Source organism: Pseudomonas protegens, from assembly GCF_013407925.2.
In the GTDB taxonomy this organism is placed as follows: Bacteria; Pseudomonadota; Gammaproteobacteria; order Pseudomonadales; family Pseudomonadaceae; genus Aquipseudomonas; species Aquipseudomonas fluorescens_AP.
The window spans coordinates 6122215-6349641 of the sequence record NZ_CP060201.1 but is presented as its reverse complement, the minus strand read 5'-3'; the positions used below and the strand labels follow the sequence as shown (position 1 = coordinate 6349641).

Annotated in this window: 206 protein-coding genes, 3 tRNA genes and 12 pseudogenes (2 of these 221 cut by a window edge); 126 read left to right on the top strand and 95 right to left on the bottom strand. The window is 63.0% G+C overall.

The features are described from left to right. The 3 genes from GGI48_RS29310 to GGI48_RS29300 all read left to right on the top strand — a co-directional run. Nucleotides 1-136, top strand: the end of a protein-coding gene (locus tag GGI48_RS29310; protein WP_179601442.1) for a hypothetical protein. It extends 692 nt beyond the left edge of the window; 136 of the gene's 828 nt are visible here — the last part of the coding sequence; its start codon lies beyond the left edge, outside the window; its stop codon occupies nt 134-136. A 189-nt stretch (nt 137-325) separates the two neighbouring features. Further along, nucleotides 326-1582 (top strand): hypothetical protein, encoded by a 1257-nt coding sequence (locus GGI48_RS29305; RefSeq protein ID WP_179601440.1) that lies wholly within the window; start codon nt 326-328, stop codon nt 1580-1582. A 3-nt stretch (nt 1583-1585) separates the two neighbouring features. Further along, on the top strand, nt 1586-2719 hold the full coding sequence (locus GGI48_RS29300) for a hypothetical protein (protein WP_179601438.1): 1134 nt from the start codon (nt 1586-1588) through the stop codon (nt 2717-2719). A 236-nt stretch (nt 2720-2955) separates the two neighbouring features. Here the strand turns inward: GGI48_RS29300 and GGI48_RS29295 are convergent, their stop codons facing one another. Beyond that, nucleotides 2956-3315: a hypothetical protein gene (locus GGI48_RS29295; protein WP_179601436.1), complete on the bottom strand. Its 360-nt coding sequence runs from the start codon at nt 3313-3315 to the stop codon at nt 2956-2958. Nucleotides 3316-4209: 894 nt separating this feature from the next. On the opposite strand from GGI48_RS29295, the gene GGI48_RS29290 reads away from it, so the two are divergent. From GGI48_RS29290 to GGI48_RS29280, 3 genes and pseudogenes are all read left to right on the top strand, one after another. Then, complete coding sequence (locus GGI48_RS29290) at nt 4210-4473, top strand: short-chain dehydrogenase (protein WP_179601434.1); 264 nt, start codon at nt 4210-4212, stop codon at nt 4471-4473. A gap of 231 nt (nt 4474-4704) precedes the next feature. After that, nucleotides 4705-5268, top strand: coding sequence for a DUF6990 domain-containing protein (locus GGI48_RS29285; RefSeq protein ID WP_179601432.1), 564 nt, complete (start codon nt 4705-4707; stop codon nt 5266-5268). 69 nt (nt 5269-5337) lie between these two features. After that, a pseudogene (locus tag GGI48_RS29280) lies at nt 5338-6312 on the top strand (IS1182 family transposase); the annotation flags it as partial. A gap of 139 nt (nt 6313-6451) precedes the next feature. Here GGI48_RS29280 and GGI48_RS29275 read toward each other — a convergent pair. The 3 genes from GGI48_RS29275 to GGI48_RS29265 form a co-directional block, all read right to left on the bottom strand. Beyond that, nucleotides 6452-6721: a hypothetical protein gene (locus tag GGI48_RS29275; RefSeq protein WP_152690418.1), complete on the bottom strand. Its 270-nt coding sequence runs from the start codon at nt 6719-6721 to the stop codon at nt 6452-6454. 235 nt (nt 6722-6956) lie between these two features. Next, nucleotides 6957-7553 carry a hypothetical protein gene (locus GGI48_RS29270; protein WP_179601430.1) on the bottom strand — a complete coding sequence of 199 codons (597 nt, stop codon included), beginning with the start codon at nt 7551-7553 and terminating at the stop codon, nt 6957-6959. Between the two features lie 155 nt (nt 7554-7708). Continuing rightward, a complete protein-coding gene (locus GGI48_RS29265; RefSeq protein ID WP_260620563.1) occupies nt 7709-8053 on the bottom strand; it encodes a hypothetical protein in 345 nt (114 codons plus the stop codon). Nucleotides 8054-8170: 117 nt separating this feature from the next. On the opposite strand from GGI48_RS29265, the gene GGI48_RS29260 reads away from it, so the two are divergent. The 3 genes from GGI48_RS29260 to GGI48_RS29250 all read left to right on the top strand — a co-directional run bounded on the left by GGI48_RS29260 (nt 8171) and on the right by GGI48_RS29250 (nt 9409). Continuing rightward, on the top strand, nt 8171-8455 hold the full coding sequence (locus GGI48_RS29260; RefSeq protein WP_179601428.1) for a hypothetical protein: 285 nt from the start codon (nt 8171-8173) through the stop codon (nt 8453-8455). A gap of 69 nt (nt 8456-8524) precedes the next feature. Continuing rightward, nucleotides 8525-8911, top strand: a complete 387-nt coding sequence (locus tag GGI48_RS29255; RefSeq protein ID WP_103740294.1) for a hypothetical protein — start codon at nt 8525-8527, stop codon at nt 8909-8911. Between the two features lie 60 nt (nt 8912-8971). Further along, on the top strand, nt 8972-9409 hold the full coding sequence (locus tag GGI48_RS29250; protein ID WP_047304219.1) for a hypothetical protein: 438 nt from the start codon (nt 8972-8974) through the stop codon (nt 9407-9409). 7 nt (nt 9410-9416) lie between these two features. On the opposite strand, the gene GGI48_RS29245 is transcribed toward GGI48_RS29250, so the two are convergent. Continuing rightward, nucleotides 9417-10574: a contractile injection system protein, VgrG/Pvc8 family gene (locus GGI48_RS29245; protein WP_179601426.1), complete on the bottom strand. Its 1158-nt coding sequence runs from the start codon at nt 10572-10574 to the stop codon at nt 9417-9419. Between the two features lie 165 nt (nt 10575-10739). Further along, the gene (locus tag GGI48_RS29240) at nt 10740-11843 is read right to left on the bottom strand and encodes a polyamine ABC transporter substrate-binding protein (RefSeq protein ID WP_016966847.1); all 1104 of its coding nucleotides are present in this window, start codon (nt 11841-11843) and stop codon (nt 10740-10742) included. Between the two features lie 138 nt (nt 11844-11981). On the opposite strand from GGI48_RS29240, the gene GGI48_RS29235 reads away from it, so the two are divergent. From GGI48_RS29235 to GGI48_RS29225, 3 genes are all read left to right on the top strand, one after another. After that, nucleotides 11982-12767, top strand: coding sequence for a helix-turn-helix transcriptional regulator (locus tag GGI48_RS29235; protein ID WP_103740297.1), 786 nt, complete (start codon nt 11982-11984; stop codon nt 12765-12767). A gap of 128 nt (nt 12768-12895) precedes the next feature. Next, nucleotides 12896-13315, top strand: a complete 420-nt coding sequence (locus GGI48_RS29230; protein ID WP_179601424.1) for a hypothetical protein — start codon at nt 12896-12898, stop codon at nt 13313-13315. Between the two features lie 120 nt (nt 13316-13435). Continuing rightward, nucleotides 13436-14260, top strand: a complete 825-nt coding sequence (locus tag GGI48_RS29225; RefSeq protein ID WP_179601422.1) for a GIY-YIG nuclease family protein — start codon at nt 13436-13438, stop codon at nt 14258-14260. A gap of 182 nt (nt 14261-14442) precedes the next feature. Here the strand turns inward: GGI48_RS29225 and GGI48_RS29220 are convergent, their stop codons facing one another. Then, complete coding sequence (locus GGI48_RS29220) at nt 14443-14697, bottom strand: bacteriocin immunity protein (protein ID WP_047304215.1); 255 nt, start codon at nt 14695-14697, stop codon at nt 14443-14445. A 102-nt stretch (nt 14698-14799) separates the two neighbouring features. Beyond that, nucleotides 14800-15387: a TetR/AcrR family transcriptional regulator gene (locus GGI48_RS29215; protein ID WP_177435078.1), complete on the bottom strand. Its 588-nt coding sequence runs from the start codon at nt 15385-15387 to the stop codon at nt 14800-14802. A 149-nt stretch (nt 15388-15536) separates the two neighbouring features. Between GGI48_RS29215 and GGI48_RS29210 the strand changes: the two genes are divergently transcribed. The 4 genes from GGI48_RS29210 to GGI48_RS29195 all read left to right on the top strand — a co-directional run bounded on the left by GGI48_RS29210 (nt 15537) and on the right by GGI48_RS29195 (nt 19492). Continuing rightward, on the top strand, nt 15537-16637 hold the full coding sequence (locus GGI48_RS29210) for an alkene reductase (RefSeq protein ID WP_179601420.1): 1101 nt from the start codon (nt 15537-15539) through the stop codon (nt 16635-16637). 54 nt (nt 16638-16691) lie between these two features. Next, nucleotides 16692-17480, top strand: coding sequence for an SDR family NAD(P)-dependent oxidoreductase (locus GGI48_RS29205; protein ID WP_179601418.1), 789 nt, complete (start codon nt 16692-16694; stop codon nt 17478-17480). A 75-nt stretch (nt 17481-17555) separates the two neighbouring features. Next, nucleotides 17556-18425 (top strand): alpha/beta fold hydrolase, encoded by an 870-nt coding sequence (locus GGI48_RS29200; RefSeq protein WP_179601416.1) that lies wholly within the window; start codon nt 17556-17558, stop codon nt 18423-18425. Between the two features lie 68 nt (nt 18426-18493). After that, a complete protein-coding gene (locus GGI48_RS29195; protein WP_179601414.1) occupies nt 18494-19492 on the top strand; it encodes an NADP-dependent oxidoreductase in 999 nt (332 codons plus the stop codon). Nucleotides 19493-19694: 202 nt separating this feature from the next. Here GGI48_RS29195 and GGI48_RS29190 read toward each other — a convergent pair whose 3' ends face one another. Next, on the bottom strand, nt 19695-20084 hold the full coding sequence (locus GGI48_RS29190; protein ID WP_260620562.1) for a hypothetical protein: 390 nt from the start codon (nt 20082-20084) through the stop codon (nt 19695-19697). Between the two features lie 186 nt (nt 20085-20270). On the opposite strand from GGI48_RS29190, the gene GGI48_RS29185 reads away from it, so the two are divergent. Next, nucleotides 20271-22490: an OsmC domain/YcaO domain-containing protein gene (locus tag GGI48_RS29185; RefSeq protein ID WP_179601412.1), complete on the top strand. Its 2220-nt coding sequence runs from the start codon at nt 20271-20273 to the stop codon at nt 22488-22490. A 135-nt stretch (nt 22491-22625) separates the two neighbouring features. Here the strand turns inward: GGI48_RS29185 and GGI48_RS29180 are convergent, their stop codons facing one another. Then, on the bottom strand, nt 22626-22991 hold the full coding sequence (locus GGI48_RS29180; RefSeq protein WP_016964182.1) for a hypothetical protein: 366 nt from the start codon (nt 22989-22991) through the stop codon (nt 22626-22628). Nucleotides 22992-23181: 190 nt separating this feature from the next. On the opposite strand from GGI48_RS29180, the gene GGI48_RS29175 reads away from it, so the two are divergent. The 4 genes from GGI48_RS29175 to GGI48_RS29160 all read left to right on the top strand — a co-directional run bounded on the left by GGI48_RS29175 (nt 23182) and on the right by GGI48_RS29160 (nt 27272). Further along, nucleotides 23182-24030 carry a suppressor of fused domain protein gene (locus GGI48_RS29175; RefSeq protein ID WP_179601410.1) on the top strand — a complete coding sequence of 283 codons (849 nt, stop codon included), beginning with the start codon at nt 23182-23184 and terminating at the stop codon, nt 24028-24030. Between the two features lie 20 nt (nt 24031-24050). Next, a complete protein-coding gene (locus GGI48_RS29170) occupies nt 24051-24491 on the top strand; it encodes a hypothetical protein (protein WP_179601408.1) in 441 nt (146 codons plus the stop codon). Then, the gene (locus GGI48_RS29165; RefSeq protein WP_047304178.1) at nt 24488-25360 is read left to right on the top strand and encodes a tetratricopeptide repeat protein; all 873 of its coding nucleotides are present in this window, start codon (nt 24488-24490) and stop codon (nt 25358-25360) included. Before GGI48_RS29170 ends, GGI48_RS29165 begins: the two co-directional genes overlap by 4 nt. 199 nt (nt 25361-25559) lie before the next feature. Then, the gene (locus GGI48_RS29160) at nt 25560-27272 is read left to right on the top strand and encodes an amidase (RefSeq protein ID WP_179601406.1); all 1713 of its coding nucleotides are present in this window, start codon (nt 25560-25562) and stop codon (nt 27270-27272) included. 104 nt (nt 27273-27376) lie between these two features. On the opposite strand, the pseudogene GGI48_RS31700 reads toward GGI48_RS29160, so the two are convergent. Both GGI48_RS31700 and GGI48_RS31695 read right to left on the bottom strand, forming a co-directional pair. After that, nucleotides 27377-27811 (bottom strand): annotated as a pseudogene (locus GGI48_RS31700) (methyl-accepting chemotaxis protein); the annotation flags it as partial. A gap of 150 nt (nt 27812-27961) precedes the next feature. Then, nucleotides 27962-28537, bottom strand: a pseudogene (locus GGI48_RS31695) (PAS domain-containing protein); the annotation flags it as partial. A gap of 370 nt (nt 28538-28907) precedes the next feature. On the opposite strand from GGI48_RS31695, the gene GGI48_RS29150 reads away from it, so the two are divergent. Continuing rightward, nucleotides 28908-29405: a hypothetical protein gene (locus tag GGI48_RS29150; RefSeq protein WP_179601402.1), complete on the top strand. Its 498-nt coding sequence runs from the start codon at nt 28908-28910 to the stop codon at nt 29403-29405. Nucleotides 29406-29547: 142 nt separating this feature from the next. Then, a complete protein-coding gene (locus tag GGI48_RS29145) occupies nt 29548-29697 on the top strand; it encodes a hypothetical protein (RefSeq protein WP_015635448.1) in 150 nt (49 codons plus the stop codon). Nucleotides 29698-29781: 84 nt separating this feature from the next. Here the strand turns inward: GGI48_RS29145 and GGI48_RS29140 are convergent, their stop codons facing one another. The 6 genes from GGI48_RS29140 to GGI48_RS29115 all read right to left on the bottom strand — a co-directional run bounded on the left by GGI48_RS29140 (nt 29782) and on the right by GGI48_RS29115 (nt 37698). Then, nucleotides 29782-31908, bottom strand: a complete 2127-nt coding sequence (locus GGI48_RS29140) for a TonB-dependent receptor domain-containing protein (RefSeq protein WP_179601400.1) — start codon at nt 31906-31908, stop codon at nt 29782-29784. A gap of 154 nt (nt 31909-32062) precedes the next feature. Continuing rightward, entirely contained in the window at nt 32063-32296 is a 234-nt protein-coding gene (locus GGI48_RS29135) for a DUF4287 domain-containing protein (protein WP_179601398.1), read from the bottom strand. Next, a complete protein-coding gene (locus GGI48_RS29130; RefSeq protein ID WP_179601396.1) occupies nt 32293-32796 on the bottom strand; it encodes a hypothetical protein in 504 nt (167 codons plus the stop codon). Before GGI48_RS29130 ends, GGI48_RS29135 begins: the two co-directional genes overlap by 4 nt. Nucleotides 32797-32914: 118 nt before the next feature. Then, nucleotides 32915-34489: an FGGY-family carbohydrate kinase gene (locus GGI48_RS29125; RefSeq protein WP_179601394.1), complete on the bottom strand. Its 1575-nt coding sequence runs from the start codon at nt 34487-34489 to the stop codon at nt 32915-32917. A gap of 23 nt (nt 34490-34512) precedes the next feature. Further along, nucleotides 34513-36099 (bottom strand): glycerol-3-phosphate dehydrogenase/oxidase, encoded by a 1587-nt coding sequence (locus GGI48_RS29120; protein ID WP_179601392.1) that lies wholly within the window; start codon nt 36097-36099, stop codon nt 34513-34515. A gap of 3 nt (nt 36100-36102) precedes the next feature. Next, the gene (locus GGI48_RS29115) at nt 36103-37698 is read right to left on the bottom strand and encodes an FAD-binding oxidoreductase (RefSeq protein ID WP_179601390.1); all 1596 of its coding nucleotides are present in this window, start codon (nt 37696-37698) and stop codon (nt 36103-36105) included. 184 nt (nt 37699-37882) lie between these two features. Here GGI48_RS29115 and GGI48_RS29110 point away from each other — a divergent pair, with 184 nt between their 5' ends. Both GGI48_RS29110 and GGI48_RS29105 read left to right on the top strand, forming a co-directional pair. Then, nucleotides 37883-38587 carry a hypothetical protein gene (locus GGI48_RS29110; RefSeq protein WP_179601388.1) on the top strand — a complete coding sequence of 235 codons (705 nt, stop codon included), beginning with the start codon at nt 37883-37885 and terminating at the stop codon, nt 38585-38587. 170 nt (nt 38588-38757) lie between these two features. Then, nucleotides 38758-38832, top strand: a tRNA-Gln gene (locus tag GGI48_RS29105). A gap of 12 nt (nt 38833-38844) precedes the next feature. Here the strand turns inward: GGI48_RS29105 and GGI48_RS29100 are convergent. Further along, nucleotides 38845-39752, bottom strand: a pseudogene (locus tag GGI48_RS29100) (LysR family transcriptional regulator). 121 nt (nt 39753-39873) lie between these two features. Between GGI48_RS29100 and GGI48_RS29095 the strand changes: the two are divergent. Beyond that, nucleotides 39874-41079: an MFS transporter gene (locus GGI48_RS29095; RefSeq protein WP_179601386.1), complete on the top strand. Its 1206-nt coding sequence runs from the start codon at nt 39874-39876 to the stop codon at nt 41077-41079. A 13-nt stretch (nt 41080-41092) separates the two neighbouring features. Here the strand turns inward: GGI48_RS29095 and GGI48_RS29090 are convergent, their stop codons facing one another. The 3 genes from GGI48_RS29090 to GGI48_RS29080 form a co-directional block, all read right to left on the bottom strand. Beyond that, nucleotides 41093-41392 (bottom strand): hypothetical protein, encoded by a 300-nt coding sequence (locus GGI48_RS29090; RefSeq protein ID WP_179601384.1) that lies wholly within the window; start codon nt 41390-41392, stop codon nt 41093-41095. Nucleotides 41393-41434: 42 nt separating this feature from the next. Then, complete coding sequence (locus GGI48_RS29085) at nt 41435-41854, bottom strand: hypothetical protein (RefSeq protein ID WP_179601382.1); 420 nt, start codon at nt 41852-41854, stop codon at nt 41435-41437. 181 nt (nt 41855-42035) lie between these two features. Next, the gene (locus GGI48_RS29080; RefSeq protein WP_179601380.1) at nt 42036-42752 is read right to left on the bottom strand and encodes a class I SAM-dependent methyltransferase; all 717 of its coding nucleotides are present in this window, start codon (nt 42750-42752) and stop codon (nt 42036-42038) included. A 320-nt stretch (nt 42753-43072) separates the two neighbouring features. Between GGI48_RS29080 and tssI the strand changes: the two genes are divergently transcribed. From tssI to GGI48_RS29050, 5 genes are all read left to right on the top strand, one after another. Continuing rightward, a complete protein-coding gene (tssI, locus tag GGI48_RS29075) occupies nt 43073-45430 on the top strand; it encodes a type VI secretion system tip protein TssI/VgrG (protein ID WP_179601378.1) in 2358 nt (785 codons plus the stop codon). 17 nt (nt 45431-45447) lie between these two features. Continuing rightward, complete coding sequence (locus GGI48_RS29070; RefSeq protein WP_179601376.1) at nt 45448-47637, top strand: phosphatidylserine/phosphatidylglycerophosphate/cardiolipin synthase family protein; 2190 nt, start codon at nt 45448-45450, stop codon at nt 47635-47637. Further along, entirely contained in the window at nt 47618-48529 is a 912-nt protein-coding gene (locus GGI48_RS29065) for a tetratricopeptide repeat protein (protein WP_179601374.1), read from the top strand. The genes GGI48_RS29070 and GGI48_RS29065 overlap by 20 nt, the downstream gene beginning before the upstream one ends. Nucleotides 48530-49099: 570 nt before the next feature. Beyond that, nucleotides 49100-49660: a hypothetical protein gene (locus GGI48_RS29055; protein WP_179601370.1), complete on the top strand. Its 561-nt coding sequence runs from the start codon at nt 49100-49102 to the stop codon at nt 49658-49660. A gap of 384 nt (nt 49661-50044) precedes the next feature. After that, complete coding sequence (locus GGI48_RS29050; protein ID WP_260620561.1) at nt 50045-50956, top strand: tetratricopeptide repeat protein; 912 nt, start codon at nt 50045-50047, stop codon at nt 50954-50956. Nucleotides 50957-51056: 100 nt separating this feature from the next. Here the strand turns inward: GGI48_RS29050 and GGI48_RS29045 are convergent, their stop codons facing one another. The 10 genes from GGI48_RS29045 to gspG all read right to left on the bottom strand — a co-directional run bounded on the left by GGI48_RS29045 (nt 51057) and on the right by gspG (nt 75954). Beyond that, nucleotides 51057-63434, bottom strand: coding sequence for a filamentous haemagglutinin family protein (locus GGI48_RS29045; RefSeq protein ID WP_179601368.1), 12378 nt, complete (start codon nt 63432-63434; stop codon nt 51057-51059). 192 nt (nt 63435-63626) lie between these two features. Continuing rightward, complete coding sequence (locus GGI48_RS29040) at nt 63627-64787, bottom strand: substrate-binding domain-containing protein (RefSeq protein ID WP_179601366.1); 1161 nt, start codon at nt 64785-64787, stop codon at nt 63627-63629. Between the two features lie 151 nt (nt 64788-64938). Next, entirely contained in the window at nt 64939-66096 is a 1158-nt protein-coding gene (locus tag GGI48_RS29035) for a substrate-binding domain-containing protein (protein ID WP_179601364.1), read from the bottom strand. 565 nt (nt 66097-66661) lie between these two features. After that, nucleotides 66662-67873, bottom strand: coding sequence for a type II secretion system inner membrane protein GspF (gene gspF / locus GGI48_RS29030; protein WP_047304137.1), 1212 nt, complete (start codon nt 67871-67873; stop codon nt 66662-66664). Continuing rightward, nucleotides 67873-69294, bottom strand: a complete 1422-nt coding sequence (gene gspE, locus GGI48_RS29025) for a type II secretion system ATPase GspE (protein ID WP_179601362.1) — start codon at nt 69292-69294, stop codon at nt 67873-67875. Before gspE ends, gspF begins: the two co-directional genes overlap by 1 nt. Nucleotides 69295-70388: 1094 nt before the next feature. Then, the gene (gene gspD / locus GGI48_RS29020; protein WP_179601360.1) at nt 70389-72782 is read right to left on the bottom strand and encodes a type II secretion system secretin GspD; all 2394 of its coding nucleotides are present in this window, start codon (nt 72780-72782) and stop codon (nt 70389-70391) included. Then, nucleotides 72779-73339, bottom strand: a complete 561-nt coding sequence (gene gspM / locus GGI48_RS29015) for a type II secretion system protein GspM (RefSeq protein WP_179601358.1) — start codon at nt 73337-73339, stop codon at nt 72779-72781. Before gspM ends, gspD begins: the two co-directional genes overlap by 4 nt. Next, nucleotides 73332-74519 (bottom strand): type II secretion system protein GspL, encoded by a 1188-nt coding sequence (gspL, locus tag GGI48_RS29010; RefSeq protein WP_179601356.1) that lies wholly within the window; start codon nt 74517-74519, stop codon nt 73332-73334. The genes gspM and gspL overlap by 8 nt, the downstream gene beginning before the upstream one ends. Further along, on the bottom strand, nt 74516-75499 hold the full coding sequence (gspK, locus tag GGI48_RS29005) for a type II secretion system minor pseudopilin GspK (protein WP_179601354.1): 984 nt from the start codon (nt 75497-75499) through the stop codon (nt 74516-74518). Before gspK ends, gspL begins: the two co-directional genes overlap by 4 nt. Before the next feature lie 8 nt (nt 75500-75507). Next, nucleotides 75508-75954 (bottom strand): type II secretion system major pseudopilin GspG, encoded by a 447-nt coding sequence (gene gspG, locus GGI48_RS29000; RefSeq protein ID WP_179601352.1) that lies wholly within the window; start codon nt 75952-75954, stop codon nt 75508-75510. A 148-nt stretch (nt 75955-76102) separates the two neighbouring features. Between gspG and gspI the strand changes: the two genes are divergently transcribed. Further along, nucleotides 76103-76489, top strand: a complete 387-nt coding sequence (gene gspI, locus GGI48_RS28995; protein WP_179601350.1) for a type II secretion system minor pseudopilin GspI — start codon at nt 76103-76105, stop codon at nt 76487-76489. Nucleotides 76490-76492: 3 nt separating this feature from the next. Here the strand turns inward: gspI and GGI48_RS28990 are convergent, their stop codons facing one another. Then, nucleotides 76493-76921, bottom strand: a complete 429-nt coding sequence (locus tag GGI48_RS28990; protein ID WP_042941361.1) for a type II secretion system protein N — start codon at nt 76919-76921, stop codon at nt 76493-76495. Between the two features lie 130 nt (nt 76922-77051). Here GGI48_RS28990 and GGI48_RS28985 point away from each other — a divergent pair, with 130 nt between their 5' ends. Continuing rightward, a complete protein-coding gene (locus GGI48_RS28985; RefSeq protein ID WP_179601348.1) occupies nt 77052-77513 on the top strand; it encodes a GspH/FimT family pseudopilin in 462 nt (153 codons plus the stop codon). After that, entirely contained in the window at nt 77510-78118 is a 609-nt protein-coding gene (gene gspJ / locus GGI48_RS28980; RefSeq protein ID WP_016965885.1) for a type II secretion system minor pseudopilin GspJ, read from the top strand. Before GGI48_RS28985 ends, gspJ begins: the two co-directional genes overlap by 4 nt. Nucleotides 78119-78468: 350 nt before the next feature. Here the strand turns inward: gspJ and GGI48_RS28975 are convergent, their stop codons facing one another. From GGI48_RS28975 to GGI48_RS28960, 4 genes are all read right to left on the bottom strand, one after another. Continuing rightward, the gene (locus GGI48_RS28975; RefSeq protein ID WP_179601346.1) at nt 78469-78858 is read right to left on the bottom strand and encodes a hypothetical protein; all 390 of its coding nucleotides are present in this window, start codon (nt 78856-78858) and stop codon (nt 78469-78471) included. A gap of 402 nt (nt 78859-79260) precedes the next feature. After that, on the bottom strand, nt 79261-80211 hold the full coding sequence (locus GGI48_RS28970) for a FecR family protein (RefSeq protein ID WP_179601343.1): 951 nt from the start codon (nt 80209-80211) through the stop codon (nt 79261-79263). 37 nt (nt 80212-80248) lie between these two features. Next, the gene (locus tag GGI48_RS28965) at nt 80249-80794 is read right to left on the bottom strand and encodes an RNA polymerase sigma factor (RefSeq protein WP_016967055.1); all 546 of its coding nucleotides are present in this window, start codon (nt 80792-80794) and stop codon (nt 80249-80251) included. Continuing rightward, nucleotides 80791-81474 (bottom strand): STN domain-containing protein, encoded by a 684-nt coding sequence (locus GGI48_RS28960; protein ID WP_409565332.1) that lies wholly within the window; start codon nt 81472-81474, stop codon nt 80791-80793. Before GGI48_RS28960 ends, GGI48_RS28965 begins: the two co-directional genes overlap by 4 nt. A gap of 217 nt (nt 81475-81691) precedes the next feature. Between GGI48_RS28960 and GGI48_RS28955 the strand changes: the two genes are divergently transcribed. From GGI48_RS28955 to GGI48_RS28945, 3 genes are all read left to right on the top strand, one after another. Then, complete coding sequence (locus GGI48_RS28955; RefSeq protein ID WP_179601339.1) at nt 81692-82006, top strand: hypothetical protein; 315 nt, start codon at nt 81692-81694, stop codon at nt 82004-82006. Nucleotides 82007-82301: 295 nt separating this feature from the next. Continuing rightward, nucleotides 82302-83666, top strand: coding sequence for a hypothetical protein (locus GGI48_RS28950; protein ID WP_179601337.1), 1365 nt, complete (start codon nt 82302-82304; stop codon nt 83664-83666). A 404-nt stretch (nt 83667-84070) separates the two neighbouring features. After that, nucleotides 84071-84793: an META and DUF4377 domain-containing protein gene (locus tag GGI48_RS28945; protein ID WP_260620560.1), complete on the top strand. Its 723-nt coding sequence runs from the start codon at nt 84071-84073 to the stop codon at nt 84791-84793. 97 nt (nt 84794-84890) lie between these two features. On the opposite strand, the gene GGI48_RS28940 is transcribed toward GGI48_RS28945, so the two are convergent. Continuing rightward, complete coding sequence (locus GGI48_RS28940) at nt 84891-89750, bottom strand: NAD-glutamate dehydrogenase (RefSeq protein WP_179601333.1); 4860 nt, start codon at nt 89748-89750, stop codon at nt 84891-84893. A gap of 554 nt (nt 89751-90304) precedes the next feature. On the opposite strand from GGI48_RS28940, the gene GGI48_RS28935 reads away from it, so the two are divergent. The 18 genes from GGI48_RS28935 (at nt 90305) to GGI48_RS28850 (ending at nt 112879) form a co-directional block, all read left to right on the top strand. Continuing rightward, nucleotides 90305-90661: a hypothetical protein gene (locus GGI48_RS28935; protein WP_016966181.1), complete on the top strand. Its 357-nt coding sequence runs from the start codon at nt 90305-90307 to the stop codon at nt 90659-90661. 322 nt (nt 90662-90983) lie between these two features. Then, entirely contained in the window at nt 90984-91943 is a 960-nt protein-coding gene (locus GGI48_RS28930) for an AAA family ATPase (RefSeq protein WP_003218556.1), read from the top strand. A 5-nt stretch (nt 91944-91948) separates the two neighbouring features. After that, nucleotides 91949-92890 carry a DUF58 domain-containing protein gene (locus tag GGI48_RS28925; RefSeq protein ID WP_016966180.1) on the top strand — a complete coding sequence of 314 codons (942 nt, stop codon included), beginning with the start codon at nt 91949-91951 and terminating at the stop codon, nt 92888-92890. Continuing rightward, nucleotides 92887-93381, top strand: coding sequence for a DUF4381 domain-containing protein (locus GGI48_RS28920; protein WP_179601331.1), 495 nt, complete (start codon nt 92887-92889; stop codon nt 93379-93381). The genes GGI48_RS28925 and GGI48_RS28920 overlap by 4 nt, the downstream gene beginning before the upstream one ends. Then, nucleotides 93374-94450, top strand: a complete 1077-nt coding sequence (locus GGI48_RS28915; protein ID WP_103740240.1) for a vWA domain-containing protein — start codon at nt 93374-93376, stop codon at nt 94448-94450. Before GGI48_RS28920 ends, GGI48_RS28915 begins: the two co-directional genes overlap by 8 nt. Further along, complete coding sequence (locus GGI48_RS28910) at nt 94447-96189, top strand: VWA domain-containing protein (protein ID WP_179601329.1); 1743 nt, start codon at nt 94447-94449, stop codon at nt 96187-96189. The genes GGI48_RS28915 and GGI48_RS28910 overlap by 4 nt, the downstream gene beginning before the upstream one ends. Then, nucleotides 96186-97823, top strand: coding sequence for a BatD family protein (locus tag GGI48_RS28905; RefSeq protein ID WP_179601327.1), 1638 nt, complete (start codon nt 96186-96188; stop codon nt 97821-97823). Before GGI48_RS28910 ends, GGI48_RS28905 begins: the two co-directional genes overlap by 4 nt. Nucleotides 97824-97924: 101 nt before the next feature. Beyond that, nucleotides 97925-99169, top strand: a complete 1245-nt coding sequence (locus tag GGI48_RS28900; protein WP_179601325.1) for an exonuclease SbcCD subunit D C-terminal domain-containing protein — start codon at nt 97925-97927, stop codon at nt 99167-99169. Further along, nucleotides 99166-102807: an AAA family ATPase gene (locus GGI48_RS28895; RefSeq protein ID WP_179601323.1), complete on the top strand. Its 3642-nt coding sequence runs from the start codon at nt 99166-99168 to the stop codon at nt 102805-102807. Before GGI48_RS28900 ends, GGI48_RS28895 begins: the two co-directional genes overlap by 4 nt. Continuing rightward, the gene (locus tag GGI48_RS28890; RefSeq protein WP_179601321.1) at nt 102804-103430 is read left to right on the top strand and encodes a glutathione S-transferase; all 627 of its coding nucleotides are present in this window, start codon (nt 102804-102806) and stop codon (nt 103428-103430) included. The genes GGI48_RS28895 and GGI48_RS28890 overlap by 4 nt, the downstream gene beginning before the upstream one ends. A 1078-nt stretch (nt 103431-104508) precedes the next feature. Next, nucleotides 104509-105150, top strand: a complete 642-nt coding sequence (locus GGI48_RS28885) for a DUF1345 domain-containing protein (protein WP_016967515.1) — start codon at nt 104509-104511, stop codon at nt 105148-105150. Between the two features lie 326 nt (nt 105151-105476). Continuing rightward, a complete protein-coding gene (locus GGI48_RS28880) occupies nt 105477-106418 on the top strand; it encodes a choline ABC transporter substrate-binding protein (protein ID WP_179602180.1) in 942 nt (313 codons plus the stop codon). 86 nt (nt 106419-106504) lie between these two features. Next, a complete protein-coding gene (locus GGI48_RS28875) occupies nt 106505-107437 on the top strand; it encodes an alpha/beta hydrolase (RefSeq protein ID WP_179601319.1) in 933 nt (310 codons plus the stop codon). A 156-nt stretch (nt 107438-107593) separates the two neighbouring features. Continuing rightward, the gene (locus GGI48_RS28870) at nt 107594-108610 is read left to right on the top strand and encodes a LacI family DNA-binding transcriptional regulator (RefSeq protein ID WP_016965633.1); all 1017 of its coding nucleotides are present in this window, start codon (nt 107594-107596) and stop codon (nt 108608-108610) included. A gap of 66 nt (nt 108611-108676) precedes the next feature. After that, nucleotides 108677-109459, top strand: coding sequence for a sugar phosphate isomerase/epimerase (locus GGI48_RS28865; protein WP_179601317.1), 783 nt, complete (start codon nt 108677-108679; stop codon nt 109457-109459). Further along, entirely contained in the window at nt 109452-110414 is a 963-nt protein-coding gene (locus tag GGI48_RS28860) for a sugar kinase (protein WP_179601315.1), read from the top strand. The genes GGI48_RS28865 and GGI48_RS28860 overlap by 8 nt, the downstream gene beginning before the upstream one ends. Nucleotides 110415-110568: 154 nt before the next feature. Continuing rightward, nucleotides 110569-111864: an MFS transporter gene (locus tag GGI48_RS28855; RefSeq protein ID WP_179601313.1), complete on the top strand. Its 1296-nt coding sequence runs from the start codon at nt 110569-110571 to the stop codon at nt 111862-111864. A 19-nt stretch (nt 111865-111883) separates the two neighbouring features. Beyond that, the gene (locus tag GGI48_RS28850; RefSeq protein WP_179601311.1) at nt 111884-112879 is read left to right on the top strand and encodes a D-glycerate dehydrogenase; all 996 of its coding nucleotides are present in this window, start codon (nt 111884-111886) and stop codon (nt 112877-112879) included. A 121-nt stretch (nt 112880-113000) separates the two neighbouring features. Here the strand turns inward: GGI48_RS28850 and GGI48_RS28845 are convergent, their stop codons facing one another. From GGI48_RS28845 to GGI48_RS31685, 3 genes and pseudogenes are all read right to left on the bottom strand, one after another. Further along, the gene (locus GGI48_RS28845; RefSeq protein WP_179601309.1) at nt 113001-114209 is read right to left on the bottom strand and encodes a pyridoxal phosphate-dependent aminotransferase; all 1209 of its coding nucleotides are present in this window, start codon (nt 114207-114209) and stop codon (nt 113001-113003) included. Between the two features lie 82 nt (nt 114210-114291). Further along, nucleotides 114292-114891 (bottom strand): annotated as a pseudogene (locus GGI48_RS31690) (methyl-accepting chemotaxis protein); the annotation flags it as partial. A 306-nt stretch (nt 114892-115197) separates the two neighbouring features. After that, nucleotides 115198-115917, bottom strand: a pseudogene (locus tag GGI48_RS31685) (MCP four helix bundle domain-containing protein); the annotation flags it as partial. Nucleotides 115918-116295: 378 nt separating this feature from the next. On the opposite strand from GGI48_RS31685, the gene hpaB reads away from it, so the two are divergent. The 7 genes from hpaB (at nt 116296) to GGI48_RS28805 (ending at nt 123852) form a co-directional block, all read left to right on the top strand. Continuing rightward, nucleotides 116296-117858 carry a 4-hydroxyphenylacetate 3-monooxygenase, oxygenase component gene (gene hpaB, locus GGI48_RS28835; protein ID WP_179601305.1) on the top strand — a complete coding sequence of 521 codons (1563 nt, stop codon included), beginning with the start codon at nt 116296-116298 and terminating at the stop codon, nt 117856-117858. Nucleotides 117859-118061: 203 nt separating this feature from the next. After that, on the top strand, nt 118062-118574 hold the full coding sequence (gene hpaC, locus GGI48_RS28830; protein WP_042941747.1) for a 4-hydroxyphenylacetate 3-monooxygenase, reductase component: 513 nt from the start codon (nt 118062-118064) through the stop codon (nt 118572-118574). A 203-nt stretch (nt 118575-118777) separates the two neighbouring features. Further along, nucleotides 118778-119755, top strand: a complete 978-nt coding sequence (locus tag GGI48_RS28825) for a helix-turn-helix transcriptional regulator (protein ID WP_179601303.1) — start codon at nt 118778-118780, stop codon at nt 119753-119755. Nucleotides 119756-119891: 136 nt separating this feature from the next. Continuing rightward, nucleotides 119892-120764 carry a transporter gene (locus GGI48_RS28820; RefSeq protein ID WP_047304792.1) on the top strand — a complete coding sequence of 291 codons (873 nt, stop codon included), beginning with the start codon at nt 119892-119894 and terminating at the stop codon, nt 120762-120764. A gap of 24 nt (nt 120765-120788) precedes the next feature. After that, nucleotides 120789-121952: an MFS transporter gene (locus tag GGI48_RS28815; RefSeq protein WP_179601301.1), complete on the top strand. Its 1164-nt coding sequence runs from the start codon at nt 120789-120791 to the stop codon at nt 121950-121952. 67 nt (nt 121953-122019) lie between these two features. Further along, nucleotides 122020-123141 (top strand): class II histone deacetylase, encoded by a 1122-nt coding sequence (locus GGI48_RS28810; RefSeq protein WP_179601299.1) that lies wholly within the window; start codon nt 122020-122022, stop codon nt 123139-123141. A 450-nt stretch (nt 123142-123591) separates the two neighbouring features. Continuing rightward, nucleotides 123592-123852, top strand: coding sequence for a hypothetical protein (locus GGI48_RS28805; RefSeq protein WP_047304795.1), 261 nt, complete (start codon nt 123592-123594; stop codon nt 123850-123852). 22 nt (nt 123853-123874) lie between these two features. On the opposite strand, the gene GGI48_RS28800 is transcribed toward GGI48_RS28805, so the two are convergent. Next, nucleotides 123875-124843, bottom strand: a complete 969-nt coding sequence (locus GGI48_RS28800; RefSeq protein WP_103741163.1) for a helix-turn-helix domain-containing protein — start codon at nt 124841-124843, stop codon at nt 123875-123877. A gap of 307 nt (nt 124844-125150) precedes the next feature. On the opposite strand from GGI48_RS28800, the gene GGI48_RS28795 reads away from it, so the two are divergent. Genes GGI48_RS28795 through GGI48_RS28775 form a run of 5 tightly spaced genes read left to right on the top strand, consistent with a single transcriptional unit; the run spans nt 125151 to nt 131101 of the window. After that, a complete protein-coding gene (locus GGI48_RS28795; RefSeq protein WP_179601297.1) occupies nt 125151-125684 on the top strand; it encodes a 2,4'-dihydroxyacetophenone dioxygenase family protein in 534 nt (177 codons plus the stop codon). Nucleotides 125685-125718: 34 nt separating this feature from the next. Beyond that, the gene (locus tag GGI48_RS28790; RefSeq protein WP_179601295.1) at nt 125719-126990 is read left to right on the top strand and encodes an MFS transporter; all 1272 of its coding nucleotides are present in this window, start codon (nt 125719-125721) and stop codon (nt 126988-126990) included. Next, nucleotides 126987-128051 carry a 2,3-butanediol dehydrogenase gene (locus GGI48_RS28785; protein ID WP_179601292.1) on the top strand — a complete coding sequence of 355 codons (1065 nt, stop codon included), beginning with the start codon at nt 126987-126989 and terminating at the stop codon, nt 128049-128051. Before GGI48_RS28790 ends, GGI48_RS28785 begins: the two co-directional genes overlap by 4 nt. Before the next feature lie 51 nt (nt 128052-128102). After that, the gene (locus tag GGI48_RS28780) at nt 128103-129404 is read left to right on the top strand and encodes a carbohydrate porin (protein WP_179601290.1); all 1302 of its coding nucleotides are present in this window, start codon (nt 128103-128105) and stop codon (nt 129402-129404) included. A gap of 35 nt (nt 129405-129439) precedes the next feature. After that, nucleotides 129440-131101, top strand: coding sequence for a GMC family oxidoreductase (locus GGI48_RS28775; RefSeq protein WP_179601288.1), 1662 nt, complete (start codon nt 129440-129442; stop codon nt 131099-131101). Between the two features lie 9 nt (nt 131102-131110). Here the strand turns inward: GGI48_RS28775 and hpaA are convergent, their stop codons facing one another. Beyond that, complete coding sequence (gene hpaA, locus GGI48_RS28770; RefSeq protein WP_179601286.1) at nt 131111-132043, bottom strand: 4-hydroxyphenylacetate catabolism regulatory protein HpaA; 933 nt, start codon at nt 132041-132043, stop codon at nt 131111-131113. Between the two features lie 199 nt (nt 132044-132242). Here hpaA and GGI48_RS28765 point away from each other — a divergent pair, with 199 nt between their 5' ends. The 8 genes from GGI48_RS28765 to hpaI all read left to right on the top strand — a co-directional run bounded on the left by GGI48_RS28765 (nt 132243) and on the right by hpaI (nt 139691). Beyond that, nucleotides 132243-132902 (top strand): fumarylacetoacetate hydrolase family protein, encoded by a 660-nt coding sequence (locus GGI48_RS28765; RefSeq protein ID WP_179601284.1) that lies wholly within the window; start codon nt 132243-132245, stop codon nt 132900-132902. Between the two features lie 9 nt (nt 132903-132911). Further along, a complete protein-coding gene (locus GGI48_RS28760) occupies nt 132912-133712 on the top strand; it encodes a fumarylacetoacetate hydrolase family protein (protein WP_179601282.1) in 801 nt (266 codons plus the stop codon). Continuing rightward, entirely contained in the window at nt 133713-135173 is a 1461-nt protein-coding gene (gene hpaE / locus GGI48_RS28755) for a 5-carboxymethyl-2-hydroxymuconate semialdehyde dehydrogenase (protein ID WP_179601280.1), read from the top strand. A 54-nt stretch (nt 135174-135227) separates the two neighbouring features. Beyond that, on the top strand, nt 135228-136079 hold the full coding sequence (gene hpaD / locus GGI48_RS28750; RefSeq protein WP_016968556.1) for a 3,4-dihydroxyphenylacetate 2,3-dioxygenase: 852 nt from the start codon (nt 135228-135230) through the stop codon (nt 136077-136079). 135 nt (nt 136080-136214) lie between these two features. Further along, nucleotides 136215-136604, top strand: coding sequence for a 5-carboxymethyl-2-hydroxymuconate Delta-isomerase (locus tag GGI48_RS28745; RefSeq protein ID WP_179601278.1), 390 nt, complete (start codon nt 136215-136217; stop codon nt 136602-136604). Nucleotides 136605-136766: 162 nt separating this feature from the next. Continuing rightward, a complete protein-coding gene (locus GGI48_RS28740) occupies nt 136767-138074 on the top strand; it encodes an MFS transporter (RefSeq protein WP_103741173.1) in 1308 nt (435 codons plus the stop codon). A gap of 2 nt (nt 138075-138076) precedes the next feature. Further along, complete coding sequence (gene hpaH / locus GGI48_RS28735) at nt 138077-138880, top strand: 2-oxo-hept-4-ene-1,7-dioate hydratase (protein ID WP_047304808.1); 804 nt, start codon at nt 138077-138079, stop codon at nt 138878-138880. 10 nt (nt 138881-138890) lie between these two features. Beyond that, on the top strand, nt 138891-139691 hold the full coding sequence (gene hpaI / locus GGI48_RS28730) for a 4-hydroxy-2-oxoheptanedioate aldolase (protein WP_016968552.1): 801 nt from the start codon (nt 138891-138893) through the stop codon (nt 139689-139691). Between the two features lie 465 nt (nt 139692-140156). Here hpaI and GGI48_RS28725 read toward each other — a convergent pair whose 3' ends face one another. Together GGI48_RS28725 and GGI48_RS28720 are read right to left on the bottom strand one after the other, a co-directional pair. Next, nucleotides 140157-141299, bottom strand: coding sequence for a glycerate kinase (locus GGI48_RS28725; protein ID WP_179601276.1), 1143 nt, complete (start codon nt 141297-141299; stop codon nt 140157-140159). Between the two features lie 419 nt (nt 141300-141718). Continuing rightward, nucleotides 141719-142849: a sugar diacid recognition domain-containing protein gene (locus GGI48_RS28720; RefSeq protein WP_179601274.1), complete on the bottom strand. Its 1131-nt coding sequence runs from the start codon at nt 142847-142849 to the stop codon at nt 141719-141721. 155 nt (nt 142850-143004) lie between these two features. On the opposite strand from GGI48_RS28720, the gene GGI48_RS28715 reads away from it, so the two are divergent. Continuing rightward, the gene (locus GGI48_RS28715) at nt 143005-144315 is read left to right on the top strand and encodes an MFS transporter (protein WP_016968658.1); all 1311 of its coding nucleotides are present in this window, start codon (nt 143005-143007) and stop codon (nt 144313-144315) included. A gap of 79 nt (nt 144316-144394) precedes the next feature. Here GGI48_RS28715 and GGI48_RS28710 read toward each other — a convergent pair whose 3' ends face one another. Together GGI48_RS28710 and GGI48_RS28705 are read right to left on the bottom strand one after the other, a co-directional pair. Then, complete coding sequence (locus GGI48_RS28710; RefSeq protein WP_103741556.1) at nt 144395-144805, bottom strand: hypothetical protein; 411 nt, start codon at nt 144803-144805, stop codon at nt 144395-144397. Then, entirely contained in the window at nt 144802-145539 is a 738-nt protein-coding gene (locus GGI48_RS28705) for an SDR family oxidoreductase (RefSeq protein ID WP_103741555.1), read from the bottom strand. The genes GGI48_RS28710 and GGI48_RS28705 overlap by 4 nt, the downstream gene beginning before the upstream one ends. Nucleotides 145540-145639: 100 nt before the next feature. Between GGI48_RS28705 and GGI48_RS28700 the strand changes: the two genes are divergently transcribed. From GGI48_RS28700 to rarD, 3 genes are all read left to right on the top strand, one after another. Then, on the top strand, nt 145640-146539 hold the full coding sequence (locus tag GGI48_RS28700) for a LysR family transcriptional regulator (protein ID WP_103741554.1): 900 nt from the start codon (nt 145640-145642) through the stop codon (nt 146537-146539). Nucleotides 146540-146758: 219 nt separating this feature from the next. Continuing rightward, complete coding sequence (locus tag GGI48_RS28695; RefSeq protein WP_016968662.1) at nt 146759-147772, top strand: aldo/keto reductase; 1014 nt, start codon at nt 146759-146761, stop codon at nt 147770-147772. A 202-nt stretch (nt 147773-147974) separates the two neighbouring features. Further along, nucleotides 147975-148856: an EamA family transporter RarD gene (gene rarD, locus GGI48_RS28690; RefSeq protein WP_179601272.1), complete on the top strand. Its 882-nt coding sequence runs from the start codon at nt 147975-147977 to the stop codon at nt 148854-148856. Between the two features lie 51 nt (nt 148857-148907). Here the strand turns inward: rarD and hpaR are convergent, their stop codons facing one another. From hpaR to GGI48_RS28675, 3 genes are all read right to left on the bottom strand, one after another. Beyond that, nucleotides 148908-149330: a homoprotocatechuate degradation operon regulator HpaR gene (hpaR, locus tag GGI48_RS28685; RefSeq protein ID WP_011061668.1), complete on the bottom strand. Its 423-nt coding sequence runs from the start codon at nt 149328-149330 to the stop codon at nt 148908-148910. 129 nt (nt 149331-149459) lie between these two features. After that, complete coding sequence (gene hppD / locus GGI48_RS28680) at nt 149460-150536, bottom strand: 4-hydroxyphenylpyruvate dioxygenase (protein ID WP_016968663.1); 1077 nt, start codon at nt 150534-150536, stop codon at nt 149460-149462. A 251-nt stretch (nt 150537-150787) separates the two neighbouring features. After that, nucleotides 150788-151744 (bottom strand): DMT family transporter, encoded by a 957-nt coding sequence (locus tag GGI48_RS28675; RefSeq protein ID WP_179601270.1) that lies wholly within the window; start codon nt 151742-151744, stop codon nt 150788-150790. Nucleotides 151745-151829: 85 nt separating this feature from the next. Between GGI48_RS28675 and GGI48_RS28670 the strand changes: the two genes are divergently transcribed. The 3 genes from GGI48_RS28670 (at nt 151830) to GGI48_RS28660 (ending at nt 154953) form a co-directional block, all read left to right on the top strand. Then, entirely contained in the window at nt 151830-152723 is an 894-nt protein-coding gene (locus tag GGI48_RS28670) for a LysR family transcriptional regulator (RefSeq protein ID WP_179601268.1), read from the top strand. An 81-nt stretch (nt 152724-152804) separates the two neighbouring features. Continuing rightward, entirely contained in the window at nt 152805-154343 is a 1539-nt protein-coding gene (locus tag GGI48_RS28665) for an EAL domain-containing protein (RefSeq protein ID WP_179601266.1), read from the top strand. A gap of 244 nt (nt 154344-154587) precedes the next feature. After that, entirely contained in the window at nt 154588-154953 is a 366-nt protein-coding gene (locus tag GGI48_RS28660) for a histone-like nucleoid-structuring protein, MvaT/MvaU family (protein WP_047304821.1), read from the top strand. Between the two features lie 250 nt (nt 154954-155203). On the opposite strand, the gene GGI48_RS28655 is transcribed toward GGI48_RS28660, so the two are convergent. Further along, complete coding sequence (locus GGI48_RS28655; RefSeq protein WP_016968668.1) at nt 155204-155731, bottom strand: DUF4946 domain-containing protein; 528 nt, start codon at nt 155729-155731, stop codon at nt 155204-155206. Nucleotides 155732-155930: 199 nt separating this feature from the next. Here GGI48_RS28655 and gloA point away from each other — a divergent pair, with 199 nt between their 5' ends. Further along, nucleotides 155931-156452: a lactoylglutathione lyase gene (gloA, locus tag GGI48_RS28650; RefSeq protein WP_016968669.1), complete on the top strand. Its 522-nt coding sequence runs from the start codon at nt 155931-155933 to the stop codon at nt 156450-156452. 107 nt (nt 156453-156559) lie between these two features. Here gloA and ahpF read toward each other — a convergent pair whose 3' ends face one another. The 3 genes from ahpF to GGI48_RS28635 all read right to left on the bottom strand — a co-directional run bounded on the left by ahpF (nt 156560) and on the right by GGI48_RS28635 (nt 159901). After that, nucleotides 156560-158125 (bottom strand): alkyl hydroperoxide reductase subunit F, encoded by a 1566-nt coding sequence (gene ahpF / locus GGI48_RS28645; RefSeq protein ID WP_179601264.1) that lies wholly within the window; start codon nt 158123-158125, stop codon nt 156560-156562. 122 nt (nt 158126-158247) lie between these two features. Continuing rightward, nucleotides 158248-158811, bottom strand: coding sequence for an alkyl hydroperoxide reductase subunit C (ahpC, locus tag GGI48_RS28640; RefSeq protein WP_011061677.1), 564 nt, complete (start codon nt 158809-158811; stop codon nt 158248-158250). Between the two features lie 151 nt (nt 158812-158962). Then, complete coding sequence (locus tag GGI48_RS28635) at nt 158963-159901, bottom strand: site-specific integrase (RefSeq protein WP_179601262.1); 939 nt, start codon at nt 159899-159901, stop codon at nt 158963-158965. Between the two features lie 180 nt (nt 159902-160081). On the opposite strand from GGI48_RS28635, the gene GGI48_RS28630 reads away from it, so the two are divergent. After that, on the top strand, nt 160082-161089 hold the full coding sequence (locus GGI48_RS28630; protein ID WP_179601260.1) for a DNA-binding protein: 1008 nt from the start codon (nt 160082-160084) through the stop codon (nt 161087-161089). On the opposite strand, the gene gorA is transcribed toward GGI48_RS28630, so the two are convergent. Both gorA and galU read right to left on the bottom strand, forming a co-directional pair. Next, nucleotides 161090-162448 (bottom strand): glutathione-disulfide reductase, encoded by a 1359-nt coding sequence (gorA, locus tag GGI48_RS28625; RefSeq protein ID WP_179601258.1) that lies wholly within the window; start codon nt 162446-162448, stop codon nt 161090-161092. It lies immediately after the preceding gene. A 132-nt stretch (nt 162449-162580) separates the two neighbouring features. Continuing rightward, complete coding sequence (gene galU, locus GGI48_RS28620; RefSeq protein WP_003182953.1) at nt 162581-163420, bottom strand: UTP--glucose-1-phosphate uridylyltransferase GalU; 840 nt, start codon at nt 163418-163420, stop codon at nt 162581-162583. Nucleotides 163421-163885: 465 nt separating this feature from the next. On the opposite strand from galU, the gene GGI48_RS28615 reads away from it, so the two are divergent. Further along, nucleotides 163886-164167, top strand: a complete 282-nt coding sequence (locus tag GGI48_RS28615) for a hypothetical protein (RefSeq protein ID WP_016964160.1) — start codon at nt 163886-163888, stop codon at nt 164165-164167. Nucleotides 164168-164181: 14 nt separating this feature from the next. Here GGI48_RS28615 and GGI48_RS28610 read toward each other — a convergent pair whose 3' ends face one another. From GGI48_RS28610 to GGI48_RS28595, 4 genes are all read right to left on the bottom strand, one after another. Then, nucleotides 164182-164412, bottom strand: coding sequence for a hypothetical protein (locus tag GGI48_RS28610; protein WP_016964159.1), 231 nt, complete (start codon nt 164410-164412; stop codon nt 164182-164184). Between the two features lie 69 nt (nt 164413-164481). Further along, complete coding sequence (locus tag GGI48_RS28605; protein ID WP_372840117.1) at nt 164482-165333, bottom strand: c-type cytochrome; 852 nt, start codon at nt 165331-165333, stop codon at nt 164482-164484. A gap of 65 nt (nt 165334-165398) precedes the next feature. Then, nucleotides 165399-166049, bottom strand: a complete 651-nt coding sequence (locus tag GGI48_RS28600; RefSeq protein ID WP_179601256.1) for a c-type cytochrome — start codon at nt 166047-166049, stop codon at nt 165399-165401. A gap of 222 nt (nt 166050-166271) precedes the next feature. Continuing rightward, a complete protein-coding gene (locus GGI48_RS28595; protein WP_179601254.1) occupies nt 166272-166622 on the bottom strand; it encodes a hypothetical protein in 351 nt (116 codons plus the stop codon). Between the two features lie 211 nt (nt 166623-166833). On the opposite strand from GGI48_RS28595, the gene GGI48_RS28590 reads away from it, so the two are divergent. From GGI48_RS28590 to ada, 5 genes are all read left to right on the top strand, one after another. Further along, nucleotides 166834-167136 (top strand): DUF1883 domain-containing protein, encoded by a 303-nt coding sequence (locus GGI48_RS28590; protein ID WP_016964155.1) that lies wholly within the window; start codon nt 166834-166836, stop codon nt 167134-167136. Nucleotides 167137-167168: 32 nt separating this feature from the next. Next, a complete protein-coding gene (locus tag GGI48_RS28585; protein WP_016964154.1) occupies nt 167169-167339 on the top strand; it encodes a hypothetical protein in 171 nt (56 codons plus the stop codon). A 97-nt stretch (nt 167340-167436) separates the two neighbouring features. Continuing rightward, a complete protein-coding gene (locus tag GGI48_RS28580; protein ID WP_179601252.1) occupies nt 167437-168153 on the top strand; it encodes a 2OG-Fe(II) oxygenase in 717 nt (238 codons plus the stop codon). Further along, nucleotides 168143-168823, top strand: a complete 681-nt coding sequence (gene alkB / locus GGI48_RS28575; protein ID WP_179601250.1) for a DNA oxidative demethylase AlkB — start codon at nt 168143-168145, stop codon at nt 168821-168823. Before GGI48_RS28580 ends, alkB begins: the two co-directional genes overlap by 11 nt. An 85-nt stretch (nt 168824-168908) precedes the next feature. Then, nucleotides 168909-169982 carry a bifunctional DNA-binding transcriptional regulator/O6-methylguanine-DNA methyltransferase Ada gene (gene ada, locus GGI48_RS28570; RefSeq protein WP_103741545.1) on the top strand — a complete coding sequence of 358 codons (1074 nt, stop codon included), beginning with the start codon at nt 168909-168911 and terminating at the stop codon, nt 169980-169982. Here ada and GGI48_RS28565 read toward each other — a convergent pair. Further along, on the bottom strand, nt 169946-170434 hold the full coding sequence (locus tag GGI48_RS28565) for a GyrI-like domain-containing protein (RefSeq protein WP_179601248.1): 489 nt from the start codon (nt 170432-170434) through the stop codon (nt 169946-169948). The two genes, ada and GGI48_RS28565, sit on opposite strands and share 37 nt — an antisense overlap. A 222-nt stretch (nt 170435-170656) precedes the next feature. Between GGI48_RS28565 and GGI48_RS28560 the strand changes: the two genes are divergently transcribed. The 5 genes from GGI48_RS28560 to GGI48_RS28540 all read left to right on the top strand — a co-directional run bounded on the left by GGI48_RS28560 (nt 170657) and on the right by GGI48_RS28540 (nt 176237). After that, on the top strand, nt 170657-171721 hold the full coding sequence (locus GGI48_RS28560; RefSeq protein ID WP_047304831.1) for an NAD(P)H-dependent flavin oxidoreductase: 1065 nt from the start codon (nt 170657-170659) through the stop codon (nt 171719-171721). Nucleotides 171722-171894: 173 nt separating this feature from the next. Next, a complete protein-coding gene (modA, locus tag GGI48_RS28555) occupies nt 171895-172662 on the top strand; it encodes a molybdate ABC transporter substrate-binding protein (RefSeq protein WP_260620559.1) in 768 nt (255 codons plus the stop codon). Then, entirely contained in the window at nt 172663-173343 is a 681-nt protein-coding gene (modB, locus tag GGI48_RS28550; RefSeq protein WP_092314190.1) for a molybdate ABC transporter permease subunit, read from the top strand. 3 nt (nt 173344-173346) lie between these two features. Beyond that, on the top strand, nt 173347-174429 hold the full coding sequence (gene modC / locus GGI48_RS28545) for a molybdenum ABC transporter ATP-binding protein (protein WP_179601246.1): 1083 nt from the start codon (nt 173347-173349) through the stop codon (nt 174427-174429). A 167-nt stretch (nt 174430-174596) separates the two neighbouring features. After that, on the top strand, nt 174597-176237 hold the full coding sequence (locus GGI48_RS28540) for an ATP-binding cassette domain-containing protein (RefSeq protein WP_179601243.1): 1641 nt from the start codon (nt 174597-174599) through the stop codon (nt 176235-176237). Between the two features lie 134 nt (nt 176238-176371). On the opposite strand, the gene GGI48_RS28535 is transcribed toward GGI48_RS28540, so the two are convergent. From GGI48_RS28535 to GGI48_RS28525, 3 genes are all read right to left on the bottom strand, one after another. After that, nucleotides 176372-176530 carry a hypothetical protein gene (locus GGI48_RS28535; RefSeq protein WP_177435124.1) on the bottom strand — a complete coding sequence of 53 codons (159 nt, stop codon included), beginning with the start codon at nt 176528-176530 and terminating at the stop codon, nt 176372-176374. Between the two features lie 224 nt (nt 176531-176754). Further along, nucleotides 176755-177147: an MliC family protein gene (locus GGI48_RS28530; RefSeq protein ID WP_179601241.1), complete on the bottom strand. Its 393-nt coding sequence runs from the start codon at nt 177145-177147 to the stop codon at nt 176755-176757. A gap of 193 nt (nt 177148-177340) precedes the next feature. Next, nucleotides 177341-177880 (bottom strand): GNAT family N-acetyltransferase, encoded by a 540-nt coding sequence (locus GGI48_RS28525; RefSeq protein WP_260620558.1) that lies wholly within the window; start codon nt 177878-177880, stop codon nt 177341-177343. A gap of 135 nt (nt 177881-178015) precedes the next feature. On the opposite strand from GGI48_RS28525, the gene GGI48_RS28520 reads away from it, so the two are divergent. Continuing rightward, nucleotides 178016-178324 (top strand): hypothetical protein, encoded by a 309-nt coding sequence (locus GGI48_RS28520; RefSeq protein ID WP_179596129.1) that lies wholly within the window; start codon nt 178016-178018, stop codon nt 178322-178324. Next, on the top strand, nt 178321-178530 hold the full coding sequence (locus GGI48_RS28515) for a hypothetical protein (RefSeq protein WP_179601237.1): 210 nt from the start codon (nt 178321-178323) through the stop codon (nt 178528-178530). The genes GGI48_RS28520 and GGI48_RS28515 overlap by 4 nt, the downstream gene beginning before the upstream one ends. Before the next feature lie 86 nt (nt 178531-178616). Here GGI48_RS28515 and GGI48_RS28510 read toward each other — a convergent pair whose 3' ends face one another. The 3 genes from GGI48_RS28510 to GGI48_RS28500 form a co-directional block, all read right to left on the bottom strand. Further along, on the bottom strand, nt 178617-179000 hold the full coding sequence (locus GGI48_RS28510; protein WP_179602176.1) for a cytochrome c: 384 nt from the start codon (nt 178998-179000) through the stop codon (nt 178617-178619). Between the two features lie 272 nt (nt 179001-179272). After that, complete coding sequence (locus tag GGI48_RS28505) at nt 179273-180469, bottom strand: MFS transporter (protein ID WP_179601235.1); 1197 nt, start codon at nt 180467-180469, stop codon at nt 179273-179275. Between the two features lie 17 nt (nt 180470-180486). Then, the gene (locus GGI48_RS28500; RefSeq protein WP_179601233.1) at nt 180487-181557 is read right to left on the bottom strand and encodes an NAD(P)-dependent alcohol dehydrogenase; all 1071 of its coding nucleotides are present in this window, start codon (nt 181555-181557) and stop codon (nt 180487-180489) included. Between the two features lie 160 nt (nt 181558-181717). Here GGI48_RS28500 and GGI48_RS28495 point away from each other — a divergent pair, with 160 nt between their 5' ends. The 6 genes and pseudogenes from GGI48_RS28495 to GGI48_RS28470 all read left to right on the top strand — a co-directional run bounded on the left by GGI48_RS28495 (nt 181718) and on the right by GGI48_RS28470 (nt 188501). After that, nucleotides 181718-182650, top strand: coding sequence for an AraC family transcriptional regulator (locus tag GGI48_RS28495; RefSeq protein ID WP_179601231.1), 933 nt, complete (start codon nt 181718-181720; stop codon nt 182648-182650). Between the two features lie 88 nt (nt 182651-182738). Next, a complete protein-coding gene (locus GGI48_RS28490; protein WP_179601229.1) occupies nt 182739-183197 on the top strand; it encodes a (2Fe-2S)-binding protein in 459 nt (152 codons plus the stop codon). Beyond that, nucleotides 183194-185437: a xanthine dehydrogenase family protein molybdopterin-binding subunit gene (locus GGI48_RS28485; protein ID WP_179601227.1), complete on the top strand. Its 2244-nt coding sequence runs from the start codon at nt 183194-183196 to the stop codon at nt 185435-185437. Before GGI48_RS28490 ends, GGI48_RS28485 begins: the two co-directional genes overlap by 4 nt. 17 nt (nt 185438-185454) lie before the next feature. Further along, nucleotides 185455-186807 carry a cytochrome c gene (locus GGI48_RS28480; protein ID WP_179601225.1) on the top strand — a complete coding sequence of 451 codons (1353 nt, stop codon included), beginning with the start codon at nt 185455-185457 and terminating at the stop codon, nt 186805-186807. Between the two features lie 11 nt (nt 186808-186818). Beyond that, a pseudogene (locus tag GGI48_RS28475) lies at nt 186819-187840 on the top strand (XdhC family protein). A gap of 358 nt (nt 187841-188198) precedes the next feature. Beyond that, a complete protein-coding gene (locus GGI48_RS28470; protein WP_152690425.1) occupies nt 188199-188501 on the top strand; it encodes a hypothetical protein in 303 nt (100 codons plus the stop codon). Here the strand turns inward: GGI48_RS28470 and GGI48_RS28465 are convergent. The 8 genes and pseudogenes from GGI48_RS28465 to GGI48_RS28430 all read right to left on the bottom strand — a co-directional run bounded on the left by GGI48_RS28465 (nt 188467) and on the right by GGI48_RS28430 (nt 193616). Next, on the bottom strand, nt 188467-188892 hold the full coding sequence (locus GGI48_RS28465) for a hypothetical protein (RefSeq protein WP_152690426.1): 426 nt from the start codon (nt 188890-188892) through the stop codon (nt 188467-188469). The genes GGI48_RS28470 and GGI48_RS28465 overlap by 35 nt on opposite strands. A 421-nt stretch (nt 188893-189313) precedes the next feature. Further along, on the bottom strand, nt 189314-189562 hold the full coding sequence (locus GGI48_RS28460) for a hypothetical protein (protein WP_152690427.1): 249 nt from the start codon (nt 189560-189562) through the stop codon (nt 189314-189316). Between the two features lie 870 nt (nt 189563-190432). Further along, a complete protein-coding gene (locus GGI48_RS28455) occupies nt 190433-190666 on the bottom strand; it encodes a hypothetical protein (protein ID WP_047304847.1) in 234 nt (77 codons plus the stop codon). A 9-nt stretch (nt 190667-190675) separates the two neighbouring features. Then, nucleotides 190676-191032 carry a hypothetical protein gene (locus GGI48_RS28450; RefSeq protein WP_080963100.1) on the bottom strand — a complete coding sequence of 119 codons (357 nt, stop codon included), beginning with the start codon at nt 191030-191032 and terminating at the stop codon, nt 190676-190678. Between the two features lie 43 nt (nt 191033-191075). Further along, nucleotides 191076-191810, bottom strand: a complete 735-nt coding sequence (locus GGI48_RS31680; protein WP_409565331.1) for an RHS repeat domain-containing protein — start codon at nt 191808-191810, stop codon at nt 191076-191078. A gap of 408 nt (nt 191811-192218) precedes the next feature. Further along, nucleotides 192219-192442 (bottom strand): annotated as a pseudogene (locus GGI48_RS28440) (phage holin family protein); the annotation flags it as partial. Nucleotides 192443-192677: 235 nt separating this feature from the next. Next, nucleotides 192678-193208 carry a UDP-N-acetylglucosamine acyltransferase gene (locus tag GGI48_RS28435; RefSeq protein WP_181957013.1) on the bottom strand — a complete coding sequence of 177 codons (531 nt, stop codon included), beginning with the start codon at nt 193206-193208 and terminating at the stop codon, nt 192678-192680. Between the two features lie 159 nt (nt 193209-193367). Beyond that, a pseudogene (locus GGI48_RS28430) lies at nt 193368-193616 on the bottom strand (DUF1799 domain-containing protein). Between the two features lie 133 nt (nt 193617-193749). Here GGI48_RS28430 and GGI48_RS28425 point away from each other — a divergent pair. After that, nucleotides 193750-194118 (top strand): annotated as a pseudogene (locus GGI48_RS28425) (tyrosine-type recombinase/integrase); the annotation flags it as partial. Nucleotides 194119-194198: 80 nt separating this feature from the next. On the opposite strand, the gene GGI48_RS28420 reads toward GGI48_RS28425, so the two are convergent. Further along, a tRNA-Leu gene (locus tag GGI48_RS28420) sits at nt 194199-194285 on the bottom strand. A 55-nt stretch (nt 194286-194340) separates the two neighbouring features. Between GGI48_RS28420 and GGI48_RS28415 the strand changes: the two genes are divergently transcribed. Continuing rightward, nucleotides 194341-194619: a hypothetical protein gene (locus GGI48_RS28415; RefSeq protein ID WP_179665927.1), complete on the top strand. Its 279-nt coding sequence runs from the start codon at nt 194341-194343 to the stop codon at nt 194617-194619. 30 nt (nt 194620-194649) lie between these two features. On the opposite strand, the gene GGI48_RS28410 is transcribed toward GGI48_RS28415, so the two are convergent. Together GGI48_RS28410 and GGI48_RS28405 are read right to left on the bottom strand one after the other, a co-directional pair. Next, nucleotides 194650-194868 carry a hypothetical protein gene (locus tag GGI48_RS28410; RefSeq protein ID WP_179601222.1) on the bottom strand — a complete coding sequence of 73 codons (219 nt, stop codon included), beginning with the start codon at nt 194866-194868 and terminating at the stop codon, nt 194650-194652. Nucleotides 194869-195112: 244 nt separating this feature from the next. After that, entirely contained in the window at nt 195113-195379 is a 267-nt protein-coding gene (locus GGI48_RS28405; RefSeq protein ID WP_179601220.1) for a DUF1652 domain-containing protein, read from the bottom strand. 357 nt (nt 195380-195736) lie between these two features. Between GGI48_RS28405 and GGI48_RS28400 the strand changes: the two are divergent. After that, nucleotides 195737-195859 (top strand): annotated as a pseudogene (locus tag GGI48_RS28400) (ATP-binding protein); the annotation flags it as partial. A gap of 642 nt (nt 195860-196501) precedes the next feature. Here GGI48_RS28400 and GGI48_RS28395 read toward each other — a convergent pair. Beyond that, on the bottom strand, nt 196502-197110 hold the full coding sequence (locus tag GGI48_RS28395) for an NAD(P)H-dependent oxidoreductase (protein ID WP_179601219.1): 609 nt from the start codon (nt 197108-197110) through the stop codon (nt 196502-196504). Between the two features lie 94 nt (nt 197111-197204). On the opposite strand from GGI48_RS28395, the gene GGI48_RS28390 reads away from it, so the two are divergent. The 3 genes from GGI48_RS28390 to GGI48_RS28380 all read left to right on the top strand — a co-directional run bounded on the left by GGI48_RS28390 (nt 197205) and on the right by GGI48_RS28380 (nt 199731). Then, nucleotides 197205-197837: a TetR/AcrR family transcriptional regulator gene (locus GGI48_RS28390; protein ID WP_042941816.1), complete on the top strand. Its 633-nt coding sequence runs from the start codon at nt 197205-197207 to the stop codon at nt 197835-197837. A gap of 95 nt (nt 197838-197932) precedes the next feature. Next, nucleotides 197933-198655 (top strand): HAD family hydrolase, encoded by a 723-nt coding sequence (locus GGI48_RS28385; protein ID WP_409565330.1) that lies wholly within the window; start codon nt 197933-197935, stop codon nt 198653-198655. Between the two features lie 161 nt (nt 198656-198816). After that, nucleotides 198817-199731 (top strand): hypothetical protein, encoded by a 915-nt coding sequence (locus GGI48_RS28380; RefSeq protein ID WP_179601218.1) that lies wholly within the window; start codon nt 198817-198819, stop codon nt 199729-199731. Here the strand turns inward: GGI48_RS28380 and GGI48_RS28375 are convergent. Further along, nucleotides 199718-200203, bottom strand: coding sequence for a helix-turn-helix domain-containing protein (locus tag GGI48_RS28375; RefSeq protein WP_179601216.1), 486 nt, complete (start codon nt 200201-200203; stop codon nt 199718-199720). The two genes, GGI48_RS28380 and GGI48_RS28375, sit on opposite strands and share 14 nt — an antisense overlap. A 113-nt stretch (nt 200204-200316) precedes the next feature. On the opposite strand from GGI48_RS28375, the gene fabF reads away from it, so the two are divergent. Further along, nucleotides 200317-201585, top strand: coding sequence for a beta-ketoacyl-ACP synthase II (fabF, locus tag GGI48_RS28370; RefSeq protein ID WP_179601215.1), 1269 nt, complete (start codon nt 200317-200319; stop codon nt 201583-201585). A 94-nt stretch (nt 201586-201679) separates the two neighbouring features. Here the strand turns inward: fabF and GGI48_RS28365 are convergent, their stop codons facing one another. After that, nucleotides 201680-201913 carry a YceK/YidQ family lipoprotein gene (locus GGI48_RS28365; protein WP_016966873.1) on the bottom strand — a complete coding sequence of 78 codons (234 nt, stop codon included), beginning with the start codon at nt 201911-201913 and terminating at the stop codon, nt 201680-201682. A 384-nt stretch (nt 201914-202297) separates the two neighbouring features. Here GGI48_RS28365 and GGI48_RS28360 point away from each other — a divergent pair, with 384 nt between their 5' ends. After that, nucleotides 202298-202543: a hypothetical protein gene (locus GGI48_RS28360; protein ID WP_016966874.1), complete on the top strand. Its 246-nt coding sequence runs from the start codon at nt 202298-202300 to the stop codon at nt 202541-202543. A 208-nt stretch (nt 202544-202751) separates the two neighbouring features. On the opposite strand, the gene GGI48_RS28355 is transcribed toward GGI48_RS28360, so the two are convergent. Then, complete coding sequence (locus GGI48_RS28355) at nt 202752-203762, bottom strand: threonine/serine dehydratase (protein ID WP_260620557.1); 1011 nt, start codon at nt 203760-203762, stop codon at nt 202752-202754. 197 nt (nt 203763-203959) lie between these two features. Here GGI48_RS28355 and GGI48_RS28350 point away from each other — a divergent pair, with 197 nt between their 5' ends. Next, a complete protein-coding gene (locus tag GGI48_RS28350) occupies nt 203960-204433 on the top strand; it encodes a hypothetical protein (RefSeq protein WP_179601214.1) in 474 nt (157 codons plus the stop codon). A gap of 52 nt (nt 204434-204485) precedes the next feature. Here the strand turns inward: GGI48_RS28350 and GGI48_RS28345 are convergent, their stop codons facing one another. Beyond that, complete coding sequence (locus GGI48_RS28345) at nt 204486-204623, bottom strand: hypothetical protein (protein ID WP_016966878.1); 138 nt, start codon at nt 204621-204623, stop codon at nt 204486-204488. Between the two features lie 61 nt (nt 204624-204684). Then, the gene (locus tag GGI48_RS28340) at nt 204685-204825 is read right to left on the bottom strand and encodes a hypothetical protein (RefSeq protein WP_003083582.1); all 141 of its coding nucleotides are present in this window, start codon (nt 204823-204825) and stop codon (nt 204685-204687) included. A gap of 308 nt (nt 204826-205133) precedes the next feature. Between GGI48_RS28340 and GGI48_RS28335 the strand changes: the two genes are divergently transcribed. Then, nucleotides 205134-205295 (top strand): DUF2986 domain-containing protein, encoded by a 162-nt coding sequence (locus GGI48_RS28335; RefSeq protein ID WP_179601213.1) that lies wholly within the window; start codon nt 205134-205136, stop codon nt 205293-205295. 24 nt (nt 205296-205319) lie between these two features. On the opposite strand, the gene GGI48_RS28330 is transcribed toward GGI48_RS28335, so the two are convergent. Next, on the bottom strand, nt 205320-206825 hold the full coding sequence (locus tag GGI48_RS28330) for a diguanylate cyclase (RefSeq protein WP_179601212.1): 1506 nt from the start codon (nt 206823-206825) through the stop codon (nt 205320-205322). Between the two features lie 397 nt (nt 206826-207222). Here GGI48_RS28330 and GGI48_RS31675 point away from each other — a divergent pair. The 4 genes and pseudogenes from GGI48_RS31675 to GGI48_RS28315 all read left to right on the top strand — a co-directional run. Further along, nucleotides 207223-207960: pseudogene (locus GGI48_RS31675) on the top strand (MCP four helix bundle domain-containing protein); the annotation flags it as partial. A gap of 39 nt (nt 207961-207999) precedes the next feature. Next, nucleotides 208000-208863 (top strand): methyl-accepting chemotaxis protein, encoded by an 864-nt coding sequence (locus GGI48_RS31670; protein WP_409565416.1) that lies wholly within the window; start codon nt 208000-208002, stop codon nt 208861-208863. A 232-nt stretch (nt 208864-209095) separates the two neighbouring features. Beyond that, nucleotides 209096-209605, top strand: a complete 510-nt coding sequence (locus GGI48_RS28320) for a hypothetical protein (RefSeq protein ID WP_179601210.1) — start codon at nt 209096-209098, stop codon at nt 209603-209605. A 507-nt stretch (nt 209606-210112) separates the two neighbouring features. After that, entirely contained in the window at nt 210113-211075 is a 963-nt protein-coding gene (locus GGI48_RS28315) for a bifunctional GNAT family N-acetyltransferase/nucleoside diphosphate kinase regulator (RefSeq protein WP_177435126.1), read from the top strand. A gap of 870 nt (nt 211076-211945) precedes the next feature. On the opposite strand, the gene GGI48_RS28310 is transcribed toward GGI48_RS28315, so the two are convergent. From GGI48_RS28310 to GGI48_RS28295, 4 genes are all read right to left on the bottom strand, one after another. After that, a complete protein-coding gene (locus GGI48_RS28310) occupies nt 211946-214018 on the bottom strand; it encodes an acyltransferase family protein (RefSeq protein ID WP_179601209.1) in 2073 nt (690 codons plus the stop codon). A gap of 229 nt (nt 214019-214247) precedes the next feature. Further along, nucleotides 214248-214769, bottom strand: coding sequence for a lysis system i-spanin subunit Rz (locus GGI48_RS28305; RefSeq protein WP_179601208.1), 522 nt, complete (start codon nt 214767-214769; stop codon nt 214248-214250). Beyond that, on the bottom strand, nt 214766-215317 hold the full coding sequence (locus GGI48_RS28300) for a glycoside hydrolase family 19 protein (protein WP_179601207.1): 552 nt from the start codon (nt 215315-215317) through the stop codon (nt 214766-214768). Before GGI48_RS28300 ends, GGI48_RS28305 begins: the two co-directional genes overlap by 4 nt. A gap of 27 nt (nt 215318-215344) precedes the next feature. Continuing rightward, complete coding sequence (locus GGI48_RS28295; RefSeq protein ID WP_179601206.1) at nt 215345-216388, bottom strand: phage late control D family protein; 1044 nt, start codon at nt 216386-216388, stop codon at nt 215345-215347. An 80-nt stretch (nt 216389-216468) separates the two neighbouring features. Here GGI48_RS28295 and GGI48_RS28290 point away from each other — a divergent pair, with 80 nt between their 5' ends. Next, entirely contained in the window at nt 216469-216939 is a 471-nt protein-coding gene (locus GGI48_RS28290) for a hypothetical protein (RefSeq protein WP_179601205.1), read from the top strand. Here the strand turns inward: GGI48_RS28290 and GGI48_RS28285 are convergent. Genes GGI48_RS28285 through GGI48_RS28275 form a run of 3 tightly spaced genes read right to left on the bottom strand, consistent with a single transcriptional unit; the run spans nt 216936 to nt 218511 of the window. After that, on the bottom strand, nt 216936-217142 hold the full coding sequence (locus GGI48_RS28285; RefSeq protein WP_179601204.1) for a tail protein X: 207 nt from the start codon (nt 217140-217142) through the stop codon (nt 216936-216938). The two genes, GGI48_RS28290 and GGI48_RS28285, sit on opposite strands and share 4 nt — an antisense overlap. Beyond that, the gene (locus GGI48_RS28280; RefSeq protein ID WP_179601203.1) at nt 217117-217962 is read right to left on the bottom strand and encodes a phage tail protein; all 846 of its coding nucleotides are present in this window, start codon (nt 217960-217962) and stop codon (nt 217117-217119) included. Before GGI48_RS28280 ends, GGI48_RS28285 begins: the two co-directional genes overlap by 26 nt. Nucleotides 217963-217971: 9 nt before the next feature. Continuing rightward, nucleotides 217972-218511 carry a hypothetical protein gene (locus tag GGI48_RS28275; RefSeq protein ID WP_179596127.1) on the bottom strand — a complete coding sequence of 180 codons (540 nt, stop codon included), beginning with the start codon at nt 218509-218511 and terminating at the stop codon, nt 217972-217974. Between GGI48_RS28275 and GGI48_RS28270 the strand changes: the two genes are divergently transcribed. The 5 genes from GGI48_RS28270 (at nt 218510) to GGI48_RS28250 (ending at nt 221245) form a co-directional block, all read left to right on the top strand. Further along, a complete protein-coding gene (locus tag GGI48_RS28270; protein ID WP_179602170.1) occupies nt 218510-218782 on the top strand; it encodes a DNA-binding protein in 273 nt (90 codons plus the stop codon). The genes GGI48_RS28275 and GGI48_RS28270 overlap by 2 nt on opposite strands. Before the next feature lie 158 nt (nt 218783-218940). Further along, nucleotides 218941-219267 (top strand): pyocin activator PrtN family protein, encoded by a 327-nt coding sequence (locus GGI48_RS28265; protein ID WP_179601202.1) that lies wholly within the window; start codon nt 218941-218943, stop codon nt 219265-219267. 44 nt (nt 219268-219311) lie between these two features. After that, nucleotides 219312-219914 carry a DNA cytosine methyltransferase gene (locus GGI48_RS28260; protein WP_260620555.1) on the top strand — a complete coding sequence of 201 codons (603 nt, stop codon included), beginning with the start codon at nt 219312-219314 and terminating at the stop codon, nt 219912-219914. Next, entirely contained in the window at nt 219911-220177 is a 267-nt protein-coding gene (locus GGI48_RS28255; protein ID WP_047287337.1) for a DUF4224 domain-containing protein, read from the top strand. The genes GGI48_RS28260 and GGI48_RS28255 overlap by 4 nt, the downstream gene beginning before the upstream one ends. A gap of 3 nt (nt 220178-220180) precedes the next feature. Beyond that, on the top strand, nt 220181-221245 hold the full coding sequence (locus GGI48_RS28250) for a tyrosine-type recombinase/integrase (protein WP_179601201.1): 1065 nt from the start codon (nt 220181-220183) through the stop codon (nt 221243-221245). A gap of 107 nt (nt 221246-221352) precedes the next feature. Here GGI48_RS28250 and GGI48_RS28245 read toward each other — a convergent pair whose 3' ends face one another. The 3 genes from GGI48_RS28245 to GGI48_RS28235 all read right to left on the bottom strand — a co-directional run bounded on the left by GGI48_RS28245 (nt 221353) and on the right by GGI48_RS28235 (nt 224199). Then, nucleotides 221353-222807, bottom strand: a complete 1455-nt coding sequence (locus GGI48_RS28245) for a hypothetical protein (RefSeq protein ID WP_179601200.1) — start codon at nt 222805-222807, stop codon at nt 221353-221355. Further along, nucleotides 222804-223790, bottom strand: a complete 987-nt coding sequence (locus GGI48_RS28240; RefSeq protein WP_179601199.1) for a nucleoid-associated protein — start codon at nt 223788-223790, stop codon at nt 222804-222806. Before GGI48_RS28240 ends, GGI48_RS28245 begins: the two co-directional genes overlap by 4 nt. A gap of 335 nt (nt 223791-224125) precedes the next feature. Next, nucleotides 224126-224199: transfer RNA gene (locus tag GGI48_RS28235), tRNA-Cys, on the bottom strand. Nucleotides 224200-224597: 398 nt separating this feature from the next. Between GGI48_RS28235 and GGI48_RS28230 the strand changes: the two genes are divergently transcribed. The 3 genes from GGI48_RS28230 to GGI48_RS28220 all read left to right on the top strand — a co-directional run. Further along, complete coding sequence (locus GGI48_RS28230) at nt 224598-225698, top strand: polyamine ABC transporter substrate-binding protein (protein WP_016966907.1); 1101 nt, start codon at nt 224598-224600, stop codon at nt 225696-225698. A 58-nt stretch (nt 225699-225756) separates the two neighbouring features. Next, nucleotides 225757-227172, top strand: coding sequence for an aminotransferase (locus tag GGI48_RS28225; protein WP_179601198.1), 1416 nt, complete (start codon nt 225757-225759; stop codon nt 227170-227172). A gap of 77 nt (nt 227173-227249) precedes the next feature. Then, nucleotides 227250-227427, top strand: the 5' end (the start) of a protein-coding gene (locus GGI48_RS28220) for a helix-turn-helix transcriptional regulator (RefSeq protein WP_179601196.1). Its footprint extends 695 nt past the window's final position; the window shows 178 of its 873 coding nt (coding positions 1-178); the start codon lies at nt 227250-227252; its stop codon lies beyond the right edge, outside the window.

Genomic DNA, 227427 nt, shown 5'->3' with positions numbered 1-227427 from the left:
TTACCGGCAAGGCTTGACATTCTATGCAGATGGCTTGGCTCAGCGGCTCGTGCAATTCGTTACGGAGATCGAGGCGTGGATAAAGCTGCCGGTTGAGTCAGATATCAACAGGCATGGAGTCCCACCAGTTAGCTGATCGACGTCGTGAAGCGAGGAGCTTCAAAACATTGTAGATTCGCTGGGCGTAGCGTCCACACCGGAAAGATGGCGTTATGATGGCCAGATATTAAAAGTCAGGTAACCTGCGTACCTGGAGCGCTGGAGAGAACTCCAGTGCAAAGTAGCTCATCAAGGACCTAACGGGGGGCAGCAGATGGATTTGAGCTTGGATAAAGAGACAACTGGCGCGTGGATTATTCACCACTCTAGGAAAATTGCTTCGGATACTGCCGCACCGGCAGAGTATTCAGTTCTAGACGAAGCCGGAAAGGCTGCACAGCTTTTAATGCGGCTCGGAGAAACTAACGAATCCAATCTCGGGAAGCAGGAAGTTGCCGCAATCGCTATGGCTACCGGCCTGAACCCTCGGGTTGAGCTTCCACACTACCTAGAGCTCCTCAAGGCTAAGCGTTTGATTGATACCGGCGGGAATGAAATACAAGTTATAGGTGTGACAACCCGCGCAGTTTTGTCACATGCAGCCGATATTTTCAAAGATGCTCAACCTGGCATGCATGAGCATGCAGCGATTGCTATTGGGGAAATGGCGTCTCAAGCTCCAGTCTCGCTCATCATTGCCAAAGAGTTCGTTGGCGACAGTTACAAAATGAAGTCATCTGACGTTGATGATTTAATACGGCGCTCCACTGAGATTGGCTTCATAGATCAAGAGGGCGATGACCCTTCGAATATTTTGCTGTTTAATGGCAACCTATTCAAAAAGGACTCAGTAAATAAATCCGCCCGGGTACTTTCCTCTCTTTCAACAGCAGAGCAAAGTAGTTTTCTCTCAATAACAGAGAAACTTAAAAGCGTAGGCTGCATTTACGCTGACAATTGCGAAAGGGAGCTCGGAGTGCCGCTTTTTGAGAAACTCAAGGCGGCTGGTGTTCTAGAAGTAAACACAGTTTCTAACGAGCGAGGTGATCATGCTTTTGTGACGCTACCTGGCGCTTTCCACAAATATGTAAGCCCATTGATCGATGACACTTTCGACATGGCAAAAGCCCTGGTGTCTGCCTTATCATATGGAATGCAACTACGCCCAGCTTCACAAGGGCGTATTCTTAGCTTCGACTGGATCTTGGACGCGCTGATTGCGGGCCGAACTATTGGCCCCGCTTCTGCAATCGGCGCAGACTATCGCGTTTTGGAGCAGAACCGAGTCATCCAATTGTTCCCCGCTAATTCTGGTATGTTTCGCATGAAACTGCTAAAAAAAGAAGTTGGTGAGCTTGCCCTTCAAGTTCTCAAGCGCGGGAATGCAAATGCGGAAGCAATAAATACGCCCCCAAGCGCTCCGATGACTAATTATCAAGGGCCAGAGTACGCACGCGAGCAAACAAGAAAAAGACAATCACAACCGAGCAAGCGCCATACGCACGATATCCTGAGTACACTTCGGAGCAAGAGAGGAATCTGATAAATGGCCAAGACTGGAGATAAGGGCTACGTACTAGAGGAGCTTCTTCGAGCTTACTTTCTTCGAGCGGGAATGTACGCAGTTCGTGGTGTGCCACTACAACTCGATGGCGACGACTTAACAGATATCGACATCTGGATCTATGAGCAATCAAATGGTTCCTCGCGCAGACGTCAGATCGTGGACGCGAAGTCAAAGCTGAAGCCCAAAGCTATCGAACGCGTGTTGTGGACTAAGGGCTTGCTTGAATTACTCCAGGTTGATGGGGCACACGTCGCCACGACTGATTGCAGGTCTGTAATTAAGGACGTTGCAACGCGCCTTGGAATATCGATCCTTGATGGTGCGGATCTCAAGCGAATGTCGGAAAGCGAAAAAATCATATTTCCAGAAAGACTCAGCGAAGAAGATCTCGACAAGTTAATAAAATCGATAGATAAGGGCCGTAGGAGCAAAGAATTTCAAACTGGCTACCAAGACCTAAAGGCTGGGTTAATTGATGAGTTTGGCCCAGGCACGGTGAACAGATCGCTAGATCACTTCATTGCCTTCGCACGTTTATTAGCGTCCAGTCACCCCAGTAGCCCTGCAGCCGAGACAGCGCTGCGACTAGCATATATTGCTGCATCAATAATTGCGCTGACATTAGATTTCTGTCTTGCAAAAGTTTTTTTTAAATCAGCAGAAGACAGACGCAAAACCATCTCCAACATCATTAGATTCGGTGATGAAGAGGAAGGCCCTGGACTTGAAAAGGTTCGAGTTGCTGCCGCTCTGATAGAGCGCTACACACCTAATGGCCGGGCAGTTTCGCAATCAATGCTCAACTCGATACGTACAGACCTCCAAAATATCCCTGCCGAAGTGATCACGGATCATGTGTTGACGCAGATGAAAGGCGTTTCGCTATTTCAATTAGCACGCTCATTAGAATCCGAAGGATTTAGGATAAAGCCACGAGGGTTCGACCAACTAAAATTGGAGGAGAAGTCCTTCATCGGGGTGTTACTGGATTTCGCAGGGCTGGAGCGCTCAGCATTTGCGGACTCTTGGATTGGCGGCTCTGCACAGATACAGGAAGCTCCGAAAAGTACCGAGGCTAATGCGACAGGCTCGCTTTTTGAAAATCTTTATTGACCGAAAGCTGGAGCATTGTCTGTTCGCACGGACAGCAATGCTCCCCAAGCATGTTTTCTTATGCTCAGCTTGCCTGACGACCGCCACCGGACCCTTCTGATGATTTGAATATTGATTTTTTGACGAGCCGACGAACAAACTCGGTAGCGGCGAGCTAACCCTCCACGGTGTTAAGGTACAGCTATCGGCTGTTTGACGGTGGTAAAAGTAGGAATGCTGTTCGAGCGGAGATAGGTTTAGAGGTGTTGCCACTGGCTGGAATACTTCACATTGCGAAAATCATTGAACACGCTGCGAAAATCCGCCGCACCCATGATGCGCACGCGGTTCTTCGCACAATCGATTTCGACATCGTAAGAGGTGAAGTTGGGTTTACCGGGCTCTTCGTAAAGTTGATAGATACCCAATGATTTCGCGCCACCTGGACGATTGATGATGTGAGTGGGGTCGCCGTCGGCGATGAACACCTGATTCTTGCCCAAGGCACCCTGGTAGTGAACGACCCAGTAGTCGCCCTTCAGCACTTCGCTCGCCTGGGCAGCGAGGGCACTACACAGTAATGCGGCAGGCAAAAGCCGCCTTGTAAAAGCGATCATGGAGACAGTCCTTTGCCGTTATTTTTGAAGGCAAGAGCTTCGCACCCTGAACATGTAGCAAAGGGCTATCTAGCACATCCGTCCTATGCCTTTGACGAGAACAGCGGTCGCAAGCCCCCGTGGGGCAAGCAAGCGGAACCCTCGCTGCGCCGCCAGGTGGGCCATGGCGTTGGCCCTGGTGGCCGAGGAACGTCCGCAAGTGGCCGCGAGCATTTTCGCAGACAAAAACAAGCGAAGTGCAATCTGCCAGACCGTCTTACTTTTTAAACTCCACCCTATATATGTTCCAAATATTCCAAGGAAACCTCGCCACCGAGGTAAGGGCCGTCATCACTGCAATCCATTGCCGGCTCGTCAAAATCAATCCATACACAGGTAATAATCCTGTCTTTTCCAGCCATAGTTCGTTGAGTGCTAGATAACTCCACTGCCCCCCCCAAGGCTTCCTTTACATATTCCGCAGGTAACGAAACCACTCCAACCCCGCCATTCGGCCACCACACGTGGGGCTTAACTTTTACCCTGTCACCGTCATTGAATTTCATTTATTGACTGACCCGTTCTCAAACCGCCAAGCCCCATAATGCAATCCTACAAAACTTACAGACGCGTCTGACTTGTCCCCCCAAGACCCACCGTCCATAGCCCCCACTCGCCCCAATGGCGACCGGGTTTGGCGACCTGGAAATCAACCAACAGGCAGTCACGCTTGCAGCGCTAGCCGTCGAACATTTATGGTCACGGCTGCCTTTCTATGGTGGCTGTGCGCGGGAGACCTTCAGGGTCTGCCGGTTTTCTGTTGGTTAATCCGGTTCGCCAACCTGCGTACAGCTGCCACCCTTTCGTTTGGCGACGATCTGAGCAGCTCCCTTAACCAACAGCGGAGTGATCCTCATGAACCAACGATTTATTCCCATCACCGGCATCGACTGCCTGATTCCCTGCCTCTTTATCGACAAGAACGCCCCCCTCGACGTTTTGCACGCCAACGGCACCGCACGTTTACTGGCAGTAACTCAACTGCTGGAAAGCCTCTCCCGCGCAGAACTGAAGAGTGCTGATGACACCGACCTGCAACATATCTCCAACGCAGCGGCGATTCTGCTGCGTGACAGCTGCGACCTGTTGGGAGTGATGGGCTGGCGCCTTCAAGCCTGACGCCTGGGCGCTCCGCGCTGCTGGGTAGCGCGGAGCGTTTCAAATGGAGCCTTGGACTTTTTAGGGGGAAAAAGTCTTTTAAACGTGGCTGCAATCGGCCGATTCTGTTGAAAAAGTAGGTCTCCTGTCGATCTGTAGCGCGCGGCCAGCTAAAGTAGGGTGGCTAGAAAGCGCCCCCTTGAGAGCCTAAGAAACCAGTATCATCCGATAGGTGATATCGAGAGCAGAACCATGACAGAGAAAGAGGCATGTGCGATTTTGCAAGCACAAGGTTGGGCCTGTGGAAAGGATGAGGTAAGTGACCGCTTTTGCATCAAGTGTTTGGGCGAGATCCAAGTCCAGATCATTCCAACTATAGGGAAGCGCTCGGATCATTTTAGAGTTTCGTTCATGCCCTCCATCTCCTCGACAGCGTTTTCGGATGCTGTCGCGTTCATCTATGGGGAGGGAGAATATTTTTCACCTGTCATCGTAAGCAACGAAACGCCCCAGAAGTTAGAGACCATTGGCGCTGACGATGTAGTCGAGCTATCTGACAAGGCGTTATCTTGGGCTCAGAATCAAGATATAGATGCGGGCCTGGCGCTCTACAGGTCTTTACCTACAGACGCCAAAGGAGCAATGCCACTCAGGCATCTAGCTGCACTAGCAATTGCGCAAGATGTCGATCAGTTAGAGGACTACAAAAAAAGCTTTGAAAAGGGCGAAAGGCTGGGGTTCGTCCCATACATCACCGTTGAAATGATTGAGCGCTCGCTGCTGATTGCGCAGGGAAACGCTCCCAAGGTTAACTGATTCCCTGAGCAACTCCATCGACTGATCTGCGGCAAAATCACTCCATCGGCCAGCGGGAGAGTACGCAGCATGATGAGACAGTTATCGAGTGGGCAGGATCGGCTGTTTTACTCGTTCAACCTTGAAGACCACATCCCAAAAAATCATCTTCTGCGCAGCATTGATCGGTGCCTCGATCTGAGCGACCTGCGCCACTACCTCGCCGATTTATATAGCCCAATTGGGCGTCCTTCGATTGATCCTGAGTTGATGATCCGCATGCTAGTCGTGGGCTATTGCTATGACATTCGCTCCGAACGGCGCTTGTGTGAAGAGGCTCATTTGAACTTGGCTTATCGCTGGTTCTGCCGGTTGAGCCTTGAGGATGAAGTACCTAATCACTCTACGTTTTCCAAGAATCGACACGGCCGTTTCCGGGACAGCGATCTGTTTCGCTGGTTTTTTAATGAAGTGCTGCATCGCTGCATGGACGCGGGTCTGGTCAAGGGCGAAGGCTTTGCCGTGGACGCCAGCATCATCAAGGCGGACGCGAGTCGGCAATATGGAGCGCCTAGCGATGAAGAGATCAACTGGCGCGACCCGTCTCTGAGCACTCGTGCTGTCCGTGAATAGCTCGAAGCACTCGATGAGGAGGCGCTCGCTGAAGCTCTTCCCAAGCGCTTATCGCTGACTGATCCTTTAGCCCGTTGGACGGCCGCCCCGGGTGGCCCAGCGTTTTTCGCCTATTCCACGAACTACCTGATTGATGTCGAGCATGGCGTGATCATGGATGTAGAACCGACACCGGCTCATCGAACGGCTGAGGTCGAGAGTACCAAAACCATGATTGATCGAGTCGAAGAGTTGTTCGACATCAAACCGGATCGCTTAATCGGTGACACCGCATACGACACAGCACCGATGTTGGCCTGGATGGTGGAAGAGAAAGATATCGAACCGCATGTGCCGGTGTGGGACAAAACCGAGCGCAAGAACGACAGTTTTTCGAGCACCGATTTCCACTGGAATGACGAGGCTGAGGAGTACGACTGCCCGGCCGGCAAATCGTCTTCATGCTCAAGAAGTTAAATTTCTTTGCAGCCAAAGGAACGGATCGAAACCTAGCCGATGAGCACGAGCATTTTTGCGCACAAAAACAAGCGAAGTGCGATCTTCCAGACTTACTTACTTTTCAACTTTCACCCTATACATGTTCCAAATATTCCAAGAGAACCTCACCACCGAGGTAAGGGCCGTCATCACTGCAATCCATTGCCGGCTCGTCAAAATCAATCCATACACTGGTAACAATCCTGTCTTTTCCAGCAATAGTTCGCTGAGTACTGGATAACTCCACTTCACCACTCAAGGCTTTCTTTACATATTCTGGAGGTAACGAAACAACTCCAACTCCGCCATTCGGCCACCACACGTGGGGCTTAACTTTTACCCTGTCACCATCATTGAATTTCATTTATTCTCGGCCATGCTACCGACTTTAATTTGCCATTTGACGTTTGGTTGAGAGACGAGCTTCAAGCCGTTTCGGTGAGCAAAGCGAACGACTTGAACCCGTTGTCAACTGCTCAACTTCGCCCGGCAAATACAACACAAAACCACCCTCAGACTCGACTAACCGCGTCGCCGTGCCAACAGCCACTGTAGGGGAAGAGACGTTCTGGCGCATTTTTCGGTATCGCCGTATCGCCCTACCCCAACTGCAAAAAGAACCGGCCAATCCCCGCGCCTGCCCTCTCTGAAAAGTCCTCATCCAGAAACAGATACCCCATGCCATCCGAAAGCACGCCTTTATGCTGAGGCAGCGCTACATCCAGATCGCCGCCATAAATAGAAACCCTTCTACGCCCTGCCCCCTCTGAAACAGGCGACTGCAGCCAGGCGTCCACGCCATCCAACTTGGAAGCCAGGTTCTCATCATCATCGGCGTCGGAGTTCACCTCCAGCCGCACCGTCCCGCGATCTGAAATCGGCTGAGCCGCCTCGTCCCGCTCGGAACCGGCTCGCGAATAGCCCATGACAACCGCTTCCGAGCGTCCTTGGACGGCACGCAACTTTCGATAGTGGCCGACCTCGCCCGGCCAGTACGGCACAAAAACCGAAACCCAGTAATTCCTATCGATCAAGGCCTCTGAGAACCAACGCCCAGGAAAGGCCATCAGATGTGTCAGTGGGACTCCATCAGGCGAGCAGGGCCATGCCAGATCAGTCGGCAGACAGGCCCCGCCACCGACATAGGCATCATCTTTTGCAGGCGTTTCACCGGTAAATATCAGCTCGTCAAACATCCGTTTTTTTCCACTCAGTCGCAGGTTGCAGCATTCGTTAACAGCTTCAGGCCAACACTTGGGTCAAGACTTCAGCCATGCACCGCACGTCCACAATCCACCATCAGTTCCTCCAGAAAGGGGCGCAACTGCGCCTCTTCCATCACACCCAACAACTACCCAGCAGCCTCCCGCAACAACTGCCACTGCCCATGCTCGACGATCCCCCGATCGCCACAATGAAAGGCCGCCTCGGACAACCCATTGCATTGCTCCCAGAGGTTTTGCACTCCAGCCCGAACCTCATCCGGCAAAGCGCTCGCGCACGTTGCAAGCAGCGCCTCCAATGGCAACATCGCCATGGACCAGGCTTCACAGGCGGCGCAATCGGGAATGCTGGCCTGCTGAGCGCCGGAATCCAATACCAGGAATCCGAGGGCATCAATCGCCTCGCCCACCGCCAGCACCCGCTTGTACTCATCCTGCCCGTACCATTCCCAGACAGTGGTGGAGAACCCCATTTCCAAGCTCCAAATCCAGATAGTTCAAACCTGAGTAGCGCATTAAGCAGTTGGAAGCGCCGCCACTAAAAGATAGAGTCGGATCACATGAAAGAATGACCAGATCAGGCGCACCCGATGCAATTTCTTTTTGAAGTTGAAGACGTCTTCAGCATAACGGGCCAAGGTTGCGTGCTCGCTCCTGGTGTCCCCCAGGCCTTTATGCGCGAACTCAAAAACGGGGCCCCGTTGCTCATCTGCACACCACAAGGCGAGCACATTTATACACACATTGATTTTTTTGTTTCAGTCAAGAAAACACAGCCCTTGAGCCATACCCCGTTCTCGCTACCCAGCATGATCAAGAAGGAATCCATACCCGCAGGCTCCGAGGTTTACCTTGAAGATGATGCAAAGAAATAGCGCCGCGTGTTACCGCATCACATCGGACACAATACAGTCCCTTCTCGGCTTCTCTGACGATTGCAAATCATGGATGACACTCACTTCACTCCCGAACAACTGGCCAATAGAACCAGCACAGCCGACGTGGACCATCAGGCGCGAAAATGGCTGGTGAGCCTGCCCATCCCCGAGCGGGTCGACTTCCTCAAGCGTCTGTGGACCCTTGATTTTCGATATTCACTGATACTGCTCCAGGCGGCGCAATTACCCAGACAGGAAAACCAGCAACTGTTCAGGTACTGGCTGCACACCGGGCACCACAATGCGGCGCAGGAACTGATCAATCACCTGCAACCGCTGCTGGGGGAAACAACCTTCTGGCGCATTGCCTCACAGGAAACGCTCACCGCACCGATGTGGGACTTCCTGAACTACCACGGCCGCGGGCGCTTGCAGCGACCGAAAGGAGGTTAGCTCTTGAACCTGCGAAAACAAACTGACGCCCTGCCCCTGCCAACTCAGACGCCAATCCCTATGAAGTTCACCTCAGCCGGCCAACTCATCGACCCGCGAACCGTCGGCTATCGCAGCCTGGGCTTCGGCGAGGCGCTGTCGATCCCGGCAACGCCCTATGAACTGCGCATCAGCCACCGCGATCTGCCGCCAGGCTTTCTGGAGGTCGCCGACACCTTCAACGCCGAATGCAGAACCGACGATCTGGCCCAGGGCTTTGTCGACATCCCGGAACTGGCGGAGCTGGGCTACCCAAGCTTCAGGGCGCTGCTGCACGACCACCCGGACCTGGCGGCGCGCTTGATCCAGGACCACCTGTATTTCGAGTTGTTGTTTGCGCTGTTCCCCAACGCCAACGCGCTCAAGATGGTGATCAATAGCATCACCAGCGTTCACTCAAGGGAAAACCTGATCATCCTGACCGGCGAAACCTTCGCCGCCAGAAGCGCCGGACAATGACCGGGCGCTAGCCACAGCACAAGCAGCCGCTGATCAGGGGCTGATCGGGATCGCTTTCAACAAAGGTGACCCTGACTTCCACGCCCGCTCGCAGCGGGGTGGTTGCGCAGCGCCAGTTGGCGGCGCCCCCTAGCCAGCAGCTGCTTTTGTCATCGAACCGACCTTCGCGGTCCCAGGGAAACTTGACCTTGAGCCTTGCCAAGCGCCGATCACCGCGCAGTGCCTCGTCGTCCATCGCGATGACCACCGCGGTCTGGCTGCTGACCTGGGGTTTTTCGTGCGCCGAAGGCGGGCGGTAGGCCTGGTCCCACGGCTCCAGCGTGAAACGATTGCGGTAACCCGACTGCCGGCCGTCCGCGCCTCCCGGCTCGGCCGAGCTTTGCGCTGGTCCGCCTGCGTGGATGACCCGAGTCACCAGCCATGCCTCATTGTCCGCCTGGCCTGACGGGCCGGCGAGATTCAGGACATGGCCGCTGTGCAGTGCGCTGCACGCGCCCTGCCCCTCCCGCTGACGATAAGCCGCGCGGCGGTTATCGCCGGTCGGCGGGCTGCTCGCTGTGCTGGGCTCGGGCATGACAGCCGTGGTTGGCTCGATCCGCGGGAAGACCGCCTGATGATCGCCAAACACCAGCACGTGTCCTTGAGCACTGTGCTGGAAGTGAAAGTGAATCCCCTCCTCCTCGCACAGGCGCTGAATAAAGTGCAAATCGGTTTCACCGAACTGGGTGCAGCAGTCGCGCTTGGGGTAGCTGGAACCCAGCTGGAAACGGTAGGCGTCGCCCAGAATCCCGTGTTCTTCGAGAATCAAGGCGACGATGGCCGGCACCGAGAACTGTTGGTAGATGCGCTGGTTGGTGCGATGGCGCAAATAGGACAAATGCGGGACCAGGGCCAGGTTGTAGCGCTGCGGATGTGAATGCTCCGCGTCTTTGCCGATGTGATAGAGGCGTCCATGAACGCCGTTGCCCTGGCTGTCGAAGGCCAGAAAGGCCTCGCTGTCGACCAGGCTTTGCAGCTCCAGCTCTGGCCGCTCGCAGACAAACTCCACCCTGAAGAAGTAAGGCTTGCCGATCGCCTCCTCGCCAGTGAAGGCAAGCACTTGTACATCCTGATCAAGTGCGTCGAGTGTCAAGTTGAAGTGCGTTTGAGGGGCTGGGCTGAACATCCACTGTTCTCCTGTTGCTTGAGGTGTTGAATGGACGCAGGCACATACCGCCATGCGCAGGAGTTGCTCTGCGCATGGCCAGTACATTTCATCGAATGTTTTAAATAATGAGCCCGCACTGGCGGTGAAACTTGCGCAGCGCTGGCGATGAAGAGTCGAACTAAATCAGATGCTGCTCTTCACCTTGGTCCAGACCCGTGTGCGGATCCGCTCCAGTTTCAATGGCAGCGGTTCTAGCGGAACCAGTGTGGCAACCGTTTGCTTGTCTGGATAAATCCACGGATTGTCGCGCAACTTCTGTTGGACAAACTCCGTGGCATCCTTGTTGGCATTGGGATACAGCGTGTGATTTGAAGTCTTGGCAATCACTTCCGGCCGCAACATGTAGTTGATAAACGCCAGGCCTGCCTTGGGATGCGGGGCATCTTTCAACAGCACCAGATTCTCCGACCAGACCAGCGCGCCTTCACGGGGAAGGCTGTAAGTAATCCGCCGTCCGGTGTTGGACTTTTCATTGATGGCCTGGGCGGCAAGCGCACCGTTGGCCCAGCCCACAACCGCACAGATGTTGCCGTCCGCCAAGTCGGCGTCGATGCGCGACGAGTCGAAATAAAGGATGTAGGGGCGAATCTTCAACAGCAGGGCTTGAGCTTTCTGGTAGTCATCCGGGTTCTTGCTGTTGCTCGGCAGTCCAAGGTAGTTCAGGGCGATGGAAATGATCTCGCTGGGCGAGTCGAGCATGGCCACGCCACAGGACTGCAACTTGCTGATGTTCTCTTCCTTGAAGATCAGGTCCCAGCTATTGACCGGCGCATTGTCACCCAAGGCCGCTTTGACCTTGTCCACGTCGTAGCCGATCCCGGTGGTGCCCCACAGGTAAGGCACCGCGTAACGATTGCCCGGATCATTGACCGCAAGCTGGGCCAGGATGTCCGGGTCGACGTGGGACAGGTTACTCAGTTGGGCAGGATCCAGCGGCTGCAGCACTCCGGCCTGGATCAGGCTGGGCAGCACATTGGAGGTCGCCACGACCACGTCATAGCCTGTGCGCCCGGCCATCACCTTGCTCTGCATGATCTCGGCGCTGTCGAAGGCATCCATGTGAATGCGGGTGCCGGTGGCCTGTTCGAACTCTTTCGGGGTTTCCGGTGCGAGCAGCCCGAACCAGTTGTACAAGTACATCCCGGGCTCTACCGCCCCTGCCGATGAGCTGATCCCGGCCCAGAGAAGCGCGGCGGAAAAAACGGTTCGCAAAGGTGATTTTCTCATGCAACATCCTTGTCCAGACGACGTGCCCTCATGGCTGTCGTAAATCCTGCAAGCGAATATACCGAGCCTTAGCCAAGAGTAAATACCTCCAATTACTTACCCTGGACCTACGATTCCCTAACCCTAAAGGGGTAGAAAATGCCACTCGACCTTCATAGCCTGGCCTGGCATCGATCGATTGGAAAGTTGATCATGCAACTGAACCGCCCAGACTTCTGGAGTTCACTGATTCGTACCCTCAATGAATACGTGCAGATCGACAATTGGGTGGTACTGATCTTCAGCCATCAACAGGTGCAAGTGATCAGCCTTCCCGAGATCGCCGATGTGGAAGAGGTGGACGCCTTCACTCATCTATATGTAAAGGGACTCTACTTGCTGGACCCCTTTTACATCGCCAACCGGGAAAACCCGCAAAGCGGCTTCTTTCACTTATTGGACATTGCCCCAGAATACTTTGTTGAAACCGAGTACTACCACCAGTACTTCGCCCAATACATTTCCATGGATGAAGTGCAATACAACGTGCAACTCGATGCCGACAGAACCCTGTGCATTTCCATCGGCAGCCGTGTGCATTTCAATCAAGAACAAATCACCATGCTCGACCTTATCAAGCCCTGGGTGATCGCATTGATGCATCAGCGCATGTGCTTTGAGAACGATCTGGAAAAGAGCCTGGCCGCCCCGCCGCAATGGCCGGAAACCATCGGCCAACTGGGCACGCAGATCACCACGCGGGAAAGCGATGTACTCCGGCTGTTGCTCAGCGGCTTTTCCAACAAGGAGATCGCCGGCAAACTCTCGCTCTCGGCAGAAACCATCAAGGTTCACCGCCGTAACATTTACGCCAAGCTGAACATCAAGTCACAATCCGAACTCTTCGCTCGCTTCTTCATGCCCAAACAGGAGGTGCTCTCTTGACCCCAACGACCTCGCTGAGGCTCCCTCCCGCACCCTAGACACACCGCTGCTGCGCCAGGATGCCTCACGAATCCGCATCCCATCAGCAACACCTTCCAAGCCTCTCTCAACACGGATGTAGTCCCCCCATGTTCAAAGCCATTCTCTTCGGCCTGCTGTCCTGCGCTTTGGTGCTGCCTGTTTTCGGGCTGGTGATTTCACAGTTTCTCCCTCCTGTGTTCGTGGCCCCTGGCGAACCGGGCTGGAGACAACAGCACAATCAACTGGTCAGCATCGACACCGTCCAATGGCTGACGGTGCTTGGCTGGGCCATCGCGGCAGGCGTCGGAGGATTTGTCGGCACCCGAATCCAGGCGACCCGCACCTTGCGTCCCGCCATCTGGGTCGGGGTCATCATCCTGCTGGTCTGGGGCATTCCGGTGGGAATCTTCTTGGGGAACCAAATGGGCTGGGTGCATTTCACCTGCTGCCTGATCATCCTCCCGGCGGTGTGGGTGGGAGGAACACTGGCGCGGATAACGGGTGCGCGTCGCCAGCGGTTTTCCTGACCGCCGCCTACGCTTGCCAGCCATTTGCACAAACGATTGTTGGGTAATTTCACCCCCGTTTCAGGCGACTGCACCTATCTGTGGCTTCGTCCTGCGACCTTTCAACAGAGCCAATCCTTCATGCTCATACAGCTTCTGACCAGCCTCCTGCCGTCACTCAACACACAGAACACCAAGGTTCATCTAGCCCAACACAACGGGATTGTCCACCCGATGGACGTTTACCTAGCCGGCGAGTTCGACGTCTGGCAGTCGTGGCAGTCGCGCAGGAATTTCGAATGCGAGTACGTGATCGGCCTGGTGGAGCTGCCCGGCAGCAAGAAATGGCTGCTGGCTGGCGTTTACGACTCACTCAAACTCAACGAGTCGAAGAGTGATAAAGACAAGCATGACTTCGTCTACGACTACCGCCGCGTGCCTGAATTTGCCGAGCTGGAAGGTCGCTTGATACTCGACTACACCAAGCCGCGGGGGAACTATCTGTGGCTGGAAACCTGCCTGAAAAGCATGGTGGTGTCCTCGATCCTGGAAAAGCCCATGACGGTCGGCAAGTTTCCTGGCTTCAAGGAAGTCGATATCTCCCATCGGGAACTGAACATCATCGTCAAACAAGGACTGGAGTCCTGGCAGACCGCGCTTTCCAGCGTGGCGGGCGTGTACCTCATCTCAGACCGCACCGAAGGCGAGCATCAGCTCTACGTAGGCTCCGCGACCGGCACTGGAGGCCTGTGGGACCGCTGGGTCACCTACGCCCATAACGGACATGGCGGAAACACCCGCCTACGTGACCTGCACACCCGGCGTGGCGATAATTTCGCGGAAAACTTCAGGTTCAGCATCCTTGAAATTGCCGACAAGCACACCGGCAAGGACGAAATGATGCAGAAGGAAATTCATTGGAAACGCCGCCTTCTGACCCGCGACAGCGGGCTGAACGGCAACTGAAGGGCCTGCCACCCTCCTTCGGGGATGTCGGATCAGCAAAGCGACTAATGACCAGGAGCGGCTCTTCGAGGTCCCAAGAACAAGGGAGTGACTCACGCGCCACGACGATACTTAAAGCAAGCCTGGGAGCTTCGTATCGTCCTTGACCGTGGGCAGGTCGCTTGACGTGGGTGGCGCTTCAATCAGTCGCTCTTGAATCCCGAGAGTCCCTGGGCATTGCGCCATGCTTTCACTGCCTGGGTAACACCCTCGGCGGAGTTATCCGCACCGGGTTCGGGGTGGAAAATCAGGTCATAGCCATCTGGATGACCGGCGAGCTTGCTGAACTTTTCAAGCAGCTCACCGAGTTCATCATCCGTCCCACCCTTGTTGACGAGCCGTATGTTGTTGACGAAGGCAATGAATTGGGCTTCGGTAAATTCAGAAATATCTTCCATGTGCTGCTTGTTTTCTCTGGTGAAGGTCAATGTGATTTCTGAATCGTCCCTGGTCTTGCAGCATCCCCGCTATCCAGGCAGTTTTAAGCGCTTCGACCTGCATCACACAGGCTCGCCATCCGCCACCGCCAACGACGCCAGCATCTCAGCGCGGCACACCTCAAGAATCTCATCCGCCAGCGCGGAATCATCCGGGCAGGCGCGGGACAACATGATCGCACCCACCGCCCGGGCCAGCAGGTCGATCATTTTCCGCCGGCCCTCCCCCGGAGCGGCATCCGGCCCTGTCGGGTATTTGTCACCCAGGCTTTGCAGGGTGTGCTCGACCCCTTCGGCAAACCTCGCTTTTACCTCATCCGATTGACGCGCCGCATCGCCGCACAACGCGGCCATGGTGCAACCGCTGCCGCGTCCGTCGCGATGTTCTCGGGTCACATAGACGTCGATGAACCCCGGCACATCCAGCGCCTGCGCCGCTGCCAGCGACTTGGCCAGGCTGCAGGCCGAGGCCTCGGCCATGAGGTCGGCCTTGGAGCCGAAATGCTTGTAGAAGCCGCCGTGGGTGAAACCGGCCGCCGCCATCAGATCCGACACACCCACACCGTCGAAACCGCGCTCACGGAACAGTTCTGAGGCCGTTTCAACGATGTGCTCTCGATTGGCCTGCGCCTGGGCCTTGCTCACTCTCACGTGCAATACCTCATGTTGATTGGGAAATCAGCGGCCCAATCATACATAGATGTCGACCATAATCAAAACCGTTGACAGTTTAGATTTCGATCATCATCCTAATTGCACGCACCACCGATCTCCACTCACGGGCACGGAAGAGACACCAGATGACCGATCAGAATCTGTTCACCCCTTACACCCTTGGCGCCCTCACGCTGGCGAACCGCATCGCCCTCGCGCCACTGACCCGCAACCGCGCGGGCGCAGGCTTTGTTCCCAGCGAATTCGCCGCCACCTACTACAGCCAACGCGCTAGCGCAGGTTTGCTGATCAGCGAAGCCACGCAGATTTCCCGGCAGGGCCAGGGCTATCAGGACACCCCCGGGATCTACACCCAGGCGCAGATTGATGGCTGGCGCAAGGTGACCGACGCGGTCCACGCCCAGGGCGCCAAGATCTTTGTGCAACTGTGGCATGTCGGCCGCGTGTCCCATGTTGATCTGCAAGAAAACGGCGCCGCCCCGGTGGCCCCTTCCGCGCTGCGCGCGGCCACCCAGGTGTTCGTCAACAACCGCTTTGTCGACGTCTCCGAGCCCCGTGCACTGGACATCAACGAACTGCCGGGGATCGTCGCCGATTTCCGCCAGGCCGCGGCGAACGCAATCGCTGCCGGGTTCGACGGTGTGGAAATTCACGGCGCGAACGGCTATCTGCTGGATCAGTTCCTCAAGGACAGCGCCAACGTGCGCACCGATGCCTACGGCGGCTCGATTGAAAATCGTGCGCGTCTGTTGCTCGAAGTCACCGCAGCGGTCATCAATGAAATCGGCGCGGATCGCACCGGGGTGCGCTTGTCGCCGGTGTCGCCGGCCAACGGTGTCTCCAGCAGCGATCCGCAGGCGCAATTCAACTACGTCGTCGATCAACTCGATGCCCTCGGCGTCGTTTACCTGCACATGGTCGAAGGCGCGACCGGTGGCCCGCGCGACGTGGCGCCATTGGATTTCGCCGCCCTGCGCCAGCGCTTCAAAAACACCTACATCGCCAACAACGGCTATGACCTGGAGCTGGCGACCTCGCGGCTCGCCGAAGACCAGGCCGACCTGATCGCCTTCGGTCGTCCGTTCATTGGCAACCCGGATCTGGTGCAGCGCCTCAAGACCGGCGCCGCCTTGTCCGCATTCAATCCCGCCACCCTCTACGGCGGCGGCGCGGCGGGCTACATCGACTACCCGACGCTGGTTGAATCGAACGCCAGCGCAAGCTGAGCAAGCACAAACCGAGCTGTCTGTTTTCACCCATTCTGAAAGAGAGATAACCCCATGAGCTCACGCCCTACCGTTCTCATCACTGGCGCCTCCACTGGCATTGGCGCCACCTATGCCGAGCGCTTCGCGCAACGCGGCCACGATCTGCTCCTGGTGGCCCGCGACCAGGCACGCCTGGATGCACTTGCAGGCCGATTGCGCAGCGAACACGGGGTCGCCGTCGAGGTGATGAAAGCGGATTTGACCCAACTCAGCGATCTGACCACCGTTGAAACCCGCCTGCGCGAAGACGCCCGTATCGGCATCCTGGTCAATAACGCCGGCGCCGCCCTGTCCGGCAGCTTCATCGAGCAAAGCACCGACAGCGTTGCGCAACTGGTTGCCCTCAACACCACGGCACTGGTGCGCTTGGCCAGTGCCATTGCCCCACGCCTGGTCAAGGCCGGCGACGGCGCGATCATCAACATCGGTTCGGTGGTGGGCCTGGCGCCGGAGTTCGGCATGACGGTGTATGGCGCGACCAAGGCCTTTGTGCTGTTCCTGTCCCAGGGCCTGAGCCTGGAACTGTCGCCCCTGGGCGTGTACGTGCAGGCCGTGCTGCCGGCCGCCACCCGCACGGAAATCTGGGACCGCTCCGGCATCGACATCAACACCCTGGACGAAATCATGGAAGTCGGCGATCTGGTGGACGCCGCACTGGTCGGCTTTGATCGGCGCGAAGCGGTGACCATCCCGCCGCTGCAACAGGCTCAGCCCTGGGATGACCTGCAGAATGCGCGGCAGACCCTGCTCGGGCAGGTCCGCCAGTCCGAGGTTGCCCAGCGTTACCAGTCCCAACAGTAATCTTCAGGTAACGAGCATTCGCGGCGGATTCGCGGCAGGCACTGCGGCGAATCCGGTCCGCTGTTCGGAGTAGCAATGAATCCAACCCAGACAACTCTCGCCCCGGCTGTGCAGACGTCGTTCGTCAACGCGGCGAACCAGTCGATCATGGTCAGGGGCATTCCCTTCGCCTATCGCGATACCGGTCCCGCGAGCGGCGTGCCCCTGGTGCTGTTCAACCATTGGGGCGCGGTGCTGGACCACTTCGACCCGGCCATCATCGATGGGCTGGCACAGACCCGGCGAGTCATCACCACCGACTATCGCGGCATCGGCGGCTCGGGTGGCGTCGCCCCCCGGACGATCGGCGAAATGGCAGAAGACGCCATTGAGTTGATCCAGGCCCTGGGGTTCAAGAACGTCGATGTACTGGGCTTCTCACTCGGCGGCTTCGTTGCTCAGGACATCGCCCTCAAGGCCCCCGAATTGGTGCGCCGCTTGATTCTCACCGGCACCGGGCCGGCCGGCGGCAGCGGTATCGACAAGGTCGGCTCGGTGACCTGGCCCTTGATGCTCAAAGGCTTGCTGACCTTGCGCGATCCCAAGGTCTACCTATTCTTCACCTCGACAGCCAATGGTCGTCGAGCCGCCTCGGAGTATCTGCAGCGCCTGAAAGCTCGCCGCAAGCATCGCGACAAGAGCCCGACGCCCGGCGCTTTCCTGCGGCAGTTGCAAGCCATCACTGCCTGGGGCAGACAGGCGCCGCAGAACCTGGGGCGCTTGCGGGCGCCGACGCTGATCGTCAATGGCGACAACGACATCATGGTGCCCAGCGTCAACTCCCATACCCTGGCCAAGCGGATCCCCAACGCGCAGCTGGTGATGTATGAGGATGCCGGGCACGGCGGCATCTTCCAGTACCACGCGGACTTCGTGGCCAAGGCCCGGGCGTTCCTTGACGACTGAGCCCCCATGACAGCAACCCCACCCAAGCACCGCCCACACCTATTCCAACCGACAAGAGCCGCACCACGATGAAAGCCTTTCTAATTGATCGCTATGGCAAGAACAGCGGGCGCATTGGCGAAGCGCCCACGCCAACGGTAGGTGCCCACGACGTGTTGATCGAGGTCCACGCCAGTGGCGTCAACGCCCTGGACTCGAAGATCCGCACAGGCGAATTCAAACTGATCCTGCCCTATGCATTGCCGCTGATACTGGGCAATGACCTGGCGGGCGTCGTGGTTGAAGTTGGCCACCAGGTGCAACGCTTCAAGCCGGGAGACGAAGTCTACGCGCGCCCGCCTGAAACACGGATCGGGACGTTCGCCCAATGGATCGCCGTGAACGAACAGGCCGTCGCCCTGAAACCGGCCAACACCAGCATGATCGAGGCCGCATCGATCCCCTTGGTCGCACTCACCGCCTGGCAAGTGCTGGTGGAAACCGCCCAGGTGAAAAAGGGCCAGAAAGTGCTGATCCACGCCGGCGCAGGCGGTGTCGGCACCCTAGCCATCCAGCTGGCCAAGCACCTTGGCGCCTTCGTCGCGACCACCACCAGCACGGCGAACGTCGAGTGGGTCAAGGCCCTGGGCGCCGATCAGGTGATCGACTACAAGCAGCAGAACTTCGAAAGCGTCCTGCATGACTACGACCTGGTGTTGAACAGCCTGGGCAGCGACGTACTGGAAAAGTCCCTCAAGGTCCTCAAGCCCGGCGGCCAGCTGATTTCCATCTCCGGGCCACCCACGCTGCAATTCGCCCAGGAGCAAGGGCTGGCCTGGCCGTTGCAGCAGGTCATGCGGCTTTTGAGCTTCGGTATCCGGCGCAAGGCGCGCCAGCTGGACGTCCGCTACGCCTTTGTGTTCATGCGGGCCGATGGCGCCCAGCTGCAACAGATCACCGCGCTGATCAAGGCCGGAATCATCAAGCCGGTGCTCGACCGCAGCTTTGCCTTTGCAGACACGGCAGAAGCACTGCAGTACGTCGAACAGGGACGGGCCAAGGGCAAGGTGGTGGTCAGGATCAAATGACCTCATCGCCGACCGATGACCCGACCGAGTCGACAAGAGCGCCTGAGCCCAGCGAGGCAACCTCAGCCCAGGCACCGGAGAAGGCGGAGCCACAAGCGCCGGCCGCTGCTGTCGCGCCGCCGATTCTTTGGCGCCGCTTGATGCTGGAGCCGTAGCGAAACCGCGTGAATTCGCCGGCGGTTCCGGCCGCAACGCGCGCCGGCTAAACCTCGGCCGACGCCCCCTCATCGGCTTCGCGCAGAATCCGTTCAAGCGCCGGCCGCGTCCACTTTTCCCAAGGCCGTTCATCTTGCCCATCCCCCGGGTGACGATACTCTCCGGCATCAAACGCCAGGTAGATGGAAAAGGCCGGCTCGGGCATGTCGGCGTTCAAGGACAGATCAACCATGTCACTGAACAAGGTATTCATGACTGCATCACCGTAATGAAAGTCGCGCTGCCCCTCGATAAAGAGCCGGGCCACCGCCATGGCGACTTGATTGAAAAGAGCACACCGGTCTATCTGCATCTCGTCATACAGACGATTCAGGTCATGGCAGGAGGCGCTTTCGATCGCTTCCAGCGCCTTGTAAAGCTCGGCTTCACTCAACATCCTCTGCATCCACTGGCCCACTGTTTGTCCGGGAGGCGCAGATTAACATCCGCCAAACGCCCTGTTCATCGGATCAAGGCCACCGCTTGGCGCCCGTGGGTGCGCGCCGGCCCAAAAACCGCCCCACGGCGGCGCAAAATCCCGGATAATGCCCGCCATTTTTTGCTTCGCGATGCCGGTGCCCCCATGGAAATCAAGGTCAACTTTCTCGACAACCTTCGACTTGAAGCCAAGTTCGACGACTTCACGGTGGTGGCCGACCAGCCGATTCGTTACAAGGGCGATGGCTCGGCGCCGGGGCCGTTCGACTATTTCCTGGCCTCTTCGGCGCTGTGCGCGGCGTACTTCGTCAAGCTGTACTGCCAGACCCGCAACATCCCCACCGACAATATCCGCCTGTCGCAGAACAACATTGTCGATCCGGAAAACCGCTACAACCAGATCTTCAAGATCCAGGTCGAACTGCCGGCGGACATCTCCGACAAGGACCGCCAGGGCATCCTGCGTTCCATCGACCGTTGCACGGTGAAGAAGGTGGTGCAGACCGGTCCCGAGTTCATCATCGAGGAAGTGGAAAACCTCGACGCCGATGCCCAGGCGCTGCTGATGCCGCAATCGAGCGCGACCCAGAGCACCTACATTGCCGGCAAGGACCTGCCGTTGGAGCAGACCATCGCCAACATGTCGGCGATCCTCGCCGGCCTGGGGATGAAGATCGAAATCGCCTCGTGGCGCAATATCGTGCCCAACGTCTGGTCGCTGCACATCCGCGATGCGCAGTCGCCGATGTGCTTCACCAACGGCAAGGGCGCGACCAAGGAAAGCGCCCTGGCCTCGGCCCTGGGCGAGTTCATCGAGCGCCTGAACTGCAACTTCTTCTACAACGATCAGTTCTGGGGCGAAGAGATCGCCAACGCCGAGTTCGTGCATTACCCGGACGAGCGCTGGTTCCAGCCGGGGCGCAAGGACGAGCTGCCCAAGGAGATCCTCGACGCGCACTGCCTGGCCATCTACAACCCGGATGGCGAGCTGCGCGGCTCCCATCTGTACGACACCAACTCGGGCAATATCGAGCGCGGCATCTGCTGCCTGCCCTATGTGCGCCAGTCCGATGGCGAGGTGGTGTACTTCCCTTCCAACCTGGTCGAGAACCTGTTCCTCAGCAACGGCATGAGCGCCGGCAACACCCTGGCCGAAGCCCAGGTGCAGTGCCTGTCGGAGATCTTCGAGCGCGCGGTCAAGCGCCAGATCCTCGAAGGCGAGCAGGCCCTGCCGGACGTGCCCCAGGAAGTGCTGGCCAAGTACCCGAGCATTCTGGCCGGCATCCAGGGCCTGGAAGAGCAAGGCTTCCCGGTGCTGGTCAAGGACGCGTCCCTGGGCGGTGAATTCCCGGTGATGTGCGTGACCCTGATGAACCCGCGCACCGGCGGCGTGTTTGCGTCCTTCGGCGCCCACCCGAGCTTCGAGGTGGCGCTGGAGCGCAGCCTCACCGAACTGCTCCAGGGCCGCAGTTTCGAAGGCTTGAACGACCTGCCGCAGCCGACCTTTGAAAGCCAGGCGCTGATGGAGCCGAACAACTTCGTCGAGCACTTCATCGACTCCAGCGGCGTGGTGTCGTGGCGCTTCTTCAGCGCCAAGGCGGACTTCGAGTTCGTCGAGTGGGACTTCACCAGCCAGAGCGGCTTCAGTGAAAGGGAAAAAGCCAGCGCCGAGGAAGCGGCCACCCTGTTCGGCATCCTTGAAAGTCTGGGCAAGGAGGTCTACATGGCGGTGTACCAGCACCTGGGCGCCACCGCCTGCCGCATCCTGGTGCCGGACTACTCGGAAATCTACCCGGTGGACGACCTGATCTGGGACAACACCAACAAGGCGCTGTTCTTCCGTGAAGACATCCTCAACCTGCACAGCCTGGACGAAGACGGCCTGCGGGACCTGGTGGAGCGCCTGGAACAGAGCGAGCTGGACGACTACACCGACATCACCACCCTGATCGGCATCGAGTTCGACGACAACACCGCCTGGGGCCAGTTGACCATCCTGGAACTCAAGCTGCTGATCCACGTGGCCCTGGGGCAGTTCGACCCGGCCAAGGAGCTGGTGGAGATGTTCCTGCAATACAACGACAACACCGTCGAGCGCGGGCTGTTCTACCAGGCCCTGAACGCGGTGCTGGAAGTGGAGCTGGACGACGAGCTGGAGCTGGCGGACTACGAGGCCAATCTGCGGCGCATGTTCGGCAACGAACGGATGGACGCGGTGATCGGCTCAGTGCAAGGCAGCGTGCGCTTCTACGGCCTGACCCCGACCAACCTGCAACTCGAAGGCCTGGACCGCCACCTGCGGCTGATCGACAGCTACAAGAAGCTGCACGCGGCACGGGCCAAGTGGACCGCCGCCAACCGCTGACACCGCGCCCCGTACCTGCCTGTACCCGTAGGAGCGAGCTTGCTCGCGAAGCCCTGAAGAACGCCGCGTTCCCCCAGTGAACGCGGCGTTTTCGTTGGCGACCATCGCGAGCAAGCTCGCTCCTACAGTGACGCGTCAGGCCTTGCGCACCCCGGGTGGCCAGGGCTTGCGGTCTTCTCGCTCGGGCGGGCCGTACAGCTCCTGCTCCCATTCCTCGAATGCCGGCACGACGGTGTAGCCCGGATCGCAATACTGGCGAATGTATTGCGCCGCCCGGTACTCGGCGTACTTGGCATTCAGCGGTACGCCCTCTTCGTCCAGCTCCAGCACATTGGCAAAAATCGCGTAGGCCATCTCCAGCATGCTCGGCTCCTCGCCAAGGTCACTCCGGTAGTCGATACCTTCGAGCAGCGGGTAGCCGAGGGTGCCGTTGGCGACCCAGAAACTGAAGGTTCTCAGGGCTCCGGAAAACGCCGGGCTGAGCTTTTTCGGGTAAGGCATGCAGATCACTTTCCTTGCTAGCGGACCGGGGCGGATTCTCGGGCCGCGGCTTCGGCAAGGCAAGGCTTAACGCAACGCGCATCCGGCGGTTTCCACGGGCACGGCAAACCCGTCACAATGCGCGCCCCTGTCTTTCTAGCCGTGCGCTGTGCACTGCATGCAACGCACTGGCCCCCGCAAGGATCGCTCGATGAACCTCCTGCAAAAGCTGCTCAGCGTCTTTAACAAGCCGGCGCCACAAAAAGCCGAGCCCGCCCTGCCCGCCCACGAGCCGGCCGCTGCCGAGGAGCCCAACGCCCAGTACTCGCCAAGCGAAACCGACCTGGCCGGCATTGCCCTGATGGAGGCCGGCGCGGCCTGTCTCGATCGTCACTGGCAAGCGGTCGGCCACTGTGAGCAGGACGTCCTGGGCTTTGCCATCAGCCCCAGCTTCATGGGCGGCCCCCACTGGCCCTCCACTCGCCAGGCTTACCGTATCGTGCGCCGCAACGAGCGCATCCTCCTCGCCACCGAGGGCCTGTCCGACCCGTTCGATGGTGTGCAAGGCGACGACCTGGGCAATGGTTTCGAGATGGAGCTGTTCATCGAAACCCCGGACATCCCGGCCCACGCCCAGGGCGCGGTTGGCGACGTCTCGCCCTTTGCCGACAGCTGGACCTTCGAACTGCTGCGCTGCGTGGCCGGCACCGTGGCCGATGCTGGCGGCTACCGCTCGCGCCTGGAGCGCTACGGCGTGCTGTCCCTGGAACTGCCCGGGGTCAGCCAGTCGCGGGCCATGAGCGAGCAGTTGCCGGCGCACTTTGTCAGCGCCGACGACTGCGCCGGGGTGCTGATCGGCAGCCCGGCCCCGGACTTCCCGACCCGTCTGGACGATATGCCGCTGTCGCCGGTGACCCTGGTACCGGTGGTGCTGATCACCGCCTCGGAGCTGGACTACGTGCGCAACGGCGGCGCCCAGGCCCGGGAAGACCTGGCCGCGCGCCTGAACGCCGCCGGCCTGGGTCATGTCAGCCACCTGCAGCGCGCCAGCGTAGTCTGAACAACGGAGCCATTTAGCCGATGCAAGCACCCGATGCCTACTTTGCCTTTCACCTGTTCGCCGCGCGCTTCCCGAACCAGGCCGAGGCCGAACTGTTCACCTTCGAGCAGTGGGAACCGGAACCTGCGGCGGATGCCAGCGCCGCCGAGTTCAGCGCCTGGGAAGCCCGCAACCCCAGCTGGCGCCTCAAACAGGAGCTGGGCTATTACATGGACGCCGATTTCGTCGAACTGATCGAGCGTGAAGACGGCCCGCAATACCTGCAATCACTGATCCGCAGCGACGCCGAAAAACAGCAACTGCGCACGCGTATCGACCCCGGCTACAGCCACTACATCCTCATCGCCAGTGACTCGATCCATGGCGACCGGCAATCGCACGCCCCCGGCCCCAACCGGCGTCGCCCCGCAAACACGGCAAGCCTCGATTACCTGGGAGAATTCAACGGGTGCCCGGCATGAACCGGATCGCCGCCCTGATGCTGCTCAGCACCCTGGTTGCCGGCTGCCAAAGCATCGGCGCAAATAAAGAAAAGGACTCAGTGGTCGCCATACGCTGCTGGCATTACCGCGACCAGCAGCCCATCTCCCGGGAGCAGCTCGACTACATCCGCGATCGCAGCGACGACGGCAACCTGACCTGCCGGGCCCTCCTCGGCACCCTGTACGAACGCGGCCAGGGCGTGCCCCAGGACGGTGCCAAGGCCAAGGCCCTCTATCTGTCGGTAGCCCAAGTGTACGCCGAGGCCTACTACCATCTTGGGCGCCTGGAGGAACAGGGCATAGGCGCCCCAGCGGACTATTTCAAGGCCAGGGATTTCTATCAGCGGGCCGCCAACGCCGGCAATTCAGACAGCAAGACCAAACTGGCCCGGCTGATGGAAGACGGCAAGGGCGGCCCGCGGGATCCACAGGGCGCGCTGCTGCTGTACTTCAGCGCCCTGGACCACAGTTGGGGCGACGCCTGGGACGCTATTGCACGCTTGCGGGACGACGGCCTGACGCTGAGCCCGGAGCAGGAAAACCGCTACAACGAAGTCTGGGTCAACACCGCAACCGCACGCTTGAAAAGAAACATCAGGATCACCCAAATCACCGTGTTGCAGCGTTTCAAACTCGCCCCCGGGCTGCGCCCCATCATGATCAAGGTCGAGTTCAACCCGGGCTCGGAGGTGCCGGTGCTGTCACTGCTAGAGGGCTGTGGCGACAGCGCCATCGACCAGGCTGTACTGCAGGCCATGGGCAGCTACCGCTTTTCCGGGCAGCCGATACCGTCCGAGGCGTTGAAGGACTGGAACCTGGTGGCGGTGATCAGCCCGCGCTCCCGGTAACGGGTTGTTTTGCCTCACGCCGGGGCAGCAGGCATTCCTCTGCCCGGCACTAGATGCTAAAAAGGCCCACAGTTTTTCTTGCCATCCCTGTCGTGCCGAACCGCACCACGAGAATCACCATGCACAGCCAATACCCGAAGACCCGCGCCCCGTTGCGCCCGCTTGACCTCCTCACCCACCAGCCAGCGGCGGTAGCAGCATGATCGAAGTCACTGAAGTGTCCATTGCCGACCTGCGCGCCGCCCTGGAATCGGGCCGGACCACCGCCGTGGAACTGGTCCAGGCCTATCTGGCGCGGATCGACGCCTACGATGGCCCCGACACCGCCACCGCCCTCAACGCCGTGGTGGTGCGCAACCCTGAAGCCCTGAAGGAAGCCGCAGCGTCCGATGAGCGTCGCGCCAAGGGCCAGACCCTCGGCCCGCTGGACGGCATTCCCTACACCGCCAAGGACAGCTACCTGGTCAAGGGCCTGACCGCCGCCTCGGGCAGCCCGGCCTTTGCCGAGCTGGTGGCCTACCGCGACGCCTTCACCATTGAGCGCCTGCGGGCTGCCGGAGCCATCTGCCTGGGCAAGACTAATATGCCGCCCATGGCCAATGGCGGCATGCAGCGCGGCGTGTATGGCCGTGCTGAAAGCCCCTATAACGCCAACTACCTGACCGCGCCCTTCGCCTCCGGCTCGTCCAATGGCGCCGGCACCGCCACCGCCGCCAGCTTCGCCGCCTTCGGCCTGGCCGAGGAGACCTGGTCCAGCGGTCGCGGCCCGGCCTCCAACAACGGCCTGTGCGCCTACACGCCGTCGCGCGGGGTGATCTCGGTGCGCGGCAACTGGCCGCTGACCCCGACCATGGACGTGGTGGTGCCCTTCGCCCGGACCATGGCCGACCTGCTGCAAGTGCTGGACGTGGTGGTGGCCGAAGATCCGGACACCCGCGGCGACCTGTGGCGCCTGCAACCCTGGGTGCCGATCCCCAGCGTGACTTCGGTGCGCCCGGCGTCCTACCCGCAACTGGCAGCCGACGCCACGGCGCTCAAGGGCAAGCGCCTTGGCGTACCGCGCATGTACATCAACGCCGACCCCGAAGCCGGCACCAGCGAAAAACCCGGTATCGGCGGCCCTACCGGCCAGCGCATCCACACCCGGCCCTCGGTGATCGACCTCTGGCAGCAGGCGCGCCAAGCCCTGGAAGCCGCCGGCGCCGAAGTGCTGGAAGTGGACTTCCCCCTGGTGTCCAACTGCGAAGGCGACCGCCCCGGCGCGCCGACCGTGTACAACCGCGGCCTGGTGAGCCAGGAGTTCCTGCATGACGAGTTGTGGGAACTCTCGGGCTGGGCGTTCGACGACTTCCTGCGGGCCAACGACGACCCCAAGCTCAACCGCCTGGCGGATGTCGACGGGCCGAAGATCTTCCCCCACGACCCGGGCACCCTGCCCAACCGCGAAGACGACCTGGCCGCCGGCATGGACCAGTACGTGACCATGGCCAAGCGCGGGCTCAAGACCTGGGACCAGATCGCCTCCCTGGCCGACGGCCTGCGCGGCCTGGAGCAGACCCGGCGCATCGATCTGGAAGAGTGGATGGATCGCCTGGGGCTGGACGCCGTGCTGTTCCCCACCGTGGCCGACGTTGGCCCGGCGGATGCCGACATCAATCCCGAGTCGGCGGACATTGCCTGGAGCAACGGCGTGTGGGTGGCCAACGGCAACCTCGCCATCCGCCACCTGGGCGTGCCCACGGTGACCGTGCCGATGGGGGTGATGGCGGACATCGGCATGCCGGTCGGCCTGACCTTCGCCGGCCGCGCCTATGACGATTCGAGCCTGCTGCGCCTGGCGTCGGCCTTCGAATCCACCGGCAGCAAGCGCCTGATTCCGCCACGCACGCCAGCCTTGTCACCCGCTCGCTAAGCGCAAAGGCCCGGGGCGCACATGAGGCGCCCCGGGCCTTTACCAGCCTGACAAGGCACCACAGCGATGCACCGCCAGGGGCGCGCGACGGTATGTTGCGCAGGCTATTTCAGCTGATTGGCGAAACGCCCCACGGCCCCCACAACCTGGCGCGCACCCTCCTGGATTTCGAGAATCACCGAGCCGGCCTCGTTGGCAAGTGCCAGGCCTTCTTCAGCCTGCCCGCGACTGTTGGCCATGCCGCTTACGGCTGCATCCGCCAGACTCTGGTTCTGCTGTACAACGCTGACGATTTCTTCGGTAGCGGCACTGGTGCGCCCCGCCAACTGCCTCACTTCATCGGCGACCACGGCAAACCCCCGGCCCTGCTCACCCGCCCGCGCCGCCTCGATTGCTGCGTTGAGCGCGAGCAAGTTGGTCTGTTGGGCAATACCGCCAATGGTCTGGACAATCGAGCTGATCAGCAGTGATTGCTTGCCCAACGCTTCAATCCCGGCAGATGCCGCCTGCATTTCATCCGAGATCATGCGCATCGTTTGCACGGTGTTCTGCACCACATCGGCGCCTCGGCGGGCGCTGATGTCGGTTTGTTGGGAGATCTCGAACGCGATGGTCGCCGCCTCGTTCACCTGCTGCTCGCGAGCCACTTGCTCGGTAATGACCGTGGCGAACTTGACCACCTTGTAAAGGACGCCCTGTGCGTTGTGCACCGGGTTGTAGGTCGCTTCCAGCCAAACGACTCGACCATGGGCATCGACTCGCTTGAAACGGTCAGCCACGAATTCACCGCGATTGAGGGTCGCCCAGAACTCCTTGTAATGACTGGACGCAACATCGGCTGGGTCACAGAACATGCTGTGGTGCTTGCCTTTGATTTGCCCAAGTTCATAGCCCATGGAGCGAAGAAACTGCTCGTTTGCTTGCAGGATATGGCCTTGAAGATCGAACTCGATCACCGCGGTGGAGCGCAGCAGCGCTTGAATGAACGCCGAATTCTCCGCCGAAGTGTCAACGGTCTCGGTGATGTTCGAACCAAAGGCATGGATACTTTCCAATTGCCCCTGTTGATTGACAATCGGCTGCCAGAGGCCACGAAACCACGACAGTCCGCCATCGGGGCGCTGAAAACGGTAAGTATCGATAACCGCGTCGTGGTTGTTCACGCTGTCGAGCAAACGACGATAACAATCCATCTGCCGCACATACTGCGGAATGAAATTGTCGAGCGGTTTGTTCAGCACTTGGTTGGCGCCACACCCCAACATGTTCAAAAAGCCTTCATTGGCATCTATAACGTTGTAGTTGGCGTCAAGGACCGCGCGCACAAGGCAAGTCTCAATCCCCTTGAGCAACTGTCGAGCCACTGAAAGCTCCGACTGAAGAGACTGCAATTGCATTTTCAAACGAGTATTGAACATGGGCGCATCCTGCCAAAGGAGAGACTCTTTGCTATCGGCAACCGTTGGGGGTTTGTTTTCAGCTTTTTTTATGCTGCAAAAACACTATAGAAGCATTGTTTGCAGCGCTCCATTTTCTCCCCTGATATAAAGCCATGCACCCAGCCTGGTGGTTACAATCCCCGCGCCACGCCACTAGCGCCCTTCCCCATGCACCGCCCGAGCCGGACCACTGACCATGACCACACACCGCATTACCCTCGCCAACGGCTGGATTGCCGAATTTGCCGAACAAGGTGAATTCCGCATGGGCGCCATCAGCTGGAACCTGCACCTGCGCGGCCCCGAGCAACAGGTCATCCGCTATTTCGAAACCCAGATCGTGCTGGTCAACGACGAGGATGGCGAGCAGGCACGCAATCACATCAGCCTGTCCGAGGACGGGGTCTACGGGTACCTGGGCAACGGCATGAGTCACGGCTGGGTGATCGACTTTTCCCGCTGCATGATCGCGCCCCACCGGGTCACGATTACCCACTACCACCACGCCTATGACGAGTACATCTCGCTGCTGGAGCAACCGGCGTACAAGCGGGTGCGGGAGTACATCAGTGTCAGTGGTCGGACTTACTACCTGACCTTCCCCCTCACCCGGGACGAGGATTTCCCCAAGGTCTGGGAGGAGTACCTGGCGATCCGCCGGCGGCAGCTGGACGAGCTGTATTTTCGTAACTGAGTCAGCGCCAGACGCAATAATGGGAATGGGCCATTAGCACACTCGGGCTAATGGTCCCTGGCCCAGGGCGAGCTTATAGTCCACCCCCCCCTTCAGGATGGCGCTCACAAGAACGTGCGGATTCATAACAAGGAGCTTTCCCATGTCACTCAAGAAAATCGTCTACGCCTCGGCCATCGCCCTGGCGCTCACAGCCTCCAACGCCCACGCCTTCGCCAGCGACTGCGGCGATTCGTTGTGGAAATTCAGCGCCATCGAAGCCCTGACCTGCGTCTTCTCGGGTCAGTGGTAAGCCGCATCTGCCTGGGCTGACGCTGCCAGGCAGGAACAGAGTGCCCGCTGCTGCGGGCACTTTTTTGCTCTGGGCGCCCTGCTGTCAGCGCAGGCTCCAGGACACGCCCAGGTACACCCCCAAGCCTTCTCCCGGCGTCGAGCGCGCCGCGTCCAGCCCCTTGTCGTCGTAGCCTGGGGTCACGGTGGCGGCGTAGCGCTTGTCGGTCAGGTTGCGCAGATCGACCCAGGTCTGCCAGTCGTTCTTTGGCGCGTTGTAGCCCAGGGTGGCGCCGAACAGCGCGTAAGGGTCGGCGTAGTAGCTGTTGGCGTAATCCACCGCCACCTTGGACACCAGTTGGGTGTTGACGGCGGCGAAGAAACCCAGGGGCCAGTCGTAGCGCAGCTCGCCCTGGTAATAGTGCATCGGCAGGCCCGGCAGGCGGTTGTCGCCAAAGCGCGAATCGTCGCGGTAGTGGAAATCGCTGAAGCTGTAGGCCTGGCGCAGGCTCAGGCGACCCACGCCCGGGCGCGACCACAGTTCGCTGTGCAGGCTGGCTTCCACGCCCTGGTGCACCGTGGGGCTGGCGTTGAGTTCATAGGGCGTGGTGGCGCTGGGGTCCGGCAACACCGAGAGCAGTTCGTGGCGCACCTGGGCGTAGTACCAGGCCAGGCTCCACTGACCCAGGCTACTGTCGCCACGGCCGCCCAGTTCCAGGGTGGTGGCGGTCTGGTTGCGCAACTTGATCGGATCGCGCTGGGCGCCGCTGGCCACGCCACTACCGGCCGGGAAACGCAGGTTCGAGCTGTAGATCAGCGACCAGGGATGGGGCGCCTCCACCGAACGGCTGAGGTTGCCGAACAGTTGCACATCCGAGGTCAACTGGTAGCGCAGGCCCAGGCGCGGGGCGTAGTCCCAGTCGCCAAGGCTGGTCTTGCCACCGCCCTCGGGGTAGGTCACCGCGCTTTCGCGACGGGTATAGATGGCCGCCAGCCCGGTGGTCAGCCACAGGTCATCGGCAATTTCCAGGTCATTGCCAAGGTGCAGGACCGTATCCGAGCCCTGGTAAGTGAAGTTGCGGATTCGCGTCCCTGGCGCATAGTTGGCGGTGTTGCCGGTGGGAATCCGCACGAACTCGCTGGCGCCGTCATTGGGCAGGTGCTTGGTCACCCGCAGGCCCAGGGTGCTGCGGCTTTCCCGGCCCCAAAGACTGTCGCGGCGCTTGTAGTCGAAGGTGCCGCTGACGTCGCTGTAGGCCACCTTAAGGCGGTTGGGGCCTTCGCGCAGGTCCATCGGGTAGTCGTGGTAGACCAGACCGGTCTGGATGCTCGAATCGTCGTCGATGTAGTAGGTGGTTTTGTTGCCGACAAAGGTGCTGCCCGGCTGCTTGCGCCGGTCATCGCGGCTGACATACAGCGGGTTGGCCGCCCGCGGGTCGTGCTCGATGGAATGCTTGCTGACCCGTCCGGCCAGATCGTTGTCGGTCTCGCGGTAGCGCAGGTAGAAACGCGTCTCCAGGTTCGGATTGAAGCGATAGCCGAAGTTGCCAATCACCCCCTTGCTCTGGCTGCGGGTGTGGTCTTGGTAACCGTCGGCATTGGCATCGGTCAGCGAGACGTAGTAATCGAAATCCCCCAGCACTTGCCCGGAGCTGACCTGACGCTGCTGATAACCGTGGCTGCCGGTGGCGTAGCGCACCTGCAAGCGCGGTGCGTCGTAGCCGGTATGGCTGACGTAATCGATGGCCCCGCCCAGGGCCAGGGCGCCACGATCGAAACCATTGGCGCCGCGCAGCACCTCTACGTGATCGACCCACAGGGGCTCCAGCAACTCATAGGGGGTGCCGCCGGGGCCGGTCAGGGGCAAGCCGTCGAGCATGGTGTACAGCCCCGAGGCATGGGCCCCCGGCGCGCGGTTGATGCCCGAACCACGGATCGAGATCTTCACCCCTTCGTTCCCGGCGGACTGGGCGTAGACCCCGGGCTGATAGGCCAGCACATCCTGGTTGCTGGCCACCCGCCCCTGCAGCGGCTGGCGCATGTCCACCACATTGCCGGCGCCCGGCACCTGTGCCAGCCGCGCCTCAGCCTCTGCCACCTGCTGTCCTTCAGCACCCTGCTCCTGCCCCAGGACTTGCGCCGGGGCCAGCTCCACGCTCCGGGTCTCGGCGATTGCCGGGCAGGCAAGGGCCAGGCCCAACAAGGCCGTGGGCAAGGATTTAGGCGAAGACATCGAGAAAACTCCGACAGGCAGAAAGGGGGCAATGCAAGTTGCGACGCAGGAAAGAACCAAGAGAACACAGGGGAATTGGGCTTTTTTTCGCCAGGAAAGCGGATGTCGGCAGTCACGCCTTCACTGGCGAAGCCACAGCGTCCAGCACGCAGCGTTAAGGGTTCTTGGCCCCCGCCAGAAAGTGCGCCACCAAGGCATTGGCATGACCATGGCCCATGCCGTGTTCGGACTTGAGCCAGGCCACCAGTTCCATGTGCTTCTTGCCGCTGAGGGCGCCAAGAAGCTCCAGCCAGTGGCTGATGGGCTGACCGTAGTTTTTTTCAATGGACGGAAAGTACGACGCCGGGCCTTTGACCTGGCCGGCTTTGCTCTTGCTGTCTTCGCTCATGCTTCACCCTGTGCTTTTTTACTGCCCTTGATGTTCTCGATCAGATCGACCACGTAGTTCTGGTTGAAACCCGCGACAAAGGACCAGAACAGCAACTTGCCGTAGGACGCATAGCCGTCTGCGTGCTGGCAGAAAATCACATAGAAACTGTTGTCCGGGTACCGGCAGATCTTGTCATCGACGATCTGGGGAAACAGTTCACCTTGCACCACGCCGGAGATAAACAGGATGTACAGCAGGCCCGCGAGGATGCCGCCAATGAACGACGGCAGCAGCACGTTGAACCAGGAGCTGCACAGGCTGACGATCTCCTCCTCGCGAAGGTGCGACAGTTGTCGGTGAAAGCCTACGTAACCGCCGATGTTGCCGACGATGAACACCACCGAGGGAATGGTGTAGCCATCGGCCATGGCGACCGCCCCCAGGGACGCCGCCAACAGCAGCACAAAGATGATGAACAGTCGCTTCCAGAGGATGTTCAGCGCTTCCTGGCGGTTCATGTTCGGCTCACCGGTTCTGGTTGTCGTAGGGTTCCTTCCACCTGGATGACGATAGTTGAGCCATGCCGCGCAAGCGGCTTTTTTCGACCGGGAACCCTTGCCCCTCCTGGCCGCCCCCTCAGGCCGGGTAGCCGGTAATCTCGCGAATGCTGTGGTACAGCGGCTTGAGCTGGCGGTACATGCGCAGGTAGACCTCGCTGTACAGCCGCTGGTACATCTGCTGCGCCTGTGGCTGGGGCTCGAACACCGCGCCGACCCGGGTCATGGCGCTGATCGCCGTGGGAAAGTCCGGGTACAGCCCCAGGCCCACCGTACAGGCAATCACCGCCCCCAGCCCCGAGGCTTCATAGACATGCGGGCGCTCCACCGGCAGGCCGAAGATGTCCGCCGTCAGTTGCATGGCGGCGTCGCTCTGGGAGCCGCCGCCTGCCACCCGCAGGCGGGTGATCTTCAGCTTGGAGCGCTTCTCCATGCGTTCCATGCCCTGGCGCAGGGCATAGGCCAGGCCTTCGAGGATCGCCCGGTAGATATGGGCCCGGGTGTGCACGTCGCCAAAGCCGATCATCGCGCCCTTGGCCTCCATGCCCGGCTCGCGGATGCCCGGCGACCAGTAGGGTTGCAGGGTCAGGCCCATGGACCCGGGCGGCACCGCCTGGACCAGGGCGTCGAACAGCTGCTCCGGCTCCAGCCCCTGCTCCGCCGCCTGCTGCACTTCGCGCAGGCCGAACTGCTGCTTGAACCAACTGACCATCCAGTAACCGCGGAAGATCATCACCTCGCAGTTGTAGTGATCCGGCACCGCCGCCGGGTACGGCGGGATCAGCGGCACCACTTCCAGGTAACGGGAACGGGTGGTGGTGATGGTGGCCGTGGTGCCGTAGGACAGGCAGGCGGTGGTCGAATCCTGCACGCCGGAGCCGAGCACCTCGCAGGCCTTGTCGGCACCGGCGGCAATCAGCGGCAAGCCTTCGGGAATGCCGGTGTGGCGGCTGGCTTGGGCGCTGATCCGACCCAGGGTTTCGCCGGGCTTGAGCAGGGTCGGCAACTGTTCCCGACGCACCGCCAGGGCCTGCCACTTCCAGTCGCTGGGCGCGGCCCAGCGCAGGCGCTTGTAGTCGAATGGCAGGTAGGCCACGGAGCAGCCCACCGAGTCGACGAAATTGCCGGTCAGGCGATGGGTGAGAAAGCCTGAGAGCAGCAGGAACTTGTCAGTGGCGGCCCACACCTCGGGCTGCTCCTGGGCCACCCAGTTGGCTTCGGCCTGGGCGCGAAAATAGTCCACCGTGGCCTCGGCGCCGATCAGCTTGAACAGCCAGCCCCAGGGCCCCTTGATGCGCCCCTCGACGGCGGCCTGGCGCTGGTCGAGCCAGAGAATCGCCGGGCGCAGGGCGCGGCCCTGGGCGTCGACATTGATCAGGGTGCCGCGCTGGGTGGTCAGGGACACGCCGCGGATCCGCGAGCGGTCGATGCCGGTCTGCTGCCACAAGAGCTGACAGGCTTCGCCGAGCTTGGCCCAGTAGTAATCCGGGTCCTGCTCGGCCCAGCCGGGCTGGGTCGAGTAATAGGCCTCAAGCTCGATCTTGCCCTTGCCCAACAGGTTGCCTTCAAGGTCGAACAGCAGTGCGCGGACGCTCTGGGTGCCGTTGTCGATGGCCAGCAGGCAGTCCTGTTTCTTGTTGTTGTGGTTATCCATGGGGCTCTCTTGGTTGAGCATCGTTAGGCATTCGGCAGGCTGTGATGGCGTTGCCACAAGGCCAGGTAGCGCTGTTCTTCGGCCTGCCAACGGGCGTCGTCCCAGCCCAGTCGAGGCTGGCACAGGCGGCGAATGGCCGGCAGGTACTGGGCCGCACCCTCGGCCAGCAGCAGGCCGATCCGGGTGCGGCGCAGCAGCAGGTCGTCCAGGTGCAGGACCATCTCCGTCTCGGCGGCCAACGCCAGCTCGGCCCACAGGGTGTCGCTGGCACCGATGCAGTCGCCGCCCAGGGTCGCCACCTGTTGCGCCAGGCGCGGCAGGTCGCGACCGTAGCGTCCGGCCAGGCGCCGTGTCTGGGCGCGACTCAGGCCGGGGATGTCCAGCGCTGCCACGGGCGCCAACACCGGGGCGCCGTCATCCACCACGTCACGCCCGAGCATCGCCCCGCAGGCTTGCAGCACTTCGATGGCCTGGGGGCGGAAGGTGGTCAGCTTGCCACCGGCCAGGGTCACGCAGCCGGGCTCCTGCCACAGCACATGTTCACGAGTGGCATTGGACGGCTTGCCCTGCTGCCCCTCGCTACCCGCCACCACCGGGCGCACCCCGGCCCAGGTCGACAGCACGTCGCTGGCAGTGATCAGGGACTGGGGAAACTGCTGGGCACAGGCGGCCAGCAGATAGCGCAGTTCTTCCTGGCTGATGCTGGCGCTCTGGTCCAGGTCGTCGCGGTGATCGAGGTCGGTGGTGCCGACCACGGTGGCGCCTTCCCAGGGGAAGACGAACACCGGCCGCCGATCCTCGCCATGCATGAAGCTCAAAGCCTGGGCCACCGGCAGGCGCCAGCCCGGCAGCAGCAAATGACTGCCGCGCAACGGGCGCAGCTGCCGACCGTTGCTCGCCGGGCGCAAGCGCTCGGCCCAGGCCCCGGTGGCCACTGCCAGGACCGCGCAGCCCAGGGTTTGCACCGCGCCCGTTTCGCTGTCCTCGATCGCCACCCCGCACACCCGCCCGTTCTCCCGCAGCAGGCGGGTCACCCGCAGGCCATTGATGGCCACGGCGCCATCGGCCCGGGCCTCGGCCAGCACCCGCAGCACCAGGCGCGCGTCGTCGGTCAGGGCATCGAGAAAGCTGGTGCCACCGAGCAACCCCGGTTCCTTGACCCCGGGGGCCAGGTACTGCAGTTGCTGGGCGTCGTGAAAGCGATGATTGCGTCGCCCGGCAATGGCGTCATACAGGCTCAGCAAGCCGCCAAACACCTTGGGCCCGGGAAACTGGCCGCGGTAATGCGGCATCAGGAAACTCATGGGTTCCACCAGCCCCGGGGCCTCCTGCAACAGGCGCTGGCGCTCGCGCACCGAGTCCCGGGTCAGGCGCCACTGGCCCTTGGCGATGTAGCGCAAGCCGCCATGGACCATCTTCGAGGAACGGCTGGAGGTGCCCCAGGCAAAGTCCCGCTGCTCCAGCAGCAGGCAGCGCCAACCGCGCCGCGCCGCCTCACGCAGGATGCCGGCGCCGCTGATGCCGCCGCCGATCACGATCAGGTCCCAGGGTTGCGCCGCCAGTTCCGGCAGCACCTGTTGCCGCCACTGGGCGTTCCAGTCCTGGCTCATGGCTCACGACTCCAGCAAGGTGCCGGGGTTGAGACGCCCGGCCGGGTCGAAGTGGCGACTCAGCGCCTGCAACGTGTCGATCGCCAGCGCGCCCTTCTCCCGCAGCAGGTAAGGCGCATGGTCCTTGCCGACCCCATGTTGGTGGCTGATGGTGCCGTGGTGATCGACGATGGTCTGGCTGGCGGCGTGCTTGAGCGCCTGCCAGCGGGCCAGGGTCGCCGGGTACTGGGCGTCCGGGCGGAATACGTAGGTGGTGTAGATGCTCGACCCTTGGCCATAGACATGGGACAGGTGGGTGAACACATGCACCTGCTCGCCCTCGGCGGCCAGGCCGTCGCGCAGGCTGCCCTCGATACGCTGCATCAGGCGGTCGACATGGCTCCAGTCGGTGGCGGTTTCCAGGGTGTCCACCAGGTAACCGGCGTTCCACAGGCTTTCGCGCAGGTAGGGAAAGCGAAAGCGGTTCTGCGCCCATTTCTTGCCCAGCAAGGTGCCGGTGAACACCCCGCCGAAGGCCTTGAGATGCTGGCGTGCATGACGCAGGGACAAGGCATTCTGCTGGCGGTTGCCGGTCACGCCGAAGGTCAGCAGGCACTTGCCCGCCCCGGCGCCGCGCAGCGCCAGGTATTTTTCCAGCCAGGCGATCTGTGTCGGGTGGCCGGCCAGGGCCAACTGGGTCTCGGTCTCCAGGGCATTGGACAGGCGCAGCATCGACAGCGGCACCCGGGCCTGGGCCAGGGCGCGCACCGCTTGCAGGGCCTGGGTCCAGTCCGGCAGGAACACCCCATAGAAACGCTCGTCATCGGGCAGGCGGCTGACCCGCACCTTGACCTCGGAAATGATCCCGAAGCGCCCTTCGCTGCCCAGTACCACCTCGCGCAGATCCGGCCCGGCGGCGGACGCCGGAAAGCTGGCGATGGGCATCGGCCCGGCAAAGGTTTCCAGGGTGCCGCCGGCGAACAGCTGCTCGATGCGCCCGTAGCGCAGCGACTGCTGGCCACTGGAACGGCTGGCGACCCAGCCGCCCAGGGTCGACAGCTCCCAGGACTGGGGAAAGTGCCCCAGGGTGTAGCCCCGGGCCCGCAGTTGGCTTTCCACCTGCGGACCGCTGGCACCGGGGCCGAAGGTCGCCAGCTGGCTGTCTTCGTCCAGCTCCAGCAGGCGGCTCATGCGCGCCAGGGACACCGTCAGCACCGGGCGTTCGGACCAGGGCGGGTTGATGTGCCCGGCCACCGACGTACCGCCGCCGTAGGGAATCAGGCACAGGTCGCGGTCCTCGGCCAGGGCCAGCAATTGGCGGATCTGCTCGGCGGTTTCCGGAAAGGCCACGGCATCCGGATAAACCCCCAGTGCGCCTTCGCGCAGGGCCAGCCAGTCTGCCAGGCTCTGGCCGCGGGCGTGCAGCAGGCGTTCCTGGGGATCGATGCAATACAGCGGGTGGGCGGCCAGGCGTGAAGCCGGGACCTTGGCCAGCGCCTGCTCCAGGGTCGCCTCCGGCAAGCGGCGTCCCGGCCCCAGGCGCTCGGCGAGAAACCCCGCGCCCTGGGCCGGCAATTCGACCACCGTGGATGCATCCCCCCAGCCGTTCCAGCGTCGCATGCGTGTGTCCTTCTGCCGTTCTTACAGGAATTGAGTCGCTATCGAGGCTCCCTATACTAGTGCGCGGCTGAACGCTGTCACGGTCGCATCGCGCCAGAGGATGTAGCCGATTGAGTCAGACACAGGTGACATCCGGCGCCAGTTACCGAAGAATCCTCCCCCTCCCCATCACAGGCTCGCGTCCATGCCGGCAACCCTGAAAACCTGCGCCCCGCTGTTCTGGTCCACCGACCTGGGCATCGACTACGGCGCACCAACCTTGCGCCTGAGCGACCTGCTGCCCGTGGTGGGCGAGGAAAGCTCGGCCTTCTTCGAGCAGCAGGAGCGCCTCCTGATCGGCGACACCCTGCAACTGATCTGGTGCCCGCCGGTTGCCGACCTCAATGGCTGGAACGAGCAGCCTTCGGAAATCGCCCTGAGCCAGCTGCTGCGGGTGCGCATCAGCGGCCCGGCGCCCGAGCCGCCCCGAAACGCCCTCTACCATGGCCGGCACCGGCACCGGCACCGCTTCCTGGTCCTGTCCTGCCAGCCCCTGCCCGCGGCCCTGCGCGCCCAACCGCTGGCGCCGCAGGCCTGGCACATGCCGCTGATCGACCATGGACAGGGCAGTTGCCTGACCTGGGAGGCCATCGACAACTGCAGTCGCGCCGAGGTCCAGGGGCTGATCTACCTCAGCGCCTACCGCCGCCACGAAACCTATATGGAAATGTTCATCGAAGAGGTGGGCGGGGAGCTGTTCGGGCTGCTTTCGGTGCACCTGGGCCCGGGGGGCGACGACTATGATTTTGGCCGGCGCCTCCTGGAAGGCGCGGAGTTGCGGGCCATCCGCCGCGCACTGGACATGGCCCAGCCGCTGAAGGATTCACAGCCCGGCTACCTGGTCCCTTGAACCCCGGGGACGGATAAAAATGCCCTGAAAAAGACTAAGCAGCTGTTTTCAAACTCATTTTTTTGCATGGGGGGCTTCCCAGCCGGCACATAAGTTGATAAATTTGCGCCCGTTCTTGCAGCGGACCTCCCCGGTCCGGCAGTCAAAGCAAGTAACGTCGCAACAGCTACAGGGGCGTCGCCAAGCGGTAAGGCAGCAGGTTTTGATCCTGCCATGCGTTGGTTCGAATCCAGCCGCCCCTGCCATTTTATTTCTGTCTATCCCATCAAGTGTTCGGCCAACAGCTCCAGCAAGGCGCTGACCTTGGGCAATGCCTGACGATTCTTCATCCATAACAGATGGATGACCTGCCCCTGGGTTGCCGACTGCGGCAATACCTGCACCAGGCTGCCCTCCTCCAGCTGGCGCTTGACCAGCCACGACGGCAATTGGGCGATCCCATAGCCCGCCATCACCGCCATCAACAACCCCTGGCCATCCCCGACCACGCAAGCGGCCGGCATCACCCGACGCTCGATCTCCCCTGACCGGCTGCCGGGAAAGCTCCACGGGTTGACCCGTCCATCCACCCAGCCGTAGGCGATGCAGCGATGCCGCAGCAGATCGGCATCGGTCAAGGGCGTGCCCTGATGCTGCAGGTACGCCGGCGAGGCACAGAACAGATGCCGCTCATGGCCCAACTGACGATGCCCCAACGCGGCGGGCCACTGCGCGGGCCCGCCAAGCCGCACGGCAATATCGACACCGGCCTCAAGGGGATCGACAAAAGCATCGGCAAAGGTCACGTGGGGTTGCAGCAAGGGGTGTTCCCGGGCAAAGCGCAAGATCAACTCCAACACCTGGGTGCGGCCAAAGGCTCCCGGCAGATCGATGCGCACCTTGCCCCGCAGCTCGGTGTTTTCCGCCTGCAACGCCCACTCGGCCTCTTGCAGATCGGCCAGTACCCCGGTGCAGGTGCGATAGAAGGCCTGCCCCGCATCGGTCAGCGCCAGGCGGCGGGTGGTGCGCTGCAACAGCCGGGCCTGCAGGCGGCTTTCCAGACGGGCGATGGCCTTGCTGACGGCGGACGGCGTCAGGTTCAGGCGCTCGGCAGCGGCCTTGAAGCTGCCGGAGTCGGCCACACAGACAAAACATCGATGCCCTTCAGGCGTTCGGAAGCAAACATGCCGCGTCCTTATTCATGAATCAATTTCCCTTCACTAAAGAAAAATCATCATAAAACAGAAGCCAATTCCTCAGTAAGCTCAATCCCCCCGACTCAACCTGCACCCTTTGAAGAGGCATGGATGCTGCGCACCCTGAAACACTACCCGGGCACTATCAAGCTGTTGCTGTCGGGGTCGCTGATCCTGACCCTGGCGCGGGCGATCACCCTGCCCTATCTGGTGATCTACCTGTCCGCCAGCTACGCCCTGAGCGTCGCCAATATCGGCCTGGTGATCGGCAGCAGCCTGATCGTCGGCTCGCTGTTGAGCCTCTACGGCGGTTACCTGGTGGATCGGATCGCCACCTACCGGCTGATCCTGGCCTGCGTCGCAATCTTCACCCTGGGCTTTGTCGGCGCCTTTGCCGCCCCCGGCCTGTGGCTGCTCTACCTGTGCCTGGTGTCGATCAACCTTGCCTACGCAGTGTTCGATATCGCGGCCAAAGCCGGTTTTGCCCAGCAGTTACCGGTGAGCGAACGCAGTGAAGCGTTCTCGATCAAGTACACCCTGACCAACATCGGTTATGCCGTCGGCCCGTTGCTCGGCGCCTGGCTGGCCCAGCAAGGCATCAGCCTGCCCTTTATCGCGTCGAGCGCCCTGGGAGGCGGATTCCTTGCCCTGTACCTGACACAGGGCGACAGGCAGCTCCAGTCCGGCGCCAGCCCCCATCAACCCCTGTCCTTTCTCGCGCTGGGCCGCCAGCTGCTGCGGGATTACCGGCTGATCTGCTTCACCCTCGGCGGCTTGCTCAGCGCGGTGGTGTTTGGCCAGTTCTCGGCTTACCTGTCCCAGTACCTGGTGGTCACCGAATCCGCGCAAGTCGCCTACAGCACCATCAGCACCCTGGTGGCGACCAATGCGTTGCTGGTCATTGCCCTGCAGTACGCGATTGGCCGCAGGATTACCGCCAGATACCTGAAACAGTGGCTGGCGGCGGGCCTGAGCCTGTTCCTGCTGGGGGTCGCCGGGTTCGGCCTGGCCACCAGCCTGCCGCTGTGGGTGCTGTCGATGGTGGTGTTCACCCTGGGGGAAATCATCGTGTTTCCCGCCGAATACATGTTCATCGACCTGATCGCCCCCGAGCACCTGCGAGGCCTGTACTACGGCGCGCAAAACCTCTCCAACCTCGGCGGGGCCCTGGGCCCGATGCTATGCGGCATGGTCCTGGCGAGCTCCCCAGCGCACTGGATTTTCTACATGCTGGCGGCGTTCATTGTCACCGGCGGGCTGTTCTACTGGCTGGGCGCGGCCAGGCTGAGCCAACCAGGCGCCAGGAAAGCGAATTGAGACTTGATCCTGCTCATGCCTTCAGGGACATCCCCAGGTGTTCGGCTAATCGCGCCAGGGCTGCCCGACAATGCGCTGAAATCCCCAAAGCTGGCTCATTGATCATGTACAGCAGATGCTCGAAAGCGCACCCGGCCTCGTTGTGCTCCAGGTAATCCAGCACGATTGCCCGTCCATGCTCCAAGCCCGCCTGGGCCAATGCGTGATCCTGCGGTACGGGCCCGAGTTGCTTATAGGCACCAACCAGCAAAGGTTCCACTTCATCTAGGACTTCAATGAAATCCGCTCGCAGGCAGGGTATTCGTTCAGGCATGAAAGCCACTCCTCATGGGGCAGAAAACCCTCCACTCGCCCATCACCCATGATCGACCTTGTCCAACAACTGGCGCCGGACTTGCAGAGCAATGGCCGCAAAGCCCTTGCCTATACCTCGGTTACACGTCGAATGATTCAGCGTGGCAGTGATGTCTTTCCAACACTCCACCGCTTCGATCTGCCGGTGAGTGGTGTCGGTTTCAATTTCAAAATCGATGAAGCGCTCGTCCTGGGTCAACAACAAGCCAAACAGACTGGGCATTCCGGGAAAGTCGATTTCCAACTTGAGAACGATGGTCGCCGACCAGTCGACACCCTGTGACTGCGCGTAATCCAGCAAGGCCTGGGGCATACCTTCGTCCCGCCAGCTCCTGGCGGTGCATGCGAGTTTGTAGGCGTTGAGAATGTTTTGTTCCTGAACATTGAGCTGCCGTTTTTTCAGGAGACGTTGAATATCCATATCCAACCATTGTGCTTCGTTGATGACTGGCGGAATCCGTCTGTAGAACACTCATTCAGCGCCATGGGTTAATGACCTGCACTGTTCATTCCGGGCCGCGAAGAATAATAGCCTAGCCCTCCCGTGGCCTGGCCAGCAAATTCACATCCGCCAGCTCCCGCGCGCTCCTATTGCCCTCCCTTCATCCCACCTTGCGGCTCAACCAGGCACCCCAGAACAGGCTGCCGAAGAAGCGGGTTCCCTCGCTGAAACCGCCCTCTTCGAGCAAGCGCTGGACCGCTGCCTCGGAATGAGGCGGGTCGGCGCCCTGGAGGATTTTCCCCAGTTTGGCTTGCACCTCATCCGCCGTGGCGCCCTGCTGGCGCCAACGTTGCCCCCAGGCCGCGAGCAGCAGCGGCTGGCTGGCGTAGGCGTAATGATTGCCGGCGACGATCAGCGGCGCACCGGGCTTGAGACGCCGGGCAACGGCCTGCAACAGCTGGCGCTTGGCCTGATCGCCGGGCAAATGATGCAGCACACCGATCAGCGTGGCGCCATCAAAGGCTGCCTCCGCCGGCAGATCCTCCACCGTGGCCAGCTGCAGCTCGGTCCTGTCCAGCAAGCGGTGCGCCTGCAACTGCTGGCGCGCCGCCTCCAGCATCGGCGCCGAGGGATCCAGCGCGGTAAAGCGCCAGTGCGGTTCCAGACTGGCCATGGCGATGATCTCCTGGGCGGTTCCACCGGCCCCCACCGCCAGGATCTGAGCCGCGCGCGCCTGACCAAGACTGGCCGCCAGCATGCAGGCGGCGAGGTCGTGGCAGGCGTCGTATCCCGCCAGGGCGATGCGGCATTGGCGGGCGTATTCGTCGGCTCGCGCGCTGTCGAATTTTTCCAGCGGATTCACAGAAGAGGCGCTCACGGTATTACTCCATGGAGAGGGTCGAGACAGGCTAGGCCCTGGCGCCAGATAATAAAAATTCATTGTTTTTATAAAGTGAATTCCCCCAAGGAATACCATGGCGACCTCTTCGATTCCGCTGTTGCCGCTTTCGATGTAAGAACCTCAGCCCAAATCCGGTGTTTTTCTTGACCATGAACACAGGAATTTTCTGAATTTCTTGCAACGCGGCAGATGCGCCTTGTATTTGCGGGTAGCTGCTCCAGCCTTCTCCTCCGCGCCTGACCCCGCGCCGATTATCGGCAAACAGGCACCCAGCTATCTGGACGAGGAACAAGGATGTGTTCAACCGCGCCAATCAAACCCACTTCAGCCTGGACATCCAAGGCATCCAGCACGACTTCCAGGTGCTTGCGTTCAAGGGCACCGAAGCCATCAGCCAACCGTTTCGCTTCGACCTGCAACTGGTCAGCGAACGCCCCTTCATCGACCTCGAACCGTTGCTGCACCAACCGGCCTTTCTCGCTTTCGACCCTAAGGGCCACGGCATCCACGGGCTGATCCAACGCATCGCCCAGGGTGATGCCGGCAAGCGCCTGAGCCGCTACAGCCTGTCGCTGCAGCCGCAGCTGGACTACCTGCGCCACCGCAGCAACCAGCGGATCTTCCAGCAGCTCTCGGCGCCGCAGATCATCGCCCTGATCCTCGAAGAGCACGGCATCCTCGGCGATGCCTACCAGTTCCAGATCCAGCAGCCCTGCCCCAAGCGCGACTACTGCGTGCAGTACGACGAGAGCGACCTGCATTTCATCCAGCGCCTGTGCGAAGAAGAAGGCCTGCACTATCACTTCCAGCACAGCCGCGAGGCGCATTTGCTGGTGTTCAGCGATAACCAGAGCGTGTTCCGCAAGCTCGGCCGACCCACCGCCTATGTGCGCGGCAGCGGGCTGGTGGCCGATGAGCCGGTGATCAAGGGTTTCAACGTGCGCCTGGAAACCCGCACCAGCCGCGTCACCCGACGCGACTACGACTTCGAAAAGCCACGCCTGCAAATGGAGGCCGTCTACAAGCCCGACGCCCAGACCCAGCAACCGGACCTGGAGGACTACGACTACCCCGGGCGCTTCACCGATCGCGAACGGGGCAAGTTGCTCAGCCAGCGCGCCCTGGAACGCCACCGCGCCGACTACCGGCAAGCCGAGGGCTGGGGCGATGAACCGCGACTGGTCAGCGGACATTTGCTGGAACTGTCCGATCACCCGCGCCAGGCGTGGAACGACCTCTGGCTGCTGACCCAGGTCAGCCATGAAGGTAAACAGCCCCAGGTGCTGGAAGAATCCATCACCAGCGACACCGATTCGAGCGATGGCCTCCAGCAGGGCTACCGCAACCGCTTCCTCGCCACCCCCTGGGACGTATTCTTCCGCCCCGCGCTGGACCATCCGAAACCCCGGGTCCTGGGCAGCCAGACCGCGGTGGTCACCGGCCCGCCAGGAGAGGAAATCCACACCGATCAATATGGCCGGGTCAAGGTGCAGTTCCACTGGGACCGCGAAGGCCAGGGCGACGACCGGACCAGTTGCTGGCTGCGGGTCGCCTCCAGCTGGGCCGGCGACCGCTACGGCGCCCTCGCCATCCCGCGCATCGGCATGGAAGTGCTGGTGGACTTTCTCGAAGGCGACCCTGATCAGCCGCTGATCAGTGGCTGCCTCTATCACCAGGAACACCCGGCGCCCTACGAACTGCCGGCCAACAAGACCCGCAGTGTATTCAAGACCCTGAGTTCGCCGGGTGGCGCCGGCTTCAACGAAGTGCGCCTCGAAGACAAGCAAGGCGCCGAACAGATCTTCGTCCACGCCCAGCGCGACTGGGATGAAAACATCCAGCACGACCAGAAGATTCGCGTTGGCCACGAGCGTCACGACAGCGTCGAAGCCAACAGCTACAGCGAACTCAAGGCCGAGGAACACCGCACCGTCTACGGCGAACGCAAAACCGAAATCCGCGCCGACGACCACCTGAACGTGGCGCACGACCAGCACATCAAGCTGGGCAGCGCACAACTGCTCCAGGCCGGGCGTGAGATTCATCTGCAAGCGGGCCAGAAAATGGTGATCGAAGCCGCCAGTGAACTGACGGTGCAAGCCGGGGGCAGCTTTATCAAGCTCGACGCCAGCGGCGTCAGCGTGAGTGGGGCGTTGCTCAAGGTGAACGCGGGGGGCGCGGCGGGGCAAGGCAGCGGCGCCGCCAGCCTGTTGCCGGTCGTGCCCCTGCCGGCCGCCACCGCCAAGGCCGGCACCCTGCTGGAGCGTGGACCGTCGCAGCCGGCTCCCGAGGTGATCCATCGTCTCAGCGCGGTGATCAGCCCCCTTCCGGGTGTACCGGGATACGAGGACGAACCCTATCAGCTGTTCGCCGATGGCGCGCTGATTCAGCAGGGCCTGACCGGTGCCGATGGCCTGATTCGCTTCGAGCATGTGCCCGGCACCCTGGCCTATGCGGTTGAACTGATCAACGGTCACCGTTTCGAGATCGAGCCCAAAGACCAGAGTGACGAACCCGAGTCCCCGCACCAGCCGCTGGCCCGCCGTGGCTACCGCGACTATCAAGGACAAGTGGATCAACTTGAAGCCCTGAACACCAAGGACGACTATCGAATGGCCGCGCTGAACCCGGTCATCCCACCCAAGAACCAGTAAGTGCGGAGAACCAGGCAATGCCTGTCGACTACAGCAAGGAAGTGCTTCAGTTCAAGCCCAAGGAAGACAAGTTCATGTGCTTGAGCATGGAATGGTTCGCAAAAAAAGCGCTGTTCCCACCGCGAGCGGGAATCAAGATCACGCCGCTGATCAACGGTGAAACCGCCTTCGCCGCCGTGCACGACGCGATTGAGCGGGCCAACCGCAGCGTGGAAATCATCAGTTGGGGCTTCGACCCGGCGATGCGTTTCAAACCCGATGGCGATCGCATCGGTGAACTGCTGGATGTACGCGCCCGGCACGGGGTCAAGGTGCGGGTGCTGATCTGGAAAAACGCCCTGGCCAATTTTCTCGAAAACACCATCCCCGGCGATGGCCTGGCCGGCTCGGGCGGCACAGCTATCGGCTCGGGCATGACCCGGGGTCGCGCCGCCTCCAACCGCACCCTGGAAGACCGTCAGCGACTGGAATATCGCCGCACCGTGCATCAACACGAATTGAACAAACTGCGAGCCGGTGAGCTACCGGCCTATGGTTCCAGCGGCTACCGCTATGAACAGCGCGAACAGGAGCTGCTGGCGATACTGCGTGACGTGGAGGCGCAACTGAACGCCCAAGGCGCCTACAGGACACTGGACGGCTCGGGCGCTCCCGGCTACTCGCCTGATGATCAGGAGTACACACGGGAATGGTTCAGCCGCCTGCACGGTGGACGCATGCAGAACGTCGAGTTTCGTACCCGTGATTTTTCCTTGGAAATCCCCTTGAACGCCGCCATTCGCGGACCGCAAATGGCCTCGGAAAAAGGCCGACTCGCCACCCTCTACCGTCTGATCCAGGGTGAAGCACCCGACAGCAATTTCGCCCATATGCTGGCCCTCAGCCTATTCGCCAGCCATCACCAGAAAATGGTTCTGGTGGACTACGAAGACAGCGCCAACGCAGTCGGCTTTGTCATGGGCCACAACATGCACCGCAACTACTGGGACACCAGCGCCCACCTGTATCACGACAAGGCCGCTCGACGCAGCCCGGGCTTCGGGCCCTGGCAGGATCTCTCGCTCAAGGTCCAGGGCCCCGCCCTGCATGACCTCAACCACAACTTCAGCAGCGCCTGGGACCGGGAAACCTTCTGGATCAAGCAATGGTTCAGCGATGGCCTGCGCCAACAGCGCCAGGCCATCAAGCCCGACCACTTCAAGGCAGCCGGATCGAGCATGGCGCAGATCTGCCGCACCCAACCCCAGGAAAACGCTGAAACCTCCATCCTCGAGCTGCACCACAAAGCCCTGGGCAATGCTCGCAACTACATCTACATGGAGAACCAGTACTTTCGCTACCCGCCGTTCGCCAAGCAGCTACGCGAGTTGGCCGCGGCCTACCTCGCCGCCGGCCGGGACCAGGACCTGTACCTGTTCGTGGTCACCAACACCCCCAACTCCGGTATGTATGCCAGCACCACCTATGCCACCTTGCAGGAACTGGGGCAGGAACAACTCATGCCCCAGGCCCAGCGCAGCCTGGCCGAAGAGATGCTGCGCAAGCGCAGCCAGTTGGCCTACCTGCAAAGCCACCCGCACAACGATCCCTATCTGCGACGCGCACAGCTCAACCGCGCCGAAGTGCTCCAGCGCGAGATCGACGAACTCGAACGCCAGGGCGTCACCCCCGAGATAGAAGCGCGACTGGGCGGCCTCAAGCCCGAGGACATCGCCAAACTCGGCAACCCCCAAGCCGACGAAGGCGAAGACGCCAAACCCTACGCCCTCAAGGACCTGCCCGGACTCAAGGTAGTGATCGCCACCCTCACCACCTGCAGCCCCGGGCCCGGCAGCACCTTGGCCGAGGGCGAACAGGCGTACTTCCGGGACATCTACGTGCACTCGAAACTGCTGGTGGTGGACGATGTGTTCAGCCTGCTGAGTTCGGCCAATATCAATACCCGCAGCATGCACACCGACTCGGAACTGGGGCTGGCCGCACCGGATGCGGAGTTGGCGAAGACTTGGCGGGAGGAGTTATGGAAGTTGCATGTGGGGGAGTCGATTAGTGATGAGAAGGGACGGTGTGATTCGGCAAAAAACTTCAAAAAATGGAATGATGTTATGGATAAGAACTGGAAAAACAAAAACAAAAATACACCTCTGATGGCTCATCTAACACGTTTTTGGGATGTGGAGACCCCTTATGCCAAAGCAGTTGATTAAATTCATACATTTTTGCGCCTGTATTGTTTTACTTCTATTGAATGGAGCGATTGCTGTGGCATATCCAATTTTTACCTGCGCCTATGAACGAGACAACAACCCGCCACTGGATCCACAGGCTGAATCCTGGTTTCAACAAGCACGCACTCTAGAAAAAACGCGTGGGGTTAAGGATTGGAAAAAAATAGTGGGTCTTTATGAGCAAGCCATTGCCAGGGATCATTGGAAAGCCATGCATAATTTAGCTGGTCTTTATCGCACGGGGTGGCCAGGAAGACCTGGCATTGAACAAGACACCAGTAAGATGCTTGAGCTCTACGAGCGCATGATAAAACTTGGAGTTCCATTGGGGTATTACAACTGGGCAGTTACCACCGAGAATGGAAGAGGTGTTTTGAAGTCAGATAGAATGGCCAGTTCCTATATGTTTCAGGCTGCACGACTGGGCAGCCCATTGGCACAGGTTGCAATTGGAAATCACCTATCATTTTCATTACCTAAAAACAAGCAAGACGACAAGATGGCAGAGTTGTATTTTCGATGCGCGGGCGCTCAGGACTCATCGGACGCAGTCATTGAGACAGCAGCATTTTATGAAATCGCCAAAAAAAATAAAGCGCGCGCATTATTCTACTATCAACGTGCAGCCTCCCTGGGCAACTCTACTGGCTTCAGCAATCTAAAAGGAGCATTCGAACCAACCCCTCAACCCATGTATAACTTTGGATATAAACCAGACGAAAAGCTCCACGAGCTTTACTCTGAGTTATCCAAACAACTTGATAAAAATCCAAATCTGCGCTTCCCCAACCTAATGAAAGATCACCCCCTCCCCCCACACCCCACCCAGGGTTTTGACGCAGAACACCCAGACCGCAGGCCGGAAATATAAGAATGGCCAGCTTTCACTCTAAAAGGCTCAGTCGAAATCGAATCGAGGTGCTCGAATATGAAACAACCAAAGTCGAATAGCACTTGAGGCGAACTCAGGAACAACGACATCGACGAACCCGGTAGCACTCTGGGCGAAGACGAATATATTTATAATTGCGAAAACTATATAGCAAGTCGCCCAAATCAGATTGCAGCGAAAGCTGCTGGCATGGACAACGGCGTTGCCAACGCATTGGCCGGAGGGATGTTAGGAGATGGCGATCGATTTCACGGCCGAGGTTTTCTACAAATTACTGGGCGACGAAACTATAAAAATCATGAACAGCATAGAGCTCAAAACTTCACACTAGATCCTAATCCGCACCTGCTTGCCACAGATAATTACAATGCTTGTGATACATCTGGATTTTATTGGGCCAGGGAGAGAATCAATAGACGTGCAGATGAAGGTTCGCCCCAAACAATCTCTAGAATTATGGGGCGATAACTAACAGGAAAAATCCAAATGGTATAACGAATCACAACAATGAGAGACAGCAGGCATCCAAAGCCATCTGGAGCGTATTAAATGATGAGACATAAGTTTTTTCTTAGGTTGCTGACACTGTTTTGTTCTGCTTCTTTTTCGTTGCTGGCTTTCTCTAACGAACAGCGATGCTTACCCAACATGCCGAAGATCAAGCTTGAAGTTTTGGACTGTTTTCAGGAGAAAAATACAACCATACTCAAACTGGCTACCAGGGACCAGCCGACCTATGACACAAACCTGGAAAACCTGCCGACATTTATTGTAATGGGAAAAGCACTTGACGAGGTTATGCCCGCGCTTGGCAAAGAAGTGCGCCAGCCTTATAACAACCTGATAAAACTCCCTTACCCTAGTGCAATCGTTCATATTACCGAGGCATCCAAAGCGGCAAGACTAAAGCTAGTTAAAGAAGGGTGGAGATTATTGGATATGAAAGATTTCACATATGGAAAAACAGATGGGACGGAAGGGGCAAATGTGACTTGCAGTACTTTCATAAACAATTCAAGTGACGTATTCATAGCCGTTTCACAGTGCAGTTCCTTCTACGAGGAAGACATATCAAAACTAAGGGATATTCTGGGGTCGGTAGGCAACTAAAATAACGATCCGGCCCGGTCCCTATCAGCGATGTATGTAATCAAGCCGCAGAAAGCATGCTACTTCTAGTCAGCTGCAGAAAAGCCCAGATGACATAGGCCGGCATCTGCAACGTATATAACTAAAACGATCCGAGGTGCTCTCGCGCACGATGGCGAAAAGGGCAAACCCTACAACCTCACGGATATACCCGGCTCAACGTGGTGGTCACCACCTTCACCGCCTGCAGCCCCGAACCCAGCAGCGTCCTGGCCGTGGGCGAACAGGCTTACTTCCGAGATATCTACGTGCACTCGAAACTAGTTGTGGACGACAACTGAAAAAAATAGCGAAACCGCCCACTTACCATACGTCTAACTCGCTTTTGGGATATAGAGACGCCTTATGCTAAAGACGTTGATTAAAACCATATATTACTGCGCCTTTATTATTTCATTTCTATTGAGCGGAGCGATGGCCATGGCCTATCCAGTTTTTACCTGCGCCTATGAACGAGACAACAACCCACCACTGGACCCACAGGCTGAATCCTGGTTTCAACAAGCGCGTATTCTAGAAAAAACGCGCGGGGTTAAGGATTGGAAAAAAATCGTGGGGCTTTATGAGCAAGCCATTGCCAAGGATCATTGGAAAGCCATGCACAACTTAGCCGGCCTTTATCGTACAGGTTGGCCGGGAAGACCTGGTGTTGAGCAAGACACCGCTAAAATGCTAGAGCTCTATGAACGCATGGTCAAACTTAAAGTACCATTGGGTTACTACAACTGGTCCGTTATTGCTGAACACGGAAAAGGAGTTCTAAAGTCTGAGCGAATGGCTGCTTCATACCTTTTCCAAGCGGCACAATTAGGCAGCCCCCTAGCACAAGTCCAAATAGGTCAATATTTTGCTTATGCACTGCCTAGACACAAGCAAGATGACGACATGGCGGAACGTTATTATCGGTGCGCAGGGGCTCAGGAAAACCCTGACGCGATTCTAAAGACAGCTAGCTTTTATCAGATCGCGAAAAAAAACAAACCTCGCGCCTTATTCTATTACCAGCGAGCAGCATCTTTAGGAAATTCTACCGCCCTCGATAATTTACGGGGAGCATTTGAACCAACCCCTAGACCAATTCACAACTTTGGATATAAGCCAGACGAAAAGCTCTACGAGCTTTACTCTGAGTTATCCAAACAACTTGATAAAAATCCAAATCTGCGCTTCCCCAACCTAATGAAAGATCACCCCCTCCCCCCACACCCCACCCAAGGCTTCGACGCGGAATACCCGGACCGCAGGCCGGAGATATAAACGCGTTCTCATACAGCCCTGCACCTGCCCCATTCCCATCAGCCCAAAAAAACGGGGGCGATCAACGATCGCCCCCAAGCCTTGCTACCACGAGAGGTTCTTACAACGTCAGTTGCCCACGCTCCTCATCGGTCAGGCGCGCCCGCGCCTGGTCGCTCAAGGGGCCGGCGCCCAGGATCTGCACCGGGCTGTCGGGGTTGTAGCCCGGGGCGCGGCTGGCTTCTTCGCGCTGGCGTTGCACCGGCTCGGAGCCAAAGCCCAGCACTTCCACGGTGACGATCGATGCCCGGCCCTGCTTGGCCGCCGCCTGCTGGCTGCGGGCGGCGTCTTCCGCGGCCTGGGACGCGGCGGAGCCGGCGGCGCTGGCCGAGGTCATGGCGCCGGTGTTGACGGTGGCGCTCACCGGCACGCCGGAGGACTTGCCCTGGGTCTGGATGTTCGCCGCGTTGACCACCCGCAGCGCGGCGATGTTGACGTTGCCCGACACCCGGATCCCCGCCTCGCCGGCGTCGATGGTGCCCAACGGCGCGATCAGGTCGATGTCGCCGGCCGGCACCTCGGGAATCGGGTTGAGGGTGGCGATCCCGGCCCCGGTGCTGGGCACCGACGGTGACAGGCTGACGTTGCCCCAGGTGTCGTAGACCCGCTTGGGCGGGGTGTAGACCACGGTGGTCTTGGAACCCCGGCCGGCGTTGATGTCGCCCGCCGCCGACCAGCCCATGATCGAGCCGCCGAAGGTGGTCATGATCCTGCTCTGGCCCAGGAGGATGCTGCCCAGGGAGTACAGCTGGATGTCCCCCGCGCCCTGGGTGATGACCCCGGCCGAGGCCGGCGGCGCGGTGCCTTCGATGCCGAAGGTCTGGTGGCCGCCGGGGGTCAGCATCTGGATATTGCCGCCAAAGTCGGTGTGCACCCCGGCACCGCCGAACAGGGTGATGTCGCCCTTGTAGCTGATCGGGTTGCCAGCCACGTCGGTGCTCGGGAACAGCGCGGCAATCGCCGCCCGGCCCCGGGCGTAGCTGCCCTGGCGCACGCCGCCTTCCTGGTTGTACTCGCGGCCGGCGGCCTTGAGTTCGGCGAAATACACCTGGCGGGCGAACACCCGCTGCTGCTCGGCCGGCAGCGCCGCGTAGTAGGCCCGGGCCTGGGCGCTGTCGCCGACGAAACCGAAGCGCTCGGCCAGCCAGCCCAGCAGTTCGCTGTCGTAGGTCTTGGCCACCTTGCCGCCCGCCAGGCTCTCGCCGGGCTGGGCCAGGTTGGCCGGGTCCAGGTAGGCCGCGACGAAACGCCGGAAGTCCGGGCCGTTGGCGCCAAATCCGGCCTGCATCACGATGCTCGCCCCGGGCCGGCTGTCCCCCGCCGCCACCGCGCCGAGGCTGGTGACGCTGACCCGGTCCTCCATGAGGATGTTGCGCCCCGCGGTCAGCTCCAGGGTGCCGGGGCCGGCGACGTTGAAGCTGCTGTAGAGGATGTCGCGCCCGGCACGGGCGATGGAGATGTCACCAGGGTTGTGGTGCACGAACAGGTTGCCGCTGAAGGTGTATTCGCCATAGGTGCTGTTGCCGCCCCTGGCCCCGCCCAGAACCGTGCCGCTGCTGACGATGTCCTGGCCGGCCTGCATCCAGACCGCGCCGCCGCCTTCATAGTAGGTCTGCCCCAGGCGTGGGTCGGACGCCGTGGTGAGGGTCAGCACGCGGCCGCTGCTGACTCCCAGCAGGTCGCCGTTGATGGCGTAGAACCGCGCAGGCTCGGGGTTCGCCCACTGGTTGGTCGCCGTGTTGGGGCCGAAGGCAAACAGCGGGAACACCCCGCCGCGGGCCCGGTTGCCGTCGGCGGAGAGATTGCCGCTGGCCGCCAGGGGAATCCCCGCCAGGGTGGTGCTGGTGGCCATGAAGGCCGGGTGCTCGGGAGTCGCCAGCGCCTGCGCCGAGGCGCTGGAGCGGCTGACGCTCAGCTCGCCACCGTAGATCGAGTCGCCGGCCAGCAGTTGCAGTTGGCCGTTCAGCGAAGGCGCCAGCACCAGTGCCGCCGGAACCACCGCCGCCCCCGCCTCATACTGGCTGGACTGGCCGTAATAGAGGCTGCCGCTGGCCGCCACGGCGCGCAAGGTCGGCGGGTAGACGGTGGCCATGTCGGTTTCCGTGCCCCTGGTCAACGGCGTGAGGTTGCCGCCGGCCGAGAACAGGTCGATGGCGCTGCGCTCGGTCCACAGGGAGAACCAGCTCTGGCCGATGCCCGTGGCCCCGTTGGCGCCCTGGTAGGCCCAGCCATTGGCTAGGGGCGCGCGCCCGGGGTCGGCCACGGTCTGCAGCACCAGGTCGCCACGGGTCGACAGGCTGAAGGTGGCATCGCCGGGCATCAGGGTCATGCCACCGGCGGCCACCGCCAGGGTCGCCCGCTGCGGCTCGAAGGCCCGGGTTTCGCTGCGGCTCTGGTCCGCCGCCTGGGCGCCGTAGTGCAGGTCCAGGCTGCCCAGGGCCGCGCTGCTCAGTTGCGCATGGCCGCGCAGGTCCACCAGGGCGCCGTTGAACACGCCAAAGCCGACCTGGCTGTAGGGGTTGACCTGCCCGCCGACGCGCAGGGTCAGGTCGCCACCCCCGGTCACTTGCCGGCTGCCATCGGCGGCCACCCGGCCGGTGCTGCCCACCGCCAGGATCAGCCCGGTGCTGCGCGGGTTGACGTAGCTGGCGTAGACCGGCGCCGCCATGGGCGCCAGGGCGCCGGCATCACCGCCGACCTCGACCTCCAGGTTGCCGCCGCCCAGGGTGCCGAAGCCGGTGAAGCCGACCATCTGGTCGGCGCCGCCGGCGCTGTTGGCGGTGTAGGTGCCGAAGTTGATCCACCAGGCGGTGTTTCGCGCCACGCCGCCGCTCAGGTCGTTGCCCTGGCGCCACAGCCAGTTGCCCACGTTGCTGGAGTCGTTGCCGGTGTCGCCGGCCACAGGGCGGCCCGGGGGCAATTGGTTGGGCAGGGTCACGATATTGCCGCCGAGGTTCGCCCCGACCTTGATCCGCAGGTTGCCGCCGCCGTCCGGGTACCAGGCCCGGTAGACACTGCCAGCGCCACCGTCCACCAGGGACTCGTAGCCGCCGGCGACGTTGTTCAGCACTTTCTGGCCGTTGCCTCCCCGCGCCAGGTTGTAGGGATCGCTGGCCGAGGTGGCACTGGAGGAGGTGCCGGCGGTGTACACGCCGAACAGCGAATCCATGCTCAGGTTGCCGGCCGCCAGCAGGTCGAGGTCGGCGGCGCCGGTGCGCACGACGCTGAAGCGGATGCTGCTGGGCACCAGGGTGTGGGAATCGCCAACGGCGCAGTAGCTGGGGGTGTTGTCGCACAGCGCAGGGTCACCGAGCCCTACGAAGTCGATCGGCTGGCCGACCATGCTGTCGTCGCCGAAGAAGTCCAGGGAGCCCTCTTCGGTCCAGACATACTGCGCCTGGCCAAACATCCCGTAATGGCTGTCCGCCAGGTGCAGGTTGCCCGCCGTGGGCTGGCTCTGCAGCACGCGGCTGTCGGCCGCCTCGGTGTCGGCCCCGGCCACCAGGCGCAGGGACCAGGACTGTGCGCCCTCTGTCAGCATCGGCGCGATGGCCAAGAGCTTGCCCTGGCGCCCGCCGTTTTCCGGCCGCAACAGCACCGAGGCCACCCCGCCCGGCAGCTTGATATCGGTGCCCGACGGAATCAGCGCCCCACGGGACAGGTCTTTGCCACCGTCGAGCACCACCAGGTTACGCGCCCCGGCAACGCCCGGCAGGGGCACGCCCTTGGGCCAGGTCAGGGCTTTCACCGCGGTATTGGCGGTCAGCAGGGTGCCGGCCTCCAGCACGCTGCCCGGGCTCAGGGTCAGGCTCTGGTTCAACAGGGTGCCGGCGGCGAACAGCAGCGTACCGTTGCTGTCGCGCACCGCGGCGGCCAGCACCGTGCCCGCCGGCAGCACCAGGCTCTCGCTGAGGGTCGCCGCCACTGGCAGGCGCGTGCCCTGCGGCAAGGTCAGGGCCTTGATCGGCAAGTCGTAGTTGAGGGTGCTGCCCCCGGGGAACAGGGTGCCGTCGGCCAGGGACAGGCCGCCCCCCGGAATCACGATATCGCCACCGGTGAAGTCGATGCCGGCCCGCAGGATCCAGCCATTGTCGTCATCGGTGCCCGGCGGCGGCGCGAAACCGTCGTTGATGCTGCCGTAGACGTTCAGGTCGCCGCCGGCGCGCAGGGTCAGGCTGCCCACTTCACCGGAGCCGTAGACGTTGTCGTCCTTCCGGGTGTGGGGGTTCAAGCTGGCGTACCGGTAGCCGGACAGGTCCAGGTCGCCCTGCACCACCAGGTCGCCGTCGGCGGTCTTGCTGACGATCTGCACCCCGGGCCGCAAGTGCAAGGCATCGGCGTAGGTGGCGTTGTTCAGGCCGGCCAGCTTGTTGTGCAGCAGGTCGTTGTTCTGCAGCGCAGCGTTGATAAAGGCAGTGCTCTGCAGGTGCTTGGCATCCAGGTAGGCCTGGGTGATCTCCTGGTAAGGACGCCCGCTGGCGGTGGCGTCGGTTTTTTCCGTGGCATCGTCGTAGCTGATCATGCCGTTGACCGCGATCGAGCGCGCGCCCTGGATATCCAGGCGGCCACGGGCCTCGATGTCGATGTCGTTGCTGCTCTGGTCCGCCTGGACGATGCGCGGCGCGTTCAGCTCCAGGGTGCCGCGGCTGCGGCCGTCGTTCTGCCCCGGGGCGCTGCCCGACGCCACATCGGTGCCGTGGCGCAGGTCGATGCGCGCGCCGTCGGCCAGGGTCAGGCGGCCCTGGCCCGAGCTCAGGACCACGCTGGCGCGGTTCGGCGAATCGATGATCTTGCCGTAGCTGTCGACCCGCAGCGTGCTGCCGTGGGCGTCCAGCAGCGCGCCGCTGTCCAGGGTCAGGCCCTGGCTGGCCGCCAGGTTGATGCTGCCGACCCGCGCGCCGCTGGCGTCCACCCGCCCGGTGACCCGCAGGCTGCCGTGGTCCAGCGAGACGTTGACGCTGCTGGCCTTGACCCCGTCGCCGATGGTCAGGTCGCCCTGCTTGAGCTGGAAGCTGCGGGCGCCAAAGACCTGACCCTGGTTCAGGCGCTGGTTGAGGGCGGCGAACTGCTCGTCCAGGCTGCCGCTGCTGCCCAGGTGCTGGGCCTGGATTTCCACCGTGGCGCCGAGGAACGGCACCAGGGTGCCGCCGGCATCGTACTGGCCACTGCTGCCGCCGAGGATGCGGCCCGCCAGATCGACCCGCCCGGCCGCGCTGTCCAGCGCCACCGCCCGCAGCTTGCCGGCCTGGTTGTGGCTGGCCGAAAGATCGATGGTCGAGCCGGCCGCCTGCAGCACGTTGCCGTTGCGGCTTTGCAGCAGCACTTCGCCACCGGCGCCGTATTGGCTCAGATCATTGAAGGCAATGGTGCGGCCCGCCACGTCGATCAGCGCTGCGTCGGTCAGGCTGACATCGCCCCGGGCGCCCAGGGTCACCTTGCCGCTGGGCAGGACCACGGCGCTGGCCAGGCGGATGCTGTCGCCCTGCAGGGACAGTTCCGCGCCCTGGCCATTGGCCGCGCCACGGGGCCCGGCCGAGGCGCTGATATCGATGACGCCACCGGCAGTGATGCGGTTCACCGAGCCGGCCTCGCCGGTCATCAGCGGGGTGAGGATATTCAGGTTGCCGCCGCTGTAGGCAAAGCCGCTGAGCGGGTCGAAGGCGCCCTGGCTCTGGTAGACCGCCAGGCTGCCCTTGTGGTTGGCGGTGATGCGCTGGCTGGCATTCAGGTTGACGTTGGCAAAGCCCAGGGCCAGGCGGTCGAAGCTCTGGGTGGTGCTGGGCTGGGCGAAGGCGCCGTAGCCGAACTCGATGCGCTCGGCGTCGATCGCAAGGCGCCCGCTGCCGGTCCCGGCGCCACCGGTCACCACCGCTCCGGCCGGGGTCACGGCGCCCTGCCAGATCAGGTTGGCGGTGTGGATGCGGGCCACGTCATTGGCCCCGCCCGCGCCGTAGATCGCCGGGGTGGAGAGCATCAGGTTGCTCAGCAGCGACTTGCCGGTCAGCGGGTCGTAGGTGTCCAGGGTGGCGCTGCCGTAGAAGTTGAAACCGTCCCGCGCCGAGAGCTGCAGGGTCTCCAGGGCCGGCGCGCCGAACTGGGTGTCGCCGCGCAGCAGACGGTCCAGTACCTGCTGGGTCAGGGTCATGCCACTGGGCAGGCGGTTGCCCGCCGCCGCGGCCGCCAGGGCTTCGGGGCTGCCGACGTTGATGGCGTTCAGGCCCAGGTTCAGGTGGCGGGTGCCGTAGCGCACCTGATCGCCCAGTTCGAAGGTGTTGTCGGTCAGGGCAACGATGCTGCCTTCGGAATACAGCGCGGTCTGCCCGCTGCAGGGCGCGCTGGCGCAGGAGCCGACCCGGATGCCGCCGCTGCTTTGCCCACCGGCCTGGACCTTGCTGATGACATTGAGCAGGCCATTGGACACCGCCAGCATATTGGCCACCTGGTAGGTGAAGCCGTCCCGGGCGTCATAGCTGGCCTTGCCGCGCCCCAGGGTGTTGATCGAGGCGCCCTGCTCCAGGACGATCTCGCCGCTGTTGCTCACCAGGAACACTTCCGGCGCGGCCAGGGTCACGCCTTCGCGCAAGGTGATGGAGCCCTTGGGCGTGTTGATGCCTTCGGCCAGGGTGATGTAGTTGCCGCCCTGGCCGTATTTGACCAGCGTCAGGCCACCGAGCATCAGCCGCGCCGCGCCCAGGTTATTGAGGCTGTCCGCGTCCAGGGTGACGCCACTGAAGCCGCTGGTGGCCGACTTGCCGCTGGTCACCACTTCGATGCCGCCGCTGCCCATGTTGAGGATCGCCACGGTGCCGCCGTAGCCGCCCTGGGCGGCGTCGAAACGACCGATGCCGCGGAACGAGAAAGCCTCCGCCCCGGCCCCCGCTTGCAGCGCCAGCTTCAGGGTCTTGGCGTCCACCGGCAGCATCGGCCGGGGCACCCCGAGGCGCGCCGCATCGGCCAGGGCGAACTGGGCGTAGCCGGTTTCGTTGTACTGGGAATAACGCCGCAGGGTATCGGCCGAAGTCAGGATCAACTGGCTGGCCACGCTGTTGCTGATCCCGGTGTTGGCGATCGACAGGCGCCCGGCGGTGGACCAGGAGCCATTGCGCAGCTGCTGGGCCGCGCCTTCGCTGCCAAGCCCGGCCAGGCCGTTGATCTCGACGCGAAAGGCCCCCGGCATCAGCGCATAGGTGGACGGCATCAGGGTGTAGGTGCCCGCCGCCAGCCCCGGCACGCCACTGCCGATGGTGATCTGCTGGCCGATCAGCGGGTCCACCGCGCCGCCTTCCGGGGCCACCGGCGCATAGCCCGGCTGGGCCCCGGGCACGATGGCGTAGATCGGGTTAGTGCCCAGGCCCGGCAGGATGAAACTGCCGTTGGCGCCGATCTGCACCAGCGGGCTGTAGCGCGCATCGGTGGAACCGCCGCGCCCGGAGATGAACCCGGCCCCCAGCAGCTCGCCGCCACCGGACAGGTCCACGGTGGCATCGGATTGCACCTGCACCGACTGGCCGCCGAGGATCACCCCGACGCTCAGGTCGCTGTTCTCATTCACCAGGGCACCTTGGCCGAGGAAGGTCACGGTCTTGCCGTTGTACTTGTAGACCTGACCGTCGACGGTGCCGCCGTAAGGCAGCACCAGGCCCTTGCCGCTGACCGAGGTCAGGCTGCCGGGCAGCAACTCGACCTTGCTGGCGCCCAGGTTGCCGATCTCGATCAGCCCCAGGGGCGCGCGCACCACCCCACCCTGCTTGATGCTGGCCGCGCCCAGTTGCAGGCGGCCGAAGGCCGAGTACGGCACGGGCGCCTCGGCATTGCCGGTACGGCCGATGGTCAGGGTACGGCTAGGGTCGAAATTGATGCGGGTGCCGGAGATGTCGTTGAGGTAACCGGCAATCACCCGGGCTCCGACCTCGGTGGCCGGGTACAACTGCGCCGCCCGCAGGGTCATGTCGCCCTGGGTCAGCAACTGGGTGCTGATGCCCTTGGCGATCACATCGGCGCCGGCCCCGGCGAGGAAGCGCAAATCGCCCTGGCTGGTCAGTTGCACATGGTCGAAGCCACGGCGCTCGACGTTCAGCAGGCTGTTGTCGGCCTGGCGCAAGGTGCCCTTGCTGCCGAACACCACGTTGCCGCGCACATCGATCAGGTTGGCGCTGGCGTTGAACTGGGCCTGGGTGGCCCGCTGCGACGGCGTGCCGGTGGACACCGGGCGCAGGTACTGGTCCTTGGCTTCCAGCGGCGCGAGGATGCCCGCCAGTAGCAGGTACGGCGCCGACAGATTGACCCGGGCGTTGGCCGCGGCGTTTTCGCTGAGGTTCAGCGCGCCGCTGTACAGGCGCAGGCTCTGGCCCATGTGCAGCGACACATCGCCGTCGAAGCTCAGCAGGCCGTTGCTCAGCAGCGCCAGGTTGTCGAAACCGCCGGCCGTGACCTGATCCACCCCGAGACGCCCATGGCCGTACTCCAGGCTGGCGGCCGCGGCGTCGGCGCTGGCCGGTAGCCCACTGCCCTGGTGGATCTGGCTGAGCACCAGCTCCCGGGCCTTGAGCACCCGGTCGTTGACCGCGTTCTTGATGTAATACGGGCTTTCCAGGGCCAGGGACAAACTGCCCCCCGCCGCGCCCGCGCCGCCGGCCCGGGCGACGAAACTGCCGTCCAGGTACAGGCCGTTGTTGGAAGCCAAGCTGATGCTGCCGCCGTTGCTGGCCACCTGCACCCGGCCCTGGCCGGGGATGTCCAGGGCCGCCTGGGTGCCGGAAGCGTCCAGGCGCGCGCCGTCACGCACCACCACGAACAGGTCGCTGGCCTTGGCGATGCCGGTGGCCAGGTCGATCTCGCCGCCGATGGCGATCTTGCCGCCATTGCGCACTTGGCCGTAAAGGCGCCCGCGGTTGTCCACCGCGCTCAGCGCCCGCGCCGCCACGTCAATCACTGCCTGCTCGCCGACCCAGATCGAACGCCCGTGGCCGGCGGCATTGGCCGCCTCGGAACTGGCCACGGTCAAACCACTGAGGCTGACACTGCCGCCCCAGGCATTGAGGGTGCCGTTCATCGTCAGTTGACCGACGCTGCGCAGGTTGATGGCCTGCCCCGGGTCGACACTGATCACCGCACCCTGCCCCACGCTCAACGCGGTGCTGGCCAGCTGGGCAGCCGTGGAGTACTGATTGCCGGCGCTCAGGGTCAGCCCGGCGCCGCGGCGCTGGGTCAGCACGCCCTTGGCCGCGTCCTGCTGGTACAGGTCCGGCAGCCAGGGCTGCAGAACACTGGCCGGATCGCTGCCAGTGGCACTGCTGCCAGCCTGGGCGGCGAAGCGGTAGACCGGCATCTTGACCTCGACCTGGGCGCCGTCGGCCACCGTCAGGCCTTCATTGCCGGTGATGTCGTAGGCACCGAAACCCTTATTGAAGAAGTCCCCCGCCAGTTGCAAGGTTCCGGCTTGCGGGGCCACGTCCTTGGCGCCGATCAGCACCTTGTGCGCCTGCAGGGCCAGGGTGCCGCCGCCGTTGACTCCATAGCCGCGCAGCTCGCCCTTGAGGTCGAGCTTGCCGTCGGCCGCCAGGGTCACGTCGCCGCCCTTGCCGCCCGTGGCCTTGCCGTCATAGCCAAGGCTGGCGCCGGAGCTGGCATTCACCAGGCTGCCGTTGCCCAGGTTGAGATCGCCACTGCTGCGCAGCGACACCTTGCCACCGTTGATAAAGGCCAGGCCGCTGCTGTCCGATGGGTCCAGGGCCAGGTTGCTCCAGCGCCCGCTGGTATCGAGCTTGACCCCGTCGGCCACCTCGACCCGGGCCTGGGCGCCGCCGCTGGGCGCGAGGATCACATCGCCGACCACGAAGTTGCGGTTCACATCCACCTGGTTCAGCACGTTGCCGGCGTTGATGCTGCCACCGTGGGCGGTGAGGTTGGCGTTGAGCTGCACCTGCGGCCCGAACAGGGTGATGTCGCCGCCGTCGGCCACCTGCAGCGCGCCGTTGACCTGGATCTGCTGCTTGGCACCGACCTTGATCGCTCCCAGCTGGAAGCCGTTGAGCTGATCGCTGTCGAGCACCAGCTGGCCCTGACGGTTGGCCGGCAGGGCCGTGGTGAGGTCCAGGCCGTCGGCGATCTTCTGCTGATTGCCGGCGATCAGCACCTGATCGGTGCTGGGGCCCAGGGCATAGCCCAGGGTGCCGGTGGCCTTGTTGTAGATCGGCGTGTAGTTGCCAATGATCAGTTGCGCGCGCTGGGCCGCGGCCTTGTGCGACTGCTGGTAGCCGTCGAGCTTGACGTTGGGCGCCTGGGTCTGGCGTTCGCCCTTGAACACTTCGCTGACCAGCTGGCCTTCAAGCACCGCGTTGCCGGTGCCGATCACCAGCTTGCCGGCGTCGCGGCCCACGGTATAACCGGCCTCGTAGCGGCGCTGCTGGGCGATCAGCGGGTTGTAGTAGTAATCGGTGCGGCCCCAGCGCGGGCTGCTGTCCACGTAGCCCTTGTAGATGCCGGTGTAGAGCAGGTCCCCCGGGGCCCGGGACAGCTCGTACAGGCGCCCGTCGACGCCCTTGAGCCAGGTCTGCTGGATGTAGCCGGCCTGCACGTCGACGGTGCCGCCGGACAGGTTCAACTGGGCGCCGGACTGGGTCACCACCTCCTTGCCGGTGAAGGTCAGGGTGCCGCCCTGGGCCATCCACTCGCCAATGTTGTGGCCCTGGGTGCCCAGGTAGCCGCCCACTTCCAGCAGGCCGCCGGCGGTGTACCAGCGGTCGGTGGCGTAGCCGTTGGTGCCGGCCGGGACGAACACCAGCTCGCGCAGGTCGACCCAGACGTCGTTGTTGATCAACTGGCCGCTGTCGCGGTTGCCCGCCGAGTCGCGCTGCTCGTTGCCCTGGACGTTGATCTTGATGGTGTTGGACTCCATCGCCACCTTGACCCCGACCGCGCCGGCCACATCGATCACCGCGCCGTCGCGCACCAGGCTGCGCTGGCCAGCGCTGACCGCCACCTGGCCACCGGTGGCCAGGGTGATGGAGCCGCTCTGGAAGTCCACGGTGCCGCCGCTGACGATCTCCACCCGCGACTGATCGCTGCGGTCGGCGACGCTGCTCAAGTTGTTGAACTGGCCGGTGATCAGGTTGGTCGGGGTGCCGTCGAGGTTGATCAGGCCGTTGTTGCGCTGGCTGTCCAGGGCGGTGCTGCCACTGCTGTCCAGCAGGATCGCGGTGGTGCTGCCCTGCCCCAGGGTCACGCTGCCGCTGCTGTCGCTGGCGGCGTTGAGCAGGTGGATGGTGCCGCGGGTGTCCACCGAGGTGCTGGCCAGGGCCACGCCGTTCTGTTGCACCTGATGCCCGGTCAGGGTGATGTCGCCGGTGGCGGCCATGATCAGGCCGCTGTTGCTGACCTTGCCGGCGCTGCTGCCGGCCTTCAGCGAGGTGGCAACTTCATTGCCGCGGGTGGTGGAGTGCTGGTTGCCGCTGGTGCCGACCCCGCGGCGGATGTAGAAACTGTCACCGGCGGCCAGGGTGGTCTGGCCCTTGGCGGTGACGATGGTGCCGGCGTTTTCCACTTCCGACCCCAGCAGCAAGGCGTAGCCACCGGACTCGGTGGAGCTGGCCGCCGGATGGGTCTGGATCAATGCGCCGCGCTGCACCTGGACCTTGCCCAGGGCATCGGTGAAGGTCGGCTGGGTGCCGTTGGCGTCGACATAGAGCCCGCGCTGGGTGAACTGCTCGTCGCTGATGGTGGCCGCGGCCGCTACCAGGTTGCGCACGTTGACCTGGCTGGTGCCGCTGAAGATCACCCCGTTGCGGTTCATGATCATCACCGTACCGGCGCCCTTGATCTGGCCCTGGATCTCGCTGGGCCGACCATTGGGGTCGTTGACCTTGTTCAGCAGCGCCCAGTTGGACTGCTGCTGAAAATCCACGGTGGTATTGCGCCCGACGTTGAAGGTTTCCCAGTTGAGGATGGCCTTGTCCGCGGTCTGCTCGATGGTCACCGTGGTCTTGCCGCCGGACTGGCTCTGCACCGGGCCTTTGGCATTGAGCCAACCCTGGGTCAGGCTGTTATCGACCTTCAGCCCGCCTTCGCCGAGGCCATCGGGAATGGTGCTCACCGTGCCGAACGCGGCCTGGCGCGCTGCGGCCTGGGCCGCCTGCTGGGCAGCAATGGCGGCGACGCTGGCATTGAGGTTGCTCAAGGAACGCTGCAACTGCTGGTTGACCCGGGTCTGCTGGGACAGCGGCGGAATCCCCGGCACCTGGCCGTTGGTGCGCGCGGCAGTGGCGGCCTGGGACGCGCCCTTGTCGGCGAACCAGCCGGAACTGAAGGCCGTGGCGCCATGGGCACTGCCCGCCACCATCAGCAAGGCAATGGCCTGGGCCAGGGGCTTGAGCCGCAGGCTCGGCAACTCGCCATCAAGGCGCAGGGCTGGGGATTTGACCGGTGGTTTGCAGCGAACCATTACTACTCATCCTTTGTTATGACGCCCAGGGGAGCGCGACGCTTGTAGGGCCCAGGGCACGCGTCACTGCTTTAGGGGATAGGCCGTTGGCGCGGGGCGCGACCGAACGGATGTCACGGAAAATTCATCTAACGGGTGTAATGCAGGCGACGTTGGGCTCCGGCAACGGCCCAAGCCGCTGCCGGAGCCAGCTCACAGTGGCCGGCCGATGCCGTTGCAGACGTTGGGATTACCGATGCTCAAGGCATTGGTGGCGCTCAGGAAGCTGGAACGCACGGCGACTTTCCAGGACGGGTGCAGGGGCAGCATGCCCTGAGCCCTGATTGCCTGGTCATTGTTTCGGGCCTCAAGCGCGCCATAGTGACGAGCCAAGAAGTCACGCACCTGATTGCTTTGAGTGGCATCGGCATAGCACTGGCTGAAGATCAGGTTGGTGTAGCCCAGGATCGGATAGCCGGTCTGCGGATAAGGCACGACGCCCGGCTCCCAGTACTTGCCGAACAGCGGCACCCACTTGTCCGGGTTAGTCCGCTCGGCGATGGAGGGCAGCGGAACGCTGTTGATGGCATCGACGATGTTGGCCGGCGCCGGCGAGACCCCGGCAACCCTGGCCACCTTGTTGCCGTCATCCAGCCCGGCCGGGGTCGGCGCCGCAAGGGCCGGGCTCATGAAGGTGATGGCGCCATCCCGGGCATTCACCGCCGCCATGATGGCATCCGCGCTGCTGGCCGCCAGCGCACCGGTCGGCAACCCGCCCGAGTAGCTGTACTCAAAGTTGCTGGTCACGGCAAAGGTCCCGGTTTCATTGCACTTGGCATTCAGGAAACGAGTGAACAGCTCGGTGAAACCGCTGCTGCCTTTGGGATACACCACGGTGATCGGGCCGGTACGTCCGGAACCCTGGATCCAGTCCCAACCGGCCAGGCGCCCCGAGAACACCCCACACAAGGCGTCGATGCTCAGGTCCAGTGCCTGGCTGCCGGGCTTGTTGAACGGAATTGCAACGCTCGTCGCGGCCGAAGGCACCTGGATCAGCTTGCCGAACTGCGCCCCATAGGCCACGGCGTAGTTGCTCTGTTCCACCGCGCTGAGCCTCGACTCACTGGCCACCCAATGCACGGTCCTGGGGGCTGCGCCCGGCACCAGCACGTTGTAGTCGTTCAGCAGGAAAGCCACTTTTTCCCGGCCCTGGTTCGCGCCAATGTAGGGCGCGAACCCCGGGGTCAACACCCCGGCGCTCTGATACAGCGGCCGGTTGAAGGTCGAGCCTCCACCGTTGACATCCGCCTGGGCCTGCTGGACGCAGAACGCGCCGTATAACAGTGAAGCGATCAACCATTGAGCTTTGGGCATGACAAGACTCCTGTCCTATCCGGTGATGTCACTGGCCGTTCGGAGGGCGTAAGCCCGCTGGATGCGCGCTCTGAACAGATGCTGGATGAAAAAAATCAGCAACGGCCGAAACCGTTGCTGATCGGGTGTTGCCGCTCGGTGGGGTTCGCCGTTACAGCGGACGACCGATGTTGTTGCAGACGTTGGTGTTGCCGATGCTCAGGGTGTTGGAAGCGGTGACGAAGGTGGTGCGGATCGCGGTTTTCCAGGCGGTTGGCAGCGGCACGAAACGGTTGGCGGTGATGGCCGCGTCGTTGTTGGTGGTCGCGCCGTAGTGACGGGCGAAGAAGTCACGCACCTGGCCGCTCTGGGTGGCGTCGGCATAGCACTGGCTGAAGATCAGGTTGGTGAAACCCAGGATCGGATAGCCGGTATCAGGGTAAGGCACGGTGCCGGTGGCGCCGGTCTTGCCGAATACAGGCACCCACTTGTCCGGATCAGCGCGATCGGCCACGGCTGGGACCGGAACGCCACCGATGGCGGCGGACACGTTGGCCGGAGCAGGCGAAACGCCGGCCACCTTGGCCACCTTGGTGGCGTCGTCCAGACCGGCCAGGGTTGGCGCGGCGTAGTCCGGGCTCATGTAGGTGATGCGACCGTCGCCGGCGTTCAGGGCATCCATCACGCCCTGGCTGCCCACAGCGGCCACTGCGCCGGCCGGCAGGCCACCGGTGTAGCTGGCGGCGAAGTTGGTGGTCACGCCGAAGGTGCCAGTCTCGGCGCACTTGGCGTTGAGGAAGCGGGTGAACAGCTCGGTGGTGCCGCTGCTTTCGTTGCGGTAAACCACGGTGATGGCGCCGGTACGGCCTGAACCGGAGATCTGGCTCCAGTCGGAAACACGGCCGGAGAACACGCCGCACAGGTCATTGACGCTCAGGTTGACCGCAGCGGTGCCGGCCTTGTTGAACGGAATGGCTACCGAAGTGGCCACCGAAGGCACCTGGATCAGCTTGCCCCAGGCGGCTTCGTGAGCGCTGGCGTAGGCGCTCAGTTCCGCGCCAGAGAGCTTGGAATCGCTACCGGCCCAGTGCACGTTCTTGCCGGTGGTGCCGGCCACGAACTTGGTGTAGTCGTTGTTCAGGAAGGCCGCCTTGCCGTTGCCGCTGCCTACGCCGATGTAGGGAGCGAAGCCGGCGGTCAGTACGCCAGCGGTCTGATACAGCGGTTGTGGCAGGGTTGCACCACCGCCGTTGATATCAGCCATTGCCGCCTGTGCCGAGCACAGGGCAGCCAGGGTCAGGGATGCCGCCAGAACGTTGCGCTTAAACATGAAGAATCTCCTTTCGTCGTGTTCGTACGTTGGGTGAATAGCTCTTGCATGACGCCATGGCGCTCGGGCCAGAAGCCTTGATCCAGACGGCTTGATGGGTGAGGCCATGGGGAGAGAAGTTCGCAGTTTCCGGTGACAGATAAAGGAAAAAACCTCGGGAGAAACCGACTGTTTTTGCAAAAGATTCTCGGGTGTTTGTCGCCGGTTTTCCGGCCCTTCCCGGGAAGGTGACAGCCAGGTTGCCAAGGTGGACAACCGCGTCGGGCGGCAAGGGCCGACGGCGCTGGCCACCGGGTCTGAACATGACAGAACGAGGAACCCGAGCTTGGCGGCTTGCCGGGTCGGGAGTGCGGCAGGCAGCGTGAAAATTCATGGCTGCCCTGCCCTTCGGCCCCCGCCTTTGCTACTCCCCTCGGAGCCGGCTTGCCGGCGAAGAGGCCCGCGCGACCTGCATCGCCGGGGCCGACGCCTTCGCTGGCAAGCCAGCTCCTACGGACCGGGCCCGGCGGGATCGGACCGGATCGGATCGGACCGGACCGGGCCAGGTCGAATCGGGTTGTGCGGTTCAAGTGACCAGCTGGTTGATCTCGATGATCGGCAGCATCACCGCCATGACGATCACCAGCACCACGCCACCCATGACCACGATCATCAGCGGTTCGAGCAAGGCGGTCATGCCCATGGCCCGGCGTTCGATATCCCGCGACAGGGTCTGCGCCGCGCGCTCCAGCATCGGCGGCAAGGCGCCGGTCTTTTCGCCGCTGGCGATCAGGTGGATCAGCACCGGCGGAAACACCTTCTCCACCCGCAGCGCCGCCGCCAGGCTGGCGCCCTCGCGCACCTTGGCCGTGGCCTCGCTGACGCTCTGGCTCAGGCGGTCGTTGGACAGGGTCTGACGCGCCGCCTCCAGGGCCCGCAGCAGCGGCACCCCGGCGCCGCCGAGGATCGCCAGGGTCGAGGCGAAACGCGCGGTGTTCAAGCCCAGGACAAAACGCCCGAACAGCGGCAGGCGCAGAATCCGGCTGTGCCAGTTCAGGCGCGCCCGGGGGTTGCGCAGGTACAGCCGCCAGCCCCAGAACCCCGCCGCCATGGCGCCGAAACACTGCAGGCCCCAGGCACGGATGAAGTCGCTGGCGCTGAGCATCGCCAGGGTAAGCCCCGGCAGGTCCTGGCGCGCCTGGGAAAAGGCGCTGACCACCTGGGGCACCACGTAACTGAGCAAAAAGATCACGATGCCGATCGACACCAGCCCCACCACCCCGGGGTAGATAAAGGCGGTGAGGATCTTGCCACGCAGGCCGTTGCGCTCCTCGATGTAGTCCGCCAGCCGCTCCATGACCTGGGCCAGATCGCCGGACTCCTCGCCCGCGGCGATCAGTGCCCGGTAGATCTCCGGAAAATCCCGCGGCCGCGCCGCCAGGGCCTCGGCCAGGCGCATGCCGCTGCGCACATCCGCGCGCACCGCGCTCAGGGTCTGGGCGATGTGCTTGCGCTCGGCCTGCTCCACCGTGGCGCTGAGCGCCGCCTCCAGGGGCAGGCTGGCCCCCAGCAGGCTGGCCAGCTGGCGGGTGGCCCAGGCCAGGTCGTTGTCCGAAAGTCTGGGGCTGAAGATCCCCCCAGCTGCGCCGGCGCCATTATTGCTGTCCAACTGCACCTGCAGCGCGGTCAGGCCGCGGCTGCGCAGACTGGCGAAGGCCGCGCCCTGGCTGTCGGCTTCCAGGTGCCCGGATTCGATCTTGCCGAGGGCGTCGGCGGCTTCGTAGCGATAGCGATTCATCAGGCGTCCCGTGTCACACGTAGGATTTCTTCGGCGGCGGTGGCGCCGCTGCGGACCCAGCGCTCACCGTCCTCGCGCATGCTGAGCATCCCGGCCAGGCGCGCGGCGGCGCGCAAGGCCTGCTCATCCGCGCCCTGGTGGATCAGGCTGCGGATGTCGTCGTCGATGCAGAACAGTTCATGAATGCCGGTGCGCCCGCTGTAGCCGATCTGGTTGCAGGCCGCACAGCCCACCGGGCGCCAGGTGCCGGGGGCGAGCGGATCGGGCGCCTTGCAGTGCGGGCACAGACGGCGCACCAGGCGCTGGGCCAGCACCCCGAGCATCGACGAAGCCAACAGGAACGGCTCCACCCCCATGTCGATCAGGCGGTTGACCGCCGACACCGCATCGTTGGTGTGCAGGGTCGCCAGCACCAGGTGCCCGGTGAGCGAGGCCTGGACCGCGATCTGCGCGGTTTCCAGATCGCGAATCTCACCGATCATGATCACGTCCGGGTCCTGGCGCAGGATCGCCCGCAGGGCCAGGGCGAAGGTCATGTCGATCTTGGCGTTGACCTGGATCTGGCTGATGCCCGGCAGGTCGTATTCCACCGGGTCCTCGACGGTGAGGATATTGCTGGTGCTGGCGTCCAGCCGGGCCAGGGCGGCGTAGAGGCTGGTGGTCTTGCCGCTGCCGGTGGGCCCGGTGACCAGGACGATGCCGTGGGGCTGGCGGATCAAGTTGTCGAGGCGCGCCAGCAGGTCCGGGTCCATGCCCAGGGTTTCCAGCTGCAGACGCCCGGCCTGCTTGTCCAGCAGCCGCATCACCACCCGCTCGCCGTGGCCGGTGGGCACCGTGGACACGCGGATATCGATGGGCCGCCCGGCCACCCGCAAGGCGATGCGCCCGTCCTGGGGCAGGCGTTTCTCGGCGATATCCAGTTGGGCCATGATCTTGATCCGCGACACCAGCGCGCCGTGCAGCGCCTTGCGCGGCGACACCACGTCACGCAGGGTGCCGTCGACCCGGTAGCGCACCACCGAGTGGGTCTCGAAGGGTTCGATATGGATATCGCTGGCCTCGTCCCGCGCGGCCTGAGTGAGCAAGGCGTTGATCATGCGGATCACCGGGGCGCCGTCCTGGGTGTCCAGCAGGTCGGTGATTTCCGGCATGTCCTGCATCAGGCGGTCCAGATCCACCTCGTTCTCCGCCGCCCCGACCACCGCGGCGGCGCTGCCGGTGTCGGCGTAGGCGGTGGCCAGCAGACCGTCGAGTTCCTCTTCGCGGATGCGTTCCAGGCGGGCGGCGCCGAACTGGCGGCGGGCTTCGCTGATGGACCAGCCGGGGGTCGAGGGGCAGACCAGCAGGACCGCGCCTTCTTCGCTGTGGCGCAGGAGGATGCGGTGGGATTTGGCCCAGGCGTAGGGGAGCTGGGGAGGCATTGTTTGGGTCTCCTGATGGGGTGCATATCCGTTGCTGCGGGTGCTGCTACTTACGGTTTCGCTCTTACAGCGAGTTTGACGGGGTACATATCCGTTGCTGCGGTCACGGCCACTTAGGGTTTCGCTCTTACAGCGACTCACTTTTGAAAAGCGCAAAAGTGAGCAAAACGCTTCTGCCCCTCCACTCGGTACCTCGCCTAGGCTCGGCATGCCCGAACTCCGGCATTGATCCGTGGGCCGCCGCAATGGGCCATCCCTGGCCCAGTGCGGCTAACCCGGCGTCCTGCCGGGTTACCCACGGCTCAATGCCTGCGTTCGGCCATCGTGTCTAAAGGGGCAGGAAGATCAAAAGCCAGATCAAAAGCAAAATCTGACGGCGGCCTGCCGGCCGACCCGTTTCTTTGCCGTTAGCGTTACGTGTAGCCGCTGCCGAAGGCTGCGAACGGCTCCGGAGGAGACGCTAAACCTGCCTCCCTGATATTCCTGACATATCGCGCCGCCTGGTTTTGCGAGCGCAAGCGCTCGTTCGCAGCCTTCGGCAGCGGCTACAAGGAACCAGCCTGCGCACCTTGGCTTTGGCTTTGGCTTTGGCTTTTGATCTTGATCTTGATCTTGATCTTCAGGCCCCTTCCCAGCAGGCCGAGCGTAGGCGTTGCGTAGGGGGCAGCTCGGCATGGATGCCGAGCTAGCCGCCACCCGGCCATGGATGGCCGGTTGGCGGCGTGCCCCCGGAGCAATGCCGGAGCTCGGGCACCCCGAGCCCCAGCGAGGGGCCGTATGGAGGGGCAAGCGTTTTTGCTTACTTTTTTGGCGTTTGAAAAAAGTAAGTCGCCGTAAGGGCGAAACCATAAGCAGCCGTAACCGCAGCAACGGATATGTACCCCGCCCACCGCTGTCAGAGCGAACCCCTAAGCAGCCCTGACCGCAGCCACGAATATGTACCCCGTGGCACAGCCCCCTAAAGACGAAACCACCAGCAGCCCAACCCGCAGCAGCAGATAGCAACTCCATCCCCCTCGCCCCAGAGGCGCAACCGACAGCCACCACAGCAGCCGCCATCCCCCCCACCCCACCATCCCCCATCAACGCCCCATTCATTGCACCGGCACCGCCCGAATCGTCGCCCGCGGCCCCTGCCCAGGCCCCTGCCCGGGCGTCTGCAACGACACCGGCGCCACCCCGGGAATCGCCTTGCTCGCCGCCGGCAACTGCGGCGCCTGCATATCCGGCAGCGCCCAGCTGCGCTCCGGCTGCAACGCCCCCTGTGCCCGACGCATGAAGTCATAGCGATTGAGCGTAATGCTGCGCCCCGCGCCACTGTCACGAATGATGTAGGGCCGCAAAAACACCATCAGGTTGGTCTTGGTCACGCTGCGCTTCTCGTTGCGGAACAAGGCGCCGATCCCCGGGATGCTCGACAGCCACGGCACCGCGTCATTGCTCTGGCTGTAGCCGTCCTGCAGCAACCCACCCAGGACCATGATCTGCCCGTCATCCAACAGGATGCTGGTATCGATCGCCCGTTTGTTGGTCACGGTGCCGGCATCCACCGAGGCTCGGGGGTCGACGCTGCTGACTTCCTGATAGATGTCCAGCTTGACCGTGCCGCCCTCGGAAATCTGTGGCCGCACGTTGAGTTTCAGGCCCACTTCTTCGCGCTGCACGGTCTGGAACGGGTTGTTGCTGGTGCCGCCGCCACCGGTGACGTAGCTGCCGGTGACAAAGGGAATGGTCTGGCCAACAAAAATGCTCGCCGCCTCGTTGTCCAGGGTCAAAAGGTTCGGCGTCGACAGCACGTTGGTGCCGCCCTTGCTCTTCAGGGCCCGGGCCAGGACCTTGAGGTCCAGCACCTTGCCGATCCCCGGGATGTCCACGGTGCCGTTGACCACGCCGATGTTCAGGCCCTTGGGCAGGACGTCGAGGCTGGTCTTGCTGGCCGGGGTGCCCACCAGCCCGCTGCCGCCGAGGTTCACCCCGCCAAAGCCGCCGCGTCCGCCGAGGTTGCCGGCCTGCCATTGCACGCCGAACTCGCTGGCATCGTCTTCGCCCACTTCGACGATCAGGCTTTCGATCACCACCTGGGCCCGGCGCTGGTCGAGCTGGTCGATGACTTCCCGCAGGTTGCGGTACAGCGGATCGGGCGCGGAAATCAGCAAGGTGTTGGTGGTGGCGTCGGCCTGGATGGTGACCCCGCCGGCGCTGAAGGCGGTGTTCTGATCCGCTGACTGGCCAGTGCCGCTCAAACCGCTGCCGGAGTTGCTGCCCTGGCTGTAGGCACTGCTGCCACTGCTGCTGACGTTGCCGCTGCCGGTGGGCGTGCCGCTGCTGTTCTGGGTCGGGCTCTGGCCGCTCTGGCTGTTGCCGCCCATGCCGCTGAGCATGGCCCGGGCGCCATCGTTGCCGGTGCTGTCGCTTTCGCCGGTGAGCAGCCCGCGCAGGGCCTGGGCCAGCTTGCCGGCCTGGGCGTTGCGCAGGTAGACCACATGCAGGTTGCTCGGGTTGCTCTGGGCGTTATCGAGTTTGTAGATCAGGTTGCGCGCCAGCTCGGTGCGCTCCGGGCTGCCGGCGCGAATGATGATGGAGTTGGAGCGCGGGTCGCCGATCACGCTGATCTTCTGGGTCGGGTCGGCGCCCTGGGTTTCCAGCAGTTCGGCGACCATGGTCGCGATGTCCACGGCAATCCCGTTCTGCACCGCCACCACGTCGGTGTCGATGGCGCTGGGGGTGTCGATGCCGTCGATGATCTGCGCGACTCGCTGCAGGTTCTCGGCGTAGTCGGTGACCACGATGCTGTTGTTGCCCGGGTAGGCGTTGATCGGGTTGTTCGGCGAGACGATGGGCCGCAGCACCGGGATCAGGTTCACCGCGTTTTCGTACTGCAAGCGGAAGGTGCGGGTCAGCATGCCGTTGCCCGCCGGCTTGTCGCCGTTGTAGATCGGCCCGCCCAGCAGCTTGGCATCGGCCTCGGGCACCACCTGCGCCACCCCGCCCACGTCCACCACGGCAAACCCCTGCATGCGCAGGGCCGCCAGCAGCATGTCGTAGGCCTGATGGGCCGGCACCTGGCCCTCGCTGACCAGGGTCAGGTTGCCCTTGACCCGCGGGTCCACCAGAAACTGCTGGCCGGTGGAACGGGACAAGGCGCGCACCACCGCCTGGATGTCGGCCTCGACGAAGTTCAGTTGCACCGGCTGGTCCCCCAGGGGATTGCGCGGCATGCTGCTGCGCGGCGCGCTGTGGCCGCGACTGCTGCTGGTCACCGGGTGCAGGACTTTGGGCCGCTGGGCCTGTTGCGCCTGCAAGCGTTCACGGTCCGCCAGGGCGTCGCCGCTGCGCCGGGTGTCGGCCAGGGGCTGGCCCAGTTCACTGTCCACCAGCAACGGCGGCGGCGTGGTGGAGGTGGTGTTGCTGCAGGCCCCCAGCGCCAGCAGCAGAAACGGTGCGACCTTGCGGCACTGGCGCACGTAGTTGGAGCCTGACCCCTTCATGAAGCTTCCTTAGCGCCCTGCGCCTGATCCATGCGAACGGTCCCGGACAGTGTGCCTGCCGAGTCTTGGGCGGCGGCCGCGTCTGCGCGTTGCAGACGAGCCTCCACCACCTGCAGTGAAAGCTGTCGGGGCGTCCCCAGCAGCCAGCCGACCACGGCATCCGCCGGGGCCTGCTCAAAGGTCAACCGCCAGCTCTCGGGGCCGGCTTGATCGGTGCGTTGCAACTGGTAGCGGTCCTTGAGCCCGGCGCCGTCCAGGGTCTGGCGCAGGGATTGCTCAAGACTCGCGCCGCGACGCTCAGGGCCCGCCACCTCGTGCAACAGCACTTCCAGGGCCTCGGCCTGGGCCCGCAGCTTGGGCGTCTCGGCTTGCCAGTAGTCGATCTTCTTCAGCGGCGGCTGAATCAGCAGCCACCACAGCAACAGTCCCAGCACGCCCAGGGCGGTGGCGCCCAGCAGACGGCGCTCCCGAGGCGCCAGAGCGTTCCAGTGGCCCTGGGCCTGGGTCCGCAGGCGTGACCAGCGCGCCTGGTACTGCACCAGCCTGGCCTTATTCATCTTCAGCTCCGGGGGCGTTGTCGGCGCCATTGGCCGACTCGCCCGCGGCCGGGCTCAGGGTCCAGCCATTGGCCTGGGCCTGGACGCTGTAGCCGGCCTGGGCCAAGGCCCCCTGCCAGCCGCTGTCGGCGCGCTTCGGGGTATCGGGCAGCAGTTCCAACTGCAAGCGCTGGTCGGCATAACTCAGGCTCTGCACGCTGCCCACCATGAACGGCATGGCGCTGCCGGCCTGCAGCAGCAGGTTGACGAACCCCTGGCCCGGGTCCGCCGCCCCGCTCTGCTGCGCCGCCAGTTGCTGGCGGGCCTGTTGCAAGGGGTTGAGCACCACCGGCAATTGCGGAAACACCTGCCGGACCCGCTGGCTCATCTGGCTCTTGAGGCGCTGGCCCTGCTCGGCCTCAAGGGCGGCATACAGGTTCAGGCCCACGACCCACACGGTCACGGCCAGGGCGCAGCAACCCAGGGCCCGGCCCCAGCCCTGGACCGCGCCGCGCGCCGCCGTCGCCCCCGCCTGCAGGCCCCAGGCCGGCGCCGCGCCGCTCCAGCGCTGTTCGATCGGCAGGCGTTGCAGCGCGTCTTCGGGCGCGCCGTCACCGATCCAGCCCAGCCCGATGCCGGAGGCGCGCAGCTGCTCCAGGGTTTCCTCTACCAGCGGCTGCACGCTGGCCTGGGCGGCGCTGTGGCGCAGCAGCAACTGACCGTCCAGCAGGCACAGGGTGTGCTGCCCCGGCGCCGGCACCGCCAAGGCGTAAGGCGCCGGGTACAGGCCCGACAGCTTGAGCCCGGCCTGTTGCAGCAGCTCGCCCAGGGCCTGCAAACGACGCTTGGGCAGCCAGCTCAAGGTCACCTGGCCCTGGGCATCCCGCGGGCCGTGGGCGACATGCATCTGCTCGCCGGCGCCGAGGATCAGCGCCTGGGCCGCGCAGTCCACCGCGGTGTTGATCCGCGCCGCCGGCAATGGCGGCAACTCGATGCTGGTCAGCAGACTGTCCTGCGGGTGCAGAAAGCATTCCAGTGCCAGCCCTCGGGCGTCCTGGCCCAATGCCTCAAGCGTCCTGGGGCCAAGCTCGGTAACCCGCCCGGCGCGGTCGAGCCGGGCGCATTCCAGGGGCACGGCCAGGGGCCGGGGCGCCTGCAACAGTTCGGCCAGGGGCGGCAAGGCGAGGCGCACGCGGCTCATGCGCCCACCCGCGACCAGATCACCTGGGGCATGCGGTCCTCGGGGCGGTGCAGCAAGGCTTGCAGGGTGATCTGCCGCTGCTCGCGACGGACCTGCCCCTGGAGCAGGAACCACTCGCTGGTGATGCCGACCTTGATCCGTTCCTGGGCGGCAAAGGGCAGGTGCAGGCGATTGACGAAGTCGCCACGGTTGATGAACCAGTGCCCGGCGTCGCGCTCCGCCACCAGGGCCCGGGCCTGGGCCAACGACAGCCCGGGCACCGCCGCCGCCAGCACTTCGGCGCTGGCGGTGTTGCCATTGATCCAGGTATTGCCCGGCAGGATGCCGACGTAGGGCTCAAGGCGCGCCAGCAGCGCGTCATCGACGCCCGGCAGGCCCCGCAGGTCGTCCAGGCCGCGCAGCATCGGCTGGCGCGGCGGCAAGGTCTGGGCCAGCGCCCCCGGCGAGGTCAGGCGGCCGCTGTTGAATGTCCCCGGGGGGCCGCCGGCGGCGGCCGTACCAGGCACGCGCTGCGGGTACGAGGCGATCACCCGCTGGCTGATGCGCCGGCTCAGGGCGGAGTCGACGCCGAGCAACTGGCACAGCTGTTGGAAGCTCTGCACCTGCTCCGGGTCCACCTGCTGATCGAACACCAGGTTGCGCAGGTTGAACTTGCCCTGCAGGTCTTGCAGGCGCCCCTGGAAACGGCCGCCGGATGCGCCCGGCACCGGGTCGTCGATGGGCCGCGCCCAGGGCTGGTCGAGCCGGGTCAGCACCTCGCGCTGGCGGGCTTCCCAGAGCAACTGCCGGCTGTATTCCAGGCCGCCCTGCAACACCCCGCTGCCGACGATCCGCGCCTGCTCGGCTTCCACCGCGCGGGTCAGGACGGTCTGCCGGGACAGCATGCCGGCGGCGATCACCGCCACCACCGCGGCGATCAGCAAGGCGCTGATGATGGCCATGCCGCGCTGCTTCGCCGCACTGGGCGAATGACTGTTCATGGGCGCCCTTAGAGCTGCCAGGAGCCGATGTCGGCATTCACGCCTTCGCCGTCGGGCTGGCCGTCGGCGCCCAGGGAGAACACGTCCACTTCGCCGTTGGCTCCCGGGTTGAGGTAGTGATACGGGCGGCCCCAGGGATCGTTGGGCAGGCGTTCCAGGTAGGAGCGCCAGTTGCTGTCCTTGGCGTTGGCCGGACGCTCCACCAGCACCTTGAGGCCCTGGTTCATGCTCGGGTAGCTGCCGTGATCGAGGCGATACAGCTTCAGCGCCTGCATCAGCCCGGCGATGTCCTGCTTGGCCGCGGTGGCCCGCGCCTGGTCCGGGCGGTCCAGCACCTTGGGCACCACCATCACCGCAAGAATCCCGAGGATGACCACCACCACCATGATCTCGATCAGGGTGAAGCCACGCTGGCCTCGGGGTACGGCGATCGACGTTACAGGCGCGATATCCATCTCGACATTCCTTGGCTTGAGTTCGATTCGTCGCGCAGTGTTGCAAGAAGATATGTCAGTGGTATTGAAAAACCTCGGGAGTTTCGGTCGCCATTCGGTCAAGCCCGCAGGCTAGGCTGCGAGGCTGTTTCCCGGTGTCGAGCGGCCCATGCAAGCCCTGCGCAAACAAGCTGGATTTACCCTGATCGAAGTGCTGGTGGCCCTGGCCATCATTGCCGTGGCGATGTCCGCGGCGGTGCGCGTGGCCGCGCTGATGACCCAGAGCAACGGCCTGTTGCGGGACAAGTCCCTGGCCCTGCTGGCGGCCCAGAGCCGGCTCGCCGAGCTGCGCCTGGAAGGCGGTTTGCCCAGCGGATTGAAGAGCGTCGATTGCGACCAGGGGCGACTGAAGCTGCGCTGCGAACAGGCAATTGGCGCCGCAGCCGCGCCCGGGCTGCTGCGGGTCAGCGTCCAGGTGCGCGACCGCAGCCGCGAAGCGCCGCCCCTGGCCCGCCTGGAAACCCTGATCAGCCGGCCCCAGGGGCCACGGCCGTGAGCGTCAGCGGGTCAGCCGCGGCAACAGCGGCGAGTCCGGCAGCTTGCTGACCTTGATCCGCGACTGCTCGGCGCCGCGCTCGATCAGCACACCGTCGGCCTCCACCGCGACCAGGCGCACGCCCGGGCTCAGTTGTTCGCCGGCCAGGAAGCTGCGCGGCGGCCCGTCGTTCAGGCGCAGGATCGCCACCGCGCCACGGGCCCCGGCCATGACCCCGGACACCTTGATCTCCACGCTGCTGGGCTGGTTGGCGAACCACTGCAGGGCCGAGCTGTCGGAACGGGCGGCGAGCACCTGGGGCGCCACGGCCGGGGTCTGGGATTCGGCCGGGGTCAGCAGCAGCGACGACCAGGTGACCACCCCGGCCAGGGCCGCCAGCAGCGCGGTGTATTGCACCAGTCGAGGGGCGGAAAAATCTGCGGCACGCAGCATGGTGGCAAGCATTGGCGGGACCTCCTGTTTGTCCGTTCCCGCAGCCTACAGAGCAATTCTCACGGTTTTATTTCACCCCGCGATCCTCGGCACAAAGCCGGCTGATCGTATCGCCAAGGAGTGCAATCCGATGCCGCCGGACCAGCAACGGGGCTTCACCCTGATCGAACTGATGGTGGTCCTGGTGATCATCGGCATCGCCAGCGCGGCGGTGGGCCTGAGCCTCAAGCCGGACCCGCTGCAACCGTTGCGCAAGGACGCCGAACGCCTGGTTCAGGTCCTGCAAGTGGCCCAGGCCGAGGCCCGCGCCGATGGCCGGCCGATCACCTGGCAGGCCACCGCCAAGGGCTTTGCCTTCAGCCGCCGGACGCCGTCCGGGGACGCCATCGACGACCTGCGTGGCGACGCCCTGCTGCGCCCCCGCGCCTGGGAAACCCCGGGGCTGCACGTGCGCATCGAACCCGGGCAACGCCTGATCCTCAACGCCGAGTGGATCACCCCGCCGCTGCGCCTGGTGCTCTCCGACGGCCGCCACACACTCGGCGTGGAGCGCAGCGCCGCCGGCCAACTGCGGGTGGTGGAGCAGCCATGAAGCCTGGGCAGAGCGGCTTTACCCTGATCGAAGTGCTGGTGGCGGTGATGCTCATGGCCATCGTCAGCCTGATTGCCTGGCGCGGCCTGGACAGCGTCACCCGGGCCGACACCCACCTCAAGGCCAGCACCGAACAGACCGAGGAACTGCTGCGCAGCCTCAACCAGCTGGAACGCGACGTCGCCCTGCGGGCCGCCGTGCAACTGCGCGAACCGATCCGGGCCGACAGCGAAGAGGCCGAGCCCGACAGCCCGGCGCCGCTGAGCGTGCGCAGCTCCGACAGCAAGGGCTTTCGCCTGGAGGTGATCCGCAGCGCCGCCAACCCCGGCGACGGCCTGCAACGGGTGCGCTGGTGGCTCAAGGGCGACACCCTGTACCGCGCCGCGGCCGAGGCTCGGGACCGCTACCCTTTGCCCGCGCCCCGGGACGGGGTGGCGGTGTTGCACCGGGTCAGTGACCTGCAGGTTCGCGTATGGGATCCCGACAAGGGCTGGCGCCAGCTCAGCGGCAACCGCCGGGACAACCCCCAGGGCCTGGAGATCCGTCTGACCCGGCAAACGCCCCAGGGCACCGAACATTACCGCCAGGTGCTAGGGCCACTGTAGGCGGCAGCAGCCGCTCCAAGCTTGCGGCTTGCGGCTGTGGCTGTGGCTGTGGCTGTGGCTGTGGCTGTGGCTGTGGCTTTTGATCTTCCTGCCCCTTCAGGAGGCCGAGTGCAGGCATTGCGCAGGGGGCAGCTCGGCATGGATGCCGAGCTAGCCGCCCCAGGCCATGGATGGCCTGTGGCGGCGTGCCCCCGGAGCAATGCCGGAGCGAGGGAACGCCGAGCCTAGGCGAGGTGCCGGATGCGGGGGCAGAAGCCTTTGGTGACTTTGGGCTTTTCAAAGTCACTCGCCGTAAGGGCGAAACCGCCAGCGGCCACACCCGCAGCAACGGATATGCCCCCCATCCCCGCCTACTCCAACAACGCCGGAGAACCCAGGCCAACAGCGCCTCTCGGAGCGCCATCAAGCAACGCCTCCACCACCGCCCGCGCCATCTCCACCGAATGCACCATGGACCAGATCAACCCGGTCTCCAGGCCAGTGCCCTGGCGGGTGATTTCATCACTGACCTCCTCCGCGCATTTAAGCAGCAACGCCACATGCACCAGCGCCTCCTCGACGCCCACGCCCGGGCGCACGCTGAACAGCGAGTCGGGTGCAACGGCCTGGGCCGTGGTCTTGAACTGGAACATCGCAGGGTCCAATGGATGCCGGGTCAACGCTTCACGCAAGGAAGCATTGGCGGCCTTAAGCTGAGGATCGCGATAGGAAGTCGGTGGATCGGGAACGATCTTTTTCATGGTCAAACTCCTAGCTAAGAATAGGAGCCGACACCGTTCGCTTGCACACGAATAAGGGTGGCAGCCGTACGCAGGTGTGCAAGACCGAGTTTGCTAGGACACCCGGCAGATCCGAAGATCTCCCGCGCACGGCCGCCATAACGCAGCGGACATGAAAAACGCCCAAGCATGGCTGAGCGTTTCTACGCCTTAGCAAAATTCGGACTTGCACATCCGAGCCATCGATTTGGCGATGGCCCAGGCACCCTAGCCCGCCCACCAGGCGCATTCAAGCGGCCCGCAGTTTCTCGGATTTGCCTTACAAAAGAAAGCGACCAAACCCCGTTTCAACGACCTTTAAGCCCTCCTTCGCTCCAAGCTTGCGGCTTGCGGCTTGCGGCTTGCGGCTAAGTCTTTGGCCTTTCAGCTCAGCAACACCACGCCGCCGGGCAACTCGGTGCACTTGGCGCCGTAGGCGTCACGGATCAACAAGGCCACGCCAGCCAGCTGGTTGAGGTTGAAGCGCGCCTGGACCTTGCGCTTGCCCAGTTCGGCGTTGAGCAATACCAGCATCCCCGGACGGTAGCGGTTGATCTCGCTGATCACGGTGTTGAGGCTGGCGTTGTCGAACACCAGCACCTGTTCGCGCCAGGCGATCACGCTGCGGGGGTCCACGACGGTCGGCTCGCCCACCGTCTTGGCGTCGTAGGTCAGCTGCCGGCCGCTGTCCAGGCGGATGCTGCGCCCGGCCACGGCCACCTGCAGGCTGCCTTCGATGCAGGTCACGCAAACTTGATGGTCAGTGTTGCGCAGGTTGAAACGCGCCTGACGGGCACTGAGCCTGCCGTCGCCGGCCTGGACCTGGAGCGGCTGCTGGCGCTGGCTGAAGACTTCCACCTCGCCCTCCAGCAATTCGATGGCCTGCTCCCCCGAGGTCGGATCAAGGCGGCTGATGCGGGTCTGGGTGTTGAGTTCCAGGCTCAGGCCCTCGGCCAGATCGACCCGGCGCTGTTCGCCAACCGCGGTGGAAAAGTCTGCGGTCAATCCGGCAAAACCGCCCGGCACCGTGAAGCGCACCATGAACAGCGCCGCCGAGGCCGCCAGCGCGCCGCCGAGAAAGGCCCGGCGCCCGAAGTGGCGCGGCCGCTCTGGCTGCTCCAGCAGCGCCGCCGCCGGTTGCAGGCAGTGCCACAGGGCCTTGGTCTGCTCGAAGGCCGCCGCGTGCTGCGGGCTCTGCGCGCACCACTGGCGCAGGGCGCGGGCATCGGCGGCGGTGGCCTGCCCTGAAGTCAGGAGGACCAGCCAGTCCCGGGCTTCGCTCAGCCGTTGCTGGTCCGCCGAGGCCTGGGGTGGGGAGATGCTAAAAATGTTCAAGCGCGCAGGTACTCACGGATTGATCAGGGACTCTTGTCTAGGACGGTTTTCCGGCCCCGGGACCGAACCGCTGAATGACTTTTCTTTCAAGGCGCAGGGCGCAATGTCCCAGGGCGGCCTTGAGTTCCTTCTCCACCATCCGTGTGGAAATGCCGAAGCGCTGGGAGATTTCCAGGTGCGGCGCCTCTTCCAGGCGCGCGGCGATAAAGATCTTGCGCCGCCGCGCCGGCAACTCGTAGAGGGCCTTGAGCAGGGTCTGGATTTCTTTCTGCCCACCCACCACCCGGGACGGGTCCTGGGCGTCATCGGCGATCTGCAGCAGCTCCTCGACCTCCTCGCCGGTCAGCAGGCGGGCGTCGGACTGGCGCCGATCGGCGGCGATGTTCAGGGCCATGCGGTACAGGTAGGCATTGGGCTGCAGCAGGTTCGGCGGCTCTTCCATGCGGTCGACCCGCAGGTAGGTTTCATGCAGGACGTCGTTGGCCAGATCCTCGGACCCCAGGCGCCTGCGCAAGCGCGCCCGAAAGTCCTCGTAGGACGTCAGGAACAGCCTGACCATCGTACTGTGTCCGGTATTTTTCATACCCCGGAAGCTCCTTCCCATTCCTTGCAGTCCATGCGTTTCCCTGTTGTGTCCGGTATCAAGAGTAAGGTCAGCGGCTGACGCAGCGAGCTGGGGGCCGGGCGTTCGACCCGGGTTGCCGCCAGGCGCTGCACCAGGGCTTCGTCCCGTTGCAGATCGCCGGTGGAGCTCACCAGGCGGCTGTGCTGCACCACGCCATCGGCGCCGATCCACAGTTGCAGCAAGGCGCGAAAGGCGCCGGGCCGGGTCAACCGCGAAGCGCACAGGCTGCGCTCCACCGCCTGCTGCACGGCGCTGGCGTAGCTGCTGTTGAGCCGCGTCGCCCGCGCCCCGCTCACGCCCTGGGGCGCCGCCGGCGCCGAGGCTGGGGGCACCTGCAGGGTGAACGCGTCGCTGCGAGCGTAACGCGCCATCAGGCCGGTGCCCGCCAGCAGGCGAGTCAACGCGTCGCGAGCGCTGAAGCGGCCCTTGATTCCCACCGAACGCCGGCCCCGGGTCAGCTCCTGGTCCACCAGCACAGCCATCCCGGTGAAGCGACTGAAGCGCTCCAGGGCCTGGGCCAGGTCCTGGGCCGGAATCTCCAGCTCCAGCACCGCCTGGGAGTCCACCCGGGGCGGCCCCTCAGGCGCGGCGTGCACCCCGGAAAAAAACAGCGGCGCCAGCAGCACAAGGCCCAGCACACAGGTCGCCAAGCCCCTGTGCAATGAAGTCCACCGCCCGACCTGCGCGCTGCGTTGCTGCACGAGCGTCCAATCCCTGAAAAGCGTCATCCTGAGGCCAATTTATGAATCTGGTGTGACGGCCACGGCAAAAAAACCATCACGGTCCGGGGCCGGACTTTGCACTACACTCGGCGGCCATCGAGGCCCGATTCCGCGGGCCAGCCAGGAGGCCAGGATGAAACGTTCAAGCTGCTACACCGCTGTCCTGTTACTGCTCAGCGCCCTGCCCTGGACGCTGCAGGCCGAGGAAGCCAGCGAGGGCTGCGTGGAAGTCAGCGTCGGCGGCTACAAGGCCCCCGACTACAACTGCCTGAGCAAACAGATGGGCAACGATCCGGACGCGGTGAAGGCGGCCCAGGCCAACCAGCAGGCCATGGACGCGCCGCTGAACAAGCGCCCGCCGAATCAGCTGGGGCTGTCGACCCCGGCGGCCACCAGCGTGCGCATGGGCAACACCTTCGGCACCTCGGTCAAGCCGCAACGGCCTTGAGCGGCGCCGAGGGCCGCGGACAGCCAGGCCGGTGAGCGCCCGCGGGCCCGTTACTGGGCCTCACTGCGGGCCTGGGCAGCGGCGCAAGCCGCGGGCGCCCCTGGCCCTTTGGCCAATCGCGCACTGTGCCGCCCCTTCCCTGGATCAGGCGCGATCCGTATACCGGGCGTTAACCGCAGTCGGGCTAGAGTCTCGTGCCTTGAAGCCCTTACCGATAAAGGCCCCGAGCATGACGGACGGATGGCAAACGCCTGCCGGCCGCCGTATCATTGGCGTTTTTTTGCATGTTGGAAGCATGGAAAGCTATAAAAAACTAATCTTGCAACGACCCTGCCAAAGCATCTTCCTGATCGCCCTCGCGCTGTTCATGGCGCTGCAGTACAAGCCGGCAGTGCTCAACTACACCACGCGCTTCGTCGACTTTGCCGACTACATGCTGCAGCACGGCATGACGCTGTTCCCCATCGCCGACGATCTGCAGCCCTATCCCGACTACACCGTTGTCAACACGGTGCTGGTCTATCTGGCCTCGCTGCCGTTCGGCCAGTTGTCGGTGCTGTCGATGGGCCTGCCGTTCTGCATCGCCGCGTCGCTGATGCTGGTGTTCATCTACAAGCTGGGGGCCCTGCATGAGCAGAAATGGGGCGTCTGCGGCGTGCTCTTTGCGCTGTTCACCTGGGCCTTTCTGGACAGCGTCAACTCCCTGGCCCTGGACATCTACCCGGCGCTGATCACCGCGGGCTGCTTCTACCTGGCCTACTCCGCCGATCTCAAGCAGCAGCGCGGACGCCTGGCGCTGGTGTTCCTCGGCCTGATCCTGGGCTTTTCCCTGCGCGGCCCGATCGGCATGATCGGCCCGGCGCTGGTGGTTGGCACCTACTACCTGCTGAGCCGGCAGTGGCGGACCCTGGTCGGCTTCTCGCTGGTGAGCGGCCTGCTGTTCGCCGCCGGGGTCGCCCTGCTGGCCTGGGCCGCCCACGTGCAGGGCGGCGACGCCTTCATGCAGGAAGTGCTGGAGATGCAGGGCCTGGGGCGGATCGCCAGCGATCACTCGCCGCGCTATTACTTCTACTTCAGCGCCGGGCTGCTCACCTACAGCTTCACGGCGTTCTACGCCCTGTGCGTAATAGCCAGAAGCGGTCGCCAGTGGCTCAGCGCCCCGCCGCAGTCGGCGCCGCGCCTGCTGCTGCACCTGGGGGCCTGGTTCGTGGTGCTGATCGTGTTCTTCACCATTCCCAACTCGAAGAAGGCGCGCTACGTGCTGTCCATCACCCCGGCCATTTCCCTGCTGGCGGCCTATATCTTCATCGACCCCAACGGCGTATTCAGCGCCACCCGCAGACGCCTGCTGCGCCTGTGCCTGAACCTGCCGGCCATCGGCGCGATCCTGGCGCTGCTGGTGCTGGGCTACAACAGCTTCGCCGCCCGGCCCTTGCAGCCCAACTTCGCCGGGGTGTTCGCAAGCTTTGCCCTGCTCAGCGGCGTGCGCCATTGGATCACCCGGCAATACGCCGGACACCGGCATTACGAGGTCATCGTCCTGGCATTCGGCGTGGCGGCCTTCCTCCTGCTGGACGGGTTCTTCTTCAACGCCATCACCTATCACCTGGAGCTGGCCAACGAGCCCACCCCCAAATTCCTGCCTTACTGGTTCTGGTAAGGCGGGCGTCCAGCGGGTCGTCGCCGCAGCCGCGGTGCGGCCCCATCCAGGCCAGCCAGGGCCGACCGGCAGCGGGCCACGCCGTTGACCGGCATCGTGCAAGATTTTGTAACACTCACGAGCCCCTCCGAGCATGCAACGGAACTGGCACAGTGCTGTCACATCGCAATCGGTAACGGCACAGCTCGTGCGGCGGCCAGCGGCCCAGGTGGCGGCGCCGCGCAGTGCACGAATGCTTGACGGCCACAGGTTACCGGCCTTGGCCTGCCGCCCGTGCGGCAGGCCCTCTTCCCTCAAGGCTGAAAGAGCGAACCATGAAGCAGAACATCCTCCTCGTATCCGTCTGTGCCGCCCTGCTCCAGGCCTGCACCCCGGCCTCCACCACTCCTGCAGGAGGTCCTTCCATGCCCGTCAGCAGCGCCTCCGTCAGCGCCCAGCCTGCACTGTCCGCCTACTACTGGCAGCTGGTCGCGGCCAGCGATGCGGCGGGCAAGCCCGTCGCCAGCCTGGAGCCGGGCATCAAGCGTCCGCTGCGCCTGACCTTCGTCGGGCAGAACCTGAGCATCAGCGGCGGTTGCAACCGCCAGTTCGGCGGCTTCGAGCATGAAAACGGCCAGCTCAAGGTGCAGCCCCTGGCTTCGACCCTGATGGCCTGCGAACCCGGCCTGATGACCCTGGATCGGGAGATTGGCCGCCTGTTCAAGGGCGACTTGCGCACCACCTTCGGCGGCGACCAGGCCACGCCGACCCTGCAACTGACCGCCCAAGACGGCACCCTGCTGAAGTTTGAAGGCCAGCCGACCCCGGAAACCCGCTACGGCAGCCAGGGCCAGACGCGCTTTCTGGAAGTGGCGGCCAAGACCGTCCAGTGCAGCCACCCGCTGATCCCCAACTTCCAGTGCCTGCAAGTGCGCGAGCGGCGCTATGACGACGCCGGCCTGCAACTGCCGACCCAGGACACCTGGCACCCGCTGTACCAGTCCATCGAGGGTTATGAGCACCAGGACGGCGTGCGCAACGTGCTGCGGGTCAAACAATACGAATGGAAGAACCCACCGGCCGACGCCCCGTCCACGGTCTACGTGCTGGACATGGTGGTGGAACAGGACGCTTCGGCGGCCCACTGAGCGGCGCCACCCGCCTGCCGGGATCAACCGCCAGGCCAATAAAAAGCCCCGTATCTTGCGATACGGGGCTTTTTTGCTTCTGCGCGGGGTCAGGCCGTTACAGCACCGACTGACCGCTCATGGCCAGGTCCAGCAGCTCGCGGTTGGCCACCGCGTACATGGCGTAGTCGGTGCCGCTGGCGGCACGGATTTCCACCATCATCGAGCGCCAGCGATCGGCCATGCTCGCGTTCTGCTCCAGCCACAGGGCCACGCGGGCTTCCATGTCTGCCGGCCCATCGGCCAGTTGCAGGACCTTGATGGTGATCGCCCGCTGCTGCCAGTCCACGTCATCACGGAAGGCTTCGCGCGCCGCCGCCTGCCAGTTGTTGGCCACCGGCAGATCGCTGATCTGCTGCAGGTACCACGGCAGGTCCAGGGCACTGCCCACGGCGAAGTAGGCCTTGGCCACTTCGGCGGCATCGTGGCCGGTGACATCGGCGGCCTCGATGATCGGCAGCAGGGTGTACAGGTGGGTGGTGCCTGCCACCATGCGCGCCAGCAACTCCGGAACCCCGGCTTCGACATAGGCGGTGTAACGGGCTTGCCAGCCTTCGCGGGTCGGGCCTTCGAGCAGCTCGTCGAGCTTCAGGCCCAGGGCCGCCAGGTGCGGACCGAAGTGGGCGACGTCACGCGCGGCATCCTGCTCGTTACGCCGGCTGCGCAGGAACCAGCGAGTGGCCCGACGCCCCAGACGCATCAGCTCGTCCATCAGTTCCAGTTGCACCTGGGCCGAGACCTGGTGATCCAGGGCCTCGATCTGACGGAACCAGTGCGGCAGGTGGAAGATGTCCCGCACGATCACGTAGGCACCGGCGACGTTGGCCGGGCTCATGCCGGTGGACTCCTTCAGGCGCTGCACGAAGGTGATGCCCATGTGGTTGACCAGGTCGTTGGCGATCTGGGTGCTGACGATCTCGCGCTTCAGACGATGGCGACGCATGGCTTCGGAGAACTTGGCCACCAGGCTCGGCGGGAACGCGGTCTCCATGTCACGGGTCAGGTAGTCGTCATCCGGCACCAGGGACTTGAGCAGGGCTTCCTTGAGGTCGATCTTGCTGTAGGAAATCAGCACCGACAGCTCCGGACGGGTCAGGCCCTTGCCGGTGGCGGCGCGCTCGCTGAGCTGCTCCTCGGTCGGCAGGTACTCGATGGCGCGGTCCAGCTTGCCACGGCCTTCCAGGTCGTTCATCAGGCGCTTGTACTCGGCAGCACGCTCGTAGGCACGGCGCGCGGCCAGGGACAGGGCCTGGGTCTGCTTGTAGTTGTTGCCCAACACCAGGCCGCCGACTTCGTCGGTCATGCTGGCCAGCAGCTGGTTGCGCTGCTTGTCGGTCATATCGCCAGCCTGCACCACTTCGTTGAGCAGGATCTTGATGTTCACTTCGTGGTCGGAGCAGTCCACGCCACCGGCGTTGTCGATGAAGTCGGTGTTGGAACCGCCGCCATTGAGGCCGAACTCGACGCGACCCAGCTGGGTCATGCCCAGGTTGCCGCCCTCGCCCACCACTTTGCAGCGCAGCTCGTTGCCGTTGACCCGCAGGGCGTCGTTGGCCTTGTCGCCGACATCGGCGTGGCTTTCGCTGCTGGCCTTGACGTAGGTGCCGATACCGCCGTTCCACAACAGGTCCACCGGCGCCTTGAGCAAGGCGTTGAGCAGCTCGGTCGGGGTCAGCTTGTCGGCCTGGATGTCGAAGCGCTCTTTCATCTGCGGCGAGATGGCGATGCTCTTCGCGCTGCGCGAGAAGATCCCGCCGCCTTCGGACATGATGCTGGTGTCGTAGTCGGTCCAGGCCGAGCGCGGCAGCTCGAACATGCGCTTGCGCTCGACGAAGCTGGTGGCCGGATCCGGGTTCGGGTCGATGAAGATGTGCAGGTGGTTGAACGCCGCCACCAGTTGCAGCTTGTCGGACATCAATAGGCCGTTGCCGAACACATCGCCGGCCATGTCGCCGATGCCGACCACGGTGATGCTGTCTTCCTGGACATTGATCCCGCGCTCGCGGAAGTGGCGCTGCACGCCGACCCACGCGCCCTTGGCGGTGATGCCCATCTTCTTGTGGTCGTAACCGGCGGAACCGCCGGAGGCGAAGGCGTCGCCCAGCCAGAAGCCGTAGTCGATGGCAATGCCGTTGGCGATGTCGGAGAAGGTCGCAGTACCCTTGTCCGCCGCTACCACCAGGTACGGGTCGTCGCCGTCATGCCGCACCACGTTGGCCGGTGGCACCAGGGCGCCGTCCTTCAGGTTGTCGGTGATGTCCAGCAGGCCGGAGATGAAGATGCGGTAGCAGGCGATGCCCTCGGCCGCGATCTCGTCCCGGCTGCCGCCCAGTGGCAGGCGACGGGGCAGGAAGCCGCCCTTGGCGCCCACCGGCACGATCACCGAGTTCTTCACTTGCTGGGCTTTTACCAGGCCCAGGACTTCGGTACGGAAGTCTTCTTCGCGGTCGGACCAGCGCAGGCCGCCGCGAGCCACGTTACCGAAGCGCAGGTGCACGCCCTCAACCCGTGGCGAGTAGACGAAGATCTCGAACTTGGGCACCGGCTTGGGCAGCTCGGGGATCAGGTGCGGGTTGAACTTGAAGCTGAAGTAGGACTTGTTCTGGCCGTTGGCGTCGGTCTGGTAGAAGTTGGTCCGCAGGGTGGCCTTGATCAGGTCCAGGTAGCGACGCAGGATGCGGTCTTCGTTGAGCACCTGAACGTCGTCCAGGGCGCTGAGGATCGCCTGTTCCAGACGCTGCTGCTTGTCTTCCAGGTCTTCGCTGGTGAGCTTGCGCGCCAGGTAGAAGCGGGTCTTGAACAACCGGGTCAGCTCGCGGGCGATGTCGGTGTGGTTGTTCAGGGTGCTGGCGATGTAGCCCAGGTCGAAGCCCAGGCGGATCTGCTTCAGGTAGCGGGCGTAGGCCCGCAGCAACGCCACGTCGCGCCATGGCAGGCCGGCGGTCAGCACCAGGCGGTTGAAGGCGTCGTTCTCGGCATCGCCACGGACGATGTGGACGAAGGCGTCCTGCAGCGTGTCGTTGAGCTGCTGGATGTCCAGGTCCAGGCCTTCGGCGGCGGTGAAGGCGAAGTCGTGGATCCAGTACTCGCGGCCATTGTTGTGGCGCAGGCGGTACGGGAACTCACCCAGCACGCGCAGGCCGAGGTTTTCCAGGATCGGCAGCACGTCGGACAGCGCCAGCGGGGTGTCGGCGTGGTACAGCTTGCAATGCAGCTCGCGCTGGCCGGACACCTGGCCCAGGGGCTGGTAGAAGCTCATCACCAGCGGGTTGGCTTCGGTCAGGCTCAGCAGGTGCTGCATGTCCACCACCGCCGAGTGGGCGGCGAAACGCTCGCGGTAGCCGGCCGGGAAGCCTTTGGGGAAGTCCGCCAGCACATTGGTGCCGTGGGCTTCGCCGAAGCTTTCCACCACCAGGCTGGCGTAGTCGTCCTGCCAGCTGCGGCAGGCCTGCACCACTTCTTTTTCCAGCAGCAGCGGGTCGATGTCGATGCGTTGTTTCGGGTCCACCCGCAGGATCAGCTGCACGCGGGCCAGCACCGACTCGGAGAAGAAGGTCCAGAACTCGCAGTCGGTGGCTTGCAGGCGATCCATCAGCACTTGCTGGATCTTCTGCCGCACTTCGGTGGAATAGATGTCGCGCGGCACGTAGGCCAGGCAGTAGCAGAAGCGGCCGTAGGGGTCCTTGCGCAGGAACACGCGGATCTTGTTGCGTTCCTGGATCTGCACGATCGACATCACGGTGCTGAACAGCTCGTCCACCGGGGTCTGGAACAGATCGTCCCGGGGCAGCACTTCCAGGACCTGGGCCAGTTCCTTGCCCAGGTGCGCCTTGGCCTGGAAGCCCGAGCGCTGCTCGATGACTTCGACCTTGCGGCGGATGTAGGGAATCACTCGCACGCTTTCGCCGTACACCGAGGAGGTGTAGAGGCCCATGAAGCGGCATTCCTTGATGACCTTGCCGTCGGCGTCGATCTGGCGGATCGAGACGAAGTCCGGGTAGGCCGGACGGTGCACGCGGCTCGGGTGCGCGGCCTTGGCGAACGACAGCGGCGTCGGTTCGCGCAGGTAGTTGACGGCGTAGTCTTCGATGCGCAGATCTTCGGCAGTCAGGCCGGCGCGCAGCAGCTTGGCCAGGCCGAGGAAGGAGCTTGGGTCATAGTCGATATGCCCGCCGTCCTGGTCGACGCCCACCACGAATTCTTCATAGCCGAGGAAGGTGAAGTGGTTGCCCACCAGCCATTGCAGAAAGCTCTTGATCTCGGCCTTTTCATCGGCGGCGATGGCGAACTGGCTGTTGTCGATGCTTTCGATCAGCTCCTGGACCTTGGCCTTCATCGGCTCGAAGTCGGCCACGGCCACGCGTACTTCGCCCAGCACCTGCTCCAGTTCCTTGCCCAGCACGCTGAGTTCGGCGGCATTGGCGCAACGATCGATCTCCAGGTACATCAGCGACTCTTGCAGCACGCCCTCGCCCTGGGTGCCCTTGGGCAGGACTTCCAGCAGCTCGCCCTTGGTCCCGCGGCGCACGCTGAGCACGGTGGTCTGCAGGGTGTGGATGCTGTAGCCGCGACGGTTGAGTTCGGTGCGTACCGAGTCCACCAAAAACGGCAGGTCGTGATGCAGCACTTCCACCGCGGTGTGGGTCGACTGCCAGCCGTGACGCTCATAGTCGGGGTTGTAGACGCGCACTTGCGGTTGCGCGTGGTCGAAGCGCTCAAGCAGGCGCCAGGCAGAAAGGGTGCAGCCCGCCAGGTCGGACATGCGACGCTGGGTGAGTTCGTCCAGGGAAATGATGCCGAAGAATTGTTCAGCGAACAGCGCCACTTGTGGCAGTGCCTGTTCACTGATGTGCTGCGCCAGTGCCGCTTGCAGTTGGTGCTGGAAGTCGGCTTTGCTGGCTGCGGTGAAGAACGCCATCTGTGGTACTCCGCTTGGGCTTGTTATTGATGGTAGCGTCGCGTGCAAACCCCTTGCGGGGCGGTGGTGCATCCTGCTCCTGGTCTCGGGCAGAGGTCGCAGGATGCCAGGTGGATGAAGCTGGACGAGACGTGCAGGTCACATTCACCTTCCCGGGATGGGCATCTGCAAAAACGACTGGCGCCGGCGTGCCGCGCAATGCCTTTACAGGTGACCATCACAAATCAGACGCAACCCATTGCACTTGAGAACAAAATGTCCGCTGCGCAGCTTAACGAGTGAAACGCGACAGCTGCTTGCGATGCTGCGACATATTCGGTCAACGGCACGCAACCGGGCGGTCATGCCCTGAACAACACTAGCAGGCAGCGGGGAAAAACCAGGGTTTTTCCCCGGCTTCAGGGTACTTGCGTACCAAAATCGACAGCCGGAGCGGATGCGTTCGCGACCTGTTCTCAGACAGACAGGCCAGCAGAAATTCCCCCGGGCTGGCAGAATTGTTTCCTTTTTTGCACCGCCCGGCCGCTGCCGGCCCCAGCCCCAGGAATGCCCCCATGCTGATGACCACCGCCCACCTGATCGCCAACCCCTGCGACGACGAAGAAGACAACATGGCCATGCTCTGCTGCCACAGCAGCCAGGGCGAGATGTTCCTGATGAGCCGCTACCCGGACGAGGACGAGCTGGAAATCACCCTCGACGGCGAGCCCTCGACCCTCGATGGGGTGAAAGTCACCCTGAGCCCCACCACCCTGCTGATCGAAATCGCCGCGGCGGATGCCGACGCCCTCAACGGCGCCGACCACCTGGAAATCCGCCACAGCACCGCCGCCTCGGACCTTCCCGAAGTGGAGCTGACCCTGCAGAACATCCTCAAGGGCACCGGCACCTACATCAGCCAGCTGTCCTGAGCGGCACCGCCCTTCCCGGTAGGCGCCTCAACACCGTACCCGCCCGTAGGAGCTGGCTTGCCAGCGAAGGCGTCTTCGGCTCCACTGCAAACCTTGCCGGCCTCTTCGCCGGCAAGCCGGCTCCTACCAGAACCTCAATACCGCGCCGGCTCCTGCCGGGGTGTGGCGCGTGGAGCTGAATAAAACACGGATTTTTTTCGACTAATTGGCTAAATCAGGTTTTCCCCGTTAGTCGCCGACCCCCGCTATGGATTAAAGTATCGCCCCCAGCCCCGACGTTATTTCCACGCCCGGGGTGCACCCTCTCCAGGAACAGTCACCGATGGAACATCGTGAAGCGCTTTTGGCGCTGCGAACCTTTCTTTCAACGCAGATTCTCGGCCAGGAAAAACTCATCGAGCGCTTGCTCATCGCCCTGCTCGCCGACGGCCACATGCTGGTCGAGGGCGCTCCGGGGCTGGCCAAGACCAAGGCCATCAAAGAGTTGGCCGAAGGCATTGAAGCGCAATTCCATCGGATCCAGTTCACCCCCGACCTGCTGCCCGCCGACATCACCGGCACCGAGATCTATCGCCCGGAAACCGGCAGCTTCGTGTTCCAGCAAGGGCCGATCTTCCACAACCTGGTGCTGGCCGACGAAATCAACCGCGCCCCGGCCAAGGTCCAGTCGGCGCTGCTGGAGGCCATGGCCGAGCGTCAGGTCAGTGTCGGGCGCAGCACCTATGAACTGTCGCCGCTGTTCCTGGTGATGGCGACCCAGAACCCGATCGAGCAGGAAGGCACCTACCCGCTGCCCGAAGCCCAGCTCGACCGCTTCCTGATGCACGTCAAGATCGGCTTCCCGGACGCCGCCGTCGAGCGCCGGATCCTGCAGCAGGCCCGGGGCGAAGCGCTGAACGGCGAAACCAAGCCCGAGCGCCGGGTCAGCCAGCAGGCGATCTTCGCCGCGCGCAAGGAAATCCTCGGCCTGTACATGGCCGACGCGGTGGAGGAATACCTGGTGCAACTGGTGATGGCCACCCGCACCCCGGCCAAGTTCGACCCGGAAATGGCCGAGTGGATCGCCTACGGCGCCAGCCCCCGCGGTTCCATCGCCCTGGACCGCTGCGCCCGGGCCCACGCCTGGCTGGCCGGCCGGGATTTCGTCAGCCCGGAAGACATCCAGGCGGTGCTGTTCGACGTGCTGCGCCACCGCATCATTCTGTCCTTCGAGGCTGAAGCGGCAGGCATCGACCAGGACCGTGTGGTACAGCGCATCCTCGACGTCGTTGCCGTCGCCTGATCTCCATGACTCAAGCCATCGCCGAACCCGGCATTCGCATCACCCTCGGCGAGCTGATCGAGATGCGCCATCGCGTGCGCGAGGTGCAGCTGTTCTCCACCCCCAGCCAGCGCAGCCCGCTGATCGGCCTGCACCACTCCAAGCTGCGCGGGCGTGGCGTGGACTTCGATCAGGTGCGGGTCTACCAGGCCGGCGACGACGTGCGCACCATCGACTGGCGGGTCACCGCCCGTACCCAGGAACCCCACACCAAGCTGTTCCACGAGGAGCGCGAGCGGCCGATCTTCATCATGGTCGAGCAAAGCCGCCAGCTGTTCTTCGGCTCCGGGCTGATGTTCAAGTCGGTGCTCGCCGCCCAGGCCGCGAGCCTGATCGGCTGGGCCGCCCTGGGTCATAACGACCGGGTCGGCGGCCTGGTCTACGGCGACGACGAGCACTACGAGATCAAGCCGCGGCGCAGCAAGCAGAGCCTGTTGCAACTGCTCAACCGCCTGGTGCGGGTCAACCAGTCGCTGCACAGCGAAGCCCAGCCCCAGCGCGATGCCCTGGGCACCGCGCTGCTGCGCGGGCGTGAAGTGCTGCGCCCGGGCAGCCTGGTGATCGTGATCTGCGACGAGCGCGCCTTGAGCGACGCCGCCGAGCAACAGCTGAGCCTGCTGTCGCGCCATTGCGACCTGCTGCTGATGCCACTGTCCGATCCCCTCGACCACGCCCTGCCCGCCGCCGGCCTGCTGCGCTTTGCCGAGCGCGGCGCGCAGTTGGAACTGGACACCCTGAACTACGAACTGCGCCAGGCCTACCGGACCCAGAGCGAGGCGCGCATCGCCCGCTGGGAACGCCTGGCGCAAAAGCTGCGGGTGCTGCTGATGCCCCTGAGCACCCAGAGCGAAATGGTCGAGCAACTGCGCGAGTACCTCAATCCGCAGCGCCCCGGAGCCGGCCGATGAGCAGCCTGGAACAACTGCAACCGCTGCTGCCGCCGCCCGACATCGGCCTGTGGCCACCGGCCCCGGGCTGGTGGGCGCTGGCGCTGCTACTGCCACTGCTCGGGTTGGCGATCTGGCGTTGGCGCCATCTATGGCCGCGCAAGGCCTCCCAGGCCCGCAGCGAACAGCCCCTGGACCCGGTGCGCCTGGCCGCCCTGGCGGAACTGGCGCTGCTGCCCAAGCCCTATGACGGCGCCCCGGCCGGTGCCTGGCTGCAGGCCCTCAATGCCCTGCTCAAGCGCCTGTGCCGCAACCACTACCCCTACAGCCAGAGCCACACCCTCAATGGCCGCAAGTGGCTGGCGTTTCTCGACAACCGCTGCCCGGCCGCCGGCCTGACCCGCTGGATGGTGCTGGTCGAAGGCGCCTACAAGCCCGAGTGCAAGCTCGACGACAAAGCCATCGCCGGCCTGACCCAGGCGGTGGACACCTGGATTCGCAAGCATGTTTGAGTTCGCCTGGCCGTGGATCTTCGCCCTGTTGCCGCTGCCCTGGCTGCTGCGCCTGGTGCTGCCGGTGGCCGACAGCGGCGAGCCGGCGCTGAAGGTGAGCTTTCTCAGTGACCTGGAAGGCCTGTCCAGGCGCCGGGCCCGGGCCCACCTGCCGGCCTGGCGCCAGCAGGCACGCTTCATTCTGCTCTGGGTCCTGTTGCTGCTGGCCGCGGCCCGCCCGCAATGGCTGGGGGAACCGCTGCCGGTGGCCGCCAGCGGCCGCGACCTGCTGGTGGCGGTGGACGTGTCCGGCTCCATGGACTTTCCCGACATGCAGTGGCAGGACGAAGACGTCAGCCGCCTGAGCCTGGTCAAGCACCTGCTGGGGGACTTTCTCGAACACCGCGAGGGCGACCGGGTCGGCCTGATCCTGTTCGGCAGCAAGGCCTATCTGCAGGCGCCGCTGACCTTCGACCGGCGCACGGTGCGCATCTGGCTGGATGAAGCGAAGATCGGCATCGCCGGCAAGAACACCGCCATCGGCGACGCCATCGGCCTGGCCCTCAAGCGCCTGCGCCAGCGTCCGGCGCAGAGCCGGGTGCTGATCCTGGTCACCGACGGCGCCAACAACGGCGGCGAGATCGCACCGATCACCGCCGCCCGGCTGGCTGCCGCGGAAGGGGTGAAGATCTACCCCATCGGCATCGGCGCCGACCCGCAGGACAGCGCCACGCTCGGGGTACTGGGGCTCAACCCGAGCCTGGACCTGGACGAACCGGCGCTCAAGGAGCTGGCCGAGGTCACCGGCGGGCGCTACTTCCGCGCCCATGACGGCCAGGAGCTGCAGGCCATCAAGGAAACCCTCGACCAACTGGAACCGGTGGCCCAGCAACCGACCCAGGCGCGCCCGGCCCAGGCCCTGTACCACTGGCCGCTGGCCGTCGCCCTGCTGCTCAGCGTGCTGCTGGTGCTGCGCGAGCGCTGGCCGCACAACCCGCTGCAGCGCTTCTTCACCGAGTCGAATTTCCTGCTGCCTGCCCATGACTGGCGCCAGCGGCTCAAGCGCCTGCGCTTGCGGAGGCGGCGATGATCAGTCTCTGGCCCCACTGGTTCCGGCCCGGATGGTTGCTGGTACTGCCACTGCTGGCGCTGCTGCTGTGGAAGCTCTGGCACCGGCAGAAGCGCGCCGGACGCTGGCAGATGATCCTGCCCCCGGCCTTTCACGCCGCCCTGCTCAGCGGCGGCAACGGCCGCGAAAGCAAGCTGCCCTGGGTGGCCCTGGGCCTGGCCTGGTTGCTGGCGGTGCTGGCCCTGCTCGGCCCCAGCTGGCAGCGGGTGGAACAGACCAGCCAGAAACCCGCCGACCCGCTGGTGGTGCTGCTGGAACTGACCCCGCAGATGCTCGCCAACGACGTGCCGCCCAATCGCCTGGAGCAGGCCCGGCACAAGTTGCTGGACCTGTTGCAAGCGCGCAGCGACGCGCAGACCGCGATCGTGGTCTATGCCGGCAGCGCCCACACCCTGGTGCCGCTGTCCGATGACCTGGCCACCAGCCGCAACCTGCTGGACGCGCTCAAGCCGTCGATCATGCCCCAGCCCGGCCAGCGCGCCGACCTGGCCCTGCTCAAGGCCCTCAAGCTGCTGGACCAGGGCGCCCTGGGCCAGGGTCGGGTGCTGCTGATGGCCTCGTCCCTCAGCGAACAGGAACGCCAGGGCATCCGCCAGGCCCTCGGCGGTGACGCGCCGCAGTTGCTGATGCTGGGCCTGGGCAGTCGCGACGGCGCCCCGGTGACCCTGGAAGACGGCAGCTACCTCAAGGACGACCTGGGGGCGATCCTGGTGTCGCGCCTGGACAGCCCGGACCTCAAGCAGTTCATCGGCGAGGTCGGCGGCCGCTACCGGCAGGCGCGCCTGGACGACAGCGACCTCAAGGGCCTGGGCCTGCTCGGTGGCCCCCAGGGACTGCGCAACGACGGCCAGACCCTGCGCCTGGACACCTGGGCCGACCAGGGCTACTGGCTGTTGCTGCCCCTGTTGCTGCTGGCCGCCTGCGCCGGGCGCCGGGGCTGGCTGTTCTGCCTGCCGCTGCTGCTGTTGGCCGCGCCGCAACCGAGCTACGCCTTCGACTTGCAAGACCTGTGGCTGCGTCCCGACCAGCAGGGCCAACGGCTGCTGGAGCAGCAGCGCCCGGCGGAAGCCGCGCGGCATTTCCAGGACCCGCAATGGCAAGGCGTGGCCCTGTACGAATCCGGCAACTACAATGCCGCCGCCGAGCGCTTTGCCGAAGGCAACGACGCCCGCGCCCACTACAATCGCGGCAATGCCCTGGCCCGCAGCGGCGAACTGGAAGCGGCCATCGACGCCTACGAGCAAGCCCTGGAACGCCAGCCGGACCTGCAACCGGCCCTGTACAACAAGGCCCTGGTGCAAAGCCTGTTGCAACAGCAGCAGGCCGCCCCGCCGGCAGCGCCGCAAAAGCCGCAGAACCCCGACAGCGACGACAGCAATAACGCCGGGCCCAGCGGCGCCGCGACCCAGCCGCCCCCCGGCGGCGAAGCCCCGGACAACACCGGGCAGACCGCGGCCGAAAGCGGCGAAGCCACGGCCGCGCCGCCAACGAGCAACGGCCACAGCGAGGTGCCCGGCAGCGAACTGGACGACCAGCACACCACCACCCCGCTGCGCCCGGCCCAGGACAGCCTGGACGCCGAACACCAGCAGGCGCTGGAACAATGGCTGCGCAAGATCCCGGACGATCCGGGGGAACTGCTGAGACGTAAATTCTGGTACGAACAGCAACAACATCAGGATCAGGGAAAAACTCGATGACCCGCTGCACCGCCGCCCTTCTGCTAGCCCTCGCGTTCTGGACGGCCTCGTCCCAGGCTGCCGGGCTGTCCGCCAGCCTGGACCGCAGCCAGGTGAACGCCGGGGAAACCGTCGAGCTGACCCTGGAGTCCAGCGACGTCACCCAGTTCGGCAAGCCCGACCTCAGCCCCCTGGACCGTCAGTTCGAAGTGCGCGGCACACGCCAGGTCAACCAGCTCAACAGCCTGGGCGACAACCACGCCAGCACCCGCTGGATCGTCACCCTGCTGCCGCGCCAGCTCGGCACCCTGGAGATTGCCCCGCTGCAACTGGGCAATCTGCACAGCCAGGCCCTGAGCCTGCAAGTCAACGCCGGCACGCCCCAGGATCAGGACGCCCGGCTGGAGCCGGTGTTCATCAAGGCCGAACTCGACCAGCCCAAGGTCTACGTCCAGGCCCAGGCCCTGCTGACCCTGCACATCTACCATTCGGTGCCGCTGTTCGACGACAGCAACCTCAGCCCGCTGCAACTCGACGATGCCCGGGTCGAGCAACTGGGCGAGCCGCGCACCTACGAAAAACTCATCAATGGCGTGCGTCACGGGGTGATCGAGATGCGCTACGCCCTGTACCCCCAGCGCAGCGGCCAATTGCAGATCCCGGCCCTGACCTTCAGCGCCACCCTGGCCAACCCGGGCAACGACCAGGACACCGCGTCCCAGGCCCCCAAGCCCGGCAAGCTGATCCATGTGAGTTCCGAGCCCATGAGCCTGGAGGTACTGGGCAAGCCCGCCGGCTATCCCGCCGACCTTCCCTGGCTGCCGGCGCGCCACCTGGAATTGACCGAAAGCTGGAGCCCGGAGCCCGATCATCCTCAGGTCGGCGACTCCCTGACCCGCAGCCTGACCCTGCGCGCCGAAGGCCTGTCCAGCACCCAGTTGCCGCCCCTGCCCCAGCCCGAGGTCAACGGCCTGCGCAGCTACCCCGATCAGCCGCAACTGAGCAACCAGCACGTTGAACAGGGCCTGCTGGGCATTCGCGAAGAACGCCAGGCCCTGGTGCCGACCCGCACCGGCGAAGTGAATCTGCCGGGCCTGGAAGTGACCTGGTGGAACACCCAGCAAGAGCGCCTGGAGCTCACCCGCCTGCCGGCCCGCAGCCTGCAGGTGGCGAACAACCCGAGCCTGGTGGTGGACACCCCGGCCGGCACGCCCCAGTCCGGCGGCGACGATGGCCCGCTCTGGCCCTGGCAACTGAGCACCCTGCTGCTGGCCTGCAGCACCCTGCTGGGCTTTGGCCTGTGGTGGCGGGCCCGCTCGCAACCGGCGGTGCTGCGCGCCACCCAGACCGGCCCGAGCCCACGCTCGCTGCTGGACGACCTCAAGCGCGCCTGCCAGGCCAACGACCCGCAGACCACCCGCCAGGCCCTGGACGCCTGGGCGCGCCAGCAACCGGAAACCCTGGCCGACATGGCGGCGCGCTTCATCCCGCTGTCCGATGCCCTGGACGGCCTCAACGGCGCCCTCTACAGCGAAACCGGCCAGTATTGGCAAGGCGAGGAACTGTGGCGGGCGATCCGCGCCATCCCCATCAACGAACGGGTCCAGGACCCGTTGACCGACACCACCAGCCTGCCGCCGCTCTACCCCAAATAACAGCAGCCGCAAGCTGCAAGCCTCAAGCGCCAAGATTCGCTTGAGCTTGCCGCTTGCCACTTGCCACTTGCAGCTCGTAGCTGCTTTTCCTGGAGTTTGCCTTGCGTCTGTTTCACACCTCCGACTGGCACCTGGGCCAGAACCTCCACGGCCAGGAACGCGATTTCGAACACGCCTGCTTTCTGGAGTGGCTGCTGCGCCAGCTCAACGCTGAGCAGCCCGATGTGCTGCTGATCGCCGGCGATATCTTCGACACCGTCAACCCGCCGGTCAAAGCCCAGGAGCGGCTCTACGACTTCATCGTCAGCGCCCACGAACAGCAACCGGCGCTGACCATCGTGATGATCGCCGGCAACCACGACTCCGGCTCGCGCATCGAGCTGCCGGCGCCGCTGATGCGCCGCCTGCGCACCCACGCCCTGGGCCGGGTGCTGTGGCTCGACGACGGCCAGTTGGACGCCGAGCGCCTGCTGCTGCCGCTGCCCGACGCCAGCGGCCAGATCGCCGCCTGGTGCCTGGCCCTGCCGTTCCTGCGGCCGGCGGAAGTCACCGGGCGACAGTTGGGCGACGACTACCTCAAGGGCATCGCCCAGGTGCATGAATGGCTGATCGCCGCGGCCAACGCCAAGCGCCAGCCGGGTCAGGCCCTGGTAGCGATCAGCCACGCGCACATGGCCGGCGGCTCGGTGTCCGAGGACTCCGAGCGCAGCCTGATCATCGGCAACGCCGAGGCCCTGCCCGCCGGCCTGTTCGGCGCGGACATCAGCTACGTGGCCCTGGGCCACCTGCACAAGCCGCAGAAGGTCAACGGCGAGCAGCGCATCCGCTACAGCGGCTCGCCGATCCCGCTGTCGTTCTCCGAGATCGGCTATCAGCACCAGATCCTCGATGTGCGCCTGGACGGCGAGACCCTGGTCAGCGTCGAACCGCGGCTGATTCCCCGGGCGGTGAACCTGCAACGCCTGGGCCCGGCGCCCCTGGGTGAGCTCCTGACCCAGCTCGGCGAGCTGCCGGACATCGACCTGTTGGCCGAAGAACAGCGCCAGCCCTGGCTGGAAGTGCGGGTGCGCCTGGACGAGCCGCAGCCGGACCTGCGCCAGCAGGTGGAAAACGCCCTGCAAGGCAAGGCCGTGCGCCTGGTGCGGATCGCCGCCGAGTACGCCGGTAGCGGCGGGCGCGACGCTGAAGACGTCGGCGCCGAGCTGATCGACCTGGATCAACTGAGCCCCGAAGAACTGTTCCGCCGCGCCTGGCGCGACGCCTACGCCAACGAGGTGGACGACGCCACCCTCAAGGATTTCGCCCTGCTGTTGCAGGACGTGCAGCAAGAAGGGGAACAGCCATGAAGATCCTGGCCATCCGCCTGAAGAACCTGGCCTCCCTGGCCGGCCCGTTCGAGATCGACTTCAGCGCCGAGCCCCTGGCCAGCGCCGGGTTGTTCGCCATTACCGGGCCCACCGGCGCCGGCAAGAGCACCCTGCTCGATGCCCTGTGCCTGGCGCTGTTCGGCGCGGTGCCACGGCTGAACAAGATCGCCAAGGAAAACAAGGTTCCCGAGGTCGACAGCGATATCTCCACCGGCGACCCCCGCACCCTGCTGCGCCGTGGCACCGGCAGCGGGTTCGCCGAAGTGGATTTTGTCGGCATTGACGGGCGCCGCTACCGCGCCCGCTGGGAAACCAACCGCGCCCGCGACAAGGCCAACGGCAAACTGCAAGCCAGCCGGCAGAGCCTCACCGATCTGGACAGCAATCAATTGCTGGCCAGTGGCAAGCGTGACTACGAACAGCTGATCGAATCCAGGCTGGGGCTCAACTTCGAGCAGTTCACCCGCGCCGTGATGCTGGCCCAGAGCGAGTTCAGCGCCTTTCTCAAGGCCGACGACAAGGAACGCAGCGAGCTGCTGGAAAAGCTCACCAACACCGCCGTCTACAGCCAACTGGGGCGCCGCGCCTACAGCAAGAGCAAGGAAGCCGACGAGGCCCACAAGGCGCTCCAGGCCCAGGCCAGCGGCATCAGCCCGCTGGAGCCCGAAGCCCGGGCCGAGCTGGAACAGCAACTGAGCCAGGCCCAGCAGCAACTCAAGACCCAGCAGGCCCAGCTCAAGCAGCTGGAAGCCCAGCACAGCTGGCTCAAGGAACTGCGCCAGTGGCAGGAAGCGCAGCAAGACGCCGCCGAGCAGTTGCAGGCCGCCGAGCAGCAAGCCCAGGCCCTGGCGCCCGAGCGCCTGCGCCTGCAACGCCTGGAGCAGTTGGCGCCGCAGCGGCATCAGTTTTTGCGCATGGCGGAGCTTGAGGCCACGTTGCCGCCCTTGCGCCTGCAGATCCAGCAGCAGGTCGAACAACAAGGCCAGCTGAACCAGCAACAACAGCACCTGCAACAGCAATTGCAGGAGGCCGATAGCGCCTTGTCCCAGGCCCAGGAGCAGCACAGCGTCAGCGCGCCGCTGCTGCGCCAAGCCTTTGCCGAACAGGCCAGCCTGGAGCGCCTGGGGCAAAGCCTGAGCCAGGCCGAAGCACAACGTGCCCGCGCCGAACAAGCCTGCGCCGAAGGCCAGCAGGCGATCCAGCAACTGCTGGAACAGCAGCGCCGGGTGGCTGAACGCCTGGAACTGATCGCCGGGCAACTGGCCCACAGTGCCGCCCTCGCCCCCTTGAGCGAAGCCTGGAACGCTTACCGCGAACGCCTGCAACAGCTGATGCTGGTGGGCAATCGCCTGCACCAGGGCCAGGCCGAGCTGCCGGCCCTGGAACAGCGCGCCGCCAGCGCCGCCGCACAACTGAGCGAACAGCGCGCGCACCTGGAGTTGCTGTACAGCGAAGCCGGGGCCGAGCCGCAAGCGGTGGCCGAGCAGATCCAACTGCTCGGCACCCTGCTCCAGGACAACCGCAAACAGCAGCGCGCCTTCGAGGAACTGGGCCGGCTCTGGGCCCAGCACCAGGAACTGCAACAGCGCGCCCAGGCCCTGCAAGACAAGCAACAGGCCGTGGCCAGCCAGCGCGAGGCCTTGAACCGGGCCGGTCTGCAAGCCAAGGCCGAACTGGCCGTGGCCGAGCAAACTTTGAGCGTCACCCAGGCCCTGCTGGAGCGTCAGCGCCTGGCCCGCAGCGCCAGTGTCGAGGAGTTGCGCGCCCAGTTGCAGGACGATCAGCCGTGCCCGGTGTGTGGCAGCGTCGAGCACCCTTATCACCAGCCCGAAGCCCTGCTGCAAAGCCTGGGGCGCCACGACGAAAGCGAAGAAGCCAACGCCCGCCAGGCGGTGGACGGCCTCAAGGAACAGCTCAACGAACTGCGGGCCCAGGTCCAGGGGCTGATTGCCCAGCAGAAGGAGTTCCTCCAGCAGCAAGAACAGCTGGCGATCCAGCAACAGGCCCTGGCCCCGAGCCTGCAAGCCCACCCGCTGAGCGCCAGCCTGCTGGACCAGGAGCCGCCCAAGCGTGACGCCTGGCTGCATCAGCAACTGGAGCAACTGCAACAGAGCATCACCCAGGACGAAAGCCGCCAGGGCGCCCTGTTGACCCTGCAAAAGGACGCCGCGCGCCTGCAAAACCAGTTGCAAGCCGCCATCGACGCCAGCCAGCAGGCGGCCCAGCACCTGGACCAGCAACAGCAGCAACTCAACGCCGACCGCCAGCGCCTGGAAGAAGAACTGAGCTACTTCGCCAGCCTGCTGCCGGCCGAGGTCCTCGACGGCCTGCGCCGCGACCCGGCCAACACCTTCCTCCAGCTCGACCAGCAAGTGCTGCAGCGCATTGAACAACTGCGCGAGCAGCAGGAAGAGATCGAGGAACAGCAGCAACGCCAACTGGCCCTGGACAAACAGCAGGACCGCCAGCTGACCCGCCAGCAGCAACTGAGCGAAGCGCAGCAGCAGTTCGCAACCCAGCACCAAGAGCAACAGGCCTGCCAGCACAAACTGGCCGAACTGCTGGGCCAGCAGCCCTGTGCCGAGCACTGGCAACAGCACCTGGAACAGGCCGTGGAACAGGCGCGCCAGGCCCTGGCCCAGGCGCAACAAAAACAGCAGGCACTGCACCAGCAAGCCATCGAACTGGGAGCGGCCCTCAAGGCCCGGGAAGAACGCCAACAGGCCCTGGACAGCGAACAGCAGCAACTGGCGGCCAGCATCGAGCAATGGCGCGCCCAGCACCCGGAGCTGGATGACGCCGGCCTGCAACAGCTGCTGCAACTGGATGAGGAACAGATCCAGGCACTGCGCCAGCGCCTGCAGGCCAACGACAAGGCCATCGAGCAAGCCAGGGTCCTGCTGCAGGAGCGCCAGCAGCGCCTGGAACAGCATCAGGCCCAGCACAACGGCAACCTCGCCGCCGAACAACTGACCCAGGCCCTGGACGCCTTGCAGCAGCAGGCCCAGGCCAGCGAACAGCAGGTCGCCGACCTGCGCGCCCGGCAAAGCGAGGACCAGCGCCGCCAGGACGCCAACCAGGCCCTGAACCAGCAGCTCGAACAGGCCTACGGCGAGTGGCAGCGCTGGGCCCGGCTCAGCGCCCTGATCGGCTCGGCCGAAGGCGACAAGTTCCGCAAGATCGCCCAGGCCTACAACCTCGACCTGCTGGTGCACCACGCCAACGCCCAACTGCGCCAACTGGTGCGCCGCTACCGCCTCAAGCGCGGCGGCAGCATGCTCGGCCTGCTGGTGCTGGACACTGAAATGGGCGACGAACTGCGCTCGGTGCACTCGCTGTCCGGTGGCGAAACCTTCCTGGTGTCCCTGGCCCTGGCCCTGGGGCTGGCGTCCATGGCCTCCAGCACCCTGAAGATCGAATCACTGTTCATCGACGAAGGCTTCGGCAGCCTCGACCCCGAATCCCTGCAACTGGCCATGGACGCCCTCGACGGCCTGCAGGCCCAGGGGCGCAAAGTGGCGGTGATTTCCCACGTGCAAGAGATGCACGAACGGATTCCGGTGCAGATCCAGGTCAGCCGCCAGGGCAACGGCCTGAGCACCCTGGAGGTGAAATGAGCACGCAAGCAACGCCTGGGGCGACCCTCTACTCGTTCCGCCGCTGCCCTTACGCCATGCGCGCGCGACTGGCCCTGAGCTATGCCGCAGTGCCGGTGCGGATCGTCGAGGTCAGCCTCAAGGCCAAGCCGGCCGAGATGCTCGCACTCTCGCCCAAGGGCACGGTGCCGGTGCTGGCGGTGGATGGCCGGGTGATCGATGAGAGCCTGGAGATCATGCACTGGGCCTTGGCCCAGCATGACCCCGAGGACTGGCGGCTGAGCGCGGACCCGGCGGCCCAGGCGCGGATCGCGGCACTGATTGCCGAGAACGATCAGGTGTTCAAGGTGCACCTCAATCGCTACAAGTACGCCGAACGCTATCCCGAAGCGCCCATGGAGCATTACCGGGGCCAGGGCGAAGTGTTTCTGGCGCGCCTGGACGGGTTGCTGCAGGAGCAGCGCTATCTGCTGGCGGAGCATCCGAGCCTGGCGGACATGGCGTTGCTGCCGTTTGTCCGGCAGTTTGCCCATGTGGATCGGGAGTGGTTTGCGCAGGCGCCCTATGGCGCTTTGCAGGAGTGGTTGCGGGGGTGGCTGGAGTCGCCGTTGTTTGGTGGGGTCATGGCTAAGTCGTTGGCTTGATTTGGGTTTTTTTTGGGGGGGCGGGTATAGCCTGTTGTTGCGGGGTTGATGGGGACATATCCGTTGCTGCGGGTGCGGCTACTTTGGGTTTCGCTCTTGCAGCGAGTTTGACGGGGTACATATCCGTTGCTGCGGTCACGGCCACTTAGGGTTCCGCTCTTACAGCGGCTCACTTTTGAAAAGCGCAAAAGTAAGCAAAACGCTTCTGCCCCTCCACTCGGTGCCTCGCCTAGGCTCGGCATGCCCGAACTCCGGCATTGATCCGTGGGCCGCCGCAATGGGCCATCCATGGCCCAGTGCGGCTAACCCGGCATCCCTGCCGGGTTACCCACGGCTCAATGCCTGCGTTCGGCCATCGTGTCTAAAGGGGCAGGAAGATCAAAAGCAAGATCAAAAGCAAAAGCAAAAGCAAAAGCAAAAGCAAAAGCAAAATCTGACGGCGGCCTGCCGGCCGACCTGTTTCATTGCCGTTAGCGTTACGTGTAGCCGCTGCCGCAGGCTGCGAACGGCTCCGGAGGAGACGCTAAACCTGCCTCCCCGATATTCCTGACATATCGCGCCGCCTGGTTTTGCGAGCGCAAGCGCTCGTTCGCAGCCTTCGGCAGCGGCTACAAGGAACCAGCCTGCGCACCTTGGCTTTGGCTTTTGATCTTGATCTTGATCTTCAGGCCCCTTCCCAGCAGGCCGAGCGTAGGCGTTGCGTAGGGGGCAGCTCGGCATGGATGCCGAGCTAGCCGCCACCCGGCCATGGATGGCCGGTTGGCGGCGGGCCCCCGGAGCAATGCCGGAGCTCGGGTACCCCGAGCCCCAGCGAGGGGCCGTATGGAGGGGCAAGCCCTTTTGGTTCCTTTTGTGGCGTTTGACAAAAGGGACTCGCCGTAAGGGCGAAACCCTAAGTGGCCGTGACCGCAGCAACGGATATGTACACCGCCCACCGCTGCAAGAGCAAAACCCTAAGCGGCCATAACCGCAGCAACGAATATGTACCCCATCCCACTCGCCGCAACAGCAAAACCCTAAACCGCCCCCCTTCCCCAATGCTACTGTTCCCCCCTTCTTCCCCAAGCTGCGAGCCACCATGTCCATCGTCATCCGCACCCACCCCCGCCTGACCATCGGCGTGCTGATCGGCTGCGCCGTGGGCTTTCTGGCCCCTGCCGAGACCCTGATCAGCAAGATCCTCATCGGCTGGAACGCCGCCGTCTGGACTTACCTGGCGCTGATGTTCTGGCTCACCGTGCGAGCCCGGGCCGATCAGGTCAAACGCATCGCCGAAGCCGAGGACGAAAACGCCGGGCTGGTGCTGTTGATCATCTGTGTCGCGGCCATCGCCAGTCTGGTGACCATCACCCTGGAACTGGCCGGCAGCAAGGACCTGGACACCACCCGACGCCTGCTGCACTACGCCTTCACCGGTTTCACCGTGATCGGCTCCTGGCTGTTGGTGGGGGTGATTTTCAGCGTGCACTATGCGCGCCTGTACTACACCTGGAACGGCAAGGAACCGGCGCTGCGCTTCGCCGAGGGCCTGACCGATCCGGACTATTGGGACTTTCTGTATTTCTCCTTCACCATCGGCGTCGCGGTGCAGACCTCGGACGTCGGCGTGGCCACTCGCGAGTTGCGGCGGATCGTCCTGGCCCAGTCGCTGATCGGCTTTCTGTTCAATACCGCGATCCTGGGTTTCTCCATCAATATCGCCGCCGGGCTGTTCGGTTGAACCTGCACAACACGTCTGGATCCTGCGCGCCCATTTCACCGGCCATGCCTGTGCCCGTCACTGCCACGACAGCTATCTGCTGGCGACCGGCTCCGCGCGCTGGCGGGGTTCGCCACGGGCCCTGCGGTGCTTCAACCGGGGCATGGCCTTGCTATGGCTGGCGTGCGCCGGGATGAGTCTGTGGGTCTGAGGCCGCCAGCGTCGCCACAGGGCAAAAGCCGGTCGCTACAGGGCGCTTGGTGCAGTTGGCGGGCCACGTAAGGTGGGCGGCATGGCGCAAGCAGACGCCACCCAGCCTGAAAGCCACCTGCCGGATGAGCCCCATGATGAAAGCACCGTTCAAGCGTTGTTTCCTGATCCTGTGTGCCAGTGCCTGCCTCAGTGCCCCGGTTTGGGCCGCCGAGCCCGCCGCTTGCAAGGCCGTGCGCATGGGGGTGGTCAACTGGACCGACGTGATCGCCACCAGCGCCGTGGCCGATGTCCTGCTCAACGGGCTGGGCTACGACAGCAAGCAGACCAGCGCCGTGCAGCAGATCATCTTCGCCGGCATCCGCGACAAGCGCCTGGACATCTTCCTCGGCTACTGGAAGCCGGCCATGGACCAGAACATCGCGCCCTTCCTTGAGGCCGGGCAGGTCAAGGTCATGGACCGGCCCAGCCTCACCGACGCCCAGGCGACCCTGGCGGTGCCGGACTACGTGGCCCAGGCGGGCCTGAAAACCTTCGCCGACATCGCCCGCTTCAAGGAGCAGCTGGGGGGCAAGATCTACGGCATCGAGCCCGGCAGCGGCGCCAACACCACCATCAAGACCCTGATCGACACCGACCACTTCGGCCTCAAGGGCTTCAAGCTGATCGAATCCGGCGAGGCCGGGATGCTGGCGGCCGTGCAGCGGGCGATCAATCGCAAGGAATTCGTGGTGTTCGTCGGCTGGACCCCGCACCCGATGAACATCAACATGGCCATCACCTACCTCAGCGGCAGCGAAGACGTGTACGGGCCCAACGAGGGGGCGGCCACGGTGTCCACGGTGACCGCGCCGGACTACGCCGAGCGCTGCCCCAATGTGTATCGACTGCTGCAGAACCTGAGCTTCAGCGCGGCCCAGGAAAGCCAGCTGATGGTGCCGATCATGCAGCGCAAGACGCCCCAGGACGTGGCCCGGCAATGGCTGCGCGAACACCCCGAGGACTTGCAGCGCTGGCTGACAGGGGTGACCACCTTCGATGGCGGCGACGGCGTGGCCGCGGTCAAAGCCAATCTGTAACCGCCCTCCGTAGCAGCTGGCTTGCCGGCGAAGGCAGTCTCACGGACCTTCGCCGGCAAGCCGGCTCCTACACTTCAGGACTGTCCATGAGCCATTACCCGCTTTCTGCCGAGCTGACGGCCTTCGTCCAGCGCACCCTGAGTTACACCAGCGCCGACAGCAGCCTCCAGGGCCTGCGCGACAGCTATGAGCGCATGTGCCGGGATTTCACTCCGGCCCATCCGCCCGGGCTCGTTGTGCATGAGCGGCAACTGGCCCAGGTGCCGCTGCGTTTCTATCACCCGGACCGCGCCGCCCCGGAGCGCGGCTGGCCCTGGCTGCTGTACCTGCACGGCGGTGGCTGGGTGCTGGGCAGCCTGGATTCCCACGATTTCATCACCGCCCATCTGGCCAGCGAACTGCAGGTGCTGGTGATCGCGGTGGATTACCGGCTGGCCCCGGAACACCCGTTCCCGGCCGCCTTCAACGATTGCCTGGCAGTATGGCGCGCCCTGGAACAGGGCCTGGGCCCGGTGCAGCTGGATCGCCGTCGTCGACTGGTGATGGGCGACAGCGCCGGGGGCAATCTGGCCGCGGCCCTGTGCCTGGCCCTGCGCGACGCCGCCGAACCCTTGCCCGCCGCCCAGGTGCTGGTCTACCCCGGGCTGGGTGGCGCGGCCAACCTGCCCTCGCGCAGCCAGTGCGCCGACGCGCCCCTGCTCAGCAGCAGCGACCTGGACTGTTTCCAGGCGCTGTACCTGCCGGAGCCCGAGCCCACCTCGCCCTATGCCCGGCCGCTGCTGGCAGAGGATTTGCGTCACCTGCCAGCGGCCTTTATCGCCCTGGCAGAGTTCGACCCCTTGCGCGACGACGGCCAGTGCTATCACCAGCGCCTGTTGCAGGCCGGCGTCGCCAGCCAGCTGTATCCGGGCCAGGGCCTGGTGCATGGCTGCCTGCGGGCCAGGGGACTGGCGGTGGAAGTCGATGCGCTGTATGCCGCCCTGCTGCGCGCCCTGCGCCAGTTCCTTGAGCAGCCCTGAGCCCCTGCCGTTGGTCAGCCACCTTCAGCCCTTATGCAGATTTATCGACGTTGCGCCCTTGACGGCAGAATGGGTTTTGCGGTTTCCTGAAACCGGTTTCAGCACCATCCTCGGAAAGACTGCAAACCGATCATTCCAAGAATAAGGTCGTCGCCCGTGAATCCGTTTTCCGCCGCCCAGCGCAATCGCGTCACCATGCTCGATGTCGCCCGTCATGCCGGGGTCTCCAAGGCCAGCGTGTCGCGCTTTATCGGCGACGACCGCGCCCTGCTTTCCGCTGCCACCGCCTTGCGCATCGAGCAAGCCATCAACGCGCTGGGCTACCGCCCGAACCAGATGGCCCGCGGCCTCAAGCGCGGGCGCACGCGGCTGATCGGCATGCTGGTGGCGGATATCCGCAACCCCTATTCGATTGCCGTGATGCACGGTGTGGAAACCGCCTGCCGCCAGCACGGCTACAGCCTGGTGGTGTGCAACACCGACCGCGACGACGAACAGGAAGCCCGGCACCTGGCCAACCTGCGGGCCTACAACATCGAAGGCCTGATCGTGAACACCCTGGGCCACCACCTGGAACAGTTGCTGGAATTGCAGCAGGAAATGCCCCTGGTGCTGGTGGACCGCAAGCTCGATCCCCTGCACGCCGATCTGGTGGGCCTGGACAACCCGGCGGCGGTGCACAGCGCCATCGAGCACCTGGAACAGCAGGGCTACCGCGACCTGTTGCTGGTCAGCGAACCCCATGACGGCACCAGCTCGCGGCTCGAACGCAGCGCCGCGTTCCAGGCCGAGATCGCCCGGCGCCCGGCCTTGCGCGGCCAGTCCCTGGAAACCGGCGAGGCCCTGGCCCGCCACCTGAAAGACTTTCTCGACACCCCCGGGCCCGGGCCCAAGGCGCTGTTCTGCGCCAACGGCGTGGCGACCCTGGCGGCGACCCGTGCCCTGCGCGAATTGCAGTGCCCGCTGTTCGAGGGTGTCGGCCTGATCGCCCTCGACGACCTGGACTGGTACCCCCTGGTGGGCAGCGGCATCACGGCCCTGGCCCAGCCCACCGCCGCCATCGGCGCCAGCGCCTTCCACTGCCTGCTCAAGCGCCTGCAGGGCGACGACGCCGCGCCGCGGGTGGTGGATTTTCCGACGCAATTGATCGTGCGCGGCTCCACCGCGTTGTAACGGCGGGGGCAAGCACCCCGCGGCTTTTTTCGAACAAAAATGAAACCGGTTTCAGAGGTCATAGACATGCAGCGATCCCCCGTTTCCATCAGCCTGTCCAGCTACGGCGCGGACCTTGTGCGCGAGCACGGCCAGGCGCATTTCATCCCCCTGGTGGCCGCCGCTGGCGCGTCCTGCATTGAATGGCGCGAAGAGCTGCTGAGCGACGAAGACCCCGCGCAGCTGGCGCAAAGCGCCGTGGAGCATGGCCTGGAAAGCGTGTATTCCTCGCCCCTGGAGCTGTGGCAGGCCGAGCGCCGCGAACCCAACCTCGAACTCGCCGCCGTCTTGCAGCGGGCCCGGGCGTTTGGCGCCCGCGACCTCAAGGTGTCCCTCGGTCACTTCGGCGCGCATCACGACCTGCGCAGCCTCGGCAGCCTGCTGGCGGATCAGCCGGTGCGGCTGCTGGTGGAGAACGACCAGACCGCACACGGTGGCCGCATCGAACCCTTCCAGCGTTTTTTCAGCGCCGTGGAGGCGCTGAACCTGCCGCTGCGCATGACCTTCGATATCGGCAACTGGCAGTGGCAGGCGCAGTCGGCGCTCGATGCCGCGCGCCTGCTGGGCCGGCACGTGGCCTACGTGCATTGCAAGGCCGTGCGCCTGCGCGCCGATGGCAAGCGGGTGGCCGTAACGCCACAGGCCTCGGAGCTGCAGCAGTGGGAACACCTGCTGCGGCACATGACTCAAGGACTGACCCGGGCCGTGGAATACCCGCTGCAAGGCGCCGACCTGCTGCAGGTGAGCGCCGAGCAGGTCGGCCTGCTGGCGGGCCTCGGCCAATCGCGACTGGAGCCTGCCCATGTCTGAGATCGATATTCTGTCCTTCGGTGAAACCATGGCGATGTTCGTCGCCGAACACAGCGGCGACCTGGCCCGGGTCGAACACTTTCACAAGCGCATTGCCGGGGCCGACAGCAACGTCGCCATCGGCCTGTCGCGCCTGGGTTTCAAGGTGGCGTGGCTGAGCCGGGTCGGCAACGATTCCCTCGGGCAGTTCGTGCTCGACACCTTGCAGGCGGAGGGCCTGGACTGCCGCTTCGTGCGCCGCGACCCGCTGCACCCTACCGGCTTTCAGCTCAAGTCCCGGGAAGAAACCGGCGATGACCCGCGGGTCGAGTACTTCCGCCGCGGCTCGGCCGCCAGCCACCTGAGCCTCGACGACCTGGCCCCGGCCCTGCTCCAGGCCCGCCACCTGCACGCCACCGGGATTCCCCCGGCCCTCTCGGACTCGGCCCGGGAGTTGTCCGGCCACCTGATGCGCACCCAGCGCGCCAACGGCCGCAGCGTGTCGTTCGATCCCAATCTGCGCCCGGCCCTGTGGGCCAGCGAAGCTTTGATGATCCGCGAGATCAACCGCCTCGCGGCCCTGGCCCACTGGGTGCTGCCGGGCCTCGGCGAGGGCCGCCTGCTCACCGGCCGTGACGACCCGGCGGACATTGCCGCGTTCTACCTGGACCAGGGCGCCGAAGCCGTGGTGATCAAGCTCGGGGCCCATGGCGCCTACTACCGCACCCAGCTGGACGCCGGCTTCGTCGCTGGCGTGCCGGTGCCCCAGGTGGTGGACACCGTCGGCGCCGGCGATGCCTTCGCCGTGGGCCTGATCAGCGCCCTGCTGGAAAGCCGCAGCGTGATCGAAGCGGTGCAGCGCGCCAACTGGATCGGCAGCCGCGCGATACAGAGCCGTGGCGACATGGAAGGCCTGCCCCGACGCCACGAACTGCCGGACCCGGCAGCGCCCCTGAAAACCGCCTGCGCCCTGTAGACGCTGGCTTGCCAGCGAAGGGGCCCGCCAGGGCGATGCGAGGCTCGAGGGCCTCTTCGCCGGCAAGCCGGCTCCTACACAACTGCAGTGCGCATGCGGACAAAAAACCAGAACCACCTGTTGCGACAAAAACAACAAGCTCAGGAGAACTTTCATGGACAGCCTCAAACTCGCCGCCCGCCGCTGGTGGTACATCATGCCGATGGTCTTCATCACCTACAGCCTGGCCTACCTGGACCGCGCCAACTATGGCTTCGCCGCCGCCTCGGGGATGGCCGACGACTTGCAGATCACCCCGGGGCTGTCATCACTGCTGGGGGCGCTGTTCTTCCTCGGCTATTTCTTCTTCCAGGTGCCGGGGGCGATCTACGCGCAAAAACGCAGCGTGAAGAAGCTGATCTTCGTCAGCCTGATCCTCTGGGGCGGCCTGGCCACCCTCACCGGGATCGTCGCCAACGCCTACATGCTGATCGCCATCCGCTTCATGCTCGGGGTGGTGGAAGCGGCGGTGATGCCGGCGATGCTGGTGTACCTGTGCCACTGGTTCACCCGCGCCGAACGCTCCCGGGCCAACACCTTCCTGATCCTCGGCAACCCGGTGACCATGCTCTGGATGTCGGTGGTCTCCGGCTACCTGGTGGAGCACTTCAGCTGGCGCTGGATGTTCATCGTCGAAGGCTTGCCGGCGGTGCTCTGGGCCTTTATCTGGTGGCGCCTGGCCGATGACCGGCCCAGCCAGGCCCAGTGGCTCGGCGCCCAGGAGAAGCAGGACCTGGAAAGCGCCCTGGCCGCCGAACAGCAAGGCATCAAGGCGGTGAAGAACTACGCCGAGGCCTTCCGCTCGCCCAAGGTGATCCTCCTCGCGCTGCAGTTTTTCTGCTGGAGCATCGGGGTCTACGGTTTCGTCCTGTGGCTGCCGTCGATCCTCAAGCACGGCGCACAAATGGACATGGTCGAGGCCGGCTGGCTCTCGGCCCTGCCCTACCTGGCGGCGGTGTTCGCCATGCTCGCGGTGTCCTGGGGTTCGGACCGCACCCAGCAGCGCAAGCGCTTCGTCTGGCCGCCGCTGCTGGTGGCGGCCATCGCCTTCTACGCTTCCTACCTGCTGGGGGCCGAGCACTTCTGGTGGTCCTACGGCCTGCTGGTGATCGCCGGGGCCTGCATGTACGCGCCCTATGGGCCGTTCTTCGCCATCGTTCCGGAGATTCTCCCGGCCAACGTGGCCGGCGGCGCCATGGCCCTGATCAACAGCATGGGCGCCCTGGGCTCCTTCGGCGGCTCCTACCTGGTGGGTTACCTGAACAGCAGCACCGGCTCGCCGGGGGCCTCCTACCTGCTGATGAGCGGCGCGCTGCTGCTCTCGGTGCTGCTGACCCTGTTGCTGACACCCGGCGCCGGCGCGCCTCGGGCCAAGGGCCTGCCCCTGCCACGCCGCCTGGCCCACTCCTGAATCGCCACAGAGAACCGTGATGAAAAAACACCTGGTGCTGTACAAGAAACTCTCGCCGTCGCTGATGGCGCGCCTGCAGGAACAGGCCGCGGTCACCCTGATCGAAGACCTCGGCCCCAGCGGCCTTGCGGCCCTGCGCCAGGCCCTGCCCAGCGCCGACGGGCTGCTGGGCGCGAGCCTGCGCCTGGACGCCGAACTGCTGGACCTGGCGCCGCGCCTGCAAGCGGTGGCCAGTGTCTCGGTGGGGGTCGACAACTACGACATCGACTACCTGACCCAACGCGGCATCCTGCTCAGCAACACCCCGGACGTGCTCACCGAAACCACCGCCGACACCGGCTTCGCACTGATCCTGGCCACCGCCCGGCGGGTGGTGGAACTGGCCAACCTGGTGCGCGCCGGGCAATGGCAGCGCAACATCGGTCCGCTGCATTTCGGCAGCGACGTGCACGGCAAGACCCTGGGCATCATCGGCATGGGGCGCATTGGCGAGGCCTTGGCCCAGCGCGGGCATTTCGGCTTCGGCATGCCGCTGATCTACCACAGCAACAGCCCCAAGCCGGCGGTGGAACAACGCTTCAATGCCCGCTACCGGAGCCTGGAGCAACTGCTGCAAGAGGCCGACTTCATCTGCCTGACCCTGCCCTTGACCGAGAAGACCCAGGGGCTGATCGGCCGCCGTGAACTGGCGCTGATGCGCCCGGAAAGCATCTTCATCAATATTTCCCGGGGCAAGGTGGTGGACGAAGCGGCCTTGATCGAAGCCTTGCAGGCGCGGCACATTCGCGGCGCCGGGCTGGACGTGTTCGAGCGCGAACCGCTGGACCCGGACTCACCGCTGCTGCAACTGCCCAATGTCGTGGCCACCCCGCACATGGGCTCGGCCACCCACGAAACCCGCGAAGCCATGGCCCGCTGCGCGGTGGACAACCTGCTGGCGGCACTGTCCGGCCAGCGCCCGCCGAACCTGGTCAATAGCGCCGCCTGGAACCTCAGGACACGACAGACCGGTTAACGAATCGCCACCACCACAGCGCCCCTGACGACCGTAGGAGCTGGCTTGCCAGCGAAGGCGTTCACCAGGGCGATGCAAGACCTGATGGCCGCTTCGCCGGCAAGCCGGCTCCTACAAGAGGCTACGGGGTACGGCTGGCGGGTTGGGGCGGGCGGCGTTCGAGGAGTTCGCCGGTGCAAAGGGCAATGCGCCGGCAGGCTTCGGCCAGGCGCTCGCAGTCCAGCACCAGGCCGATGCGGATGTGCCCCGCGGCGCTGGGGCCGAAGGCTTCGCCGGCCAGCACCGAGACGCCGTGGCCCTCCAGCAGGCAGTCGGCGAAGGATTGGGCGTCCAGCCCGGTGCTGCGCACATCCACCATGACGAACATGCCGCCGTCCGGGCGGATCGGGGTCAGGCCCGGGCACTGGTCCAGCAGCGAACACACCAGATCCCGGCGTCGCCGGTACTCTTCGCGCATCTGCGCCACTTCCGGCAGCTCGCGGTCCAGGGCGACCACCGCGGCGTTCTGCACAAAATCCGGCAGGCCGTAGAGCATGCACAGGGACAGGTTGCTAAGGTGCCCGGCCAGGGTCGGCGGGGCAATCACCCAGCCCACCCGCCAGCCGCTCATGGCGTGGGACTTGGACAGGCTGTTGATGGTGGCGGTGCGCTCGCCCATGCGCGGCAGGCTGCCCGGGCTGAAGTGCCGGCCCTCGTACAGCAGGTCGCAATACACCTCATCGGAAATCAGCCACAAGTCATGGGCAAGGCACAGCCGCGCCAGGGCTTGCCAGTCGTCCAGTGACAGGCTGGCGCCCGAGGGGTTGTTGGGGCTGTTGAGCAGCATGGCCCGGGTGCGCGGGGTGATCCGCGCCGCCACGTCCCGCGGATCGACGCGAAAGCCCTGCTCGGCGCGCACCGGCACCGGCACGATGCGCGCTGCGCAGGCGCCGAACACGCCTTCGTAGGTGACGTACATGGGCTCGGCCACCAGCACCTCGTCCCCCGGATCGAGCAGGCACTGGGCCACGGAGAACACCGCGCATTGCGCCCCGGGCAGGACCACCACGTGTTCGGCGTCGACGATCTGTCCACTGCGCTGCTGGTGGTGCCGGGCAATGCAGCGGCGCAGCGCCAGATTGCCGCGCACATCCGAATAGTGGGTGTCCCCGGCCAGCAGGCTGTCGATCGCCGCCTGGACCACCGGCCTGGGGGTGTCGAAGTCCGGGTCGCCGACGGTCAGCAGCAACACGTCCCGGCCCTGCTCGCGCAGGGCCAGGGCCCGGTAATGGATATTCCAGGCCGCGGAACCTTCACCGGCGATCCGTTGGGTCAGGGCTGAGTAGCGCATCGCTTTCTCCATGAAAGATGCCTCAGGCAAAACCCTAGGTGCTGCCGGGGCGCTCGTCGAGCGTCCGGCGCCACCGTTGCTGCTAGATCACGAAACGCCCCACCAGGGTGTTGAGGTCCACCGCCAAGCGCGACAGCTCGTGGCTGGCGGTGCTGGTCTGGTCGGCGCCGGCCGCCGACTGGGTGGCCAGGTCACGGATGTTGACCAGGTTGCGGTCCACTTCACGGGACACCTGGGCCTGCTCTTCCGAGGCGCTGGCGATCACCAGGTTGCGCTCGTTGATCTGATGGATGGACTGGGCGATCTGCTCCAGGGATTCGCCGGCGGCGCGGGCCAGTTGCAGGGTGCTCTGGGTGCGCTGGTTGCTCTGCTGCATGGACTCCACGGCCTCGCCGGTGCCGTTCTGGATGCCGGCCACCATCTTCTCGATTTCCTGGGTCGACTGGGCGGTGCGATGGGCCAGGGCCCGCACCTCGTCGGCCACCACGGCAAAGCCGCGCCCGGCCTCGCCGGCCCGGGCCGCCTCGATGGCGGCGTTGAGCGCCAGCAGGTTGGTCTGCTCGGCGATGGCGCGGATCACGTCCAGCACCTTGCCGATGTCCCGACCCTGGGTCGCCAGCCCTTCGATCATCACCGAGGTGCTTTGCACGTCCTGAGCCATGGTCTGGATCGCCTCGACGGTCTGCACCACCCGGTCCCGGCCTTCGCGGGCCGTCTGGGTCGACTGCTGGGAAGCCTCGGACGTGGACACCGCGTTGCGCGCCACCTCCTCCACCGCCGCGGTCATTTCATTGACCGCGGTGGCCGCTTGCTCGATCTCGGTGTTCTGCTGCTGCACCCCGCGGGAGGCTTCTTCGGTAACCGCGCTGAGTTCTTCCGAGGCCGAGGCCAGCTGGGTCGCCGAGCCGGCGATCTGTTCGATGGTCCGGCGCAGGCTGGCCTGCATCTCGGACAAGGCGCCCAGCAGTCTCGCCGGTTCGTCCTTGCCGTCGACCTCGATGACCTGCCGCAGGTTGCCCCCGGCGATGACCTGGGCGGCGTTCAGCGCCTTGTTCAGGGGAGTGACGATGCTGCGGGTCAGCAACAGCGCCAGGACGATGGTCAGCAAGGCGGCGATCACGGCCACGCTGATGATTCCGTTAATCGCCCCGCTGTAGTATTCGCCGGCCGCCTGGGAAGCGCTCCTGGCACCGGCGCCGTTCATCGCAACGAGTTTGTTCAACTGCTCGCCCATCTGGTCGGTGCCATCCTTGATCCGGGTGTTGATCAGGTTGCGCAGTTCATCCAGCTTGTCCTGGCGTGACAGTTCCAGCATCTCCCTCTGCGCCTGCAGGTAATTGTCCAGGGTCACGGTGAAGGCCTTGTAGAGCGCCGCTTCATCCGGGCTCATCGGCAACGCCGCGTAACTGGCCTGGGCCTGTTTCGCCTTGTCCACCAGCACACCGATGCGCGTCTGGGCTTCGGCCAGGCTCGCCGGGTCGCGGTTGACCAACACGCGGAACGAGAGAATTCGCAAGCGCAGCACGTTCTCGGTGAGGTTGCCGAGAAAACCGACGCTGGGCAGTTGGTTGCTTTCCATGTCGACCGAGGCCTGGCGGATGATGGACAGGCGATTGACCGCAAACACCCCCAGCACCACGACCAACAAGGCAATGAACGCAAAACCGAGGAAAGCACGATGAGCGATATTCAGGTTACGCAAGGACATAGGGCGACTCTCGAAGGAGAACGGGGCGGCGCGCATTCATGCTGTTCACCGCGAGGCGCGTCAGGGGCTGCACCGAGGTGGAACATCACGTAGTAAAGCCGAGAACCTGTTAAAGGTATCGGCCAGACTTGAGCTTTCATATGGCTGATCCGCAAAAATATTTCTAGATATGACAAGTGTTTCAGGGCTGATACAGCACAACTCAAAGTGAATCGATAAAGCAGTCCGGCGCCCTGATCAGCCACCTCCCCTCACGACCGACCTGCACCCATCAGACGGCCATGGAAAGTGCAAGTCATTCGCCGGAAAAGCCATTTTTTCAGGGGCGGCGCCTGCCCATCATGGGCCCAGTCCATAAAAACAACGCAGAGACTGGATATGAAACCTGAAGACTTTCGTGCCGCAACCCACCGCCCGCTGACCGGTGCCGAATACCTGGCCAGCCTGCGCGATGACCGTGAAATCTACATCTATGGCGACCGCGTCAAGGACGTCACCACCCACCCGGCCTTCCGCAATTCGGCGGCTTCCATGGCTCGCCTGTACGACGCCCTGCACGACCCGGCCACCCAGTCACAACTGTGCTGGGACACCGACACCGGCAACGGCGGCTACACCCACAAGTTCTTCCGCTCGGCGAAAAGCCCCGATGAACTGCGCCAGCAGCGCGACGCCATCGCCGACTGGTCGCGCCTGACCTATGGCTGGATGGGCCGCAGCCCCGACTACAAGGCCGCCTTCGGCAGCGCCCTGGGGGCCAACCCGGAGTTCTACGGGCGCTTCGCGGATAACGCCCGCACCTGGTACAAGCGCATCCAGGAAGCCTGCCTGTACCTCAACCACGCCATCGTCAATCCGCCCATCGACCGCGACAAACCGGTGGATCAGGTCAAGGACGTGTTCATCTCGGTGGACCAGGAAGTCGAGGGCGGGATCATCGTCAGCGGCGCCAAGGTGGTGGCCACCAACTCGGCCCTGACCCACTACAACTTCGTCGGCCAGGGCTCGGCCCAACTGTTGGGCGACAACACCGACTTCGCCCTGATGTTCATCGCCCCGATGAACACCCGCGGCATGAAGCTGATCTGCCGCCCGTCCTACGAACTGCAGGCCGGCATGACCGGCTCGCCCTTCGACTACCCGCTGTCCAGCCGCTTCGACGAGAACGACGCGATCCTGATCATGGACAAGGTGTTCATCCCCTGGGAGAACGTGCTGATCTACCGCGACTTCGAGCGCTGCCGCCAGTGGTTCCCGCAAGGCGGTTTCGGCCGCCTGTTCCCGATGCAGGGCTGCACCCGGCTGGCGGTCAAGCTGGACTTCATCACCGGTCTGCTGGTCAAGGCGTTGCAATGCACCGGCTCCCTGGAGTTTCGCGGGGTCCAGGCCCAGGTCGGCGAAGTGGTGGCCTGGCGCAACCTGTTCTGGTCGCTGACCGACGCCATGCACGGCAACGCCAGCGAATGGATGAACGGCGTCTACCTGCCCAGCACCCAGGCCCTGCAGGCCTACCGGGTGCTGGCGCCCCAGGCCTACACCGACATCAAGAAGATCATCGAGCAGGTGGTGGCCAGCGGCCTGATCTACCTGCCGTCCGGCTCCCGCGACCTCAAGGACCCGGTGCTCAACCAGTACCTCAGTACCTACTGCCGGGGTTCCGCTGGCATGGGCCACGAAGAGCGGATCAAGATCCTCAAATTGCTCTGGGACGCCATCGGTACCGAGTTCGGTGGCCGCCACGAGCTGTACGAGATCAACTACGCCGGCAGCCAGGACGAGATCCGCATGCAGTGCCTGCGCCACGCCCAGGCCAGCGGCTCGATGAAGGCCATGACCGACCTGGTGGACCGGTGCCTGGGCGACTACGACCTCGACGGCTGGACCGTGCCGCACCTGAGCAACCCCGACGACATCAACATGCTGGACCGCATCCGCCAATAGCCACGAAGCCAGCGTGTGTAGGAACTAGCTCATGTAGGAGCTGGCTTGTGTAGGAGCTGGCTTGCCAGCGAAGACGCCCGCCAGAGCACCACAAGCCTCCAGGCCCGCTTCGCCGGCAAGCCGGCTCCTACAGGCCAAGCCCGCCGTCAGCCCCGCGTTGGCAGCCAGATACCCGGCTGCCCTGCGTCCACGAGGAATTCGTCATGCCTGTACTCGATCCCAAGCAACTTGCCTTTCGCAACGCCATGGCGCACATGACCGCTGCGGTCAACGTCATCACCAGCAACGGCCCCGCCGGGCGTTGCGGCATCACCGCCACCGCGGTCTGCTCGGTCACCGACAGCCCTCCGACCCTGATGGTCTGCGTCAACCGCAACAGCGCCCTGAACCCGGTGTTCAAGGGCAACGGCCAGCTGTGCATCAACGTCCTTGGCGGCGAACATGAAGACGTCGCCCGGCATTTTGCCGGCATGACCGGGGTGGCCATGGACCAGCGCTTCGGCCTGCACCCCTGGCGCGACGGCCGGCAGGCCCTGCCGGTGCTGGAAGACGCCCTGGCCAGCCTCCAGGGGCGCATCACCGAGGTCCAGGAAATCGGCACCCACTCGGTGATGCTGGTGGAACTGGATGAAATCAGCGTGCGCGAGCAAGGCGACTCGCTGGTGTATTTCAGCCGCTGTTTCCACCGTTTGCAGCACCCCTGCCCGGCGGCCTGAGCGCCGCCCTCCACCCTCGCTTGTCCCGGCCTGGTTGCACCCTCTGCCTCCAGGCCATGGGCCACCTCCTGCATCTGTAGGATGGCGGTGGCCGCCCCAGCCATCGATACTCGCACCAGGCCCTGCCCACGTCCCCCAGGCGTATGGTCCTCAACCCCTTCCGTGACGAAAACAATAACAACGTCGCACAGAGGTACAGACCCATGAACCGACCCGATCAGGCTCCGGCCAGTCTGTTGCAGGCCTTCAGCGAGCTGACCCTGGACCTGCAGCAACTGGCGCAGCACAAGGACATCGAAAGCCTTCACCCCCATGCCCTGGCGCGCATCGGCAGACTCTTGCCCTTCGACAGCGCCTGGTGGGGCCGCGCCGCCCTGGTGGACGGCCTGCCGGACGAGCACAGCTGCTACCTGTACCGCCTGCCGCCGAGCTACCTGACGGACTGGCAATCGATTCGCCACACCGATGTCACCGTGCGCCGGGTGCACGAGGTGCCGGGACGGGCGGTGATCGTCGACATGGCCGATCCGGACAACGGCCCGGGCCTCAACTGGCTGGGCCGCCAGTACCAGATCGGCGAACTGCTGTGCGTGGTGCACATCGACCCCCATACCCAACTGAGCAACCACCTGGCGCTGTACCGCGCCCCGGGCGCGCCGCGTTTCACCCAGGACGACTGCCAGCTGCTGAACAACCTGATGCTGCACCTGGTGGCGGCGGTGTCGGCCAATCAGATCCGCACCCTGGTGGCGATGCGCGAACAGCTCAGTCGCCCGCGCAACCTGGCCCTGGCGGTGTGCGATCAGCGTGGGGTGCTGCAGTGCGCCGAACGGGGATTTGTCGACCTGCTGCTCAATGAATGGCCGCGGTGGAACGGCCCGCAACTGCCCATGGCCCTGGACAGCAACGGTTTCGAGGGCAAGCGCCTGCAGATCGATTGCTCGGCCGTGGGCGACCTGTACCTGCTGGCGGCCCGCAGCCGCGCCCTGCTGCCCAAGCTCAGCCCCCGGGAAAACGCCGTCGCCCAGGGCTTCGGCGACGGCAAGACCTACAAGGAAGTGGCCCGGGAGCTGGGCATGTCGCCCAACACCGTGCGCCACCACATCCGCGCCATCTACAGCAAGCTCGGAGTCAAGGACAAGGCGCGCATCGCCCAGTTGCTCCACGCCCCGCCCGACTGATCCAGACCGTTAATCCGCACTGACTTGTGCCGTCGCGTTTGACGGCCACGGGCAGCCTTTGCCTGTTTTTTGCCCCACTGCCGCGTGCCGGCGAGCCGTTCGCCGAATAACAACACCTACAAGAGACGCACCGACCATGACAAGGATTCCGACCCGTACCGCCCTGGCCCTGGCTGGCTGCCTGGCCAGCCTGTCGCTCAACGCCGCGGACCTCAACGCCCGCGACTTCTTCGCCGCCCCCGCGGGCACCAGCCTCGGTGTGCTGTACCTGCCTGCCACCCGTGCCGGCGATTTCCACGGCCCGGCCGACAGCAGCGGCAAAGCCGATCTGCGGATCAACGCCATGGCCTACCGCCAGGTGTTCTTCAGCGACCTGTGCGGCACCCTGTGCACCCCGCAGTTCATCGTGCCCTTCGCCGACATCAGCGCCCGCTTGCCCGGCGCCGAGCGCCGCAGCGGCGAAAGCGGCTTCGGCGACCCCCAGGTGGGCGGCACGCTGTTCTTCATCAACCAGCCAGAAACCCGCACCTACAGCGGCCTGCTGACCCTGGTCACGCTGCCGCTGGGCGAGTACCACGGGCGCAACCCGGACGTGTCCCCCGGGGCCAACCGCTGGGGCACGACCTTTGTCTACAACTACACCCAGGGCCTGGGGCAGAAATGGGTGCTGGAGGCCAACCTCGAAGCCCAGCTCTATGGCAGCAACGACGACTATTTCGGCAGCGACCTGAAGCAGGACCCGCTCTATCGCCTGCAGGCCTTCGCCTCCTACGACTTCACCCCCTCGACCTACGGCGCCCTGCGCCTGATCCACGCCGATGGCGGCGAACTGCGGATCAACGACCGGCGCATCGACGACACCCACAAGCGCTACACCCAGGTCGGCTTCGAGCTCGGGCACTGGCTGGACAAGCAGAACCAGCTGCTGTTCAGCCTGTCGCAGAACGTCGCCACCGAGAACGGTTTTGCCGGCACCGACGCCCTGCTGCGCCTGGTCCACGTGTTCTGAACCCCTTGCCTGCGGAGCCTGCCCATGAACACCCGGAACCCCACCTTGAGCGTCACCTCACACCTGTGCCACCCGTCTCTGGGGCTGCTGGCGGCCATCGTGCTGTTCGCCGCCATCACCCCCGCGGTGCTGCTGACGGCCCCGGCCATTGCTGCGCAACTGGCCAGTCAATGGCAGTTGAGTCCCACCCAGATCGGCGACCTGTTTTCCGCCGAGCTGGGGGCCATGAGCCTGGCCACGCTGCCGGCCATCTGGTGGCTGAAACACATCGACTGGCGCCGCGCCGCCCTGTGCAGCGCCCTGCTGTTCATCGTCGCCAACCTGCTGTCGATGCTGGCCCACGACTATTCGCTGCTGCTGATGGCGCGCTTTGGCAGCGCCCTGGCCGGCGGCTCGCTGATGATCATCTGCCTGGCCAGCGCCGCCGCCAGCCCCACGCCCAGCCGTGCCTACGGTTTCTGGGTGATGGGCCAACTGGTGCTGGGGGCGATCGGCCTGAGCCTGCTGCCCATGCTCTTCCAGCGCTTCGGCCTGGGCGCCTGCTACCTGATCCTGGCGCTGCTGATGGCCCTGTGCCTGCCCCTGGTCCGCTGCTTTCCGGCGGGGGCCGCGCGCCCGGGCGCCGACGCGCCGCCGGCTCCGGCGATCTCCCGGCTCAAGGCGGGGCTGGGGATCCTCGGCATCCTCACCTTCTACATCAGCCTCAGCGGGATCTGGACCTTTATCGGCGCCATCGGCAGCCAGTCCGGCCTCTCGGCCCAGACCTCTGGCGACATCCTGGCCATCGCCACCCTGATGGGCATCGTCGGGGCGCTGTGCGCCACCCTGTTCGGTGACCGCCTGCCCCGCAGCGCCCTGCTCCTGCTGGGCTATGGCCTGATGGCGGGCTCGGTGCTGCTGCTTCTGGACCAGCCGCAGCTGGCGCGTTTCGCCCTGGCGGCGCTGGTGTTCAAGTTCACCTGGACCTTCATCCTGCCGCTGATCCTGGCGCGCATGGCCGAGATGGATCGCAGCGGCCGGCTGATGAATGCCTCCAACCTGGTGATCAGCGCCGGCCTGGCCATAGGCCCGAGCCTCGCCGGGCGCCTGATCGAAAGCAGCGGCGGCTTCCAGGGCCTGTTGCTGGGGGGCGCGGTGGTCACCCTGGTTTCCCTGGCGCTGGTGCTCGGTTGCCGTCCCGCGCCCTAGCCCGCCCCGGGCAGCCTGGGCTTGCCGGGGCTGCCCTCACCCTTTTCCCTGAAAAATGGACATCACCATGACCTGTAAAACCGCGTTCTTCTTCGATGAACTCTGCCTGTGGCACAGCGGCGGCCCCCATGTGCTGACCCTGCCGGTGGGCGGCTGGGTGCAACCGCCGGCCGCCGCCGGACACGCCGAATCACCGGAAACCAAGCGCCGCCTGAAAAGCCTGATGGACGTCTGCGGCCTGACCCGGCAACTGCAGGTGCGCAGCGCTCCACCGGCCAGCGAAGCGGACCTGCTGCGGGTGCACCCGGCCGACTACCTGCAACGCTTCAAGGCCCTGAGCGATGCCGGCGGCGGCCACCTGGGGGATGAAGCACCGGTGGGCCCGGGCAGCTATGAAATCGCCAAGCTGTCCGCCGGTCTGGCCCTGGCCGCGGTGGACGCGGTGCTCAGTGGCGAAGCCGACAATGCCTATGCCCTGTCGCGGCCACCGGGACACCACTGCAGCGCCGACCAGGCCATGGGCTTCTGCTTCCTGGCCAACATCGCCATCGCCATCGAAGCCGCCAAGGCCCGCCACGGCCTGGGCAGGGTGGCGGTCATCGACTGGGACGTGCACCACGGCAACGGCACCCAGTCGATCTTCGAGGAACGGGCCGACGTACTGACCCTGTCCCTGCATCAGGACGGCTGCTTTCCGCCGGGTTACGGCGGTGAACACGAACGCGGGCGCGGCGCCGGCCTGGGCTGCAACATCAACGTCCCGCTGCTGCCCGGCGGCGGCCATGACGCCTACCTGTACGCCATGCGACAGATCGTGGTGCCGGCCCTGGAGCGCTTCGAACCCGAGCTGATCATCGTTGCCTGCGGCTATGACGCCAACGCCGTGGACCCGCTGGCGCGGATGCTGCTGCACAGCGATTCGTTCCGCGAGATGACCCAGTGCCTGCGCGACGCCGCCGAGCGCCTGTGCCAGGGGCGCCTGGTGCTGGTGCATGAAGGTGGCTACTCCGAGGCCTACGTGCCGTTTTGCGGGCTGGCGACCCTGGAGGCGCTGTCGGGCATCCGTACCGAGGTCCAGGACCCGATGCTGGAATTCGTCCGCCAGCAGCAGCCCAAACCGGACTTCGCGGCCTTTCAGCGCCAGTTGCTGGACCGTCAGGCCGCGGCCATAGCGGCCGCCGCTGGCTGACCCGCCCGGCTTCCTGGCGGGGCTGATGTTCAGCGGCGTGACGCCGGGCATCAGCTACCGCCTGCCTTCCCCCTGCCTGACAACCCCTTCCCCGCATCCTCGCGCCACAGGCCAAGGGTGGCGAGCGGCGCCGCTTGAGCGGCGTGCGCGGCCCGATGCCGATGCCCGGCCGCCGCCCCTCGCCGGGCCGCCTTGTGTGCGACCACGGCACATTCGCTCTGACGATGGCCAAAGGTTTTCTATTCTCTCCTCAATAACCTGACCCACAGGTCCGATTCCTCGCCGTTCACCCCTGGAAGAACCCTCGCGTGCTGCAGCAACGCGCCCTTGCCTTCGGGAGCGGGTGTGTCGCGCGCCGGGGCCTGTCCGTCTGCTTGCCCGCCCTCCCCGATTGTCAGGATTTGCCACTGATCGGGGGCTTGCCTATCCGCTGAGACAAAGGAGATGTCCATGGACCGCAAGACCCAGCAATACCTCGACGAAATCTACTTCTGGCAGAAGGCTCGCGCGCGCCTGTTGGAACTCGCGGCACAATTGCGCGAACCTCCCCCTGGCCCGCTGGAACCGGCGCTGGCGAATCCCGCCAAGGAGCCGCTGGACGATCTGTTGCACAGCTGCGGCCTCGACGCGCTGCGGCGCGGCTCCGAACAGGCGGCGCCAGCCGACCCAGGGGCCGCCGGGAGCACGCCGCCGACGGATACGGCGGACTGAAACCGCGCGGGCAACGCCCCGGCTATGACGACTTTCGCGCCCGGGCCTCACTGGGGGTCAGCTGATAGCGGGCCTTGAACGCCCGGGCAAAGTGCGCCTGGCTGGCAAAGCCATGGCGATAGGCAATCTCGCTGATGTCCAGGCCCGCTCCCTGGGGGCTGCCCAGCAGTTGGCGGGCCAGGTGCAGGCGTTTTTCCAGGATGAAGCGGCTGGGCAGCGTGCCTTCCAGGGCAAACAGCCGGGCAAGATGCCGGGGGGAGATACCGGTCTGGGCCGCCACCCGCTCGCAACTCAGGGACGGGTCGGCCAGTTGCTCCTGGATGCACTGTTTGGCGGCCAGCAGATAGGCCCCGCTCAAGGCGTTGATCGGCCGCTCGCCCACTTGCCCGGCAATCAGGCTGGCCAGCAGTTCGAAGGCCTGTTCCTGGTAGGCCTCGGCCTCGCCACACAGTGGCTGCTGGAAGAAGGCCCGGGTACGTTCGCCCAGGGTGCGCAGCAGCAGGCGCTGCACGCCGCTGTGCACACCGATCTTCAGGGGCCGGTCGAAGCGTTTCAGGCAGCGCTCGGCGAACTGCACCTGGGGGATGTCGAAGATGAACTGGCGCATCGCCCCGGAGAAGCCGAACAGGTAGGGCTTGTCGGTGCGATAGACCACCAGCTCGCCCGGCTCCAGCACCTGGCAGGCGCCATCCTGATAGAAGAACGAGCCGCTGCCGCTGACCAGGGAGACGAAGATCGACTCCTTGGGCACGCCGCGGATCATCGAGCTGTCGCGCTCCACCACATGCTGGTTGCCGACGATGCAGGCCAGGCGCATGGCGCTCAGTTGCAGGTTGTCCTGGCGCGCGCGAAAGCCGCTCTCGGCGTAGGAATTGCACTTGAGGCCCACCAGGGTGCTGGCGTTGTAGTCCTCCCAGAACCTCAGGCGTTGATCCAGTTCGACGGCCTGGGTGCTGGCGTGTCGGGTTTCGAGCAAGGCGCATGGAGACATTGTTGTTCTTCTCATGGGCGGCGGGATATTCCCCGGACGGCAAGGCCGCGTCCGGGCACCTGGGACCGCATGATCTGCGGCTCGCGGCCATTCATTAACATCTGAACTATATGCGCTGTCAACTTGAAACGCAGTGACAGCCGTTCGCCGGAACGAGCTCATCCCATCGCTGTTTGCGCGGGGAAAAGTCCCCGTCCGAAACAGACAACAAACCGGTCCGATTCGATCAAACCGGCCCTTGCCCGTGGGCCTAAAGTCGCCTCAGTCATCCCCATGACGCCCCCTATAACAACAATCGAGGTCAACCATGCCTGAAGCCGCCACCCGTGAATTCTGGAAAGACCTGCAGCCCATCGCCGACTGCTTCAAGCCCGACGCCAAGCCCGAGGTCTACCTGCCCAACGCCGCCAGCGATGACCTGAGCCTGTACGTGCCCTTCACCGACACCGTGTCGTCGCGACCGCTGTGGATTTCCCCCAGCGAGAACCGCTGGTGCGACATCCTCATGGCCCGCAGCGCCGGGCTGGTCAACCGCCACTACCACCCCCACGAAGTCTTCGCCTACACCCTGTCCGGCAAGTGGGGCTACCTGGAGCACGATTGGACGGCCAGCGCCGGGGATTTCGTCTACGAAACCCCGGGCGAAGGCCACACCCTGGTGGCCTACGAGCACGAGCAGCCGATGCGGGTGTTCTTCATCGTCAAGGGCCCGCTGATCTGGCTCGACCAACAAGGCGAGCCGGACGGCTATTTCGATGTGCACTCCTACATCGCCCTGTGTCGCGAACACTACGAAAAGATCGGCCTGGGCGCGGCCCATATCGACACCCTGTTTCGCTGACCTGCGCCGCTCACCCCTCCTTTGGAGAACCACCATGGCTTATAAAAACAACAAGGCCAGTTACGAGAACACCTTGCTCGGGGTGCTGTTCCTGACCTTCGGCTTTGTCTTTTTCGATCGTCTGGCGCTGTCCTTCCTGTTTCCGTTCATGGCCGACGAACTGCAACTGAGCAACCGCCACCTGGGCATGCTGTCGTCGGTGCTGGCCCTGGCCTGGGCCGTGTCCGGGGCCCTGGTGGGCGCCTGGTCGGACCGCCGTGGCGTGCGCAAGCCGCTGCTGATCATCGCGGTAATCCTGTTTTCCCTGTGCTCGGCCCTTTCCGGGCTGGTCACCGGCTTCCTCAGCCTGCTGCTGTTTCGCGCCATCATGGGCCTGGCGGAAGGACCGATCCTGCCGCTCTCGCAATCCTTGATGGTCGAGGCCTCCTCGCCCCAGCGCCGGGGCTTGAACATGGGTCTGCTGCAAGGCTCGGCCGCCGGTTTGCTGGGGGCGGTGATCGGCCCGCCGGTGCTGATCGGCCTGGCCGAAGCCTATGGCTGGCGCCACGCCTTTATCGTCTCGCTGCTTCCCGGGCTGCTGATTGCCCTGCTGATCTGGCGCTATGTGCAAGCCGACCGCCCCCACCGCGAGCCTCGCGCCGAGGTGGTAGCGGGCAACGGCGGCGGGCATCGGCTGGCTCTTTTGAAAAGCCGCAACATCGTGCTCTGCACCCTGATCAGCTGCGTGTTCCTGACCTGGTTCATCATTCTGATTTCCTTCACCCCGACCTTTCTGGTCAAGGTCCGCGACTACAGCCCGGCCAGCATGGGCACGGTGATGAGCTGCCTGGGCGGCGCCTGGGTGCTGTGGGGCTTCGGCGTGCCGGCGATCTCCGACCGCATCGGCCGACGCCCGACCCTGGTGCTGTTCTCGCTGATCGCCGCCTGCTGCCCGATCGCCCTGCTCTACGCGTCTTCGCCGTGGATGCTCGGGGTCCTGATGCTGCTGACCTACACCGGCCTGGGCTGTTTCACCCTGTTCATGGCCACCATTCCGGCAGAGACCGTGCCCCGTGAAGTCATGGCCACCGCCCTGGGCCTGATCATGGGCATCGGTGAACTGGTGGGCGGCTTCGTCGCCCCGACCATCGCCGGGTTCGCCGCCGACCGCTTCGGCCTGTCCATCGTCATGTGGATGTCCTGTGGCGGTGCCCTGCTGGCAGCGGTACTGGCGCTGTTCCTCAAGGAAACCGCTCCCGCCGTGCTGGCGCGACAACAACGCCGGCACGCCAGCGCCTCTTCCGTCCTGCAAGGAAACCAGCCATGAAAGCACTGCAATGGCACGCCGCCCGCGACCTGCGCCTGAGCCAGGTGCAACTGCGCCAGCCCGGCCCCGGGGAAGTCCTGCTGCAGGTCGCCTACTGCGGCATCTGCGGCAGCGACCTGCATGAATACGCCGATGGGCCGCACTCGATTCCCCAGCACAAGGTCCATCCGCTGTCCGGCTGTCGGGCGCCACTGACCCTGGGCCATGAGTTCTGCGGTCAGGTCACGGCCCTGGGCCCCGACGTCGACCCGGGTCTGCTGGGGCAGCGGGTGGCGGTGGAGCCGGAGTACCGCTGCGGCGAATGCCAGTACTGCCGCAGGGGCCAGTACAACCTGTGTGAATCCATGGGCTTTATCGGCCTGATGGGCGACGGCGGTTTTGCCGAACAGGCGCTGGTGCCGGCCTACATGCTGCACCGCCTGCCGGCGGGCGTGAGCTTCAAGCAAGCGGCGGTGCTGGAGCCGGCGGCGGTGGCCTACCACGCCCTGAACCAGAGCAGCCTGATGGCCGGCGACAGTTGCGTGGTGTTCGGCCTCGGGCCCATCGGCCTGCTGCTGATCCTGCTGGCCCGGCTGCGAGGCGTGGAGCGTATCTACGCCGTGGACCTGGACCCCGAGCGTCGGCACCTGGCTCTGGAACTCGGCGCCAGCGCCGCCCTGGACGGCCGCGATCCGCACCTGCAGGAGCGGCTGCGACAACTGAGCGCTGGCGGCCTCGACACCGCCTTTGAGGCCGCCGGCAGCCAGCAGACCCTGAGCCATGCCCTGCATTGCCTGCGCAAGGGCGGCGAAGTGGTACTGGTGGGCCTGATGGGCCAGGTGCACTTCGACGCCTTTTATCTGGTGAACAACGAACTGCGCCTGCTCAGCAGCGTCGGCTACCGCCAGGTGTACCCCGAACTGATCGAACTGTTGGCCAGCGGACGCCTGGACCTGTCCCGGGTGGTGACCCGCTGCCTGGCCCTGGAGCAGGCGGTGGAACAGGGCTTTGAGGCGCTGTTGCAAGACAAGAGCCAGATCAAGGTGCTGGTCAACCCGACACCGGCCCTGGCCGAGGCCTGACCCATCGCTTTCAACACTCAAGACAAAAACAACAAGAAACGAGTACCCGACATGAATGCTTCCTATGCGCTGTGCCCGCTGCTGGCCGCCTTGCTGCTGCCCCTGGATTGCCTTGCCGATACGCCGCCCGCAACCCGTAGCGGCCCGCTGTCCGGGCTGGGCGACTACCTGACCGACCAGGGCATCACGCCCCATGTGCAGTTTCTCAGCCTGGCGATGAAGAACCTCGACACCGGCCCCCGCCCCCACAGCTTCGGCAACAGCGGCGATCTGTTCGTCGGCGCCGATATCGACCTGGGGACCTTGGCCGGGCTCGACGGCGCGGCCCTGCACTTCGAACAGACCCTGTTCATCCTCGACCAGCAGACCGGCGTGCCCACTTCGCGCAACTGGCAGGGCGCCGCCGGCAGCTACTTCGGCGGCGCGCCGATCCACAATGACCTCACCAGCAACCAGCTGAGCCTTTTGACCTACCAGCAAACCTGGCTCGAGGGCCAGGTCGATCTGAGCCTGGGGCGGACCAACGCCCGGCGCTACTTCTATATCTACAACTGCGAAAGCACCATCACCTGCAACGACCCGATCATCGATTCGTCCACCGGCATCCTGCCGCCGCCCTACGGCAGTTGGGGCGGCTACCTGAAATACCGGCTTACGCCCCAGTGGTACGTGCACGGCGGCGCCTTCGAATCCAACCCGGTGGACTACCTGAAGGAGCGCAAGGGCCTGGACTTCAGTACCGACGACGCCAGCGGCACCAGCCTGCTGCTGGGCATCGGCAGCCAGAATCAAGAGGCCTACAGCGCCCACTACGAGCTCAACGGCTACTACAACACCTCCAAGCAGGTAGACCCGCTGACCGGGGCCACGGCCTTCGGCACGGGTGGCGCCTTCTTCAAGTTCCAGCAGGCGCTGTGGCGCGCCGACGCCGGCACCGGCACTGCGCCCCAGGCCCTGCTGCTGTTCGGCTCGCTGTCGGCGGCGGCCGACGACAAGCAGCCCTTCAGCCAGTTCGCCGAGGCCGGGCTGACCTATCTGGCGCCCTTCGACCGGCCCCGGGACAAGCTCAACCTCAAGGCCAGCTACCTGCGCCTCAACGATCACCAGCTGCGTTTCCAGCAACAGGCCCGGACCGCCAACGGCGGCGACCCGCGCCTGGGCGAACGCAATGTCTATGCCCTGGAAGCCAACGCCCATATCGCCCTGACTCGGCAACTGGCCCTGGAGCCCAGCGTCCAGTACCTGATCAACCCGGACAACTTCTACAACCCCGAGGCCCGCGAGCTGAGCGGCAACGGCTTTGTCGTCGGCCTGCAAGTGACCCTCGACGTCGGCTCGCTGCTGGGGCTGTGAGATGGATTTCTGTGACTGCCCAAAGAGGTATCCCCATGACTGAACACACCACGCAAACCTTCGACTACATCGTGGTCGGCGCCGGCTCCGCCGGTTGCGTGCTGGCCAACCGGCTGTCCGCCGACCCCAAGGTCCAGGTGTGCCTGATCGAAGCCGGGCCCAGCGATCGCAGCCTGCTGCCGGCCGCCTATGTGCGCACCCCGGCGGGGATCATCCGCCTGATCGCCAACCCGCGCTGGAACTGGATGCACCGGTTCAGCCCCCAGGCCAGTAGCGGCGACGTGCCGATCCCCTGCCCCCGCGGCAGGGTCTGGGGCGGCTCCAGCGCGATCAACGGCATGATCTATATCCGCGGCCATCGCCAGGATTTCGACCGCTGGGCCGCCGCCGGCAACCAGGGCTGGAGCCACGACGAGCTGCTGCCCTACTTCAAGCGTTCGGAGCATTTCGAACCGGGCGCCTCGCCGTGGCACGGCCAGCACGGCGAGCTCAACGTCGCCGAGCAGCGCAGCCCGAGCCCGGTCAATCAGGTGTTCTATGACGCGGCCACGGAGCTGGGCTGGAACTACAACCCGGACTTCAACGGCCCGGAACAGGAAGGCTTCGGCCCCTTCCATGTCACCCAGGTCAACGGCGAGCGTTGCAGCGCGGCCCGGGCCTTCCTGCACCCGATCCTGCAGCGGCCGAACCTGAGCGTGCTGAGCAGCACCCTGACCCACCGGGTGCTGCTGCAGGGCACCCGCGCCAGCGGCGTGGAGATCAGCCACAACGGCGAGGTGCGGCAGTTGCAGGCGCGCCGCGAAGTGATCCTCTGCGCCGGGGCGATCAACTCGCCGCAGTTGCTGCTGCTCTCCGGCATCGGCCCGGCGGAGGAACTCAAAGCCCACGGCATCCTGCCGCGTCACCCATTGCCGGGGGTCGGCCTGAACCTGCAGGACCACCAGGACATCGTGCTGATGTACCGCAGCGACCCCGAGCTGGGCTACGGCCTTTCGCCCAAGGGCCTGCTGCCCCTGGCCCGTTCGCCCTGGCAGTACCTGACCCGGCGCCAGGGCCCGCTGACCTCCAACACCGTCGAGTCCGGGGCCTTCCTGCGCCTTACGCCCGAGGACCCGGTGCCGGAACTGGGGCTGATCGTCGCCCCGGCCCTGAAGAACCAGCCCCAGCGCCTGATTCCCGTGGGCCATGGCATCAGCCTGCATGTGGCGGTGATGCACCCGCAGAGCCGTGGCCGGGTGCGCCTGAACTCCGCCGACCCGCACGACAAACCGCTGATCGAAGCCAACTTCCTCAGCCACCCGGAAGACCTGCGCAAACTGGTGGCCGGCTTGCGCCTGGTGCGCCAGCTGGCGGCGACCCGGGCCTTCTCTCGGCGCCTCAAGGGCGAGCTGGTGCCCGGCCCGCAGGTGCAGAGCCAGGAACAGATCGAGCAATGGATTCGCCAGCACCTGGGCACGGTGTTCCACCCGGTGGGCAGCTGCAAGATGGGCCATGACGAACTGGCGGTGGTCGACGACCAACTGCGGGTCCACGGCCTGCAGGGGCTGCGGGTGGCGGACGCCTCGATCATGCCGAGCCTGATCACCGGCAACACCAACGCAGCGGCAATCATGATCGGCGAAAAGGCCGCGGACCTGTTGCTGGGAGCGGCCAAGGCGCAACCGAGCAACGTGCTTCAAGGCGAAGCGTGCTCCTGATGCCAGGGCTCAGGGGCGCTTGGGCGCCTCGGCCACAGGCGGGTTGATCTGTCCCTGGCGCGCCCGGTATTCCCCCGGCGCGGTCTTGGCGTAACGCTGGAAAAACCGGCTGAAATAGGCCGGGTCCTTGAAGCCCAGCTGGTAGCAGATTTCATTCACCGAACTGGCAGTGAACAGCAGCAAACGCTTGGATTCCTGCATCAGGCGTTCATACACCAGGCGCTTGGACGGCAGGTCGGCGATGCGTCGGCAGACGTCGTTGAGCCGCGCTTCGGTGACCCCCAGGGTGCTGGCGTAGCGCGCCAGGGGCCAGTGCTCCAGGTAGCGGGCCTCGATCAGTTCGTTGAAGCGGTGGAAGATCTGCAAGTCTTCATGCCGTGCCGGACGGGCCTTGAGGGAATTGGCCGACAGCCTGAGCAGGCTGATCATCAACAGCCGGGTCAGGGCTTCCAGGGCCGGCTCGCGTCCCGCGTCCTGTCCGGCGATTTCCTCCTGCAACTCCTGGAACAGGCACTCCAGGCGCCGTACCTCGCCGGCGAACTGCGGCCCCAGCCGCGCCAGGGCCACGCAGGCCGGTGGCACCAGCGGCGCCGGCGCCAGGGCCGGGTCGGCGCCGATCAGTTCCCACACCAGTTGCTGGCGCACGGTGAGCACGTGGCCCTCGCTGTCGGCCTCGGTGACGAAGGCGTGGGGAATGGTCGGCGGAGTCAGGAAGAACATCGGCCCCGACTCCAGGTACTGCTGGTCGTCCAGATAAACCCGCACCGCGCCGCTTTGCACGTAATGCACCTGAAAGAAGCGGTCGTGGCGATGCACCGGCATGTTGCGGCCGAAGAAGCCGGCGAGATTGCTCAGCTTGTCGTAGTGCACCTGGGCATCGGCGTAGCGCTGATCGTAGACCTGGCCGATGTTGATATTGGGAATGGGTTGACGTGGGTTCATGGCACCCTTCTGTTTTTTATTTTTTCAGCACGCAGAGCGTTGGCATCCTGCGCGATTCGCGGCGTGCCCGCCAGGGCACGAGGCAATCGATCAGGCTGGCGCTTGACGATCGTTAACATATTAAATATAACGTTAATACATTAACGAACTCGACCCGCCAGCGGCAAGCCGCCACGGGAACCAACACCAGGAGAGCCCGATGAGCCGTGCACTGAACGATCACGCCGGCGGCACCCTGTTCGGCGTTGCGCTGAACTACCAGGGGTTGCTGCAGAGCCATCTGCAAAGCTTCACCCAGCCGCCCTACCAGAAGCCGCCGGTGAAACCGGTGCTGTTCATCAAGACCCCCAACACCCGCAATTCCCATGAAGCGCCGGTGGTATTTCCCAAGGACGTCCAACGCCTGCAACCGGGCCCGGCCCTGGGGGTGGTGATCGGCAAGCGTGCCAGCCGGGTGAGCCTGGAAAACGCCCTGGAGCATGTGGCCGGCTACACCATCGTCAACGAGTTCAGCCTGCCGGAAGACAGCTACTACCGCCCCGCGGTCAAGGCCAAGTGCCGCGACGGCTTCTGCGCCATCGGCCCGCAACTGGTGCCGGCGGCCGAGGTGAGCGATCCCCACGACCTGAGCCTGGAGCTGTTCGTCAACGGCGAACGGGTGCAGCACAACAGCACCGCCAACCTGGTGCGCAGCATTCCCCAGCTGATTGCCGAAATCAGCGAGTTCATGACCCTGCACCCCGGCGACGTGCTGATCACCGGCACTCCCGAAGGCCGGGTCGATGTGCGCCCCGGCGACCGGGTCGAAGTGCAGATCAGCGGCCTGGGCCGTCTGGCCAACAGCATCGTTGCCGAATAAGGAACCGACATGAAACATGCACGCATTCGTTATCAGGGTCAGGTCCACCAGGCCCTGGTCACCGGTCCCAACACCCTGCAACTGGAAGACGGCCGGGTTCTCGCCGAAGACCAGGTGCAGTGGCTGCCCCCGGCCACCGGGACCATGTTCGCCCTGGGCCTGAACTACGCCGACCACGCCGCCGAGCTGGCCTTCACGCCGCCCACCGAGCCCATGGTGTTCATCAAGTCGCCGGGCACCTACACCGGGCACAAGCAGGTGACCTGGCGCCCGGACAACGTCGCCTACATGCACTACGAGTGCGAGCTGGTGGCGGTGATCGGCAAGACCGCGCGCAACGTCAAGCGCGAGGACGCCCTGGACTACCTGGCCGGCTACACCCTGTGCAACGACTACGCGATCCGCGATTACCTGGAGAACTACTACCGGCCCAACCTGCGGGTGAAGAACCGCGACGCCACCACCCCGGTGGGCCCGTGGATCATCGACGCGGCCGAGGTGCCGGAACCCAACAAGCTGACCCTGCGCACCTGGGTCAACGGCGAGCTGCGCCAGCAAGGCAGCACCGCCGAGATGATCTTCGACATCCCCTACCTGATCGAATACCTGTCCGGCTTCATGACCCTGCAACCGGGGGACATGATCGCCACCGGCACCCCCGAAGGCCTCAGCGATGTAGTGCCCGGCGATGAGGTGGTGGTGGAAATCGAAGGCGTCGGCCGGCTGGTCAACCGCATCGTCAGCGAACGCGAATTCTTCGCCCACTACGCCCAACCAGAACCCGCCGCTGCGGCCAAGGAGCACGCATAAATGATCAAGCACTGGATCAACGGCCGCGAAGTCGAAAGCCGTGAAGTCTTCACCAACTACAACCCCGCCACCGGTGAAGCCATTGGCGAAGTGGCCAGCGGCGGCGCCGAGGAAATCGCCCAGGCGGTAGCGGCGGCCAAGGAAGCCTTTCCGAAATGGGCCAATACCCCAGCCAAGGAGCGCGCCCGGCTGATGCGCCGCCTGGGCGCGCTGATCGAAGAGAACGTGCCGCATCTGGCAGAGCTGGAAACCCTGGACACCGGGCTGCCGATCCACCAGACCCGCAACGTGCTGATTCCCCGGGCCTCGCACAACTTCGACTTCTTCGCCGAGGTCTGCACCCGCATGGATGGCCACAGCTATCCGGTGGACGACCAGATGCTCAACTACACCCTGTACCAGCCGGTAGGCGTGTGCGCCCTGGTGTCGCCGTGGAACGTGCCGTTCATGACCGCCACCTGGAAGACCGCGCCGTGCCTGGCCCTGGGCAACACCGCGGTGCTGAAGATGAGCGAACTGTCACCGCTGACCGCCAACGAGCTGGGCCGGCTGGCGCTGGAAGCCGGGATTCCCGCCGGGGTGCTGAACATTGTCCAGGGCTACGGCGCCACCGCCGGCGATGCCCTGGTGCGCCACCCGGACGTGCGGGCAATCTCCTTCACCGGCGGCACCGCCACCGGCAAGAAGATCATGCAGACCGCCGGCCTGAAGAAGTACTCCATGGAACTGGGCGGCAAGTCGCCGGTGCTGATCTTCGAGGACGCCGATCTGGAGCGGGCCCTGGACGCCGCGCTGTTCACCATCTTTTCCCTGAACGGCGAGCGTTGCACCGCAGGTAGCCGGATCTTCATCCAGGAAAGCGTCTACCCGCAGTTCGTCAAGGAGTTCGCCGCCCGGGCCAAGCGCCTGATAGTCGGTGATCCGCAGGACCCCAAGACCCAGGTCGGCTCGATGATCACCCAGGCCCACTACGACAAGGTCACCGGCTACATCCGCATCGGCCTGGAAGAAGGCGCGACCCTGCTGGCCGGCGGCCTGGAACGCCCGGCCAACCTGGCGGCGCACCTGGCTCGCGGGCAGTTCATCCAGCCCACGGTGTTCGCCGACGTCGACAACAAGATGCGCATCGCCCAGGAAGAGATCTTCGGCCCGGTGGTGTGCCTGATCCCGTTCAAGGACGAGGCCCAGGCCCTGCAACTGGCCAACGACACCGAGTACGGCCTGGCCTCCTACATCTGGACCCAGGACATCGGCAAGGCCCATCGCCTGGCCCGGGGCATCGAGGCCGGCATGGTGTTCATCAACAGCCAGAACGTGCGCGACCTGCGCCAGCCCTTCGGTGGGGTCAAGGGCTCGGGCACCGGCCGCGAAGGCGGCGAATACAGCTTCGAAGTGTTTGCCGAGATCAAGAACGTCTGCCTCTCCATGGGCAGCCATCACATCCCGCGCTGGGGCGTGTAAGGTTTAGCACCGTCCCGGATCACGCCAACAAGAAGATGTTTCAGGAGAAGCACCATGGGCGAAGTCGTCATGGCCGCCAAGGTCTGCCACGTTCCATCGATGTACCTGTCCGAACTGCCGGGCAAGCACCACGGCTGCCGCGAGGCGGCCATTGCCGGGCACAAGGAAATCGCCCGCCGCGCCCGGGCGCTGGGAGCCGACACCGCGGTGGTGTTCGATGTGCACTGGCTGGTCAACAGCGGCTACCACATCAACTGTGGTGAAGCCTTCAACGGCACCTACACCAGCAACGAGCTGCCGCACTTCATCAAGAACATGACCTACGACTACCAGGGCTGCCCGGAGCTGGGGGAACTGATCGCCGCCGAGGCCAACGCCGCCGACGTGCGCACCCTGGCCCACAATATCCCCAGCCTGGAGCTGGAGTACGGGACCCTGGTGCCCATGCGCTACATGCACATGGACGTGCCCGCCGCCGAGCACTTCAAGGTGGTGTCGATCGCCGCCTGGTGCGCCTGGCACAAGCTGGAAGACAGCTTCACCTTCGGCGCCGCGGTGCGCCGGGCCATCGAAAAGAGCGAGCGCAAGGTCCTGGTGCTGGCGTCCGGCTCGCTGTCCCACCGGTTCTCCAACGACCGCGAAGCCGAAGCCAACATCCACAACTGGACCCGGGAGTTCGACAAGCAGGTGGACCAGCGGGTGGTGGAGCTGTGGCAGCAAGGTCGCTATCGCGAGTTCTGCGCCATGCTCCCGGACTACGCCACCAGCTGTCACGGCGAGGGCGGCATGCACGACACGGCGATGCTCCTGGGACTGTTGGGTGGACCTGAGTACAACCGCCCGGCGGAGATCATCACGCCGCTGTTCGGCAGCTCCGGCACCGGGCAGATCAACGCCATCTTCTAGAAGCAGCGGCAAGTTTCCAGCTACAAGCTGCAAGACCACATCGACAGCAGCGGCAAGTCGCCAATCTACAGCCGCAAGAGAACCCTCTTGCAGCTTGTAGCTTGCCGCTTGCCGCTGCCTCCGAAGGAGGCCTCCGTGCCGCATTTCATCGCTGAGTACACCGACAACATCGAACAGGCCGCCGATCTGCCGGGGCTGTTCACCCAGGTTCATGACTACCTGGGCGCCACTGGGGTGTTTCCCCTGGGGGGCATTCGCAGCCGCGGGGTGCGCCTGGACACCTGGCGCATGGCCGATGGCAAGCACGACTACGCCTTTGTCCATATGCGCCTGCAAGTGGGTGCCGGGCGCGACCTGGCGACCCGCCGGCAAGTGGCCGAAGGGCTGTTCGAGATCATCAAGGCGCACTTTGCCGAGCTGCAGGCCCAGCGCTTGCTGGCCCTGTCGTTCGAGATGAGCGAGCTGGATGCCGAGCTGAACTTCAAGCACAACAACGTGCATGAGTTTCTGCGCGGACAGGCCTGAGCATTGTGCCGGCCCTTTCGCCGGCAAGCCGGCGCCTACACAACGTCCATGCAACCCGTAGGAGCTGGCTTGCCAGCGAACAGGCCCGCAAGCCAGGCGCCAGCCCCGAGTCCGTCTTCGCCGGCAAGCCGACCCACACAAGAACAATAACGAGATCTCCCCATGTCCCATCCCGCAATCGCCGAGGCTCCTGTGGCCGAGGTCAACGACTGCTATCGCAAGATCACCTGGCGGCTGATGCCGCTGTTGTTCGTCTGCTACATCTTCGCCCACCTGGACCGGATCAATATCGGCTTCGCCAAGTTGCAGATGACCCAGGACCTGGGCTTCAGCGACAGCGTCTACGGCCTCGGCGCCGGGCTGTTCTTCGTCGCCTATGCGCTGTTCGGGGTGCCCAGCAACCTGGCCCTGGAACGGGTCGGCCCACGGCGCTGGATCGCCTTGCTGATGCTGGTCTGGGGCCTGCTGTCCAGTGCCCTGATGCTGGTGGACAGCGCCTGGGGCTTCTACGTGCTGCGCTTTCTGCTGGGGGTCGCCGAGGCGGGGTTCTTCCCCGGCATCCTGGTACTGCTCAACCGCTGGTTCCCGGCCAGCCGCCGCGGTCAGGTGACCGCGCTGTTCGCCATTGCCGTGCCCATGGCCGGGGTGATTGGCGGGCCGCTGTCGGGGTGGATCCTGGAAAGCTTCCACGACATCGGCGGCCTGCGCGGCTGGCAGTGGATGTTCCTGATCGAAGGCTTGCCCGTGGTACTGCTGGGGCTGGTGGTGCTCAAGGCCCTGCCGGAAAGCATCGAACAGGTGGATTGGCTGACCCCGGCGCAGAAAACCCGGCTGCTGCAGGCGCTGCACCAGGAAGAACAGCGCAAATCCATCACCCGCTTCAGCGGCATCCTCAAGGAGCGCCATGTCTGGCTGCTGGTGTGCATCTACTTCGCGGTGATGCTGGCGGTGAACACCATCGCCTTCTGGATGCCGACCCTGATCCACCACGCCGGCATCGCCCGGGACAGCAATGTCGGCCTGCTCAGCGCCCTGCCCTATCTGGCCGGCTGCCTGTTCATGCTCGGCGTTGGCCGTTCCTCGGACCGCCTGCGCGAACGCCGCTGGCATTTGGCGATACCGCTGCTGATGTCCAGCCTCGGCCTGATCCTCACCGGACTGGCCCCGGGCGATCCGTGGCTGGTGATGTTCGGCCTGCTGGTGGCGGGCATGGGCGCCAGCGCCGCGCTGCCGATGTTCTGGCAATTGCCGCCGGCCTTTCTGGCCAGCAGCACCCAGGCCGCGGGCATTGCCCTGATCAGTTCCTTCGGCAGTGTGGCCGCCTTCCTTGCCCCTTACCTGATCGGCGTGGTGCGCGACGCCACGCAAAGCGCCAGCCTCGCCCTCTATGCCCTGGCCCTGCTGATCGCCCTGGGCGCCTGGCTGGTGCTGCGGGTGCCGGCCCATATCGTCAACCCTCGGGAGAAATAACCATGCTCAGCCCCTCGGATATCCAAGAAGCCGCCGCGCGCCTCAACGCCGCCGAACGCAGCCGCGAACAGATCGGCCAGCTGTCCCTGCAATACCCCGACATCAGCATCGAAGACGCCTACGCCATCCAGCGCCGTTGGGTGGAGCAGAAGATCCGCGACGGGCGCAAGCTGGTGGGCCACAAGATCGGCCTGACGTCGCGGGCGATGCAGGTGTCGTCGAACATCACCGAGCCGGATTTCGGCGCCCTGCTGGACGACATGCTGTTCGATGAAGGCACGGACATTCCCTTCCAGCGCTTTATCGTGCCGCGGGTCGAGGTGGAGCTGGCGTTCATCCTCGGCAAACCCTTGAAAGGCCCCCACTGCACCCTGTTCGATGTGCTGGACGCCACCGACTGGGTGATCCCGGCGCTGGAAATCATCGACGCGCGCATCCAGCAGCTGGACCCGCAGACCCAGGCCACGCGCAAGGTGTTCGACACCATTTCCGACAACGCCGCCAACGCCGGGGTGGTCATGGGCGGCCGCGCCGTGCGCCCTGGCGATGTGGACCTGCGCAAGGTGCCGGCGGTGCTCTACCGCAATGGCGTGATCGAGGAATCCGGGGTGTCCGCCGCGGTGCTCAATCATCCGGCCAAGGGCGTGGCCTGGCTGGCCAACAAGCTGGCGGCCTACGACGTCGGCCTGGAGGCCGGGCAGATCATTCTCGGCGGCTCCTTCACTCGCCCGGTGGCGGCCCGTCCCGGGGATGTCTTCCACGTCGACTACGATCAGTTGGGCAGCATCGCCTGCCGCTTTGTCTGAGGAGACAGCCATGGACATGCCACTGAACCTGTTCAAACAACGCCTGCAGCACAGCGAACCGCAGATCGGCCTGTGGCTGGGGCTGGCGGACGGCTACTGCGCCGAGCTGGCGGCCAACGCCGGTTTCGACTGGCTGCTGCTGGACGGCGAACACGCCCCCAACGACCTGCGCAGCCTGCTGGCGCAGTTGCAGGCCATCGCCCCCTACGCCGCCCAGGGCATCATCCGCCCACCGATCGGCGATACCGCGCTGATCAAGCAACTGCTGGACATTGGCGCCCAGACCCTGCTGATTCCCATGGTGGAAAGCGCCGAGCAGGCGCGCCAACTGGTGCGCGCCATGCACTATCCGCCGCAGGGAGTGCGTGGCGTGGGCAGCGCCCTGGCCCGGGCGTCGCGCTGGAACAGCATCGCCGACTACCTGGACCGGGCCGATGAACAGATGTGCCTGCTGGTGCAGATCGAGAACCTCGAAGGCCTGCGCAACCTGGATGAAATCCTCGCGGTGGACGGCGTCGATGGCGTGTTCATCGGCCCGGCGGACCTGTCCGCGGCCATGGGCCAGCGGGGCAACCCCGGGCACCCCGAGGTGGTGGCGGCGATTGAAGACGCCATCGTGCGCATACGTCGAGCGGGCAAGGCGGCGGGGATTCTCAGCGCCGATCAGCGCCTGGCCCGGCGTTGCATCGAGCTGGGGGCGAACTTCGTGGCCGTGGGAGTGGATACCACGGTATTGATGAAGGGCTTGCAGAGCCTGGTCGGGCAGTACAAGACCCTGGACGCCCCCACCCGCGACGGAGGGGTTTACTGACGAGCACAGGCAGTAGGATCGGTACACACCGCCCCCTCCCCAGGCCGGCCGCAAGGCCGCCGTCAGATTTTGATCTTGATCTTGATCTGGCTTTTGATCTTCCTGCCCCTTTAGACACGATGGCCGAACGCAGGCATTGAGCCGTGGGTAACCCGGCAGGACGCCGGGTTAGCCGCCCCAGGCCATGGATGGCCTGTGGCGGCGGCCCACGGATCAATGCCGGAGTTCGGGCATGCCTCGCTATGCGAGGCACCGAGTGGAGGGGCAGGAGCCTTTGGTTACTTTGGGCTCTTCAAAGTGACTCGCCGTAAGGGCGAAACCGCCGGCCGCCGCACCTGCGGAAATGGATATGTACCCCAAACCGCCACTGTGAGAGCGAAACCCTGAGCGGCCGTTACCGCACCACCGGATATGCCCACCACCCGCCCTGATTAACGAGCTTCGCTGGCCAGCTCCAGCGAGTCTCTAGCGGGCGTTGCGGGCCAGGCGCCAGACGCGGGCGATGTCGGCGGCGCGTTCGCGCAGCAGGCGCGGGGCCTCGCGGCAGGCCTGCTCCAGGCTCATGGGGCCGCTGGTCAAGGCGAAGGCCGCGTCCACGCCGTGGGCGTACATCTGCTGGTAACCCTCGCCCAGGGTGCCGGCAATCACGATCACCGGAACACCCTGCTCCCGAGCAATCCGCGCCACACCAAACGGGGTCTTGCCACGCAAGGTCTGGGCGTCAAAGCGGCCCTCACCGGTAATCACCAGATCGGCACCGCGCACGGCCTGTTCCAGGCCCACCAGTTCCGCCACCACTTCCACCCCCGGGCGAAACTGCGCGGCAAGAAAGGCCTTGGCGGCAAACCCCAGGCCACCGGCCGCACCGCTGCCGGGTTCGTCACGCACGTCCCTGGGCAACACCTCGGCGCAGCGCTCGGCAAAGTGCCCCAGGGCCTGGTCCAACTGCTGCACCTGCTGCGCCGAAGCGCCTTTCTGCGGGCCGAAGATCGCGGAAGCGCCCTGTGCGCCGCACAGCGGGTTGTTGACGTCGGCGGCGATTTCAAAGCGCACCCGGGCCAGGCGCGGATCCATGCTGTCCAGCTCGATGCTGGCCAGGTCGGCCAGGGCCAGACCGCCACGGGGCAGCATCCGCCCCTGCTGGTCCAGCAGTTTCACGCCCAGGGCCTGCAGGGCCCCGGCGCCGCCGTCGTTGGTGGCGCTGCCGCCGATGGTCAGGATAATGCGTTGGGCACCAGCATCCAGCGCGGCCAGGATCAGCTCTCCCGTCCCGAAGGTGCTGCTGTTGCAGGCATCGCGCTGATCCAGCGCCAGCAGTTGCAGGCCGCTGGCCTCGGCCATTTCGATGATCGCCGTGTGATTCTGCGGCAGCCAGCCCCAACGGGCTTCAACAATCGCCCCCAGCGGCCCCTGGACCCGATGGCGGCGCAGTTGCCAATCGCAGGCGGCGAGAATCGATTCAACCGTGCCTTCGCCGCCGTCGGCCATCGGGCATTGGCACAGCTCGGCGTCGGGCCAGACCTCGACCAGCCCCAGGGCAATGGCCCGGGCCACGCCTTCGGCACTCAGGCTGTCCTTGAACGAGTCGGGGGCGATGATGATCTTCATGGGGTGTTCTCCGGTTCTTGTGCCGCCATGCTGCCACTTGGCGCCGGCGCTGACCCCGGGCCGCTGCACAAGTCCGAGGGCGCTTTATTGTTCATTGCTACAACCGCGCAACCTCGCCTGGTGTTGAAACCGCTGCCGCAGGCGGCGAACGGGCGCGTAGCGCTCGTGAAGGTCTTGAAAGCGATACAGGTTTGGCTGGGGATTGCCAAGCAAGGCCCTGCGGGCCTTTGCGCAGCCTCGCTGAAGCTCGGCAGCGGCTACAGAACCGTTAAATCCTCCTGGACCCTGTAGCCGCTGCCGCAGGCTGCGAACGGGCGCGTAGCGCTCGTGAAGGTCTTGAAGGCGATACAGGTTTGGCTGGGGATTGCCAAGCAAGGCCCTGCGGGCCTTTGCGCAGCCTCGCTGAAGCTCGGCAGCGGCTACAGGGGATTGGGTTGAGTGGTGTTGCGGGGCAGCAATTGCACCCCCAGGTACAGGGCCAGCATGCCGTCCAGGCGCAGGGGGGCGACGCCGCTGAGTTCGGCGATGCGCTCCATGCGGTAGCGCAGGCTGTTGCGGTGGATGCCCAGGGCATCGGCGCAGGCCTGGCTCTGGCCATCGTGGTCGCACCAGCTGCGCAGGGTTGCCAGCAGCTGGCCGTTGCTGTCCTTGGCCAGCACCTTGCGCAAGGGGCTGAGCAATTCGTCCAGGGCGTCGTCGTTGCGGTGACGCCAGAGCATCACCGGCAGGCGGTAGCGGTTGAGGGTCAGCAGCCGCGCGTCCGGCAGCAGATCACGCCCGTAGGCCAGCAGGTCGCTGACCCGGCGATAGCAGCGGCGCAAGCCGGCCAGCCCCTCGGCCTGTCCGCCCACGGCGACCCGCAGGATGTTCCAGCCCTGGCCGTCGAGTTTTTCCAGCAGGCGCGGGTTGTCCAGGTTGAGGGTCGCCGGGCGACACCAGAGCAGGGAAGTCTTTGACGAACTGACGCACCAGCTGTCCGGGTAACGGCTCATCAGCCAGGCACTGAGGGTCTCGACGCCCTGCCCCGCGGCCTGTTCCAGGGCCAGTTCGAACAGGTAAGGCGTGCGCGCCAGCTGCGGCTTGAGGCCCATCTGTCGGGCTTCGTCCACCAGGCGCGGGGAGTCGCCGTCGTCGCTCAGGAGCAAGGCCAGCAGATCGTCGCAACGCTGGCGCCGCCATTGCTGCTCGGCCTGCTGATGACGCTGGCCCACCAGCATCTCGGCGGTCATGCGCACCAGTTCGGCGTAGGTGCGCAGCAAGGCCGGATCACCGGTGATGCCCAGCACGCCGATCAGCCGCTGGTCGTGCAGCAGCGGCAGGTTGATCCCCGGTTGCACGCCCTTGAGCCGCTGCGCGGTGGGCTCGTCGATCTCCACCACCCGGCCGTTGGCCAGCACCAGTTGCGCGCCTTCATGCCGGGTGTTGATGCGCTCCGGCTCGCCACTGCCGAGGATCAGGCCCTGGCTGTCCATGACGTTGACGTTGTAGGGCAGGATGGCCATCGCGCGGTCGACGATGTCCTGCGCCAGGTCATGATCGAGTTCGAACATAGGGGGAAGGTCCTTGGACATTGTTCAGTGGCACAGGGGCGGTGGCCAATCGCTGTGCGCCGGCACAAAGACAGCGACCGCGGCGTGACCGAGACTCTCGGGGCGGTCAACGTTACCCTTGCACCGCGAAAAATCATAATAAAGAGAGACACACCATGTCACAGAGCGCCGCTGCCACACTGGCCCAGGCTGACGACAAGAACGCCGTCTACAAGCGCATCACCCTGCGCCTGATCCCCTTCATTTTCGTCTGCTACCTGTTCAACTACCTCGACCGGGTCAACGTTGGCTTTGCCAAGCTGCAGATGCTCGATGCCCTGAAATTCAGCGAAACGGTCTACGGCCTGGGCGCCGGGATCTTCTTCATCGGCTACGTGCTGTGCGGCGTGCCGAGCAACCTGGCGCTGAACCGGTTCGGCCCGCGGCGCTGGATCGCGCTGATGATGATCACCTGGGGCACCCTGTCCACCTGCCTGCTGTTCGTCACCACGCCGACCCAGTTCTATACCCTGCGCCTGTTCACCGGGGCCGCCGAAGCCGGCTTCTTCCCCGGGGTGGTGCTGTACCTCTCGCAGTGGTTCCCGACCTTCCGCCGGGGCCGGATCATGGCCCTGTTCATGTCGGCGATCCCGGTGTCCGGCTTGCTCGGCAGCCCGTTTTCCGGCTGGATCCTCAACCATTTCGCCGCCGGGCAAGGCGGCCTCGCCGGCTGGCAGTGGATGTTCCTGCTGCAGGGCATTCCCACGGTGATCCTCGGCGCCCTGGCGTTCTTCCTGCTCAGCGACAGCTTCGCCCACGCCAAGTGGCTGTCCCCCGCTGAACGCGCGGTGCTGGAAGCGGACCAGGCCACGGACGCCGCCAACCAGCCGAAAACCGCCAGCGACTCCCTGACGGCCGTGTTCAAGAACCCGGCGATCTGGGCCTTCGGCCTGATCTACTTCTGCATCCAGAGCGGGGTCTACGCGATCAACTTCTGGCTGCCGTCGATCATCAAGAACCTGGGCTTTGCCGACAATCTGGTGATCGGCTGGCTGAGCGCGATTCCCTACCTGCTGGCGGCGGTGTTCATGCTGCTGGTGGGCCGTTCGGCGGACCTGCGCAAGGAGCGCCGCTGGCACCTTGTGGTGCCGATGCTGATGGGCGCCGTGGGCCTGCTGATCGCGGTGAATTTCGCCACCACCCCGGCCCTGGCCATCCTCGGCCTGACCCTCGCCACCATGGGCGCCCTCACCGGCCTGCCGATGTTCTGGCCGGTGCCCACCGCCCTGCTCAGCGCCGGCGCGGCGGCCGGTGGCCTGGCGCTGATCAACTCCATGGGCCAGATGGCCGGCTTCCTCAGCCCCTACCTGGTCGGTTGGGTCAAGGACAGCACCGGCTCCACCGATGCCGCGCTGTACCTGCTGGCCGGGGTGATTGTCGGCGGTAGCCTGCTGGCGCTGCGCATGACCCGCACCCTGAACCGCTAAGCCCCGGCACTAAACAGCCCCGGCAACGACAAAAAGCCCGTTCGAGCCTCTGCTCCAACGGGCTTTTTCATGGCGGGCCTCAGCTCGGCGCGCCACCTTGTCGGGCGTAGTCGTGGCTGATGCTCAACTCCCCCGCCGCCGGAGCATCCAGCTCCAGCACCAGGCCGCCGGGCAAGCGCACGAAGATCTGCCAGATGCCGTCTTCCGGCACCTGCGCCACTTGATGCTCCAGGCCACTGGCTTGCACCCGCCGCAACACGGCTGCGGCCGCCTCCTGGGTGCTGAAGGCGATGTGGCTCAGTTGCGGCTCGGGGCTATCGGCCTGTTCGATGACGTGGACCAGCGCCTGCCGCTCCTGATACAGCCAGCGTCCGGGAAAGGGAAACGGTGGACGCCGCCCCCTTTGCAGCCCCAGCAAGTCGGCGAACGCCGCCTGCAGCGCCTCGCCCTCGGCGACGTTGAACGCCAGATGGTCGAAGCGCCAGTTCACAGCAGGCCACCGCCATCGACGTCGATCAGGCTGCCGCTGATAAAGCCGTTTTCCATGGCCAGGATAAAGGCCGCGGCGATGTCGTCCGGCTGGCCGACACGGCCCACCGGCAGGCTGGCGGCGGTGCGCGCGAACATCGCCTGACGCGCCTCCTCGGACATTCCGGCATAGGCTTCGGTAGCGGTGACCCCGGGGCTGATGACATTCACCCGGCGCGGCGCCAGCTCCTTGGCCAGGTGCTTGCCCAGGGCTTCCAGCGCGGCGTTGAGGGTGGTCTTGAGCACTTGCCCGGGGACCATTTTGCGCGACAGCAGGCCCGAGGTCAGGCTGATGCTGCCCTGGGGCGCGAGCGTCGGCAGCGCCGCCTGGACTGCGCGCCACACGCCCCAGAACTTCACCTCGAAGGCCCGCTGGGCATCCAGCAGGTCGGTGTCGGCCAGGGGCTTGGCGCTGATCGCCGGACCGGCGCTGATCACCAGATGGTCAAAGGCGCCCACGGCGTCGAACAGATCGCGGACGCTGGCGGCATCGGTGATGTCCACGGCGAGGCTGCGGGCCGACACCGATGCCGGCAACTGCGCCTGCTGGCGTTGCAGGGCTTCGAGGCTGCGCCCGGCCAGCACCACCCGGGCGCCGCGGGCGGCGGCCTGACGCGCCACCGCCGCGCCAATGCCGCTGCCGGCGCCGATCACCACCACGGTCTGCCGGGACAAGCTTGAGTTGGAAAAAGTCATTGCGATCACCTGCTGCGATTGAAAGTGATTGCATCTTCCCAGCTTGCCAATCGAGGAAAAATCCCGCTAAAACGCAAAGATCTTTAAAGGATTTTTACTAATGAGCTCGATCCTCGATCTGGAAATCTTCGTGCGCACCGCCGACTCCGGAAGCATTTCCGCCGCCGCCCGCTCCCTGGGCATGACGGCCGCTGCGGCCAGCATTGCCCTCAAGCGCCTGGAAACCCGCCTCGGCAGCCGCCTGCTGGCGCGCTCCACCCGCAGCATGCGTTTGACCGAGGAAGGCCGGCGCTACCTGGACAGCGTGCGCCTGGCCCTGGCCACCCTGGAGGACGGTGAACAGGCACTCAAGCAGCAGAGCCAGGGCCTGGCCGGTGTGCTGCAACTGTCGGCGCCCTCGGATTTCGGGCGCAACGCGCTGCTGCCCTGGCTCGATGAATTCAGGGCCGAACACCCGCAATTGCGCCTGCAACTGCGGCTCAACGATCGCCATGCCGACCTGTTCCGCGAGGCCGTGGATGTGGCCCTGCGCTTTGGCGTGCCCGCGGACTCAAGCCTGGTGGCCCTGCCGATCCTGCCCGAGCATCGGCGCGTGGCCTGCGCCAGCCCGGCTTATCTGGCCCGTTGCGGCATCCCGCAGTCGCCCGAGGAGCTGTCGCAGCACAGCGCCCTGCTCTACTTGCGCAACGACCGGCCCTATGACAGCTGGCGCTTCAGCCGCGGCGACGACACCCGCGAGGTGCCGGTGCGCGGCGACTACCTGTGCGACGACGGCGAAGTGGCCCGGCGCTGGGCCCTGGCCGGCCACGGCATTGTCTACAAGGCCCGGCTGGATGTGGCCGAGGACATCCGCGCCGGGCGCCTGGTGCCGCTGCTCGGCGACTGGCAAGGGGAACTGGCGCCGTTCAATCTGCTGTGTCCCCATCGCCTGCAGGTTTCTGAGCGGGTGCGCCTGCTGCACAGCTTTGTGCTGCAGCGCTGTCGGGCGCTGTGCCCCTGACCAGCACCGGCCCGGGGCGGCTGGCCGCTGCGCGGTTCGCCGGCAAGCCGGCTCCTACGCAAAGTCCTGGCAGGCGATCTCATGGGCCTCTTCGCCGAAAAGCCGGCCCCGGCGAGGAGGCGCCATTCAGGCATTGCGCAAGCCCGGCGTTGTGGTATTTGATGGTCGCCCCCGTGGCCGGAAATGCCCGGCCACCCCTCTAGCACAAGGATTTCGCCCATGAGCTATCGCATCCTCGGCCATTCCGGTCTCAAGGTTTCCACCCTGACCCTGGGCACCATGATGTTCGGCGAGCAGACCAGCACCGAAGACTCGCTGCGCATCATCGACAAGGCTTGGGACCAGGGGATCAATTTCATCGACACCGCCGACGTCTACACCCAGGGCCGCTCCGAGGAGATCGTCGGCGAGGCCATCGCCCGCCACCGCCATGAGTGGGTGCTGGCGTCCAAGGTGGGCTTCGGCCCGGTGGACGGCCTGCCCAACCGCAGCGGCTTGAGCCGCAAGCACATCTTCAACGGCATCGAGGCCAGCCTGACCCGCCTGGGCACCGACTACCTGGACATCTACTACCTGCACCGCGAGGACCACAACACCCCGCTGGAGGTGAGCATCTCGGCCATCGGCGACCTGCTGCGCCAGGGCAAGATCCGCTACTGGGGCCTGTCCAACTACCGGGGCTGGCGGATCGCCGAGGCCATTCGCGTGGCCGACCAGCTGGGGGTGGACCGCCCGGTGATCAGCCAGCCGCTGTACAACATCGTCAACCGTCAGGCCGAGGCCGAGCAGATCACCGCCGCCAAGGCCTATGGCCTGGGCGTGGTGCCCTACAGCCCGCTGGCCCGGGGCGTGCTCAGCGGCAAGTACGCACCGGACGTGGCCCCGGACAGCGCCAGCCGCGCCGGGCGCCAGGACAAGCGCATCCTGGAAACCGAGTGGCGGGTGGAATCCCTGCGCATCGCCCAGCAGATCCAGGCCTACGCCCAGGGTCGCGGGGTCGATATCGTCGAGTTCGCCATCGCCTGGGTACTGAACAACCAGGCGGTGAGCTCGGCGATTGTCGGCCCGCGCACCGAGGCCCAGTGGGATGCCTACACCCGGGCCCTGGCGGTGCAGATCAGCGCCGAGGACGAAGCCTTCATCGACGCCCTGGTGAGTCCGGGGCATGCCTCGACCCCGGGCTTCAATGATGTCGGCCACTTCGTTTCGGGTCGTTTTCCGCACCTGGGCTGAACCGCGCCGGTGGCGATGCAAAGCGGCGCGCCACCGGCCTCGGGCTCGACCGGTGGTGCTGCAGGTTGGCCATAATCGAGAAAAATTCCCGCTGCGATGGCGCAATCAGAGCAAAATTCTTGCGCTCAACCCTCTATATTCCCCCCTCGCCTCTCCCCCCTATTTCTATGTGTCCCGAGCGTTCGGGTATTACGAGGACAGTGTGTCTAAAGGAATCGCGTTATCGGTCCTGGCGTCGGTGCTGTTTGCCGTCATGTATTTCTACACCTCGCTGCTGGCGCCCCTGACCGGGGTGGAGATCTTCGGCTGGCGCATGCTGCTGACCCTGCCGTGCATGACCCTGTTCATGATCCTCAGCGGCGAGTGGCACCGGGTCGGCCAGGTGCTGCGCCAGGTGGCAAGTAAACCGCTGCTGAGCCTGGCGCTGCTGCTGTCGGCGGCCCTGGTGGGGGTGCAGCTCTGGCTGTTCATGTGGGCGCCGCTCAACGGCTACAGCCTGGATGTGTCCCTGGGTTATTTCCTGCTGCCGCTGACCATGGTCCTGACCGGGCACATCGTCTATGGCGAGCGTCTGTCGCGCTTGCAGAAGGTCGCCACGCTGCTGGCCTGCCTCGGGGTGCTCAACGAGCTGTATCAGGTGGGCAGTTTTTCCTGGGCGACCCTGGTGGTGGCTTTGGGTTACCCGGTGTATTTCGTCCTGCGCCGGCGCCTGGGCACCGATCACCTGGGCGGCCTGTGGCTGGACATGGCGCTGCTGATCCCGGCGGCATTGTGGTTCGTGCAAGGCGGCGAACAGGGATTTGCCGTGGTCGACAGCCATCCCGGCCTGTACCTGCTGATTCCGCTGCTGGGGGTGATCAGCGCCTCGGCGCTGGCGTGCTACGTCATCGCCAGCCGCTTGCTGGCCTTCAGCCTGTTCGGCCTGCTCAGTTATGTGGAGCCGGTGTTGCTGCTGTTGGTCGCCCTGCTGCTGGGGGAAAGCATCAAGGCCGGGGAATGGCTGACCTACATACCGGTGTGGCTGGCGGTGCTGGTGCTGGTGCTCGAAGGGGTCAAGCACCTGCTGCGCCAACGCCGCAGCTGATCGACGGGCCGGCACGGGCACAGATGCAACAGGTTCCGGCGTGGCTGGGGTTCAGGGCTTGATTTGCTTGAGTTCATTGAGCAGGGCCAGCAAGGCCTGCATCTTGTCTTCACCAAATTGCTGCTGGATTTTCTGGTAGTTGATTTCCATGTCGCCGCTCATGGATTCGAAACAGGCCTGGCCCTTGTCGGTCAGGGTGATGAACAGGCGGCGCTGGTCTTCCGGGGATTTGCGCCGGCTGACGTACTGGTCGCGCTCCAGGCGGGTCAGTACCCCGGTCATGCTCGGCGGCAGGATGCAGGCCATCTTCGCCAGCTGGTGGCTCTCCAGCTCGCCGTTCTGGCGCAGGATGCGGATCACCCGCCACTGCTGCTCGGTCAAGTCGTGCTGGTTCAGCGAGGGGCGGAAAAACGCCATGGCGGCCTCACGGGCCTGCAGCAGGGTCAGGGTCAGGGAAGGTCTGGGTGTGTTCATCAAGGCGTCGGTCGAGGGCTGGGAAACAGAGGCGGGAACATTAACACATTCACTATCGCCAGCCGACAGGCAAAACAAAGCCCGATCAGGCGGGGCCTGATCGGGCTCTGGGGTCAAGCCTGCCGAGGGTTACTCGGTGGCCAGTACACCGCGACGCACCTGGTCGCGTTCGATCGATTCGAACAGTGCCTTGAAGTTGCCTTCACCGAATCCGTCGTCACCTTTGCGCTGGATGAATTCGAAGAACACCGGGCCCATCAGGGTTTCCGAGAAGATCTGCAGCAGCAGGCGCTTGTCGCCGGCCTCCGAGGAACCGTCCAGCAGGATGCCCCGGGCTTGCAGCTCCTTGACCGGCTCGCCGTGGTTCGGCAGGCGGCCTTCGAGCATTTCGTAGTAGGTGTCCGGCGGCGCGGTCATGAAGCGCATGCCGATCTTCTTCAGCGCGTCCCAGGTCTTGACCAGGTCGTCGGTGAGGAAGGCCACGTGCTGGATGCCCTCGCCGTTGAACTGCATCAGGAACTCTTCGATCTGCCCGGCGCCCTTGGACGATTCTTCGTTCAGCGGGATGCGGATCATGCCGTCCGGGGCGGTCATGGCCTTGGAGGTCAGGCCGGTGTATTCGCCCTTGATGTCGAAGTAGCGGATCTCGCGGAAGTTGAACAGCTTCTCGTAGAAACCGGCCCAGTAGGCCATGCGCCCGCGGTACACGTTGTGGGTCAGGTGGTCGATGATCTTCAGGCCGGCGCCCTGTGGGTTGCGGTCCACGCCTTCGAGGAACACGAAGTCGATGTCGTAGATCGAGCTGCCTTCGCCGAAACGGTCGATCAGGTACAGCGGCGCGCCACCGATGCCCTTGATCGCCGGCAGGTTGAGTTCCATCGGGCCGGTTTCAATGTGAATCGGCTGGGCGCCCAGTTCCAGGGCGCGCTTGTAGGCCTTCTGCGAATCCTTGACCCGGAACGCCATGCCGCACACCGACGGACCGTGTTCGGCGGCGAAGTACGAGGCGACGCTGTGGGGTTCGTTGTTGAGGATCAGGTTGATCGCACCCTGGCGATACAGATGCACGTCTTTTGAACGATGGGTCGCGACTTTGGTGAAACCCATGATCTCGAAGATCGGTTCGAGGGTGTTGGGGGTGGGCGATGCGAATTCGATGAATTCAAAGCCCATCAGGCCCATCGGGTTTTCGAAGATATCTGCCATGGTTGGCGCCTCATCATATTTTTAGAATTAACGGATCGTTAGTTGCTATCAATGCTGAGGAACGAAGGTGGCGCGCAAGAGATGCCTCGCACGCTGCGGGCGAGGAAGTCACCGTAGATCAGTTGAAACCCGAGAATCTTCATGTCGACCCTGTGTTACAGGCTGGGGGGCGAGGCTTCTGCTGCCAGAAGACTTTATTATTGTATGCGTAACCGGATTCTACACAGCGTAAAAGCCTTTGTCCGCATTCTCTATAAAATCGCCTTTTTTGCCCGGCCCGCAAGGGGTTTGTTGCACTGGTAGATGCCGCCCAGAATCAGCACCGCGCCCAACCCCATCACCAGGCTCAACTGCTCCCCCAGCAGCAGCGCGCCGAGCATCAGCGCGGTCAGCGGATTGAGGGCGATGAACACCCCGGAACGGGTGGCGCCGATGCGCCGCAGCCCGTCGTAGTACCCGATATAGGCCAGCGCCGAGCCCAGTACGCCCAGGTACAAAAGGCTCAGGCCCTGGACCGGGCTCAGCCGGGCGATGGCCGGCAGGTCGAACTCGCCACGCAGCCAGGTCGCGCTGCACAGCATCAGGGTGCCCAGCAGGATCGAGTAGGTGACGGTCTGCAAGGGCCCCAGACGCCGGTTGAGGTCCCTGGACAACAGCGAGTACAGGCCCCAGCCCAGGACGCAGCCGAGGATCAGCAGATCGCCGCGCCAACCGCCGGAGCGGGTCGTCAGCGCTGCGGGATCACGGCTGCAGATCACCAATGCGGCGCCACTCAAACACAGCACGATACCCAGCAGTTGGCGCCGGCTCAGGCGCTCCTTGAACAGCGCCCAGGCCCCCAGGGCAATCACCGCCGGATTGAGTGCCACGATCAACGAAGCGCGTGAGGCGCTGACCTGTTGCAGGCCAAGGAAGAAACACAGGTTGTAGAAAAAAATCCCGCAGAACCCCAGCAGCGCCAACTGGCCGAACTGGCGGAGGCTGGGACGTACCAGAGGAATGCGCGCCACGGCCATGAAACCGAGCAAGGCCAGGCTGGCGAGAACGAAGCGCAGGCTGGCCAGCAGCAATGGCGAGAGCCCGCCAACCAGATACCGCCCGGCGACAAAGGTGCCGCCCCAGATCATGGTGACCGCCGCCAATTTGCAATAGACCGCCAGGTCCTGGTGCCTGGCGTTCAAGGGGCCGTTGATACTGCTGTCGCTCATGGTCGTGATGCTCTGGGTTCGTGGGTTTGTGCCGCCGGGATATTCTTTGTCTAATGATCGATCATCGTAAAATGAGCTTTTACTCATGACCCTGACCCAATTGGACATCTTTTCCCGGGTGGCCGAGCTTGCCGGTTTCACCGCTGCCGCCACGCGCCTGGGCATCAGCCAGTCGGCGGTTTCCCACGCCATCAAGTCCCTGGAACAGGAACTGGGGGTGGAGCTGTTCCGCCGCCATCAGGCCCAGGTCGAGCTCACCGATATCGGGCGCCAGCTGCTGCTGCGGGCCCGGGCCATGCTGGGGCTGGCCGCGACCCTGGAACAGGAGGCCGCCGATGCCCGGGGCATGAAGCGCGGCACCCTGCGCATCGGCTCGTTCGGCCCCACCTCCTCCACGCGCCTGCTGCCGCGCATCCTTGAGGAGTACCGCCAGGAGTACCCGGGGATCGAGGTGCACATCGACGAGGGGCCGGACCGGCAGGTCCTGCAATGGCTGGAGGAACGGCGGATCGACCTGGGTTTCGTGGTGCTGCCCGAGGAGCGTTTCGACACCTTCGCCCTGCTGGAGGACCAACTGGTGGCGCTGATTCCCGCGACCCATGCCCTGGCTGGGGAGCCGCAGGTGCGCCTGGATCAGCTGTGCCACGACCCGTTCGTGCTGACCGAGGCCGGCTCGGCGGAACTGGTGTCACGCTTGTTCGTCGGTGCCGGCTTGCGCCCCAACATCCGCTACCGCAGCTCGCAGTTGCTCAGCACCCTGGAAACCGTGGCCCGGGGCGAGGCCCTGAGCATCCTGGCCGAACTGTCGCTGCCACCGCGCACGGATGCCCGCTATGTCAGCAAAGCCCTATCGCCGCCGGTGCGGCGCCAGGTGGGGATTGCCGTGCTCGATCAGCGCCAGTCGTCGCCGGCGACCCTGGCCTTCATTCGCCACGCGCAACGCCTGTATGGTCGGACAAAGCCGTCTATCCTGCGGTGATCGAAACACGCCACAAGACCGTCGCGCACGCGGTCACGGTCGGATGTCCAAGCCTCCCCTCCTCTGCCACAGGTCCGATCCATGCCCCTGACCGCCAAAGGTCCGCTGAAGCGCTCTACCCGTACCCTCTGGACCTTGCTGGCGATTGTCCTGCCGATTGGGCTGGGGGCCGTGATCCTCTATGCCCAGGCTGAACGAGCCCTGGAACGCAGCAGCCTGGAAACCGCCGAAGAAGCCATTCGCCAGTTCGACCTGATGTTGGACAACACCGATATCGCCGCCAGGGCGCTGCTGCCTCTGGTGGGCCAGGATTGCGACGCCACGCGGCAACTGGCCCTGCGCGATCAGGTCACCCGCCGGCCCTTCGTGCGCTCGACCAACCTGGTGTGGCGCAACAGCAACTATTGCAGCTCGTTGCTGGGCAGTTACGCGGTGCCCCTCGATCCCCGGGATTATGTGGCTGGCCGACTCTGGCTGATGAACGGCAACCCCATCACGCCCAATACGGCGTTGCTGGTCTACCGCTGGAGTGAGGGCGATGGCGCGGTCCTGGCCACCATCGACGGCTATCACCTGGCCAACGCGCTGCGTCTGATCAGCCGCTTTGCCTACCTGCAATTGCAGGTGGGCGCGCACTGGCTGTCCAGCGACGGCCAGGTCCACGATGGCGCGGCGCCCGAGGCGGCGGTGGCCAGCCAGCAGTTGAACTCGGCGCGCTATCCCTACAGCGTCAGCGCCGGCTTTGCCGAGGGGGATGTCTGGCACTACATGAAAGGCCAGTACCCGGCGCTATTTGGCCTGCTGGTGTTCCTCGGTGCCGCCACCGGCGTCCTCGCCCACTGGCTGCAGAAGCGCTCCGCCTCCCCCAGCCAGGAGCTGCGCCGGGCGTTGGAGGCCCAGGAGTTCATTGCCTATTTCCAGCCCGTGGTACGCGGCGACAGCCTGCAATGGGCCGGGGTTGAAGTGCTGATGCGCTGGCAACACCCCAAGGAGGGGCTGGTGCGTCCTGATCTGTTCATTCCCTTTGCCGAGCATTCCGGGCTGATCGTGCCCATGACCCGCTCGCTGATGCAGCAGACCCGGCAAGCCCTGGCGCCCCATGCCGGGCACTTCAGCGATGGCTTTCATATCGGCATCAACATCACAGCCAGTCACTGCCACGATCTGCAGTTGCTGGACGACTGTCGAGAATTCCTCGCCGCCTTTGCGCCCGGCAAGGTGATTCTGGTGCTGGAGCTGACCGAGCGCGAGTTGATCGAACCCACGGCCATCACCCAACAGCTGTTTGCCGCCCTGCACGAACTGGGCGTGATGATCGCCATCGACGACTTCGGCACCGGGCATTCCAGCCTGGCTTATCTGCGTCAGTTCAATGTCGACTACTTGAAGATCGATCAAAGCTTCGTGGCCATGATCGGTGCCGATGCGCTGTCCCTGCATATACTCGACAGCATTATCCAACTCTCGGCCAAACTCGATCTGGGTATAGTCGCCGAAGGCATAGAAACCGCAGAACAGCGCGACTATCTGGTCGCGCAAGGGGTGGATTTCCTACAGGGTTATTTATTTGGCCGACCGATGCCCAGTAGTGAATTTGTTGCCGTTCTAGCGCGCCATTAAATAGCCATGTCAGAACAACAAGTACTCGAATCGACAACTCGAAAAGCGCAGCAATTTGAATCAATCGACCCATACCGAGGCAAACAAGAACAACCTGATTTACTCCGCCGCCATTAACTACTACAATTTTTCACGCCTGTTCAAGATTCACAGGTAGGCCACTTAATCGAACCTTAATCGGCTCATGGCTTATAGCTTTGTTTGTGGTTTGTATCAGCCAAAATAGACTATTGGAGTGAAGATATTGTCCAGACTTGCTGAATTTCGTGCTGCAGAAAAAGCACTTCAAGAACAGCTCGCGCAGCTTGAATCCCTGAAGAATGACGCCGGACTCAAAAAGGAAATCGAGTTCGAAGAGAAGCTCCAGGCCCTGATGAAAACCTATGACAAGAGCCTGCGTGACATCATCGCGATCCTTGATCCGAACCTGGGCAAAACCGGCCTGCCACCGGCCAACGCCCCTAAACAGCGGCGCGCGCGCGTGGTCAAGGTTTATCAGAACCCGCACACCGGCGAACTGATTGAAACCAAAGGCGGCAACCATCGCGGCCTGAAAGCCTGGAAAGAACAGTATGGCGCCGCCACTGTAGATTCCTGGCTGCGCGCTTGAACAAAGCCGCAACCTGAAAAAGGCCCTGCATATGCAGGGCTTTTTACATTGATAAGAATATTCTTATTACGGCCTGCATCTAAGACCGCCTTCAACACGGAGAACCGGTATTTTTCAGCGCGCCCGACGACTGCAAGCCCACCCGGGATTGTCTCTTGCAACAACAGACCCAGTACAACTTAGGGCTTAATACCTCTGCGTTAACCCGCCCTCGACATGGGAAAGCAAACCGACAGCTTCAGATTTTTCGTCAAAGTTTAAGGCTATTTCGTACAGCCAGTATTTCGTCCCGACTATCAGCATAAGCCTGTGCCTGGCCGGCGTATGAAAGTACATAAGCCTTATTCCCATCCACAGCGGCCACCAATGTTTGCGACAGCACATGCCGGCCATTTTGAGTAATGGTGCAAGTGGTCTCCAGGGCCTCCAGCCGACTCAACTGCGCCGGATGAATCTTGTTACAGACACTCTGATAACCGCCTCGGGCAAAGTCCTTCTGCACGGATTTGCGCATCTCCAGTAATACCCCCTGAAGATTGACTACATGCCCGCTGTCGACTTGCGTCATGGTCAACTCCATGACCATCTGCGGATTGCCGGCGGCATCGCTTTTCACTGCCCGTTGGCGGGAAACCTCGGCTGCCTGATCGCCCTCTTGCACAGGCACCGGCTCCACCGTCCAACCCTGCGGCCAGGCGACTTGCGGCGCGGCCTGGGCAAAGCCGGCAAACGCCAGCAGCAACAGGGCCGCGACCCGGGGATTGAGCGATTCGATCATGGATTGACACACCAGGAAAATGGACCTGGAAGTCTGAGCCCGACGCCAGGAATGGGCAATAGATCAGGAGCTTTGGGTTTGGCGTCAGGGCTTCCGGTTGCGTATCATTGCCCGACCCCAACGACGCCTGAACCCTTGCCAGACAAGGGCTGGCTGGCTCTTGCGAACAACCTTTGCCGCACTTTTTCCTGGAGGGCCCATGAGCCTCGAACAACTCAACACTTTCCCCGGCGTGACCGCTCAACCGGATGCGGCGACCGCACGCTTCGTGTTCAACCACACCATGTTGCGGGTCAAGGACATCACCCGCTCCCTGGACTTCTACACCCGGGTCCTGGGCTTCTCCCTGGTGGAGAAACGCGACTTTCCCGAAGCCGAGTTCAGCCTGTACTTCCTCGCCCTGGTGGACAAGGCGCAGATCCCGACGGACGCCGCAGCCCGTACCGAATGGATGAAATCCATCCCTGGCATCCTCGAACTGACCCATAACCACGGCACCGAAAACGATCCGGACTTCGCCTACCACAACGGCAACAGCGACCCGCGGGGCTTTGGCCACATCTGCATCTCGGTGCCGGACATCGTTGCCGCCTGCGAACGTTTCGAAGCCCTGGGCTGCGACTTTCAAAAACGCCTGAACGACGGCCGCATGAAGAGCCTGGCCTTCATCAAGGACCCGGACGGCTACTGGGTCGAAATCATCCAGCCGGCCCCGCTGTAACCCAGTTTGCGCAGGAGCCCGCTCCCAGACACAGCGCACCCCCTGCAAAACGGCAATAAAAAACCCCATGAGCGCAGGCTCATGGGGTTTTGTTTTTCCAGTGCCGGTTATGCCGGGGCTGAAGTGCGGATCAAGTGGTCGAACGCGCTCAGGGAAGCCTTGGCGCCCTCGCCCACCGCAATCACGATCTGCTTGTACGGCACCGTGGTCACGTCGCCGGCGGCGAACACCCCCGGCAGCGAAGTCTCGCCACGGGCATCGACGATGATTTCGCCACGGGGCGACAGTTCCACCGTGCCCTTGAGCCAATCGGTGTTGGGCAACAGACCGATCTGCACAAAGATGCCTTCCAGGTCCACCGTGTGGAACTCACCCGAGTCACGATCCTTGTAGGCCAGGCCGGTGACCTTCTGCCCGTCGCCCTTCACTTCACTGGTCAGGGCACTGGTGATGACCTTGACGTTGGGCAGGCTGTAGAGCTTGCGCTGCAACACCGCATCGGCCCGCAGCTTGCTGTCGAACTCAAGCAGGGTCACGTGGCTGACGATACCCGCCAGGTCGATGGCGGCTTCGACGCCGGAGTTGCCGCCGCCGATCACCGCCACGCGCTTGCCTTTAAACAGCGGACCGTCGCAGTGCGGGCAGAAGCACACGCCCCTGGCCTTGTATTCCTGCTCGCCGGGCACGCCCATTTCACGCCAGCGGGCACCGGTGGCCAGGATCACCGACTTGGCCTTGAGGCTGGCACCGCTTTCGAACTGGATCTCGTGCAGGCCGCCGACCTCCTTGGCCGGCACCAGGGCGCTGGCACGCTGCAGGTTCATGATGTCGACGTCGTACTGCTTGACGTGTTCCTCCAGCGCCGCCGCCAGTTTCGGCCCCTCGGTCTCTTGCACCGAGACAAAGTTCTCGATGGCCATGGTGTCCAGCACCTGGCCGCCGAAACGTTCGGCGGCGACCCCGGTACGAATGCCTTTGCGCGCGGCGTAGATGGCTGCCGAAGCCCCAGCCGGACCACCGCCGACCACCAGCACATCAAAGGCCTCTTTGGCGTTGAGCTTCTGCGCCTGCTTGTGCACCGCACCGGTGTCGAGCTTGGCGAGGATCTCCTCCAGGCCCATGCGGCCCTGACCGAAGTTCACGCCGTTGAGGTAGATGCTTGGCACCGCCATCACCTTGCGCTCATCGACTTCGGCCTGGAACAGCGCGCCGTCAATGGCCACGTGGCGGATATTGGGGTTGAGCACCGCCATCAGGTTCAGCGCCTGGACCACGTCCGGGCAGTTCTGGCAGGACAGCGAGAAGTAGGTTTCAAAATTGAACTCGCCCTTGAGCGAGCGGATCTGCTCGATCACCTCGGCACTGGCTTTGGAGGGGTGACCACCGACTTGCAGCAGGGCCAGCACCAGGGAGGTGAATTCGTGGCCCATGGGGATACCGGCGAAACGCAGGCTGATATCACCGCCCGGGCGATTCAACGAGAACGACGGCTTGCGCGCATCGGTGCCGTTGTCGAGCAAGGTAATCTGGTTGGAAAGACTGACAATGTCTTTGAGTAACGCAAGCATTTCCTGGGATTTCGCACCGTCGTCGAGGGAAGCGACGATCTCGATCGGCTGGGTGACCCGTTCCAGGTAAGACTTCAACTGAGCTTTAAGATTGGCGTCCAACATACGGGCGATTTCCTATTGATTCGGTATAAAAAACAACGCCCGGGCGAATCTCGCCCGGGCGTTATTTGAGGGCGGTGCGGCTGACTTAAGTGCGGATGACCGCCCTTGGATAAAACATGGACTTAGATCTTGCCGACCAGGTCCAGGGACGGAGCCAGGGTGGCCTCGCCTTCTTTCCACTTGGCTGGGCAGACTTCGCCTGGGTGCGCGGCAACGTACTGAGCGGCCTTGATCTTGCGCAGCAGCTCGGAAGCGTCACGACCGACACCGCCATCGTTGATTTCAACGATCTTGATCTGGCCTTCAGGGTTGATCACGAAGGTGCCACGGTCAGCCAGACCGGCTTCTTCGATCAGCACGTCGAAGTTGCGCGAGATGGCCAGGGTCGGGTCGCCGATCATGGTGTACTGGATTTTGCCGATGGCTGGCGAAGTGTTGTGCCAGGCTGCGTGGGCAAAGTGGGTGTCGGTGGAAACGCTGTAGATCTCAACGCCCAGTTTCTGGAATTCGGCGTAGTTGTCGGCCAGGTCTTCCAGCTCGGTCGGGCAGACGAAGGTGAAGTCAGCCGGGTAGAAGAATACGACGGACCATTTGCCTTTCAGATCCGCGTCCGACACTTCGACGAATGCGCCGTTTTTGAATGCAGTGGCTTTGAACGGTTTAACTTGGCTGTTGATGATAGGCATCGTTGACTCTCCATCAGTGGTTGAAAACGTTGGGTGAAAACTTGATGGGGAGAATCCTAGCCAATCAGTCGCCGCTTGGCTCATTGGCAAACCTGATGCTGACGATTGGTTTTGGCTATAAGGCCAGCCTATTGATAGAAGAAACCTTTGATCACTGGCGCACAGGCTTCTCGTCGATCCGCGCCATGCCCATGAACGGATTGACCTCCAGGTAACGCATGGCCGACTTCATGTCCTTCCAGCCGACATAGCTCATCAGCGACTTCAGGTCCCAACCGCTGCGATGCGCCCAGGTGGCAAAACCCCGGCGCAGGGAATGGCTGGTGTAGTGTTCGGCGGCGATACCGGCGCGCTCCAGGGCCTGGCGCAACAGGGGAATAACGCTGTTGGCATGCAAGCCCTGCTCACTCAGGTGGCCCCAGCGATCGATCGCGCGAAACACCGGCCCGCGAACCAGGGCCGCGGCATTGATCCATTCGATATAGGCCTGCACCGGACACAGGCGTTGCAAGGCCGGCGTGTGATAGGTGCGCCCCAGGTTGTCGCGGTCGCCCTTGCTGCGCGGGACATACAGGCTGATGCCGGATCCGGCGCTGGCCTGCACATGCTCGATCTGCAGGCGGCATAGCTCGTCACTGCGAAACCCTCGCCAGAAACCCAGCAGGATCAACGCCCGATCGCGCAGCGCCCGCAACAGGTCGGCCTGGCGTCCTTCGCCACGAGCCGCTGTTGCCTCGCCATCGAGCCAGGCAATCACCCGCTCCAGATGCTGCAACTGCAATGGCTCGGCCTGTTTTTCACGAACCGGGTGCACCGCGCGAATGCCCTTGAACACCTGGCGCACCACCGGTGCCTTGGTCGGGTCGGCAAAGCCCTGGCTGTTGTGCCATTGGGCCAGGGCCGAGAGGCGCAACTTCAAGGTGTTGATCGACAGCTCACCGGCATAGGCCACCAGATAACGGGCCACGCTGTCGGCGGTGGCCGGCAGGAATCCGCCCCACTGCACCTCGAAGTGCTCGATGGCCGCCCGATAGCTGCGACGGGTGTTATCGCGGGTGGCGGCTTGCAGGTAACGGTCCAGCTCACTCATGGCAACTCCACTGAAGCAAATGTACGGCGACCAGGGGCGAAAACCGGCCGCTGCGCCTATCACACGGGGTAATACTACAATATCCCATGTCAAATTTACGCTATCGATTGCGCCTTTATACCTGTACAATTATCGATAATTACATACTACGTATCACAGTATTAAATCGACGGAGGACACATGGCTCGCGGAGGTATTAACAAAGCGGTGGTGAAAAAGGCGCGCCAGGCGATTCTCGCCCGCGGCGAACACCCGAGCATCGATGCAGTACGCATTGAAATGGGCAATACCGGCTCAAAAACCACCATCCACCGCTACCTGAAGGAGCTCGACGATGGCAGCACTCGCCGGGAGGCTGGCCCGGTGGCCCTGGATGAGGAACTGAGCGAACTGGTCGGGCGCCTGGCGCAGCGCCTGCAGGAGCAAGCTCAGGAGCCCCTGGAGCAGGCCCTCGCCCACTCCGAGCAACAGAGGCAGGCATTCGAGCAACAGCTGGAGCAAGCCCGACGCACCCAGGAGCAGCTGCAACAGCAACTGCAGATCCAGGCCAGCGCCCTGGCCGGTGAAAGCGCCGCGCTGCAAGACACTCGCTCGATGCTGCAAAGCGAACAGACCCGCAATGCCGAGCTCAACCAGGCGCTAAAGGACTACGACCTGCGCCTGGAAGACAAGGAGCAGCAGATTCGCTCCCTGGAAGACAAGCACCTGCACGCCCGGGACGCCCTGGAACACTACCGCGCCGCCAGCAAGGAACAGCGCGAGCAGGAGCAGCGCCGCCACGAAGGCCAGCTGCAGCAGTTGCAGGCCGAACTGCGCCAAGCCCAGCAGAGCGCCCTGGTTCGCCAGGATGAAATCACTCAGCTGCATCGCGACAACGAGCGCCTGCTCAGCGAACAACGGGCCAGCCACAAGGAGCTCAAGCACGCCCAGGATGCCGCCAGCCAGAGCGCCGCCCTGCAGGCACAGCTGCGCGAACAGCTGACACGCCTGGACAGCGCCAGCACCCTGCTGCAGGAACGCTTGCGTGTGGCTTCGGAGGAGATGCAGGCACTCAGGGAAAGAGCCGACGAGCAGACTCGCCTGAGCAAGGAGATGGAGTTGCGCGCCGCCAAGGCCGAGGCCGGCCTTGAGGCGCTGCGCCTGGCCTCCGCCAGCAAGGCGAAGGCCGGCAAGAAAGCCGACGCCTGATCAGTCGGCGACAGGCGTGCGCATGGTGACGAACTCTTCGGCGGCGGTCGGGTGCACGCCGATGGTTTCGTCGAAATCACGCTTGGTCGCCCCGGCCTTCAGGGCAATCGCCAGCCCCTGGACGATTTCACCAGCGTCCGGACCGACCATGTGGCAGCCCAGCACTTTGTCGCTGTCGGCGTCCACCACCAGCTTCATCAGGGTTCGTTCCTGGCAATCGGTCAGGGTCAGCTTCATCGGCCGGAACCGGCTTTCGAAGATCTGCACCTTGTGCCCCGCTTCCCGCGCCTGCTCTTCGGTCAGGCCAACAGTGCCGATATTCGGCAGGCTGAACACCGCCGTGGGAATCATCCGGTAATCCACCGGGCGGTACTGCTCGGGCTTGAACAGGCGCCGGGCCACGGCCATGCCTTCAGCCAGGGCCACCGGGGTCAGCTGTACCCGGCCGATCACATCGCCAATCGCCAGGATCGATGGCTCGCTGCTCTGGTACTGCTCATCTACCTCGATAAAGCCACGCTTGTCGAGTTTGACCCCGGTGTTCTCCAGGCCCAGGTTGTCGAGCATCGGCCGACGCCCGGTGGCGTAGAACACACAATCGGTCAGCAGCGTGCGGCCATCCTTGAGGGTGACTTGCAGGCTGCCATCGGCCTGCTTGTCGATGCGCTCGATGTCGGCATTGAATTGCAGGTCCAGCCCGCGCTTGGTCAGCTCTTCCTGCAGATGCTTGCGCACCGCGCCGTCAAAGCCGCGCAGGAACAGATCGCCGCGATACAGCAACCGGGTATCGGCGCCCAGACCGTGGAAGATCCCGGCAAACTCCACCGCAATGTAGCCGCCGCCGACCACCAGCACGCGCTTGGGCAGTTCCTTGAGGAAGAACGCCTCATTGGAACTGATGGCATGCTCGCGCCCCGGAATGTCCGGAATCTGCGGCCAGCCGCCAGTGGCAATCAGGATGTGCTTGGCGGTGTAGCGCTGGCCATTGACCTCGATCTGATGCGGATCGATCAGCTTGGCGTGGCCTTCATGCAGGGTCACACCACTGTTGACCAGCAGATTGCGGTAGATGCCGTTGAGACGATTGATTTCACGGTCCTTGTTGGCGATCAAGGTCGCCCAATCGAAATGAGCCTCGTCAAGGGACCAGCCGAAACCCGACGCCTGCTCGAAGTCTTCGGCAAAGTGCGCGCCGTACACCAGCAACTTTTTCGGTACACAACCGACGTTGACGCAGGTACCGCCCAGATAGCGGCTTTCGGCGACCGCGACTTTCGCGCCGAAGCCCGCGGCAAAGCGTGCGCAACGTACACCGCCGGAACCGGCGCCAATTACATAAAGATCAAAATCGTAGGCCATTTCACTCTCCCAGGCAGGCTGACAAGCATAACCGCAGATGGCGATCGGGTCAGCGCAGAGGATTGACATAAGGGCAACCAATGAAAAAGCCACCCGAAGGTGGCTTTTTCCGACAAACCCGCGCAGCTGCTATCAGTAAGCCTTGCCGGTCTTGTAGAAGTTCTCGAAGCAGAAGTTGGTCGCGTCGATGTAGCCTTCGGCGCCACCGCAGTCGAAACGCTTGCCCTTGAACTTGTAGGCCATTACACAGCCGTTCTGCGCCTGCTTCATCAGGGCGTCAGTGATCTGGATTTCGCCACCCTTGCCCGGCTCGGTCTGCTCGATCAGGTCGAAGATGTCCGGCGTCAGGATGTAACGACCGATGATCGCCAGGTTCGACGGCGCATCTTCCGGCTTTGGCTTCTCGACCATGCTGTGAACGCGGTAGATGTCGTCGCGGATCATCTCGCCGGCGATCACGCCGTACTTGTTGGTCTCCTGCGGGTCGACTTCCTGGATGGCCACGATCGAGCAGCGGAACTGCTTGTACAGCTTGACCATCTGGGTCAGGACGCCGTCGCCTTCAAGGTTGACGCACAGGTCGTCCGCCAGTACCACGGCGAAGGGTTCGTCACCGATCAGCGGGCGGCCGGTCAGAATTGCGTGGCCCAGGCCTTTCATTTCAGTCTGGCGAGTGTAGGAGAACGAGCACTCGTCCAGCAGTTTGCGGATACCAACCAGGTATTTCTCCTTGTCGGTGCCCTTGATCTGGTTTTCCAGCTCGTAACTGATGTCGAAGTGGTCTTCGAGGGCGCGCTTGCCACGGCCGGTCACGATGGAGATTTCAGTCAATCCGGCATCCAGCGCTTCTTCAACGCCGTACTGGATCAGTGGCTTGTTCACCACCGGCAGCATTTCTTTAGGCATGGCTTTAGTCGCTGGCAGGAAGCGAGTACCGTAACCGGCTGCTGGGAACAAGCATTTCTTGATCATATGAGTCCTTAAAAAGGCTGTGCGTGCGAGTTTCGGCGCAGTCTAATCAGGCGGCGTGCACCTTACAATGCCCCGCGCTGGCTAACCGCTGCCATCATAGAGAAATAAAGCGCCATATAGTTCCGTCGCATTCATCAGTTAGCGCTCAAGGTAAACGACCACGACCCCGCAGGCCTTGAAATCCGCCGCCTGCGCGCCGGACACGAGCATCGAGCGGACACGCCGCCGCAGCCATCCCAAACGCCCTCGCAGCGCCTCTGCCAGGCGCGACTGATGGCACCGTTCACGGCCTTCTGCCACCTCTGGGCAGTTCGCGGAATGTTCCGTCTATCGAGCAGCGGCACTTTTGCGCAGCGGCGGCGGACTAAGGGAATGCGCTGTACCGAAATGGCCATTAGCTATAGCATCGCAACGCTGATGCATGGCCCCAAGCTCCCCCCTCCTCTGCAGACGACGAAATCCCCCATGAACAGACTTCTCGCAGTCACCGCGGTACTGGCTCTGACCGGATGCGCCACCGCCTCCAATACTTACCTGGCCAATGGCGAGCAGGGCCTGAGCATCGATTGCTCCGGAGAAGCCGGCTCCTGGGCCAGCTGCTATGAAAAGGCCGACGCCTCCTGCGCCGGTACCGGCTATCGGATCGTCAGCACCGACGGCACCCCGGCCCCCAAGGAAAGCGACAAGACCCTGGGCGTCGATGTCGGCAACTACAAGAGCCGCAGCGTGGTGGTGGTCTGCAAGTAGCGCACGGACGCCCGCTACATATGAATTTCGGCGAACTTGATGCCCAGGCCGCGAATGGTTTCGATCAGGTCGTCGAGGCGGGCGAAAGACTCCACCTCGTCACTGTCATCCACCAGAAAATAGCTGCGCCCGGCGCTTTTCTTGAAGAACACGATCCACTCCCCGGAATTGGCCGGGTTCTGGATCACATGGGTGGCAGAGATCGAGCCCTCTGCATGCTTTTCCCTGACGTGTTCCCGCTTCATGCTCTCTCCCAAAAAAGCGATGCCGCCAAAGCGTGAGCCCAGGCGGCATCGGTAACGACAGGCGCTAGTTTATCGGATGCCCTGGCCGATCAGCACGCCTTCTACGGTCTGACCGTACAAATTTACCCCGTCATTGGCGTGAAACTTGACCCGGGTCTTCTCGATCGAGCCCTCCACCAGACGCGGATCCTGCGGCCGTTCATGGCTGTTGACGAAGGCCGCCACGTCCCACGCCTGCTGATCGCTCAAGCTGCCGCCCTTGCCCAAGGGCATGTTGTGCTTGATAAAGGACGCCGCGGTATTGATCCGGTGCATCCCCGCCCCCCAGTTGTAGGAATCCTTGCCCCACAGCGGCGGCATCACGTAATCGGCCCCGACCTTCTGCCCCTGCCCTTGTTCACCATGGCAGACCGCACATTGCGCCTGGTACACCGCCGCGCCCTGCTTCAAGTCATAACCCTTGGCTGGCTGGGCCACATCGGGATACCCCCGGCCCGGCAGTTCGACGCCCAGCGGCGCCTTGCTCGCCAACCAGTAGGCATACACCGACAGCGCGGTGATCTCCGGGCTGTCGGCCGCCGGCGGCTGACCACCGTTCATGCTGAACTGAAAGCAGCCCTGCAAGCGTTCGGCGAAGGTGTTCACCTTGTCGTTCTTCTTGCGGTAGGCGGGGTACATCGGATAGGCGCCCCACAGCGGCGCAGAGTTGGCCAGACGCCCCTGATCGAGGTGGCAGTTGCTGCAATTGAGCCCATTGCCCACGTATTGCGGCGCGCGGCGCTTGGTGTCGACGAACAGCGCATGGCCCTCGCGCACCAGCTTGCCGTAGGCGTTGTCCGGCAACTCGCTTTCGGCGGGCGGCTTGAAGTACTGGGCCTGGGCCGAAGCGCTTGGCGCCGGTATCTGCGACTGGTCTTCCATGGCAATGCCGGCGGCTTGTACCTGGGCGGCGAGCAATGCCAGCAACGGCCCGGCAATCAATAGTTTCATGGCCGCGCCTCCTGGGGTTGCAGTTGGGCAAAGTAGTCCGCCACGGCCGTGACCTCGTCGGCACTCAGGGATTTGGCGACATGCCCCATCAGGTCATTGGGATCGTTGTGACGAGTGCCGTCGCGCCAGGCGTTCAACTGAGCCACCAGGTAACTGGCGGGCTGTCCGGCAAGCGGTGGAAAGGCCACGCCCACACCGACGCCACCCGGCCCGTGACAACTGACGCACTCGGGCACCTGACGCTCCCAGGCACCGCGCAGGGCCAGGCGTTCGCCAACGCCGCGGGTGCTCTGGCTGCGCAGGGTCTGCGGGGTCTGTGGCCCGGGCATGGCCGCCAGGGTCGCGGTGACCGCGGTGATTTCCTCTTCGCTCAAGGCCTTGGCCAGGGGCTGCATCACCGGGTTGCTGCGGGCGCCGCTGCGAAAGTCGTGCAACTGCTTGGCCAGGTAGCCCGCCGGCAACCCCGCCAAACGCGGAAAGCCGGCAGGCGCCAGCCCCATTGCATCAGCGCCGTGACAGGCCAGGCAGGCCGTTGCCCCTGGCTGGGCGCCACCCTGGGTGAACACCTTCTGGCCGTCGACGGCAGAGGCAGATTGCACAAACAGCAGCATCAGGCCGCTCAATAACATTCGATCCAGTGGGATCATATGCACTCCATTATTCTAGTTATATGCTTAGACCCAGCCGGTATAAGCGCACAAATAGTAGGGCAATAGATCCACAGCGACAATGCGAAATGGCTGCTTGTGCCACTGCACGCTGGCCGCTGTCGCACTGGACGGACGCGGCCCGGCAGGGAGGAGGTTTGCACCGGCCAGCGCCTGCGGCATCCGCGCAAGGGACGCCAGGACGCGCCTGGGCCTGGAGGCTCAACCGGAGATGCAGGCCTCCCCCGCCTTGCGCACGTCCTGAGGCCGCAAGGGGTTGTTGGACATCTGCTCATGCAGCTTGATGCTGCTGCCCCCGGAGCGTTCATCGATGTAGAACACCGCCGCCGGGGCCGACGACAGGGTCTGGGGCACTAGCACGCGATAACCGTTCTTGTGCGGCTCGACCTGCAACGCACCGCGACTGCCGGAGAGCTTGCCGCTCAGGCACTGGACGTACTCCTGGGGCTTCTTGCCGGAGATGACGTTCAGGGTCGGCGGCGTCTGGTTGATGTCCGAAACCGTCGCACAGCCACTGATGGCCAACAGCACAATCCACACCCAGCGTTTCATAGCAAACCTCCAATAAATGCCCCTCCGACAGCAACGGCGCTGTTTTTCTCCGGAGGCACGGCTTTATCGCCGATAAAAATCCAAATAACTGTTTTAAATTGTCAAACCGCGACGCGGGGGCCGAATAATACCCCGTTGGGCCTGATAAACTGCGCCATCGCCCACGCACCTGTTTTGTTTTTTTGTAGCTATAGCCCTTCTGGAGGCGCCCATGAAATTCATCCACCAGCGCGAGCACCTGAACGAAGACGATATCGTCGTCATCGAATGCTCCCAGGTCTGCAACATTCGCCTGATGAGCGACGCCAACTTCCGCAGCTTCAAGAATGGCGGCCGCCACACCTATCACGGCGGCGCTTTCGACAAGTTTCCGGCGAAGATCACCGCACCCAGCACCGGCTTCTGGAACATCACCATCGACACCGTCAACCGGCGCCCGATCAGCGTGACCCGCAAGCCGAACCTGAGCCACTCGATCCGCATCATTCGCCGTTCCAGCTCGAAACTGCGTTAAGCCACCGCCCCTCTGCGACAACAGGTAATCCCGTGCCCCAGACCACCAAGTACGTCATCAAATACAAGCTCAACGGCGAGCGCCGCTTCGAATTCGCCCAGCTGGAAAACGGCACCCAGGAAGAAGCCCTGGCCGCCCTGGAAGCCCTGCATGGTCAGTCCGACGACGTGATCAGCGACGTCAACGTCAGCAAGGCCCTGTAACTCCCCCACCCCGGATTCGAGCGCAAGCAGCGGAGTGCGTACTGGACAGCCGAGCCCCAGACTGCCCGGGATCTTACTGCCCCAGGACACTTGCGCCATGCCCGCTTCCTCGCTGCACCTGCGTCTGCAACAACTGGACTGGGCCCGCATCGCGCAGGCCCTGGACCAGGACGGCTGCGCCCGCCTCGAAGGCCTGCTGACGCCCCAGCAGTGCCAGGCCCTCCGCGCGCTGTATCCGCAGCCCGAACTGTTCCGCGCGAAAGTGCTGATGGCCCGCCATGGTTTTGGTCGCGGTCAGTACCAGTACTTTGGCTATCCGCTGCCCGAGCCGGTGGCTCAACTGCGCCAGCAGCTCTATCCCCATCTGGTGGAGCAGGCCAACCGCTGGAACCAGAGCATGAACATCGACGTGCGTTACCCGGCGGAACATTCGGCATTCATCCAGCGCTGTCACGCCGCCGGCCAGTCGCGCCCTACGCCGCTGTTGCTGCAATACGGCCCCGAGGACTACAACTGCCTGCATCAGGATCTGTATGGCGAGCAGGTGTTTCCCCTGCAGGCGGTGTTCATGCTGTCCCGGCCGGGAACCGACTTCACCGGCGGCGAACTGGTGCTCACCGAGCAGCGCCCGCGCATGCAATCGCGGCCACAGGTCATTGGTCTGAAGCAAGGTGATGGGCTGCTTTTCGCCGTGCATCATCGGCCGGTAAAAGGCGCGCGCGGGCATTATCGGGTGACTCTGCGCCACGGGGTCAGCCGCGTGCACAGCGGCCAGCGCCACACCCTTGGAGTGATCTTTCACGATGCCTTGTAACCCAGACGCCCCGGCCAATCTCGGGCTCTTTGCCGAAAGCGACCTGCAGCAGCCGCCACGCACCGAGGTACTGGGCCCCCAGGCCCTGGTCCTGCGCGGCTTTGCCCTGCCCTGGATCGAGCGCCTGCTGCCCAGGCTCGACGAAGTGCTGGCGGCGGCACCCTTTCGCCAGATGCTGACGCCGGGCGGCCATACCATGTCCGTCGGCTTGAGCAGTTGCGGCGCGCTGGGCTGGACCACCGACCGCCACGGCTACCGCTACAGCGCCATCGACCCGCAGAGCCTGCGGCCCTGGCCGGCGATGCCGGAGGTGTTCCGGCAACTGGCCGAGCACGCGGCGCAAGCCGCCGGCTTCAACGACTTCAATCCCGACTCCTGCCTGATCAACTGCTACCGCCCCGGGGCCAAAATGTCCCTGCACCAGGACAAGAACGAACGCGACTTCAGCGCCCCCATCGTTTCCCTGTCCCTGGGGCTGCCGGCGATCTTCCTGTTTGGCGGCCAGCAGCGCAGCGACCGGAGCCTGCGGGTGCCACTGCTGCACGCTGACGTGGTGGTCTGGGGCGGCGTGGACCGCCTGCGCTATCACGGGGTGCTGCCGCTCAAGGACGGTACTCACCCAGAGCTTGGCCGACAGCGGATCAACCTGACCTTTCGCCATGCCGGGTGAACGCGGGAATTCCAGCGCAAGCCACGGAGTGCCGGGCCGCCCCCGGGCGGCTAATCTGGCCGCCACGCCCAGCCGAGGACCGATCATGAATGCCCCATCGCGCAAACAGCGCATCGAACAGGACCCACGCTGGCAGGCCGTGCTCAAGCGCGACGCCAGCGCCGATGCCAGCTTCGTCTACGCCGTGCGCACCACCGGCGTGTACTGCCGCCCCAGCAGCCTGTCGCGACTGCCGAAGGCAGAAAACGTCGAGTTCTTCGACAGCGCCGAACAGGCCGAAGCCGCAGGCTATCGGCCGAGCAAACGCCAGGCCAGCGACCAGACCCAGATCGCGGCGCAGCATGCGGCGATGGTGGCCGAGGCTTGTCGGCAGATCGAGCGCGCCGAATCGGTCCCCAGCCTGGAGCAACTGGCACAGCACGCGGGCATGAGCAGCTACCACTTCCACCGGGTGTTCAAGGCCGCCACCGGACTCACGCCCCGGGGCTACGCCAACGCCCAGCGCTCGCGCAGAGTCCGCCATCACCTGGAGAACGGTCACTCGGTGACCGACGCCTTGTACGACGCCGGCTTCAATTCCAACAGCCGCTTCTATGAGGCGGCCGACCAATTGCTGGGCATGAAACCCAGCGATTACCGTGCCGGCGGCCCCAACACCGATATCCGCTTTGCCGTGGGCCAGTGCTCCCTGGGTGCGATCCTGGTGGCCCGGAGCGAGCGCGGGGTCTGCGCCATCCTCCTGGGGGACGACCCCAACCAGCTGGTGGAGCAACTGCAGGACAAGTTTCCCCGGGCCAACCTGTTGGGCGCCGACGCGGATTTCGAACGTCTGGTGGCCCAGGTGGTGGGCTTTGTCGAAGCGCCGGCCATCGGCCTGGATCTGCCCCTGGACCTGCGCGGTACCGCGTTCCAGGAACGGGTGTGGCAGGCCCTCAAGAGCATTCCCGCCGGCAGCACCGCCAGCTACGCCGAGATCGCCCAGCGCATCGGCGCGCCCAAGTCCATGCGTGCGGTGGCTCAGGCCTGCGCGGCCAACAGCCTGGCAGTGGCGATCCCCTGCCACCGGGTGGTGCGCAGCGACGGCAGCCTTTCCGGCTACCGCTGGGGAGTGGAGCGCAAGCGTCAGTTGCTGGAACGCGAAGCGCTGCCCGAGTCTTGAATGCCGATGTAGATGGCCACCGAGTCAGGGCTGGTATAGACCTCGAAATCCGTGGCGAAGGCACGACGGACCTGGGGATTGTCCTGAAAGTAGGCCCAGATCAGGCCCCAGGTCTGGATCACGCAATCGGGCATCGCGCCCCGGGCGCTGAACACCAGGTAGTCACCGCCCTGGATCTGCACACTGGGGTAATCGGCGCTGGCGCCACTGACCGCCACCCCGGCCATCACGTCGAAGGCCCCGGAGGCATCGGACTCGTAGTTGGAATACACGCCATAGACAAACGAGTCGGCTTGCCGCGAGGTGATCTGGTTGAACAGGTCTTCGACATAAAAACGTTGCCACATCGGCCCGATCCGGGCGCTGTCCGCCTGTTGCTCCGCCGCGTTGCAGGTCCGTACTTGCAGGCCGGCAACGCTAAAGGGCAGGACTTCGCGCAGTTTTACATCCATGGTCGGCATTCCTTTTTTTTTGGGGGGGGGGCGATGAGGAAAAATATCCGCCGCAGTCTAGCCTCGGATAGACGCCGCCGACAGTGGTCGACACGGCGGTTGTATCGGTTGTCGAGGCGCCCGATTGAGCCCGGAGTGAAAAGTCAGCTGGCCGCGCAACGCCCTGGCCTGATAAAACCCCGGGGCGCCTCGCCCAATCCTGCCGACGGAGAACCCTTGCACATGAGCCACTGGACTGATCGCCGCCTCCTCGACCTGCTGGGCATCGAACTGCCCATCATCCAAGCCCCCATGGCCGGGGCCACCGGCGCCGCCATGGTGATCGGCGCCAGCCGCGCCGGCGCCCTGGGCTCGCTGCCCTGCGCCATGCTCAGCCCCGAACAGATTCGCCTGGAGGTGCAGACCATCCGGGCCGCCACCCGCCACCCGCTGAACCTGAACTTCTTCTGCCACTCGATGCCCGCCGTCGACCCCGAGCAGGAGGCCCGCTGGAAAGAGGCCCTGAAACCCTACTACCAGGAGCTGGGAGCGGATTTCGACGCCCCGACGCCCGTCAGCAACCGTGCGCCCTTCGATGACGCCAGTTGCCAGCTGGTGGAGGAACTGCGACCCGAAGTGGTGAGTTTTCACTTCGGCCTGCCGGAGCCGGCGCTACTGGCTCGGGTCAAGGCCACAGGCGCCAAGGTGCTGTCTTCGGCCAGCACCGTGGATGAGGCGCTATGGCTGCAAGCCCACGGTTGCGACGCGATCATCGCCATGGGCTACGAAGCCGGCGGCCATCGGGCGATCTTCCTCAGCGATGACCTCGACACCCAGGTCGGCACCATGGCCCTGGTGCCGCAGATCGTCGATGCCGTGAAGGTGCCGGTCATCGCTGCCGGCGGTATCGGCGACGCCCGGGGCATCGTCGCTGCCCTGGCCCTGGGCGCCTCGGCGGTACAGCTGGGCACCGCCTACCTGTTCACCCCGGAAGCCAAGATCAGCGCGGCCCACCACCGGGCCCTGCGCACCGCCAAGGAAAGCCAGACCGCCCTGACCAACCTGTTCACCGGCCGCCCGGCCCGGGGCATCGTCAACCGGGTGATGCGCGAAATCGGCCCCATCAGCCCGCTGGCTCCGGCCTTTCCCCGCGCCGGTGGCGCCTTGCTGCCGCTCAAGGCCAAGGACGAGGCGGACTTTGCCAACCTGTGGTCCGGCCAGGCCCTGCGCCTGGGCATCGAGCTGCCGGCCTACGAGCTGACCCTGCGCCTGGCCGAACAGACACTGGCCCAGTTGAACAGACGCTGAGGAACAGGGCCGCGACATCGGTCGCGGCCCTGTGCATGGGGGACCGTTTCGCAGTTCCGCTGGCTGGCGATTCGCTATATATTCCGCTATACAGCGCTTCTCCTCGCCTGGCTGCACAGGCCCTGCAATCAGCGCTGGCGCCCGCCCTTCCTTCCCCCCAATGGAGCTGTTTGATGAACCTTCGCGCCTCAGGTTTTGCCCCGACCGGCCTTGCCGCCCTGCTTGCCGTCTTCGCTTTGGGTTCGGCCCAGGCCGCTGAAGTCCAGGTGGCGGTGGCCGCCAACTTCACCGCGCCGATCCAGGCGATTGCCGCCGACTTCGAAAAAGACACCGGCCACAAACTGGTGGCGGCCTACGGGGCCACCGGGCAGTTCTATACCCAGATCAAGAATGGCGCGCCCTTTGAAGTCTTTCTCTCGGCCGACGACAGCGCCCCGCAGAAGCTCGAAAGCGAAGGCGATACGGTCAAGGGCTCGCGCTTCACCTATGCCATCGGCATCCTGGCCCTGTGGTCGGCCAAGCAGGGATATGTCGACAGCAAGGGCCAGGTACTCAAGGACAACCAGTACCAGCACCTGTCCATCGCCAATCCCAAGGCCGCGCCATACGGCCTGGCCGCGACCCAGGTCCTGGCCAAGCTGGGCCTGAGCGATCAGGTCAAGGACAAGATCGTCGAAGGCCAGAACATCACCCAGGCCTACCAGTTCGTCTCCACCGGCAACGCCGAACTGGGCTTTGTCGCCTTGTCACAGATCTACAAGGACGGCAAAGTCAGCAGCGGTTCGGCCTGGATAGTGCCCGCCCAGATGCATGACCCGATCAAGCAGGATGCAGTGATCCTCAACAAGGGCAAGGACAACCCGGCCGCCCAGGCGCTGGTCGACTACCTCAAGGGCCCGAAAGCCGCCGCCATCATCAAGTCCTACGGTTATCAACTGTAAATGAGCCTGTCGAGTGCCGATTTTTCCGCCATCTGGCTGACCCTGAAGCTGGCGTCCCTGACCACGCTGATCCTGCTGGTGGTCGGCACTCCGATTGCCCTGTGGCTGTCGCGCACCCGTTCCTGGCTGCGCGGGCCGGTCGGTGCGGTGGTGGCCCTGCCCCTGGTGCTGCCCCCCACGGTGATCGGTTTCTACCTGCTGCTGGCCCTGGGGCCCAACGGCTTTTTCGGCCAGCTCACCCAATCCCTCGGATTGGGCACCCTGACCTTCAGTTTCAGCGGCCTGGTGCTGGGCTCGGTGATCTATTCCATGCCCTTCGTCGTGCAACCGCTGCAAAACGCCTTTTCCGCCATCGGCAGTCGCCCGCTGGAGGTCGCCGCCACCTTGCGCGCCGGCCCTTGGGACAGTTTTTTCACGGTGATCCTGCCCCTGGCGCGGCCGGGCTTCATCACCGCCTCGATCCTCGGCTTTGCCCACACCGTCGGCGAGTTCGGCGTGGTGCTGATGATCGGCGGCAACATTCCCGACAAGACCCGGGTGGTGTCGGTACAGATCTACGACCACGTCGAGGCCATGGAGTATGCCCAGGCCCACTGGCTGGCCGGAGCCATGCTGGTGTTCTCGTTCCTGGTGCTGCTGGCGCTGTATTCCAGCCGCAAGACCAAAGCCGGCTGGAGCTGAGCCATGAGCCTGCACATCAAGCTGCACCTGGACTACCAGGACTTCGACCTGGACCTGGACCTGCAACTGCCGGGCCGTGGGGTCACCGCGCTCTATGGCCACTCCGGATCCGGCAAGACCACCTGCCTGCGCTGCATCGCCGGCCTGGAAAAGGCCGGGCGCGGGCGCATCCAGATCAACGACGAGGTCTGGCAGGACAGCCGGCAACGGCTGTTCGTCCCACCGCACAAGCGCTCCCTGGGCTATGTGTTCCAGGAGGCCAGTCTGTTTGCCCACCTGTCGGTGCAGGCCAACCTGGAGTTCGGCCTGCGCCGCATCCCCAAGACGCAGCGCCGGGTGGACATGGCCCAGGCCACCGAGCTGCTGGGCATCGGCCATTTGCTGCAGCGCCATCCACAGCACCTCTCGGGCGGCGAGCGCCAGCGCATCGGCATCGCCCGGGCCTTGCTCACCAGCCCGCGCTTGCTGCTGATGGACGAGCCCCTGGCGGCCCTGGACTCCAAACGCAAGGGCGAAATCCTGCCTTACCTGGAGCGCCTGCACGACGAACTGGATATCCCGGTGCTCTACGTCAGTCACTCCCAGGACGAAGTGGCACGCCTGGCCGACTACATCGTCCTGCTCAGCGCGGGCCGCGCCCTGGCCAGCGGCCCCATCGGCCAGACCCTGGCACGCCTGGACCTGCCCCTGGCCCTGGGCGACGATGCCGGCGTGGTGGTCGAGGGCCGGGTCAACCACTACGACCCGAGCTATCAACTGCTGACCCTGCAACTGCCCGACAGCCCATTGCAGGTACGCGTGACCCACGGTCCGCTGGCCCAGGGCAAGGCCCTGCGTTTCAAGATCCAGGCCCGGGACGTCAGCCTGAGCCTACAGGCCGGCGAACGCAGCAGTATCCTCAACCGCCTGCCGGTGACCGTGCGCGAAGAGATCCCCGCCGACAACGCCGCCCACGTCCTGGTGCGCCTGGACGCGGCGGGCACGCCGCTGCTGGCGCGCATCACCCGTTACTCCCGGGATCAGCTCGACCTGCATCCCGGCCAGCAGCTCTGGGCCCAGATCAAGGCGGTGGCGGTTCTGGCTTGAAGCCATCAGCGCCCTTGCCAGGGCCCCGGGTCCGGCGTTAGGCTGCGCGCCTTCCTTGCCGTCCCAGGACGATTGCCGACGTGAACAACTAAGCCTTCCAAAATGTATCCGCGACGAGCCCTTCAACCGCGCTCGTTGGTCTGTTGCCACATTTTTCGGAGGTGCTGATGACTCACGTCAAACGGCTGCCTGCGCTGGTTTCACTGAACCGGCTGACTTATCAATTCGCCCATGGCGACACCCTGTTCGATGCCCTGAACCTGAGTTTCGATGGCCTGCCCACGGCCATAGTCGGGCGCAATGGCGTGGGCAAATCCCTGCTGCTGCGCCTGATCGCCGGCGAACTGCAACCCTCTTCGGGCAGCGTCCAGTGCTCGGCCCGCCTGACCCATGTGCCCCAGGACCCGCGACCGGCAGCGCGGCAGACGCTGGCCGAGGTCGCCGGGCTGGCCGCAGCCCTGCACGCCCTGCAACGCCTGGCGGCCGGCACCGCGACCGCGGAGGATTGGCAACACGTCGATGGCCGCTGGGACCTGGCCGAGCGCCTGCGTCAGGCCCTGGATCAAGCCGGCCTGGAACGACTGCAACCGGAAGATCCGGCCACGACCTTGAGCGGCGGGCAACTGGCCCGGGTGGTGCTGATCGGCGCTCTGCTCAGCGACGCCGACTTGCTGTTGCTTGACGAACCCAGCAACCACCTGGACCGGGCCGGACGCCATTGGTTGATGGAGCAACTGCAACACTGGCGCGGCGGACTGATTCTGGTCAGCCATGACCGCCCGTTGCTGATGCAGGTGCAGCGCATCGTCGAACTCGGCCCCCAGGGCGCCCGGGTCTACGGCGGCAACTACGCGCTGTTCCAGGCCCAGCGCCAGGCCCATGAACATGCTGCCCAGGCGACCCTGGAACAGGCGCGCACCCAACGCAGTCGCGAGCACAAGCGCCTGCAGCGCGAGCACGACACCATCCAGCGCCATGCCGCGGCTTCGCGCAAGCACGCCAAGACCGCCAATATCTCCAGCTTTGAACGGGCCAAGATACTCGGCGCCGCCCGCGACATCATGGGCCAGGTGCGGCACCAGCATCAGGGCCACAAAAGCGCCCTCGACCAACAGGTTCGCGAGGCCTACGCCCGGGTCGCCCCTGAGCAGCCGACCCTGCTCAGCCTGCCCGAAACCCGCCTGGCGGCCGGCCAGACGTTGTTCAACCTGCAGCGGGCGCAACTGCCCTGGCTGGACAGCGGGTCGCCGGCGACCTATCTCACCGCCAACCTCAGCGGTCCGGCACGCATCGCCCTGGTCGGTCCCAACGGTTGCGGAAAATCCACCTTGCTGAAGATGCTGGCCGGGTACCTGCAGCCGCTCAGTGGCCACTGCCGGGTGGCGGTGGCCAGCGCCTATCTGGATCAGCACCTGTGGCAATTGGCCGCCGAGCACTCGCTGCTCGCGCAGTTGCATGGCGGCGCCACGCCCCTGGAGGAAAGCACCTTGCGCACCTGGCTGGCGCGGTTGCAGCTCGATGCCCGTCGGGTGCAGCAACCCTGCGCCCTGCTCAGCGGCGGCGAACGCTTGAAGGCGGCCCTGGCGCTGGCGTTGTGGGCCGGCAACCCGGCGCAGCTGTTGCTGCTCGATGAGCCCACCAACCACCTGGACCTGGAGTCGGTACAGGCCTTTGAGCAAGCGCTGCGGGACTTTCCCGGCGCGCTAGTGGTGGCCTCCCACGATGAGGCCTTTCTCCGGGCCCTGGCGCCGACCCATGAGTGGCAATGGTCAGCCCGCGGCTGGCAGCTGCGCGAGTGTCGGCCGTGAACCAGCGCTGCCCGCCAGCGCGTCGCCCGCCCTGTACCAAACGCCAAGCGCCTGCCAGCCGCCAAGACCCGGCGCCGGCCATGCGCGGCTGAGCACCCGGCACAAAAAGCCCCGCTCTGTGGCGGGGCTTGGGCTTAGGGCTTCAAGGGACGCTCTTCATCCAGCTCGGAGAGGCTCTTGCCGTCGTCCGGGTGTTTCCAGGTCTGCGGTGGCGGCTCGCGGTGTTCGACTTCGTGCTGCTGCGCTTCATCGCTGCGTTCATGCTCGTAAGGGCGTTGCTCTGGCGTTGTCATGCCCACCTCTCTTCCTGAAGGGATTTTTCACTGCCCTGTTCAGGTTAGAACAGATCCGGCGAGCACCCGCTTTCGTCGAGCGGACCACCGCCGGTCAAGATGAAATTTCCTTCACCCAAGGGCCGAACGCGCCTGTGTATAGTCGCTTTGCTCATTCAAGCAACTACGTTCGCCCGCCCTCTCCCGCGGGCTTTTTTTTGCCGGCCACAAAGACCGGCAACGGCTCACTGCGGGTCGATCTCCTGGCAGTCCTTGAGCAGTGTCTCCTCCTCGGCGGTGTGGTCGGCCTCAAGGAGCGACAAGACCCCCTGCTTGCCCTTGGTATGCCAGCGGAAGCTGTTCTGCTCGTCATCGGCGATATACAGCGCCCCGGAACCCGAGCGGGCGATGTGCATGGGAATCAATTGGTCCTTGTAGTGGAGCGTGGCGAACGAGGTGCCATTGTCGATGTTCAGATAGGCCGCCTCGATGCGCACATTGCCCTCGCACCGATAGCGCGCCACCTGGCTCTGATAGGTCGGCTCAGGGGCGGGTGACTGAGCCTGGGCAGCCTCGGTCAGAATCGGCAAGGCCGAAGCCAAAGCCACGGCGCAGAGCGTTGCGAGACGAGTTTTCATGGTGTTTCCCCCGGATGGTCAAAGATGCCCCATGGGACTGGTGACAGCGATTTTAGTTCATGGCCGAACGGCTTCACCCCGGGCTGCCAAGCGTCCAGCACAGCGCTGGCTCAGGTGCCGGACGGGCGCTCGCGCCCCCGGATTTGGACGCCCCACCCCACCCGCACACAGCGCGCTACTGCCAATCTTTTTCTCAGACTGACACCGGAGGCTCGACCTGATCGCGGGGCATCAGGGTCAGGTAGTCCTCAAGAGAATCCGAGGACAGCGGCTTGATCATGATGCGCACCCGGTGCCGCAGCCGGCCTAGCTCGATCCCATCACGGGTACGAGCCTCAACATAGCCGCAGGCTCTCCAGAAGCCCTCGGCCCGGACGTTATCGAACACCACGCTCAGGCGCAGCCAGCGCGCGCCCAGGCCGGCCGCCCAGTCTTCCAGCTCGCGATGCAACTGCCGGGCAATGCCCCGGCCCTGCAGCGAGCCGGCCAGCATGAACAGACCAATGTGCCAAACCCCGGGCGCCAGCAGATCGCTGACGATACTGACCATGGCCACCAGAGTACCTGCCCCGTCGAAGTAACCGATCTTCCACTTGCGAGTGAAGGACCAGCCCTCTGGCAAGCAGTCATCGATTTCATCGCGGGCTTCGTCCGGCTGCGGCGCACAGCCATGAACAATGTGGAAGTAGTCCGGATTCTCAACGAAGAACGCCTGCAACCGCTCGACATCCAACAGGCTTATCTCCCTGACCAGCAGTCCAGTGGATGAATGAGGCAATGGTCCTTGTTGCATCGAGTAACGCTCCGAAAGGGCCACAAGACCCGTGCATGAAAAGGCGATCCTAGCGCTCCCTGCGCAACCGGCGACATGGTCAATTTGTTGAAAAAATGTATAACGTCCGTGGTGGCCTGCATCTGGATTTTCATGGCGAGCTGTGGGATGAGCCCGTCGATTCGCCCCAGTGAGCCCCAGGACCACAATGCCTCGCTGATCCAGAAAGCCGTCATGCTGATGGAGGAAGCAGGAGAGATCGCCCGCCTCATCGACACGATGCCGCGGCTGCCGGCTCTTGTGCGCTCGGTTGATCTATCAGCGCGTGCGCGGGTGCTCTTGCGACATCCAGAGCGTGGTAGCCTTCGCGCTGATTCTCAAGCGCCGTGGAAACCGATCGAATGACCAAGAAACAGCCGGCACAGAGCAGCGCCGTGACTGCTGCCGATATCGAGCGATCCATACAGGCCCTCAACAAAATGGCTGAGCGCCTGTGGGGAGAGGGCCGGGAAGCGGAGGCCCAGGCCCTGATCAATGCCCTGGACGGATTAAACCGGGCACTGGATCGGATCAGGATTGGAGAGAGCCGCAAGATTGTCACCCTGCATTGAGGCGTAACCAGCGCCACTGTCCTGATCAAGCTTGAGCGGCCGGGGGTGTTGACCTCAAGGGGTGCGCTATCGCCGCCCCGACACCATCAGCGGCTTTTGGCGATGACCTCGCTCATGTACTGATTCAAGTCGCGAAAGTCCTTAACGCTCCAAGGGTGGGACGGGATCTTTACCCCGTTCTCGCGCAAGGTTCTGGGGATCAAGTCGCCATTGGGACGCAGGATCACTGAAGAGACAATCACGCCCGGATAATCATTGAGGCGCTTTTTGAACGCGGCGGTGGTCAGATCCGGTGTCGGCGGGTTGCTTTTATGCGCCAACGGGCCCGTGCCCTTGATGTCCGCTCCATGACACACCGCGCATCGCTGTAGATAGAGGCTTTTGCCATTGGCGTTCTCCGCCACCGACAGCGGGGTTTGAATGAGCGACAGGAACCCGAGTGAGGCGATAAACAGTATTTTTATATTCATTTCCATATGGCCTTGTTGAATAAAACAGTGCTGTATCGAGGGCAAACACGGCAGTGCTCCGCGCCCATGAAAGCAACCCATGGATTTCACCGAGCAAGCGCTGCCGCCGCCTGAAAGCCGGCCATTCTCTTTCGACACACCCTGGCTTGCAACGGTCTTGCTCGGGGCTCATGAACGGCGCCGGATCCATGCTTGCCACGCCCATCTCGCCCCAGGCGGTTGCCCGCCAGCCTGGGTGCATGCGCCCAGGCCCTGAGTCTGCACCGATCTCGTCAGCCCCTGGCGTTCGCCCCGGCCAGGCTCATTTCAGTGGCGCTGCGCCCGGCCAGCCAAGCCAGCACCGAAGCGCCGACCAGCACCACTGCGCTCAGCTCGAAGGTGGCGCGATAGCCGCTCAGATCAAAGGCCAGGCCGCCAATGATCGCCCCACCGGCGATAGCCAGTTGCACAATGGCCACCAGCAAGCCGCCTCCGGCTTCGGCATCATCGGGCAGCGTTTGCGCCAGCCAGGTCCACCAGCCAACGGGAGCAGCCGTGGCGACCAGCCCCCATGCGCCGAGCAGCAACGCGGTCAGCAGCGGCGATGCGCCGAAGTTCACCAGCGCCAGTGCGATGACCGCCATGCCCAGGGGGATGAGCGTCAGGGTGCGGTAGAGGCCATTGCCCATGAATCTTTCGATCACACAGGTGCCGATGAAACCTGCCACTCCCAGCCCCAGCAGCATGAAGGACAAGGTGGACACGCTGACGCCGGTGACGACCTCCAGAAATGGCCGCAGGTAAGTGAACAGCATGAACTGCCCCATGAAAAACACGCTGACGGCGAGCATGCCCAGGGCGACCGGCGACTGCTTCATCAGCCGCAAGACGTTGCCGCTCGCCGCCCGGCGCTCGACCGTGAAGGACGGAAGGCTGATCAGCAGCCACACGGCGGCCAGCGTCGCGACAGGCACCACGCAGAAAAATGCGCCGCGCCAGCCTATCAGCGAGCCCAGGAAGCTGCCCGCCGGGGCGGCGATAACCGTGGCCAGAGCATTGCCCCCGTTGACCATGGCCAGCGCCCGGGGAACCTGATCAGGCCGCACCAGGCGCATGGCGGTGGCCGCCGACAGTGACCAGAAACCGCCGATGGCGATGCCGATCAGGGCACGTCCGAACATGAACCAGAGGTAGCCCGGCGCAAGGGCGACCAGCGTGCCCGACACCATCATCAGCAGGGTCAGGCACAGCAGCAGCCTCTTGCGCTCGACCCGAGCGGCAATCGCGGCAATCACCAGGCTGGTGACCAGGGCAAAGGCCCCGGACACGGAAATGCCCTGCCCGGCCTGGCCTTCGGTGATGTGCAGGTCTGCGGCGATGGGCGTCAGCAGGCTGACGGGCATGAACTCTGAAGCGACCAGGGCGAATGCGGCCAGGGACATGGCCAGCACGGCGCTCCAGCCGGTCTTTTCTGCGGAACGAAAGGTCATTGACTCTACCTGTGCAGCTAAGGGCGGGTGGGTGTGGCGGTTGGCGCCAGCGTCGCGTTATCGATCACGAAACGGTACTGGACGTCGCCCCGGAGCATCCGCTCGTAAGCCTGATTGATGTGTTGCGCAGCGATCAGCTCGATGTCCGCGACGATGCCGTGCTCGGCGCAGAAATCGAGCATCTCCTGGGTTTGCGCGATACCGCCGATCATCGATCCGGCCAGGGTGCGGCGCTTCATGATCAGGTTGAACACGTTGGGCGCGGGGTGCGGCGAGGCCGGCGCGCCCACCAGGACCATCGCGCCATCGCGCTTGAGCAGCACCAGCAAGGCATCCAGGTCGTGGGGCGCGGCGACGGTGTTGATGATCAGGTCGAAGCTTTGCAGGTGCGCGGCCATCTGCCCGGCATCGCTTGAGATCACCACGTCATCGGCGCCGAGGCTTTTGGCCGCCTCGCGCTTGGACTGGGAGGTGGTGAAAGCCACCACCTGCGCGCCCAACGCGTGGGCCAGTTTGATGCCCATGTGGCCCAGGCCACCGATGCCCACCACGCCGACTTTTTTCCCGGGCCCGGCCTGCCAGTGCCGCAGCGGCGACCAGGTGGTGATGCCAGCACAGAGCAGCGGCGCCACGGCCGCCAACTGCGCCTCGGGGTGGCGAATACGCAGCACGTAGCGCTGATGCACGACGATCGCCTGGGAGTAGCCACCGAGCGTCCAGCCCGGCGCGTCGGGCGTGGCGAAGTTGTAGGTGCCAATCATGCCGTCGCAGTAGTTCTCAAGGCCTTCGGCGCACTCCTGGCATTGCTTGCAGCTGTCGACGATGCAGCCCACGCCGACCCGATCGCCCGGGGCGAAGCCGATGACCTGGCGGCCCACGGCGGCGACCCGGCCGACGATCTCGTGACCGGGCACACAGGGAAATTTCGTCCCGGCCCATTCGCCGCGCACCTGGTGCAGGTCCGAGTGGCAGATGCCGCAATAGGCAATCTCGATCAGCACATCGTCCGGGCCGGGATGGCGCCGCTCGATACGCAGGGATTCAAGGGGTTGGTCGCCCGCCTGGGCGCCATAAGCTAAGACATGCATGGAGGCTCTCCGCTAACCGTTCGCCGCATTCTCCCGCTCGGCCCGCCCCTGCCCTAGTGCATTGCTCTTGAATACTTGCCTAATCCTATGGGGATGCAGGGGGATGGATAGGAAACCCCGATGGCGCGGATTAGAGTTCGCTCAACAGGAGCCATCCGCCATGAGCCACAGCAATTCGCGCGCCCCATCGCCTCTGGCGCTGAACATCGACCCGCGCGTCAGCGCGCCCGGAGACTTCGCCACCGCCCTCCCCGGCCTGTCGCTGTTTCGTCGCGACCGGCCGGCGCCCCCTGCCGTGTGCATGATCGAGCCGAGCCTGGTGCTGGTGGGGCGTGGGGAAAAGCGCTTGTGGGTCGGCGGCGAAGGCTACAGCTATGCCCCTTCGCGGTTTCTGCTCACCTCGCTGGACCTGCCGGCCAACTCCGAAGTGATGCTCGCCAGCCCCGAGCAACCCTGCGTCGGGCTGGTGCTCAAACTCGACGTCAGTCTGCTTGCCGAGGTGATCAGCCAGTGCGGCTTGCCGGCGCAGCGCCAACCCTCCTCGGGCAGCGGCGTTGGCATTGGCACCTTGTCGTGCGCTCTGGAAGACGCGCTTGATCGTCTGCTGGCCCTGCTCGATGAACCCGAGGCGATCCCGGTGCTGGCGCCGCTGATTCTGCGGGAGATCCACTACCGGCTGCTCAATACCGATCAGGGTCCGCGGCTGCGGCAGATCATTGCCGTCGACGGCCAGGGTTACCGCATTGCCAAAGCCATCGACTGGCTCAAGGTCAACTACACCACGGCGCTGCGCATCGATGAGCTGGCGGCGCGGGTACAGATGAGCGCCCCGACTTTTCACCACCACTTCCGCCAGCTCACCGGCATGAGCCCGCTGCGCTACCAGAAGTGGCTGCGGCTGAACGAGGCCCGTCGGCTAATGTTGATGGAGCGCCTGGACGTTTCGCGGGCGGCGTTCGCCGTCGGCTATGAGAGCCCTTCGCAGTTCAGCCGTGAATATGGCCGCCTGTTCGGCGCCGCGCCCAGTCGTGACATTGGGCTGCTGCGTGGAGCGCCGGTTGCGGCAGACGCGCTCGGCAACCGGGCAGGTTGAGCCGAGCAGCAGCTTTACCGCTGATGCGCCTTGCTGCGTGTCAGTCCTTATAACAATGCCCTTCAACCGATGATCCAGCGGGTGAGCCATGGAACTGAGAATCAACCAGAAGACCTATCAGGTCGATGCCGACGCCGATACGCCCTTGCTTTGGGTGATCCGCGATGATCTGGGCATGACCGGCACCAAGTACGGCTGCGGGCTGGCGCAATGCGGCGCCTGTTCCGTGCTGGTGGACGGCAATGTGGTGCGTTCGTGCGTGACGCCGGTGGCCGGGGTGGTCGGCCGGGAGGTCACCACCATCGAGGCCATCGAAGCCGATGAGGTGGGCAAGCGGGTCGTTGCCACCTGGGTCGATCTGCAGGTCGCCCAGTGCGGCTACTGCCAGTCCGGACAGGTGATGGCGGCCACGGCGCTGCTCAAGCAGAACCCCGAGCCGAGCGACGCGCAGATCCGGGCGGCGATGGTCAATCTGTGCCGCTGCGGGACTTACAACGCCATCCATGCTGCCCTGCATGAGCTGGCCGGCAAGAGGAACCTGTCATGAAGCCGACTATCGATCCTGCCCTGGAGGCCTCGGCGCTGGCCCTGCACGATCCGGTCAATGTGTCGCGCCGGCGCTTTTTGACCGGCACCGCCGTCGGCGCGCTGGTGCTGGGCTTCGGCCTGCCGCTGGGTTCGCCCCGGGTGCAAGCGGCGACGCCTGCCGCGCGCGGCACCCAGGTCCCGGCGTTCCTGGAAATCCGCCCGGACAACCGCGTGCGCCTGCTGTGTCCGTTCATGGAAGGGGGTCAGGGCACCTTCACCGCGATGGCGCAGATCGTCGGTGAAGAACTGGACGCCGACCCGGCGAGCTTCCTGGTGGAGGCCGCGCCACCCGGCGAGGCCTATGTGGTCATGGACAACGGCATGCGCATCACCGGCGGCAGCATGTCGGTGCGCATGAGCTACCCGGTGATGCGCCGCCTCGGTGCCCTGGCCCGCGCCATGCTGTTGCAGGCGGGCGCATTGCAGCTGGGGGTGGCGGTGAGCGAGTTGAGCACCGAGCCTGGCAAAGTGCTGCATGCCGCGTCGGGCCGCGCGTTGACCTACGGTGAACTGGCCGAGCGGGCAATGGACCTGCCGGTTCCCGATCCGGCCTCGGTGCCACTGCGCGACCCGAGCCGGTTCCGCTGGATCGGCAAGCCGGTCAAGCGCGTCGATGCCTATGACAAGTCCACGGGCAAGGCGCTCTACAGCATCGACCTACAGGTCGAGGGCATGCTGCATGCCGCTGTTCAGCATGCGCCCCGCCTGGGCATGACCGTGGGCGGTTTGCGCAACGAAGAGCAGGTCAAGGCGATGAAAGGCGTGCACTCGGTGCATCGTCTGCCGGGCGCCGTGGCGGTGGTCGCCGAACGCTGGTGGCACGCCAAACGCGCGGTGGAGGCGATTCAGGTCGACTGGCTGGAGCCGGCGCCCGACAGCAAGGTGCGGCCGATGCCCAAAGACTTTTCCAGCGACGGCTGGATCCAGCGCCTTGCCAAGGAAAAGGGCCCGGCCAGGGACGACGAAAACCTGGGCGACGCGGCGTCGATTCTGGCCAGCGCCAAGACCCGGATCGACGCCGCGTACCACAACCAGTACCTGAACCACGGGCAGCTGGAACCGCCTTCGGCGCTGGCCAGATTCAACCCCGACGGTTCGCTGGAGGTCTGGCTGCCGAACCAGGCGCCGGACATGTTCCTTGCCGACATCGCCAAGCGCACCGGGCTGGATCCGTCGCGCATCACCTTGCATTCGCCACTGCTGGGGGGATTCTTCGGTCGGCATTTCCTCTACGACGCGGCCAGTCCCTATCCCCAGGCGATCGAGCTGGCCAAGGCGGTTGGCCGCCCGGTGAAACTGATCTGGAGCCGGGAGGAAGAGTTCCTGCGTGACGTGCTGCGTCCGGTGGCCGCGGTGAATTTCCGCGCCGCGCTGGATAACGACGGCTGGCCGCTGGCAATCGAAGCGATCAGCGCCACCGAGGGGCCGACCGAGGCCCTGGCCGGCCGCCAGGGTGAAAAGCTCGACCCCACGGCGCTGGAAGGCTTGTCGGGCAAGTCCTACGCGATTCCCCACAAGCGGATCGCGCAGATCTACGTCAAGGGCCCGGCCATGTTGGGTTACTGGCGTTCGGTGGGTAATTCCCTCAACGACTTTTTCTATGAGTCCTTCCTCGACGAGTTGGCCGACAAGGGAGGCAAGGACCCGTTCGAACTGCGCCTGCATCTGCTGCGGGACAATCAGCGCCTGACCACACTGCTGCGGGCGGTGGGTGATCTGTCGGGAGGCTGGAAGCGCGGACCCTTTACCGCCGAGGACGGCACCCGGCGCGCGCGAGGCGTGGCCATGGCGTCGCCGTTCGGCACCCAGACCGCGGTGATTGCCGAAGTCTCCATCGAGAACGGGCAAGTCAAGGTGCACGACATCTGGCAGGCGATCGACCCCGGCAGCATCGTCAATCCGGCGATTGTCGAGGCTCAAGTCAACGGCGCCGTGGCGCTGGGGCTGTCGCAGACACTGGTGGAGGAGTCGGTGTGGGTCGATGGCCGGCCTCGTGCTCGCAACTACGACTTGTATCCGATCCTGCCGCCTGCGCGGATGGCACGGGTGCACGTGCGAGTGGTCGAGAGCGGGGAAAAAATGGGCGGTATCGGCGAGCCGCCGTTGCCCGCGGTGGCGCCGGCCGTCGTGAACGCGGTGGCGGCGCTGACGGGACAGCGGGTCCGCAGCCTGCCCATGAGCCGCCACACCTTCACCTGATCAGCGCCGGAGCGCCCATGAATAACCGCCGATTCGCAACAACCGCTGGCTGGCTGACCGTGCCGTGCCTGATCGTGGCCGGCCTGCTGGCCTGGTACGTCACGCACGAGCCCGCCTCGGCGCTTGCCAGCCCCCCGACCACCCTGGCCGACATCGACCCGGCGCTGGTCGCCCGCGGCGAATACGTCGCCCGGCTCAGCGATTGCGTGGCTTGCCACAGCGTACCGGGCGGCGCGCCGTTCGCCGGGGGCCTGGAAATGGCCACGCCGCTGGGCGCGATCCATGCGACCAATATCACGCCGGACACGGACACCGGCATCGGCCGCTACAGCCTGGCGGACTTCGACCGGGCCGTGCGCCACGGTGTGGCCCCCGGCGCCAGCCGCTTGTACCCGGCGATGCCCTACCCGTCCTACGCCAAGCTCAGTGATGACGACGTGCGGGCGCTGTACGCGTTCTTCATGAAAGACGTGGCGCCGGTCAGACAGGCGAACATCCCGAGCGCCATTCCCTGGCCCCTGAACCTGCGCTGGCCGATTGCACTGTGGAACGCTGTGTTCGTCGACGCCGAGCCCTACGTGGCCAAACCGACCCAGGATGCTGTGTGGAACCGCGGCGCTTACCTCGTTCAGGGCCCCGGGCACTGCGGCAGTTGTCATACGCCCCGCGGCCTGGCGTTCAACGAGAAGGCGCTGGATGAGTCGGCAGCGCCGTTCCTCGCGGGCGCCTTGCTCGATGGCTGGTATGCGCCAAGCCTGCGTGCCGACCACAACACCGGCCTGGGCCGCTGGAGCGAAGCGCAGATCGTGCAGTTCCTCAAGACCGGCCGCAACCAGCACGCGGTGGTCTACGGCTCGATGACCGAGGCGTTCAACAACTCCACCCAGTTCATGACCGACCCAGACCTGATGGCCATTGCCCGTTACCTCAAGTCGCTGCCTGGGGACCCCGGGCGAGACGGCCCGCCCTGGCAGTATCAAGAGCTGCGGACCGCGACCGGGCCCGACGCGCCTGGCGCCCACATCTACATGACGCATTGCGCCTCGTGCCACGGCCTGGACGGCAAGGGACAAGGCGAATGGATGCCGCCGCTGGCGGGGGCTACCTCTGCCCTGGCCAAGGAGAGCGCCTCGGCGATCAACATCACCCTGAACGCTGCGCAGCGTGTCGTGGCCGCGGGGGTGCCGGACGCCTATCGCATGCCGGCCTTGCGTGAACAGTTGTCCGATCAGCAGATCGCCGAGGTCCTGACCTTCGTGCGCAGCGCCTGGGGCAATCATGGCGGCGCCGTCGAAGCCCGGGCAGTGAGCCAGTTGCGGCAACGCACCGATCCGGCCAGCAGCAGCCCGATCATCCTGCATATGCGCTAGAGGAGAGCCGGATGGAAAGCATCGATTTGCAAGTCCTGCGTACCGCGCGGGACTGGCGCGCCGCCGCAGAGCCGGTGCTGCTGGTCACGGTGGCGCGCACCTGGGGCTCTTCACCGCGCCCGGTGGGGTCGATGATGGCCCTGCGCGGGGATGGGCGAGTGGTGGGCAGCGTGTCCGGCGGCTGCATCGAGGACGACTTGATCCATCGCTATTGCACCGCCCATGGCGGCGCCGGATTCACGGAGGGGCTGCCTGAGGTGGTGCAGTATGGCGTCAGCGCCGACGACGCCCATCGCTTCGGCTTGCCTTGCGGCGGCACCCTGCAACTGGTTCTCGAGTTCAACCCGTCGGGGCCAGCGCTGGCGGAACTGGTCGCCGCACTCGACAGCGGACGCCTGATACGCCGCGGCCTGACTCTGGCCAGCAATGAGGTGACACTGACCGCCACGGCGACACCCGAGCAGTTCAGTTTCGACGGCCAGCAGATGTTCAATACCCTGGGGCCGGCGTATCGGCTGCTCATGATCGGCGCCGGCGCACTGGCCGAATACCTGGCCACCATGGCCTTGTTCAACGGCTTCAGGGTCGCGGTTTGCGACCCCCGTCCGCAATACATCGAAACCTGGGGGTACAGGGTGTGGAATGCATCATCGGCATGCCCGATGACGTGGTCCGCGACTTCGCCGTCGACCTCCGAACCTGCATCGTCGCCTTGAGCCACGACCCCAAGCTCGACGATCTCGCGCTCCTCGAAGCCCTCCACAGCCCGGCGTTCTACATCGGCGCCATCGGTTCGCGACGCAACAGCCAACTGCGCCGCGAACGCCTGATCGAGCATTTTGGTGAAACCCCGGCCTCACTCGAGCGCCTGCACGGACCGATCGGCATCTACATTGGCAGCAAGACACCTGCGGAAATCGCCGTCAGCGTGATGGCCGAGATCCTTGCCGCCAAGAACGGCGCCAGCTTGCCGAGCGCCTTCAGCGTCGCCCAGGCCAAACACGCCATTGAATCCGTAGCCTTGTCGCCCTAGCACCCGCGGCCCGCGGCTGCGACGAACCCTGTCCGGGGCTCAGGTCCTTCGCTCTTTGATCAGCACGACTGGCAGTTGGATCTGCTCGGGGGCTGGAGCTAGGCGGACACCAAAGTCGGATGACCCACGCCATTCGGGTGACCATAAACCTAAAAAATCATCGGCAATTCAAGGTTCACTCCCTATGGGGGCGAGTTGGTATCTATCCCCGGAACCACCCTCCAAAAGATTCTTCAGGGCTTTGGCTTTGCGTACATCTCGTTCCGCCACACAGTTATTGAATGCAGAACTCTGAACCGGGCCAGCGTCAAGACAAGGATCGCGATACTCCGGAGGTGGTGCGTGGGAACACCCAGCCATGAATAAAATCGCCAGCACCACGACAAACTGTCTCAAGTTCAATCCTCATATTAAAAATGGTGACTTTACCCCTCTATCTTTAAAGGATCCAACTTGGAAGGAAGAGTTCTCTCCCTGCTTGAGACGGCCAACATCAACGACACCCGCAGCGATAAAGCGCATCAATCAAGTTCAGATGAGCGATGACTGGATCGGACTAGAAGTGGCTCCGCTCTACCTCCCCATCCTGTATCTGATTGGGGAGGTGGAGCGAATGCACGCTCAGGTCAATGAGGCGGCAGGTAGCGTCCTTCGCAAGTGATAGATGAGCGTGATCCAACGCCCCCAAGATTTACCGTCCAACTAACGGCATTCGGATCGGAACCGTATATATCCGTCTTGTCCATCCCTCCATTCTTATGAATATTTATATGCAAGTTACTGCCGTTAATATTGAACAGCAAACTCGCGCCATCAGATGCGTACTTATTATCATTCACAAGAACCGGATCAATATTTAACGAAACCTGGCATTGCTCTCGAAAAAAACCCTCAGAATCCACACCCTCGACATTGAGCTGAGAGATTCCAGTATTGGGAGCATAAGTACTACTCATAGACTCCCAGCGACCAGCATTTGTGTACACCATTACATTTTCTAGTCGAAGCGGTACATTACCCTTGTGAGAAAAAACAAATAAAGTCTTTGCCATTTTAGTTCCCTTCCATGTTGAACAAGTCCGTCATGACCTTTTCATCAAACTTGAAGCACAGTAAAACTAGTGCTCGACTCCGTGTACGACCACACTAAACTTCCACTGATTGAAGGCGCAACGATACTTTTAATTGATAGTCGCTATAGCGACCAGGCACAAGTCATGCCTGAAGAAAAAGTTTTGATGTACGAATCCCCAGAAGCCGCGAGCATCCAGAGCGTAACCGGCTGGGGCGCCGCTGATGGCTGTTTCTGGGATAACGATTAGCATAGGGCGCACCGGCTGCCAGAAGGCCGGCGGCGTGGGCTTTGGCAACGTCACTAATGCACTGATGAAGCTGGAGAAGCAGCTCCAGGGCAAGAAATCCCGCCAGGAGTACATTTGTACTCCACCCGTAAAAACCGAACGCTCATCTAACTCAGCCGCTGAAAAATCGAATGACAGGAGCCAGGAAGCTGATCTTGTCCACCGATTTTACAAAGCGCTCAAAAGCCTTTTCGCTAAGAATGAATGCGGGTATGAAAAAGATGCTCGAAACCACAACAGTTAATAAAAACCCAGTCCAATCAGTACTAACAAAGACCGCGATCGCTACGCCCAGCATCAATAGCCCCATTAGAAAGAACAGCCGCCGAGCAAATTTTTGATGTGGATATTGATTGAACATGATGAGGCCACCCTTGCCACTTTCAATCACAGTAGTTCCAGGGTGGATTTTTGTCGAAGCATGCGCTCTTTACGGGAGGCCCAGGTAAGCGCTAACCAGTCCAGTCAGGTAATGGGCGCAGACGGCATCCGAGAAGATTAAGACGGCCCAGAGCTCTCGGTCCACCAGGTCGTCGCGGTGCCATCAGCTCGCGGCGAACACGCCAACCAACCCTACGGTAAACTAGGTATCCAGCCTATTGAGCTGGCGTAACAGAAACACCATGCGCTCGCTCCGTGGGGCATGTTTGAAATTGATCAGCCCCAGTAGCACTCCCAGCTCAGAGCGAAGGGTGCGGTGGGGCCGCAAGCGAAAAAACCTCACACAATAGCGAGATCCTGAATAGGTGCGCGTGTCTTTCCGTTGAACGCGAGACAACTAAAGACAAGCTATCGGCCGCCGATAGTGGTGTGCTATTCAATTTTTTCAATATCGCACCACTTGAAGTTGATCAATGCGCATTGATAAGGAGCGTCTCTTGCTTGATACCATTTATATCGTTGATGAATACCTAGCAAAGTCAAAACCTGGCCAGAACATCGGGGTTCAGGATGGTGGAATATCCAACACCCAATAGAAGCCGTTAAATGAAACGCTTTCAGTAGATTATGTCAATTATCAACTGTGATTGTATACGACCCGCGCTACTCGAAGCGAAATAGTGTGTGCCTGGTTTATTGCGCATTTATCATTCTTCGGCCTCGACTCCAAAGACTCCAGCTAATTGGACACAACTTCCCTATGGACTCTAGGAAAATCTCAAGGACCAAATCATGTTTAAATAAAAACCATGAAAACATGGTCTTTCCGGGGAGAGTTAAGAGAAATCACTCATTCGGCTGGATCCAGCTCAGCCATCCAGACATCCTCGTAACCCTCTCTGTCAATAATGAATTTTGCACCTTCAGGTAGGAAAAGACATTTCACTACCTCCGGAAACTCTTCCATTAAATGCCCGGAGTGAAGCGCTTGGTAAAAACCACTAACAGTGGTGTCGTCGGACACCAGCTTGCATTCATAACTCATTGCAAAAATAAATCCGTCCCAATTATTGGAACCAAGCATGCATTGACTTCATCCGTTGAGAAACCTCAAAAATTCTGCGAGTACTGAGGCCTCTGAACGCTCCAAAGCTTTCCTGATTTCGTCACAACCGCCTTTTGCAGACACCACCTTGCCCTTCAATATTCCCCCTTCAGGAGTACATATATCCAGACTTACAACAAAACTTCCGCCCTCTACTTGCTCACCTTCAAAAACAAGCTCAACTTCCTCGGGAAAAACCGTAACATATACAAAGAACTTGCCCCCCGCATAATCGTAATGACCACAGTTTCTACTTAATACACCGTCATGCTCTCTCGACGCCTGTCCATAAACCCTGTCTAAAAAATCCTGAAGAAGATCAACGCATTTTAGTTTTTCAGTCATTACTTCACCCCTTTGCGGCTTATTGATTTCAACACACCGTCAGTCAGGGCGTGATTGGATTCTGCTCCACGGGTATTTGCCCATGCCTTGAATCATCAGGATCGTCAGATGGACGAATAGTCACGTGCCCGCTCTCTTTGTCATTAATTACATCAAAACCACAAGAGCAAAGCGCTTCAACATCGAGTTCAACATATTTTCCAGGCCTCATATTGTCCACTGACATATCGGCTGACGAACCCGGAGCGTTACTTCCTTTACGAATATCATCTTTGTTCGGATGCGGTGTCATGCTGCTCGCCGTACCGGATCCACCTCTAAACACACTGCCCGTCGTCAAGGTCTTAGGTTTGAAGCGATTGAGTCCCAAAGGGTCAATCCAGCTCACTGGTTTAGAAGCATATTGATAGAGGTTTATGCCTCCAAAATAACTGATTGGGTCATGCGAAATAAACCGACCGATCTTCGGACCATAGTACCGATACCGATTGTAGTGCAGCCCTGTCTCATGATCGTGATACTGCCCCCACGCCTTGTACTGCGCGGTCCAAGCCATGTTGCCTTGTGAGTCCGTCAGTTCCTGCGGTGTTCCCAGGTGATCGCACTGGTACCAGGCCAACGCATCAAACGGTAATGTCGTGGCTTGGTGGTTCCATACTGGATCGTCATCAAGGTTGTATTCGCCACTGTAATCCGGCTGCCCCATCAGATTGATCGGCGCATGCCGTACAGCCTGTGCAACAGGGACAAAAGTGCCCGGTTCAAAGACGTAATGCACAATGCCATGAAGCCTCCTATTTCCAAGCCCGGTCAACTGGTCAACCAGTCAACTGGGGTCAACTAACTTTCAAACCCAGCCACTAACAAGATCCCGCGGGTTTCCGACCCCGTGTCCTTTGAAAGTCCCCAAGGTCCCCGGCGGTTTTCTGCCTGGTCCGGTCGGTCGAACCGACATCCGACTGCCATGCCCTGCCCCCATCCCGTTGGAAAGACGGACATCCCTGCGAAGGTTTCAGCTAGAGAGAATCCGCGAGTTCGATAACCCGTGCATGGGGCTGCCCTCAGGGAGGACCGGTAAAAAATCGGCGCCCTGCCCGGCCTGCCCGACTCATACCTTCGGCTCGGCCTCGCTCAGGTCCAGCCGCTTGGCCACCCAGCGTTCGTACAAGCCGATGGCGACATCAGCGCCGGCCATCGCGGTCAGGCACCCAAGGCGCCCGCTGTCCAGATCGACAGACCCGCACCGAACAGCAACATGATCGCTGACACGCCGCAGACGATGCAGGCGCCGGAGCGAAGTGCGAGGCGGCGCAACAACGCCCAGCCTCGCGCCCCGTCCTTGTCTGCGCGCCACATCTCGCCAGACACTCCGCCAACCAGAGACAGGGCAATCACCAACCAGATCGGCATCTCTGCCAGTGCCTGTTGCTCGTTCGTCATTGCCCTACCCCTTAAACAAAAAGACCCGGCGCATTGGCCGGATCAGGTGGTGGGTGCCCCACAAGCAGGTACTTTTCGGTAGGCAATAAAAAACCCGCTCAAGGCGGGCTTTTTACAGAAGTACATCCAGAAACTTTCTTTACAAGCTGCTGAAAATTGGTTTCAGATAGACGCTATCACAGACAGCAGCTCGTTGATAGTTAAATCAAGCATCCAACTTAACAGTGCTAATTGCCTCAAGAAAAATGCGAATATTTTCCTGGACAGCTCTATTTATGGACTCTTTGAGTCTGGTCACACCATAGAATGCATAGGTACCAGACACAGTGCCAATATTTGAGACCTCCCTTTCATAAATGACCTTTCCTGTTTTTCTGTTCACGATTTGATAGATGGCACTCGCTTTGGTGGTCATAGACGCACCTCCACCAGGAATATCCAATTCCGTGATCTTCACAAAAACATTCACCTTCCTCGCCGAATCATCATCAAAGACCGCGATTCGGTTGACTCCCTCTCTCAGCGAACTCTCCCACAGCCCAGGAACACCCTCTCCACTTGACGGTATTTCTCCACGCGTTTCCGACGGCCCCGCAAACGAGACAGATATAGACTTTAAGTCCGCATCAATTTTCCGGGTGGAAGGCTCGAGCCCCTGAACGGAAAAATTCAGCGGCGGCGGTGACGCGCAACCTGCCAAAAAAGCTATGGCCAGAGCTCCAATCAAAACTCTCATGCTGATCCCTCATCGTGATTTGGCGAGACTCTAACATCGCATGTGGGAAGTACTAAACCCCCTCCCAGACGAGGTATTGCGCAGATGGAGATGCGATTGGCTGATACGGTTGGAGCCACAGGAGCACCGAACCTCCTTCAACACTGAGGACCAAGCGCTTCAACCACTGCCTCTCTGTTCAGCCATTACGGCCAGGGCCTCAGCCTCCATCTGCCGGATGTCACTGAAAATGCTTTGCCTGGAGCCAGCCGGCACGCCACACATTCGGATGACGCTCGGCAGGACGCCTTAGTCCAGACCGGTAGCGCCGCACGCGCCGACCCGCCACTGGGTGCTCATCGCTTCGAAAACGGTGAAGGCCGGCCAGTTGTCTGGCCAGACCTCACAATCGCCCGTGAGATCACCCACCCGAAAGCCAAAGGTCTTCAGTTCTTCAGCCGAAGGCCCTTGCTCGTAGAGTGCGCGCGCGGCGCTTAGGAGTTTCCCAGGCGGGTCTGATTGAACACCTCGGAATATGCAGCCAATACCGCGCTGGGTAGCTGTTCAGCAAGGAAAGACCAAGGCAAAACGCCGCATTGAAATCACTGGCGAACTGAAGATTGTTCTTGATCGAATAATGGCGAGGAAGGACTCCCACCAATTCCGCTCGACGCGGCTGATCGTTTTGGAAGATGGCACACCATTGACGGTGGCAATGCTACGAAGAAGATTCGACCTTGCTCGAGAGGCGGCCGGGGTTAAAAAGGCTGATTTTCAAATGAGGGATCTGCGCGCAAAAGCAGGCACGGACAAGTTCGAAGCTAGCGGAGATATTTTGCAGGCGCGCGACCAGCTTGGGCACACAACTGTCGTCATGACCGAACACTATATTCGCAACCGGATAGGCAAGAAGGTGTCGCCAACAAAGTAGATTGCGGCAACATTGTAGGATTGCGGCAATTTGCATTCTGTCTAAGGAGCAATGAAAGAAGCCTAACCCCTTGATATATATGGTGCCCGAAGCCGGAATCGAACCGGCACGCCCTTACGAGCGGGGGATTTTAAGTCCCATGCGTCTACCAGTTTCGCCATTCGGGCGGTAGCGCGATCACGCGGCACTGGAGCTGTATATAGGCATCAGCCCGTCCAGTGCTTGAAGCAGGGAGAGGAATATATACATCCAGCCCAGGTGAAGCAAGAACGGAGTCTGCAAAAATACCCGCTTCTGCGCTCACTAAACTCAGTTAAAAAGCACGCTAAATCAGGGATCTACAGCATCCGTTCATTTGCCGACAAGAAGACCTCCATGCATCTCGGCACCTGCGTCGGCGGCGGCAAGACTAACATGGCATCAACGGCTAACCAACTGATTTTTAACGACTTATTATCAAGCGACAGCGCATTTGAAACGGGCGTCGGGCAGCGCGGATGAGCGCACCGGGCGTGGCTGGGCAATCAAGGGTCAGGCCTCGGCCGAAAAACTCAGCGATAACTTGAGCTTGAGCGCTTCGTCCTTGGTTGCGGTCTGTTCGCGCTCCAGCTGGGTGGAAAATGCTTGCGTTACCACTGGCGTATCGCGGACTTCAGCGCCCTTGACCTGCGCAACGCCGCGATTGCGCTCCAACACTTTGGACAGTTGGGCGTAGGTGTAATTGCCAGGGCGCGTATTGCCTATGTTCATGAAGGTCATCCTTGATATCGAATCAATCCGCTAATGCCTGCGATGACCAGCAACCAGGGAAAACCCGGGCATGCTGCCTGATGTCGCAAACAAGGGAGAAATGCCGCCGAAAAAAACGCCGATTGCCGATGGAGTTCGCCCAGTACACATGACCTCGCCATCCATGAACCGGTAAAGAGTCATATGATACCGGGCGAACCGCATAACGATATGGGTTCGCAATAACATGTTCAACTGTCAGCAATCACTGGCCGGCATGGTGGGTGAAGCCACCGGCAAAGGCCCTGCGCCCAGCCCGAAGTTCGGTGCGCAACTCGCCGATCAGATTGGAGATATCTCGCACGCTGGTGAGTTCGGCGGTGGAAACCCCCGGCAACAGCAGGTCCACTCGCCCCGTCTCGGCGTCGTAGATCTTGATGGTCAAGACACCATTGGCAGTCAGGCTGCAGGTGCAGGAAAGCGGGAGAAAGCCGGACTCCAGTATGTGACAAAGCTCGCTGGTGGAGAGCATGGCCGTCTCGCCTGTGTGAGATTGGGTGGACTTTTCCCGATCAGGATAGGCCAGCATCTGAGCTTGTGTGTCGAAAAACACACAAAAAACGATAACTGCCTCACAGTTCCTCAATGCAATTGCCACCTGCTGCCGAGCCTTCAATCACCGACGGATTGGCACGAAGATTTTCTGTGTTTACGGCCTTCGATTGTGTAGATTTCAGCCCATGAGCCTGAATCCTTGGCAACTGCGCACCGCGATTATTACCACCTGCATCAGCCAGGTGGGCTAGCGGCTGTCCAAACCGCCACCAACCCGCCTCGAAGGCGGGTTCATCACCGCTCTTCTGAGGCAAGCCACCCCAGGAGACACAACATGACCCCGTCGTCCCCCACCACGCTGCACCTGTTATGCGGCAAGATCGCCTCGGGCAAGTCCACCTTGGCCAGTCATCTGGCAAAGGCTGGCGGCAGTGTATTGATCAGCGAGGAGCAGTTCGCGTTGATCTGCCGCTACTTCGTGGCTCCGCAGGCGGATGAAGGACTGCACATCGTCGTTCACCCGGTCGCCTGAAGTTCTACCAACGGGCTCTGCAAGGAGCCCGACTGTCAGTCCGGTAACGAAGATGTGCCGTGCCAAGGGGCGGCGAAGTCAAATTTCAGGCAAAAAAAAGCCCAAGTAGCTGATGGACACTTGGGACTAAAAATGCATAAACCGTGGTAGGTGAACGCGGAGCTATAGTAACGGAACAGTACATTCTGTAACAAGATATTTTGAGAAAAAAAACGCAAATATAATCACCTAAGTCATTAAATATCCACACTTTTTTTGAGTCTTTGGTTTTTTGAAGGGGCGCTCTTCAAGCGTTTTTGCGAGCGTGAGGTGGCTGCGCGCAAGCCTCGTCAGGCTTAAACAAAAGTGCGCCGAAAATTCACAGAATCGCAACAGACAGACGTGCCTGCCCATCATAAATTGCCGGCACCTTTCTCAATGGTGTGCGCTGGTATGAATGAATTTCTCGACGCCCTGCCCCTGGTGCTCTGCCTGACCACCTTTGCCTGGTGCTGCTGGGGCTGAAAGGCGCCAATCCCATTGATCACGCCCCTGCACCGTCCCTCCCCTGCCGCAGCCTTATCGCCCTCACGCCGACTCGCTTTCCTGTCTGACGCTGAACAACGTCTGTCCGAGCGCATGCGCCTGTTCCAGAGCCGGGGCCACCTCGCCGCCCTCGGACTCAAAGAGCAATTGCGAACTCAGCACTCGGGCTCCGCAGTAGTCAAAGATGCCGTGATCGATCTGGGTCTGCATCGCTTGCCGATAACCATGCCGTTCATAGGTGCCGACATCGGCTCCAGCCACGCCCAACAGGTGCACCTGCAAATGCCCGAGTTTTTTCACCAGCTTGGCGTCCGCTCGAAAGTCGAAGGCCCAGCCATTGGCGAAAACCCGATCGATCCAACCCTTGAGCAACGCCGGCATGGACCACCAGTACACCGGATAGACCAGCACCAGGGCGTCGGCACGCTCGATACGCGCCTGTTCGGCCTGCACATCCGCGGGAGGCGGCGCCTGAGTGCGATGCACCGCGATATCGGCGGCGGCGAAACGCGGGTCAAATCCTTCAGCCCACAGGTCGGCGATCTCGCAGGAATGTTCGCAAGAGCGCCCAAGCCCCTCGGCAATCTGCCGCGCGAGACTGTGGGTCAGGGATTTGCGGTCGTGATGAGCGACAACGATGAGAGCGTGCATGACGAGTACTCCAAAGGATGGATTGCGCCGGATGAACTGGCATCTATATACTTTTAGTAAGTTACGATTTTTAAGTTACCTTTGGTATATAAGCATGTCAAGCCGCCAGAAATCCGCCCCTGCTGCCGTGCCGCGGCGTCGCCTGTCCCGGGAACAGCGCCTGCAACAGTTGATCGCCGTGGCCTGGCAGATTGTCCGCGAGCACGGCACCGAAGCCCTGACCTTGGGCCACCTGGCGGAACAGGCCGAGGTCACCAAGCCGGTGGTCTACGACCATTTCGCCACTCGGGCCGTGCTGCTGGCGACGCTCTATGAGGATTTCGACCAGCGCCAGACCGCGCTGATGGATCGGGCCCTGCAAGCCTGTGAACCAACCCTGGCCGCCCGTTCCGCGGTCATTGCCAGCTCATATGTGGAGTGCGTGCTGCTGCAGGGCCGGGAAATCCCGGGGGTCATCGCGGCCCTGGCCAGCTCACCGGAGCTTGAGAACATCAAGCGCGACTACCAGCGGCTATTCCTGGAAAAATGCCGCGCCAACCTGGAGCCCTTCGCTGCCGGCGCGGTGCTGACCACGGCCGGCTTACGGGCGATGCTCGGTGCCGCCGAAGCGCTCTCCCACGCGGCGGCTCTGGGGGAGATCAGCCCTGAACAAGCCCAGGAAGAACTGCGCATCACCATCGTCGCCATGGTTGAAAGAGCGCGCAGCCGCGCCGCCACTGCGAACTAAGAGCGTTATCGCCCAGGCAGCAAGGCGTAAACTGCTACCAACCCTGTCCCTCCCGGCGGTCCCACCAAGAGGCCGCCCCCACCACCGAGAACAGCATGTCGCCCCACTCCCCTGCGCCCACGCCCATGACTCCCTCGACGGCAGACGGTCAAACGCCTGCGCCCAGCCTGGACACCCTGGCAGTGGACGCCAACGCCGCCCAGGTGCTCTCGGTATTCGACTTTGACGGCACCCTGACCCGCCATGACAGCTTCGTGCCCTTTCTGCGGTTTGCCTTTGGCAAGCAGCGCTTCAACCGGCAAATACTCAGGCTGGCCTTGCCCAGCCTGGAGTATCTGGCTCGGCGAATGGACCGCGACCAGCTCAAGGCGCAACTGATCCGCACCTTTCTGAGCGGTGTCGAGGCGACATGGGTGCAACAACAGGCCGAAGCCTTCTGCCGGCGGTCCTGGAGCCGGCTGATGCGTCCAAACGGCCTGCAGGCCGTGGCCGACGAGCTGCGCTCCGGGGCACAGGTAACCCTGTGCTCGGCCTCGCCGGCCCTGGTCCTGCAACCTTTCGCCACGCGCCTGGGCATCCAGCTGATCGGCACGGAACTGGAGGTGGTCGACGGCGTGCTGACCGGACATATCGCAGGTCACAATTGCCGTTGCCAGAACAAGGTACTGCGCCTGGAAAGCGTCTACGGTCCATTGAGCCAATACCGTGTCCGGGCCTGGGGCGATACCCGGGGTGATCACGAGCTGCTGGCGGCGGCCCAGGACCCTCACTGGCGGCACTTCCACCCGAGCTGGCGCCGCGGGCAACCCCCTCGCTGACGCCCCCGGGCGCCCGACCAACGGCCGGTCGCCCGGGCCAGGATTCGCTATACCCAAGAGCAAGCGCCGGAACGCTCGCCAACACGCCGAGCACCCGCGCGCAGAAGCGGCTCACGCGGACTCAGGACATCAGCCGCCCAACAAGGAGAGGGCCTGCCACGATGAAAGCTCATGCTTATCTACTGCGTACCCTGGCCGTGCTGCTGGCGGTCATCGTCCCCGCGGTCATCCTCCTGGGGCATACCCGTCCCACCACCTACCCGCCGTTTGCCCCCCACCTCGACTGGCCTCGGCTGAGCGCCTGGGCTTGCAGCCTGCTGGGCCTGGCGGCGCTGTTCGTGCTGGCCGGCCTGCGCATTCGCGGGCGGGTGCTCGGGGTGCTGATCGACGAGCGCAATCGCTACTCGCTGTCACGTCTGCAGATGAGCCTGTGGACCCTGCTGGTGCTGGCCACCTTGTACACGGTGTACATCGCCAACATTGTCCGCGGCGATGCCACCACGGCGCTGACAGTGGACCTGGATTACAACCTGATCGCATTGATGGGGTTCAGCCTGGCCAGTTTTGTCAGCGCGCCCATGGCCCTGAGTCGCAAAGCCGAGCAACCCACCGACAGCCGCGCGCTGGCCAGCACTGGCCAACAGTTGCTCGACAGCCAGAACCTCGCCGCCAGGCCTTCGGCCAATGGCCAGGTGTTGATGAAAGGTGATCCCAAGGACGCGCGACTGGCCGATCTGATTCGCGGTGAGGACGTGACCAACGGCACCATCGTCGACCTGCCGCGCCTGCAGATGCTGTTGATCACCGTGCTGGTGATCCTGGTTTACGGGGCAGCCGTTGGTCATAGCCTGGGGTCCGGCTACTGGGTGCTGCAGGACCTGCCGAAACTGCACACCACGCTGCTGTTGCTGGCCCTGATCAGCCACAGCGGCTACGTGGTCGGCAAACTGATCCCCACGAGCCTGAACCCTGCCGCGAGCGGCCCCATGCCAGCCCTTGAGTCCCAGCAGCCTGGGCCAGCTGGCGCGGGCGTGGTGCAGAATCAGCCGGCCCCCGGCGCGCTCAATCCGCCATAGTCGCAAAGCGCTGGCGCATGCTGGCACTGGCGGCGGGCCCTGCCTGCACGGTGCAGTCCTGCAACGGCACCAGGCGCCCGTCGACCATATCCGCCATGACCGGCTGCACCGGTCGCCCGCTTTCACGCTCGATCAGTTGCACGCTCTCGCCTTCGGGAGCGAAGTGGCGGTTGCCCCACGCGACGAACGCCAGCAACACCACGCGAAAGTCCTCGCCCTTGGCGGTGGGCACATATTCATGGCGCAAGGGCCGCTCGCTGTAGACACGACGCTCCAGCAACCCGTCCTCCACCAGCGCGTTCAGGCGCCGAGTCAGCATGTTCGGGGCGATCTGCAGGCTGCGGGAGAACTCGTCGAAACGCTTCAAGCCATGCAAGGCGTCGCGCATGATCAAGATGCTCCACCATTCGCCAACCCGCTCCAGGCTCCGGGCAATCGGACATTCGGCTTCGATCAGACTTTTTCGTTGCATGACGGGCTCCTGCAGCGCATCTCGGTTTTTGTGGATCCGAATGTTACTTTCATGATGATAGTATCGTCCACGTTTCGTTGTTTCCCCCAAACAAGCGAAGGAGCAGGACCCGTATGAGTAAACGCATCGTAGTCACCGGCATGGGCGCAATCACTCCACTGGGCTGTGGCGTCGAGCAGGTCTGGCAACGCCTGCTGGCGGGGCAGTCCGGCATCCGTCAACTGCCGGAGGAGTTCATCCAGGGCCTGTCCACCACCATTGGCGGCCAGGTGCCCGACTCGCAACAGGATCCCCAGGCCGGCTTCGATCCGGACCGCCTGCTGGCGCCCAAGGAACAGCGCAAGATGGATCGCTTCATTCTCTTTGCCCTGGCCGCGGCGGAAGAAGCCCTGGCCCAGGCGCGGTGGAAGCCCGACAACGCTGCCGCCCAGGAACGCACCGCTACCATCATTGCCTCGGGAGTCGGAGGCTTCCCGGCCATTGCCGATGCCGTGCGCACCACCGACAGCAAAGGCCCGCGGCGCCTGTCGCCCTTCACCATTCCGTCCTTCCTGAGCAATATGGCCGCCGGCCACGTTTCGATTCGCCACGGCCTCAAGGGGCCACTGGGGGCGCCTGTGACTGCCTGCGCGGCCGGGGTCCAGGCTATCGGTGACGCGGCGCGAATGATCCGCGCCGGAGAAATCGACATCGCCGTCTGTGGCGGAGCGGAAGCGGCGATTCACCAAGTCAGCCTGGCTGGCTTCGCCGCCGCACGCGCCTTGTCCAGCGATTACAACGACACGCCGCAGCGCGCCTCGCGCCCCTTCGATCAGGCCCGGGACGGGTTTGTCATGGGCGAAGGCGCCGGTCTGCTGGTCATCGAGGAGCTGGAGCATGCCCTGGCCCGGGGCGCGCAACCCATCGCCGAACTGGTGGGCTATGGCACCAGCGCCGATGCCTACCACATGACTGCCGGCCCGGAAGATGGCGACGGCGCCCGGCGTGCCATGCAGCAGGCACTGAGTCAGGCCGGGGTCCAGCCGACCCAGGTACAGCATCTGAACGCCCATGCCACTTCCACCCCCGTGGGCGACAAAGGCGAACTGGCAGCGATCAGGAGCGTATTTGGCAGCGGCCGCGGCCCGGCCATCAGCGCGACCAAATCCGCCACCGGCCATTTGCTGGGCGCGGCCGGCGGGATCGAGGCGATCTTTACCATCCTTGCCTTGCGCGACCAGATCGCCCCGGCCACGCTCAACCTGGAGAACCCCGACCACGACGCCGCGGGGCTTGATCTGGTCAGCGGCCAGGCACGTAAGGTGGCCATGCAATACGCCCTGTCCAACGGCTTCGGTTTTGGCGGGGTCAATGCCAGCGTGCTGTTCAAGCGCTGGGAATAGTGCTGCCAGTCGACAGACTCCGTGTCGGGGTTGCAGTCGCCCTGGGCTGCAACCCCGCCTGTCTGGCCCAAGCCGGACATAGGCGCGCCGGGCATCAAAGCGAGCAGCTGTACTGATATTCAAAAGGAAACATCAGCGTATCCACCACGCCGGAAAACGGTGCATCCAGCGCCAGCAATGGCCAGAGCACGCCGTTGTTTTCCTTCGCCAGGGCCCAGTCCATGCGCACACCGATATAGGGGCAGGTGTAGGGGGTGGTTCGGGTCATCAAGGCCGTGCATCCATTCAGCCCCAGGGCCAGGGCCAGCAACAACAGATTTCGCAACACGTAACATCCTTATGACTGTCATCGGCAAACGCCCTGAGCGTTGCCTGACCGAGGCGCCAGCGCACCATTTCAAGCCTTGTCATCGCAATGGATATGCAGGCTGTGCGCAGGGTGGCGATGGATCCGGGAGCAGCATCGTCTCAAGGCTTGCTTGAGCACGCGCCTGACGCTGGAGATCACCCTTTGTCAGTCTGCAGCGCACAGAACAAAGCGGGTGGTGACGCGGGCCCGAATGGTACACAGCGCGGCCTCCGAGTGCAGGAAATTCAGCGTACAAAAGCCCGTTCGCCAACGGGCTACCCCAGTGACAGCCCAGCAGCGCTTTAGTTAAACTAGTAGTGGCTCATAGCCATTATCTTTGATCACAGTGACCGCAGGGGTTGTATGTACGATTTAACGAATCTGGTCGTTGTCGATAGCCCGTTTGGCTTGAATGTCCTGCAAGTCACCGCGGACCTGGTGGCCGGCGCGCTGGAGGAGCTGCTGCAAAATTGCGCAAGCGGCGCGAGCATCACTCAGAAACTCGACTACTCCATTCTGAGCCTCTATCAAGACAAGCTCGAAGCGGCCATTCGTGACACGAGTCTGCCGGCGCTGCCCATGCCCAGTGCCACCGATAGTCTTTGCTGATTCGTCACAAGCCAAAGGCGATGCCGCCCAGCGTCACGCTGATGATCAAGAAGGCAACGATTACGCGCTGCACGTCGGTTCGGTTGTCCATGGTTCTGTGCTTTCAGTTCTTTGGCCGGGATGAGCTTGACGCCACAGGATCGGCCCGACGGGCCATAAATGGCCCGAAACGCCGTTCCTGATGCAAGGAAAAACACCTCGGGGAGGGTCAGGATATTCCCGCGTAGGCGGCCCATTTCGTCATGTCTTGAAGGGATATGTTCCCACCACAGACCACCAGACCAATGACCGCGTCCTCCGGCAGCTTCGGCGCGGTGGCCAGCACGGCCGGGACCAGCGCTCCGCACGCCAGCTCAACCCATTGCCTGGCGTCCTGGGCGAAGCACAGCATGCCCTTGATCGCGTCATGGTCAGAAACCACAACCATGTCTTCCAGGTAGTGGCGAGCGTGGGCAAACATCAACTCATCGATGATGGGAACGCCCAGGGTCGAGACGACCGAACTGATCTCCACGTCCACCGGCTTGCCTGCCTGCAACGCCTGGTGCATGGAGCTGGCGCCGGCGGTCTCGACACCCCAGACACGGATCCCGGGCTTGATCGCCTTCAACGCCGTGGTCACTCCCGCCAGCATCGCCCCGCCGCCCACCGCGAGGAATACGTCGGTCAGGGACGGGCAATCGGCAATGAACTCAAGCGCCAGGGTTCCATGTCCCTCGGCGATCAGGGTGTCGGCACAATCGTCGATAACCACATAGCCTTCTTCCTCAAGCGCTTTGGCCCGGGCAAATGCGCAATGAACGTCCTTTTCGATGATCACCGAACTGCCACTGGCGCGAATTCGCTCGACCGATGATGACGGCGCGCTCTCGGGCATGATGACCGTGACCCTGGCGCCAAAGCTCTTGGCCGCTTCGCCGATGGCAATCCCGAAATTGCCGCCGCTGACGGCCACGAAATGGCTGTTGCCGAGGTTCTCGGCACAGGCCGAAAACTTGTTGAGCACGCCACGGGCCTTGAACGAGCCCCCGACCTGCATGTTTTCTAGCTTGAGAAAGACCGGCCGCTGGGCCTTGTCACTGAGCACTGAACTGTTGACCGTCGGCGTGCGAGTTACCGATCCATCTATCCGTTGCGCCGCCGCAACGATGGATTTGAAATCAATTAACTGAGTCATCTGGGGCCACTTTCCTTGGGTTGAGATGCACAGGACTTCCAACGCCCGCGCCTGGCCAGCTAGGTGACAGACTGTCGCCGGCCCTGGTGAAAACTACAGGACAACCCTGGCTGCGCGCCACACCTTGAGCGGCTTCGGCCGCTCGGTCAGCAACGGGCGGCCGCGCATTCGCGACGTTTGCAAAGGCCCCATGCCCAGGTGGTAGGCTGGCCGCCCTCCACCACCCGGAACCTTTTCCAGTGACGCCCATCATCTGCGCCAATGAGTTCGATATCTGTGTCTCGATGCCCGACTTCGTCACCTGGGCCGAAGACCGGCACCTGCCCAACGCCGACCTGGCAGCAGCATTGAGTACCCTGGGCATCGCCCTCGACATTAGCCAGCTATACACCCGCTACTTCGATGACACCCCAGTCGGTACGGGTGATGTGCATGTCTATCCGAGTACTAGGAGTCAGAGCCTGCTGGTCATCGACCTGTACCGAGACCCCACCGACCAACTGGATATCGTCAGCGTCTCGTTGAAGATAGAGCCTGCGCTGCTGCCGCTGGCCCTGCCATTGCTGCGCGGTTTTTTCGACGCTGCCGAATGCCAGGTCGCCTTCAGGCAGTCCAGTCACTCGCAGCAGTTGCGCTCGCTGATCGATGAAAGCCGATACCCGGCCCCGAGCGATGAAAGTGGATACCACCAGCAATTGATTGCCCACCTGTGAAGCCCTTGCCGCAGACGCCGCGGCACTGGCCGCGTCTGCCATAGCTACTATCTCAAGGGCATTCGCAGGTCGATGGCCCAAATACCGGACCGCTGCACGGATCCTTGGATGGGCCGAACACCGGGCACGAGGCCTGGGCAGTCAGGGAGAACCCCCACAGCAGCAATACCGCCAACAGCACTTTCTTCATTTGCGACCTCCTGGTCAGTCTTCCAATAGTCCACGTGCCCTGGCGAGGGCACGGACAGTCATCAAGGGCACTCGCAGACCGTCGGGCCGAGCACCGGACCGGCGCAGGGATCTTCCCCGGGCCCGAGCACTGCGCAGTCCGCCTGCGCTGTCAGCGAGAACATCCACAGCAGCAATGAAGCCGCCAGCATTTTTCTTTTCAACCTGACCTCCTTGGTCCAGACAATGATCAAGATCCGCGCTTTCCCCTTGTCGTCGGGGGCGGATACACGCCCATGGCCGGGCTTGCTGCAAGCTCCGCCAGCACTCCCGTCGCCGGGCCCGAAACAGCAAAGACCAAAGTTTGCGATTGCGCCAGTGCGGCACGCTGTCACGACATCATCACCAGAGCCCACATGGTCGACTGCAAGAACAAGAAGTGATGACCCGATCCGGGCTGTGCTCAGCACAGGTGAACGGCGCAATCCCCTGAGCTGATATCATCCGGCAACTTATCCGCCGAGTAACAACGATGAATCGCCGCAAGAAAATCAACCAACTGCTGAAGGCCAACGCGAAGAAGGCCAGCGCCAAACTGGCGCCGAAAAAGAAGTCGACCTACATCAGCAAGGCCGACCGATTGAAGCTCGAGGCGCAAGCCGCTCAAGACCCGGCCACCGCCCCCGACAACTGATCCTGCACGCCTGGCGCACGCCCACTACACCCTTGCCTCGGCAAACTGGTTACGTCCCGATGCCTTGGCACTGTACAGCGCCTGATCTGCCGCCTCGATCAGCCCCGGCAGATGGTTCAGTCCCGCGCCCGTGGCTGCCGCAATCCCGATGCTTACGCTCACACGTCGCAACGGGCTGGAGGTGTGCGCAATGTTCTCCTGTTCCAAGCGACGCAGAATCAGTTGCGCCACGGTCCTGGCACCGTCACTGTCGGTGTCCGGCATGATGACGCCCATCTCTTCTCCGCCATAACGTGCCACCAGGTCCGATGGCCGTCGCACGCACTCCTCCAGGATTCGGCCAACCGTTTGCAGGCAGGCGTCTCCGGCTACATGCCCGAGCGAATCGTTAAACAGTTTGAAATAGTCGATATCAATCATCATCAACACCAACGAGGTGTTGGCACGTTGTGCCCGTCGCGCCTCCGTGGCGAGGGTCTCGTCGAAGCAGCGCCGATTGGCCAGCCCCGTCAGGGGATCCTTCATTGCCAGCAACTCCAATTGGCGATTGGATGAGAGCAATTGCTGCTGGGCGCTGCGCAACTGCCCCTCAACCTGAGTTCGCCGGCGAATATCCAGAATCAAGAAGCAACCGATAACAGCGGTCAGCCCCAACAGCCCAGCCACCACGACGGTCGACAACAGCGCTTCCATACGCCAGGCAGCGAGGGCCTCTCGCTTGCCGAGTGCAACAGTCGTGATCAGAGGCAGGCGGTCACTCTTGCGAAAGGCATAAAGGCGCTCGACGCCGTCCAGGCTGGAGGTAAACGACGCGGTACCGACAGTTCGATCGACCAGGTACTTGGCATAGATCGGCGACTTCAAAAAGTTGCGCCCCATATCCTGCTCACGGAAGGGATAGCGAACCAGCAACGTACCGTCGGTATTGGACAAGCCAATGGCCCCCTCCTGCCCAACATCGATCTTGCCAAACAACCGCAGGAAGTTTTCGATCCCCAAGGTCACCGCTACCACTCCGGCAAACTCGCCGCGAGGATCATTGAAACGCCGACTGAGGGTAATCACCCACTCCTGATTGGAGCGGCTCTGGATTGGCGGCCCTATAAAGGTCTCACGGGATGGATCGTCGCGATGATGAATGAAATAAGCCCGATCGCTGCTGTTCGCCCCGACAGGCATGGGCCGATTGGAAGACATCAGCCAACGGCCCTGATTATCGTAGATGGTGACGCCACTGAGCTGTGGCATCAGCGGCTCCTGCCGCTGGATCAGCTTACTCAGACGCTGAATCTGTGTGGGGCCGCTACCTTCGGTTTCCAGGCGCTCGACGAGTCCGAGCAACAGCGCCGAGCTTTGACGAACAATACCTTCGGAGTAGGTAGCAAGTGCCTGGGTCAGGTTCAAGCTATGGACATTCACATCCCTCAATACCTGCTCTCGAGATGCCCATACTTTCCAAACAGTCAATGACGCCAGGGAACAACATACGACCAACAGTAACAGCACAACCAAGCGTGTATCACGCTTCACATTCCCACCTTATGGATAGTACGGTTCAAGTTCTAGTGTAGCGGTTGTAATAGATGGCTAGAAAATTAAACCCGCCGTATTGGATCAAAAGTCCATGTCAGACCAACTAGCGGTAAATACCGACCGCACCATCGCGGCTCTCATCACCAGACCTTAATTGGCGCCCCTTTGGATATCGCCCATGACGCCAACAAGGCCCCCCCCGCGCAATCTTGCTGTTAATACGGTACGTTAGTTCCAAATTAGATCTATGACGCACTGCAGCAAAAAAACACTTAGCTAGTTAATGAATACGCTTAAAAAATCGGCTAACCGTTAAAGTTAATAGATCCCCCGGCGGATACATTGAAACCCAGGCCAGCTTGGGTCAGCCAACTAAGAGTTCGTCGAGGGTCCTATGGACGCATTACGTAACATCAAGCTTTCCACGCGATTAATCTCTGCATTTGTGGTGTGCGCCATCATCACACTGGGAGTGGGGCTCTTGGGACGCTCGGGTATCGCATCGCTAAAGACAACAATAAACGCAATTGTTAGCAACAACCTGGTGTCCGTTAACAACACGGGGAGTGCTCGGGCCAGTGTCTATGCATACTCCAAGGACCTGCATGCGGCCCTGCTACTGAAGTACACCAAGGCCGATTCGGGCAAGTTTGAATCGGCAGTGCAGTCCATGTCCGAAAATCAGAAGGAAGTCGAGCGGCTTTTCAGGGAGTACCGCCAGACGCCTCTGGCCGATGACGAGCGCGTGGCGGGCGATCAATTCGAAAAGGAATGGCCGGCCTATGTTCAGGGGGCGAACAAGGTCATTGCCCTGGCGAGAGCGGGCGACCTTGACGGCGCCACGCAGATTTTCCAGCAGCAGGTTTCCCCGGCGTCCAAGAGCATTACTGATCAGCTGCAAATCATTGTTGCCTCCAACTACCGTCAAAGTGGCGAAGCCGCCGACGCCGCCGAGGCCGCGACTGCGAGTGCTTACTGGACATTGGGCATAGGAGTTCTACTAGCTTTCCTCGCGGCCGTTTCACTGGGCCTGATCATCACCCGCTCGATCACGCGACCACTTTCCATGGCGGTACACAGCGCAGAGGAAGTCGCGGAAGGAAACCTTTCCAAAAGTATTCAAATCAGCGGGCGGGATGAGGTCAGTGCACTGCTGAATGCGCTGGACAAAATGCAGCAAAATCTCCGGGCCACCGTCAAAGAGATTGGCAGCGCCGCGGACCAACTGGCCTCTGCGTCTGAAGAGCTGAACGCCGTCACCGAGGAAAGCTCGCGGAGTATGACGCGACAGAATGACGAAATTCAGCAAGCAGCAACGGCGGTCAACGAAATGACCGCGGCAGTGGAAGAAGTTGCCCGCAATGCCACGGGCGCCTCTGAAGCCTCGGAGCAGACCAGTCGCAGTGCCGTACAAGGGCGCGATCAGGTGCGCAGAGCGGTTGCCTCGGTGGGTGCGATGGCGGACGAGATTTCCAACTCGACCGGCAAGGTCGAAGTGCTTGCAACTCGGGTCAACGAGATCACCAAAGTGCTGGAAGTGATCAGGGCCATCGCCGAGCAGACCAATCTCCTGGCCCTCAATGCGGCCATCGAAGCCGCCCGGGCGGGTGAACAAGGTCGCGGCTTCGCCGTGGTGGCCGATGAAGTGCGCGCGCTGGCCCACCGGACCCAGGCGTCGACGGCGGACATCGAGTCGATGATGCAACAGGTCCGCTCGGGAGCTGAAGAAGCCGTCCTGGCGATGAACAAAAGCAAGGAACTGGCCGCCGATACACGGGCGCAGTCCATTGAGGCCGGCCAGGCCCTCGACAGCATCACCGAGGGCGTTTCCATCATCAACGAAAAGAACCTGGTCATCGCCAGTGCTGCTGAAGAGCAGGCTCAGGTCGCTCGTGAGGTTGACCGCAACCTGGTCAACATCCAGGATCTTTCCGCACAAACCGCAACAGGTGCACATCAAACCAGCGCATCAAGCGCCGAATTGTCGCGACTCGCGACCTCATTTGGCGTGCTGATCAGCCGATTCACCGTTTGATGGTTGCAGCCTTGACCGCCTGGACCGGGTCAACAGGCTCCTCAAGCTGAAGCGCCTCCCCATTACGGGGAGGCGCCGACGGCACGCAACACGTTGTTCAAGGATCAGGGCCGAGGTCGGAATCGAACCGGCATAGGCGGATTTGCACTTAATAAAATCTTATTTTGTTCAATTAGTTAGTGATAGATCAGGCTAGTTAACGTCGCCCTCTACCGACATTAATAAGGAAATCATGAAGCCTCTTTACCTATGCACAACTCTGCTACTTGCAGGCTGCACTCCAGCACCAAAATACCTTGTGCCTGCGGGAGCGCCTCACGCACTTATTCGCAGCGAATTGGTATCGATGGAGAATCATCGAAACCATGTGTCTCTGGTCGAGGCACCTGCCATCAACTGCAAATACGGCAGAACCGTGGAGACTGCGCCGGGAGGGCAACTGGTTTCCGTCTATAAGAATGTATCGACGCCGGAGGGCTTTTTTCCGATTGAAGCCGGCAAGCCGCTGCACCTGGTCATGCGCGGCATGGCCAACGCCAATCGCTCGTGCAGCGTAGCGTTCGTCAGCGAATTTGCGCCGGGCGCACGTTACGTGATCAAAGGAGGAATTGTCGACACCCCGGGCACGCTGAGCGGTTGTTACATTGACATATTCAATGTCGATTCGGGCGCCCGCCTCCCCATGGCCGATGCATCGAAAATCGACCGTAGTTGTGCGTTGGACCGGCTACCTAAGCTCTAGTGGAAGATTGCACCCTACCTAACCTTGTCGGCTACAACCTTCATTCTTGCGTATTCAGCAAGGCGATAAGCAACTGCTCGACTGCACCGATTTGCGCTCAACTTTCCATCTAATGCTCCTTGATCCGGCACCATGCCGGTCAGCTTTGGAGAATTAAAGCTGTCGCGGCTAAGCCGGACTCTGCGGCATCCAGCCAACGGATAACAACACGCAAAACGCTCAAAACCACCGCAAAAGCTGGTTCGGGCAAATCCCCCAAAACACTAAAACTGTTTACCAGGCCATCCAGGTGCATTTGCCGGGGCCGATTGCGACGGACCTCTGGGTCGGATCAAGGGCCAGAACGACACAGCGCTGAGCATTCTGAATGTCGTCGGCTTCATCGAGGCTTGAGCGCTTGACTGGCTCGGGTTCGGGTTCGGCAAAACCATGGTTTCCACGAATCATCGGGGATCTTCGCCATTACTCGCGATATATCTTAGAATGCCCGGTCGCCGAAGAACCGTCATGACTATAGCCATGAAGGGCTTCCATTCTTTACAGAAAAGTGTGGTTAAGATGAACAAGCCTTTCATTACGCTGTGCCCTGAAATAACTCGGGCGCACGCGCTGAAGTTGATGGACTGGTTGGAAGATGAGCGCGTGACCTGCTACCTGAGCGATTCCCCCCATGTCTCCCGTTCCATTGAGCAAGCCATTGATCGGACTCAGTTGCCGATCCTGACCCATCTATTCAACCAAGGCGGCAGATTCTTCATGGCCTATGACCGCCATGACGTCCCGGTGGGCTTTGTCCGCCTGATCAAGACCGGCTCAGATTGCGAGATCGTCCTGGCCATTGGAGACAGCGAAAAATGGGGCCGAAACCTTGGCTCCCGCACGATTCGTGAAGGCATGAAACTGGCCTTCCTCGACATGCAGGCCGAGAAGCTCATCGCCAAGATTCACCCGGACAACGCGCGCTCGCTGAAAGCCTTTCTGCGGAGCGGTTTTGCGCTTGAGAGCGAAACGCCGACATTGAAGTCATTGTCCATGACGGCGGGGCGCTATCTCCAGTTCTTGCGCGAAGGAGCCGGTAACGACTCCACCAGGATCTACATCACTGAAATCGACAAAGCCAGGCTCGAAAGCCTAATTGTATTCGAGCAAGGCCCGGCGATTGTTGAACTCGAACATGAACTTGAGCGAGCCATTGTCGTCAAGCCGCAGCAGGTGGCGCGCAATGTCATCACCATGAACTCCAGGGCGTTGCTGCAATTGGACGACGAAGAGCTCGAAGTGGCCTTGGTCTACCCTGAAGACGCGGACAGCAACGCAGGGAAGCATTCCGTGTATTCCGATATAGGCGCCGCCATCCTTGGCTATCAGGAAGGCGACGCCATCGACTGGCGAATTGCTGATCGGACCCGCCGGATTGAGATCAGAAAAGTGCTTTACCAGCCGGAGGCGGCGGGCGATTTCCACCTGTAATTGCGCCTTTTGCTCGATGTTCGCTCATCGGACATGAGGACTCCCTAAACAGCAGCGCCTCACTTGCAGTGCCTGAGCGACCCGTTGCATGGTCAAGGGTAGGAGCGGAGCAAGTTACGAAAAGCAGGAGACGGCAGAACATACCTGGCCGGCTCCTGCGACAGTTTTAACTCTCTAAGCTCACGGCAGGCCTCGGGTGATAGTTCAACTTCGTATCCGAGATGCCCTGATCTAAAAGCGTGTGATCGAGGTAGCACGGGAGTTCAAGCCTTCTCCAGCGCCCGGCCGATGTCCGACTGATGCGTGCCAGTAATGCAGAGGGACTGTATCTGCGTGTTGGCCGCGGCAAAACTTCCAAAAAGATCCAAATCCCAGGCAATAAAAAACCCCGTAGACGTTAATCTACGGGGTTTTTAAGGGTGAAGGCCGAGGTCGGAATCGAACCGGCGTAGGCGGATTTGCAATCCAGATAAAATTTCATGATTTTCAGTTAGTTAGTGAAAGATCCGTTCCGCAAGCGCCCTCTATTAGAAAGACTGAAACCCACGACCTACGTGGGTTATGAATTTAATTGCGGAACTGATTCTATAGGCGCCTTCGCTGCTCAGAACCCAACGACTGCTGCCCCCCCACTTTCGATAATTTTATGCGCTAACAGCTGAAAAACGGATAGGGATTCGAATCCCTTCCAATATCCGCAAATGCCGCTTTAGGCCAAAAATTACGAAGCATCCAGCGATGCAACTCAGTCTATTGCATATCGCTGGCGACAAGCTAGATTCCTATCCTGCGGAGTGTAGGGTGGCCAGACTGTGTAACTTCCCAACAAGTCCAGCCTCCTCTTTCAACTCTCACCTACTAAATCAATGGTTAATTCTTTAGCCATGACAAAAAATCGCGAGCAAAAATATTACTTCCTCGCAAACTCAAATGATGTGAATCCCGATACAAGAAGCCATCACCAGAAGCCGCATTACAAGTTTTCTCATCACATACAATATCTACAGAATCAAAAACCCTGATCCCTGGGTGAGCCGCAATTAGACGATCAACAATTTCCCTTTGAACAGCCTGACGCTCAATAACTTCACTTCTAGGCAACTTGCATTCAGACGTGCTTCTGACGAGAGGCTTGGAGATACAGTCCTTGAGAAAAAATGGAAGTTCTGGAACATCGATAACAAATACTACTTGCTTACCTGAACCTTCTATCTTCGAAACAGTTCTATCCAACCCAAAATACAGCAAATCTTTTTTGGTTTTAAGTAGAGTTTTATCACTTACCATTTTTATGGTATCCAAGCCTCCACCTTCAGCCAAGTGATCCGCCGCATAACTTACGTCAAGTGCATAACTACCAAAAAATGACAAAACAACCGTCTCAACACTTGGCAGCCCAACAACATAATCGATAGCCTTAGCCATCAACCCCTGACATTCACCATAGCGCGTAATCACATTCACATCTGTCACGGGCGGACAGCTATGATTCCCTATCAACAGCCAAGACCGCTCATCATTATTCGCAATCCCAGGAAATATATGCTCCGCATGACTATCACCCAATATTACAGCAGTAGGAGGAGCCGCTTTCGACTTACTGCAATATCCCAGCTTTGGTGACTCCTTAACAAGCTCACTTTCACATGACACGTAATTAAAACGATTCAAGTCCCACGAAAGGTCTTTTATTTTTTGCTCAACACCCTTAACCGCAGTTCGATTTTCAAACCCATCCGCATCGAAAATTTTATAACCTAAAGAACCTACTAGAAAAAGAGATATCGTAATTGCAGCTGTCTTTATCCATGTATTACGACCAAATCGCAAAGGACGTTCCACAAGCTTATAGGTAAGCCATGCTAGAACAAAACTCAAAACCACAACTGCAATCCTGAGACCTCTGGATGAAATATCCCCCTCAACTAGATGCACAAAAGAGAGCAAAGGCCAATGCCATAGATAGAGCGGATAACTAATCAACCCGACAAAAACCATTACGCGAGTCGATAGGACATATCGATTAATCCAAGCTTCGGGTCCAGACAAAATCAGAAGACAAGCACCAGAGACTGGAGCGAGTGCCCACCACCCGGGGAAAAGGCGGCCATGATGGATAGTAATTAAAGATGCAACTATTAGCGCAAAACCAAAGATAGAGAGCCCATTATTTACCACTAGATCTTGAGTATTTATAGATGGCGAACGCCTAAATAGTGCCTCATGAAAAATCAAACCTCTAATCTTGCGAATGAGCCCCTCCCTTGCATATATATTTATGTATGCAACCCCCGCACCAAAAAGCAGTTCCCAAAACCGCATCTGAGGAAGAAAAAACGCCTTGGTAGAGTCTCTATAAATCTCAAAGATATTCAAAGAAAACGACACAAGTAACAGCGCAATCAATACAAACAAAAAATTGCGCCCTAAACGCCAGGTACAAACCACTATCACCGGATAGATCAGATAAAACTGCTCCTCTATTGCAAGTGACCACAAGTGCATAAGAGGTTTTAATGCTGAAGAAGTATCAAAATAGCCAGACTCCCCCCACAGTACAAAATTCTGAACAAACCCCGAACCTGCCGCAACATGTTTCCCCAGCCGCTTATAATCGTCAGGCAACAATAAAAACCAGCCAGCAACACAACAACTTAAGAGCACAACCAGCAACGCTGGGAATATTCGCTTTATTCTATGAGCATAAAACTCAGAAAAACTAAAGCTATCACGCGCCAGACTTCTAAAAATTATACTAGATATCAAAAAACCAGAAATAACAAAAAAAATATCTACTCCAACAAACCCTCCACGCAACTTACTTGGAAAAGCATGAAAAAAGAGAACTGATAGAATTGCAACGGCTCGCAACCCATCAATATCAGGCCGATACACCAAATGAGCGTTATGCTCACTCTTAACCTTAAGATCTTCGCCTGACAAACTCCACCCCACCCACACAAATGCAAAAGCCGAACACAGTACCGGCAAACCATAATGCCATCAACGTTTTTTTAATCCCGATCATTATTTTAACCAGCTCGAAAACCCCTAAATATAATTTTTTTCAACACTGCAATGTGCAACTAGGTCGCCGTTTGCGCAGCTGAAAATTCTAAACAATGCAAGCAAGGGCATATTCAGTAAAGAGCCCCCATCAGCCCGCTTCTTTTCACTTCATTGGAACGATTTCTTTGACGTAGCTCTGGCAGGCCGCCAGGGCGATCAATCCTTGATCACCGTCTCCGGTGATGGCGACAATTCGTTCAGCAGCCGCTGGGTCAAGTTCGGCTCGCGCGCCTCCATGAACCACGCCGCAGGTGCCGGTGGTCGCTGGCACCCCACCGCTACCACCCTCGGCTGTGGTGTTGAGTAGGACTGACAGCCGCAGATCAGCAGTAGCAAGCCGATCACGCAGACGAGCCTGGTTCGTTTGAGCATCGCGCAATTCCTTGTAGTAGGTTTCGTCATTCGTCTGCAGGCGATCCTCCAGGGCCCGGCGGGCTTCCTGCTGAGTTTCCTGCCAGTTGATCACCGCCGTGGCGGCCTGCTCGCGATCAGTGCTGTACGCCTCGGCCTGATCAGCGAGATCCTTGCCGTAGGCGTTGGCCTGCCACGTCCAGGCCAGCCAACCACCCAGGGCGAACCCCAGCACCAGGGCCAGGACCGGCAACAGCCACCCCGGGGCCTTCAAGGCAGCACCTTCAATGCACGCTGATATAGCGCCTCGCGATCCGCCAGGCCGTTGGTTCCTCCGTTGATGCGCTTGGTGATGGTGAGGAAGTCGCCTTTATCGGCCAGGGTGTTCAGCCCTGCCCGCTGCCAGAACCAACCCGCCGACAGCGCGGCATAGACCGGAGCTTCCAGCAGCTCCGGGGTGTTGAGTAGTCGAGCATCGCTGAACAGCGCTTCACTGCAGGCTTCGTAGTTCGCCCGGCCGGTGACCTGAATAAGCCCCCTGCCCCGGTACTTCTGACCGTCGCCATCCGCTTCGGGTGTATTGCCCAGGCGCTTGGCCAGGGTGCCAGTGTCGTACTTGCTCAGGTACTGATTGCTGCCCAGCTCGCGTACCCATTGCAGCTGGCCGGACTCATGGCCGATCTGCGCGATGAACGCTGCCATCCGCAGCCGGGTGATAATTGCGTACTTGCTCATGGCAGCGTTGAGAGCAGGAACAAAAACGCCGGCTTTAGCGCCGGCGTTGGGGAGGATCTGCAGCAGCTGCTGCACGGTAATCGTCATGCCTGATATCTCCAGTGATGATGGGGGTTAAAGCTGCACAACCTTGAGCGGCTTGGTTTCTTTCTTTTTCTTGCCTTTGGCTTTCGCCTTACCCTTCTTGCCGCCGTTGCATTCGACCGTGGTGCTCCACCCGGACTGGGTAAACACCTGCTCGACCGAGTCCACCAGGTACTCGCCATCGAGGCCGACCTTGAAGCCCTGGGCATTGATCATGCGTTCAGCGAATAGATCGGTTCGGCCGGGCATCTCCAGGCGTACACCGGCGGTGCTACGGTTGAATGCCGCCAGACGGGCCTTGGCGGCCCGCTCGGCAGCGGACTTGTTCGGGTAGATGTGGCGATCGGTGTGCACCGGCGGCAGGCCGTCCGGTGAGTCATCGTTGCCCAGGTCGACGACCCGCAGCTTTCCGCTCTTCTTGTCCTGGTGCTTGGTCTGCACCGCCTTGTGGGTGCTTTTGTCCCCCAGGCGGAACTGATAGCGGCTCACGTCGCTACGAGTAATGGTGACAGTACCAAGGGCCTTGCCGCTGGCGCTCTGCCCGGCCTGACGGGGCAGCACCAGCAGCTTGCCGTCGGCCACCTTGGCCGTGCAGTCGTATTGCTTGGCCAGGCGGGTGATGAAGTTGAAGTCGGATTCATTGAGCTGATCGACCCGGGGCACCTTGGTGGTCACCGGGCACACCGGCTGCCAGCCATTGCGGGTCGCCACATCGCGCACGATCTGCTGCAGCGGGACGCTTTCCCAACTCCCGCTGCGGGTGGTCTTGCCACTGCCGCGCATGTCGCTGGCCTTGCCCCGGATCTCGATAGAGTCAGGCGGCCCCGTCACCACGACCTCGTCCACCATATAGCGACCCAGGCGCGTCAGTGACTGGCCGGCATAGCCCATAAACACCTCGATACTGGCGCCACGGCTGGGCAAGGCCACAGCGCCGTCGCGGTCGTCGATGCGCAGCTCAAACTCGTCCGACTCCATGCCGGGCTTGTCCGAAGTGCGCAGGGTCAACAGCCGGTCATTGATCAGCGCGGTGATGTTCTTGCCGTCCGCAACGATTCGGAATACAGGCGTCATGCAATAAGCCTCCCCCTGGGTGACACAGCGACGGGGACTTCATAGAATCCCGAGCCGTTGCCCCTACAGGAGTTGAGAGAGTGAAAAGGATTTTCGGATTGACGCTGTGCCTGTTGGCCGCCTCGATGGCACAGGCCGAACAGAAACTGCGGGTTATAGACCTGGGTGACGACGTCCCCGTGAGCGCCGAAGCCGCAGAGCGCGGCAGACAGGCCATAGCCGCCCAAGAAGCGGCCAAGAAGATCAAGCCCGAGGAAGCCCGCGACTTCCTCAAACGTCTTAACAAGGCAGTAGAGCATGGCCAGAACCTAGCCAAATCCGGAACAATGGACAGTAAACAAGCTCGTGAGCAGGCCATTGCGCTGAACAAGCTACAAGACGAAAGCGACCGCTTCGGATCGCTGTTTGCCCCCTTCGCTAAATGCCGTTCCGCCGCAATCGACGCGGCTTCATCCTGGCAGGGCATGATTTTCAAAGATGCTCGTCAGTACTCCGAAGACAACACGTCCTACCAGGCCAACGCCAAGGAATGCGCCAAAGCCGCCGGCTAATCCCACAGCTGCAGTGCGGCCTCAGTCACCGCCGGCAGATCCGGCAGCACGATCAGCACCCCAGCCCGGAACGGCTGGGGCTCATCGGCCAGCCCCTGGTTGGCATCGAGCACCGCTTCGACACTGCCATTGAGGTGCCCGTAATACTGGTGACACAGGGTGTCCAGCAGATCCCCGTCAGACGTTCTGCATGTCGTCGCCATAGCTCACGAACTCCATTGAAAAGCCCTGCTTACGCGGGATGCCCCCGGCCAGCAGATGGCTCTGCTCCTCCTCAAGGCTGGTCAGACACCAAGTGCCCAGCACCTCGCCATAGCCCGTGGTCAGGCTCAGCGGCTGCAGGCGTCGACCGATGCTGCGCAGTTTTTGCAACTGACCCAGTCCACCCTTGAACCCCGGAAACGCCGCGCCCTTGAGTGTGATCTTGTCGTCGCCCTGTCCGACCGCCTGCTGCGCGATGCTGCGGGTCAGGCGTTCCTGGCCGGCCCAGCGGAAACCGGTCTGACGGCGCAGTTCTTCAAAGGCTGCGGTGTCGAGGTTGAAGTAAAAGGCTTCACCGGCAACCCGGAACGGCTGAATGATCAGCAAGTGCGGGAACGGCTTCACCGCCGCGGCGGCCGGAGTACCCAGGCCACCGAATGAACCGGTCGGAAGGATGCTGCCCAGGGACGGGCTGACCTGCCCACCGATCCGGTTGATCGCCGCGCTGGCCTTGGCGGTCTGCTCCTGCAACGTACCGAGCCGCTGCTGGATCTGCCCCGCCGCCGACACGGCCTGGCTGTACTTGGCCGCCACCTCACCGACCACGGACTGCGCGGCGGTGATGCCGCGCAAGGTCCGCTGCAGCTTGGCGCCCATCTCAGGCCCCACAAACGGGATGCTCTCCAGCTCAGAGGCGGCGCCGGTAATCTCGCTGATGGCTCCGTTCAGCGGGGTCAGCATGCCATCCGCACTGCTGCGGCCCGCCTCCCCCGCCTCGACCAGGGACTGGAACCCTGACTGCAGTTGTTCCATGTACGCCATGGCACCTCCTTAAACGTGTGGTTCGTCCGACAGCTGACGAGCCGCAGCCTGGCGGCTGTACTCGTCGAACATCCGGCGCATGTAAGGCTCAACCTCCCGGGCCACCTGAGCTGGGTCTTTAACGTCCCCCTGCACCGTGACCTGCAGGTTCGGCGAGAAAGCAAATTGCTGGTCGACCTTGGGCACCTGCTTCGCAGGTTCGGGCGCCTTGAGCATTGCGGGCACAGTTGCCGACGGCGAGGCGGTCCCCATGGAGCGCACCACCTGCCCCATCATCGGAGGTGTCTGTCCGGTCTTGAACGATTTCGCGATGTCGCCCAGGACCGGCGGGATGTCCTTCCCGGCATTGGCCAGCATCAGCGGGCCCGCTGCGGGCATCCGCTTGAGGGAATCGTCAGAACCAAACATCGCTTTGCCGGCATAGGAGCCCAGGGCATCCCCGCCAAAGTAACCTACGGTTCCCCCAATGGCGGCACCGATAGCCCCACCGATTGCTGTGCCAAGCCCTGGAACGATGGAGCCTAAAGCCGCCCCAGCGACCAGCCCCATTTTTGCCCCCACCAACGAGCCTGCTAAGCCTCCCGCCGCCCTGATCAAGCTGATGCGCGAGAAGCACCTACTCACCGAACACAACCTGCCGGCCTTCCCAATGCGGGATCGGGAGTACCTGCGTATCAAGGACGGCAACTGGTACCACGACAAACTCGGCATGCAATACAGCCAGTCAACGCGGGTTCGACAGGCCGGCATTCCCTGGCTCGCCGAGCAACTGGGCCTCGCCCTGCCCGCTATCCCGGCAGACCGCCGTGACGTGGCCTAGGGAGTACGCCCGCCAGATCATCGCCTTACGGACCAAAGAGGAGCGCAACGCTGCGCTCCTTGAGGTACCCGAGCATCTGCGCGAGCTGACCAAAGCCCACTGCCTGATCACCTGGAACCACCCGAAACGCCGCCAGCGCATGGAGAGCCAGCAAGCCAATGAGTAACGCCAACCAGACCCCGCTGCGCCTGATGCCAGCACCGGAAACCGCCACAGTCGAGCTGTTGTATCGCACCTTCGGCGACGTACTGATCCCGCTGGAAAAGATCCGCGTGCAGTACTTCCGCAACCTCAACGAACAGTCGTTCGCCGCCGAGATCAGCAGCGGCCGCATTCAACTGCCCGTCACCACCCTGGACAGCAGCCGCAAGGCACCGAAGTACGCACACATCCGCCACGTTGCCGCACTGATCGACATCCGCGCCTACCGGGCGGATGAAGAACACGCCAAGCAACAAAGCGACATCGCCGAGCACGAGCAATAACCCAAGGGCTGCCACCACCAGCCAAACCCACCGGAGCACACCACATGACCCACATACAGATCATTGCCCTGATCGGCCTGATACTCACCGTCGCCATGCTCTACTGGGCCGGCTACCCATGGCGCGGGTTTGTTGACGTGGTTTCTGGGGGATTTCCTTGCACCGACATATCCCAAGCAGGAAAAAAAGCCGGTATTGAAGGGGAAGCGAGCTCCCTCTGGCGGCACATGGCAAGAATCATTAGCGAAGTACGACCCCGATTTGCGTTCGTGGAGAACTCGTCAGCTCTCACTCACCGAGGACTTGGAACAGTGCTCGGTGACCTGGCCGAGCTGGGGTTTTCTGCTCGATGGGGAGTGCTGGGATCGAACCACGTTGGCGCCCCCACACCAGAACCCGTTGCTGGATCGTGGCCGACTCCATGCCATGGCTCCAGCCGCTGGGGCGGAACCTTCCAGGAGGTAGGAGGAAGCCAGAACAAGCTTCGTGGAACACCCACCGGCAAGCTCTATGTGAACCCGGATTTCTGGGAAAGCCTCATGGGATGGCCGATCGGATGGACAGGAACCGCGCCATTGGAAACGGCCAAGATCCAAGAGTGGCAGCAACTGCATTTCTTGAGCTTTCAAAGTGAGGTCGCCGCATGAGCACTAATAACGCCCCATATGCAGCTAACTCATTACAAAGCGAAACCCTGGCCGACGAAGAGCTCGCAACCATCACGGGCTATCAGCTCCCGTCCAAACAGATCCAATGGCTGACCAACAACAATTGGGAGTTTGTTCTGACCGGTGCACGGCGCCCCATCGTTGGCCGGGTTTACGCCAGGATGAAGTTAGCCGGCATTAAACCCTCTGCAGCTAGTGCCGTGACTGAAGTCTGGTCGCTCAACCTTGCGAATGTGAGCTGACCCGTGCGCAAGAGAACCACAGCCAACCGCGACCTGCCGCCGCGTATGGTGCGCCGTATCAGAAAGGGCAAGAACGGCCAGATCTGGACGGCGTACTACTACGACGGCAGGGACGCCGCCGGCAAACGCAAAGAAATCCCACTAGGCACCGACCTCGATCAGGCCAAGGTGGAATGGGCCAGGCTGGAGCGCAGAACGCCACCCAAGCCTAACCACCTGATGAGCTACGTATTCGACCGGTACGAAAAGGAGATCATCCCCGGCAAGTCGATCCGCACCCAGTCGGACAACCGCAAGGAACTCAAGCAGCTCAGGAGAGCCTTTGAGAACGCACCTATCGAATCGATCACCCCCCAGGTGATCGCCCAATACCGCGATGCCAGAACCGCCAAGGTCCGGGCCAACAGAGAAATCGCCCTACTCTCCCACGCGTTCACCATCGCCCGAGAGTGGGGCCTGACCGACAAAGCCAACCCGTGCTTCGGCGTTCGCCGTAACAAGGAAAAGCCCAGGGACTACTACGCCGGCGAGACCGTATGGAATGCGGTGTACGCCGAGGCGGTGCAAGAACTGAAGGACGCAATGGACCTGGCCTACCTGACCGGCCAACGCCCCGCAGACGTGCTCAAGATCGCCGCCACCGACCTGAACAATGGGTTCTTGCTGATTGGCCAGGGCAAGACCGAAAAGCGCCTGCGCCTGCGCCTGGAGGAGGAAGGCGTCCAGTCCGGGTTGAGCGCCTTTATCGAGGATCTACAGGAACGCAGGGCCATCAACGGAATCAGGACATCGACGCTGATCACCAACGCGTCAGGGCTACGAATGAGCCAGCAGATGCTACGCAATCGCTGGGATGATGCCCGGGAGAAGGCCGCCATCAAGGCAGCGGCCGATGGCGATCCGGCACTGGCGGTCAGCATTCGGCAGTTTCAGTTCAAGGACATTCGGCCGAAGGCGGCTAGTGAGATCGAGCTGACGCATGCAAGCCGGTTGCTGGGGCACTCAACTGAGGAGATGACTAAGAAGGTCTATCGGCGGGTTGGTGAGATTGTTAAACCTACAAAATAATCCCGATACTACCGAGTATTACAATCGACAGCGAATGACTAACAATGTTTTTTCGAACAAAGTAGCTTCATACTAAAAGTTTATCGACGGAAAACCAACCATCAACATTAGCAGTAATAGGAAAGGACAGCGCAGATAAAGTTATATAGTAGAACAAAGGGACGATCAACGTAGTTAGCAACAACATCGGGGATAGCCAGACCAAGAAAATACCTAATCATCGTCAAATAAAGCAATAGACAAAACGACCAAGAAACCCAATATACAGTGCGCCCAGATGAAATAGGTTTTTCTACTAGACTCTTCCAGTCCGCATCTGACATAAAGCTATACAGCTTTTTACGCCAGTTGCGGCGACTACAATCAGCCAGACTATTGAATTTCCAATTAGAAATAGTGCTAACTAAAATACTCAAAAACAAAAGCGCTGACACCCCAATCTGAAGAGCCTTGATTGAAATATCTGGAATAACATTGGGTAGTATAGGGGCCTTAAGTGCCGCGACTACTCCCGCTACCGCAAAGTCTCGCCAGAGTGCTGCAACCAAATCCCTCGTTGCCGACTGTGTTTTATTGACCTCCTCTTGCAACCCCTTTCGGAGATCTCCCAAGCTCTTTACGGCCTCCTTGCTTTGCTCCTGAAGATGGAAAGAGAAGGCTTCTTTGGCACCTGCAAAACTATTTGGAAGTAGGTGGTTAGTTCCTGAGGGCCAAGCCTCTTCAAGGCTCCAATTGATACCCACATGGTTATTCAACAGTTGGAATTTTGTTTCCGCTTCACGGGGAGTGGAATACACCCATTCACAGACGTCGTAAATAAGCTCAAAATTAACTTCATCCCAAACAACCTCTTTATCAATAGAGATTGGCAGAGACCGCCCTCCACGGAAAAACACCTGTGCGTCGCTTCCTTCAGCTCGAATCTCCGTTGGCAAACAATAAACCAACCTCTGTATAGCCACACCTGACCATGTTCGGAAAGACTCGCTTGTCTTCGCGGGCTTATCAATGAGCAACCATGGGTCAATGTACTGCGGTGTGAAGCGCTGCGTGAAGTCACGAACCAACTTTCCAGGTTTTTCAGGAGCCTGTTTGAAATCAGGCAATGTCCGTGGGCTTCCAAACTGCTTTACAGTAAAAAGGAATGTGGAAAATTCAGAAAAATCGTCAGTAATCTCAATACACTTACGATCACTCACGTTCTGACTCGTCACAGAGAGCCCTTCCAGCCAACTTTTAAAACCTTTTTGACTGAAGAAAAAACACCGATCATCCTGGCTTGTTTTTTCCAAAATAATCGTAAGGCTTTCGCCCTCTATATCGTCCCATTCCATTTCGGCTATCCCTAGCCTGCCTGCCACATCACCAAACAATTCCAGCAGCCCCAAATCGAGTTGCTCAACTTTTGAGGCTATCGCTTTCAGCTCATCAACCAATTCCGGAGTGTAGTGATTCACGTTATCCACACGAACACTCTGAATCGACTCCGTCAGCGTCGCTCCAGGCTGATTCGCTAGCCTTCGAAAAAAGCCGCTGATCTCATTGCCGATTTGTTTGGTCATATTTCCTGCAATCGACTCGTTCGAATAGTGATAATAGACTCATCCTTAGTGTGCTTAACCTCCAAAAGTCCTTTAGCTTTCGCTGGCATAGTTATACGAATACCTTCAGAGGTTATGTACTTCTTGTCTTCGCTTTTGGGGAGCTCACCTTCATCGTACTCAAAGGCTTCGCCGGTAAGTTTGAGGCTATCCAATGTCCGATCAAAAGTTTGACGAATTTCTTCACTAGCCTTCACACCAAAAAAGTCATTGAAAAAAGCTTCAACTTCGAATTCTTTTCTAGCTTTCGCAATCTCTACGATTTTATCAGAGACCTTGGAAGTAATGGCCCGAGGCAACTCTGCAGCGTGAACCTTAACTGTCTTCCTAACAGCCTTAACCAAGTCGCTAGTCATCTCCTTTGAATTACGCAGCCGCTCGACACCTAAGAAATTTTTATAGAAATCGCTTATTCCTGTACGGTTCATACGATCAATTATCACAACCTCGGCCTCATCGGCTTTGAGATCTATCAGAGCCGATTTCTGTAACGCCTTAGGTGACTCCGTAAAGTTGTTCGTCACTGCCTGCAGAATAGCTCTAGCTCCTTCACGGACGAAGGTGACAACCTTCTCGGAATCATACTTAATGAGTGAATATAACTTCCTCTCATTCGTTTTCAGTCCGATGACGATCAAAACACCTGTTTTCATCCGTTTGTCACCTACACGGTGAAACTGGCGCGCTAAGTTTTTGGAGATATCTACAAATGAATGCTCTCCATTTTCCCAGCTCTCCAGTTTTTCCTTAACCTGGGAGTTAACTTTGAAAAGAAACCTATTTCCTTTGAGTGTCTCTTTGATGCGATCAATGAAGAATTGCTCAAAAGTCGCCAGTGGTGTGTCGTCGAACAAAATTGGATCATCAGCTCCATGATGAACTACGTGAAAAATGAAATTCTCAATTTGCAGAGCATCAACTTCGGCAGTAGTTAGAGTAGCCAAGTGACATCCTCAATCCAGTAAGAAGGTGGCGACATGCCATTAAAAAGCTATCTAACCACCTTTCTTGCCCAATGCCCAGCTTGTCAAGATTCATTTTTACATCACAATAATACTGTACAAATAAACAGTGATCAAGCAAAGCGGGCGCTACTTGCTGCGATGCGCAACAGCCTTTAGCCAGCCACACCACTACCCACTCCCACCCCAAAGTCGTACGTCAACTCAGCGATTAGAAAGCCCGATTGCGGAAGCAATTCAAAAAATTGCGGAAGTGATTGCCCAAATCCCAGGCAATAAAAAACCCCGTAGACGTTAATCTACGGGGTTTTCAAGGGTGGAGGCCGAGGTCGGAATCGAACCGGCGTAGGCGGATTTGCAATCCGCTGCATAACCATTTTGCTACTCGGCCCCAAGTGTCCAGTACCGTAAAGCAACACTGAACACGTACAAACTGTAACGGTATTCGAGATCAACCTCATCTCGCAACTCTTTGATTTTTAAAGAGTTTTTCCGTTTCCTCGCTGAGGAATGGTCGCAATTATGGACATGTTTTCCATTCCTGGCAACTCCTATTCGATATTTTTTCTGCCGGGCTGTTTCCGCAGGTTTCCGGGCAGCTGCAAATCCGTCTCGCAGTGGGGCAGCGGCGCTGGATGATTGCACACATGACGGCGGATTGCTCCCTCCTCTTCTGCGCGCGCGGTCACCTACCCGATCGGGTTATGGCATGTGTCCGGTCGCTCGCGGACAGTAGCGCCAATGGCTCGACCCGGGCTCCTTCCATCAGGTTCAAGGCGGAATTCCAGCATGCGCATAGCATTCCCTGCGGTATTTGGCGTGGTTCTGGCGGTGGCGGCAGTCGGGTTGCAGGCTCAGGAGCCCGCCGACAAGACCTTGCGCCTGTACAACTGGTCGGACTACATCGGTGAGCACACCCTCGCCGGCTTCGAGAAGGCCAGCGGGATCAAGGTGATCTACGACACCTTCGACTCTTACGAAACCGTGCAGGGCAAGCTGCTTCCGGGGCGCTCCGGCTATGACCTGGTGGTGCTCAATGCCGCGCTGGTGCCGCCCTTGATCAAGGCGCGGGTGTTCCAGCCGTTGAACAAGCAGTTGTTGCCCAGCTGGCAGAATCTCGATCCCCAGGTGCTCAAGAGCCTGGAGAACTACGACGCGGGTGTGCAGTATTCGGCGCCCTATACCTGGGGCAGCAATGGCGTGACCTACAACGTCGACAAGATCCGCGAGCGGATGCCGGATGCGCCCATCGGTTCCCTGGCGATGCTGTTCGATCCCAAGGTGGTGTCACGCTTCGCCGATTGCGGGGTGACGCTGCAGGACTCGCCCACCGATATCCTGCCGCTGGTCCTGGCCTGGCTGGGGCGCAATCCCAACAGCGCCGAACCCGCCGATCTCAAGGCCGCGCAGGAGGCCTTGATGGCCGTGCGCCCCTACATTCGCAAGTTCGACTCCACCAGCTACCTCAATGGCCTGGCCAATGGCGAGCTGTGCCTGAGCGCCACCTGGTCCGGCGACTACGCCACGGCCCAGGCCCGGGCCAATGAAGCCGGGGCACCGGTCAAGCTTGATTACTTCATCCCCAGGGAAGGGTCGCTGATCTGGTTCGATGACTTCTACATTCCCGCCGACGCCCCGAATGTGGCCAATGCCCATGCCTTTATCGAATACCTGTTGCAGCCCCAGGTCATGGCCGAGGTCAGCGACTACATCCGCTATGCCAATGCCAATCTCAAGGCCACGCCGCTGCTCAGCGCCGAAGTGCGCGACAACCCGGCGATCTACCCCGATGCCCAGACCCGCGAGCGGCTGTTCACCCAGACCATCCAGTCACCCGCCAGTACCCGCCTGATCACCCGCACCTGGAACATGGTGAAGATCGGCAAGTGAACTGCCGGCGCCAATTTCACAAATTGTCCACGTCATGCTTCGACCCGAGGTAAAGCCCATGGCTATCCAACCCGCAACCTTCTTCCAGCAGTTCGACGAACCCAAGCTGGTGGCCGCCGACAAGGCGCATTACATGCACGGTTTCCACATGTTCGACGAACACCGTGAGCAGGGCTCGCTGAACATCGCCGCCGGTGAAGGCGCCTACATCTATGACACCGCCGGCCGACGCTATCTGGACGCGGTCGGCGGCATGTGGTGCACCAACATCGGCCTGGGGCGCGAGGAAATGGCCGAGGCCATCGCCGATCAGGTACGGCAGCTGGCCTACTCCAACCCGTTCTGCGACATGGCCAACGTCAGCGCCATCGAGCTCTGTGAAAAACTCGCCAGCCTGGCTCCGGGCGACCTGAATCACGTGTTCCTCACCACCGGCGGCTCCACGGCGGTGGACACGGCCTATCGCCTGGTGCAGTTCTATCAGAACAGTCGCGGTAAGCATGAGAAAAAGCACGTGATCTCACGGATCAATGCCTACCACGGCTCCACCTTCCTCACCATGTCCATCGGTAACAAGGCCGCGGACCGGGCCCCCGAATTCGACTTCATGAGTGATCTGTTCCACCACATCTCCTGCCCCAACTACTACCGGGCCCCGGCCGGGATGAGCGAGGCAGAATTTCTCGAGTTTCTGCTGGCCGAGTTCGAAGACAAGATCCTCACCATCGGCCCGGACAAGGTCGCGGCGTTCTTTGCCGAACCCATCATGGGCTCCGGCGGGGTGATAATTCCGCCCGAGGGTTATCACCTTCGCATGTGGGAAATCTGCCAACGCTACGACCTACTGTATGTGGCTGACGAGGTGGTGACCTCATTCGGACGCCTGGGAACCTTCTTCGCCTCACAGGAGGTGTTCGGCATGCAGCCGGACATCATCACCACCGCCAAGGGCCTGACGTCGGGCTACCTGCCGCTGGGGGCGTGCATCTTTTCCGAGCGCATCTGGCAGGTGATCGGCGAACCGGGCAAAGGCCGTTGCTTTACCCACGGTTTCACCTACAGCGGCCACCCGGTGAGCTGCGTCGCGGCGCTGAAGAACATCGAGATCATCGAGCGGGAGAACCTGCTGGCCCATGTCGAGGATGTCGGGCGCTACATGGAGCAGCGCCTGCAGACCCTGGCCGAATTGCCGCTGGTGGGCAATGTGCGCTGCAAGCGCTTGATGGCCTGTGTCGAATTCGTCGCGGACAAGCAGAGCAAGGCGCTGCTGCCCGAAGCCCTGAACATCGCCGAGCGCATCCACCTGCGGGCCCAGGCCAAGGGCTTGCTGGTACGCCCGATCGGCCACCTCAACGTGATGTCGCCGCCGCTGATCATCAACCATCAGCAGATCGACCAGATCGTCGACACCTTGCGCGAATGCATTCTGGAGGCCGCCGCCGAGCTGCGTCGCGACGGTCAGTACCTGGGGTGATGCGCCTGCAACCGATCGCCCCGGAGCCGTGTCGCGGGCTCTTACCCGGCCTGCGCCCGGCCGTTAAACTGCCGGGCATGAGCGCACCCGACAACACCCCCACTGCCCTTCTCTCCCTCCAGGCCCTGCAGAGCTGGCATGCCGGCCTGGCCGAGGCGTTCCAGGCTCTGGACGATGATGCGTTCCTGCCCCGCCTGGCCGCGGCGCTGAACGCCCTGACCCCGATCGAATCCATGATGATCAGCCTGGAGCGCA

Excerpts from the sequence above, each read along its gene's own strand:
- GGI48_RS29290 (WP_179601434.1), top strand. The coding sequence starts at position 4,210 with ATGAACCAACGATTTATTCCCATCACCGGCATCGACTGCCTGATTCCC.
- GGI48_RS28885 (WP_016967515.1), top strand. The coding sequence starts at position 104,509 with ATGTCCATCGTCATCCGCACCCACCCCCGCCTGACCATCGGCGTGCTG.
- GGI48_RS28720 (WP_179601274.1), bottom strand. The coding sequence starts at position 142,849 with ATGTTCGAACTCGATCATGACCTGGCGCAGGACATCGTCGACCGCGCG.
- GGI48_RS28990 (WP_042941361.1), bottom strand. The coding sequence starts at position 76,921 with ATGCTGCGTGCCGCAGATTTTTCCGCCCCTCGACTGGTGCAATACACC.
- hpaC (WP_042941747.1), top strand. The coding sequence starts at position 118,062 with ATGCCTGTACTCGATCCCAAGCAACTTGCCTTTCGCAACGCCATGGCG.
- GGI48_RS28500 (WP_179601233.1), bottom strand. The coding sequence starts at position 181,557 with ATGCATGTCTTAGCTTATGGCGCCCAGGCGGGCGACCAACCCCTTGAA.
- GGI48_RS28320 (WP_179601210.1), top strand. The coding sequence starts at position 209,096 with ATGAAGCCTCTTTACCTATGCACAACTCTGCTACTTGCAGGCTGCACT.
- modC (WP_179601246.1), top strand. The coding sequence starts at position 173,347 with ATGAGCCTGCACATCAAGCTGCACCTGGACTACCAGGACTTCGACCTG.
- GGI48_RS28605 (WP_372840117.1), bottom strand. The coding sequence starts at position 165,333 with ATGGAAGACCAGTCGCAGATACCGGCGCCAAGCGCTTCGGCCCAGGCC.
- modB (WP_092314190.1), top strand. The coding sequence starts at position 172,663 with ATGAGCCTGTCGAGTGCCGATTTTTCCGCCATCTGGCTGACCCTGAAG.
- GGI48_RS28580 (WP_179601252.1), top strand. The coding sequence starts at position 167,437 with ATGCCCGCTTCCTCGCTGCACCTGCGTCTGCAACAACTGGACTGGGCC.
- gspL (WP_179601356.1), bottom strand. The coding sequence starts at position 74,519 with ATGAGCCGCGTGCGCCTCGCCTTGCCGCCCCTGGCCGAACTGTTGCAG.
- GGI48_RS28805 (WP_047304795.1), top strand. The coding sequence starts at position 123,592 with ATGGACCGCAAGACCCAGCAATACCTCGACGAAATCTACTTCTGGCAG.
- GGI48_RS28600 (WP_179601256.1), bottom strand. The coding sequence starts at position 166,049 with ATGATCCCACTGGATCGAATGTTATTGAGCGGCCTGATGCTGCTGTTT.
- GGI48_RS28695 (WP_016968662.1), top strand. The coding sequence starts at position 146,759 with ATGAGCTATCGCATCCTCGGCCATTCCGGTCTCAAGGTTTCCACCCTG.
- GGI48_RS28405 (WP_179601220.1), bottom strand. The coding sequence starts at position 195,379 with ATGCTCTCCACCAGCGAGCTTTGTCACATACTGGAGTCCGGCTTTCTC.
- GGI48_RS29160 (WP_179601406.1), top strand. The coding sequence starts at position 25,560 with ATGATCGAAGTCACTGAAGTGTCCATTGCCGACCTGCGCGCCGCCCTG.
- GGI48_RS29175 (WP_179601410.1), top strand. The coding sequence starts at position 23,182 with ATGAACCTCCTGCAAAAGCTGCTCAGCGTCTTTAACAAGCCGGCGCCA.
- hpaR (WP_011061668.1), bottom strand. The coding sequence starts at position 149,330 with ATGAACACACCCAGACCTTCCCTGACCCTGACCCTGCTGCAGGCCCGT.
- GGI48_RS28390 (WP_042941816.1), top strand. The coding sequence starts at position 197,205 with ATGTCAAGCCGCCAGAAATCCGCCCCTGCTGCCGTGCCGCGGCGTCGC.
- ahpC (WP_011061677.1), bottom strand. The coding sequence starts at position 158,811 with ATGCCTATCATCAACAGCCAAGTTAAACCGTTCAAAGCCACTGCATTC.
- GGI48_RS28630 (WP_179601260.1), top strand. The coding sequence starts at position 160,082 with ATGGCTCGCGGAGGTATTAACAAAGCGGTGGTGAAAAAGGCGCGCCAG.
- GGI48_RS29210 (WP_179601420.1), top strand. The coding sequence starts at position 15,537 with ATGACCGATCAGAATCTGTTCACCCCTTACACCCTTGGCGCCCTCACG.
- GGI48_RS28315 (WP_177435126.1), top strand. The coding sequence starts at position 210,113 with ATGACTATAGCCATGAAGGGCTTCCATTCTTTACAGAAAAGTGTGGTT.
- GGI48_RS29170 (WP_179601408.1), top strand. The coding sequence starts at position 24,051 with ATGCAAGCACCCGATGCCTACTTTGCCTTTCACCTGTTCGCCGCGCGC.
- GGI48_RS28910 (WP_179601329.1), top strand. The coding sequence starts at position 94,447 with ATGATCAGTCTCTGGCCCCACTGGTTCCGGCCCGGATGGTTGCTGGTA.
- GGI48_RS29070 (WP_179601376.1), top strand. The coding sequence starts at position 45,448 with ATGCCTGTCGACTACAGCAAGGAAGTGCTTCAGTTCAAGCCCAAGGAA.
- GGI48_RS28285 (WP_179601204.1), bottom strand. The coding sequence starts at position 217,142 with ATGGCGACGACATGCAGAACGTCTGACGGGGATCTGCTGGACACCCTG.
- GGI48_RS29180 (WP_016964182.1), bottom strand. The coding sequence starts at position 22,991 with ATGCCTTACCCGAAAAAGCTCAGCCCGGCGTTTTCCGGAGCCCTGAGA.
- modA (WP_260620559.1), top strand. The coding sequence starts at position 171,895 with ATGAACCTTCGCGCCTCAGGTTTTGCCCCGACCGGCCTTGCCGCCCTG.
- GGI48_RS29050 (WP_260620561.1), top strand. The coding sequence starts at position 50,045 with ATGCTAAAGACGTTGATTAAAACCATATATTACTGCGCCTTTATTATT.
- GGI48_RS28820 (WP_047304792.1), top strand. The coding sequence starts at position 119,892 with ATGACAAGGATTCCGACCCGTACCGCCCTGGCCCTGGCTGGCTGCCTG.
- GGI48_RS28610 (WP_016964159.1), bottom strand. The coding sequence starts at position 164,412 with ATGAAGCGGGAACACGTCAGGGAAAAGCATGCAGAGGGCTCGATCTCT.
- GGI48_RS28515 (WP_179601237.1), top strand. The coding sequence starts at position 178,321 with ATGACCAAGAAACAGCCGGCACAGAGCAGCGCCGTGACTGCTGCCGAT.
- GGI48_RS29240 (WP_016966847.1), bottom strand. The coding sequence starts at position 11,843 with ATGAGAAAATCACCTTTGCGAACCGTTTTTTCCGCCGCGCTTCTCTGG.
- gspI (WP_179601350.1), top strand. The coding sequence starts at position 76,103 with ATGCAAGCCCTGCGCAAACAAGCTGGATTTACCCTGATCGAAGTGCTG.
- alkB (WP_179601250.1), top strand. The coding sequence starts at position 168,143 with ATGCCTTGTAACCCAGACGCCCCGGCCAATCTCGGGCTCTTTGCCGAA.
- GGI48_RS28480 (WP_179601225.1), top strand. The coding sequence starts at position 185,455 with ATGAATAACCGCCGATTCGCAACAACCGCTGGCTGGCTGACCGTGCCG.
- GGI48_RS28260 (WP_260620555.1), top strand. The coding sequence starts at position 219,312 with ATGACCCACATACAGATCATTGCCCTGATCGGCCTGATACTCACCGTC.
- GGI48_RS28905 (WP_179601327.1), top strand. The coding sequence starts at position 96,186 with ATGACCCGCTGCACCGCCGCCCTTCTGCTAGCCCTCGCGTTCTGGACG.
- GGI48_RS28800 (WP_103741163.1), bottom strand. The coding sequence starts at position 124,843 with ATGTCTCCATGCGCCTTGCTCGAAACCCGACACGCCAGCACCCAGGCC.
- GGI48_RS29125 (WP_179601394.1), bottom strand. The coding sequence starts at position 34,489 with ATGGATAACCACAACAACAAGAAACAGGACTGCCTGCTGGCCATCGAC.
- GGI48_RS28225 (WP_179601198.1), top strand. The coding sequence starts at position 225,757 with ATGGCTATCCAACCCGCAACCTTCTTCCAGCAGTTCGACGAACCCAAG.
- GGI48_RS28460 (WP_152690427.1), bottom strand. The coding sequence starts at position 189,562 with ATGTTCAATCAATATCCACATCAAAAATTTGCTCGGCGGCTGTTCTTT.
- GGI48_RS29145 (WP_015635448.1), top strand. The coding sequence starts at position 29,548 with ATGTCACTCAAGAAAATCGTCTACGCCTCGGCCATCGCCCTGGCGCTC.
- gspJ (WP_016965885.1), top strand. The coding sequence starts at position 77,510 with ATGAAGCCTGGGCAGAGCGGCTTTACCCTGATCGAAGTGCTGGTGGCG.
- GGI48_RS28335 (WP_179601213.1), top strand. The coding sequence starts at position 205,134 with ATGAATCGCCGCAAGAAAATCAACCAACTGCTGAAGGCCAACGCGAAG.
- GGI48_RS28275 (WP_179596127.1), bottom strand. The coding sequence starts at position 218,511 with ATGGGGCTGGTCGCTGGGGCGGCTTTAGGCTCCATCGTTCCAGGGCTT.
- GGI48_RS28825 (WP_179601303.1), top strand. The coding sequence starts at position 118,778 with ATGAACCGACCCGATCAGGCTCCGGCCAGTCTGTTGCAGGCCTTCAGC.
- GGI48_RS29045 (WP_179601368.1), bottom strand. The coding sequence starts at position 63,434 with ATGGTTCGCTGCAAACCACCGGTCAAATCCCCAGCCCTGCGCCTTGAT.
- GGI48_RS29110 (WP_179601388.1), top strand. The coding sequence starts at position 37,883 with ATGCCGGCAACCCTGAAAACCTGCGCCCCGCTGTTCTGGTCCACCGAC.
- GGI48_RS28780 (WP_179601290.1), top strand. The coding sequence starts at position 128,103 with ATGAATGCTTCCTATGCGCTGTGCCCGCTGCTGGCCGCCTTGCTGCTG.
- GGI48_RS28975 (WP_179601346.1), bottom strand. The coding sequence starts at position 78,858 with ATGAAAAAGATCGTTCCCGATCCACCGACTTCCTATCGCGATCCTCAG.
- GGI48_RS28860 (WP_179601315.1), top strand. The coding sequence starts at position 109,452 with ATGTCTGAGATCGATATTCTGTCCTTCGGTGAAACCATGGCGATGTTC.
- GGI48_RS28790 (WP_179601295.1), top strand. The coding sequence starts at position 125,719 with ATGGCTTATAAAAACAACAAGGCCAGTTACGAGAACACCTTGCTCGGG.
- gspD (WP_179601360.1), bottom strand. The coding sequence starts at position 72,782 with ATGAAGGGGTCAGGCTCCAACTACGTGCGCCAGTGCCGCAAGGTCGCA.
- GGI48_RS28520 (WP_179596129.1), top strand. The coding sequence starts at position 178,016 with ATGGTCAATTTGTTGAAAAAATGTATAACGTCCGTGGTGGCCTGCATC.
- gspF (WP_047304137.1), bottom strand. The coding sequence starts at position 67,873 with ATGAATCGCTATCGCTACGAAGCCGCCGACGCCCTCGGCAAGATCGAA.
- GGI48_RS28590 (WP_016964155.1), top strand. The coding sequence starts at position 166,834 with ATGAAATTCATCCACCAGCGCGAGCACCTGAACGAAGACGATATCGTC.
- GGI48_RS28490 (WP_179601229.1), top strand. The coding sequence starts at position 182,739 with ATGGAACTGAGAATCAACCAGAAGACCTATCAGGTCGATGCCGACGCC.
- GGI48_RS29265 (WP_260620563.1), bottom strand. The coding sequence starts at position 8,053 with ATGGGGTTCTCCACCACTGTCTGGGAATGGTACGGGCAGGATGAGTAC.
- gspG (WP_179601352.1), bottom strand. The coding sequence starts at position 75,954 with ATGGATATCGCGCCTGTAACGTCGATCGCCGTACCCCGAGGCCAGCGT.
- GGI48_RS28485 (WP_179601227.1), top strand. The coding sequence starts at position 183,194 with ATGAAGCCGACTATCGATCCTGCCCTGGAGGCCTCGGCGCTGGCCCTG.
- GGI48_RS29035 (WP_179601364.1), bottom strand. The coding sequence starts at position 66,096 with ATGTTTAAGCGCAACGTTCTGGCGGCATCCCTGACCCTGGCTGCCCTG.
- GGI48_RS28665 (WP_179601266.1), top strand. The coding sequence starts at position 152,805 with ATGCCCCTGACCGCCAAAGGTCCGCTGAAGCGCTCTACCCGTACCCTC.
- GGI48_RS28940 (WP_179601333.1), bottom strand. The coding sequence starts at position 89,750 with ATGGCGTTCTTCACCGCAGCCAGCAAAGCCGACTTCCAGCACCAACTG.
- galU (WP_003182953.1), bottom strand. The coding sequence starts at position 163,420 with ATGATCAAGAAATGCTTGTTCCCAGCAGCCGGTTACGGTACTCGCTTC.
- GGI48_RS28245 (WP_179601200.1), bottom strand. The coding sequence starts at position 222,807 with ATGACCAAACAAATCGGCAATGAGATCAGCGGCTTTTTTCGAAGGCTA.
- GGI48_RS28985 (WP_179601348.1), top strand. The coding sequence starts at position 77,052 with ATGCCGCCGGACCAGCAACGGGGCTTCACCCTGATCGAACTGATGGTG.
- GGI48_RS29230 (WP_179601424.1), top strand. The coding sequence starts at position 12,896 with ATGTTCAAAGCCATTCTCTTCGGCCTGCTGTCCTGCGCTTTGGTGCTG.
- GGI48_RS28795 (WP_179601297.1), top strand. The coding sequence starts at position 125,151 with ATGCCTGAAGCCGCCACCCGTGAATTCTGGAAAGACCTGCAGCCCATC.
- GGI48_RS28845 (WP_179601309.1), bottom strand. The coding sequence starts at position 114,209 with ATGCGCTACTCAGCCCTGACCCAACGGATCGCCGGTGAAGGTTCCGCG.
- GGI48_RS28875 (WP_179601319.1), top strand. The coding sequence starts at position 106,505 with ATGAGCCATTACCCGCTTTCTGCCGAGCTGACGGCCTTCGTCCAGCGC.
- GGI48_RS28560 (WP_047304831.1), top strand. The coding sequence starts at position 170,657 with ATGAGCCACTGGACTGATCGCCGCCTCCTCGACCTGCTGGGCATCGAA.
- GGI48_RS31670 (WP_409565416.1), top strand. The coding sequence starts at position 208,000 with ATGCAGCAAAATCTCCGGGCCACCGTCAAAGAGATTGGCAGCGCCGCG.
- GGI48_RS28510 (WP_179602176.1), bottom strand. The coding sequence starts at position 179,000 with ATGAATATAAAAATACTGTTTATCGCCTCACTCGGGTTCCTGTCGCTC.
- GGI48_RS28385 (WP_409565330.1), top strand. The coding sequence starts at position 197,933 with ATGTCGCCCCACTCCCCTGCGCCCACGCCCATGACTCCCTCGACGGCA.
- GGI48_RS29195 (WP_179601414.1), top strand. The coding sequence starts at position 18,494 with ATGAAAGCCTTTCTAATTGATCGCTATGGCAAGAACAGCGGGCGCATT.
- GGI48_RS29165 (WP_047304178.1), top strand. The coding sequence starts at position 24,488 with ATGAACCGGATCGCCGCCCTGATGCTGCTCAGCACCCTGGTTGCCGGC.
- GGI48_RS28255 (WP_047287337.1), top strand. The coding sequence starts at position 219,911 with ATGAGCACTAATAACGCCCCATATGCAGCTAACTCATTACAAAGCGAA.
- GGI48_RS29200 (WP_179601416.1), top strand. The coding sequence starts at position 17,556 with ATGAATCCAACCCAGACAACTCTCGCCCCGGCTGTGCAGACGTCGTTC.
- gspE (WP_179601362.1), bottom strand. The coding sequence starts at position 69,294 with ATGCCTCCCCAGCTCCCCTACGCCTGGGCCAAATCCCACCGCATCCTC.
- GGI48_RS29185 (WP_179601412.1), top strand. The coding sequence starts at position 20,271 with ATGGAAATCAAGGTCAACTTTCTCGACAACCTTCGACTTGAAGCCAAG.
- GGI48_RS28435 (WP_181957013.1), bottom strand. The coding sequence starts at position 193,208 with ATGAGAGTTTTGATTGGAGCTCTGGCCATAGCTTTTTTGGCAGGTTGC.
- GGI48_RS29140 (WP_179601400.1), bottom strand. The coding sequence starts at position 31,908 with ATGTCTTCGCCTAAATCCTTGCCCACGGCCTTGTTGGGCCTGGCCCTT.
- GGI48_RS29150 (WP_179601402.1), top strand. The coding sequence starts at position 28,908 with ATGACCACACACCGCATTACCCTCGCCAACGGCTGGATTGCCGAATTT.
- hpaE (WP_179601280.1), top strand. The coding sequence starts at position 133,713 with ATGATCAAGCACTGGATCAACGGCCGCGAAGTCGAAAGCCGTGAAGTC.
- GGI48_RS28230 (WP_016966907.1), top strand. The coding sequence starts at position 224,598 with ATGCGCATAGCATTCCCTGCGGTATTTGGCGTGGTTCTGGCGGTGGCG.
- hpaH (WP_047304808.1), top strand. The coding sequence starts at position 138,077 with ATGCTCAGCCCCTCGGATATCCAAGAAGCCGCCGCGCGCCTCAACGCC.
- hpaB (WP_179601305.1), top strand. The coding sequence starts at position 116,296 with ATGAAACCTGAAGACTTTCGTGCCGCAACCCACCGCCCGCTGACCGGT.
- GGI48_RS28705 (WP_103741555.1), bottom strand. The coding sequence starts at position 145,539 with ATGACTTTTTCCAACTCAAGCTTGTCCCGGCAGACCGTGGTGGTGATC.
- GGI48_RS28815 (WP_179601301.1), top strand. The coding sequence starts at position 120,789 with ATGAACACCCGGAACCCCACCTTGAGCGTCACCTCACACCTGTGCCAC.
- GGI48_RS28380 (WP_179601218.1), top strand. The coding sequence starts at position 198,817 with ATGAAAGCTCATGCTTATCTACTGCGTACCCTGGCCGTGCTGCTGGCG.
- GGI48_RS29095 (WP_179601386.1), top strand. The coding sequence starts at position 39,874 with ATGCTGCGCACCCTGAAACACTACCCGGGCACTATCAAGCTGTTGCTG.
- GGI48_RS28935 (WP_016966181.1), top strand. The coding sequence starts at position 90,305 with ATGCTGATGACCACCGCCCACCTGATCGCCAACCCCTGCGACGACGAA.
- fabF (WP_179601215.1), top strand. The coding sequence starts at position 200,317 with ATGAGTAAACGCATCGTAGTCACCGGCATGGGCGCAATCACTCCACTG.
- GGI48_RS28530 (WP_179601241.1), bottom strand. The coding sequence starts at position 177,147 with ATGAAAACTCGTCTCGCAACGCTCTGCGCCGTGGCTTTGGCTTCGGCC.
- GGI48_RS29260 (WP_179601428.1), top strand. The coding sequence starts at position 8,171 with ATGCAATTTCTTTTTGAAGTTGAAGACGTCTTCAGCATAACGGGCCAA.
- GGI48_RS29295 (WP_179601436.1), bottom strand. The coding sequence starts at position 3,315 with ATGATCGCTTTTACAAGGCGGCTTTTGCCTGCCGCATTACTGTGTAGT.
- GGI48_RS28895 (WP_179601323.1), top strand. The coding sequence starts at position 99,166 with ATGAAGATCCTGGCCATCCGCCTGAAGAACCTGGCCTCCCTGGCCGGC.
- GGI48_RS28345 (WP_016966878.1), bottom strand. The coding sequence starts at position 204,623 with ATGAAGAAAGTGCTGTTGGCGGTATTGCTGCTGTGGGGGTTCTCCCTG.
- GGI48_RS28535 (WP_177435124.1), bottom strand. The coding sequence starts at position 176,530 with ATGACAACGCCAGAGCAACGCCCTTACGAGCATGAACGCAGCGATGAA.
- gorA (WP_179601258.1), bottom strand. The coding sequence starts at position 162,448 with ATGGCCTACGATTTTGATCTTTATGTAATTGGCGCCGGTTCCGGCGGT.
- GGI48_RS28635 (WP_179601262.1), bottom strand. The coding sequence starts at position 159,901 with ATGAGTGAGCTGGACCGTTACCTGCAAGCCGCCACCCGCGATAACACC.
- GGI48_RS29225 (WP_179601422.1), top strand. The coding sequence starts at position 13,436 with ATGCTCATACAGCTTCTGACCAGCCTCCTGCCGTCACTCAACACACAG.
- hpaA (WP_179601286.1), bottom strand. The coding sequence starts at position 132,043 with ATGAACCCACGTCAACCCATTCCCAATATCAACATCGGCCAGGTCTAC.
- GGI48_RS28395 (WP_179601219.1), bottom strand. The coding sequence starts at position 197,110 with ATGCACGCTCTCATCGTTGTCGCTCATCACGACCGCAAATCCCTGACC.
- GGI48_RS28495 (WP_179601231.1), top strand. The coding sequence starts at position 181,718 with ATGAGCCACAGCAATTCGCGCGCCCCATCGCCTCTGGCGCTGAACATC.
- GGI48_RS28855 (WP_179601313.1), top strand. The coding sequence starts at position 110,569 with ATGGACAGCCTCAAACTCGCCGCCCGCCGCTGGTGGTACATCATGCCG.
- GGI48_RS28915 (WP_103740240.1), top strand. The coding sequence starts at position 93,374 with ATGTTTGAGTTCGCCTGGCCGTGGATCTTCGCCCTGTTGCCGCTGCCC.
- GGI48_RS29235 (WP_103740297.1), top strand. The coding sequence starts at position 11,982 with ATGCCACTCGACCTTCATAGCCTGGCCTGGCATCGATCGATTGGAAAG.
- ada (WP_103741545.1), top strand. The coding sequence starts at position 168,909 with ATGAATGCCCCATCGCGCAAACAGCGCATCGAACAGGACCCACGCTGG.
- GGI48_RS28785 (WP_179601292.1), top strand. The coding sequence starts at position 126,987 with ATGAAAGCACTGCAATGGCACGCCGCCCGCGACCTGCGCCTGAGCCAG.
- GGI48_RS29130 (WP_179601396.1), bottom strand. The coding sequence starts at position 32,796 with ATGAACCGCCAGGAAGCGCTGAACATCCTCTGGAAGCGACTGTTCATC.
- GGI48_RS28565 (WP_179601248.1), bottom strand. The coding sequence starts at position 170,434 with ATGGATGTAAAACTGCGCGAAGTCCTGCCCTTTAGCGTTGCCGGCCTG.
- GGI48_RS29300 (WP_179601438.1), top strand. The coding sequence starts at position 1,586 with ATGGCCAAGACTGGAGATAAGGGCTACGTACTAGAGGAGCTTCTTCGA.
- GGI48_RS28410 (WP_179601222.1), bottom strand. The coding sequence starts at position 194,868 with ATGAACATAGGCAATACGCGCCCTGGCAATTACACCTACGCCCAACTG.
- GGI48_RS28540 (WP_179601243.1), top strand. The coding sequence starts at position 174,597 with ATGACTCACGTCAAACGGCTGCCTGCGCTGGTTTCACTGAACCGGCTG.
- GGI48_RS28595 (WP_179601254.1), bottom strand. The coding sequence starts at position 166,622 with ATGAAACGCTGGGTGTGGATTGTGCTGTTGGCCATCAGTGGCTGTGCG.
- GGI48_RS28880 (WP_179602180.1), top strand. The coding sequence starts at position 105,477 with ATGAAAGCACCGTTCAAGCGTTGTTTCCTGATCCTGTGTGCCAGTGCC.
- GGI48_RS29250 (WP_047304219.1), top strand. The coding sequence starts at position 8,972 with ATGAAGTTCACCTCAGCCGGCCAACTCATCGACCCGCGAACCGTCGGC.
- GGI48_RS29135 (WP_179601398.1), bottom strand. The coding sequence starts at position 32,296 with ATGAGCGAAGACAGCAAGAGCAAAGCCGGCCAGGTCAAAGGCCCGGCG.
- GGI48_RS29085 (WP_179601382.1), bottom strand. The coding sequence starts at position 41,854 with ATGGATATTCAACGTCTCCTGAAAAAACGGCAGCTCAATGTTCAGGAA.
- GGI48_RS28810 (WP_179601299.1), top strand. The coding sequence starts at position 122,020 with ATGACCTGTAAAACCGCGTTCTTCTTCGATGAACTCTGCCTGTGGCAC.
- GGI48_RS29115 (WP_179601390.1), bottom strand. The coding sequence starts at position 37,698 with ATGCGACGCTGGAACGGCTGGGGGGATGCATCCACGGTGGTCGAATTG.
- GGI48_RS28760 (WP_179601282.1), top strand. The coding sequence starts at position 132,912 with ATGAAACATGCACGCATTCGTTATCAGGGTCAGGTCCACCAGGCCCTG.
- GGI48_RS28725 (WP_179601276.1), bottom strand. The coding sequence starts at position 141,299 with ATGAAGATCATCATCGCCCCCGACTCGTTCAAGGACAGCCTGAGTGCC.
- GGI48_RS28300 (WP_179601207.1), bottom strand. The coding sequence starts at position 215,317 with ATGACGATTACCGTGCAGCAGCTGCTGCAGATCCTCCCCAACGCCGGC.
- GGI48_RS29275 (WP_152690418.1), bottom strand. The coding sequence starts at position 6,721 with ATGAAATTCAATGATGGTGACAGGGTAAAAGTTAAGCCCCACGTGTGG.
- GGI48_RS28775 (WP_179601288.1), top strand. The coding sequence starts at position 129,440 with ATGACTGAACACACCACGCAAACCTTCGACTACATCGTGGTCGGCGCC.
- GGI48_RS28950 (WP_179601337.1), top strand. The coding sequence starts at position 82,302 with ATGGAAAGCTATAAAAAACTAATCTTGCAACGACCCTGCCAAAGCATC.
- GGI48_RS29205 (WP_179601418.1), top strand. The coding sequence starts at position 16,692 with ATGAGCTCACGCCCTACCGTTCTCATCACTGGCGCCTCCACTGGCATT.
- GGI48_RS29055 (WP_179601370.1), top strand. The coding sequence starts at position 49,100 with ATGATGAGACATAAGTTTTTTCTTAGGTTGCTGACACTGTTTTGTTCT.
- GGI48_RS28360 (WP_016966874.1), top strand. The coding sequence starts at position 202,298 with ATGTACGATTTAACGAATCTGGTCGTTGTCGATAGCCCGTTTGGCTTG.
- GGI48_RS28295 (WP_179601206.1), bottom strand. The coding sequence starts at position 216,388 with ATGACGCCTGTATTCCGAATCGTTGCGGACGGCAAGAACATCACCGCG.
- GGI48_RS28740 (WP_103741173.1), top strand. The coding sequence starts at position 136,767 with ATGTCCCATCCCGCAATCGCCGAGGCTCCTGTGGCCGAGGTCAACGAC.
- GGI48_RS28670 (WP_179601268.1), top strand. The coding sequence starts at position 151,830 with ATGACCCTGACCCAATTGGACATCTTTTCCCGGGTGGCCGAGCTTGCC.
- GGI48_RS29190 (WP_260620562.1), bottom strand. The coding sequence starts at position 20,084 with ATGTTGAGTGAAGCCGAGCTTTACAAGGCGCTGGAAGCGATCGAAAGC.
- GGI48_RS29090 (WP_179601384.1), bottom strand. The coding sequence starts at position 41,392 with ATGCCTGAACGAATACCCTGCCTGCGAGCGGATTTCATTGAAGTCCTA.
- GGI48_RS28450 (WP_080963100.1), bottom strand. The coding sequence starts at position 191,032 with ATGACTGAAAAACTAAAATGCGTTGATCTTCTTCAGGATTTTTTAGAC.
- GGI48_RS29220 (WP_047304215.1), bottom strand. The coding sequence starts at position 14,697 with ATGGAAGATATTTCTGAATTTACCGAAGCCCAATTCATTGCCTTCGTC.
- GGI48_RS28700 (WP_103741554.1), top strand. The coding sequence starts at position 145,640 with ATGAGCTCGATCCTCGATCTGGAAATCTTCGTGCGCACCGCCGACTCC.
- GGI48_RS28850 (WP_179601311.1), top strand. The coding sequence starts at position 111,884 with ATGAAAAAACACCTGGTGCTGTACAAGAAACTCTCGCCGTCGCTGATG.
- GGI48_RS28465 (WP_152690426.1), bottom strand. The coding sequence starts at position 188,892 with ATGGCAAAGACTTTATTTGTTTTTTCTCACAAGGGTAATGTACCGCTT.
- GGI48_RS28675 (WP_179601270.1), bottom strand. The coding sequence starts at position 151,744 with ATGAGCGACAGCAGTATCAACGGCCCCTTGAACGCCAGGCACCAGGAC.
- GGI48_RS28470 (WP_152690425.1), top strand. The coding sequence starts at position 188,199 with ATGAATAAAATCGCCAGCACCACGACAAACTGTCTCAAGTTCAATCCT.
- GGI48_RS29285 (WP_179601432.1), top strand. The coding sequence starts at position 4,705 with ATGACAGAGAAAGAGGCATGTGCGATTTTGCAAGCACAAGGTTGGGCC.
- GGI48_RS28925 (WP_016966180.1), top strand. The coding sequence starts at position 91,949 with ATGACTCAAGCCATCGCCGAACCCGGCATTCGCATCACCCTCGGCGAG.
- GGI48_RS29120 (WP_179601392.1), bottom strand. The coding sequence starts at position 36,099 with ATGAGCCAGGACTGGAACGCCCAGTGGCGGCAACAGGTGCTGCCGGAA.
- gloA (WP_016968669.1), top strand. The coding sequence starts at position 155,931 with ATGAGCCTCGAACAACTCAACACTTTCCCCGGCGTGACCGCTCAACCG.
- GGI48_RS29270 (WP_179601430.1), bottom strand. The coding sequence starts at position 7,553 with ATGTTTGACGAGCTGATATTTACCGGTGAAACGCCTGCAAAAGATGAT.
- GGI48_RS28965 (WP_016967055.1), bottom strand. The coding sequence starts at position 80,794 with ATGAAAAATACCGGACACAGTACGATGGTCAGGCTGTTCCTGACGTCC.
- GGI48_RS29245 (WP_179601426.1), bottom strand. The coding sequence starts at position 10,574 with ATGTTCAGCCCAGCCCCTCAAACGCACTTCAACTTGACACTCGACGCA.
- GGI48_RS28715 (WP_016968658.1), top strand. The coding sequence starts at position 143,005 with ATGTCACAGAGCGCCGCTGCCACACTGGCCCAGGCTGACGACAAGAAC.
- GGI48_RS28890 (WP_179601321.1), top strand. The coding sequence starts at position 102,804 with ATGAGCACGCAAGCAACGCCTGGGGCGACCCTCTACTCGTTCCGCCGC.
- ahpF (WP_179601264.1), bottom strand. The coding sequence starts at position 158,125 with ATGTTGGACGCCAATCTTAAAGCTCAGTTGAAGTCTTACCTGGAACGG.
- GGI48_RS28280 (WP_179601203.1), bottom strand. The coding sequence starts at position 217,962 with ATGGCGTACATGGAACAACTGCAGTCAGGGTTCCAGTCCCTGGTCGAG.
- GGI48_RS28920 (WP_179601331.1), top strand. The coding sequence starts at position 92,887 with ATGAGCAGCCTGGAACAACTGCAACCGCTGCTGCCGCCGCCCGACATC.
- GGI48_RS28375 (WP_179601216.1), bottom strand. The coding sequence starts at position 200,203 with ATGCAACGAAAAAGTCTGATCGAAGCCGAATGTCCGATTGCCCGGAGC.
- GGI48_RS28265 (WP_179601202.1), top strand. The coding sequence starts at position 218,941 with ATGAGTAACGCCAACCAGACCCCGCTGCGCCTGATGCCAGCACCGGAA.
- GGI48_RS28765 (WP_179601284.1), top strand. The coding sequence starts at position 132,243 with ATGAGCCGTGCACTGAACGATCACGCCGGCGGCACCCTGTTCGGCGTT.
- GGI48_RS29040 (WP_179601366.1), bottom strand. The coding sequence starts at position 64,787 with ATGCCCAAAGCTCAATGGTTGATCGCTTCACTGTTATACGGCGCGTTC.
- hppD (WP_016968663.1), bottom strand. The coding sequence starts at position 150,536 with ATGGCAGATATCTTCGAAAACCCGATGGGCCTGATGGGCTTTGAATTC.
- GGI48_RS28930 (WP_003218556.1), top strand. The coding sequence starts at position 90,984 with ATGGAACATCGTGAAGCGCTTTTGGCGCTGCGAACCTTTCTTTCAACG.
- GGI48_RS29065 (WP_179601374.1), top strand. The coding sequence starts at position 47,618 with ATGCCAAAGCAGTTGATTAAATTCATACATTTTTGCGCCTGTATTGTT.
- GGI48_RS28945 (WP_260620560.1), top strand. The coding sequence starts at position 84,071 with ATGCCCGTCAGCAGCGCCTCCGTCAGCGCCCAGCCTGCACTGTCCGCC.
- gspM (WP_179601358.1), bottom strand. The coding sequence starts at position 73,339 with ATGAATAAGGCCAGGCTGGTGCAGTACCAGGCGCGCTGGTCACGCCTG.
- GGI48_RS28655 (WP_016968668.1), bottom strand. The coding sequence starts at position 155,731 with ATGATCGAATCGCTCAATCCCCGGGTCGCGGCCCTGTTGCTGCTGGCG.
- GGI48_RS28505 (WP_179601235.1), bottom strand. The coding sequence starts at position 180,469 with ATGACCTTTCGTTCCGCAGAAAAGACCGGCTGGAGCGCCGTGCTGGCC.
- hpaD (WP_016968556.1), top strand. The coding sequence starts at position 135,228 with ATGGGCGAAGTCGTCATGGCCGCCAAGGTCTGCCACGTTCCATCGATG.
- GGI48_RS28955 (WP_179601339.1), top strand. The coding sequence starts at position 81,692 with ATGAAACGTTCAAGCTGCTACACCGCTGTCCTGTTACTGCTCAGCGCC.
- GGI48_RS28865 (WP_179601317.1), top strand. The coding sequence starts at position 108,677 with ATGCAGCGATCCCCCGTTTCCATCAGCCTGTCCAGCTACGGCGCGGAC.
- GGI48_RS28615 (WP_016964160.1), top strand. The coding sequence starts at position 163,886 with ATGAACAGACTTCTCGCAGTCACCGCGGTACTGGCTCTGACCGGATGC.
- gspK (WP_179601354.1), bottom strand. The coding sequence starts at position 75,499 with ATGAACAGTCATTCGCCCAGTGCGGCGAAGCAGCGCGGCATGGCCATC.
- GGI48_RS28455 (WP_047304847.1), bottom strand. The coding sequence starts at position 190,666 with ATGCTTGGTTCCAATAATTGGGACGGATTTATTTTTGCAATGAGTTAT.
- GGI48_RS29255 (WP_103740294.1), top strand. The coding sequence starts at position 8,525 with ATGGATGACACTCACTTCACTCCCGAACAACTGGCCAATAGAACCAGC.
- hpaI (WP_016968552.1), top strand. The coding sequence starts at position 138,891 with ATGGACATGCCACTGAACCTGTTCAAACAACGCCTGCAGCACAGCGAA.